This is a genomic window from Marinomonas sp. 63XJN7_9_ISO-PGPR-S23-217, assembly GCF_056173515.1.
The window spans coordinates 1,545,172-1,775,857 of record NZ_CM149678.1 but is presented as its reverse complement, the minus strand read 5'-3'; the positions used below and the strand labels follow the sequence as shown (position 1 = coordinate 1,775,857).

The 230,686-nt window shown below is 43.8% G+C and carries 233 protein-coding genes, 5 pseudogenes and 2 riboswitches (2 of these 240 running past the window's edge); of the genes and pseudogenes, 46 read left to right on the top strand and 192 right to left on the bottom strand.

Features of this window, described 5'->3' with window-relative positions; all coding sequences use genetic code 11:
- Both AC0VYI_RS08365 and AC0VYI_RS08360 read right to left on the bottom strand, forming a co-directional pair.
- On the bottom strand, window positions 1-1,050 hold the 5' portion of the coding sequence (locus tag AC0VYI_RS08365; RefSeq protein ID WP_475448618.1) for a sensor histidine kinase. It extends 744 nt beyond the left edge of the window; 1,050 of the gene's 1,794 nt are visible here — the first part of the coding sequence; its start codon is at window positions 1,048-1,050; the stop codon falls past the left edge of the window.
- Window positions 1,051-1,058: 8 nt separating this feature from the next.
- Window positions 1,059-2,153, bottom strand: coding sequence for an ABC transporter substrate-binding protein (locus tag AC0VYI_RS08360; protein WP_475431742.1), 1,095 nt, complete (start codon window positions 2,151-2,153; stop codon window positions 1,059-1,061).
- A 176-nt stretch (window positions 2,154-2,329) separates the two neighbouring features.
- Here AC0VYI_RS08360 and AC0VYI_RS08355 point away from each other — a divergent pair, with 176 nt between their 5' ends.
- Complete coding sequence (locus AC0VYI_RS08355; protein ID WP_475431741.1) at window positions 2,330-3,076, top strand: nitrilase-related carbon-nitrogen hydrolase; 747 nt, start codon at window positions 2,330-2,332, stop codon at window positions 3,074-3,076.
- A gap of 12 nt (window positions 3,077-3,088) precedes the next feature.
- A complete protein-coding gene (locus AC0VYI_RS08350; protein ID WP_475448616.1) occupies window positions 3,089-4,408 on the top strand; it encodes an APC family permease in 1,320 nt (439 codons plus the stop codon).
- Window positions 4,409-4,504: 96 nt separating this feature from the next.
- Here the strand turns inward: AC0VYI_RS08350 and fos are convergent, their stop codons facing one another.
- From fos to gcvA, 4 genes are all read right to left on the bottom strand, one after another.
- Window positions 4,505-4,903 carry a FosG/FosC2-related fosfomycin resistance glutathione transferase gene (fos, locus tag AC0VYI_RS08345; RefSeq protein ID WP_475431739.1) on the bottom strand — a complete coding sequence of 133 codons (399 nt, stop codon included), beginning with the start codon at window positions 4,901-4,903 and terminating at the stop codon, window positions 4,505-4,507.
- 25 nt (window positions 4,904-4,928) lie between these two features.
- On the bottom strand, window positions 4,929-5,714 hold the full coding sequence (panB, locus tag AC0VYI_RS08340) for a 3-methyl-2-oxobutanoate hydroxymethyltransferase (protein ID WP_475448614.1): 786 nt from the start codon (window positions 5,712-5,714) through the stop codon (window positions 4,929-4,931).
- Between the two features lie 48 nt (window positions 5,715-5,762).
- Window positions 5,763-6,179 carry a VOC family protein gene (locus AC0VYI_RS08335; protein ID WP_475448612.1) on the bottom strand — a complete coding sequence of 139 codons (417 nt, stop codon included), beginning with the start codon at window positions 6,177-6,179 and terminating at the stop codon, window positions 5,763-5,765.
- 163 nt (window positions 6,180-6,342) lie between these two features.
- Entirely contained in the window at window positions 6,343-7,266 is a 924-nt protein-coding gene (gene gcvA, locus AC0VYI_RS08330; protein ID WP_475448610.1) for a transcriptional regulator GcvA, read from the bottom strand.
- A gap of 294 nt (window positions 7,267-7,560) precedes the next feature.
- Here gcvA and AC0VYI_RS08325 point away from each other — a divergent pair, with 294 nt between their 5' ends.
- Window positions 7,561-8,337, top strand: coding sequence for an SDR family NAD(P)-dependent oxidoreductase (locus AC0VYI_RS08325; RefSeq protein ID WP_475431736.1), 777 nt, complete (start codon window positions 7,561-7,563; stop codon window positions 8,335-8,337).
- A 282-nt stretch (window positions 8,338-8,619) separates the two neighbouring features.
- On the opposite strand, the gene AC0VYI_RS08320 is transcribed toward AC0VYI_RS08325, so the two are convergent.
- The 3 genes from AC0VYI_RS08320 to AC0VYI_RS08310 form a co-directional block, all read right to left on the bottom strand.
- Window positions 8,620-9,147, bottom strand: coding sequence for a hypothetical protein (locus AC0VYI_RS08320; protein ID WP_475448608.1), 528 nt, complete (start codon window positions 9,145-9,147; stop codon window positions 8,620-8,622).
- A gap of 461 nt (window positions 9,148-9,608) precedes the next feature.
- Entirely contained in the window at window positions 9,609-10,010 is a 402-nt protein-coding gene (locus tag AC0VYI_RS08315; protein ID WP_475448606.1) for a TIGR03067 domain-containing protein, read from the bottom strand.
- 108 nt (window positions 10,011-10,118) lie between these two features.
- The gene (locus AC0VYI_RS08310) at window positions 10,119-10,493 is read right to left on the bottom strand and encodes a PaaI family thioesterase (protein WP_475431733.1); all 375 of its coding nucleotides are present in this window, start codon (window positions 10,491-10,493) and stop codon (window positions 10,119-10,121) included.
- Window positions 10,494-10,708: 215 nt separating this feature from the next.
- On the opposite strand from AC0VYI_RS08310, the gene AC0VYI_RS08305 reads away from it, so the two are divergent.
- A complete protein-coding gene (locus AC0VYI_RS08305) occupies window positions 10,709-11,176 on the top strand; it encodes an FAD-dependent oxidoreductase (RefSeq protein ID WP_475448604.1) in 468 nt (155 codons plus the stop codon).
- Window positions 11,160-11,786, top strand: coding sequence for an FAD-dependent monooxygenase (locus tag AC0VYI_RS08300; RefSeq protein WP_475448602.1), 627 nt, complete (start codon window positions 11,160-11,162; stop codon window positions 11,784-11,786). Before AC0VYI_RS08305 ends, AC0VYI_RS08300 begins: the two co-directional genes overlap by 17 nt.
- 356 nt (window positions 11,787-12,142) lie before the next feature.
- Here the strand turns inward: AC0VYI_RS08300 and AC0VYI_RS08295 are convergent, their stop codons facing one another.
- The 3 genes from AC0VYI_RS08295 to AC0VYI_RS08285 are packed head-to-tail and all read right to left on the bottom strand — an operon-like array spanning window position 12,143 to window position 14,798.
- On the bottom strand, window positions 12,143-13,405 hold the full coding sequence (locus AC0VYI_RS08295; RefSeq protein ID WP_475448600.1) for an ABC transporter ATP-binding protein: 1,263 nt from the start codon (window positions 13,403-13,405) through the stop codon (window positions 12,143-12,145).
- A complete protein-coding gene (locus AC0VYI_RS08290) occupies window positions 13,375-13,977 on the bottom strand; it encodes a hypothetical protein (RefSeq protein WP_475448598.1) in 603 nt (200 codons plus the stop codon). The genes AC0VYI_RS08295 and AC0VYI_RS08290 overlap by 31 nt, the downstream gene beginning before the upstream one ends.
- Window positions 13,978-14,036: 59 nt before the next feature.
- Window positions 14,037-14,798 carry a sulfite exporter TauE/SafE family protein gene (locus AC0VYI_RS08285; RefSeq protein ID WP_475448596.1) on the bottom strand — a complete coding sequence of 254 codons (762 nt, stop codon included), beginning with the start codon at window positions 14,796-14,798 and terminating at the stop codon, window positions 14,037-14,039.
- Window positions 14,799-15,117: 319 nt separating this feature from the next.
- Between AC0VYI_RS08285 and AC0VYI_RS08280 the strand changes: the two genes are divergently transcribed.
- Window positions 15,118-15,978 (top strand): LysR family transcriptional regulator, encoded by an 861-nt coding sequence (locus AC0VYI_RS08280; protein WP_475448594.1) that lies wholly within the window; start codon window positions 15,118-15,120, stop codon window positions 15,976-15,978.
- Between the two features lie 35 nt (window positions 15,979-16,013).
- On the opposite strand, the gene AC0VYI_RS08275 is transcribed toward AC0VYI_RS08280, so the two are convergent.
- The 7 genes from AC0VYI_RS08275 to AC0VYI_RS08245 form a co-directional block, all read right to left on the bottom strand.
- Window positions 16,014-16,280 (bottom strand): hypothetical protein, encoded by a 267-nt coding sequence (locus AC0VYI_RS08275; protein ID WP_475448592.1) that lies wholly within the window; start codon window positions 16,278-16,280, stop codon window positions 16,014-16,016.
- 87 nt (window positions 16,281-16,367) lie between these two features.
- On the bottom strand, window positions 16,368-16,871 hold the full coding sequence (locus AC0VYI_RS08270) for a DinB family protein (RefSeq protein WP_475448590.1): 504 nt from the start codon (window positions 16,869-16,871) through the stop codon (window positions 16,368-16,370).
- A 114-nt stretch (window positions 16,872-16,985) separates the two neighbouring features.
- Window positions 16,986-17,432: a GNAT family N-acetyltransferase gene (locus AC0VYI_RS08265; RefSeq protein WP_475448588.1), complete on the bottom strand. Its 447-nt coding sequence runs from the start codon at window positions 17,430-17,432 to the stop codon at window positions 16,986-16,988.
- Between the two features lie 133 nt (window positions 17,433-17,565).
- Window positions 17,566-17,982, bottom strand: coding sequence for a GNAT family N-acetyltransferase (locus AC0VYI_RS08260; RefSeq protein WP_199477169.1), 417 nt, complete (start codon window positions 17,980-17,982; stop codon window positions 17,566-17,568).
- Window positions 17,983-18,069: 87 nt separating this feature from the next.
- Window positions 18,070-18,825 (bottom strand): SDR family NAD(P)-dependent oxidoreductase, encoded by a 756-nt coding sequence (locus tag AC0VYI_RS08255; protein ID WP_475448586.1) that lies wholly within the window; start codon window positions 18,823-18,825, stop codon window positions 18,070-18,072.
- 103 nt (window positions 18,826-18,928) lie between these two features.
- Window positions 18,929-19,759, bottom strand: coding sequence for a helix-turn-helix transcriptional regulator (locus tag AC0VYI_RS08250; protein WP_475448584.1), 831 nt, complete (start codon window positions 19,757-19,759; stop codon window positions 18,929-18,931).
- A gap of 72 nt (window positions 19,760-19,831) precedes the next feature.
- Window positions 19,832-21,340, bottom strand: coding sequence for an aldehyde dehydrogenase family protein (locus AC0VYI_RS08245; protein ID WP_475448582.1), 1,509 nt, complete (start codon window positions 21,338-21,340; stop codon window positions 19,832-19,834).
- A 275-nt stretch (window positions 21,341-21,615) separates the two neighbouring features.
- Here AC0VYI_RS08245 and AC0VYI_RS08240 point away from each other — a divergent pair, with 275 nt between their 5' ends.
- Both AC0VYI_RS08240 and acnA read left to right on the top strand, forming a co-directional pair.
- On the top strand, window positions 21,616-23,994 hold the full coding sequence (locus tag AC0VYI_RS08240) for an aminotransferase class III-fold pyridoxal phosphate-dependent enzyme (RefSeq protein WP_475448580.1): 2,379 nt from the start codon (window positions 21,616-21,618) through the stop codon (window positions 23,992-23,994).
- Between the two features lie 625 nt (window positions 23,995-24,619).
- The gene (gene acnA / locus AC0VYI_RS08235; RefSeq protein WP_475448579.1) at window positions 24,620-27,364 is read left to right on the top strand and encodes an aconitate hydratase AcnA; all 2,745 of its coding nucleotides are present in this window, start codon (window positions 24,620-24,622) and stop codon (window positions 27,362-27,364) included.
- 78 nt (window positions 27,365-27,442) lie between these two features.
- Here acnA and AC0VYI_RS08230 read toward each other — a convergent pair whose 3' ends face one another.
- The 15 genes from AC0VYI_RS08230 to AC0VYI_RS08160 form a co-directional block, all read right to left on the bottom strand.
- Window positions 27,443-27,928 carry a GNAT family N-acetyltransferase gene (locus tag AC0VYI_RS08230; protein WP_199477163.1) on the bottom strand — a complete coding sequence of 162 codons (486 nt, stop codon included), beginning with the start codon at window positions 27,926-27,928 and terminating at the stop codon, window positions 27,443-27,445.
- Window positions 27,929-28,047: 119 nt separating this feature from the next.
- Window positions 28,048-29,322: a glycosyltransferase gene (locus tag AC0VYI_RS08225; RefSeq protein ID WP_475448577.1), complete on the bottom strand. Its 1,275-nt coding sequence runs from the start codon at window positions 29,320-29,322 to the stop codon at window positions 28,048-28,050.
- 302 nt (window positions 29,323-29,624) lie between these two features.
- Window positions 29,625-29,945, bottom strand: coding sequence for a helix-hairpin-helix domain-containing protein (locus tag AC0VYI_RS08220; RefSeq protein ID WP_475448576.1), 321 nt, complete (start codon window positions 29,943-29,945; stop codon window positions 29,625-29,627).
- A gap of 136 nt (window positions 29,946-30,081) precedes the next feature.
- Window positions 30,082-31,326, bottom strand: a complete 1,245-nt coding sequence (locus tag AC0VYI_RS08215) for a cystathionine gamma-synthase family protein (protein WP_325097301.1) — start codon at window positions 31,324-31,326, stop codon at window positions 30,082-30,084.
- A gap of 240 nt (window positions 31,327-31,566) precedes the next feature.
- Window positions 31,567-32,049 carry a YbaK/EbsC family protein gene (locus tag AC0VYI_RS08210; RefSeq protein ID WP_475448574.1) on the bottom strand — a complete coding sequence of 161 codons (483 nt, stop codon included), beginning with the start codon at window positions 32,047-32,049 and terminating at the stop codon, window positions 31,567-31,569.
- Window positions 32,050-32,229: 180 nt separating this feature from the next.
- Window positions 32,230-32,868 carry a hypothetical protein gene (locus AC0VYI_RS08205; protein ID WP_475448572.1) on the bottom strand — a complete coding sequence of 213 codons (639 nt, stop codon included), beginning with the start codon at window positions 32,866-32,868 and terminating at the stop codon, window positions 32,230-32,232.
- 414 nt (window positions 32,869-33,282) lie between these two features.
- Complete coding sequence (locus tag AC0VYI_RS08200) at window positions 33,283-35,397, bottom strand: methyl-accepting chemotaxis protein (protein WP_475448571.1); 2,115 nt, start codon at window positions 35,395-35,397, stop codon at window positions 33,283-33,285.
- A 62-nt stretch (window positions 35,398-35,459) separates the two neighbouring features.
- On the bottom strand, window positions 35,460-35,837 hold the full coding sequence (locus AC0VYI_RS08195) for a hypothetical protein (protein WP_475448569.1): 378 nt from the start codon (window positions 35,835-35,837) through the stop codon (window positions 35,460-35,462).
- A gap of 102 nt (window positions 35,838-35,939) precedes the next feature.
- Complete coding sequence (locus tag AC0VYI_RS08190) at window positions 35,940-36,983, bottom strand: IS630 family transposase (RefSeq protein WP_475444872.1); 1,044 nt, start codon at window positions 36,981-36,983, stop codon at window positions 35,940-35,942.
- A gap of 23 nt (window positions 36,984-37,006) precedes the next feature.
- Window positions 37,007-38,140 carry an ABC transporter substrate-binding protein gene (locus tag AC0VYI_RS08185; protein ID WP_475448568.1) on the bottom strand — a complete coding sequence of 378 codons (1,134 nt, stop codon included), beginning with the start codon at window positions 38,138-38,140 and terminating at the stop codon, window positions 37,007-37,009.
- Window positions 38,141-39,254: 1,114 nt separating this feature from the next.
- On the bottom strand, window positions 39,255-39,857 hold the full coding sequence (locus tag AC0VYI_RS08180) for a class I SAM-dependent DNA methyltransferase (RefSeq protein ID WP_475448567.1): 603 nt from the start codon (window positions 39,855-39,857) through the stop codon (window positions 39,255-39,257).
- Window positions 39,858-40,084: 227 nt separating this feature from the next.
- On the bottom strand, window positions 40,085-40,396 hold the full coding sequence (locus AC0VYI_RS08175) for a cupin domain-containing protein (RefSeq protein WP_475448565.1): 312 nt from the start codon (window positions 40,394-40,396) through the stop codon (window positions 40,085-40,087).
- Between the two features lie 244 nt (window positions 40,397-40,640).
- Window positions 40,641-41,123 (bottom strand): hypothetical protein, encoded by a 483-nt coding sequence (locus AC0VYI_RS08170; protein WP_475448564.1) that lies wholly within the window; start codon window positions 41,121-41,123, stop codon window positions 40,641-40,643.
- Between the two features lie 92 nt (window positions 41,124-41,215).
- The gene (locus AC0VYI_RS08165; RefSeq protein ID WP_475448562.1) at window positions 41,216-41,818 is read right to left on the bottom strand and encodes a class I SAM-dependent methyltransferase; all 603 of its coding nucleotides are present in this window, start codon (window positions 41,816-41,818) and stop codon (window positions 41,216-41,218) included.
- Window positions 41,819-41,978: 160 nt separating this feature from the next.
- Entirely contained in the window at window positions 41,979-42,641 is a 663-nt protein-coding gene (locus tag AC0VYI_RS08160) for an HAD family hydrolase (protein ID WP_475448561.1), read from the bottom strand.
- Between the two features lie 540 nt (window positions 42,642-43,181).
- On the opposite strand from AC0VYI_RS08160, the gene AC0VYI_RS08155 reads away from it, so the two are divergent.
- The 4 genes from AC0VYI_RS08155 to AC0VYI_RS08140 all read left to right on the top strand — a co-directional run bounded on the left by AC0VYI_RS08155 (window position 43,182) and on the right by AC0VYI_RS08140 (window position 48,504).
- A complete protein-coding gene (locus tag AC0VYI_RS08155; protein WP_475448559.1) occupies window positions 43,182-43,655 on the top strand; it encodes an organic hydroperoxide resistance protein in 474 nt (157 codons plus the stop codon).
- 5 nt (window positions 43,656-43,660) lie between these two features.
- The gene (locus AC0VYI_RS08150; RefSeq protein ID WP_475448557.1) at window positions 43,661-44,107 is read left to right on the top strand and encodes a MarR family winged helix-turn-helix transcriptional regulator; all 447 of its coding nucleotides are present in this window, start codon (window positions 43,661-43,663) and stop codon (window positions 44,105-44,107) included.
- Window positions 44,108-44,881: 774 nt separating this feature from the next.
- A complete protein-coding gene (gene poxB, locus AC0VYI_RS08145) occupies window positions 44,882-46,603 on the top strand; it encodes a ubiquinone-dependent pyruvate dehydrogenase (protein ID WP_475448555.1) in 1,722 nt (573 codons plus the stop codon).
- 602 nt (window positions 46,604-47,205) lie between these two features.
- The gene (locus AC0VYI_RS08140) at window positions 47,206-48,504 is read left to right on the top strand and encodes an MFS transporter (RefSeq protein WP_475448553.1); all 1,299 of its coding nucleotides are present in this window, start codon (window positions 47,206-47,208) and stop codon (window positions 48,502-48,504) included.
- Between the two features lie 99 nt (window positions 48,505-48,603).
- On the opposite strand, the gene AC0VYI_RS08135 is transcribed toward AC0VYI_RS08140, so the two are convergent.
- From AC0VYI_RS08135 to AC0VYI_RS08100, 8 genes are all read right to left on the bottom strand, one after another.
- Complete coding sequence (locus tag AC0VYI_RS08135) at window positions 48,604-49,164, bottom strand: GNAT family N-acetyltransferase (protein ID WP_475448551.1); 561 nt, start codon at window positions 49,162-49,164, stop codon at window positions 48,604-48,606.
- Window positions 49,165-49,301: 137 nt separating this feature from the next.
- Complete coding sequence (locus tag AC0VYI_RS08130; protein ID WP_475448549.1) at window positions 49,302-49,544, bottom strand: glutathione S-transferase family protein; 243 nt, start codon at window positions 49,542-49,544, stop codon at window positions 49,302-49,304.
- Window positions 49,545-49,595: 51 nt separating this feature from the next.
- On the bottom strand, window positions 49,596-50,072 hold the full coding sequence (locus AC0VYI_RS08125) for an alpha/beta hydrolase (RefSeq protein WP_475448547.1): 477 nt from the start codon (window positions 50,070-50,072) through the stop codon (window positions 49,596-49,598).
- A 375-nt stretch (window positions 50,073-50,447) separates the two neighbouring features.
- Complete coding sequence (locus AC0VYI_RS08120; RefSeq protein ID WP_475448545.1) at window positions 50,448-50,981, bottom strand: cysteine hydrolase family protein; 534 nt, start codon at window positions 50,979-50,981, stop codon at window positions 50,448-50,450.
- Between the two features lie 15 nt (window positions 50,982-50,996).
- Window positions 50,997-51,428 carry a GNAT family N-acetyltransferase gene (locus AC0VYI_RS08115; protein WP_475448544.1) on the bottom strand — a complete coding sequence of 144 codons (432 nt, stop codon included), beginning with the start codon at window positions 51,426-51,428 and terminating at the stop codon, window positions 50,997-50,999.
- 90 nt (window positions 51,429-51,518) lie between these two features.
- Window positions 51,519-51,881, bottom strand: a complete 363-nt coding sequence (locus AC0VYI_RS08110) for a VOC family protein (protein WP_131913636.1) — start codon at window positions 51,879-51,881, stop codon at window positions 51,519-51,521.
- 70 nt (window positions 51,882-51,951) lie between these two features.
- Window positions 51,952-52,266, bottom strand: a complete 315-nt coding sequence (locus tag AC0VYI_RS08105; protein ID WP_475448541.1) for a putative quinol monooxygenase — start codon at window positions 52,264-52,266, stop codon at window positions 51,952-51,954.
- 137 nt (window positions 52,267-52,403) lie between these two features.
- A complete protein-coding gene (locus AC0VYI_RS08100; protein ID WP_475448539.1) occupies window positions 52,404-52,904 on the bottom strand; it encodes a GNAT family N-acetyltransferase in 501 nt (166 codons plus the stop codon).
- 94 nt (window positions 52,905-52,998) lie between these two features.
- On the opposite strand from AC0VYI_RS08100, the pseudogene AC0VYI_RS08095 reads away from it, so the two are divergent.
- Window positions 52,999-53,126 (top strand): annotated as a pseudogene (locus AC0VYI_RS08095) (IS110 family transposase); the annotation flags it as partial.
- Between the two features lie 117 nt (window positions 53,127-53,243).
- Here AC0VYI_RS08095 and AC0VYI_RS08090 read toward each other — a convergent pair.
- Entirely contained in the window at window positions 53,244-53,708 is a 465-nt protein-coding gene (locus AC0VYI_RS08090; protein WP_475448537.1) for a GNAT family N-acetyltransferase, read from the bottom strand.
- A 142-nt stretch (window positions 53,709-53,850) separates the two neighbouring features.
- Complete coding sequence (locus tag AC0VYI_RS08085) at window positions 53,851-54,309, bottom strand: DUF1203 domain-containing protein (protein WP_475448535.1); 459 nt, start codon at window positions 54,307-54,309, stop codon at window positions 53,851-53,853.
- 82 nt (window positions 54,310-54,391) lie between these two features.
- Between AC0VYI_RS08085 and AC0VYI_RS08080 the strand changes: the two genes are divergently transcribed.
- Both AC0VYI_RS08080 and AC0VYI_RS08075 read left to right on the top strand, forming a co-directional pair.
- Window positions 54,392-55,923, top strand: a protein-coding gene (locus AC0VYI_RS08080; protein ID WP_475448533.1) for an IS3 family transposase whose coding sequence is annotated in 2 segments (ribosomal slippage) — window positions 54,392-54,836 and window positions 54,836-55,923 — 1,533 coding nt in all. Because the reading frame shifts where the segments join, the coding sequence is not laid out codon by codon here.
- Window positions 55,924-56,545: 622 nt separating this feature from the next.
- A protein-coding gene (locus AC0VYI_RS08075; protein WP_475448531.1) for an IS3 family transposase occupies window positions 56,546-58,077 on the top strand; the annotation gives its coding sequence in 2 pieces (ribosomal slippage) (window positions 56,546-56,990 and window positions 56,990-58,077; 1,533 coding nt in all).
- A 5-nt stretch (window positions 58,078-58,082) separates the two neighbouring features.
- Here the strand turns inward: AC0VYI_RS08075 and AC0VYI_RS08070 are convergent.
- The 18 genes and pseudogenes from AC0VYI_RS08070 to AC0VYI_RS07985 all read right to left on the bottom strand — a co-directional run bounded on the left by AC0VYI_RS08070 (window position 58,083) and on the right by AC0VYI_RS07985 (window position 67,505).
- The gene (locus AC0VYI_RS08070) at window positions 58,083-58,397 is read right to left on the bottom strand and encodes a VOC family protein (protein ID WP_475448529.1); all 315 of its coding nucleotides are present in this window, start codon (window positions 58,395-58,397) and stop codon (window positions 58,083-58,085) included.
- A 116-nt stretch (window positions 58,398-58,513) separates the two neighbouring features.
- Window positions 58,514-58,717: a hypothetical protein gene (locus AC0VYI_RS08065; protein WP_462766223.1), complete on the bottom strand. Its 204-nt coding sequence runs from the start codon at window positions 58,715-58,717 to the stop codon at window positions 58,514-58,516.
- On the bottom strand, window positions 58,714-59,178 hold the full coding sequence (locus tag AC0VYI_RS08060; RefSeq protein ID WP_475448527.1) for a hypothetical protein: 465 nt from the start codon (window positions 59,176-59,178) through the stop codon (window positions 58,714-58,716). Before AC0VYI_RS08060 ends, AC0VYI_RS08065 begins: the two co-directional genes overlap by 4 nt.
- Before the next feature lie 28 nt (window positions 59,179-59,206).
- Window positions 59,207-59,971, bottom strand: coding sequence for an SLATT domain-containing protein (locus AC0VYI_RS08055; RefSeq protein ID WP_475448526.1), 765 nt, complete (start codon window positions 59,969-59,971; stop codon window positions 59,207-59,209).
- Window positions 59,972-59,995: 24 nt separating this feature from the next.
- The gene (locus tag AC0VYI_RS08050) at window positions 59,996-60,481 is read right to left on the bottom strand and encodes a GNAT family N-acetyltransferase (protein WP_475448524.1); all 486 of its coding nucleotides are present in this window, start codon (window positions 60,479-60,481) and stop codon (window positions 59,996-59,998) included.
- 26 nt (window positions 60,482-60,507) lie between these two features.
- Complete coding sequence (locus tag AC0VYI_RS08045; protein ID WP_475448522.1) at window positions 60,508-61,317, bottom strand: hypothetical protein; 810 nt, start codon at window positions 61,315-61,317, stop codon at window positions 60,508-60,510.
- 132 nt (window positions 61,318-61,449) lie between these two features.
- A complete protein-coding gene (locus tag AC0VYI_RS08040; protein ID WP_475448521.1) occupies window positions 61,450-61,668 on the bottom strand; it encodes a hypothetical protein in 219 nt (72 codons plus the stop codon).
- 9 nt (window positions 61,669-61,677) lie between these two features.
- Window positions 61,678-61,857, bottom strand: a complete 180-nt coding sequence (locus AC0VYI_RS08035) for a hypothetical protein (RefSeq protein ID WP_475448519.1) — start codon at window positions 61,855-61,857, stop codon at window positions 61,678-61,680.
- Between the two features lie 307 nt (window positions 61,858-62,164).
- Window positions 62,165-62,701, bottom strand: a pseudogene (locus AC0VYI_RS08030) (IS91 family transposase); the annotation flags it as partial.
- A gap of 200 nt (window positions 62,702-62,901) precedes the next feature.
- A pseudogene (locus AC0VYI_RS08025) lies at window positions 62,902-63,874 on the bottom strand (transposase).
- Window positions 63,875-63,979: 105 nt separating this feature from the next.
- Window positions 63,980-64,366, bottom strand: a complete 387-nt coding sequence (locus AC0VYI_RS08020) for a type II toxin-antitoxin system YafO family toxin (protein ID WP_067021115.1) — start codon at window positions 64,364-64,366, stop codon at window positions 63,980-63,982.
- Window positions 64,357-64,524: a hypothetical protein gene (locus AC0VYI_RS08015; RefSeq protein WP_175365335.1), complete on the bottom strand. Its 168-nt coding sequence runs from the start codon at window positions 64,522-64,524 to the stop codon at window positions 64,357-64,359. The genes AC0VYI_RS08020 and AC0VYI_RS08015 overlap by 10 nt, the downstream gene beginning before the upstream one ends.
- 5 nt (window positions 64,525-64,529) lie before the next feature.
- Entirely contained in the window at window positions 64,530-64,877 is a 348-nt protein-coding gene (locus tag AC0VYI_RS08010; protein ID WP_067021112.1) for a hypothetical protein, read from the bottom strand.
- Window positions 64,878-64,912: 35 nt separating this feature from the next.
- Window positions 64,913-65,035 (bottom strand): hypothetical protein, encoded by a 123-nt coding sequence (locus tag AC0VYI_RS08005; protein ID WP_281197898.1) that lies wholly within the window; start codon window positions 65,033-65,035, stop codon window positions 64,913-64,915.
- The gene (locus AC0VYI_RS08000) at window positions 65,028-65,324 is read right to left on the bottom strand and encodes a DUF7660 family protein (protein ID WP_475448516.1); all 297 of its coding nucleotides are present in this window, start codon (window positions 65,322-65,324) and stop codon (window positions 65,028-65,030) included. Before AC0VYI_RS08000 ends, AC0VYI_RS08005 begins: the two co-directional genes overlap by 8 nt.
- Before the next feature lie 7 nt (window positions 65,325-65,331).
- On the bottom strand, window positions 65,332-65,931 hold the full coding sequence (locus AC0VYI_RS07995; RefSeq protein WP_475448514.1) for a GNAT family N-acetyltransferase: 600 nt from the start codon (window positions 65,929-65,931) through the stop codon (window positions 65,332-65,334).
- 326 nt (window positions 65,932-66,257) lie between these two features.
- A pseudogene (locus tag AC0VYI_RS07990) lies at window positions 66,258-66,496 on the bottom strand (transposase); the annotation flags it as partial.
- A gap of 103 nt (window positions 66,497-66,599) precedes the next feature.
- Window positions 66,600-67,505 (bottom strand): AraC family transcriptional regulator, encoded by a 906-nt coding sequence (locus AC0VYI_RS07985; RefSeq protein WP_475448512.1) that lies wholly within the window; start codon window positions 67,503-67,505, stop codon window positions 66,600-66,602.
- Window positions 67,506-67,680: 175 nt separating this feature from the next.
- On the opposite strand from AC0VYI_RS07985, the gene AC0VYI_RS07980 reads away from it, so the two are divergent.
- On the top strand, window positions 67,681-68,520 hold the full coding sequence (locus AC0VYI_RS07980) for an SDR family NAD(P)-dependent oxidoreductase (RefSeq protein ID WP_475448510.1): 840 nt from the start codon (window positions 67,681-67,683) through the stop codon (window positions 68,518-68,520).
- A 286-nt stretch (window positions 68,521-68,806) separates the two neighbouring features.
- Here AC0VYI_RS07980 and AC0VYI_RS07975 read toward each other — a convergent pair whose 3' ends face one another.
- The 7 genes from AC0VYI_RS07975 to AC0VYI_RS07945 all read right to left on the bottom strand — a co-directional run bounded on the left by AC0VYI_RS07975 (window position 68,807) and on the right by AC0VYI_RS07945 (window position 73,566).
- Window positions 68,807-69,175 carry a MazG nucleotide pyrophosphohydrolase domain-containing protein gene (locus AC0VYI_RS07975; protein WP_475448508.1) on the bottom strand — a complete coding sequence of 123 codons (369 nt, stop codon included), beginning with the start codon at window positions 69,173-69,175 and terminating at the stop codon, window positions 68,807-68,809.
- Between the two features lie 182 nt (window positions 69,176-69,357).
- Window positions 69,358-70,629 (bottom strand): diaminopimelate decarboxylase, encoded by a 1,272-nt coding sequence (locus AC0VYI_RS07970; protein WP_475431693.1) that lies wholly within the window; start codon window positions 70,627-70,629, stop codon window positions 69,358-69,360.
- A gap of 133 nt (window positions 70,630-70,762) precedes the next feature.
- Entirely contained in the window at window positions 70,763-71,212 is a 450-nt protein-coding gene (locus tag AC0VYI_RS07965) for a hypothetical protein (protein WP_475448506.1), read from the bottom strand.
- 137 nt (window positions 71,213-71,349) lie between these two features.
- Window positions 71,350-71,634 (bottom strand): MazG nucleotide pyrophosphohydrolase domain-containing protein, encoded by a 285-nt coding sequence (locus AC0VYI_RS07960; protein ID WP_021452995.1) that lies wholly within the window; start codon window positions 71,632-71,634, stop codon window positions 71,350-71,352.
- Window positions 71,635-71,720: 86 nt separating this feature from the next.
- Window positions 71,721-72,347 (bottom strand): LysE family translocator, encoded by a 627-nt coding sequence (locus AC0VYI_RS07955; protein WP_199476210.1) that lies wholly within the window; start codon window positions 72,345-72,347, stop codon window positions 71,721-71,723.
- A 138-nt stretch (window positions 72,348-72,485) separates the two neighbouring features.
- Window positions 72,486-73,019, bottom strand: coding sequence for a DUF6817 domain-containing protein (locus AC0VYI_RS07950; protein ID WP_475448504.1), 534 nt, complete (start codon window positions 73,017-73,019; stop codon window positions 72,486-72,488).
- Window positions 73,020-73,188: 169 nt separating this feature from the next.
- The gene (locus tag AC0VYI_RS07945) at window positions 73,189-73,566 is read right to left on the bottom strand and encodes a hypothetical protein (RefSeq protein WP_417884517.1); all 378 of its coding nucleotides are present in this window, start codon (window positions 73,564-73,566) and stop codon (window positions 73,189-73,191) included.
- Between the two features lie 350 nt (window positions 73,567-73,916).
- On the opposite strand from AC0VYI_RS07945, the gene AC0VYI_RS07940 reads away from it, so the two are divergent.
- Window positions 73,917-74,879 (top strand): integron integrase, encoded by a 963-nt coding sequence (locus AC0VYI_RS07940; protein ID WP_475431684.1) that lies wholly within the window; start codon window positions 73,917-73,919, stop codon window positions 74,877-74,879.
- 72 nt (window positions 74,880-74,951) lie between these two features.
- Here the strand turns inward: AC0VYI_RS07940 and atzF are convergent, their stop codons facing one another.
- From atzF to AC0VYI_RS07905, 7 genes are all read right to left on the bottom strand, one after another.
- Window positions 74,952-76,781: an allophanate hydrolase gene (atzF, locus tag AC0VYI_RS07935; protein WP_475448502.1), complete on the bottom strand. Its 1,830-nt coding sequence runs from the start codon at window positions 76,779-76,781 to the stop codon at window positions 74,952-74,954.
- 23 nt (window positions 76,782-76,804) lie between these two features.
- Window positions 76,805-80,446 carry an urea carboxylase gene (uca, locus tag AC0VYI_RS07930; protein WP_475448500.1) on the bottom strand — a complete coding sequence of 1,214 codons (3,642 nt, stop codon included), beginning with the start codon at window positions 80,444-80,446 and terminating at the stop codon, window positions 76,805-76,807.
- Between the two features lie 266 nt (window positions 80,447-80,712).
- Window positions 80,713-81,357 carry an urea amidolyase associated protein UAAP2 gene (locus AC0VYI_RS07925; protein ID WP_067018269.1) on the bottom strand — a complete coding sequence of 215 codons (645 nt, stop codon included), beginning with the start codon at window positions 81,355-81,357 and terminating at the stop codon, window positions 80,713-80,715.
- A 2-nt stretch (window positions 81,358-81,359) separates the two neighbouring features.
- Window positions 81,360-82,100, bottom strand: coding sequence for an urea amidolyase associated protein UAAP1 (locus AC0VYI_RS07920; protein WP_475448498.1), 741 nt, complete (start codon window positions 82,098-82,100; stop codon window positions 81,360-81,362).
- A gap of 20 nt (window positions 82,101-82,120) precedes the next feature.
- Complete coding sequence (locus tag AC0VYI_RS07915) at window positions 82,121-82,978, bottom strand: ABC transporter ATP-binding protein (RefSeq protein ID WP_475448496.1); 858 nt, start codon at window positions 82,976-82,978, stop codon at window positions 82,121-82,123.
- Complete coding sequence (locus AC0VYI_RS07910; RefSeq protein ID WP_199476201.1) at window positions 82,975-83,793, bottom strand: ABC transporter permease; 819 nt, start codon at window positions 83,791-83,793, stop codon at window positions 82,975-82,977. The genes AC0VYI_RS07915 and AC0VYI_RS07910 overlap by 4 nt, the downstream gene beginning before the upstream one ends.
- 99 nt (window positions 83,794-83,892) lie before the next feature.
- Window positions 83,893-84,945, bottom strand: a complete 1,053-nt coding sequence (locus AC0VYI_RS07905) for a putative urea ABC transporter substrate-binding protein (RefSeq protein WP_475448494.1) — start codon at window positions 84,943-84,945, stop codon at window positions 83,893-83,895.
- Window positions 84,946-85,007: 62 nt separating this feature from the next.
- A riboswitch (guanidine-I (ykkC/yxkD leader) is annotated at window positions 85,008-85,116 on the bottom strand.
- 339 nt (window positions 85,117-85,455) lie between these two features.
- Between AC0VYI_RS07905 and AC0VYI_RS07900 the strand changes: the two genes are divergently transcribed.
- Window positions 85,456-85,761 (top strand): hypothetical protein, encoded by a 306-nt coding sequence (locus AC0VYI_RS07900; RefSeq protein WP_475448492.1) that lies wholly within the window; start codon window positions 85,456-85,458, stop codon window positions 85,759-85,761.
- A gap of 89 nt (window positions 85,762-85,850) precedes the next feature.
- Complete coding sequence (locus AC0VYI_RS07895) at window positions 85,851-86,492, top strand: AAA family ATPase (protein ID WP_475449804.1); 642 nt, start codon at window positions 85,851-85,853, stop codon at window positions 86,490-86,492.
- A 35-nt stretch (window positions 86,493-86,527) separates the two neighbouring features.
- On the opposite strand, the gene AC0VYI_RS07890 is transcribed toward AC0VYI_RS07895, so the two are convergent.
- From AC0VYI_RS07890 to AC0VYI_RS07670, 45 genes are all read right to left on the bottom strand, one after another.
- The gene (locus AC0VYI_RS07890; RefSeq protein WP_199476197.1) at window positions 86,528-87,733 is read right to left on the bottom strand and encodes an ROK family protein; all 1,206 of its coding nucleotides are present in this window, start codon (window positions 87,731-87,733) and stop codon (window positions 86,528-86,530) included.
- Between the two features lie 329 nt (window positions 87,734-88,062).
- Window positions 88,063-89,562, bottom strand: a complete 1,500-nt coding sequence (locus tag AC0VYI_RS07885; RefSeq protein WP_475448490.1) for a carbohydrate porin — start codon at window positions 89,560-89,562, stop codon at window positions 88,063-88,065.
- 68 nt (window positions 89,563-89,630) lie between these two features.
- Window positions 89,631-90,353, bottom strand: coding sequence for an IS21-like element ISVch3 family helper ATPase IstB (gene istB / locus AC0VYI_RS07880; protein WP_475443426.1), 723 nt, complete (start codon window positions 90,351-90,353; stop codon window positions 89,631-89,633).
- A gap of 10 nt (window positions 90,354-90,363) precedes the next feature.
- Window positions 90,364-91,896 carry an IS21 family transposase gene (gene istA / locus AC0VYI_RS07875; RefSeq protein WP_475443424.1) on the bottom strand — a complete coding sequence of 511 codons (1,533 nt, stop codon included), beginning with the start codon at window positions 91,894-91,896 and terminating at the stop codon, window positions 90,364-90,366.
- A 411-nt stretch (window positions 91,897-92,307) separates the two neighbouring features.
- A complete protein-coding gene (istB, locus tag AC0VYI_RS07870) occupies window positions 92,308-93,048 on the bottom strand; it encodes an IS21-like element helper ATPase IstB (protein WP_475443432.1) in 741 nt (246 codons plus the stop codon).
- A gap of 9 nt (window positions 93,049-93,057) precedes the next feature.
- Window positions 93,058-94,590, bottom strand: coding sequence for an IS21 family transposase (gene istA / locus AC0VYI_RS07865; RefSeq protein WP_475443430.1), 1,533 nt, complete (start codon window positions 94,588-94,590; stop codon window positions 93,058-93,060).
- A gap of 638 nt (window positions 94,591-95,228) precedes the next feature.
- The gene (locus AC0VYI_RS07860; protein ID WP_475448488.1) at window positions 95,229-95,723 is read right to left on the bottom strand and encodes a GNAT family N-acetyltransferase; all 495 of its coding nucleotides are present in this window, start codon (window positions 95,721-95,723) and stop codon (window positions 95,229-95,231) included.
- A 205-nt stretch (window positions 95,724-95,928) separates the two neighbouring features.
- Window positions 95,929-96,381 (bottom strand): hypothetical protein, encoded by a 453-nt coding sequence (locus tag AC0VYI_RS07855; protein WP_475448486.1) that lies wholly within the window; start codon window positions 96,379-96,381, stop codon window positions 95,929-95,931.
- Entirely contained in the window at window positions 96,381-97,085 is a 705-nt protein-coding gene (locus tag AC0VYI_RS07850; RefSeq protein WP_475448485.1) for a hypothetical protein, read from the bottom strand. The genes AC0VYI_RS07855 and AC0VYI_RS07850 overlap by 1 nt, the downstream gene beginning before the upstream one ends.
- Window positions 97,086-97,184: 99 nt before the next feature.
- Window positions 97,185-97,352: a GNAT family N-acetyltransferase gene (locus tag AC0VYI_RS07845; RefSeq protein ID WP_475448483.1), complete on the bottom strand. Its 168-nt coding sequence runs from the start codon at window positions 97,350-97,352 to the stop codon at window positions 97,185-97,187.
- A gap of 247 nt (window positions 97,353-97,599) precedes the next feature.
- Window positions 97,600-97,917, bottom strand: coding sequence for a YciI family protein (locus AC0VYI_RS07840; protein ID WP_475448481.1), 318 nt, complete (start codon window positions 97,915-97,917; stop codon window positions 97,600-97,602).
- A 4-nt stretch (window positions 97,918-97,921) separates the two neighbouring features.
- Window positions 97,922-98,419: an N-acetyltransferase family protein gene (locus tag AC0VYI_RS07835; protein WP_475448479.1), complete on the bottom strand. Its 498-nt coding sequence runs from the start codon at window positions 98,417-98,419 to the stop codon at window positions 97,922-97,924.
- A gap of 59 nt (window positions 98,420-98,478) precedes the next feature.
- On the bottom strand, window positions 98,479-99,066 hold the full coding sequence (locus AC0VYI_RS07830; RefSeq protein WP_475448477.1) for an HD domain-containing protein: 588 nt from the start codon (window positions 99,064-99,066) through the stop codon (window positions 98,479-98,481).
- A gap of 33 nt (window positions 99,067-99,099) precedes the next feature.
- Window positions 99,100-99,567: an ASCH domain-containing protein gene (locus AC0VYI_RS07825; protein ID WP_475448475.1), complete on the bottom strand. Its 468-nt coding sequence runs from the start codon at window positions 99,565-99,567 to the stop codon at window positions 99,100-99,102.
- Window positions 99,567-99,965, bottom strand: a complete 399-nt coding sequence (locus AC0VYI_RS07820; protein ID WP_475448473.1) for a nuclear transport factor 2 family protein — start codon at window positions 99,963-99,965, stop codon at window positions 99,567-99,569. The genes AC0VYI_RS07825 and AC0VYI_RS07820 overlap by 1 nt, the downstream gene beginning before the upstream one ends.
- 18 nt (window positions 99,966-99,983) lie before the next feature.
- A complete protein-coding gene (locus tag AC0VYI_RS07815) occupies window positions 99,984-100,454 on the bottom strand; it encodes a protein-tyrosine phosphatase family protein (RefSeq protein WP_475448471.1) in 471 nt (156 codons plus the stop codon).
- Between the two features lie 88 nt (window positions 100,455-100,542).
- Window positions 100,543-101,091: a shikimate kinase gene (locus AC0VYI_RS07810; RefSeq protein WP_475448469.1), complete on the bottom strand. Its 549-nt coding sequence runs from the start codon at window positions 101,089-101,091 to the stop codon at window positions 100,543-100,545.
- A 96-nt stretch (window positions 101,092-101,187) separates the two neighbouring features.
- A complete protein-coding gene (locus AC0VYI_RS07805; RefSeq protein WP_475448467.1) occupies window positions 101,188-101,337 on the bottom strand; it encodes a hypothetical protein in 150 nt (49 codons plus the stop codon).
- Window positions 101,338-101,436: 99 nt separating this feature from the next.
- Window positions 101,437-101,946, bottom strand: coding sequence for a GNAT family N-acetyltransferase (locus AC0VYI_RS07800; protein ID WP_475448465.1), 510 nt, complete (start codon window positions 101,944-101,946; stop codon window positions 101,437-101,439).
- Window positions 101,947-101,998: 52 nt separating this feature from the next.
- Window positions 101,999-102,523, bottom strand: a complete 525-nt coding sequence (locus tag AC0VYI_RS07795) for a GNAT family N-acetyltransferase (protein ID WP_475448463.1) — start codon at window positions 102,521-102,523, stop codon at window positions 101,999-102,001.
- Window positions 102,524-102,670: 147 nt separating this feature from the next.
- The gene (locus AC0VYI_RS07790; protein WP_475448461.1) at window positions 102,671-103,126 is read right to left on the bottom strand and encodes a GNAT family N-acetyltransferase; all 456 of its coding nucleotides are present in this window, start codon (window positions 103,124-103,126) and stop codon (window positions 102,671-102,673) included.
- Window positions 103,127-103,315: 189 nt separating this feature from the next.
- Window positions 103,316-103,789, bottom strand: coding sequence for a GNAT family N-acetyltransferase (locus AC0VYI_RS07785; protein ID WP_475448459.1), 474 nt, complete (start codon window positions 103,787-103,789; stop codon window positions 103,316-103,318).
- An 85-nt stretch (window positions 103,790-103,874) separates the two neighbouring features.
- On the bottom strand, window positions 103,875-104,450 hold the full coding sequence (locus tag AC0VYI_RS07780; protein WP_475448457.1) for a chloramphenicol phosphotransferase CPT family protein: 576 nt from the start codon (window positions 104,448-104,450) through the stop codon (window positions 103,875-103,877).
- Window positions 104,451-104,522: 72 nt separating this feature from the next.
- On the bottom strand, window positions 104,523-104,942 hold the full coding sequence (locus AC0VYI_RS07775) for a bleomycin resistance protein (protein WP_475448456.1): 420 nt from the start codon (window positions 104,940-104,942) through the stop codon (window positions 104,523-104,525).
- 79 nt (window positions 104,943-105,021) lie between these two features.
- Entirely contained in the window at window positions 105,022-105,390 is a 369-nt protein-coding gene (locus tag AC0VYI_RS07770) for a VOC family protein (protein WP_475448455.1), read from the bottom strand.
- A 127-nt stretch (window positions 105,391-105,517) separates the two neighbouring features.
- Window positions 105,518-106,069 (bottom strand): nucleotidyltransferase family protein, encoded by a 552-nt coding sequence (locus tag AC0VYI_RS07765; protein WP_475448453.1) that lies wholly within the window; start codon window positions 106,067-106,069, stop codon window positions 105,518-105,520.
- Window positions 106,070-106,283: 214 nt separating this feature from the next.
- The gene (locus AC0VYI_RS07760) at window positions 106,284-106,979 is read right to left on the bottom strand and encodes an aspartate/glutamate racemase family protein (RefSeq protein WP_475448451.1); all 696 of its coding nucleotides are present in this window, start codon (window positions 106,977-106,979) and stop codon (window positions 106,284-106,286) included.
- 70 nt (window positions 106,980-107,049) lie between these two features.
- Window positions 107,050-107,439: a GNAT family N-acetyltransferase gene (locus AC0VYI_RS07755; protein ID WP_475449802.1), complete on the bottom strand. Its 390-nt coding sequence runs from the start codon at window positions 107,437-107,439 to the stop codon at window positions 107,050-107,052.
- A gap of 172 nt (window positions 107,440-107,611) precedes the next feature.
- A complete protein-coding gene (locus tag AC0VYI_RS07750; RefSeq protein ID WP_475448449.1) occupies window positions 107,612-108,100 on the bottom strand; it encodes a cupin domain-containing protein in 489 nt (162 codons plus the stop codon).
- Window positions 108,101-108,217: 117 nt separating this feature from the next.
- Window positions 108,218-108,586: a GFA family protein gene (locus AC0VYI_RS07745; protein WP_475448447.1), complete on the bottom strand. Its 369-nt coding sequence runs from the start codon at window positions 108,584-108,586 to the stop codon at window positions 108,218-108,220.
- Window positions 108,587-108,830: 244 nt separating this feature from the next.
- Window positions 108,831-109,244 carry a TlpA family protein disulfide reductase gene (locus AC0VYI_RS07740; RefSeq protein ID WP_475448445.1) on the bottom strand — a complete coding sequence of 138 codons (414 nt, stop codon included), beginning with the start codon at window positions 109,242-109,244 and terminating at the stop codon, window positions 108,831-108,833.
- A gap of 22 nt (window positions 109,245-109,266) precedes the next feature.
- A complete protein-coding gene (locus tag AC0VYI_RS07735) occupies window positions 109,267-109,683 on the bottom strand; it encodes a GNAT family N-acetyltransferase (RefSeq protein ID WP_475448443.1) in 417 nt (138 codons plus the stop codon).
- 99 nt (window positions 109,684-109,782) lie between these two features.
- The gene (locus tag AC0VYI_RS07730; protein WP_475448441.1) at window positions 109,783-110,340 is read right to left on the bottom strand and encodes a nucleotidyltransferase domain-containing protein; all 558 of its coding nucleotides are present in this window, start codon (window positions 110,338-110,340) and stop codon (window positions 109,783-109,785) included.
- 81 nt (window positions 110,341-110,421) lie between these two features.
- The gene (locus AC0VYI_RS07725) at window positions 110,422-110,919 is read right to left on the bottom strand and encodes an AAA family ATPase (RefSeq protein WP_475448439.1); all 498 of its coding nucleotides are present in this window, start codon (window positions 110,917-110,919) and stop codon (window positions 110,422-110,424) included.
- A gap of 105 nt (window positions 110,920-111,024) precedes the next feature.
- Complete coding sequence (locus tag AC0VYI_RS07720; RefSeq protein ID WP_475431653.1) at window positions 111,025-111,507, bottom strand: GNAT family N-acetyltransferase; 483 nt, start codon at window positions 111,505-111,507, stop codon at window positions 111,025-111,027.
- A gap of 247 nt (window positions 111,508-111,754) precedes the next feature.
- Complete coding sequence (locus AC0VYI_RS07715) at window positions 111,755-112,249, bottom strand: RDD family protein (RefSeq protein WP_475431652.1); 495 nt, start codon at window positions 112,247-112,249, stop codon at window positions 111,755-111,757.
- A 147-nt stretch (window positions 112,250-112,396) separates the two neighbouring features.
- Window positions 112,397-112,834 (bottom strand): heme-degrading domain-containing protein, encoded by a 438-nt coding sequence (locus tag AC0VYI_RS07710; protein ID WP_475431651.1) that lies wholly within the window; start codon window positions 112,832-112,834, stop codon window positions 112,397-112,399.
- Window positions 112,835-112,898: 64 nt separating this feature from the next.
- A complete protein-coding gene (locus AC0VYI_RS07705; RefSeq protein ID WP_475431650.1) occupies window positions 112,899-113,381 on the bottom strand; it encodes an N-acetyltransferase family protein in 483 nt (160 codons plus the stop codon).
- A gap of 128 nt (window positions 113,382-113,509) precedes the next feature.
- Entirely contained in the window at window positions 113,510-113,971 is a 462-nt protein-coding gene (locus AC0VYI_RS07700; protein ID WP_475431649.1) for an N-acetyltransferase family protein, read from the bottom strand.
- Window positions 113,972-114,295: 324 nt separating this feature from the next.
- Window positions 114,296-114,904, bottom strand: a complete 609-nt coding sequence (locus AC0VYI_RS07695) for a glutathione S-transferase (RefSeq protein ID WP_475448437.1) — start codon at window positions 114,902-114,904, stop codon at window positions 114,296-114,298.
- A gap of 295 nt (window positions 114,905-115,199) precedes the next feature.
- A complete protein-coding gene (locus AC0VYI_RS07690; RefSeq protein WP_475448435.1) occupies window positions 115,200-115,448 on the bottom strand; it encodes a hypothetical protein in 249 nt (82 codons plus the stop codon).
- 227 nt (window positions 115,449-115,675) lie between these two features.
- On the bottom strand, window positions 115,676-116,659 hold the full coding sequence (locus tag AC0VYI_RS07685; RefSeq protein WP_475448433.1) for an N-acetylmuramoyl-L-alanine amidase-like domain-containing protein: 984 nt from the start codon (window positions 116,657-116,659) through the stop codon (window positions 115,676-115,678).
- A gap of 247 nt (window positions 116,660-116,906) precedes the next feature.
- Window positions 116,907-117,800 (bottom strand): 5'-nucleotidase, lipoprotein e(P4) family, encoded by an 894-nt coding sequence (locus AC0VYI_RS07680; RefSeq protein ID WP_475448432.1) that lies wholly within the window; start codon window positions 117,798-117,800, stop codon window positions 116,907-116,909.
- Window positions 117,801-117,942: 142 nt separating this feature from the next.
- The gene (locus tag AC0VYI_RS07675; RefSeq protein WP_475448430.1) at window positions 117,943-118,809 is read right to left on the bottom strand and encodes a TauD/TfdA dioxygenase family protein; all 867 of its coding nucleotides are present in this window, start codon (window positions 118,807-118,809) and stop codon (window positions 117,943-117,945) included.
- A 29-nt stretch (window positions 118,810-118,838) separates the two neighbouring features.
- A complete protein-coding gene (locus AC0VYI_RS07670; protein WP_475448428.1) occupies window positions 118,839-119,198 on the bottom strand; it encodes a Fis family transcriptional regulator in 360 nt (119 codons plus the stop codon).
- A gap of 177 nt (window positions 119,199-119,375) precedes the next feature.
- Here AC0VYI_RS07670 and AC0VYI_RS07665 point away from each other — a divergent pair, with 177 nt between their 5' ends.
- Entirely contained in the window at window positions 119,376-120,989 is a 1,614-nt protein-coding gene (locus tag AC0VYI_RS07665; protein WP_475448426.1) for an NAD(P)/FAD-dependent oxidoreductase, read from the top strand.
- Window positions 120,990-120,991: 2 nt separating this feature from the next.
- Here AC0VYI_RS07665 and AC0VYI_RS07660 read toward each other — a convergent pair whose 3' ends face one another.
- The 3 genes from AC0VYI_RS07660 to AC0VYI_RS07650 all read right to left on the bottom strand — a co-directional run bounded on the left by AC0VYI_RS07660 (window position 120,992) and on the right by AC0VYI_RS07650 (window position 123,595).
- A complete protein-coding gene (locus AC0VYI_RS07660) occupies window positions 120,992-122,416 on the bottom strand; it encodes an MATE family efflux transporter (RefSeq protein ID WP_475448424.1) in 1,425 nt (474 codons plus the stop codon).
- Complete coding sequence (locus AC0VYI_RS07655; protein ID WP_475448422.1) at window positions 122,413-122,982, bottom strand: DUF2239 family protein; 570 nt, start codon at window positions 122,980-122,982, stop codon at window positions 122,413-122,415. Before AC0VYI_RS07655 ends, AC0VYI_RS07660 begins: the two co-directional genes overlap by 4 nt.
- 211 nt (window positions 122,983-123,193) lie before the next feature.
- On the bottom strand, window positions 123,194-123,595 hold the full coding sequence (locus AC0VYI_RS07650) for a carboxymuconolactone decarboxylase family protein (protein ID WP_475448420.1): 402 nt from the start codon (window positions 123,593-123,595) through the stop codon (window positions 123,194-123,196).
- Between the two features lie 158 nt (window positions 123,596-123,753).
- Between AC0VYI_RS07650 and AC0VYI_RS07645 the strand changes: the two genes are divergently transcribed.
- Complete coding sequence (locus AC0VYI_RS07645) at window positions 123,754-124,617, top strand: LysR family transcriptional regulator (protein ID WP_475448418.1); 864 nt, start codon at window positions 123,754-123,756, stop codon at window positions 124,615-124,617.
- A 62-nt stretch (window positions 124,618-124,679) separates the two neighbouring features.
- Here AC0VYI_RS07645 and yccS read toward each other — a convergent pair whose 3' ends face one another.
- Window positions 124,680-126,890, bottom strand: a complete 2,211-nt coding sequence (yccS, locus tag AC0VYI_RS07640; RefSeq protein ID WP_475448416.1) for a YccS family putative transporter — start codon at window positions 126,888-126,890, stop codon at window positions 124,680-124,682.
- Window positions 126,891-127,131: 241 nt separating this feature from the next.
- Between yccS and AC0VYI_RS07635 the strand changes: the two genes are divergently transcribed.
- Window positions 127,132-127,929 carry a transglutaminase domain-containing protein gene (locus tag AC0VYI_RS07635; RefSeq protein WP_199476179.1) on the top strand — a complete coding sequence of 266 codons (798 nt, stop codon included), beginning with the start codon at window positions 127,132-127,134 and terminating at the stop codon, window positions 127,927-127,929.
- A gap of 92 nt (window positions 127,930-128,021) precedes the next feature.
- Here AC0VYI_RS07635 and AC0VYI_RS07630 read toward each other — a convergent pair whose 3' ends face one another.
- The 21 genes from AC0VYI_RS07630 to AC0VYI_RS07530 all read right to left on the bottom strand — a co-directional run bounded on the left by AC0VYI_RS07630 (window position 128,022) and on the right by AC0VYI_RS07530 (window position 152,711).
- Window positions 128,022-129,248, bottom strand: a complete 1,227-nt coding sequence (locus AC0VYI_RS07630; protein ID WP_475448414.1) for a phospholipase D-like domain-containing protein — start codon at window positions 129,246-129,248, stop codon at window positions 128,022-128,024.
- Window positions 129,249-129,463: 215 nt separating this feature from the next.
- A complete protein-coding gene (locus AC0VYI_RS07625) occupies window positions 129,464-130,147 on the bottom strand; it encodes a hypothetical protein (RefSeq protein WP_475448412.1) in 684 nt (227 codons plus the stop codon).
- A 22-nt stretch (window positions 130,148-130,169) separates the two neighbouring features.
- Window positions 130,170-131,102, bottom strand: a complete 933-nt coding sequence (locus AC0VYI_RS07620) for an SMP-30/gluconolactonase/LRE family protein (RefSeq protein ID WP_475448410.1) — start codon at window positions 131,100-131,102, stop codon at window positions 130,170-130,172.
- Window positions 131,103-131,193: 91 nt separating this feature from the next.
- Window positions 131,194-132,306 (bottom strand): ABC transporter substrate-binding protein, encoded by a 1,113-nt coding sequence (locus AC0VYI_RS07615; RefSeq protein WP_475448408.1) that lies wholly within the window; start codon window positions 132,304-132,306, stop codon window positions 131,194-131,196.
- Window positions 132,307-132,379: 73 nt separating this feature from the next.
- Window positions 132,380-133,423 carry an ABC transporter permease gene (locus AC0VYI_RS07610; protein WP_475448406.1) on the bottom strand — a complete coding sequence of 348 codons (1,044 nt, stop codon included), beginning with the start codon at window positions 133,421-133,423 and terminating at the stop codon, window positions 132,380-132,382.
- Between the two features lie 51 nt (window positions 133,424-133,474).
- Entirely contained in the window at window positions 133,475-134,980 is a 1,506-nt protein-coding gene (locus tag AC0VYI_RS07605) for a sugar ABC transporter ATP-binding protein (protein ID WP_475448404.1), read from the bottom strand.
- 105 nt (window positions 134,981-135,085) lie between these two features.
- Window positions 135,086-135,958 carry an L-ribulose-5-phosphate 3-epimerase gene (locus AC0VYI_RS07600; RefSeq protein WP_475448402.1) on the bottom strand — a complete coding sequence of 291 codons (873 nt, stop codon included), beginning with the start codon at window positions 135,956-135,958 and terminating at the stop codon, window positions 135,086-135,088.
- Between the two features lie 9 nt (window positions 135,959-135,967).
- The gene (locus AC0VYI_RS07595; RefSeq protein WP_475448400.1) at window positions 135,968-136,726 is read right to left on the bottom strand and encodes an IclR family transcriptional regulator; all 759 of its coding nucleotides are present in this window, start codon (window positions 136,724-136,726) and stop codon (window positions 135,968-135,970) included.
- A 9-nt stretch (window positions 136,727-136,735) separates the two neighbouring features.
- On the bottom strand, window positions 136,736-137,380 hold the full coding sequence (locus AC0VYI_RS07590; protein ID WP_475448398.1) for a 3-keto-L-gulonate-6-phosphate decarboxylase UlaD: 645 nt from the start codon (window positions 137,378-137,380) through the stop codon (window positions 136,736-136,738).
- The gene (locus AC0VYI_RS07585; protein WP_475448396.1) at window positions 137,373-138,866 is read right to left on the bottom strand and encodes an FGGY-family carbohydrate kinase; all 1,494 of its coding nucleotides are present in this window, start codon (window positions 138,864-138,866) and stop codon (window positions 137,373-137,375) included. Before AC0VYI_RS07585 ends, AC0VYI_RS07590 begins: the two co-directional genes overlap by 8 nt.
- A 10-nt stretch (window positions 138,867-138,876) precedes the next feature.
- Entirely contained in the window at window positions 138,877-139,572 is a 696-nt protein-coding gene (locus tag AC0VYI_RS07580) for an L-ribulose-5-phosphate 4-epimerase (RefSeq protein ID WP_475448394.1), read from the bottom strand.
- 98 nt (window positions 139,573-139,670) lie between these two features.
- Window positions 139,671-140,666 (bottom strand): DctP family TRAP transporter solute-binding subunit, encoded by a 996-nt coding sequence (locus tag AC0VYI_RS07575; RefSeq protein WP_475448393.1) that lies wholly within the window; start codon window positions 140,664-140,666, stop codon window positions 139,671-139,673.
- Between the two features lie 18 nt (window positions 140,667-140,684).
- Window positions 140,685-141,965 (bottom strand): TRAP transporter large permease subunit, encoded by a 1,281-nt coding sequence (locus AC0VYI_RS07570; RefSeq protein WP_475448391.1) that lies wholly within the window; start codon window positions 141,963-141,965, stop codon window positions 140,685-140,687.
- On the bottom strand, window positions 141,962-142,444 hold the full coding sequence (locus AC0VYI_RS07565; protein ID WP_475448389.1) for a TRAP transporter small permease: 483 nt from the start codon (window positions 142,442-142,444) through the stop codon (window positions 141,962-141,964). The genes AC0VYI_RS07570 and AC0VYI_RS07565 overlap by 4 nt, the downstream gene beginning before the upstream one ends.
- Window positions 142,445-142,471: 27 nt before the next feature.
- On the bottom strand, window positions 142,472-143,479 hold the full coding sequence (yiaK, locus tag AC0VYI_RS07560) for a 3-dehydro-L-gulonate 2-dehydrogenase (protein ID WP_475448388.1): 1,008 nt from the start codon (window positions 143,477-143,479) through the stop codon (window positions 142,472-142,474).
- A gap of 369 nt (window positions 143,480-143,848) precedes the next feature.
- Entirely contained in the window at window positions 143,849-145,105 is a 1,257-nt protein-coding gene (locus AC0VYI_RS07555; protein ID WP_475449800.1) for a sirohydrochlorin chelatase, read from the bottom strand.
- Between the two features lie 81 nt (window positions 145,106-145,186).
- Complete coding sequence (gene cobN / locus AC0VYI_RS07550) at window positions 145,187-149,071, bottom strand: cobaltochelatase subunit CobN (protein ID WP_475449798.1); 3,885 nt, start codon at window positions 149,069-149,071, stop codon at window positions 145,187-145,189.
- Between the two features lie 315 nt (window positions 149,072-149,386).
- Window positions 149,387-150,469, bottom strand: coding sequence for a cobalamin biosynthesis protein CobW (cobW, locus tag AC0VYI_RS07545; protein ID WP_475448386.1), 1,083 nt, complete (start codon window positions 150,467-150,469; stop codon window positions 149,387-149,389).
- Between the two features lie 15 nt (window positions 150,470-150,484).
- Entirely contained in the window at window positions 150,485-151,264 is a 780-nt protein-coding gene (cobM, locus tag AC0VYI_RS07540) for a precorrin-4 C(11)-methyltransferase (protein WP_199476175.1), read from the bottom strand.
- 28 nt (window positions 151,265-151,292) lie between these two features.
- Window positions 151,293-152,069 (bottom strand): precorrin-3B C(17)-methyltransferase, encoded by a 777-nt coding sequence (gene cobJ / locus AC0VYI_RS07535; protein WP_475448384.1) that lies wholly within the window; start codon window positions 152,067-152,069, stop codon window positions 151,293-151,295.
- Window positions 152,070-152,351: 282 nt separating this feature from the next.
- A complete protein-coding gene (locus tag AC0VYI_RS07530; RefSeq protein WP_199476173.1) occupies window positions 152,352-152,711 on the bottom strand; it encodes an MliC family protein in 360 nt (119 codons plus the stop codon).
- A gap of 360 nt (window positions 152,712-153,071) precedes the next feature.
- Window positions 153,072-153,234, top strand: a riboswitch (FMN riboswitch).
- Window positions 153,235-153,376: 142 nt separating this feature from the next.
- On the opposite strand from AC0VYI_RS07530, the gene AC0VYI_RS07525 reads away from it, so the two are divergent.
- Both AC0VYI_RS07525 and cfa read left to right on the top strand, forming a co-directional pair.
- Window positions 153,377-153,874, top strand: a complete 498-nt coding sequence (locus tag AC0VYI_RS07525; RefSeq protein WP_475448382.1) for a 6,7-dimethyl-8-ribityllumazine synthase — start codon at window positions 153,377-153,379, stop codon at window positions 153,872-153,874.
- A gap of 374 nt (window positions 153,875-154,248) precedes the next feature.
- Complete coding sequence (gene cfa / locus AC0VYI_RS07520; protein ID WP_475448380.1) at window positions 154,249-155,466, top strand: cyclopropane fatty acyl phospholipid synthase; 1,218 nt, start codon at window positions 154,249-154,251, stop codon at window positions 155,464-155,466.
- 137 nt (window positions 155,467-155,603) lie between these two features.
- Here cfa and AC0VYI_RS07515 read toward each other — a convergent pair whose 3' ends face one another.
- The 3 genes from AC0VYI_RS07515 to AC0VYI_RS07505 all read right to left on the bottom strand — a co-directional run bounded on the left by AC0VYI_RS07515 (window position 155,604) and on the right by AC0VYI_RS07505 (window position 159,604).
- Window positions 155,604-156,791, bottom strand: a complete 1,188-nt coding sequence (locus AC0VYI_RS07515; RefSeq protein WP_475448378.1) for a leucine-rich repeat-containing protein kinase family protein — start codon at window positions 156,789-156,791, stop codon at window positions 155,604-155,606.
- A 107-nt stretch (window positions 156,792-156,898) separates the two neighbouring features.
- Entirely contained in the window at window positions 156,899-157,273 is a 375-nt protein-coding gene (locus AC0VYI_RS07510; protein WP_475448376.1) for a DUF1304 domain-containing protein, read from the bottom strand.
- Between the two features lie 147 nt (window positions 157,274-157,420).
- Entirely contained in the window at window positions 157,421-159,604 is a 2,184-nt protein-coding gene (locus AC0VYI_RS07505; RefSeq protein WP_475448374.1) for a malate synthase G, read from the bottom strand.
- A 556-nt stretch (window positions 159,605-160,160) separates the two neighbouring features.
- Between AC0VYI_RS07505 and pstS the strand changes: the two genes are divergently transcribed.
- From pstS to pstB, 4 genes are read left to right on the top strand one after another with little or no spacing between them, the layout of a single operon-like run.
- A complete protein-coding gene (pstS, locus tag AC0VYI_RS07500) occupies window positions 160,161-161,210 on the top strand; it encodes a phosphate ABC transporter substrate-binding protein PstS (protein ID WP_199476167.1) in 1,050 nt (349 codons plus the stop codon).
- Window positions 161,211-161,228: 18 nt separating this feature from the next.
- A complete protein-coding gene (gene pstC / locus AC0VYI_RS07495) occupies window positions 161,229-162,215 on the top strand; it encodes a phosphate ABC transporter permease subunit PstC (RefSeq protein WP_475448372.1) in 987 nt (328 codons plus the stop codon).
- A gap of 9 nt (window positions 162,216-162,224) precedes the next feature.
- Window positions 162,225-163,070, top strand: coding sequence for a phosphate ABC transporter permease PstA (pstA, locus tag AC0VYI_RS07490; protein WP_325097280.1), 846 nt, complete (start codon window positions 162,225-162,227; stop codon window positions 163,068-163,070).
- Window positions 163,071-163,084: 14 nt separating this feature from the next.
- Window positions 163,085-163,891 carry a phosphate ABC transporter ATP-binding protein PstB gene (pstB, locus tag AC0VYI_RS07485; protein WP_199476165.1) on the top strand — a complete coding sequence of 269 codons (807 nt, stop codon included), beginning with the start codon at window positions 163,085-163,087 and terminating at the stop codon, window positions 163,889-163,891.
- A 6-nt stretch (window positions 163,892-163,897) separates the two neighbouring features.
- Here pstB and AC0VYI_RS07480 read toward each other — a convergent pair whose 3' ends face one another.
- From AC0VYI_RS07480 to AC0VYI_RS07470, 3 genes are read right to left on the bottom strand one after another with little or no spacing between them, the layout of a single operon-like run.
- Window positions 163,898-164,326, bottom strand: a complete 429-nt coding sequence (locus tag AC0VYI_RS07480; protein WP_475448370.1) for a GNAT family N-acetyltransferase — start codon at window positions 164,324-164,326, stop codon at window positions 163,898-163,900.
- A complete protein-coding gene (locus tag AC0VYI_RS07475; RefSeq protein WP_475448368.1) occupies window positions 164,326-164,781 on the bottom strand; it encodes a GFA family protein in 456 nt (151 codons plus the stop codon). Before AC0VYI_RS07475 ends, AC0VYI_RS07480 begins: the two co-directional genes overlap by 1 nt.
- Window positions 164,782-164,818: 37 nt before the next feature.
- Window positions 164,819-165,145 carry a DUF1294 domain-containing protein gene (locus AC0VYI_RS07470; protein ID WP_475448366.1) on the bottom strand — a complete coding sequence of 109 codons (327 nt, stop codon included), beginning with the start codon at window positions 165,143-165,145 and terminating at the stop codon, window positions 164,819-164,821.
- Window positions 165,146-165,265: 120 nt separating this feature from the next.
- On the opposite strand from AC0VYI_RS07470, the gene AC0VYI_RS07465 reads away from it, so the two are divergent.
- The 3 genes and pseudogenes from AC0VYI_RS07465 to AC0VYI_RS07455 all read left to right on the top strand — a co-directional run bounded on the left by AC0VYI_RS07465 (window position 165,266) and on the right by AC0VYI_RS07455 (window position 168,061).
- Entirely contained in the window at window positions 165,266-166,570 is a 1,305-nt protein-coding gene (locus AC0VYI_RS07465) for an alpha/beta fold hydrolase (protein ID WP_475448362.1), read from the top strand.
- A 183-nt stretch (window positions 166,571-166,753) separates the two neighbouring features.
- A pseudogene (locus AC0VYI_RS07460) lies at window positions 166,754-167,512 on the top strand (PAS domain S-box protein); the annotation flags it as partial.
- A gap of 12 nt (window positions 167,513-167,524) precedes the next feature.
- Entirely contained in the window at window positions 167,525-168,061 is a 537-nt protein-coding gene (locus AC0VYI_RS07455) for a methyl-accepting chemotaxis protein (RefSeq protein WP_418903776.1), read from the top strand.
- A gap of 96 nt (window positions 168,062-168,157) precedes the next feature.
- On the opposite strand, the gene AC0VYI_RS07450 is transcribed toward AC0VYI_RS07455, so the two are convergent.
- The 17 genes from AC0VYI_RS07450 to AC0VYI_RS07370 form a co-directional block, all read right to left on the bottom strand.
- Entirely contained in the window at window positions 168,158-168,955 is a 798-nt protein-coding gene (locus tag AC0VYI_RS07450; RefSeq protein ID WP_475448360.1) for a pentapeptide repeat-containing protein, read from the bottom strand.
- A gap of 66 nt (window positions 168,956-169,021) precedes the next feature.
- Entirely contained in the window at window positions 169,022-169,543 is a 522-nt protein-coding gene (locus AC0VYI_RS07445) for a GrpB family protein (RefSeq protein WP_475448358.1), read from the bottom strand.
- Between the two features lie 70 nt (window positions 169,544-169,613).
- Window positions 169,614-170,027 (bottom strand): GNAT family N-acetyltransferase, encoded by a 414-nt coding sequence (locus tag AC0VYI_RS07440; protein ID WP_199476160.1) that lies wholly within the window; start codon window positions 170,025-170,027, stop codon window positions 169,614-169,616.
- A gap of 330 nt (window positions 170,028-170,357) precedes the next feature.
- Window positions 170,358-170,891: a cytochrome b gene (locus AC0VYI_RS07435; RefSeq protein ID WP_199476158.1), complete on the bottom strand. Its 534-nt coding sequence runs from the start codon at window positions 170,889-170,891 to the stop codon at window positions 170,358-170,360.
- Between the two features lie 501 nt (window positions 170,892-171,392).
- Window positions 171,393-171,803, bottom strand: coding sequence for a GNAT family N-acetyltransferase (locus AC0VYI_RS07430; protein ID WP_475448356.1), 411 nt, complete (start codon window positions 171,801-171,803; stop codon window positions 171,393-171,395).
- An 89-nt stretch (window positions 171,804-171,892) separates the two neighbouring features.
- The gene (locus tag AC0VYI_RS07425; protein ID WP_475448354.1) at window positions 171,893-172,375 is read right to left on the bottom strand and encodes an N-acetyltransferase family protein; all 483 of its coding nucleotides are present in this window, start codon (window positions 172,373-172,375) and stop codon (window positions 171,893-171,895) included.
- Between the two features lie 122 nt (window positions 172,376-172,497).
- Window positions 172,498-172,641, bottom strand: a complete 144-nt coding sequence (locus AC0VYI_RS07420) for a putative quinol monooxygenase (RefSeq protein WP_475448352.1) — start codon at window positions 172,639-172,641, stop codon at window positions 172,498-172,500.
- 234 nt (window positions 172,642-172,875) lie between these two features.
- A complete protein-coding gene (locus AC0VYI_RS07415; protein ID WP_475448351.1) occupies window positions 172,876-174,069 on the bottom strand; it encodes a DUF3800 domain-containing protein in 1,194 nt (397 codons plus the stop codon).
- Window positions 174,070-175,415: 1,346 nt separating this feature from the next.
- Window positions 175,416-175,856 (bottom strand): GNAT family N-acetyltransferase, encoded by a 441-nt coding sequence (locus AC0VYI_RS07410; RefSeq protein ID WP_475448349.1) that lies wholly within the window; start codon window positions 175,854-175,856, stop codon window positions 175,416-175,418.
- 134 nt (window positions 175,857-175,990) lie between these two features.
- Window positions 175,991-176,506, bottom strand: a complete 516-nt coding sequence (locus AC0VYI_RS07405) for a GNAT family N-acetyltransferase (RefSeq protein WP_475448347.1) — start codon at window positions 176,504-176,506, stop codon at window positions 175,991-175,993.
- A gap of 91 nt (window positions 176,507-176,597) precedes the next feature.
- On the bottom strand, window positions 176,598-177,032 hold the full coding sequence (locus AC0VYI_RS07400) for a DUF4274 domain-containing protein (RefSeq protein ID WP_475448345.1): 435 nt from the start codon (window positions 177,030-177,032) through the stop codon (window positions 176,598-176,600).
- Between the two features lie 84 nt (window positions 177,033-177,116).
- Window positions 177,117-177,941: an abortive infection family protein gene (locus AC0VYI_RS07395; protein WP_475448344.1), complete on the bottom strand. Its 825-nt coding sequence runs from the start codon at window positions 177,939-177,941 to the stop codon at window positions 177,117-177,119.
- A gap of 1,340 nt (window positions 177,942-179,281) precedes the next feature.
- Window positions 179,282-180,946 carry an amino acid ABC transporter ATP-binding/permease protein gene (locus AC0VYI_RS07390; RefSeq protein ID WP_475448342.1) on the bottom strand — a complete coding sequence of 555 codons (1,665 nt, stop codon included), beginning with the start codon at window positions 180,944-180,946 and terminating at the stop codon, window positions 179,282-179,284.
- A complete protein-coding gene (gene cydD / locus AC0VYI_RS07385) occupies window positions 180,918-182,693 on the bottom strand; it encodes a thiol reductant ABC exporter subunit CydD (protein WP_475448340.1) in 1,776 nt (591 codons plus the stop codon). The genes AC0VYI_RS07390 and cydD overlap by 29 nt, the downstream gene beginning before the upstream one ends.
- A gap of 5 nt (window positions 182,694-182,698) precedes the next feature.
- The gene (gene cydX, locus AC0VYI_RS07380) at window positions 182,699-182,809 is read right to left on the bottom strand and encodes a cytochrome bd-I oxidase subunit CydX (protein WP_012069220.1); all 111 of its coding nucleotides are present in this window, start codon (window positions 182,807-182,809) and stop codon (window positions 182,699-182,701) included.
- Window positions 182,810-182,878: 69 nt separating this feature from the next.
- Window positions 182,879-184,015 (bottom strand): cytochrome d ubiquinol oxidase subunit II, encoded by a 1,137-nt coding sequence (gene cydB / locus AC0VYI_RS07375; RefSeq protein ID WP_475448336.1) that lies wholly within the window; start codon window positions 184,013-184,015, stop codon window positions 182,879-182,881.
- A gap of 1 nt (window position 184,016) precedes the next feature.
- Window positions 184,017-185,594 (bottom strand): cytochrome ubiquinol oxidase subunit I, encoded by a 1,578-nt coding sequence (locus AC0VYI_RS07370; protein ID WP_475448334.1) that lies wholly within the window; start codon window positions 185,592-185,594, stop codon window positions 184,017-184,019.
- A gap of 576 nt (window positions 185,595-186,170) precedes the next feature.
- On the opposite strand from AC0VYI_RS07370, the gene AC0VYI_RS07365 reads away from it, so the two are divergent.
- Window positions 186,171-186,803, top strand: a complete 633-nt coding sequence (locus tag AC0VYI_RS07365) for a glutathione S-transferase family protein (RefSeq protein ID WP_475448332.1) — start codon at window positions 186,171-186,173, stop codon at window positions 186,801-186,803.
- Window positions 186,804-186,904: 101 nt separating this feature from the next.
- Here AC0VYI_RS07365 and AC0VYI_RS07360 read toward each other — a convergent pair whose 3' ends face one another.
- The 4 genes from AC0VYI_RS07360 to arfB form a co-directional block, all read right to left on the bottom strand.
- Entirely contained in the window at window positions 186,905-187,315 is a 411-nt protein-coding gene (locus AC0VYI_RS07360) for a GNAT family N-acetyltransferase (protein ID WP_475448330.1), read from the bottom strand.
- Between the two features lie 231 nt (window positions 187,316-187,546).
- Window positions 187,547-188,053, bottom strand: coding sequence for a GNAT family N-acetyltransferase (locus AC0VYI_RS07355; RefSeq protein WP_475448328.1), 507 nt, complete (start codon window positions 188,051-188,053; stop codon window positions 187,547-187,549).
- Between the two features lie 36 nt (window positions 188,054-188,089).
- Entirely contained in the window at window positions 188,090-188,983 is an 894-nt protein-coding gene (locus AC0VYI_RS07350; RefSeq protein ID WP_475448326.1) for a cation diffusion facilitator family transporter, read from the bottom strand.
- An 82-nt stretch (window positions 188,984-189,065) separates the two neighbouring features.
- Complete coding sequence (gene arfB / locus AC0VYI_RS07345) at window positions 189,066-189,479, bottom strand: alternative ribosome rescue aminoacyl-tRNA hydrolase ArfB (protein WP_199476141.1); 414 nt, start codon at window positions 189,477-189,479, stop codon at window positions 189,066-189,068.
- A gap of 137 nt (window positions 189,480-189,616) precedes the next feature.
- On the opposite strand from arfB, the gene hisA reads away from it, so the two are divergent.
- Both hisA and AC0VYI_RS07335 read left to right on the top strand, forming a co-directional pair.
- On the top strand, window positions 189,617-190,381 hold the full coding sequence (gene hisA / locus AC0VYI_RS07340; RefSeq protein WP_475448324.1) for a phosphoribosylformimino-5-aminoimidazole carboxamide ribotide isomerase: 765 nt from the start codon (window positions 189,617-189,619) through the stop codon (window positions 190,379-190,381).
- Window positions 190,382-190,873: 492 nt separating this feature from the next.
- Complete coding sequence (locus AC0VYI_RS07335) at window positions 190,874-191,641, top strand: hypothetical protein (protein WP_475448322.1); 768 nt, start codon at window positions 190,874-190,876, stop codon at window positions 191,639-191,641.
- Between the two features lie 157 nt (window positions 191,642-191,798).
- On the opposite strand, the gene AC0VYI_RS07330 is transcribed toward AC0VYI_RS07335, so the two are convergent.
- A complete protein-coding gene (locus tag AC0VYI_RS07330) occupies window positions 191,799-192,272 on the bottom strand; it encodes a hypothetical protein (protein ID WP_199476138.1) in 474 nt (157 codons plus the stop codon).
- Between the two features lie 235 nt (window positions 192,273-192,507).
- Between AC0VYI_RS07330 and AC0VYI_RS07325 the strand changes: the two genes are divergently transcribed.
- A complete protein-coding gene (locus tag AC0VYI_RS07325) occupies window positions 192,508-193,860 on the top strand; it encodes a sigma-54 interaction domain-containing protein (protein WP_475448319.1) in 1,353 nt (450 codons plus the stop codon).
- A gap of 83 nt (window positions 193,861-193,943) precedes the next feature.
- Here AC0VYI_RS07325 and AC0VYI_RS07320 read toward each other — a convergent pair whose 3' ends face one another.
- The 5 genes from AC0VYI_RS07320 to AC0VYI_RS07300 all read right to left on the bottom strand — a co-directional run bounded on the left by AC0VYI_RS07320 (window position 193,944) and on the right by AC0VYI_RS07300 (window position 198,935).
- Window positions 193,944-195,626 (bottom strand): diacylglycerol kinase family protein, encoded by a 1,683-nt coding sequence (locus AC0VYI_RS07320; protein ID WP_475448317.1) that lies wholly within the window; start codon window positions 195,624-195,626, stop codon window positions 193,944-193,946.
- Window positions 195,627-195,760: 134 nt separating this feature from the next.
- A complete protein-coding gene (locus AC0VYI_RS07315) occupies window positions 195,761-196,063 on the bottom strand; it encodes a hypothetical protein (RefSeq protein ID WP_199476135.1) in 303 nt (100 codons plus the stop codon).
- A gap of 89 nt (window positions 196,064-196,152) precedes the next feature.
- On the bottom strand, window positions 196,153-196,407 hold the full coding sequence (locus AC0VYI_RS07310) for a hypothetical protein (RefSeq protein WP_199476134.1): 255 nt from the start codon (window positions 196,405-196,407) through the stop codon (window positions 196,153-196,155).
- 497 nt (window positions 196,408-196,904) lie between these two features.
- Entirely contained in the window at window positions 196,905-197,624 is a 720-nt protein-coding gene (locus AC0VYI_RS07305) for a glutamine amidotransferase-related protein (protein ID WP_475448315.1), read from the bottom strand.
- 12 nt (window positions 197,625-197,636) lie between these two features.
- Window positions 197,637-198,935 (bottom strand): NAD(P)/FAD-dependent oxidoreductase, encoded by a 1,299-nt coding sequence (locus AC0VYI_RS07300; RefSeq protein ID WP_199476132.1) that lies wholly within the window; start codon window positions 198,933-198,935, stop codon window positions 197,637-197,639.
- A gap of 276 nt (window positions 198,936-199,211) precedes the next feature.
- Between AC0VYI_RS07300 and aguB the strand changes: the two genes are divergently transcribed.
- From aguB to rsgA, 3 genes are all read left to right on the top strand, one after another.
- Entirely contained in the window at window positions 199,212-200,099 is an 888-nt protein-coding gene (gene aguB, locus AC0VYI_RS07295; RefSeq protein ID WP_199476131.1) for an N-carbamoylputrescine amidase, read from the top strand.
- A 148-nt stretch (window positions 200,100-200,247) separates the two neighbouring features.
- The gene (aguA, locus tag AC0VYI_RS07290) at window positions 200,248-201,375 is read left to right on the top strand and encodes an agmatine deiminase (protein ID WP_475448312.1); all 1,128 of its coding nucleotides are present in this window, start codon (window positions 200,248-200,250) and stop codon (window positions 201,373-201,375) included.
- 337 nt (window positions 201,376-201,712) lie between these two features.
- A complete protein-coding gene (rsgA, locus tag AC0VYI_RS07285; protein WP_199476129.1) occupies window positions 201,713-202,687 on the top strand; it encodes a GTPase RsgA in 975 nt (324 codons plus the stop codon).
- Between the two features lie 540 nt (window positions 202,688-203,227).
- Here the strand turns inward: rsgA and AC0VYI_RS07280 are convergent.
- Window positions 203,228-204,565: a peptidoglycan DD-metalloendopeptidase family protein gene (locus tag AC0VYI_RS07280; protein ID WP_475448309.1), complete on the bottom strand. Its 1,338-nt coding sequence runs from the start codon at window positions 204,563-204,565 to the stop codon at window positions 203,228-203,230.
- A gap of 614 nt (window positions 204,566-205,179) precedes the next feature.
- Between AC0VYI_RS07280 and fdhD the strand changes: the two genes are divergently transcribed.
- Window positions 205,180-206,031: a formate dehydrogenase accessory sulfurtransferase FdhD gene (fdhD, locus tag AC0VYI_RS07275; protein WP_475448307.1), complete on the top strand. Its 852-nt coding sequence runs from the start codon at window positions 205,180-205,182 to the stop codon at window positions 206,029-206,031.
- 49 nt (window positions 206,032-206,080) lie between these two features.
- Here fdhD and AC0VYI_RS07270 read toward each other — a convergent pair whose 3' ends face one another.
- On the bottom strand, window positions 206,081-207,535 hold the full coding sequence (locus AC0VYI_RS07270; protein ID WP_199476127.1) for a TrkH family potassium uptake protein: 1,455 nt from the start codon (window positions 207,533-207,535) through the stop codon (window positions 206,081-206,083).
- Window positions 207,536-207,990: 455 nt separating this feature from the next.
- A complete protein-coding gene (locus AC0VYI_RS07265) occupies window positions 207,991-209,331 on the bottom strand; it encodes a glutamine synthetase family protein (protein WP_199476126.1) in 1,341 nt (446 codons plus the stop codon).
- A gap of 160 nt (window positions 209,332-209,491) precedes the next feature.
- Between AC0VYI_RS07265 and AC0VYI_RS07260 the strand changes: the two genes are divergently transcribed.
- The 4 genes from AC0VYI_RS07260 to AC0VYI_RS07245 all read left to right on the top strand — a co-directional run bounded on the left by AC0VYI_RS07260 (window position 209,492) and on the right by AC0VYI_RS07245 (window position 214,872).
- Complete coding sequence (locus AC0VYI_RS07260) at window positions 209,492-210,775, top strand: NAD(P)/FAD-dependent oxidoreductase (RefSeq protein WP_199476125.1); 1,284 nt, start codon at window positions 209,492-209,494, stop codon at window positions 210,773-210,775.
- Between the two features lie 401 nt (window positions 210,776-211,176).
- Window positions 211,177-212,295: an HlyD/EmrA/EmrK family protein gene (locus AC0VYI_RS07255; protein ID WP_233407723.1), complete on the top strand. Its 1,119-nt coding sequence runs from the start codon at window positions 211,177-211,179 to the stop codon at window positions 212,293-212,295.
- Window positions 212,296-212,300: 5 nt separating this feature from the next.
- Window positions 212,301-213,863 (top strand): MFS transporter, encoded by a 1,563-nt coding sequence (locus AC0VYI_RS07250; RefSeq protein WP_475448303.1) that lies wholly within the window; start codon window positions 212,301-212,303, stop codon window positions 213,861-213,863.
- Between the two features lie 58 nt (window positions 213,864-213,921).
- Window positions 213,922-214,872, top strand: a complete 951-nt coding sequence (locus tag AC0VYI_RS07245) for a LysR substrate-binding domain-containing protein (RefSeq protein WP_475448301.1) — start codon at window positions 213,922-213,924, stop codon at window positions 214,870-214,872.
- Window positions 214,873-214,927: 55 nt separating this feature from the next.
- Here the strand turns inward: AC0VYI_RS07245 and ltrA are convergent, their stop codons facing one another.
- Together ltrA and AC0VYI_RS07235 are read right to left on the bottom strand one after the other, a co-directional pair.
- Window positions 214,928-216,262, bottom strand: coding sequence for a group II intron reverse transcriptase/maturase (gene ltrA / locus AC0VYI_RS07240; RefSeq protein WP_475447253.1), 1,335 nt, complete (start codon window positions 216,260-216,262; stop codon window positions 214,928-214,930).
- Between the two features lie 793 nt (window positions 216,263-217,055).
- Entirely contained in the window at window positions 217,056-218,519 is a 1,464-nt protein-coding gene (locus AC0VYI_RS07235) for a benzaldehyde dehydrogenase (RefSeq protein ID WP_475448299.1), read from the bottom strand.
- Window positions 218,520-218,956: 437 nt separating this feature from the next.
- Between AC0VYI_RS07235 and AC0VYI_RS07230 the strand changes: the two genes are divergently transcribed.
- The 3 genes from AC0VYI_RS07230 to AC0VYI_RS07220 are packed head-to-tail and all read left to right on the top strand — an operon-like array spanning window position 218,957 to window position 221,836.
- Window positions 218,957-220,006, top strand: coding sequence for a TRAP transporter substrate-binding protein (locus AC0VYI_RS07230; protein ID WP_199476120.1), 1,050 nt, complete (start codon window positions 218,957-218,959; stop codon window positions 220,004-220,006).
- Complete coding sequence (locus AC0VYI_RS07225; RefSeq protein ID WP_199476119.1) at window positions 220,003-220,524, top strand: TRAP transporter small permease; 522 nt, start codon at window positions 220,003-220,005, stop codon at window positions 220,522-220,524. The genes AC0VYI_RS07230 and AC0VYI_RS07225 overlap by 4 nt, the downstream gene beginning before the upstream one ends.
- The gene (locus AC0VYI_RS07220; protein WP_199476118.1) at window positions 220,517-221,836 is read left to right on the top strand and encodes a TRAP transporter large permease; all 1,320 of its coding nucleotides are present in this window, start codon (window positions 220,517-220,519) and stop codon (window positions 221,834-221,836) included. Before AC0VYI_RS07225 ends, AC0VYI_RS07220 begins: the two co-directional genes overlap by 8 nt.
- Window positions 221,837-221,958: 122 nt before the next feature.
- On the opposite strand, the gene AC0VYI_RS07215 is transcribed toward AC0VYI_RS07220, so the two are convergent.
- The 8 genes from AC0VYI_RS07215 to AC0VYI_RS07180 all read right to left on the bottom strand — a co-directional run.
- Window positions 221,959-222,993, bottom strand: a complete 1,035-nt coding sequence (locus AC0VYI_RS07215; protein WP_475448296.1) for a protein-glutamate methylesterase/protein-glutamine glutaminase — start codon at window positions 222,991-222,993, stop codon at window positions 221,959-221,961.
- Between the two features lie 94 nt (window positions 222,994-223,087).
- Window positions 223,088-223,711 carry a chemoreceptor glutamine deamidase CheD gene (gene cheD, locus AC0VYI_RS07210; protein WP_199476116.1) on the bottom strand — a complete coding sequence of 208 codons (624 nt, stop codon included), beginning with the start codon at window positions 223,709-223,711 and terminating at the stop codon, window positions 223,088-223,090.
- A gap of 9 nt (window positions 223,712-223,720) precedes the next feature.
- Complete coding sequence (locus AC0VYI_RS07205; protein WP_199476115.1) at window positions 223,721-224,524, bottom strand: CheR family methyltransferase; 804 nt, start codon at window positions 224,522-224,524, stop codon at window positions 223,721-223,723.
- A gap of 5 nt (window positions 224,525-224,529) precedes the next feature.
- The gene (locus AC0VYI_RS07200) at window positions 224,530-227,472 is read right to left on the bottom strand and encodes a methyl-accepting chemotaxis protein (protein WP_475448293.1); all 2,943 of its coding nucleotides are present in this window, start codon (window positions 227,470-227,472) and stop codon (window positions 224,530-224,532) included.
- A gap of 10 nt (window positions 227,473-227,482) precedes the next feature.
- The gene (locus AC0VYI_RS07195; RefSeq protein WP_199476113.1) at window positions 227,483-227,974 is read right to left on the bottom strand and encodes a chemotaxis protein CheW; all 492 of its coding nucleotides are present in this window, start codon (window positions 227,972-227,974) and stop codon (window positions 227,483-227,485) included.
- A complete protein-coding gene (locus AC0VYI_RS07190) occupies window positions 227,958-230,066 on the bottom strand; it encodes a chemotaxis protein CheA (protein ID WP_475448291.1) in 2,109 nt (702 codons plus the stop codon). Before AC0VYI_RS07190 ends, AC0VYI_RS07195 begins: the two co-directional genes overlap by 17 nt.
- Before the next feature lie 66 nt (window positions 230,067-230,132).
- Window positions 230,133-230,498, bottom strand: coding sequence for a response regulator (locus AC0VYI_RS07185; RefSeq protein ID WP_067018476.1), 366 nt, complete (start codon window positions 230,496-230,498; stop codon window positions 230,133-230,135).
- Window positions 230,499-230,511: 13 nt separating this feature from the next.
- On the bottom strand, window positions 230,512-230,686 hold the 3' end of the coding sequence (locus AC0VYI_RS07180; RefSeq protein WP_475448289.1) for an ATP-binding SpoIIE family protein phosphatase. The gene runs 1,481 nt beyond the window's last position; 175 of the gene's 1,656 nt are visible here — the last part of the coding sequence; its start codon lies off the right edge, out of view; the stop codon is at window positions 230,512-230,514.

Genomic DNA, 230,686 nt, shown 5'->3' with positions numbered 1-230,686 from the left:
CCCTAAAGACGTCAATATCAACAAAAGACGGCCAGAAAACGGGGATTTACTTTCTGTTCGCTTGAGAAAAGCGTGTCTAAATAGTGCATGAAGCAAAATGGCCGCACTTAATATCTGGTTACACACCAGTAATCCTTGATAGAAAGTCCCATTGTAGGGTTCTAAAAATAGGCACAATAATACAAATAGATTGATCAAAAACAGCAAGCCGGTTAAACGCGCTACTCGCTGCCTTGGGGATAAGAGAACGACCAAAACAAAAACGGCAAAAGTCGAAAATAGAGCAGGAAACGGCGAATGAGCCGAACCATAACCCAGTGTGTCTGGCAGCAACAAAGAGTCACTTAAAATCCCACCAGCAACACACACAACGTAAGCACCAAACAGGGAGTTATCCCGCTCTTTAAACCCCACCGCCCGCATAAAAATCGAGAATAGACAAAAGGAAAGCAACAGAGCAACCATGCTACCTTGGGCTATTTTGATCAAGGTATCCGAGTCTTTGGCTTTTAACGCAAGGGTTTCATAATTGCCTACTTGAACCTGTTTAGGATTAAGTGTTAGTGGCTCTTTGTTACCGATAAGATGCACCAAAATTTGGTTCTCTCTGCGAAAATCGAGAAAACTAAACCACAGTTTATGGCGTGGCAGAAGATAAATCCGCGTTTGTGAATGTCGATAAAAACGTGCGGCACGGTTTTCCTCTAATTGAGTGAGCTTCACACCATTCACATACACTTGTGCATCGGCAAACAAAGGACCTAATGACAAGGCTAATTGGGCATTTTTATAATGCCATCCGACCAAGAAAGTGGAACGAAACCAGCGTTGAGTCAGTAGAGGAAAATGAAAATATGGCGGTTTATAGTCTGTGATTTTCTGCCACTGAGATAACGACGTTGGACGGCCATAGCTATCCATAGAAGGGTTTCCCTTACCTTGATAAACCTCCCAAGAAGACATAGAAATAACGGTTGGATCAACGATTTTAGGCGCTTCTGCTTTGACACAAGTGGAGAAAAAAGCCGTAAGAGAAAGCAACAAGGCCATAAAATATATCATGACGCTTTAAACAATTCCGATTGCCAAATTTGTAGCATTTGGCCAATGTCTGGAGAGGTTCGATTGACTAGACTATTTTTCAACACATACGCCACATCATCAACTTGCAAGCTGGCCCTTTGTTTCGCGGAATACATTTTTTCTACTTCAATATTAGGCGTTAAATTACAGGTAGCCCCTAAATAGGACAGAATATAGGACGCGTGAATTGAGGTTGTGTATTCCACTAATTTCATTGCCAACGCCTCGTTAGGATTCCCTTTCATCGCGGCGGATCCTTCCGTCCAAATAATGCCTTGCTTCAAACCATTGCGGGGCACGGGTAAGACAGTCTTGATTTGACTAAAACCCGCCCGTCTTAGCGCAGAAGTAAGATAGGTACCTGCTCCTATTATCGTTTTTAACGAACCATCCACGATGCCTTTTTGACCGATACTAATATCAGGCACAAAAATAGGTTGATTCTTGAATAAAGCCCGAAATGCTTGCCGCAAAGTCTCTAACGCATACTTATCTAGCGGTTGGTAAGGGTCAATGCCTAAATAAAGCGCTATCGGTAAAATCGGCCAATCCCCCCAGTCCATGACACCAATTTTGCCGCGGTTTTTTCGGGCAAAACAGGGCGCATAGCTCTGGTAGTCTTCCTCTTTAACATAGGCGGTATTAATCGTTGGGCCAATCCAGCCCCAACGAGTGGGTAACCAATTCCTGGGCGGATTTTGTTTTGGCAAAAACTGCTCGCGAAACTGGGGATAGTATTGCTCATAACGTGATTGCCTCAAGGAATCTGAAATTGTAGCCAGAGATCCTTCACGGTCTAATCGTTCTAACCATGGGCTATCAATAGAGGCCACGTCGTAATCTAAATGGCCCTTACCGCTTAATTTTACATAAGCCGCTGGACTGTCATTGATAACCTCACTCAACACATCACATTTATTCAAATGCTCAAACTCATTAAGCAACGCAGGTAAATCATAGCCATCCCAGCACAAATAGCGCAAAACAAGGGATTGAGCAAAAGCCTGCCGCGAAAAAGCAGCATTCCCCAGAAAAATAGCGCTTAATTGAAGAAAACGACGTCGGTTCATCTAGATGGTCAAAAGTAAAACAGACATCAGTGTCCCTTACCTTTTGACATTGTTCAATAGGTATAAATACCTATCGTGTTTGCACACAAATACCAACCCCATTGCACTTCTCCCTCATTTCTTTCTGTATGAAACTCGCCAAGAATAGAAAAAAGCGTCAACAACTAGGCAAAATAATGATGAAAATAACACTTGCTCAGATTGAAATAGATGACAACGATTTTACAAAAAATGCCGAGAAGATCGTTCACATCATCGAAACCCATACTCACTCAAACATCATCCTCTTCCCTGAATTGGCTGTTACGGGTTTCCCTACAGCAGACAATCTAGAAGATAAATTTACCCAATCCCAAGACGCTTTTGAACGTATTTGCCAAGCAACACTTACCACACAAAGCCACATTCTAATAGGTCAAATAGAGCAAGACGGCACAGCCTTCTACAACAGTGCGTTTTTGATCCACCAAGGGAAACAGCAAGTTTTACATCGCAAAGCGCATCTCTGGCTGGACGATATTGGCTTATTCACACAAGGCAATCGCTCTTCACTGGTACACATTCTAAATGCCAACGTCGGCGCACAAATCTGCTTTGACTTGGAGTTTCCTGAAGGCAGCCGAGCGCTTGCACAACAAGGCGCCGATCTGATCCTAATGCCTAATAGCAATATGCACCCATACGAAAATACCCACTTTATTTTGAGCCAAGCTCGCGCCATCGAAAATCAAGTCTTTGTCGCTACCTGCAACCGTGTAGGTTCTGGTCACGGCGGCCAATTTGCAGGCGAGAGCTTAGTGGTGTCTCCGTTTGGAGAAGTGCTGCTTCAAATGAACGAGGATGAATCGATTCAAACCCTGCAACTGGACATGGAACAAGTCCAGTTATCCCGAAAAGATTATCAATACATAAACCACCAATAGAGTGAAAACATCATGAAAGCGAACACACAACTGAAAAAAACACTTGGGCTCGGCAGCCTAATACTGTTTGGTTTGGCCTATATGGCACCGATGATTGTCTTCGGTACCTATGGCGTTATTTACAAACAATCTGGCGGCCAAGTGGCATCGTCCTATGTTGTTGCCATGATTGCGATGCTGTTTACTGCGATTGGCTACGCGGTGATGGCGAAGAAGATTCCTGAATCCGGTTCATCTTATGGCTATGTAAGCAAAACCTTTGGCGCCAAATTCGGCTTTTTAATTGGCTGGGTGATCTTGCTGGATTACCTTTTCTTGCCTATGGTAATTTGGCTAATCGGCGGTGTATATCTAGAAGCTTACGCGCCCTCCATTCCAGGCTGGTTCTGGTTAGTCGCGTTTATCGTGCTGACGACAGGACTAAACATTGTTGGCTTTGGCGTTGCCAAAAAGGTCAACCTTGTACTGATGATACTGCAATTGGCCGTCATCATCGCTTTCTGTGCTTTGGCTATGATGATGGTGTCCGACCCAAGCCATGCAGCTGTCGCAACAACGACAACCACCCCTACCCACCCTCACGTTAGCCTAGTGTTCGTTGGTGCCGCGATTGCCTGTTATTCTTTCTTGGGATTTGATGCGGTTTCAACGATGGCGGAAGAAACAGAAAACCCAGTGAAAAACGTTCCTAAAGCCATCATTTGGGTAACCGTAATTGGCGGTGTCATCTTCGCTGCGGCGTCTTTCATTATGAGTACGGCTTTTCCAGATATTTCTATTTTCAATTCAGACTCTGCGGCTGCGGATATGGCAAAACAAGTGGGCGGTATTGTCTTCTCATCTATCTTTGTGGCCACCTTGGTAATCGCTCAGTTCACATCAGGTCTAAGTGCTCAAGCTGGTGCATCACGCTTAATCTACGCCATGGGCCGTGATGGCGTGTTACCAAATAGCTGGTTTGGAGGGTTACACGAGCGCTTTAAAACCCCTTATGTGAGCATTCTTTTAGTGGGTGTTGTGGGTTTCTTGGCATTGAAACTCAGTGTTACCACCTCCACATCCTTTATCAACTTTGGTGCTTTCTTGGCCTTTATGTTTGTCAACCTTTGTGCAGTCGTCTCTTACTTCCGCATGCCACAATCTGAGAAATCAGTGGGCACTTTCCTTACTCATGTGGCAGCACCAGTATTAGGTATTCTTTGTATCCTAAAACTGCTTGTTAGCCTTGATGAAGATGCCATTACCTTAGGCCTATGTTGGTTAACCTTGGGAGTATGCATTATGCTGTTTTTACTAAAACGCGGCACCAAACTCGAATTAGAAATAAAATAACGTTATAAGCGTCATACAAAAAGGCCAAGTGTTTGCTAGTTTTTAGCAACACTTGGCCTTTTTAATAAACGGAATTGACCTTAAAAGCTTTTCTATTTACAGCCAAACAAGTCCGCTATATGGCTTTGTTGTCAGAGCTTCTAACCTGCTTTTCAGTGAGCCTGAGTGTAACTCTAATTTGTGACCATCAGGGTCTAAAATATACAACGACTGCCCTTCACTTTTGTTTTCTTTCCAGACGTCGACACCTTGCGAAACGATACGTTTTGTAAAGGCTTGAAATTCGTTCGGAGCGATATCAAAGGCGATATGGGTGTAATCGTTTTTAGGGCAGGGCTCATCACAAGAAAGACAGAACCAAAGTTCACCTACCGACAAGTACGCCCCATTGTCCCACTTAACGTGAGCAGTGAAGCCTAAAGTATCTCGATAAAACCCTAGAGAACGTTCCAAGTCACTCACTGCGATGGTGATATGATTAAGGCCTAGAATCACGGTTTACTCCAACAACATGCGCTTATTAACGTCCGATGGTTCCTGTGAGCGGAATGATATTGCTCGGAAACGTCATTGACTCAACTTCACCGGCAAACTCCTTTGCCACTTTCGAAACGGTTTTGCTCACATAAGCATACTGCTTCGAAAATGGCGGCCAATAATCACCAAGCCCCAGAGCATCGTTAATGACCAAAACTTGTCCATCGGTATCAGGGCCCGCACCGATACCGATGGTAGGAATAGACAATGCCTCGGTGATCTCACCTGCTAGCGCATAAGGGATATGCTCAAGCACTACCATAAACGCCCCAGCATTCTCAATCGCTTGAGCTTCATTGATGATTTTCTTCGCTTCCTCGCTAGACTGGCCAACTTGCTTGAAATTTTTGGCCGTTTGGGGGAGCAATCCAGTATGCCCGACCACCGGAATATTGTGCTTCACTAAGTGCTGGATAACTTGGACATTAGCGCCTTCCAGTTTCACGCTATCTGCCCCCGCTTGGATAAGCCGCTGAGCGTTGGAGAAGGCGGTTTTCGGATCAATATCTGTGCCATAAGGTAGGTCTCCTATTATATGGGTTTGCTTCGCACCGCGACGTACCGCCCCGATGTGATATTCCATATGTTCTATAGTGACCTCACGGGTGCTATCAAAGCCCATTTCAACCATCCCCACGGTGTCACCAACAAGAATCACCGGAATCCCAGCTTCTTCAATACTTCTGGCAACCGGGCAAGTATAAGCAGTTAGCATGGGGATAGGCTTCGTTCCCTTCATTGCTACAAAATCTTGCGGATTCATTTTCATTGTTTTCTTCTCCTATTTTTGTTGCTAAGAAACTAACACCAAGGTTTGTTAAGCGCGTTTTTCCACTTTCCATGGTGGGTTTAAACGGTTCTCCCCCGCCCAATACAACTTAATTTTATTACCAGACGGATCTTTAATGATCGCCTCTTTCCAAAGGTAAGGTTGCTCTGTTGGCGCTTGTTCAAAGACAATCCCTTTTTGCGCTAGGTCCTCACACAGCTCTTCAAGGGCTTCATGCTCAAAATAGATAACCGAATGATTTTCAAATGTATCGCTTTCAAGAGAAAGAGAAAATGTTGAAGCCCCATCTGGGCAAGAAAAACGAGCATATTCAGGGGAATCAACTATTTGCGTAAAGCCCAGTTTTAGATAAAACTGCACGGCGTCTGCCATATTGCTAACCGGTAAAGTGACCTGATTAAGTTCCACTGTTCCTCCAAGTACATCGTCGTAGTGACTCTCCACGAGGCTAGCCTCTAATAACACACAGATCAATATAAAAAAGATGACAGTGAGGTGACGGTCAGATCAGCTCTGAGTGAAACGTCATAAGTTAAAACCGTACGACTGCGAACTATCTATTCGGATCCATCGATGGCAGCATAAACGTCAACAAGTAATATGATTTTTATTGCTCTTTGTCTTGACTCACTTCACTAAACAACCATTCTCGGAAAGCCAGCATTCTTGGTAACGCAGCACATTCCGAGCGATAAACCACGTAATATGCTAAAGGCGAATGGAATTTAATATCTGGAAACAAACGAATCAAATGCCCCGATGCTAGGTCATCTCGAACCATAACACTACGAGCAAGTGCTATTCCTCGCCCGTCTATGGCCGACTGAAGGACGGCTGCGGAATTATTGATTTGAATATTATGCGCTGTCGCATGATCCGTCACTCCCGCTTTTTTTAACCACTCCGACCAAGTCGGGAACCCCGTGTGGGCATCCATAGACAAATCATGAATCAAGGTTTCTCGAAGCAGTTCACTGGGATGATGAAAACGACGCTGTTCATGCAATAGTCTAGGAGAGCAAACAGGATACACCTCTTCGTCCATCAGCTTCTCAGCTTTCAATCCCGGCCAATTACCCAATCCATAGCGAACACCAATATCGACGCGTTGAACCGCAAAGTCGACAGGCTTTAGGTTGGTATCCAAACGAACATCGGTTTCTGAACATATATCCTGAAACCGATCCAGTCGTGGCAATAACCATTTAGCGGCGAATGCCGGACTCACTGTCACGGTCAGAACACCGCTTACGGAGCTTTCCTGCAAGCGCTCTAGCCCAATGGTTAATTTATCAAACCCCGCTCGAATGTCAGGCAATGCTCGCTCTGCGGTTTCTGTAGGAATCAACCGAATTTTCCCACTGTTCATCCGATGAAAAAGAGGTGCATCAAGCCATTCTTCCAATGAGCGAACGAGTTGTCCCACGGCAGCGGGGGTCACATGCAGCTCTTCTGCTGCCGCTGAGAAACTCTGATGCCGGGCACTGGCTTCGAAAGCCCGGAGCGCATTAAGGTGTATAGGCAGCTTCATATCGATAAACTTTTTCTTTAGCGGTAATACAGATTATCTCGTTTGTGAATGGAAGTAAATCCGTGAAAAATATCCATAAAGCCGATGAATAAATGCTCCTTTGCCAACATCGGTGAGTAAACAGTATTTATCTAAAAGAGTCTCTGAAAAGTTTTTCTTTATGATAATACATCAGAAATAACGGTCAGAAGGCCGAATAAAATGTAAACAGCAAAGAGTGAGGACACGACACAACCGTCCTACTCAATCAACACCAACAAGTCCCGCGTTATGCGGCTAAAGAGAGATTAAGCGATGAACAATCAATTTGCAGGTAAAAAACTACTGGTTATCGGTGGAACAAGCGGAATAGGCTTAGAAACGGCGCGAATGGTCCTTGAACAAGGAGGTCAAGCTGTGATCATAGGTCGCCGCGCAGACAAGGCAGAAACAGCACGTACTGAGCTGTCTTCCCTAGGGGCAGTCGAAACGTTGACCGCCGACCTGACCACAGATGAAGGTACGCAAGCGCTACTAAAAGTCATTGATGACAAACATTCAGACGTTGACTTATTGCTCAACGCAGCAGGTGTGTTCTTCCCTAAACCCTTCTTAGAACATAGCGCATCTGATTACGATCAATACATGCAAATTAACCGTGCATTTTTCTTTATTACACAAAAAGTTGCCGCCAACCTGATCGCAGGAAACCGTCCAGGTGTTATCGTCAATGTAGGCTCTATGTGGGCTAAACAAGCGATTGCCGCGACACCGTCGTCAGCTTATTCCATGGCGAAAGCAGGTCTGCATTCTCTGACTCAACACCTAGCAATGGAATTGGCTGCCAACAATATTCGTGTCAACGCGGTATCACCCGCAGTGGTACAAACACCAATTTATGAAGGTTTTATTCCTAAAGAAGAAGTTCACCAAGCGCTTCAAGGCTTCAATGACTTTCATCCAATTGGCCGTGTGGGAACTCCTCAAGATGTCGCAAATGCCATTACTTTCCTATTCTCTGACAAAGCAGACTGGGTCACTGGCGCAGTTTGGGATGTTGACGGCGGTGTAATGGCTGGTCGTAACAAATGAAGTGTGACAGACGCCCTCAAAATCTTTGTGTCTAAATGCACGATAGACATCAATATCACAGAAATGAGCGGATGAGAAAAGCGATCAAACAAGTTAAAGGCTTTATTGTACTCTAAATCTGAGGCATTTTTACGGCGACTATGGCTAAAAAGGATTTAGTCATGAGACAAGAAGAAAAATAACATGGCGTTTCTTGGCTGAAACGCCATGATTCAGGGAAGACAACATACTGACTCCCACAAGGCTGGCCTCTAATAACACAGAATCTCTCTCTATACCTTTTTACTTATTTTTCGTAAGCAATAAAGCAAGCTCTCTTTTTAACTCCCTTAGTGGCATTTCATGCCCACCATTAAATTCAATTAGTTTTGATTTTGCGCCAACGGATTGAAGATGTCGGTGAAAATTTAGCATGTAAGAATAATGCCAATGATCATTTTTTCCTATGATGGAAATTACACGACCACAATTTGATAAATCTTTTTCTGAGTCCCCCCAAGCACCAGCACTTCCAATAGATACCACCCAAAAATCATCAGGAAGAAAGCAATTTTGAATAAGCTTACTGGTAAAAAAGCCACCATTAGAAAAGCCAATTATCCCCTCAAGCTTATCCCCACTTTCAAAGTTGGCACTACTTGTTATCGTCGAAAGCGTCCTTGCCAACTCATCTACATTATCCTGTGGCCAGCAAAGCTGATTATCATTTTGATGACATTTAGTAACCGATCGAGGTAAATAGAATTTAATAGACAAGACATGGCCAATTTCATCTAGCTTTTGACGATTAGCCAGCTCTTGCTCTGACACATTAGGTAGATCCATCCCATGTAGATAGATAACAACAGAATGACTATCCCTATCTCCGAGGAACTTAGCATTACGCAACCGCTGAGAATCAATTGCATCACAATAGAAATATGTGGCAACGCCCCCAATCAAAATACAGATAGCAAGTATTATTCCTTTAATATGGCCCTCCAGAGATCATGGCCGACTCTTCGGTTATACGTTATCGCTTTTGGTACTAAATAATGAAAAAACCGACTTCTTTAACCTCTTTGCCAACTTTTTAACATGGTAGCTTGTTAAAAACGCTCCTAGGACTTTTATACTAGTCAATTCATATTTTGGCTAGCATTACCCTCTTACCTAAACCAAGCATACCGAGACTTACGAATCAACCGTACACATAATGCACCAGTTCAGACACTCACATAGAGCACCTTCTTAGGTAAACAGTCCATGTAATGAGAATCGCATGTCACTCACTAGCTTGCCTTATGTCGTATAAATGAACGCATTGTCAGACCTGGAACCGTCTTAAACTCAGTGGGCCATGGCTGCCCTTCATCAGCTGCGACAAATATGAAGTGATCGCCCTCAATAGCGTATATGGCAGGCAGTCGTTTTCCCGTATCAGGTCCTATGGAATCGATCCATGTAATACGCTTCGGATGTGCTGAAGGATCGATGTCGAAATCCCCTTCAATCAAAACCGTTCCGTCGGGCGTACGGACAGAGAACTGCGTCCCGAAAAAATAGCAAAGCGCTCCAGGAACCGAGTGCTCATCAGGAGGGTTGACTTCGCCATCCGCTTCCAACGCAACCTGTTGCCACGCGCCTTGAAGTATTTCTATTTCATTTGCAATTAAATGCTCTTCTTTGTTCATAGCCGATGTTATGCCCATACGATGAATGCCTCACTTTTGACCGTCATTGTCTCATTGTCAGGATAGCCAAAAGTGTGGTTCAAGACCCTGTTAGATCAGCAAGCGCACTTACTTGGAAAGAACATGACTTGTCGTCACATCAGCAATCAATTTGTCGCCAGCACCTGTGACCGTTGTGCGCACGACACTTACCGTTTTGCCACGTTTAACAAACTCCGATTTTGCCACAAATTCGCCGCTTGTTTGGTTTGAAACGAGGTTGGCATTCAAATTGATCGCCAAAGGAAAGCCCTGCATGCCTTCTTTAGCTTCAATACCCCCCATAACCAACACGGTAGCAGTAACATCAGCAAACCAAAGTATCGCCCCAGCGTGCGCTGTACCGAATGGATTTTTGATACCTGCGGACACAGGCATCTCTGAGATCACAATACTTTCTGAGTGCTCTTTGATGGTAAACTCAATGTTTCCTTTGACTTTCATACATCATCCCCTTTTCCCTTCAGAAGAAACCTCCACGAGTATAGGCTTAAAACCCCATGCCTAAACGAGGTCTTTGCCAACTCTATCACGCTCCCTAAACGCATAAAACTATAATTTATATGACTTTTTTAGTTTTATAATACTGAGACTATCGATAGTTGATCGCCTCTCGTTATAAAATACGGCCAACTTAAATCAACCAAGAGAGTCATTTAATGCGGGTGTTAATTGTCGGGGCTGGGGTGGCAGGCTGTGCATTATATCGACGTTTGAAACCATTAGGTTTCACAATAGATATCATTGAAAAGTCAGCAACACTCAGTAGCGAAGGTGCAGCAATATGTTTGCCCGCTAACGCCATGATGGCACTGGATAAACTAGGCCTGAGTAAACCTGTTCTCAATCTTGCCTATCAAGTTGATCAAATTGAATATGCCTTATCATCAGGCAAAACCTTGGCGCGCGCTTCTTTGCATACCACCCCATTAAATAAAGCCCCTTTTGTTGCGTTGAAGCGCGATGACCTTATGTCTGTGTTGAGAAAGGACATAGCAGAAGATGTACAACTAAACACATGGCTTGAAGACATTAAACAAGATAACAACAAAGTACTTGTGACTTTCCAATCTGGTGAGACAAAAGCCTATGATTTGGTGGTCGCAGCGGATGGCATTAACTCATAAAGTCACCAACTGGAGATTCACGACTAAAAAGCCTGTGGTAGGTATTCAGCCAACTTACTATGTTGGTAATGAATCAGCCTTTATGATTTACCCCATCAGTGAAGATGAAGTCTATTGTTACGGCCAAATTATAGATGAAGACGGCAAGTTTGCCTCGTTAGCAAGCAATAAAGCCATTCAAGAAGTTTTTTCTGACTATGCATCACCCGTTACTGAATGCGTTAATAGCCTGAATGAGGATCAACACATAGTGCTTGGTCAGTTAAAGACCGTGCAACACACAGAACCGCTTTTTAATCGGGTGGTGTTAGTCGGTGATGCCTTACATGGTTGTCCGCCAAGTTTGCAACAAGGGGCAGGCATGTCTTTAGAAGATATTAACTGTTTAGCGGATTTTTTAGAGCAACATGAACTGCATGATGCTTTAAAACAATACCAGCAGAAAAGAGCCGACAGAGTCACTTGGACCGTTAAAGAGTCGAATAAAATTATTAAGTTAGCAGGTCTAGGCCGCTCGCCTATCGGGCGATTTATTCGCAATACCATAATTCGTCTAAAAGGCCCTGCCAATGTTGTAGGATGGCGAAAATTGCTTACGGAGATGGATTAAAAAACACGGCATTAATTTAGCCTGATCTGTTTTCGGCCACAAGTTGTGAAGGAGCATAGCAAACCTGCCGCTATGCTCCTTACCGAACCAGAGAGTTTGCTAAACTAAGATAACACTGCCAACTGCAGCCCAAACAACGATTGTCACTTGCTAAGCCCCCAATAGTGGTAAATGCTTAACTTTGTATAGGTAAGCGATAGCTTGATATAATGTTTTAACTCTTTTTGATGAAGATCGTCTTTTACATTAAAGATAATTACCCGATTCCCCCCATTCTCCTTGAGCCTTATAGGCATGGTAACTCCCCCATATAAGCTAACCTCCAGCTCCATAGATTAGTGTAAAATCAATGCCATTCAGTTTTCGTCACTTTTATTGCTTTGATGATCATTCCACAGTTGCTTATAGAGTGATTTATCTTTCGCCAACAAAGCTTCATGTGTTCCGGCTTCCACCACGACCCCGTCGCCAATACTGACGATCTTGTCCACCCAAGTTATCGAAGTTAGACGGTGAGCAATCATTATTATTGTTTTCCCAGAAAATTCGTTTCTAATTGAAGATATTATTTCCTTATCCGTAATGGCATCTAGTGCTGACGTTGCTTCATCAAAAATAACGATATCCGGCCGAGTTAAGAATACTCTCGCAAGGGATATTCGCTGTCTTTGTCCGCCAGATAACTGCATCCCTCTCTCACCCACCATGGTATCTAATCCGGTTCGCCCTTCTGCATCAATTGCATCGCTAATAAATTCCCAGGCAGATGCTCGTTCGCATGCCTGTCTAATTTCTTCGTCACTTAATTTGTCGTTCGCCACAGCCAGGTTGTCTCTTATTGATCGATGGAGGAGAGACACATCCTGAGACACATACCCGATTCGGCTTCGCAACTCGGGAAGAGACAAAGCTCGGACATCAATGCCTCCCACGCGGACAACGCCCCTATCCGCATCGTAAAGACGTAAAATCAACTTTATAATCGTCGACTTACCTGAGCCTGAAGCGCCAACAATGGCAACCTTCTCACCTGGGGCTATATTTAAATTGATATTTGATAACGCGACTTTATCGTGATTATAAGAAAAGGATACGCCTTCCAATTCAACCCCTAAAGGCCCTGCTCTCATTGGAGTTGGATGGTCTGGAGAGGTCAGGTCAATTTTTTGTCTAGCGGCATCAATAGAGGCCTGAAACATTCCATAGTATTGAAACAAGGTGGTGATTTGGTTCATAAATGAAGAAAAAAACGAATCCAATTTCAGCGCAAACGTCAGGGCAGCAGCACCTTCGCCTATGCTAATCTGAGCATTACCCCAAAGGTATATAGTAAGCCCAAACATACTACCTAGCGCGATAGAGTTTAATGTCGTCAGTGAAGTCTGACCAATCGTATCCAAGCGCAGAAACGACTGAGCAGCATGTAAAAATAATGACACCTTATTTTTTACGTAGTCGTATCTATGAGCGGATGCATCATAGTTTATTAAGGTCTGAATATTGGAGAATTCATCCACTAATGCCCCGTTTAATAAGTTCGACTGTTCCACGGAGTTTCTTGATCGTTTTTTTGTTAAAGGTACAAAAATTACTGCAAGTAAAATAAAAGCAAAGTCCATATAAAAACCAACGTGATAAACCATGTGCTAAGCGTTGCCAGATACACTATAGCTAATATGGAAAATGCTATGTTGACCCACAAAACACCAAATACCTGAATGCTGATTTCCGTTACGGCATTGCCAAGCTGCCATGCCTTAGTTGCCAAAACACCGGATTGTTCCTTAAGGAAAAATGAGAAACTCTGTTGCGATATCCTCCGGTATACCTGCCAGCGAACAAGAGCTGATAATTTACCCCGTACTCCTTGTGAAGAGATTAATATCAGTGCGAATGAAACCAATGGCCTACATGCAATCAGCGCAAACGTTATTAAGGAATAAAATAAGATAGATTGAGAGAAAGATGAATAATTCTTAGTGGCAACGTCTATTAGAATACCAAACCAGTATATGATAGCGACATCAACTAAAGACTTCACCATGCCTGTGGTTGCATATATAAGAAATATGCCCTTTAGCATTGATACGAACTGAATAAGTATCCCTATGCTATTTTTGTTTTCAAAATCAACGGCTTTCGTTGTAAAGGGATCAATCCAGTTTTCTACAAGTTTAAACAAACTCTTCATGTGACCAATACCATTTGTTGTTTTTTATCATCCAGCTAATAGAGTCCTGTATACCACGATTAAAGCAAAAAATTCAGTCCCATTCTTCCAATCAAGAAAGTAAGCAGAATTAAAAAGCCAATGCGGATAAAGCGACTTCCATACCTAATTGCCAGAAATACACCAACAAGAGCCCCAAGAGTATTGCAACCAGCGACGAAGAGGCCCACATCCCATAGGACATTGCCTGACGGGATAAAGAACAAAAGGGCTGCTGTGAACGTTCCCATATTAATTAATTTTGCCGATGCCGAGGCATTTAAGAAATCGAATCCAAACCCTCGAACAAATAGGAAAATGAGAAAGCTACCACTACCTGGTCCGAATAACCCATCGTAAAAGCCAATCAAACTTCCAAAGATTATTCCCTTGGCGATCTCTTTGCTAGTGACTTTTACGTGCTGATGCTCCCTTCCTAGATCCTTTTTTATGAAGGTATATATGGCCATTGTGACAAGAAGAATAAACACCACAACCTGCATCGTTTCTTTGGGAATCAAAGAAACAGACATGGCGCCTAAGTAAGAAAAAAAGAAAGCAGACAAAGCAGTCGGAATCATGATTTTCCATACGATATTGACACCTTTTACATACCGAAATATAGAAGAGAGCGTCCCAGCCCATACGGCAAATTTGTTTGTGCCAAATACCGTCGTTAACCCGTAATCTGGTAACGCATGGAGCAAGGCAGGCATCAAAACTAATCCGCCACCACCGACAGCGGCATCAATTAGCCCACCACAAAAAGAAAAGAACCCTAATGTATAAAGATCCATTACCATATTTTTCTTACCCTAGAGCGCCCTGCCAAAACGGTGACAAGGGGTATATTGAAGGGGGTTGTTATTTCGTTAATGGCCGTTTTACAAGAATAGTCTGTTCAAATCCCAGCATTCCATAGAAGGTCGTTTGTCCAAAAAGCAAACAATTTGCTGATCTCTCTAGCGTCGTTTTATTCATGTCAGTCCCTTTCGTCGGTCTCAATTCGCATGATTTGCCGCGCCTTTATATGACGCCTTGATACATACCCAAATTAATCGGCTAGAAAGATAAATAAAAGTAACTTATATTGATTGGTAAATTCATTTTAAGTGATCAGTCATGGAATTATCTCAACTGCGCATGTTCAAGAAAATTACAGATAATGGCAGCATTGCAAGAGCGGCTGAGCAGCTTCACTGTGTCCCTTCGAACATAACCACTAGAATTAAGAATTTAGAGGAAGAGTTAGGAGAGCCACTGTTTATTAGAAAAGGACGTGGCCTGGTTCTTAGCCCTTCTGGTGAAGTTTTCTTAGCATATACAAATAAAATCCTCTCACTTTGTGAAGAGGCCAAAAGGTCCATTGGCGCTGGATCCTCTCCTATAGGGACACTTAGTATTGGTGCAATAGAGTCCTCAGCAACGAGCAGACTACCGAAGTTATTGTCGTCTTATCATCTATCGTATCCATCGGTGAATATCGAATTTTCTACCGACACATGGAAAAATTTGGAGAACAAAGTCGTAAAGCATGAACTGGACGGTGCCATTATTGCGGTCAAGACAGCTCACCCATCGCTGCATTGTGAAGCCATTTATTGGGAGGATCTGGTTGTGATTGCTTCTTCCGCCTTTAACAATATTGAATCTCCTGAAAGCCTCGTTGGTAAAAACATCTATATGTGGCCTGAAGGTTGTCCCTATCGAAAAGCCTTGGAGAATTGGTTATCAGAAAGTGGTATTTCAGTGCCCATAACAAGCATCGCAAGCTATGGCACCATTCTTGGCTGCGTGAGCTCGGGTGCAGGCGTCTCCTTAGTTCCCAAGGGAGTATTTGAACAGTTCAAGCTTATTGGCGGGATAAAAGGGTATTCTTTTTCGGCATTGAAACCCATCCATAATTATTTTATATGGAACAAGGAAACAGGTCATCATCCCGCCAAAGAGGCTTTTTTAATGCTTATAAAATCTGAAATGTAGATTAATTTATCAGGGAATTAAAGTTAACCGCCTAGCTATATCCGTAGAATATCAGTGATGTAGAAGATTTCAGCTGGAATGACAGGCGAGCGCCTTTTCGCCCAAGAAGTCAACAACTCAGCAGAAGCAGCCAGCAAAGCAACTCTGTAACGCGAAAAGGACGCATCAATGTCCTTGAACTGACCCTTCTCGTCGAACATGGACTCATCAATATGAAGCTGCAGATGGGTAAATCCGTGGAATAGATCGCATAAATCAGTGGTTAAGCAATACAAGCGCATTGCCACATAAGATATGAGCAATGTCACCACCTAATCTAAGTCATTACACAATAAGCATAAAACCCAACCTGAACCAAGAGTGCCAAGTTCTAAATCACACTGAAATGATTAGGTGTTAACCTCGCCCCTCCGTGAAGGCTCCGATTGGTGCAAATATCGCGTAAATGTATCCTTAGGACGCTCTAAATTATTTGCTGCCAGTGTTTTAGATGCCATACCTCGATGATTACTACCATGAGTTAGTAAGTGGATCAGTATTTCCTCAACTGATAGTTGCCCTGTATCGCCATCTACGAACTTAAATGGAATCACTCTTTTTAGTTCTTGCTCAGATACTGATTCTGTATAGTGAACGAGCCAAGAGTCATTTTGATTCATTGTGGCGCGTAGATCCGATAACGTTGGCGTCTCGACTGTATTGTCACCAGTGTATTTTTCAGGCTCCCCCAAAATTCGACTGATAAAAAGACTATCCACGACCGTAGTATGATTTAAGATTCTAATAAAAAACGTAGCATCGCTTTCCGGCAGTTTTGAGAACTGCTTTTCTCCAAGCTCAAGCAACTCATTATTTGCCCACTTTTTATATTGAAACGCTTTAGCTAACTGCATTTTTTCTCCTTTTTATATGAGGCCCATCAATGGTGCCATAATGTCGTTGGAATTTTTTGTGGTATAGCTATCACAAACATGGCGACGGAGCGGATATCGCACATGGGGAAACGGTTATATATTGCTTGGCTTTGCGATGAATGCCTGTTTTTCACCACCATTAAATCCCACCCTTTCATAGAATTCCAATACACTTTCCTCGCTACGACCTGTCATTAACATCGCTTTATAACATCCCTGTGACCAGGCATGGTCCAAAACTGAGGTTAAAAGTGTTTTACCATATCCTCTATTTCTGTACTCTGGGTGCGTCACCACATTCTCTATCAAACAATACGGTCTACCACCCCGAGTCAGATTTGGCACTTGAACTAGCTGACAGGAACTCACAAGCGTACTTTTTAGAAAAAGGCCCCAGTAGGAAATAGCGTCGTTTTTCGCTGACTGTGCCCATATTTCTGAAGCCTTTTCAAATTCGGGGTGTTCGTCATCAAGATGAAGGTGCCTGTAAAGTCGTAACAACCCTTCTAGATCGGCTTTTTGAAGCTTTTTAATTTCCATGTTACCTATTCCTTCACATACCGACTTGTTAAGTAGCAGATAACACAATACAAAGGCTTGTGCATTGTGCCGTAAACACTAAAACTGACTCAGACTGACCATGCCAAGCGTTAAAAATCCCTCTTAATGATTGTTATGTGATAATTTTACGGCCACGTTCTAGCACCCAACAACGCTCATTTTTGGTGTAACCAAGTGGCCCATAATAGTCATTAGCTGCCGGGGCGGCGATGAGAAACAGTTTACAAGTCGGCTCTATGTGACCTTGTGTTTGAACCTGTAGCTGCTTCCCTATACCCAACCTTTGATATTCTTCATCAACCGCTAGATCTGACAGATAGCAGCAATAATGGAAATCTGTAACAGAGCGAGCAACACCAACAAGCTTGCTGCCGTCCCACGCTGTGATAATAAGATTGCTGTTTTCCAGCATACCATTGATACATTTGATGTTTTCAATTGGTCTGCGCTCCCCCAATGTTGAGCGCTTAAGTAAGTCTATAAATTCCTCGGCCGAAATTTGCTTATTCACTTTGTATTCGATATTCAATGTAATCTCCAATCACATAATGCTGAATTAAGCTGCGCATTTTTAGCGTCAGCTTGCTTACTTTGTTCGGCTTTCTTCTAAACGCTTTCAGTCCCGCATCAATCTCTCGAAGGTGTGATCTGCCATACCTGCCGACAGTCCGCCATCGACGTTGATTGATTGACCCGTCAAGTAACTACAGTCAGGCGCAGCAAGAAAATGACATAGTGCCGCCACTTCCTCAGGTTGACCAACCCTACTCATGGGGCTTGTTCGCTCGGTCATTACCACTTCAGGATGGCCAGGATACAGCATCTCGGTCCATATGGAGGCTGGGCAGATCGCATTCACTCGAATCTTTCGCGGAACCAATTCCATAGCAGCCACTCGCGTTAAACTACAAACCGCTGACTTGGTTGCTGAGTATTGACCGTAACCGGGATAACCAACTTTTGATACGTCTGACGATGTATTGATAATCGACCCACCATCATTCATATGTAGCGGCGCAAAGCGCAAGCCGTTGTAGACCGCTTTTACATTGATCTCCAAGATACGTTGAAACTCATCGGCACTTTGCTCGGCAATGGTCGGCCCAGAATTTTCAATTCCGGCATTGTTCATAACAATATCGAGCTTGCCCATGCGTGCCTGCGCTTCCTCGAAACACGCGCGCAACTGATCCTCATCGGTCACGTCTGCTTGCAGAAATATTCCGTTTATTTCATCGGCGAGATGTGTTCCATCACGGCGACCAACGATCGCCACCTTGGCACCTGCAGCGGCAAAACGTCTTGCGCTTGCCAATCCGATACCTGAAGTACCACCTGTAATCAGGGCATTTAATCCTTTAAGAGAAAACATTTATACCTCTAAAACTGTATCGGCGATAGTGCTACTGCCGATGAGACTATATAGCGTTTTCCTAACGCCCTATTTTGATACGGCATCAAAGGGCATCAGGCGTTCAGAAAAACCCCTCTAACGGATCGCCCCCCTCATAGTGTTCAAATTGCATCAAAGCACCTATAAACAAATTATGCAGATCAAGCTGAGAACCGATATCAAGCTTTTTGTAGCTATTACGCAAGTGAACCCGTACGGTTCCCGGAGAGATAAATAGCTTGTCGGCAATGGCTGCTGGAGAATACCCCTGTAATACCATACGGATAACAGCGCACTCCCGTTCTGTCAGTTTTGAAGAGCCAAAATTAGCCAACGCCTGATCTAATTGACGGTTAAGGGGTTTCGACAGTTGTTCCCCCCAATGCTGCTGACACAACATATCAATGAGAGGCGTCAAAATGTCAAGCAGTTGCTGTTCTGAGAGGGTTAAGCGAGACGAACTCCCTCTACCATGGCCAATACTCAGATGCAGAAACTGCCCTCCTGGGAAGATAATCAGATAGCCACACTCATCTTCAAGTCCAATCTTAACCAAATACTGCTTGTAGAACTCACTCTGACGAAACCCATCAGGGACGAGTTCGTCATAAGTGAAAAATTGGCTTTGCGTCAACTCGACACTCGCGCGGTAAAATGGGTCCAGTAAATAGGCCCCCGCAAGATACATATCAATTGACTGATTACCTATCTGCTCGGTTTTCTCCGACACCAAAACTTCAGGCTTATCCTCAAATAAAATCAGTGTTATCTCATCCGCAGGAACAAATAGCTTGATCACTTCAACCAGTAAGTGAGGAAAGTCCTCACTACCGATCTGTGGAACGAGCTGGATCAAACCTTCGGACAAACGGGTAATCATTGCTATGGCTGTTGGGTGTATTGTTCTGCTCATCAGTACCTCATTTGTATGTGCCTGCTTTATCCGTTGCAGGACATACAAATTTCCCCAGCAACGAATAGCCCATTATAACTGCATGATCACCGTTTTTACTTGTAGGAAGTGTTCTAATTGCTCAGGCCCCAAATCACGGCCGATACCCGACTGTTTGTAACCACCAAACGGCAACGAAGAATCCATCGCATCATGGGTGTTCACAAAGACCGTACCGGCTTCCATTTTCTTAATCAGTCGATGTGCTCGGCTCACGTCCTGAGTAAACACAGAGGCAGTAAGACCATAATCCGAATCATTCGCTAGGCGCACCGCCTCTTCTTCCGTCTCAAACGGAATAACAGCCAGTACAGGGCCAAAGATCTCTTCGCGTACGATTTTCATTGAATTATTACAATCGGCAAATACCGTCGCCTGCATGTAATAGCCAGGGCGATCCACTTGTTCGCCACCGCACACCAATCGAGCGCCTTCGGCTTTACCCGATTCAATATAGTTAAGTATCTTATCCAGTTGACGACGACTAATTTGTGGCCCTTGCGTAATGCTCGTATCAAGCGGATCGCCAATCACCATATCATTGGCCGCTTTTGCAACGGCAGCAACGGCTTGGTCATACAAGCCACGCTGAACATATAGACGCGAACCAGCAGAACAGGTCTGACCAGAATTAAAGAAAACGGATTGCAATGTTCCTGTGACGATATCCTCTAGATTGGCATCATCAAAAGCAACCATGGCAGATTTTCCGCCTAACTCTAACGTAGCAGGATTCATGTTTTCCAAAGCGGCTTTCCCCACCAGCTTACCCACAGGTGTTGAGCCAGTGAAGGACACTTTGTTGATTCCTGGATGGCCGGCTAGAGGGCTACCAATCTCAGTCCCCGTGCCAATGACAATATTCACCACACCATCCGGTAATCCAGCTTCCTGCCAGATTCTCATTAAATAGATCATACTCATCGGCGTGATCTCTGCAGGTTTCAGCACAATCGTACAACCCACCACCAGCGGTGCGCACATTTTCCACATCGCCATGTTCAGCGGCCAGTTCCATGGCACAATCGCACCAACAACGCCAATCGGTTCTTTCAAGGTAAAACCAAACGCTTCCCCAGGACAGGAGACGTTACGGGTGCTGCCTTCTATCTTCGTCGTCCATCCGGCCATGTAACGCAAAAAGTCGATCGACCCAGCAATATCCACTTCATGACAACCACTGATCGCCTTACCCGCGTCAATTGCTTCCAGTTCAGCCAAAGTCTGAGCGTGAGCTTCCATTACATCAGCCATGCGGAATAATAGTGCTTGACGCTCATTTGGCTTCATCTCTGCCCATGGACCCGTTCTGAATGCGCGGTTAGCGGCGGCAACGGCTCGGTCCAAATCGGCTACAGTCGCTTTAGGTACTGTCAACAAATGCGCACCATTGGACGGGTCTTCAATATTAAGCGTCGCTCCATCCTCGCTATCGACAAATTGACCGTCGATAAACATCTTCTGATGACCGGCTTCAATAAAAGCGCGGGTCTCTGGTGTGACATTGTATTTTTCCAGCATTGCTTTAATCGTCTCATTCATAGCGGTTTTCATCCTGTTTTTGTGGAAATCAAACGAAGGGGGTCGGTTGAATTAGCGTCAAGGCTTCCGCTTACCGCTCAACACAACCTCCACTACTCTGAATCCCTCCGGGCCAAAGCGGTATACCCTTTGCAGGGTATTTTTCCACCTCTGATCACGGTCAACTACGCCATAGGGGTTATTTTCTTCTTTTCGACCTCACCTCAGAATAGGCTCAATGGTCTGCGATGACCCCATGCAGACAGCGGCTACTTACTTCTTGAAAGGACAACACTATGACGAATCACTTATCTCTAGCGAAGCGAAATCCACCTCAGTTTGAACTCTCTCAGATTAAATCTCTGGTCAAGGAACTGTATGGTCTAGAAGGGAGCTTCACCGCACTGAATAGCGAACGGGATCTCGCTTGGCTGGTTCGTAATGAAGAGGGCCCTCAAGGAGTGATCAAAATTTCCAATGCGCAAGAACCCGAGGGGATTGTTGACCTTCAAATAAAGGCGGTCGAACATATCCTTGAACAAGATCCTACCTTGGTCGTACCTCCTGTCATACCAACCCGTCAGCATAACGCCTACGAGTGGATTACGTCCGAGCTAAGTGGTGAGCGCCATATGATCCGCCTGATTGCCTTTATGGATGGCCGTGTTGTGGAAAATACCCCAGAAGCCTATTGCGATGAGTATTACTTTAATATCGGTGCCACCATGGGACGGATGAACGCCGCGCTACAAAGTTTTTATCACCCCTATGCAGGCAGTAACCAGCACCTTTGGGATCTAGGACATTGTCTGCAATTACGCGATATGCTCCCTGGCCTACCAGAAGGGGAACTGCGCGATCTGCTCACTTCTACCTTCGATAAAGCAGAACATCACACCCTGCCAGCCCTGAAAAAAACACGTTGCCAACTGGTTCATCAGGACGCTAACGACGCCAATGTGATGGTAAGTCATGACGATCCGACTGAAATAGCCGCAATTCTGGACTTCGGAGATGTGGCATTTAACAGCATTTTGGCAGAAATTGTCACCATCTCCGAGACCTACGCCGAAGATGAGGAAGACCCCATCCGCCCCTTATTGCATGTTGCACAAGGGTACGACAGCGCCTATCCCCTCACAGGACAAGAAGTTGATTTACTGTTTGATGTGATGCATCTACGACTAGCGATAGCCTCTCTTATCATCAACTACCGCAAACTCAACGACCCCGAGGCAGGAACACATCTGGAAGATCGCCTCTTTACCAAGATGCTATTCAAGCTAAACGAAATGGGCCAAGAAACCGTTACTCGTCGGTTGCGTGACGCCTTACGCTTCCCTGTCTACAGCCCAATTGACAACAAGGGGCCCCAATTTTCAGATCATCAAGATGAGTTAGTCCAACACAGAGAGCAACATCTGGGTAAAATTTGGCATTTTTATGATCAACCATTACACATCACGCGCGCTCAAGGCGGCTGGATGTACAGTGCAGATGGCACAGCCTATCTTGATGCTTACAATAACGTTCCCCAAATGGGCCACTGTAACCCGCATATTGTCAAAGCAATCGCTCGTCAGGCCGAGGCACTGAACACCAATACACGCTATATGTGTGACATTGTCGCGGACTACGCCGCAAGACTGACCAAAGACCTTCCCGACCATCTGGACACTTGCATTTTTGTCAATTCTGGCAGCGAAGCCAACGACCTAGCGATACAGATAGCCCAGTCTCTAAGTGGTCATCAGGGTGGCTTAGTCCTTAATAACGCCTATCATGGTTGTACTGAACTGACGACAAAATATTCTCCAGAGTCATGGCTGCATCTGCCAGAAGCTCAATACCCAACACAGATCGAGTGTCTAATCGAGCCGGATATGTACAACGGCCCTTACGCAGACCATCCCGATGCGGCAGCCCTTTACGCAGCGGATGCGGACCGTGCCATACAAGCTCTAAATCAGCGCGACTTTCAGCCAGCCGCCCTTATACTCGATACGGCCATGTGCGCCCACGGCGTCATCACTCCGCCCGACAGCTACTTTGACCGAATTGCCGATAAAGCCCATGCGGCGGGCGGTTATGTCATCGCCGATGAAGTGCAAGCAGGCCTCGGACGAATGGGAACTTTTTGGGGCTTCATGGGAGCGGGATTGAACCCAGAAAAAGTCGATTTTATTACCATGGGTAAGCCCGTCGCTAACGGCCATCCTCTGGGTGTGGTGATTCTTTCTAGCCAGATGATGAAGCAGTTCATCGGTGGCACCCACCCTCTTCTGTTCAGTACCTTTGGCGGAAATACCGTTGCCTGTGCGGCAGGAATGGCCGTGCTTGACGTCATCGAACGTGAAAAACTGGTACAGAAATCCAATGACATTGGCGACCAGCTACGCGCAAGACTCCGCCAGTTAGCAGAAAAACACCCTCTTATCGGTGATGTCCGCGGGCGCGGGATGTTAGTAGGCTTGGAGCTAGTGACAAGCAGGGAAAACCGTACTCCAGCGGAAAAAGAAACAGAGCAATTGATTAATGAGATGATCAAACGCCAAGTCATGATCGGAAAATCCCTTCCGGGCACCCTAAAAATTCGGCCATCACTGACCTGGGGGAAAAAGGAAGTGGATTTCTTTATCAACGCAATGGACGACAGCCTGAAGGCGCTTGGCTAAATTAGCGACTCCGCACTTTTAAGGAAGCAAGAAGACACTCTGTCACTAAATAGCCTGGCCGAATCGGCCAGGCTATTATAAACAACAAGACTATTTAAAATGTGTTAGGGTTAAACTTGTCTTTTTCGTTGGCATTTCCAGTTCCCTCCCCTTATTTAATGGAAGGGAACGACACTTTTTTCATCAAAAAGAAGACAGATCAATCATTTTTCAACTTTTTTGCTTTTTGTTAGGTGAATGCGATGCAGCTCTCTTCTCTAGAAGCATAAACGAGAGCCTGACACGCTAAGGTTTTCTGCGACAAAGGGCACACTTAGCAACCCAATTGTCCTAAAAATTAAATGCGAAAGAATTAAGGTTCGTGTTTATCACACAGGTCTAAAAGATTGGGTGAAAGCAAGCAAAAGGAGGCATATCATGCAAATGAGGTCGTCTAAGTAAAAAAGTATTGTTACACTTTTTTCTTTCATCGAACTGCACTATAAGTAGAGGTGTTTTTAAATATATCTGCCGAATAGAAACCTTTGTACGAAATCGCAAGCACGCCAATGGGGGGCTCTTTTTAACCACAAGGTTGGCAAACGCAGTAATCGTGCAATGATCTCTAAAACCAAAGGGGAACAAGATGAACAATAGTTTCGATACCCAACAACAGATAACTGTTAACGGCGAGCAATTTCATATCCATTCCTTAAAAGGGCTTGGCGATAAAGCCAAACGACTGCCATTTTCTTTAAAAATATTGCTCGAAAACCTTCTTCGCAATGAAGATGGCGTTAATATCAAAGAACACGATATCCAGGCTTTACTAGACTGGGACCCTCAAGCCAAACCTACTTCCGAAGTTGCTTTTACCCCCGCCCGAGTTGTCATGCAAGATTTTACAGGTGTCCCAGCCATTGTGGATCTGGCGGCTATGCGTGACGCCATGGAAAAGTTAGGCGGTGATCCCGCTAAAATAAACCCGTTATCGCCTGCGGAGCTGGTGATTGACCACTCAGTGCAAGTCGATGGTTACGGTAATTCTCGTGCATTTGATTTAAACACCAAACTGGAATATGAAAGAAACAAAGAACGCTACGAGTTCTTACGCTGGGGTCAAAGCGCCTTTAATAACCTTAAAGTCGTGCCGCCTGCTACCGGCATTGTTCACCAGGTCAATTTAGAATATCTGGCCCGTGTGGTATTTAACGAAGATCGGGACGGCCAAAAATTTGCTTATCCAGATACCTTAGTAGGCACCGACTCTCATACCACCATGATAAACGGCTTAGGCATTCTGGGCTGGGGAGTGGGTGGCATTGAAGCCGAAGCGGCTATGCTTGGTCAACCCATTAGTTTACTGATCCCTCAGGTTGTTGGCGTTAAATTAAGCGGCCGCCTACCAGAAGGCACCACCGCCACAGACCTCGTTCTAACCATCACTGAAATGCTGCGGAAGCATGGCGTTGTTGGTAAATTTGTCGAATTTTATGGTGACGGTCTCGCTGATTTACCCCTTGCTGATAGAGCAACCATTGCCAATATGGCACCAGAATATGGGGCAACCTGTGGTATTTTCCCGATTGATGACGAAACCATTAATTACCTGCGTTTAACCAACCGCGACGAAACACAACTTAGCCTAATTGAGGACTACGCAAAACACCAAGGACTATGGCGTAATGATGGTGATGAAGCCGACTATACCGATGCCCTTGAACTGGATCTTGCGAGTGTTGTACCCAGTCTGGCAGGCCCTAAACGCCCACAGGACAGAATTGCTCTTGATAAAGCAGGTGAAGCGATTCGCCAACATTTAAAAGGCTTTCAAGACGAGCGTCTGGCGCGTGAAGAAAAAAGCAGTGAAGAACACATTCGTATAGAAGGCGAAGGCCCTGTCACCCATCCTGATGAATCCGTTGATGAAGCCCCCATGAAAGGCGCTGCCATCGTACATTATAACGGCCAAGAATTTGAATTGAGTGATGGCGCTTGTGTTATCGCCGCCATTACTAGCTGTACCAATACTTCCAATCCAAGCGTTATTTTAGCGGCCGGTTTAGTGGCTAAAAAAGCAAAAGAATTGGGTATTAATGTTAAACCTTGGGTTAAAACATCTCTGGCACCTGGTTCTAAAGTGGTCACCGACTACTTAGAAAAAGCAGGGTTAATGGATGACCTAGAATATCTTGGCTTTAACCTTGTCGGCTATGGCTGCACCACTTGTATCGGTAACTCAGGTCCATTAGCCAGTGAAATATCCGATGCTATTCAAAACAATCAACTGATTGTTAGTTCTATTTTATCGGGGAACCGAAATTTTGAAGGGCGAATTCACCAAGATGTGAAAATGAATTTCCTTGCCTCACCACCGCTGGTTGTCGCTTATGCCCTCGCAGGTCGTACCGATATTGATGTTTATAAGGAACCTCTAGCGCAAAACACAAACGGCAAAGAGATTTACCTAAAAGACATTTGGCCAAGTGTTAAAGAAGTCAGTGATCTTGTCAAAGAGATCGTGACCAAAGAAATGTTCGCCAAAAGCTACGCTAACGTATACGAAGGCGATAAACACTGGCAACAAATTAAAATACCCGATGGCAAACTTTACGACTGGAACGACAAATCAACCTACATTAAAAAAGTCACCTTCTTTGATGGTATGAGTATTGATCCTCCAGGTGTTCCAACCATTGAAGGGGCGCGCTGCTTAGCCAAACTTGGAGATTCAGTCACTACCGACCATATTTCTCCAGCAGGTTCAATAAAAGCAGACTCTCCAGCGGGTTTATACCTGCAAGAACATGGTGTCGAAAAAGCGCAGTTTAATTCATACGGCTCGCGCCGAGGCAACCACGAAGTCATGGTCCGCGGTACTTTCGCCAACGTAAGACTGAAAAATCTGCTTGCCCCTGGCACGGAAGGTGGTATTACGCGTACTCAGCCTGACAATAACTTGGCCAGCATTTATGATGCCTCAGTGACCTATCATAAGGAAAATACCCCACTCATTATTTTAGCGGGTAAAGAGTACGGTACAGGTTCATCAAGGGATTGGGCGGCGAAAGGCTCATTGTTACTGGGTGTTAAAGCCGTCATTGCAGAAAGTTATGAGCGAATTCATCGCTCTAATTTAATAGGCATGGGCGTCTTACCGCTTCAATTCAAAGACGGTGAAAGTTACGAATCGCTTGGTCTAACAGGACAAGAACAATTTGATATTACAGGCTTACTCGACAAAGCCGATGACGTCACCGTTGTGGCAACCGATAGCGAGGGTAATAAAATCACCTTCAATGCTGACATACGCATTGATACACCAAAAGAATGGGATTACTACAAACACGGCGGCATATTACAGTACGTACTACGAAGTATGCTCGACTAGTCCCACCCATTCCATAAACATTCAGCCTAGTTCGTACTAGGCTGAATGTTTTTTATTGCACTCTTTTCTCTCTAAAAATCAAACGTCAGCTTGGCTAATTTTTTTCACCATGTTAATACTCACGGTTTCATAACCCATTTCATTGTAAAGCTTTTGTGCAGCAGCATTATTAGAAAAAACATGCAAACCAATATTGACAATATTATGTGTCGCGGCGAAGTCTTCAATTTCCCGCAAAGCAAGCTTGGCATAACCTTTTCGACGATGCTCAGCCTTGACTTCTAAATCGTAAATAAACACCGTACTCGTCGTTGCACTGTTCTCCAGCGACAACCAGACCATACCCACTGTTTCGTTTACTTCTGGCACTTTCATTTCAAAAAAATGATGGTTTTCCGTGTCTATTCCGCACGGTAACAATCGCTCAATATCACGCCTAGCTCGAGATAATGATCCAGACCTTTGCCACCGACCCGCCTCTACATTCTCCTTTGCGTATTGCACTATCAACTCTTCAATATAAGGTGCAAAAAAAGGTTTTGACATGGGTACCAAGAAAGACATACTGACTCCGATTCATACACGGCAGAAAAATTCCTGCGCCATTATCTAAGTATGCCGTAACACTTCATGGCAAAACAACAGAAAACAGACCGTGCATTCGTCATTTATACCCTTTTAAATCACGCGGACAAAAGACCAAAATTCTGCAACGCTTTAATGGCATTGTCTACACCATTTTCGGCCTGTTGCATCGTTGCTACAACACGGGCCCTTGCTCGCATTTCCGTACTGGAGGCAAGGGTAATGGCCTTTGTTAAGTCTGCTGAGGTCAAGGTTTCACGCGGCAAAGCTCTAGGTGCCACACCAAGTCTTTCCAGACGCCGTGCCCAAAATGGCTGATCACCAAAAACAGGCACAACAACCGACGGAATTCCAGCGCGAAGCACAGCATGGGTCGTGCCTGCACCACCATGATGAACGGCCAATGCGATGCGGGGGAAAAGCCAATCATGTGGAATATGGCCAACACTTAACATCTTGTCTCGACTGGCCTCAGACATGTTTTTGACATGCAAACCACCCCAGCCAGTCGCGAGGATGACCCTCTGTCCGGTCTCTTCAATAGAGGCCTGAATCATATCGGTAAAAGCTTGGGCATCATGATGGAACATACTGCCAAAACCGATATAAATGGGCTTCGGCCCCGCCCGAAGAAAGTCAAGCAATTCTGACGGTGGCTTCCAAGTGGCACTCGTTTCAAGCATCCATGGTCCAGTTGTCTGAATCCTTGAAGGCCAGCTTTTGCGCGGCTCAATAAGGCATGGGCTGTAAGCAAACATCTTAGGGCACTGAAATTTCTTCTGATAGTATGGACCAAAACGTGGATAAGCTGCTAACCCCAGCCGTGGCCGCACCACTTTGTTATAAACTGGTTGATAGACATACCACACAATCTGGCGAGTAAGATGACCAAGACCAACATTCATCGCCGGTGGCAAGCTCTTCATCCAGCCAGGCAAAGGCATGATAGGCACATGATGCGATGGCATGGTTGGTACTAATTGCGTTTCAACGACAGGAATTCCGAACACTTCACCAAGCGATTGTGCCAAAAAATACACCATGCCATTGCCAATCAATAAGTCTGCACCTTGTGCCGCTTGCCGCCCCTGTTCAGGCCAGTTCTGACTCATTTCCAAAAGTTGGGATTGAAACGCCTTCGCTATAGCAAATGTTGATAAACCGCGTTTTTGCAGGTCTTTGTCACAGTGCATCCAGCCCATGAAATCGCCAGTTAAGGGCGAAAATTCAAGTCCGTGATCCACAACAAGATTTTGGCAACTCATATCCGTGGCAACTCTAACATGGTGACCTTGGTTTTTAAGACCAACAGCAAGTGCAACTAGTGGGCGTACATCCCCCTCTGTACCGATCGTAAAAATCACAATCTGCATAAATGAGCCTTTTAAAATATCATCCAATAATAAAAATCAAACCATCCATTGATAAGAAATCATAGTTCATACAGTAGAGTTTGCCAGTGAGAAGCAGAGTTAGTGACAAGTTAGAATCAAAGGATAAAGGCCCAATGAAAAAGACTTATTTTAAACTGTGGTGCATTAGGAGAGTTTCTTACTAATAAGGGATTAGTAAATGAAGAGTGGGTTGGGCTGATTTTAGCAAGCTAAGCGCAAAGCTGCATATTGTTTGGTTTAGGACTTATAAGATGTTTGAGTCCCCAGTTACCCAAGGGCAGCTACAAAGCCTTATTAGACTCGCTGACGCGAGTAACCCATTCAATAGCCTTCTTGCGTTCACTTGTATATGACCACCAAGGCTGGGCACCCTCACCTTCCATAAAGCGAATAATTGATATAAAAACATCTATAACACACGGGTCATGCCGTTGCCCAGTTTTGAGACATAGCTCTTCATACATTTCATAAGGATTACGACCAATAAGCTCTTTGGGGGTTATGATTCCAAGTCGCTGCAAGTCTGAAGCGCCAGCCTTACCAATATTGGGTAAGTCAGTCAATTTATAGGTTCTGTTACGATTAACTTTCAATGGATTCATAGCACACAACAACCTCTCAAACACACTTGCGGTGAGAAACAAAGTCCACTAAGTTTGACGAGTTAGCAAGCCCGCTTTTTCTACCTAGAAAAGCACACCTATCATCTAGATGTGCTCTCCAAGTGATGGTTTAGCCCTAAGCAAGTGCTTGTCTAAAATCATCGATCAGATCATTCGTATTTTCCAGCCCAAGGGATAGTCGAATTAGATTGTCATCTATGCCCATACTGGCACGGCGCTCTGGCCCCATTTCCCAGAAGATGGTTCTAGCCACTGGAATCGCTAGGGTGCGGGTATCTGATAGATGACTAGATAAAATCACCATTTGTAGACGATCTAAGAACGCCAAACAGTCAATAGTGTCGTCTAGTTCAAAGCTTAATAAACCGCCATATAAACCACTAAAGACCTCTGCTGCTCGTTCATGTTGTGCATGACTAGCAAGGCCAGGATAGTAGACTCGCTTGATTTGTGGCTGTTGTTCTAACCATGTCGCCAGCGCTAATGCGTTATCGCAGGTCGCTTTGACTCGTAGTGACAAGGTTTCAAGGCCTGTGGCTATACGATGAGCATCTTCTGCTCTTAAAGTCGCCCCCATATCGCGTAAACCTTTTTTACGAATCTGGGTGATGCCCCACTTAGCTGGGTCACCTTTTTGGTACGCCGGGTAGATATTAGGGTATGTACTCCAGTCAAATAATCCAGTATCTGAGACAGAGCCCCCCAGGGCATTACCATGCCCGCCGATGCCCTTACTTAGAGAGTGTATAACTAAGCTTGCACCAATGTTTTTAGATTGCAGCAAAACAGGCGTGGTCATGGTGCTGTCTACCACATAAAGGATAGCGTGCTGCGCGCACAGTTGGCCGATTTCTTCTAAAGCCGCGACTTGTGTGCCTGGGTTAGCAATCGTTTCGACAAAGACCATACGCGTATCAGAGCGAATGGCCGATGCAACCTGCTGTGGGTCTGTGGCGTCAACGAAGCTTATCTCAACTCCCAATTGAGAGAGGGTTCCCATAAAGCTATTCGTGTTTCCAAACAGGAATTGACTACAAATAATATGGTCACCATGACGCAGTAAAGCGATCATCATACCTGAAATCGCAGCCATACCTGTGGTGAAGCAGCAGGTGCTGTGGCTGTCTTCTAGCATATTAATTTGGGCTTCTAGAGCGGCGCCCGTTGGGTTTCCTTGACGCGAGTAAACATAACCGGATTGCTTGCCTTGGAAAGTATCGACTAATGCTTGAGCACTTGGGTACGCGTAAGTAGCGGAAACATGTAACGGTTTGCGCACCGCACCGTGCTCGGTGTTGGAACGGCGGTCGGCATGTAATAACTTAGATTCTGAGAAAGGTTTTGCTGTTGATTTACTCACTTGATTTGCCTTCATTTTGATAAGGTGTAGCGGTGTTGATAAACCATATCATGCTCTTCTATTGGTCCACTAGAGGAGTTTTGCTTTGCATCATCAGCTTAGACAAAAGTTGCACGTATTGACAGCCATGTTAGACGGTTTGTTTACGACAAATTGTTCAGTAGAAACCCTTCAGAGCCAGCAGCAAAAAGGAGGGAACGGCGCCCTCCCAAAAGAACCCTTTTTAAATACTTGGTATGCTTATTTTGCTAAATCTATCCACAGACCTTGCGTAAGCTCACCTAGATACTGTGGATTGAGTTTAAACACAGAATTCGGTGTACCCGCAGCCGCCCAAATTTCTGTATATTGGTGTAGGTCTTTATCTAGGAGAGTTTGAACCTTCTCATTATGTGCCACGGGAGGAACCCCACCTATAGCGTAGCCAACTTTCTCTCGTACAAAGGATGCATCTGCTTTTTCCAATGCAATCCCTGTTGCTTCTTTAACTTTGTCGGTACAAACCATGTTAGAACCGGATGCAACAACCAAGACAGGCTCCCCTGTTTCACCATCTTTAAAAATTAACGATTTAGCAATTTGGGAAACCGTACAGCCAACAGCCTCAGCGGCGTCTTTCGCTGTCCGAGTTGAACTAGGCATTTGCTGAACAACAAAGTCCTGTCCATGCTGAGACAAAAAAGCTTGTACTTTCAATGATGAAGCCTTCAGTTCTGTTGACATAATTCCTCCATATTCTAAGTAAATCAACGATAAACATAACGCCGCAGTCGCATACTTAACGAGTCAGGTTGAGCGACTGTTTAAGTCATTTTGGCTATTATCGTTGAAGTATAGAGCTTATAAGCTAGCTTCTAGTTACTATTCCGTAGGGCAAGAAAAAACTCTTATATGTTTACCTATCTACCAATGAATCATTAATGGCAAAACTGGGCGCAAGTCTTTGGATAATCCCTTACGCCCATTATCCAGAGTAAGTACGACCATGTGCTCACGACCAAGCTCAATGTCAAGCCTATCCGCCGATTGCAATGTAAGAAGCGTATCAGACATTTTCTCTAGTGGGACCGATAGTTGCACGTTGCTAATAGACTTAAAGGTTCCTATTTCTTCAATTCTGTTCACTGGAGCGATAAAAGGCACGTAAATGCATAAAGGCTCTTCTAATATCTCAGAATTCTCTCCCACATGAAATGCATTGGGTGGCTCAAAATAGTCTGGTTGATATTTCCACCCGCTAAACGGCATACCTAATTTGGAGTCATTAGTTCGCGTTAGAACGATTCCAAACGGAGATGCGTTTTCTGTTTGTATCCGTTCAAGGAATCTCAGTTTTTTTGCTGGACCATTATTCGACTCTTCACTATCACGTACGTATAGTATTTCGAGCATTCCATTAGAAAATGCAAACCGACGATTTGACGTACCTTGCCCCTTATGATCCCGACTAAAGCTTTCATCAAGCCCCATAGAAACCAAAAGATCACCCGCTTCTTTTGGTTTATCGGTCAATATAAAAACGTGATCTAACTCTAAATCCACCACTCAACTCCTTTGAAAATATAACGCCTCAACCTCACGCTTGTTGTGTACATGCTTTATGAGCCAACGCCAAGACGCGGCAAAAACAGACGAGAAAGCGGAGTTTATCGCTATAAATGAGCATTTTTCGTCTGTTTTTAACAAAGTATTGGCAAGCACAGTAGTCGTGAAAAAGTCTCACATTGATCCTAAAAGACTTTTTGAGTCACTACCAGTACAAACACGCAAACTTGTGATTGTTTTTCAGACGATCCGTAGTCAATACGCATGTCAGTGCGCCAGCTTTTTGCTGTAACCAATAGTCCACTTGATCAACTGCTATAAAAAAACCACTTCTCCATCCCAGAAAAGTGGTTTTCGTTTATCTCTGTATTGACTGGCTTACTATTTTAGCCAGCAATTTTAATAGGATATTTAGGACCGACGGTTAGAGTCAGTGGACTCGGAACTGATGGTAAATTTCTCCACAATGCCTTTAAGTCCAGACGACATCTCTGTTAATTTCTGAGAAGTGCCAGCCCCCTCTTCGGCTTCAGATGTTGTTTCAACATTTTTAGCCGCGATACGGTTTAAATTGTTACTCGTATCATCAATCGTTCTAGCCTGCTCATCGGACGCAATGGCAATATTCCCCATCAAATTGCAGACCACTTCAATAGAATCAACTATTTCTTTAAGGCTCTCAGACGAGTTTTCAGAGATTTCTGCACCTACTTGTGTTTTTTCAACCACCACTTCAATTAACCTAGCGGTTTCATTTGCCGCTTTTGTACTTTGTGCTGCCAAAGCACGAACTTCATCGGCAACCACAGCAAAACCTCTGCCAGCTTCGCCCGCTCTAGCGGCCTCAATCGCCGCATTCAAGGCTAACAGATTTGTTTGATTTGCAATGTCTTCTATCGCAGAAAGAATAGAAGAAATATTGCTGCTAGCCTCTCTGATATCATTCATTGCTGACACGGTTTTGCCCACAAGATCACTACCAATCGTAGCCGACTGCTGCGCTTTTTTACCCAGCTCATCAGCCTCCTTAGCCGTATTGGCCGTAATCTTGACTTGTTCATTTACCTCAACAATCGCCGCTGAAATCGACTGTATTGATTGTTCAGAACTTGCCGTGTTAGATAATATTATTTCACTAGAAAGCATGACCTTATTGCTTTGCTCAACGATGCTATTGGTATAACCTGAAATATCCGTAACGATACTTTTCAGATCAGCATTTGTTTTAATCAGTGCATTAGTGATGACATCTTGTTGGCCTTTAGACGTTAAATTACTTGTCAAATCACCTTTTGATATTTTTTCTAAACTACTCACAAAAACGGTTTCCAGCTCATCTGCAAAGTTATCTAACGACGATGCCATATCCCCAAGTTCATCTGAACGTTTTATATCTGTTCTCTTACGAACATTACCACTTGCCAATTGATTAACAATATCGGTCATGTTAAGAATAGGGTTGGTAATAGAGCGACTCAATACAATACCTATTACAATAATGACAACGACGGTAATCAATATTGAAAATATGATTACCCACTTTATTTCATTCACCGATCCGAAAGCTTCACCTCGTGACTTTTCTGCGACAATCGCCCACGTCGTCCCCTCAAATTTTAGTGGTGCATAGGCAGACAACACTTCATGTCCTAAATAACTTTCGATCAATTTTGAACCTGTTTCACCCGACAGTGCATCCTTAATTGCTACACTGTTTGCTTTGTTGCTTTCTGGCTTGGAAAATGTATTAGCAACAGAGTAATGTCCGCTATCCAAATAAGAGTCGGAACGCATTAAGCCGTCTTTACCAATGAGATAGGTTTCACCTGTTTTTCCGAGTCCTGAACGCTGAGACATAATGTTATTAATTACTTCCCCGGACAATTCTAAAATGATAACGGCGACGACATCACCACGTAAATTAAACACAGGCGAACCAATAAAGAATCTCGGACTATTCTCTCGATAGCGATAGGGTGTAAAATCTTGAAACGCCACGCCTTTTTTTTCTAAAACCTTTTTCCATAACACTGAGACTGGATTTTTTTCATCGAAGTCCTTTTTAATATTTGAACCAAGTTCCTTACCTTTTTTCACACTATAAATAATATGCCCCTTATCAGCAGACACTAATAAAAGATCGAGATAACCCAGAACATCGACATATTTTAATAGATTGTCGCTTCTTTCTTTCCAAATGGCTTTATAGTCTATATTGTCTACACCAAACTTATCTTTTTCAGAAACAACTTCTTCCAAATCTTGATACACTTGCAGCGCACGGAACAGCTCATGTACATCTCTACTATTTGATAGAATAGAAACATTTTTTTTAGCACTATTAAGGTAACCTTTTATTTGGTTTGCCTTAATATCCCGTGTACTGACCAGTTGCTCCAATGCGTCATTTTCCAATGCGGCACTAGATTTCATTAATGAAATGGCAGCGACAATAGCAACTGGTAATATCCCTATTAAAGAAAAAGCAAGTAACAATTTACTTCTAAGTTTTAATTTTATTTTCATATTACCATCCCGATAAAAAGGAATTTTTTAAATATTTGAGCAAGTGGCTACGTGTATCTTTGCTATTGTCTTAACGACCAGTGATCATCACTCACCTCAATATCCCATAATGGAAGAGAAGCCATTGGTAAGGGGGTGTAAGAAACCTTCTTATTAACCGCAACAACCTTATTAGGAGCTGGTACAACAAGCATATAAGCATTTTTGTAGACATGATCAATTATTTTTGCTACAACTTCATTAAATTGTGGCGTGTTTTCGGCTTCTTTAAACATTTCATCAATATACTCACCCATCAGAGGGTCTGCTGGCATCGTACTCCAAACACTATTTGGTTGATAAACAAAGATTGCCGCCCATGGATGATTGAAGTACCAATCATCATCCCCCCACACAATCAAATCCCACGACTTTGTATTCTTACCCGCATTGGTAGACAAAATTTGTCCAAAAATAGCCGTTTCATCAACAATCTCAAAATCAAGTTTTACACCAACTTTACGTAAATCTCGATCTATTAACCCGGCGGAGTTTTATGTCTTCTATGCTGCATAACGGATTGAATTGTGTTTAAAGTACTTTTTGATTCGATTCGGATTCTTCTGCAACCCTCTCATATGAGAGACCACTCTATCCTTTAAAACCTTTTCATTCTTTGGCGCATCACCTGTATGCACACCTGCCTTTAAATCACAGTTTAGATACTCATCTGGATTGAGTTCAGGTGAGTAGGCAGGTAAATAAAAGACTTCTATTTGCTCTTTGGTTTTTGGCTTGGCTAACCACTCTTTTACTAATTTTGCATGATGTACTCGAAGGTTATCGAGTATCAGAAATACCTTTTTCTTAGAGGTTGAGATCAATCGCTTCATAAAGCGAATGAGTACTTTGGCTGTCATGTTGTCAGCGTAGGTCATAAAGCGTACTGTTCCTTGGTTTGTGATAGTAGAAATCATATTGATTCGGCAATACTTTGCTGGAATCACTTGGACTGGTGTCTTGCCTTTAGGAGCAAAACTTCGGCCATGCTGACTATCATTACGAAGGCCCGTTTCATCACCCCAATGTATCTCTGCCCCTTCATTCTTGGCCCTTTCCTTGATCGAGGGGTACTCTTCCCCAAGCCATTTGGACACTTTTCGAGGGTTTTGCTCATAGGCTTTTTTCAGTGGCTTTTGCGGGGTAAATCCCCAGCGCTTTAGATAGTCTCCAATGGTTCTAATGGGCATATCTTTCCCCCACAATTGCTTGATGAGCTGTTGGATCGCACGACGTGTCCACAAGGCAAAATTCAGCCTGCATTGATCAGGCATTTTATCGGTGATTTCTTGCTGAATTCGAGTTTCTTGTGCTTTGGTTAGACTGCCAAATGAGCCTTTTTCTCGACCACGCTTTTTATACTCAAAGCTTGCCTTTCCACGTTTTAAGTAGTCTCTATACCAACGGCCAACTGTGTCTACATGGACACCTGTCACCTCAGATATGTCTTTAAAAGAGAAGTCTTTTTCGCGCAGTCTGACAACTTGCTTTCGTAGCCTAGCGAGTTCTGGAGTGGTAAGTTTTCTTGTGTCTATTTTTTCGTTCATTCAGTGATTATACCAGATAATTTTTACCGCCGGGTTAATAATGAGCGCCAAAGAAACATAAACTTCTGCTGTGTTAGCACTTTAAGCTCTAGCCCACCTAAAATGCTCTTTAGTTCCTGTCGTATTTCTTTTGGTGACTCAACTTCAGAATAAGCCTTCAGATTTTTTACCGCTTCTTTAACACCAGGAAAATTAGGTGAAGACAGTGTAGGCTTTATTTCACCATAACCGGAAAATGAATAATTTAATAACTTTTGCTGATCTATTGCTCTATTTAGAGCAAGACGAACATTTTTATCTTTTAGTTTTTCGTTACCATTAACCATATTAATATGGATGGCTATATTATCTGTTGATGGCCCAGTAACTAATTTTGCGTAAGGAGAAGAAGTGACTAGCTGAACGTCAGAAAATGCGATAGGCATAATATCAAGATAACCTTCAGACTCAATAACATCAGATAATGCTATCTTGGGGTCTAAATTTGTGTAAATAGTGAATTTTTCTACTTTTACTGAATCTTTATCATAGTAATAAGGGTTAGCAATTAATACCGCTTTATCTGTTTTTCTGTCACCTTCTATATAACCTTCACTAAGAATATAAGGACCTAATCCATAAGGGCCCGCTTCAGCAAGGTTTGGGCAAGTCGCTTTACCATTCCAACCAAATTTTTCAAGATATTTTGTTGTATAAAATTGAATCCAAATCACATCATTCAAGAATGTCCCATACTTTTCTTTTAAATAGAACCTTACTGTATAATCATCAACTTTTTCCGTATGGTCATATACAGTATTAATTTTGCTAAACAAAAAGGGTTTCTTTTTAAAGTATTCCATATTTTCAATGACGGCATCGGCATTAAATGGCGTTCCATCTTGAAACTGAACCCCTTGGCGTAACTTAAATTCATAGACGGTATCGCTAATTTGCGAATGAGATGTGGCCATATAGTATTCCCAACCACGTTCATTATTGGCGGGTCTTAAAAGTGAACCATTCACAGCATGGGAGGTGTAAAGATAGGGAAGGCTTGAGACATATATTTTAACATGAGAACCTTTCACTGGTGCTGCACCAGCTGTCGGTAAAAAAGATAAAACCAAAAACACAAAAAATAATAAGCGTGCGTTTCTTAAAAATGAACTACACATATATTTCTCCAAAATTCAGCAACATAGGGCGAATGATTCATTCGTTTTTTCATTCATCTAGTATTTTTAATAAAGATTGAACCAGACTAAAAAATCCGATTTATTAATCTATTATGATGCTTAGGAAGATGTGTAGTCCTGTTCACTATCTAGCATCATCATATATCTAAGGTCATCACTGACTTGACGTACCTATACGGAGATAACTAGGGTCAATAATTCAGGTATATCACGCTTTTATCTATTTCTATTCGCGTCAAAAAAAGCATAGCAGTTGTTTTTTGGAGTGCAAAAATAATATGTTGATTTTAATGAAAAATTACATATCATTACTCTCTGTTAATGTTTTATTGCTGGCAGCTTGGCGCGGTATATCTACTTTGTCTTCTATTGCCAATCAACACCCTAAATCATTCGAGTTCACTCACCACATTTTTTTAATGTATGTTCATGACGAAACGCTTAAATAGAGCCTATGCTCTAGTGCATCTCCCATGACTATTCTGGATTTTTCTTCGTTAAACTCCGTGGCAAAAATACCGTGCTGACGGTTCTTAATGTGCCACTGCTGGCGCCTGTAATGATGCAGAGACTTATGATTAAGAGAGAACGAGTTCTGTAATACGACTGATCTATGGTGGTTTTACCATTGATTGTTTTGAACCACTCTACCGCCATAACACTGCATATCGTCGACCGCTTTTCGGGGAATTGGGGGGTAATTTTGCTGTCAGAGGGCCTTGTTTTCATTACTACGAGCAAGAGGGTTTGCGTGAACCAGAACACTCCAGTGCTGGGTACTGTGTTTACAGTAGGCACTCAATAGCATTAGCTGCCATATTCGCAATCTGAATGCGACGGGCTGAAGCTAAAGAATAGCCGCAATGCAGTAGCAGGCTTTTTACATGATTTGGTTCCAGAACCGAATGAAAGCTCTCAAGCAAACTGAGATAGAAAACAGGTGTACATGCTGTGTTAAGGGGTGGGCTAGTACACCTGAATCAACACTCATTTTCATAAGCTCTGGTAGTTTATGAACACAGAAAGCTCATATCAAAAACGACTAATTTGTTGATTTTAATCGATCTGTGATGAGGTTTGACAATCTGTGTTTCTACTTTCTCCCCGTCAGCAAAAACACAGAAAAATTACCATATGGTTTGCTGATGACACTGGCATCCTCCACTTTCACATCCCTAAAACCCGCTTTTATCGCTGACTCAGCAATTACATCACGCTCGAAACCAAAGTGGAAAACACCAGTATCTTCACCATGGAAGCTACCATCTTCTTTGTCCAAGTCGGAAATACCAATCACTCCTCCTTCATCAAGCATGGAATAGAACTTTTCGAACATAGCATCGATATGTTGCACATGGTGCATGGTCATCGAAGAGATAATGCCATCGAATGTCTGATCAATGGATGAAGACTCTAAATTCACTTCAAGAATGGCTAAATCACAGTGTAGCCCATCACGTTTCTGCTCAAGCTGTTCAATCATGGCTTTGGAAATATCTACCGCAGTGATTTTTTCAACATACGGCGCAACGCGCTCCAATAACAGCCCCGTACCCGCGCCAAAGTCCAATAAATGCATGCCCTTTTCTAGATCCAACCTTTCCACAATCAGGTTGGCGATATTGTCTACGTTTGAGACCCTTCTGCTCTCCTTTTCATAAGAAGCCGCTTTGTTTTTAAAATAATCTTTTGTCATACCACTTACTACCTATAGGAACATTCACATCCGAGTCTCACCTCAAGCATAGAACTTTCTCTTGATTGGTTTTACTCGATTAATTTGCCTTTAAACAGCAAAAGCCACTTTTTTGGCTAAAGGACTATTCATTCTGGTCTTATATAATGCCTTGCTAAGCGAAAAATCATGGTCGGTTATAATCTCGACGCGATGACCGACTGTAATTTTTCTGCTTAAACAACCAGTTATACGCTTCCTTCTGATTCTACAACTAATACCCTTGCCTCACCACGAGGGTGCGCAACATGCTCAGTACCAATAGATGCATAAAATATATCACCCATCTCTAAAACCGCTGATTTCTCAATTCCATTTTCTTTAAATAGCATTTCAACAACACCATCTAAAACAACAAACACCTCTTCACCATCGTTGATATGCCACTTATAAGGCTGATCAGTCCAATGTAAGCGCGTCGTAATGCCATTCATATTAGCGATATCTTTTGCCCCCCAAGCACGCTCAGGTTTAAACCCTTTACTTCTGATTATTTTCATAACGCCTCCAAATGGTCAATAAGCGTATAACACCCCGTAAAGCGATGAACAACGAGACGACCAATCCATTGTATCCTATACACCTAAACTAATTTGAAAAAAAATCGCCAAGCGTTAAGCATTGAGAATCGGCTTTAAAGGGTGTGTTATATGGCATTTTCCACTGAAGCTAACGACTTGAGAATAATAGCCTCCCCCAAAACCTAACACTGCCAACACGCCCCCATCATGTACTTAGGCCTTACTATAAGTTCACTTTAATAGATTCAAAAACCTTTATATACATGGACTTGTTTTCGTTATAGTCCTTGCGATTAGTAACCACTGCCATACCAACAAAGGCATTTTTCACCTGAACAGCAGCAGTGACATAATAGGTTTTCTCCGACTCACTCGGGTACGCAGTTTCATACTCACGCAAAACACCGTATTTAATTGGATAGACTTCACTTTGAGGGGTGTATAAGCCTTGTAATGACCAGAAGCGATACTCGGCAAACTCTTCCAAATTTCCGTCATTTTTAGTGAACGCATTATTAGTAATAGAAACGCTCCCATCTGGGCTAGAGATCGAAAGGAAGTCAGAGTCCGTTTTTTGCAACCAGCCGACAGGCGCTACCAACCCAAATGCACCATTTGGCGACGGATAATACTGCACATCCACCCCAGTACTTGCCATTGACGACCTGCCAATTAGCCCCAAAATCATGGCTTTGATTTTATCCATTCTGATTGACTCATAAGATCTATTGAAATTCCATTTTTTACAATAATAACAGGAAAGCAACGGAGTGCTGGATGTCCCCCTTTATTGCTTTGTTAGGCAATTTTTTGCGCCACTATGTAGGTGTGTAACTCTGGGTACTGGTCAAACTCTAAGTGCTTGATAGTACAACCATTATCAAGGAAAACCTTTATGAAGCCATTTGTTCCTAGAGATGAGTAATACATCATTGGCCCCATCGTATCGTCAGTGTGATTTCCTGGCTCATTAACTCCACCAAATGAAAATATCATGATGCCGTTGGGATTTAACGCACTTGCCAATTTTGATATCACACTAACTTGCTCATCCAATGGGATATGCCAAATACTATCCCAAGCGGTTATGAAGTCATATTTTTCTGATAATGGAGAGGAACAGATATCTTCTTGGTAGAAATTCCATTCTGGATTACGACTCCGAGCTAGTGCGATCATTTTCTCTGAGATATCTAAGCCTTCTGGCTTAAAGCCCTCTTTGGCTAGCAAATCCATTATTCTCCCAGTTCTTCCGCAACCAACATCAAGAGCCTTGCCTCTCGACTTTATAAAGTTTATGGCTCTTCTGTGTTGATCGATTCCGTTTTTCATATTAAACCGATCATCAGACCAAAGATCCGTAATTGTATCGTAGTTTTTACCTGTTTCTACAGGATTCATAATGTATTGCCTAATCCCTATTTAAGCCAAAATAAACTGCAGTAAAATTTAATATTATAATGTCGCATAGCGAAAGGGTAACATTAAATTAAATCGAAGGTTTACAGTCGACCTCAATGTTTTGTGATACTTCCATAAGATTGCTAGTGAACATCTATTTTCAGCTAATACTTTTTGCAAACTCTAGCAAACTGCTATACATACCTTCTAGATTATTATTAGATACTCTTCGATTTAACCATATGGAATTCCAATTTAATTGTTTTGATGCAAGATAGTCATTTTCGTAATCATCACCAACATACCAACATTCATCTGCTGAAACACCGGCTAATTTATTAGCATATTCAAATATTTTTGGGCTTGGCTTTGCCTCACCGACATTTGCGGGCGTAACAACGAAAGAAAAATAATGATCTATACGTAATTTTTTTAATTTCGACTTTTGTTGATTGAGATCCCCATTTGTAATAATACCCAACTTTTTAGAACGAAGGATATCTAAGGCCTCAATGCAATCAGGAAACAACTGCCATGAGTTTTGATAAAAAGAATAATATTCACTAAATAATAGATCCGCTTCTTTATCACTCTTGATGCCATGAATTACTGCCTTTATTCTTTCGCGCCGCTGTTCTTGAAAAGTTAATTCGCCTAACAAATATCTTTTCATGTGCTCACGAGCTACAGTATCCCAAACTTTGACGAAATCAGACTTCTCTGGAATCAATCGATCAGAGAACATGTCACAAAATTTACTGGCTGCTATATCCTGTGACGTTTTATAGTCAAACAACGTATCATCAATATCAAAAAAGATCATAAAAAATATTCCAGAAGTATAACTCCGACAACTCGCGCATCCTTAAAATGAAGGCAAAGCCGCAATGTAGTAGCCACCGCCGTGATTGGCATGCCTATGTGGAAACCTTAAATTCGGTATAAACGTCCTTAGCTACTGCAATGACTCTACGCCACCTTGGGTCCTTTAAAAGGTCGATCACTGCAACTGCATAACGCTGCCAAGCAACGAAGAGCTCGCGCTGCTACGACTATAACCCACCGTTAAACGGCGGCGTTTTATATAGGGAATGTGTTTTTTCATGGTGTGACCTCCCTGTTATATTCTGTCGCTGAAAACCAAGCTTAATCAGAGCCTCTTTTGCCAGATAACCTAAGTTCGCCACTATTTTGATCCTAACTTCTTATTTTTTAGCGCGATTCAACTCTTAAGGCAAGACTATTCCCTCAGAACACGAACCTTAGAATGTTGTGTTGGCGCTATCCAGCGACGACCATGCAGACGATCAGCAAAGGCTAGGTTTTCGAAAGTGAGGTTGACATATATATTGGAAGCCATATAATGGCTAAAAACTTAAATCACAATATCATCAAAGAGAGGCTTGATATGAGCACACTTTACTCAACAACTGTAAACGCTGTCGGCGGACGTTCTGGCACGGTCAAAAGTGACGATGGATTGTTAGAACTGCCACTTGCCCTACCCCAGAAACTTGGCGGCAAAGGCGATGCCACCAATCCAGAGCAGTTGTTTGCTGCGGGGTACGCCGCCTGCTTCGGTAACGCCGTGATTCACGTCACGCGAAACAAGGATCAGAAGGTTAAAGATGACGACATTACTGTGGTCGCTACTGTCGGTATGTCACCGAACGATGCAGGTGGCTTTGGTCTGACGGTTGCACTTGACGTCACCATCGTCGGAGTCAGTCAGGCCGTGGCAGAAGACGCGGTTGCTGAGGCACACCTAGCTTGTCCATATTCCAATGCGGTCAAGGGCAATATTGATGTCAAAATCACCGTCGAAGCGCAGCCGTAACAACTATGCCTGAGTCAAAAGAAAATTATCTTCTGCTGGAGAATCAGGTCTGCTTTCCGTTATATGCGGCAACAAACCTTTTGCAACGTCTGTACCGTCCCTTGCTCGCACCACTTGGGCTCACTTACTCCAAGTATCTGGTGATGCTCCTGTTGTGGGAGCACGAACGACTGACAGTCGGTGAGATCGGTGCCTGCCTTCATCTAGACAACGGGACGCTAACACCGTTACTGAAACGCATGGAGCGGGACGATTTCATCACCCGTCGACGCGATCCACAGGATGAAAGACGGGTTTTGATTGAGCTGACTGTTCACGGCGGGGAATTACGAGCGCAAGCTCTGGCCGTCCCTGAGAGGCTTGCCCAGGAAATTTCACTTCCGCCCGAAGACCTCGAATCACTACGTCGGTCAGCCATAACTTTGGTAAATCTTCTGGCCAAAGTGGATTGACTCCCGAGGAACATTGATGGTCCAAGAATCACGCAAATCTGTAGCGGCAGTGACCTAGCAGCCTCTAAAAACCCAAAGGAAGTGGGGGTTAAAGGCCGTATTGGACCTCCTAGGATCGGGCGGTTTAGTCGCCCGCAGCGGAGACACACGGCTGTGGGATCGTAATTAAGTTGATGACAAACCTTTTCGGTCACTACTAGGAAACTCACCGTAGGCACGTCTCGGAAACGGATTCTAACGAGGATGTCCCGATAGTTTCCTTATTTTGCTGATTCGGGTGATCGGCGAGTCTAGGGCGTAGCGCCGCAGAGACAGTGAATGTCACTGTGCGCGTAACGTGCAGACATATTGTCGACCCAGCCTCGGCGGTGCACAAAGCTTTCATCAGAGACAGAACCTTTGCCACACAAAAACGTCCTACGGATACACCGATATTGACTTATATACCGTAAGCAGGAAAGATAACGTCAATGCTGAAGAGAAAGAGAGAAGGTTTGTCGGATAAAGTCACGAAGAGCCCTTGAGGTCCGTCAAGCCAGCCAGCTGGGCTGACTAGACCTATAACAAATAACAATAAATTTAGCATTTTTATCCAGTCATTTCCCCTACACTACACTTTTCATGCGTTAAAGCGTCAGGTGCCCAAAATAAACAGAAAAGCGCTTGCCGGCGGCGTTACGTATATAACCTTAACCCGCTTCTGTTTCAGAAACCTTGGTCTAACAGCGACGCACAGTCCTAGTCAGACCTACTTAATCTTTTTGAGGAACCACTATGGCAAAAACAATTGCAGAGTTTCTGGTTGATAGTCTAGCCGACGCTGGCATCACCCGCATCTGGGGGGTCACCGGCGACTCTCTTAATGGTATTAGCGACGCACTGGAAAAGCACGAAAGCATACAATGGATTGGTACTCGTCATGAAGAAGTCGCTGCTTTTGCAGCAGGTGCTGAAGGGCAAATAACCGGTAAACTGACGGTCTGTGCCGGATCCTGTGGGCCGGGCAATATGCATCTGATAAACGGTGTCTATGACTGTCATCGCAGCCATGTACCTACTCTTGTCATCGCGAGCCATATACCTTCTAATCAGATTGGCTCAGGCTATTTTCAAGAAACCAATCCTAAAATGCTGTTCTCAGAATGCAGCGCATACTGTGAAATGATTACCTCACCACAGCAATTACCTTATGTCCTCGATGTCGCCATGCGAACCGCAATCCTGAAACAGGATGTCGCCGTTATCGTGCTGCCCGGAGATGTTGCACTGCTTGAAGCCCCTTCGACAAAAATGAACTGGCAGACACCTGAACGCCCTTCTGTGACACCTTCAACACAAAGTATCGATGAGATGGCGCGGTTACTAAATAATTCTAAAAAAATTACGGTTCTTGCTGGAGCAGGTTGTCAGGGTGCTCATGAGGAACTGCTGGCACTGGCAGATACCCTCAAGTCACCGGTGGTACACGCCATGCGGGGTAAAGAGCACGTTGAATTCGATAATCCCTACGATGTAGGCATGACTGGTTTGATAGGTTTTTCTTCTGGTTACCATGCTATGGAAAATGCTGATACGCTGATCATCTTGGGCAGTGCGTTTCCTTATCGAGAGTTTTATCCTCAAGAAGCAACCATCATTCAGGTAGACAGATCTCCCCTTGCACTGGGTGCGCACGCTAATATCGATCTTGCTTTACAGGGTAATGTGAAGGAGACGCTTCACGCATTGATGCCAAAGCTGAAGCGTCATGATGACACGAGTTTTCTGGAAGCTGCCCGTAAGCATTACCATTCAGCTAGGCAGGCCCTTGATAAGCTGGCATCCCCGTCGGATAACCGGAGTCTTATCCATCCTCAGTATCTGACCAAACTGATCAACGAACACGCCGAAGACAACACCATCTTCACCTGTGATGTCGGCACCCCTACCGTCTGGGCAGCTCGCTATCTGACAATGAATGGCAAGCGTCGCCTACTGGGATCGTTTAACCATGGTTCTATGGCGAATGCACTGGCCCAGGCCATCGGCGCTCAGAGTATCGATCGCCAGCGTCAGGTGGTTGCGTTATGTGGAGATGGCGGTTTTTCAATGCTAATGGGGGATTTACTTAGCCTTAATCAGCATAAACTGCCCCTTAAAATAGTTGTGTTTGATAATCGTTCGCTAGGATTCGTCGCCATGGAGATGAAATCAGCGGGATTCTATTCTCATGACACGGATTTGGATAACCCTGACTTTTCTGCCATTGCCCGGGGAGCTGGTATTGATTCTGCGTACGTGGAAAATGGCAGTGAACTGGAAGCGGCAGTAAAAACCATGTTAGCCAGTGAAGGGCCTTATCTGCTGTCAGTGAAAATAGCTAAACAGGAACTGGCAATGCCACCGAAAATAAAGATGCAACAGGCCAAAGGCTTCAGCCTCTATATGCTCAAAGCCATTCTGAACGGCGATGGTGATGCCCTTGTTGAACTGGGCAAAACCAATCTGCTTCGTTAATTGACCGGACTCACAAAATGTTTATCCGCTTTACATCGGCTTTACCACCGATACAACTGCGAGGCGGGTAAACATTTCTCATCAACGTTACGACTTAGAAAGGAAGTATTTACACCAAACGACACTGTGGAGGCATAGATCTCCTCAGTGAGACAATCATAACCCTAGGTTAGAGCAGGACTAAAAGAGCGATAAACCCTATCCCGCTAGGAGCATAACGAGGGCCAAAAGGTTAAAACGCGTATTCGACATTACTCAGTGTGAAGCTTGTAAGCAGAGCAATGCAAAGGTAATTGCTTGTATAACCGAGCTTGGCATTGTCCATAAAATATTGGCTCATCAAGATAAACAAGACTTACCTATCATCGCCAAATCGAGTCTGAGCAAATGACATTTATTGACGACTACACCATTCAAAGAAACTTTGAATTTGCTAGGCCAGTCAATTGTGTATAAAAAACAGGACGTATGTAGGAATATGGAAAAGAGGAGACATTTTTCATAGGCTGTACCTCACCCCAACGCCAAGGATAGTCAATAATATTAATTTAACTTATACTGGATTACCAAAAATAAGTACCTTTGTAAAGAAGGAAATAAAAATGACTACACCAAGCAAACAAACGCCTCAATCAGGCGACGCCACAAGCTTTCGCTGGATCATTGTGGCGATGCTCGCCGCAATCATCCTCATCAACTACATTGATCGTTCAGCAATCTCTTATGCAATTGGACCCATGTCGAAGGAATTGAGCCTCAGTGATGCGCAGCAGGGGATGATCCTTGGTGCCTTCGGCATCGGCTACGCCGTGACGACGCTTTTGGGTGGCATTCTGGTCGACCGATTTGGCGCACGGATCGTGCTATCGGTGTCAGTTGTCGCCTGGGCTTTGGCCACCGCCTTTATCGGCGTCGCCAGCAGTTTTATTCTGATCCTAGTCGCACGCGCGGCGCTCGGTCTTGCCGAAGGGCCAATGTTCCCAGGCCAGACAGGGGCCATTGCAAACTGGCTATCGGGACGGGAGCGCGGAAGAGCGCTGGGCTATTCGCTGGTGGCCGTGCCAATCTCGCTGGCCATCGGTGCGCCGATCGTCTCCTATATCACCGCACTCACTGGCTGGCGCGAGATGTTTCTCGTGCTGGGTGTTGTCAGCCTCCTATGGATGCCACTGTGGTGGGTCCTGTTTCGTAACCACCCCAAAGACAGTAACAAAGTGAATGAAGCCGAGATGGCAATCATCGCTGATAAGGAAACGCACGATCGCGACCCCGACGCCCCCGTCGTGGAGCATAAGCCCACAAGCTGGTCAAAACTATTGACGAACGGCACGCTTCTGGCAAACTACTGGGCGTTCTTCGTTTTCGGCTACTTCCTGTTCTTTTTCATGTCATGGCTGCCGGGTTATCTTGAAAAGACCTTTAAACTGTCTATCACCAGCGTCGGATGGTTCTCAGCCGCGCCCTGGGTTGCCGCTGCCGTCGCGCTGCTTCTACTTAGTAACCTATCGGATAAGCTTTTGCGGCTTACCGGCAAACTGCGCATTGCCCGTAGCTATTTGATTGCGGCTACGCAAGCGCTGGCGGCGCTGGTGATACTACCCGTTGCCTTCACCGACAACCTGACACTGGCCCTGATCCTTATCACCATTGCCGTCGCCTCGTCCATGAGCGCGAATTCCGCCTTCTACGCCATCAACATTGACGTCGCCCGCGACCGTTCCGCCACTGCACTCGGTATCATGGACTTCGGCTTCGCGATCTCCGGCTTTCTGGCACCGGCGTTGACTGGCTGGATCATTGGCCAAAGCGGCAGCTTCGCCGAAGCGTTCATGCTGATGTCAGCACTCGCGGCATCTTCCGTGGTCGTAACCCTACTCTTCCACCGCCCCGATAAAGCATAGAAGAGTCGATCACATACCCCGTGCCCAGTTTCATTGGGCACGGGACAGAATGTAGTGAGTGAGAAGTGAGATGAGACGCCGAACTATCGCTACGGTTGGCTAACGTTTACGGTTGGGACGAGCCCTAAACCCGTACTTGTTAATGTTCTGCCACTGGCTGAGAAGCAATTCATAATGTAAAAGTTTTCGATCACCAACCATTACCTCTTTTTTGTATTCAAAGCCATTTTTTGTCATAACCTTTCCGGAGGCAGGATTCTCTGGTAAGTGCCTCGCATAAATCAAATCGAGACCATATTCATAAAAACCATACTCAATCATTATGGCGGCAGCTTCTGTACAGTAACCATTTCCCCAGTAAGGAACACCAACCCAATAGCCTAAATTGCCGCACGCACCATCAATTTGAGTGATGCCAATTGTTCCTATGTGCTCTCCAGTCTTAGAAAGCTGAATGGCAAGAGAAATGGCTTCTCTGTTCTTGAACCAACCCTCATGTTTTGAAATCCACTCTTCAGCTATTCCATCTAAATATGGATGCGGAATGTTGGCGGTCATATCAGCAATAATTTTATCGCCAGCTAATCTTTGTACATTTGCCGCATCTAATAATTGATAAGGACGAAGGACAATCCGTTGCGATTCAAGTGTTGGTATCAATTTCTATTTCTCCAAATATTAGTGCCGCGCTAAGCAGTGAGCAACGCGACCAGCCAATCTAAACCATTGTGTCGTAAACACTAAAGCTGATTGAAACCAAAATTGATAAGCATTGTAAATCAGCCTTAAACGCTTTGTTATGAGTATGATTTAAATGGTGCGAGATCCATACCTTCGATGCCACAAACAGCCTTAACTGTTGGATTTGCACAAGGCCGATTCAAGTACGCCGCTAAATGATTGAAAGTAAGTGGCGATTTCTCTATTGGTAATGACCACTCCGCCAGCATAAACAGGAAGTAATTCGTCGATATGCATACATATTGCGGATACTCATAACGCCAGCCACCAACCGCACGAGGTACGAGCATCGGCTGCATGGCCTTGTTTCCATGTTCCTGGTTACATGCGGCTTACCATGACAGCGCAGCTTAACTCAACAGGAACTTGCAAACTTCACTTGAGTGCTCCTGAAGAAATGCTTGCTTGTTTGACAACGGCTCCGTGATTTGTGGTGGAGTCTGATCCATAAATGAGAAATGACCTGCACCTTCAGTTATGCGAACATCCACGGTTTGCCAGTCAAGCATGGCATGAGCCAACCATTCAGTTTGGGCAGGAGGAGTGATGCTATCCTCCGAACCTACCCATGCCAACATTGGAATCCTTAATGCATCAAGCGCGCCAGGAGCCTGGAAGAATCCAGTGGGAGGAGCCAATAGAGCGAGCCGGGTAAATCGGCTATCCGGTGCGATATTGACGCGCCGACCAAGCCCTAACCACATTTGTCCACCCGCCAGAGCGATAAGGGTAGCTGCGCCGATTGAGTGCCCAACACCCACAGCGGTTGTGCCAGATTGAAGAAATTTGTCAAGCGCAAGAGATAAGCGCCTCGCCCGGAGGGTCAAATCTGTTTCCCTAGGCATTGGTGTGGTGAGTCGTTCGAAATGTGGTGCAATGACCGTGAACCCTGATTTAACTAGCGAACCCAAGAGCGATGTGTGGCGTTCCGGTTGACCACCCGACCCAACAGCAAAAAGAACAACCGGGGAAGCGGTTGTTGCTTCGTATACCGAGACTTCAAACGACTCCGCCCCATCTTGCAATACCTGTGTATGTATCAAAAACTCACTCCTTACATTGGTTGAGCTAATACAGATAATGTAAACCTGTTAAGTGGCCGCCAAATACCACAAAACCTAAATAAACCGCCGTAAACATGGTGCAAACTTTGAAGTAAATTCGCCACATGTTGGCAGTCCGTCATGAACAGCTTGTTAGCCCTATGCCCACAGACTGTCTGCCTCAACCGCTTCTATTTTGACTCCGAAACTCGAAATATTGGGCAAGGTAGCATTGTGGTGCTCTCGAATTTGAGCGCCACTGGCATGCTTCTTGTCATGGGTTGTATGAGCATCCGAAACCAAAGTTACAGAATAACCCAAACCTGCTGCTCTACGAATGGTAGTATCAACGCAAAACTCAGAGGCATAGCCACACACAATTAAGCTATCGACGTCTAACTCGTTCAAAACATTTTGAAGATTTGTATTCAAGAACGAGTCTGGAGTCGTTTTACGAACGAAATGATCACAAGCCTGTGTTACTAAGCTCGACTGTAATGCCCAACCTCCGCTCTCATATTCAATGAGAGAGTTCGGTTGTTCATGTTGGATGAAAATGACAGGAACTGACTTAGCTCGCGCCAATTTGGTAACTTCATTAATTTTGTTTAACACCACTTTTGATTCAAATGGTTGAGGCTCTGGGTCGAACAAAATACTTTGCACATCAATAACAAGAACGGCTGATCTCATAAAAGTTTTCTTTTGTTAGGCGGTTGCACGCATTTCATATGTTGTCAGTGTATCCATGTACGGCTTAAAACCAAGCTTCTGATAAAGTTCCTTTGCTGGATTTGAGCGGAATACGCTTAATTTTACAGAAGCACCTTTAGAAAAAGCCCTTTCTAGAATGTCAGTAATAACTCTTTTTCCAATACCTTGACCACGCAAACAAGCATCTATCTGAATTTGAATTAATTCCCAATCATTACCTTCTTCAACAACCTTTATTAATCCACCGATTGCTCCATCAACCAGTATTATCTTTGCGCAGTCGAAACGATATTCGATTCTTCTAACGTGATCGGCATCATCTAGCAACCCCCCTTCAGCTTCCAGATGGGGCGTCATCGACTCTTTTCTCAAAGAAAATAGGTAAGCAAAATCTTCTTTCAAAGCCTGTCTATATGTTATTTTCAATTTTACACTAACCCCTTTGTACACGAGCGAAAAACGAACGCCAGTGAATTGTGAGTCCAAAGCCTGGTAAGTGCTGCGTGCTACAACTTGTTAAATTTTTTCCATGAATTCAAGTCTATTACCAAATGGATCTCGAATATCAAAGCGTTTATAACCTTTGATTTGAGTATTTTCCATAACTTCAACATTATTGCATTGAAGCAATTCACGCATGCTTTGTTCGTCTTCAATTTCAAAAGCCACATGCGCTTTTGACTTATGTCGATTTTCTAAGTCTTCTATGCCTAAATGAAGCTGAGTTGAACCAACTTTTAACCAAAGGCCGCCATTACGCTTTAGCACTTCCGGCTTCTCCAATTCAGTTAGTCCTAGTAATTCACAATAAAAAAGGCGTGCTTGCTCTTCTGCCCCCTTTGGAATACTGATCTGTACGTGGTTTATTCCGAAGATCATTTTACGACTCCCCTAGATTTAACACCTGAATTAATCCGCGCTGCAGAGCGGCGTTGGCTTGAATGAATAGTTAGGACACATTAATGGGAAGCGCTGCATATGGATGGACTAAAATGCGCATAGGCGGCTCGGCCAAAAGATCGATGATCTCGTCGCGAAGTTCGTCAGCGAGCGGGCTATTCTCATAGTTGGCTTTAGCTTCGTCGGATTTAAAGACCTCAACGTTCCAAAGGATGTCTGGATCTCCGTCCTCACGAGCAATAATGAATCGATCGGAAGCCCCAGATTTCGTCATTCCAGCGCTAGCTAATTCGAAAAGCTTGTCGCCTAGGCCCGGTTTTGCTCGCATTTTGATAATGTAAGCGGGTTGATCTTGAAGTGCCATAAAGTCTCCTATAAGTCCTAACGCCCAATTAAGTGGTGAGCAACACTACCAACTAACCTAAACTACTACACCGTAAACACCAAAACTCGACTTGATCTGATAACACCCAGTGTTGCAAATCTCTCTTAAACGCTTTGTTATAACCGTTTTTCCATGCGCAGAAGACCCCACTCTTCACCTTGAAATGACCTAGTACCTACTTCATGCGAGGTGACAGAAAACCCCAATGACTCATAGCAGTTCCTAGCCACTGTATTTTGCTCAAATACTCCAAGTGTCAAGACGCTAGTTGCGTACTTTTCTTTTGCTAACTCAATTAACTGCCCTAGCATTTGCTTAGAAATCCCCTGACCACGAAAGCCATTTGATACGAATACTCGACAGATTCGGAAATGGGACTCGGCTACTTTGAAGAGTTCGACATAGCCTGCGCTTTCCCCTGAAACGACAAAGATAAAAGGAAACACTTCAGGCTGAGAACAATGTTGGCTAATTTGTTCGGAACTCAAGGGAAACTCGAACTTTGGACCACCCCATAGGTAGTTCAATTTCTCCGAGTCAATCCAGCTAATAAGTAACTCGTAGTCTTCCTTTTCAAATGCTCTAAGTTTCATTTCTTCCTCAAAGGTTATAGACATAATGACTCCCCACGAGGCTAGCCTCCAATTCCGTGGGTTAGTGTAAAACCAGAGCCATAATGAATGTGTCAACAACTAAATAATGGAGGCTAGCATGATTGAACATAGCATAGTTTTTATTGGGTTGGACACTCACAAAGAGTTTATTGAGATCGCCTATATCGAAGGTCAACGCAGAGCGACACCTACCATTTCGGACGTATATCAAGCTCTAAGGTGGCTAACGTCTTTGTCAGTTACAAAGTAGCTGACACCATATTTTACGAAGCAAAATTCGTGACAGTTATTTTGTCAATTGAAGCGTTTTTTTCTACTGCCATTTCTGGCACTAATTCTTAACTATCTATTCGCCTCAAGTACCATTCTTGTTTCTCGGTAAAGCTTACCTTTGTGCTCGTACTCAAAGTTATCCTGTCGTTTAAAACCGAATGATTCATACAAGTGAATAGCAACTTTGTTCCCTAATTCTGCACTTGTATACAGTGTAACATTGCCGAATTTTGCATTAAAAAACGTCAAGAAGACTTTAAGTGACTCTTTTCCGTACCCCTTTCCTTGGTATTCACTGCCAATCATAAATCGACTCATTGACCACCCATTAATTTTTTTATCGAAATCAAAAAGAATAAAGCCAATAAATCTCTCGTCATCATAGATTCCTAAGGGATACAAATCTGGTTCATACGCCGCTTCAACTAAAGAAACAATGTTAGGTGCTACGTAATCCTGTTGATCTGAACTAACTTTCAAATCAATACATTCTTGATAATTTGTTCGGTCTATTTCTTTTAATTTAATATTCATTCTTTACTTCCATTTGAATGATTTTTTGGTGATGCTCAATTCAAAGCTGTAGAACGCCCACTTAAGCGGACAAAAATAGTTGGTTAAAATGTGAAGCGAAGCGGAACCTAACCAACTGTTTTTGTTCCGTTTGAAGTGCTTGTTAGGCTCGATGCACACTACAATTGAAGCAACCTGGATTTGCATTATGAATATGAATATATTCAACTTCCTTATTCTGAAATTGCCTATCAATTGTAGATTCTAGCTCTGTTCCTTGTGCCACTTCAGCTCCGATCATTAGATTTTCATAGTTGTAAGCTCTAAGTGAAAGCAATCTATGTCGTAGCATTTTAGGTACTTCATTAATATTTAATTTAACTGTTGAAGCATTTTCTCGGATAAATATCGGTCCAGATGCCTTGTAAGGTGAATTGACATTATGATGACAGAAAGATAATGCTAACACTCTCTCACCAATTTTTGCATCCGAGAGAGAAACACGACAGGGATATCCCGGTTCAGAATCTACAGTCAACCAAGCTGCATCAACACGTTTTAATTCTTCATTATTTTTGAGCATTAGATCATGAAAGCTATCCATAGTTAGTGCTTTTATCAAAAAATCAGTTGCCCCCTGTGTCAGGGTAGTTGTCGCCTCATTTGATATTATAAAACAGACAGGGGACGGTAAGTGAAAACCAGTGGATTACCAAAGACATTCAAGTGCCTTTAAAGAAGCCATCTTACAGAAACTCATTCAAAGCGAGTTGTCGAGACGTGAGTTTGCCGAACAGGAAGGCATTAAGCTCTCTACCCTGTATAGTTGGCAAAAGCAATTCAACACATCAGGATTTAGCGAGTCAAAAGTGAGTTCATCAGATAAGTGGTCAAATGAAGAAAAGTTTGCTGTCGTACTTGAAACCGCCGTCTTGTCTGAAGCGGAGCTTAATGAGTATTGCCGTGTGAAAGGCCTGTACCCTGAGCAAGTAAAACAGTGGAAACAGGCTTGTATTGCTGGGAATACAGTGAAAGAGAAGAAAAAGACCACGGCTGAGCAACAGTCGGATAAAAAACGTATTAAAGAGTTAGAGCGAGAACTGAGAAGAAAAGAGAAAGCGTTAGCAGAAAGTGCAGCGTTACTTGTGCTGGGAAAAAAGTTCGATGCCTATTGGGAGGAAAAAGAGGACAGCTAATCACGCTGGCCGATAGGCAAAAGTATTCGCAGTGGATCCGTCATGCGGTCGAGTCCGGTGCACGGCAAGGGCCTGCCTGCGAGGTGATTGGATTATCGGTCAGGACGTTACAGCGTTGGTGTAGTGAGGGTTCTATTGGGGAGGATAGAAGAGTCACATCGACAAGGCCCGCCCCAGCGAACAAACTGAGCGAGGTAGAACGGCAGATGATGATTGAGGTCTGCAACCGTGACGAGTTTGCTTCGTTACCACCCAGCCAAATCGTGCCTATATTGGCCGATAGAGGTGAGTATATCGCCTCAGAATCCAGCTTTTATCGTCTCTTAAAAGCGGAAAATATGCTCCATCACAGAGGAAAAGCAGCACCAAGGAATGTCCATAAAAAGCCCACGAGCTACACGGCTAAAAAAGCCAATGAGGTGTGGAGTTGGGACATTAGCTATTTGCCAACCACGGTGATTGGTCAGCATTACTACCTGTACATGATAGAAGATATTTACAGTCGAAAAATAGTGGGTTGGGAAGTGCATCATCAAGAAACGGGAGAGCATGCCGCCGATTTACTGGAGCGCAGTGTCTGGGTGGAAAGATGCTTTAAAAAAGACCTCGTCTTACACTCAGATAACGGTGCCCCCATGAAGAGTTTAACGATGAGAGCGAAAATGTATGATCTTGGTGTTGTGACCTCTCGAAGTCGACCAAGGGTGAGTAACGACAACCCGTACTCAGAATCGCTGTTTAGAACGGTGAAATATCACCCTAGATGGCCGTCAGAGGGATTCAGAACCCTAGAAGATGCGCGAGAGTGGGTCAAAGAGTTCGTGTATTGGTATAACCATGAGCATCGCCATAGTCGAATCCAGTTTGTCACGCCCAGCCAAAGACATGCTGGGCTTGATAAAGTGATATTAGCAAAGCGAGCGAACTTGTATCAGCAAAAAAGGAAAGAGCGTCCTGAGCGTTGGTCAAAAGCAGAAAGAAACTGGCAGCCAATAGGTGATGTGGAATTAAATCCAGAGCAACACAAAGACGCTGCTTAATTATTTTAGGCGACAACTACCTTGAAAAACGCCGGTTGTCATTTATTAAACCTCTTTATATAAAGTGTTCTAATTATAAACACCTATTTATTTAATACTCGCCATATTTGGACATGACGCTTGAATTATTTTAGAGCCTAACTACTAAGCGGTTATACAGTGGCGAAGCCATGGCTATAACCTTCTGTTGAACGGTCACGTTATCTATAGGGGATTTGCTTTTTCAGAATTGGCGACGTCCCTGTTAATATCGCAGTGCTTTTTCTCTCTTGCTAAGGGATATTCCCAAAATTTAGGCGTGATTTACGTTTATTTTTTATCACAACTTGACTCTTTTTACTCGAATCCTAAGCATTAGGCAATCCTCAGGCTCCATCAAGTTACAATGGGTGTCCCATTAGGATTCCTGTTTTCATGACTTAGACTTTTCACCAAGATATTGCGAAAACCTCAAGAGGTAACCATCTGGGTCTTGCACTAAAAACTCGCGCTGCCCAGAAAGGCTATGGCCAACGTCATACCATGTATCTTTCTGTTCTTTGAACAATGATATCCCCCTGTGTCAGGATAGTTGTCGCCTCATTTGTTATTATAAATAGACAGGGGACGGTAAGTAAAACCAGTGAATTACCAAAGACATTCAAGTGCCTTTAAAGAAGCCATCTTACAGAAGCTCTACCAAAGCGAGTTGTCGAGACGTGAGTTTGCAGAACAGGAAGGCATTAAGCTCTCTACCCTGTATAGTTGGCAAAAGCAATTCAACACATCAGGATTTAGCGAGTCAAAAGTGAGTTCATCAGATAAGTGGTCAAATGAAGAAAAGTTTGCTGTCGTACTTGAAACCGCCGTCTTGTCTGAAGCGGAGCTTAATGAGTATTGCCGTGTGAAAGGCCTGTACCCTGAGCAAGTAAAACAGTGGAAACAGGCTTGTATTGCTGGGAATACAGTGAAAGAGAAGAAAAAGACCACGGCTGAGCAACAGTCGGATAAAAAACGCATTAAAGAGTTAGAGCGAGAACTGAGAAGAAAAGAGAAAGCGTTAGCAGAAAGTGCAGCGTTACTTGTGCTGGGAAAAAAGTTCGATGCCTATTGGGAGGAAAAAGAGGACAGCTAATCACGCTGGCCGATAGGCAAAAGTATTCGCAGTGGATCCGTCATGCGGTCGAGTCCGGTGCACGGCAAGAGCCTGCCTGCGAGGTGATTGGATTATCGGTCAGGACGTTACAGCGTTGGTGTAGAGAGGGTTCTATTGGGGAGGATAGAAGAGTCACATCGACAAGGCCCGCCCCAGCGAACAAACTGAGCGAGGTAGAACGGCAGACGATGATTGAGGTCTGCAACCGTGACGAGTTTGCTTCGTTACCACCCAGCCAAATCGTGCCTATATTGGCCGATAGAGGTGAGTATATTGCCTCAGAATCCAGCTTTTATCGTCTCTTAAAAGCGGAAAATATGCTCCATCACAGAGGAAAAGCAGCACCAAGGAATGTCCATAAAAAGCCCACGAGCTACACGGCTAAAAAAGCCAATGAGGTGTGGAGTTGGGACATTAGCTATTTGCCAACCACGGTGATTGGTCTGCATTACTACCTGTACATGATAGAAGATATTTACAGTCGAAAAATAGTGGGTTGGGAAGTGCATCACCAAGAAACGGGAGAGCATGCCGCCGATTTATTGGAGCGCAGTGTCTGGGCGGAAAGATGCTTTAAAAAAGACATCGTCTTACACTCAGATAACGGTGCCCCCATGAAGAGTTTAACGATGAGGGCAAAAATGTACGACCTTGGCGTAGTGACCTCACGGAGTCGACCAAGGGTGAGTAATGACAACCCGTATTCAGAATCGCTGTTTAGAACGGTGAAATATCACCCTAGATGGCCGTCAGAGGGATTTAAAACCCTAGAAGATGCGCGAGAGTGGGTCAAAGAGTTCGTGTATTGGTACAACCATGAGCATCGCCATAGTCGGATCCAGTTTGTCACGCCAAATCAAAGACATGCAGGGCTTGATAAAAAGATCTTAGCGAAGCGCTCGAACTTGTATCAGAAGAAGAGGAAGGATCATCCTGAGCGTTGGTCAAAAGCAGAAAGAAACTGGCAGCCAATAGGTGATGTGGAATTAAATCCAGAGCAACACAAAGACGCTGCTTAATTATTTTAGGCGACAACTACCTTGAAAAACGCCGATATCCCAGCTAACTTGAGACGTTCATAAACAGGTTCGATGTTCGATAGTTCAATTTGAAAATTTACACCACGCCCGAACGGCGCTTCTAAGCTTCCTGTAGCCCAACCGTTATCATGAATTTGCTCCAACATGATTTGTACTTGTTCAAATTCGATGTAAGCAAAATCTGGTTTTGTTCTTTGACTTCTAACCTTAAACCCTAAGATTTCACAGTAAAAATTCAGTGATTTTGAGAAGTCTGATACCGATAATTCTGGCACCATTGGATTCCAATATTCTTCCATACAATCCTTAATATGTGTGATGAACTCTACTGCGTTATAACGATTTAAATAAGGGGCTGGCGCGTAGCGACAGTCCCAGCGACCAGAGGGAGCGAACTTAATTTTTTTGTTAGATTTCAATCTCCGGACTTGTTGGTTGGTTTATCTTTACCAAAATAAAAACCAATTATTGTACCTACAATTCCTGAGAAAACAGCAGAAAACTCCTTCATTATCTTTGTACCATCTTGGACTCCGCCAAGAAGTAATAATGCGGAAACTATGAAAACACCAACTACAATTGTAATCGCCAAAACAGCTCTAACAGTTTCAATATTCATGCTTGCTCCTTGATTGCGAACTGAACCTTTCTTATTAAGTCAGCTTCTATATCGGGATCAAAAGAAGAATCATCTTTATTTCTCCACTCAGCTCTACCTTTCTGTTTCTCAAAAACCGTAGTCGTTATCTTTGCCCATAGGGGCTGACCTTCTGCCTGTATAACTCTAATTGATATAGCAATTTTTTCCTCCCACATAGGCCCGAATCCGAAGATTCCCTTAGCTTCAGAGTCGTAAGCATTACTTTCACAAGTCAACAAGTAGACATCATATTCATCAGTTGTAGGTTCCTCTGAGCAAAGATATATAGTAGATAAGCTGCTCCATAAATTATTTTTCAGTAATGGCACATTATTGTGTGGAACTTCAACAAACAACTGAGCATCGCGGATAAGTAATATTGAGCAAGAGCTCAAAACTATTAATAAAAATAGCAATATAAAAAGTTTAGTCTTGCTCAAAGTATCCTCCTTGAAATCTAACGCCGCGCTAATGGGCGCCGATTTTTGGCGTCCCAGCAGGCATCACCTGCGAATTGAGCGCCTTGTTAGCTGCTTGCTCGACGGCAGTGCCGTTTAAGTATTTGGGTAATACGCTTGTTGCACCCATCATATCTGTTATAAAAGTTACTTCAGCGGCCAACAAAACGATTGGTAGGATAAATGGAATGAAGCGATGCAAGTGAGAGCCTACATATAATTTAAATCGATATAATCCCGTATAAAAATAGTCCCTATCCATTTCCAATGTAGCCAAACCATAATCGCTTCTAGTGTGGTTTTCTGTATCTGTCACAATATCTGAGTAGCGATCTTGATATGTGGTTAGATCTTCATCTGAAAACTTTTCATTTACTTCTCTATCTTTATCTATTGCTCGAATTAATTCTTTCAGCTTATCCCCACACTCGGTCAATGTCTCAGCTCTGACTTCGTATCTAGCGGTTCCAATGACGACTGAATATACAAGCACCGCCACTGCCAAAAATATCTGCATCATACTCAGAACATTAGACTCAAAAGCTAACTTAACTCCTGAGGTTTGCATCAGGGGCACAAAAATCAAACCGAGAGATAGAGAGGTTGTAGTAAAAAAGGCAAACTTCCCTTGTCTTTGAAGCCTCACTGCCGCGTTATAGCGACACTTAGCTGTCACTCTCATACTCATTTGTAGCTTTTCGGCAGCATCTTTAACTGGTCGCTCTCTTTCACCCAGAGAGAATAACCAAATCCAAATATTTTTAATTGTTTCCATAATTTCTCACGAACAGCTAACGCCTCAATAACCGGCGCAGCTTGCTGCGTCCTTCTTGCTTGATTTGTTAAGTTTAAACTCCATAGGTTGGTATTTTAAGCCAGATTTTTCATCTGGCTGGCCAATACAAACAAAACCATATTTGAGATAAGCGGGTACCGAATTAGTCGACGCGCTCACTGTGAGAGTACCTGTCCTAGCATATGCAATTACTTCTGAGAACAACTTTCTTCCGATGCCTCTATTTTGTGACTTCGGATCTACAAACAGCATAGCTAAATGACGGCCTTCCTTTAACTCAATGACACCTTTCAGCTCTCCATTGTCCTCAAATACGAGAATGTTATTGTCGCCTTTGAGCCGACTTAAAAAGCTATCAACACTCGCAATGCCCCGGAATGTATCAACTCCTTCGCTTGAAAGGCTTGGTGCGACAGAACACATGAAAGCATCCATGCATATAGAGCTCACTCTTGCTAAATCTTCCTGCTCAATCTTTCTTATGTGCACCTATAACTCCTAAGAAACTTAACGCTTCAAGCAGGGGCGCAGCTTTTCTGCGTCCCTTGCCTTGACTTGTTAGATTGTTCTATAAGATTATTCACATCTTTCATAATGTTATTAAATTCGCTATCGTTTCCATTATTCTTAAAGACAAAGTGAGGGGGAACTAATGATTTTCCAGCTGCATTTCTGTACGTTCCAACTACAGCTATATTTTCAGTTGCAACTATAGACATCGTAAAGTTAAAGCCATACTGATAGATATCTAGCTTGTTTGTGGCAGGTGAATTTTTATGAAATGACAAATAGTCATTTATAGACTCTCTAATTTTACGACCATAGTACCCTTCTTCAGTTTTCTTGTTTCGGCTGTTCAAAACTCCTTCAGATTCAGATTCATCTGACATAAGAATTACAACTGTTTGTTTATCTTCCAGTGAAAATCTCCTTGAGAGATCTTTAGAATTATTAGTAAAAAAGTTTTTCCCATCATTCATAACGATATAGAGCTTATCAGAATTAACTAAGTCAATACCTAAGTTGTTCATACTGTTTTCATAGGTGACCTTATGGAGACCGATATCATCAAATTCTAGTAATTTCGGAAAGCTCTCTTTCAACAGACCTTTTACTTCATAGCTGGTACTTTCGCCAATTTTCTTATTGATAAAGTAACTAACAGTCAAACCAACAAATAAAGCGGTTCCAATTGAAAGCAGCACCTTTTGATATGGTTCTGGGACTTTAAGAAAAATCGGAATAACAACAAAACATAGAAACGCAATAACTCCCCAAAGAGCAAAGTTTTTCTTTGTTAAATCGGTAAAATTTGGAGACTTCATAATTACTTTATACTTCCTGTGTATTTGTCTTTCAATCTAACGCCCCGCTAAACGGCGAGCGTTAGCGAGTCCGGTGGAGGCCACGTTTTTTGTGGGCGGAACGTATTTAAGCGGTTTGTTATGCATTTGTATTCAACCTACTTTATCGTAGGAAATACTTCTGCCAAAAGGTGGATAAATTGAAGTGGAGTCTTTTACAACGTATTTAGCAACCACGTTACCTTCTTCATCAACTTCGTCGTACCAGTATGTATCCGTGTCTTGACCTTTCCGTTGCTCCCACTTTGTATCTGTTTGAACAAGCTCATGATTATCAGGAATACCGATTTTTTCTTTATATTCTTGGCTCATAAATACTTCCTATTTATTAATGTCTTCGACTTTTCGAGTAGTGAATGTGGCCGATGTCATTTCGGTTCGTACAGTTGTACCACAGTACGGACAGATAACAGGCTCAAGCTCTTTACCGCCAGGAACCCCACCACCAATACTACTAACGTAAAACTCCTTCTTACATTCAGGGTTATTGCATTGCTCCATGTCATTCTCCTTGTGATGCATAACAATTAAGGGTTATACGGCAGCGTAGCTGCGGCTATAACCCACTGTTGAACGGCTGCGTTGTCTATATAGGGGATTTGCTTTTTTCATGGTGGGACTTCCCTGTTATATAACTCGCTCAATACCAACGTCTGTCTGGACGATGCCGCTTCAGATCGTCTTTGATCGCTGCTATGTTGATTCTTTATTTGCTCTTTTGTAGCGCGATTTGACCCGCGAGGCAAGCGATTCCCTCAGGCCTTATGACCTGATCCGATTTATACACTGATCTCACCGTATACTAACGCTAACTACCATTGTCCCATGACTGCAGGATGCGAAGCCGTTTTGTCACTTTACTCTCAGATACATCGCCAAGATACATCACTGCATGCTCTCCACAAGCAGGACATGAACAACCTGACTCAGCAGCCTTTTCACTGCCGTCCTTGGCTCGCGATTCGTTCATGTCTAACTGCTTATCTACCCGCTTCTTCACTTTGGCTCTTATTGCATTAGACAAACAGCCATAATGCCGGATGCGCATAACCCCCCTTGGTAATACATGGAGTAAAAAACGTCTTAGCAGTTCTTGTGGCGTGAGTGTTAAAAGAGACTGCTTGCCGGAACGATAATCTCGATATTGAAGACTGATTTTGTCGTTGTTCCACACTTGGAAACGATTGTTAGATAAAGCAATACGATGGCTATAGCGCGCTAAATAAGTCACCAAGGTTGAGCGATATTCAAGCGCCGATTTGCAATAGACAACCCAAGGCTTTTGCATCAAAACATTCAATAGCCGGCTCACTTCCGTTTGCGATAACGCTGGTAGGAGATTTTTCGAGACACCCATATTAAATACCTATCTACATCATACAAAACTATCTTCTTCACAGAAAGAATTTATATGGAATTCATCTTTTATCGTTTCGTTAAGGGATAACTAACTGATAAAAAAGGCTGGTTATTGGATTTTTGGGCGAGTAAATTTACCAATACATGATTAGTATATAAAGAAAGACGATGAATGCTGGAATGAAGCTAAGCGAGTAGTCGGTTATGACTGGATCTTGGCTTTCTATTTAGTTTATTTGAATCACAATAATTCACAATAGATTGTTCGGCACCAACAACAGTACCGGTTCTTGCGCAAAATTCTGTGGCGATACGAAGCCAATTTTCTGAGGATATATTGAGTCGTTGAAGAATCGACAACAGTGAGACATTTATAGCGCCACGTTTATCTTCTCGGATGATTCGCCCAGTCATATCAACCAATTCAAGGTAATCAGATAATTCAAAAGGTAGGCCATCCGGCATGTTTTCTCTGGGGTTACCGACAAAAGGATAAAGCAATTTTGGTTGCTTTTGATGTTTAGCAGCGACCACACGCTTTTTAACGCTAGTAAATTCCGAAGCTTCAGGCGTTTCACTTATTTTTGCCCTTAACGGATTAAGATCAACATAAGCCATACAAGCCGCTAATGCGGCTTCATCAAGTAACGCTTGAGACTTAAATCGTCCTTCCCAAAACCTACCAGTGCAGTTGTCTTCAAAATTTGCCTGTCGAGCAATTGGCTCATTAAGCTCTTTCATGAACAAGCTAATGTCCATAAGGCGGCTTCTATTAAGCTTCAGCAGACACTTCTACCAAAGCCATTGCATAGTCTGGCAATGATTCCCCTCTTACATATTGCTGTGTAAACAAGGTGCCTTTATGTAACTTATGCCACCTTTGCAGAACCTCTAATGTAGACCACTTCGCTGCTTTTTCTGCATTGATATGCAACACCACATGAAGGTGGTTACTCATTACCGCATAGGCACAAACATCGATCGCAAAGACACTGGCTAAGAATAACAAACGCTCTTCAACCCAGCCACGGCGGTGCTCAAAGCTTGCACCAGAAACCGGATCTTCTCCACACAAAAACGCCCTACGAACACAACGAGAAACACAGTGATAGTAAGGCGTATCTTGTAAACTAACTTGCTGGCTTCTGGCTCTTGGCATAACGAAACCTCTCTTCCATAAGAAATATACTGGTTAAATATACAGCATAGGGAAGAATCGTCAAGTTACGATGGGTGTCCCATTATGTATGTATGCTTGTTAGCACTAAAACTTGTTACGAAAATCTTCAGCAATATCCGCTAAACCAAGCATAAACATATTATCTCGGTACTTTGCGTGAGCACCATTTACGAGTGTAATTAAGAGGTAACAGTCTTTGTGGAAGTATCCTTGGCAATAAACCAAATGAGTGTCGCTCGTCCGGTCAAACTGAAGAACTCTTACACCCCATGGTTTCCGCTCATTCAAATGCACATGCATTAAACCGGCAGCTTTTACAGATGCTGGTCTATTGAAACTTACATCCCGGCCAAAGTAGTCTAAATTATCACCATTTTCTTTGTAATCTTTGAACTTTGAAACTATTAGCTGCAGCTCAGAATCGTTTAAGCCTTCACTAATTAATTTACTTGTGAAAACTCTTACTCCCATTCTGTAAACTCCTGTATAGATGGTTTTGAGCTTTTTACTTTTTGTTCTTGTATCGCAGCAACAATGGTTCTCTCAAGTTTATCGATCCCCTTAGCATCCGATACTTTATCAAGTTCTAACTTTTTCTTCTTTAATACAATATTCCGTTTTTTATCCATGGCAATTAGTTCTCCCTGATTTCGTAACGCGCCACTTCTACATCTTCAAATCTAGCTACTTCATTCATTGATTCTTCAAGATAATCTGCTTTAATGATTGTTGAAATCAGGCTATTAAGATCAAAATCACACTCATTTAAAAAGCAAAAGAAAGAAAATAATGGATTAGTTTCACCAACAGAATGAAAAGTATATTGCTCAATAATGCTCGGCAATCTGGATAGAACTTTTTCAACAACTATATATGAGTTATCACCCTCTCCATATACATGAACAACTAAGTCATCTTCTCTATGGACTCTTTCCTCACCAGAAAGAAAACCCATCCAATCTGTTAACGTTTTTAGGGCCATCTATGCCTCCTATACTTGAATGTTAATTTTTAGTGCTAACGCCCAGCTAAACCGCCGGAACGAAGTTGTTTGTTTTGTGCGAGCGTAGCGGAAAAGCACAAAACAAACAACGCAGTGGAGGTCGGCTTGAGCTGTTTGTTAAATACGGAATTACTCATATATTTTTCCGCAATACAAAAACACTGCGAATTGCTTCCATTTATTAGACTGAAGATCTGAATCTTGCCTAATACCAAAATCAGAATCTTCCGCCCAAGCAATAGCTGACTCCAAGAAACCAGCGATATCGTTGTTTGCCCAATCGCCAGCACAACCAACCTCATCGACAGGCTTTTCTTCATGAACCTCACGGTCTTTCATCAGCGCTTTCGCAAAGTCCAAGAAACTTTTTTCATCTTTGACTTCATCTAGGATTTCGTGCAGTTCTTTCATTTCCGCCTTGAGCATTTAACACTTACACCATTGGTGCGGTCTTTTTCGCGTCCATTGCCTGTACTTGTTCTGAGTTTTCTACCCACTTCTGAATAGTCAACTCAACCAAATTTTCTTCTACCCATTTACCATTTTTTAGAAAGCCTTGAGGCAAATATGCCTTGAAACTGAAACCGCATTTCTTTAGAACAGATTCGCTGGCTTTATTCCATAGCGCATAACATGCTTCAATTGATTTTGCATTAAGCCGTTGAAATCCAAAGCTAACTATTAATTGAACTGCCTCTGACATATACCCATTACCTTGGTGTTCTGGGTGCACCCAAAACCCAATATCCCACACACCAAGCGCATCTGTTTTACGAATCATTATTCGTCCTAAAAAATCAGCCTTTTCTATAGTTTCAATTGTAAAGCAGTAGCCTTTCCCCTCCCTCCAAGCTTTTACATTGTTCTTAAACGGCTCGACCAATTGCATTTCGCTTTCAGGCGGGCTCCATAGCATTCCATCCGTAAAACCTTCATATCTAGAAGCAGAAAAAATGTAAGGAATATCACTCTCTTCGATGTATCGGAGGGAGCAGCGCTTCGAATTTAGCCTAATGTCAGTATCTATTTCCATACTCTACTCAGAACTACTAAGCGGTTATACAGTGGCGAAGCCATGGCTATAACCGTCTGTTGAACGGCCGCGTTATTTATAGGGGATTTGATTTTTCAGAATTGGCGACGTCCCTGTTAATATCGCAGTGCTTTTTCTCCCTTACTAAGGGATATTCCCAAAATTTAGGCGGGATTTACGTTTATTTTTTATCACGGTATGACTCTTTTTACTCGAATCCTCAGCATTAGGCAATACTCGATACTTAGACTCTATGACCTGATCCGCTTTCAAGGTAATGTATTTATGCCTGAGTCTGTTAACTACTATTTAAGCCTAACTGAGGGTAACACATGAAGGTGGTTACTCATTACCGCATAGGCACAAATATCGATAGCAAAGACACTGGCTAAGAATAACAAACGTTCTTCAACCCAGCCACGGCGGTGCTCAAAGCTTGCACCAGAAACCGGATCTTCTCCACACAAAAACGCCCTACGAACACAGCGTACTCTCTACAAAGGAAAGTACAATGACAGTAAGGCGTATCTTGTAAACTAACTTGCTGACTTCTGGCTCTTGGCATGGCGAAACCTCTCTTCCATAAGAAATATACTGGTTAAATATACAGCATAGAGAAGAATCGTCAAGTTACGATGGGTGTCTCATAGTAGTTGCGATAAATAGTTTTATAGCTGATTGATACTGGCCCTAAAGCTGTTTTTCAGTCTTTTAGCATCCCGTTTTGGTGCATAACCAAACAACTTAGAATATTCTCGACTGAATTGCGCAGGTTCACAATACCCCACCTCAAATCCAGCTTCTGCAGCATCGTAGCCCTCAACAACCATAAGGCGTCTTGCTGTCATTAAACGCAAATGACTTCTAAAACGCATAGGGCTTGTCCCAGTAACCGTTTTAAAGTGCTTATAAAAACAAGATTGTCCCATTAGTGCGATGTCGGCCAGATCTCTAGTGGTCATTGATTCTGTGAAGTGAATTTCGATCCACTCAATAGCTTTTTTTATGTGGCGTAACTGACTGCCTGATGTAACCATTTGAGCAAGAATAGAATGAGTCTCTGGCTGCTGAAGTAGTCTCCAAATCAATTCTTTTTCAACTAATGGCGATAAAACATCTATACTCTGTCGATCATTCATTGTCTCCGCTAGCCTTACCACCGTATCGACTAGCTGATCATCCATTACCCCTAGTTTTAACCCCGAAGAGATAACGTTGTTTTTCTTTGCTTCAATCGATAATGTCATCAATTCGACTATGATTTCAGGATCCAAATCCAGTCTAAGGCAAACATAAGGATGTTTTTTTGTGGCTTTTATGACGGTTCCAAAAACTGGAAGTCGGACAGAGCCCAACAGGTAGTGGGCGGAATCATAACGATAAGTCTGATCATCAAGCCTTGCTTCTTTCACACCCTGAGCGACTACACATATTGAAGGCTCGTATAGAACTAATTCGGGGGCGGTAGGTACGGAACAGCGCATAATAGACATTCGGGGAATAGACGTCTGAAATACACCATCACTCGGTGCAAATTGCACTAGCAAATCGGTTAAGTCATTAATTGAACGCATTAAAATACCTTCCAGCTCTATTTTCGCTTAATAAACGAGAATATAAAGAAACAGAGGATTGTACAAGAATGCGAGAAAACCAATATATCGCATCAAAGCATTTTTCTGACAATATTTCATTTACACCGTCCCATATCCATGGGGTAATCATTACTGAAATACAGGAATTAGTCGTATGAAAAACACTTGGTTTATCACCGGAGGATCTCGCGGTATAGGTCTCGAAATAGTAAAAGCAGCCCTTGCGCAAGGAGATAATGTAGTCGCAACTGCACGCAATGTAACCACACTTCGAGGACAATTTAATGCACACATAGAGCAGTTGGAGTGCATTGAGCTAGACGTGCAAAATAGTGCGGCGGCACAAAAAGCAGTGGCAAAGTCTGTTGAGAGATTTGGAGGAGTTGATATTCTAGTGAACAACGCTGGTTTCGGGCAGCTAGGTCACTTCGAGACCATTGAGGCTTCGTCCATTGAGCAGCAATTTTCCATCAACGTTTTTGGTTTAATGCATATAACTCGAGCAGTATTACCTGAAATGCGTAGACAGCGACGTGGTTACATACTTAACCTTTCCTCCATTGGTGGCGCTATTGGGTTTGATGGAGCATCCATCTATTGCGCATCCAAGTTTGCTGTCGAGGGATTTTCAGAAAGCCTTTCAAAGGAAGTTGCTCGCTTTGGAATTGATGTCACCATCGTTGAACCCGGTTTTTTCCGTACTGACTTTTTGGATACGTCTTCAGTGCGCTACGGTCAGATACAAGTTCAAGACTATGAGAATGATGTCAGTACCCAAAAATCACAGTACGATGATTATAGCCATATGCAACCAGGAGACCCCAAAAAATTGGCACAACTAATTGTTAATGTGGCAGGTCTTAGTCAGCGCCCCGCCCGCCTTGTTGCTGGTTCGGATGCTCTCTCAATGTCTCGCGATACTCTCAATAATCGCATAGCAGAATTAGAACAGTGGGCTGACTCCTCAATATCAACGGATTTTCAGGAAGGGTAGGTTATAGAACTAACGCCTCATTAAGGGGGGCAAGTAGTAAAAATAGAACAAGACCCAAAAAAAGCCACTTCTCTATCCCTAAAGAAGTGGCTTTCGCAGTCTTTGCTTTTTCGTGTCTTGCTATTCCAATGACGCCAAATACGCTCGCCAGCCTTTAAAATGGGTGATGTCTTGTGCGTCTTCGATGCCGTAACAAGTTACGATGGGTGTCCCATTAAGTTATAATTACTAAAACTGAAGTAGAAGCAAAAGTGCCAAGCGTTGTGAATCCCTCTTAAATTGCTTGTTAGGTGCGATCTTTTTGTTCCTGTACCAAAGCTATTTTCTGTCGTCCTTTTATGCTTGCCCAAGACTCACCCGTTTCAATGCCAGACACCCTTTCTTCATACTTTTTGATAGCACGAGTTAAGACTGCTTTGGGGCATATACCTTGCTCTTTTTGTATGACAGTGAGTACATTCAGGTAGTCCCATAGCACATCACCTAATTCTTCTTCGAGATAACACTGACGATTTTTTGGAATTTCTTCTGATACTTCGTCAATTTCTTTTTTCATTTCCGCTAGGTAAGTTTCAGAGCCACTAGACCAAGAGTTGCTTTGATCAAACTCAGACTTACGCTCTGCGATCCTCAACAGTTCAGTAAATTCTTTCATATTTCCTCTTAGCACCTAACGCCTGAGTTCAGGTGCATTTGAGACGACGCCGTTTTTGCGTTTAGCAAAAATCGGTGACGGGTCAAATGTCACCTGCAACGACTTGTTGGGCGTCTACTGCACCAAGCCTATAAATATTTGTAATGACTGCAACAGCCACTCACATGAATTTTGGTTCACACCTATGAAACCACATTTATTTCATTTTGAATCAACTGCTCAAGAGTCTGCCGACGTCGGACTACTTGAACAGAACCATCCTGTCGGATCATAAGCTCCGCCGACTCGGGGAATGAGTTGTAATTCTTTGCCGCCATTGAAGCGCAATAGGCTCCAGTTCCAGCAATGACGACAAGATCACCGATCTTCATCTCAGGTAGCTCGATTGGCTTCAACCCATCAGGGTCGTTGGGCATCGGCGTTAAGATATCGCTCGATTCGCAGCAATGCCCCACCACCAGATAGTTACGTTTTTCGTTTTTATGCTCCGATGATGAAAGCGTGCTAATTTCGTGAATGCCCCCATACATCCCAGGCCGAATAAAATCGTTCATCCCGGTATCAAGCTTAATAAACTCGAATCCGTCATTGCCGGTATTCACGACATCTGTAACGGCAGAAATAATACCCCCTGCATTTCCCACCAAAAAGGCTCCAGGTTCGATCTCCTGTACTAATTTTCTTCCGGTGGCGTGATAAAAATCCTCAAATGCTGACTTCACGGGAAAACCGATTGCCTGTAGATCAGCGCCTTCTTCGGAACGATTTCTTGCAATCTTGAAGCCACCACCAAGACTCAATATTGAAACATCCGGCAGTGTTCGACACATCTCCAGAGACATCAACGCCACTTTCTTCCAGACGTTCGGATCTGCCCCGGATCCGATATGGGTATGGGCTCTAGTGACGGTAAGCGAATATTTTTTACAAATTTCAAGTGCGCGATCTAAGTGCTCGTGCCAGATACCAAATGACGAGCTAATACCGCCTACATTCGTGCGGTTGGTATGGCCTGAACCAAGCCCAGGATTGATACGGAGCGAAACCTCTCCGCCCTGACTCGCTGCACCAAACTTTTCTAATTGCATCAAAGAGCAAGCGTTCACCAATACACCAGCCCGATGCAGATCACCGATGTTGTTTGGCAGTTCCTGTGCCGTAATCTGTATGTCCGATGGAGCAACACCCGCAAGCAACGCGCGTTCGACTTCGTATCCGCTACTAGCGTCAATACAAACTCCAGCCTTGTACAAAGTACGCACGACGGAAATATTGGAGTTTGCTTTCATCGCGTATCTAACTTTTAGTCCAAACGCATTCGGCATAGCCTGCGCGAGCTGAGCTTGTCGCAACAACATGTCTTCGGAATAGATATAGACCGGCGTGCCATAATCCTTAGCAACCTTTTGCGCGAGATCATCCACCAGCAATTGGTTAAGTAGCTCGTTGTTCATAATGTTCATAACTCGTAGTCAATTGAGGTTACGGCACAACCGCGTCTGAGCTGACGTCCGACGCCCGCAGCACCGGGCAAATTTGAAGCGCAGCGGAAAATTTGTCCGAGTGCCTGCGCTTGTTAGAGGTTTATTACCCAAAAAACTCATGCTCTATTAAGAGTTTATCGTCTTCTAGTTTAAGCAAAAATGCTTTATTTATTAAAAGACCATTATCTGGATCTTTTGATTTTGCCTTGAAAATATACAAATTATTTTCATCGTCTCCGTTTTGGAAAACCTCAATATCACTAAGACATCCCCAAATATGCTCTGGGCTGCTGCTAGATGAACAAGGCTGATAAAATTTTGCAGAGTTAGACCAATACTTATTATGTATTTCGGATTTTTTATTTAAGTAAGGTGTTAACTCAGAGCTGTCATAGTTTTCTTTGCCCATAATCACAGCTTCTTGCTCCTCAACCTCAAGAAGCTCTTGAAAGTAGCTATGAACAACAGAACAGACTGCTTTTTCAATTTCATCGTAAATTTGAGGTAAATTTCCAATTCTATTAATTAAATTAAACGCATCTTCTAAATCCATATGTACCTCTAACGCCTTGTTAAGGGGTGAAGCACGCAGCACCGATGCTACCGCATACCACCTTAATCACTAAAACCAACGCATAGTAAAAATGCCACGCGTGCTGAATCCCTCTTGAACAATTTGTTATACGCGTTCTATCGGTTGTACTTAACCTTGTTCAAAACTTCTTTTAGTTCATGCGTTTTCTCAAGGTTTACACCGTGAATATTGGCTAAAGCACAAACATAATACAAGACGTCATATAACTCTTCTGCGATTGAACCTTTGAGTTCATCTAGCGTTGGTTGCCCACGTTTACCTTTGCGAATAGATTCCGATAATTCACCAACTTCTTCGATTAGTTTTAAAAAATAGTGTTCAGATTGCTCTGGCGCATAATCGAATTCTTTTATATGACTTTGTAATTCAGATAACTTCATAACGTCCTTTTTGTATCATTTTTCATTAAGCGTATAACGTTTGTGGCACGGGCGAGGAACGAGTCCTGTGCCCACATTTGTTCTATTTAGTTCGTAGATGAAAGTAATTTCAACCCCAACCCACCATAAACAACTGAAAAAATCTTTAATATTTTGCTTCTCGATTTTCGATAAAACCTTACAAATGATCTACTTGAAAATATTGACGCATACGCCACGTGAATAATTACTGAAAGAGTGAAAGTGCCAACGATTGCAGCAATTGAAACCCAAGCTGGAGCGTTGTTAAATGTAGATAATGATACTATTGCAACCCAAGCTAGCGCAGCTTTAGGGTTCGTCATCATCAGCGCGTAACCTCCGGTAAAATATCGTTTGGGTATTAACCCATGTGTCTTAGAGGTCCTATCTGAGGCTTCAGTCTTAGCTGACTTATAGGCTTTGATGGCGAGATAAATTAAGTAGCACCCTCCAAACACCTTTATCAAAAATAGTAATTCAGCGTATTTAGCTATAATCTGAGTCAGGCCTAAAACACTTAGAGTCGCCCACGTCAAAGAGCCGAATGCGATACCAAGACCAAACAATAAACCCGCAGCTTTACCTTTTTCTAGCGAGATATTAAGAACACCAAAAACATTTGGGCCTGGTGAAAGTACTGCAAAAATAAACGCAGTATATGTTAGTAACAACGCATTTATATACTCAACCATTTCCAATTCCCTTTAAATAGAACGCCCAATTAAGGGGAGAACAACGCTACCACCACGCCTAAAGCATTGTGCCATAAACACTAAATTTGAAGTAGAAGCAAAAATGCCAAGCGTTGTGAATCCCTCTTAAATTGCTTGTTATGCGAAATTCGATAATGCTGATTTGTACGCTTTTTTGGCCTCGGGACTTAAGTAACTGTCCATGCCTTGAAACAGCTCAAATAGTTCAGCACCATACTTGAGCTTGAATTCTTCACTGCTATATACAAGCTCTAGCTCGTTAGCGACCGTTAACTCACAAAACAATTTCACCATTGCACTGTCAAGCTTGAAGGTTGAACCTGTAAATCTGTCTTTGAACTGGATTTCTGGCGTTTTGCCAAATTGAGGAAATACATAGTCTCGATCGCATGAGCAATACAAGTAAACTAGAGCTTCTTCGTCACAACCAATAATTCGTGCTATTTCTTGGCGCTGACTTAGCGACACCATATTTTCATCGAAACCCGCTGTTCCATAAGCAGCGTGAAAGAGTCCTGCAACTTGAAGTAATTCGCTACTACCCCAGTTCACTAGAACTTCTTGAGTCCCTTTTAAGTGCGCTTCCAATGAACCGTTAAGGTGCTGAAAGTCACCCGCACCAAGTTCTTGAAGCATTCCAAATTTATCCATAAATCTCAATTTCCTTTAGGTCGCATAACGCCTACGTCAGCCGCGTTTTTGGAGTGGAGACTACTGGGATAAAATTGCGCAGCAATTCTCAATCGGCGGAACGAAAAACGTCGGCTGCACGTTTTTGTTATGCCGCGCTTCCTCACTGTTATCTATAACTCCATTCTATTTAAAGCTCTTTATATTTAGCTAGGTCTCGATAGCTCTCAAGTACTTTTACAATACCCTTAGACGGATCATAATTTTCGTCAGTGACCACATCATGAAATATACAATATAAGGAACCATCCTCACCATCATTTATATTTATGAAGTACGGATTGCCGCTACCAATTTCACAACCAGCCACTGGAACGTACCCATCTGACTTCACATACATACCAGGATAGTATTCTGTAGTTTCTTGAATCGAACTTGACTCATCCATGATATATAAATCCAAACCTTCTTCGTCTAAATTCGCTAAATCTGAGTCGGGAGGAATTTTGCAAAAAGCACCTTCCAAACCGTTTTCCTCTACGAATTTTTTCCAATAGTTAGGAATCACTTTTTACTCCCTATGGCATAACATTTTAATAGTGCGCATGCGCTTTTAGACAATTCCAAAAAGTTCTAATGAACGCCGTAAGTAACTGAATCAAAGTTACTTTACGAAATTACTCACAGAAACTGAAACTGGAAAAACGAGCATGCGTGTTTACACATTTATCCACAGCACGTTATTTCTGATGCGTATATTCTTATTCATTGATACTAAAAGACTTTAAGGCATGCTGCCAGTGCAGACACGCAATTTTTTGATTATTTTTCAGACAATCCGTGCCAAAAATTGGCAAGCTGAAAAAATATACTGTATATTTATACAGCTTTAGGTCAATTATCCACAAGGAGTGTGTGATGTCTTCCAGTCCTTTTCTTAACTTTATTCGTAATGAACTCAGGCTGCGCGGCTATAGCTTAAAAACAGAGAAGTCTTACCTGTATTGGATTAAATATTTTATTCGATTCCATAAGCTGCAGCACCCTCAAAATATGGGGGCAGAAGAAGTAAGAGCGTTTTTATCATTTTTGGCAATTGAACAAAATGTTGCAATTAACACACAAAAATCTGCCCTTAATGCCCTCGCATTTTTATATAACAAGCTACTTGATCAACCATTAGGAGACTTAGGATTTCAGCATGCTAAACAAGGTCGGCGCTTACCCATTGTTTTAGCACCTAACGACATTCAGAAAATACTAAGCTGCTTAAATGAACGGGATCACTTAATGTTCTCATTGCTATATGGCTCAGGACTTAGGATCAGTGAGTGCTTACGTATTCGCATTCAAGATATTAATTTGGATCAAGGTAGCTTGGTGGTACGATGCAGCAAAGGCAATAAAGATAGAACCACGATTCTTAGCCGTAAATTAGCTGAATCTTTAAACAAACAAAAATCCTATGCTCAAAAAATCCAACAAGACGACAATACAAAGGGATACGGCCCTTCTTTGCCCTTCGCACTGTCTAGAAAGTATCCGAACGCATTTCGTCAATTAAGTTGGATGTTTTTATTTCCCTCTACATCAATCAGCCCGCACCCTTTGACTGGCGAATTATGCCGGCATCATTTACATGATTCAGTGCCCCGTAAAGCATTAAAAACAGCAGTCCATGAAGCAGGAATTAATGAAACAAGAGTAAATTGTCACACCTTCCGCCATTCTTTTGCGACTCACTTATTGATGGCCGGACGAGATATAAGAACTGTTCAAGAGTTGTTAGGCCATAACGATGTGTCAACCACACAAATTTATACGCATGTAATAGGTCAACATTTTGCTGGAACCAATAGTCCACTAGACCAACTGCTATAAATAACATTTCCATAAAACCACTTCTCTATCGCTAGAAAAGTGGTTTTCGTTGTCTCTGCGTTTACCGTCTTGCTATTTCAATGACGCCAAATACGCTCGCCAGCCTTTAAAATGGGTGATGTCTTGTGCGCCTTCGATGCCGTAAGGTTCACAGATAAACCCTGCCACTTGGCTGCCGTCGGCGAGTGTTATTTTGCCGATACCGAGGGGCGCGGGGATGCCTGCGACAAAACTGCCAAAGTATTGTGTTGGCACAGACCAAACTTCCACTTCGATGGCGTCACCATTGTCTTTATCGAGTATCAACCCAGGGCGAAGCGGAGGCCCGCCCGCTAATGCGTACATGCGATACATGGTGGCGGTGGTGGTTTTGACTTTTAGGGTGGCGCCGCGTTCCGTTAGTTGCCAGTTAAGTGGCTGGCCTGCTAAATGCGCGCCGCAGACCATTACGTCGATGGTTTTCGGGTTGCTCACAGGGGTTGTGTTGTTTGGCGTTGCCACGACCTCTAAAGCCCCTTTGTTTAGGGGAAGCGCTTGCTGAATGCGGTTGGCAATGGACATTAACATACGGTCGCTAAAAGTCGGCCCCACAAGCGTGATACCAAATGGCATGTCGTTGTCTGTCATCACGGTGGGGACGGCGATGGAAGCCAAATCAATCAGGTTCATAAAGTTGGTGTAATAGCCCAACTCGCTATTGTGCTTAATCGGCTCAGCGAGCATTTCAGCTATGGTGAAGTGGCGCCCTGCTGTAGGCGTCAGCAAACAATCCACCTTTGCCATTTGAGCCAAACAAATTTGCTTCAAATCGTTAATGCGATATTGGGCTTTAAACAAGGCCGTTGCCGGCGGTTTGCCACCCGGCGCGATGATTTCCCGCACGACAGGGAAAATCGCCTCTGGATTCTCGTCGATCAGAGGTTGTGTGGCAATGTAGCGCTCGGACACCCAAGGGCCTTCGTATAACAGTTGGGCGATTTCATCAAAGGGAGCGTAGTCGATTTCTTGAAAGGCAAAGCCCTGCTCTTTAAGCAATGCTAACGTCTCGAAATAGGCTTTTTCATAGCTTTCGTCACCAAAGAATTTCAATTGATGAGCGGGAATCACACCGACGGTTAACGGCCCTGTACGTAAACCATAATGGCGAGTTTGATTGTCGAAGGGGTTCTGGCGGCTGTAGCCGTCTTGTACATCGAAGCCTTCTGCGGCCGCGAGCGCGATATTGGCATCGTCGGTGTTGTAAGCAAAAATGGTCATACAATCCAAGCTACGACAAGCAGGCACTAAACCCGTAGCCGATAACAAGCCTATGCTCGGTTTCACGCCAACCAAATTATTAAAGCAAGCCGGAACACGGCCCGAGCCTGCGGTGTCAGTGCCTAAGCTGAAACTGGCTAAACCAAGGGCCACGGCAACCGCTGAACCTGAGCTGGAACCACCACTGATGTAATCGTAATTAAACGAATTATGACAAGCACCGTAAGGCGAGCGGGTACCGTTCAAGCCTGTGGCAAATTGGTCTAAATTGGTTTTGCCAACGGGAATCGCCCCCGCATCGATCAGCTGTTGAACCACTTGAGCCGAGGCGCTCGGTGTGTAAGCAAAGGCATCACAACCTGCCGTGGTCGGAATGCCCGCCAAATCGATGTTGTCTTTAATGGCAAACGGAATTCCCCATAGGGGGTGCGTGTCCATGTCTTTGCTTTTTAAGCCTTCCAACCAAACCGCTTGTTCCGTTTCAGTTAACAGGTGAATCCAAATGTTGTGATCTTTGTAATCGGCTGCGCGCTCTCGGATATCCGCCATTACGCTTTCAGGGCTGGTTGTACCCGCTTGATAAGCGCTGCGCAGGGCAGAAAATCCCATGTCCAATCCACTTTGTGTTTCTAATTGCATGCCCATAGTTTGCTCCTCAATCTTCTACTTTATTCTTCAAGAACGACAATCGCTTGCCCTGCATTAACGCGGCTGCCGTCTTTTAATAACAAATTCGCTACCGCGCCTGCGCTAGGGGCATAGATGGGAATTTCCATTTTCATGGATTCTAAAATCACTAGCAGTTGCCCTGCTTGCACCTGATCCCCTTCTGCCACTTGGGTTTGCCAGACGCTACCAGAGACGGGGCTATCAACGACGGTCGCATCTTCGCTCCAAGTGATGTCGGTGGAAACGGCTTCGGCTTCTTCTGTATCAAAATGGAATTGACCATTGGCATGCCAGCGCGCTAATTCGTCTTCAAAGGCTTTATTACGACCTTGTTTGAAGCTCTCAATGCTGTCTTGGTTGTCATCGATAAAGCTTTGATAGTCAGACAAAGAGAAGGTGCTCTCTTCGATGCGTATTGGGCTCTTATCTCCAGGGAAAGTATCATGGGGGAAGTCTTTACGGATCTGCTCCAGTTCTTCGTGGCTCACTTCGTAAAAACGAATTTGGTCAAAGAAGCGCAATAACCAAGGTTTACTGAACGCGCTGGTCTGACGATAGCGGTTCCACATTTGTAATGTTCGGCCAACAAATTGATAGCCGCCTGGGCCTTCCATGCCATACACACACAAGTATGATCCACCGATTCCCACCGAGTTTTCCGCGGTCCAGGTACGTGCTGGGTTGTATTTGGTGGTCACTAGACGATGACGCGGATCCACTGGCGTGGCCACGGGAGCACCAAGGTACACATCCCCCAACCCCATCACCAAATAGCTTGCACTGAACAGGATGTCTTTCACCTCGTTAATGCTGTCTAGGCCATTGATACGACGGATAAACTCTAGATTACTTGGGCACCAAGGGGCATTAGAACGTACGGATTGGGCGTATTTGTCGATGGCTTCTTGGCAGGCTCTGTCATCCCACGACAAAGGCAAGTAGACAATTCTTGATGGCACGGTGAGTTCATCAAGCTGCGTGCTTAAGGCTTGCTCCGCCGCTTCTAGATGGCTTAATAAAGCCGTGTAGCTCAGTTGTTGACTGTCGTAGTGAATCTGCAAGGAGCGAATCCCCGGTGTCAGTTCGCGCATTCCGGCTAATGGGTTTTGCTCTAGCCATTGCATCAAGGCGTGAGCACGAAAGCGCAAACGAATATCCAGTATTTGCTCGCCATATTCCACCAGCAGGAAGTGATCTCCCGCCGCACGATAGACGATTTCATCACCAAAACGATCCGCCGATAGCGTTTTCAGAATCGGTGTCGGCTCTTCACAAGGGAAATCACAAGGGGGAATATCGCGTTCAAACGCGGTGAGGTTTGCCAAGCCGTTATTTTGGGCCGCTTCTAGGGCCACGGCGTCTTCCAAGGTCACAGGAATAAAACGGATTTTATCCCCTGCGCGAAGTTGGCCCAGCTTCCATAAATCCGCCGTAATCACCGTAGCAGGGCAAACAAAGCCACCAAGGGATGGACCGTCTGGCCCTAAAATCACCGGCATGTCGCCGGTAAAATCCACACTACCAAAAGCGTAAGCGTTGTCATGAATATTGGACGGATGAAGCCCTGCTTCGCCACCGTCGTTACGTGCCCATTTCGGTTTTGGGCCGATTAAGCGCACCCCGGTACGGCTGGAGTTGTAATGGATTTCCCAGTCTGTGCCGAAGAACATCTCGATGTCTTCTGGGGTGAAGAAATCTGGCGAGCCATGTGGTCCGTAGATCACCCGCAATTCATGGTGATTGCCCAGCTGGGGCACCAATTCGCCTGGGGCATGTGTGGGCAAATTGTCCAAAGACGCAGGTAACGTGTGCAAGACATCGCCTGTTTGAATGGCTCGGCCATTGTGACCACCAAAGTGTCCCAGTGTGAAAGTGGATTTCGACCCCAAATAATCGGGACAATCAAAACCACCCGCTACGGCCAAATAGGCCCGTGCGCCCTGCTCTTTAATACGACCCAAAGCTAACGTCTCGCCCGCTTTGATGGTCACTACTTGGTTTTGCTCAATGGCTTGACCATCGATTGTTGCATCAATCATCGCTCCACAAACGACCAGGCATGTTTCAAAGCTGAATTTCAAACTTGGCCCTTGCAGAGTAATTTCCATGGCGGCGGCAGAGTCTGGGTTATTCAGCAAGCGATTGGCGAGACGGGAATGATAGTTATCAAAAGGGCCTGACGGAGGCACGCCCACATTCCAATGATGTTGGCGACCAGGAAAATCTTGCAAGGTGGTTTGTGTACCGCCACTGAGCACATCAATACGTTCTGGCTGGTAGACATACTGGTTGAGATAACGTGTACTCACTTCACCGCGCAGTAAAACAGGGTCGATAACCAAGTTTTTCAGGTAGTCTAAGTTGGTTTCTGTGCCATATAGCATACAATCGTCGAGGGTAGCTTTTAACTGGGCAAAGGCGCTCTCGCGATTCGCCTGATGGATAATCACTTTCGCCAGCATGGGATCAAAATACGGTGACACTTCGATACCGGTTTCGATCCAAGTATCAATGCGAACACCCGAACCAGCAGCAACCTTAGCATTAGCCAAAGGCCACTGAACCTGACTCAACAAACCGGCACAAGGCTGAAAGTCTTTATACGGGTCTTCCGCGTAAAGGCGCACTTGTACCGCATGACCCTTCGGTTTTAACGCTTCACGCTTAGCGTCTAGGGCAAGGTCTTCGCCAGCGGCAAGGCGTATCATCCATTCCACCAAGTCCACACCGTAGACCATTTCGGTGACGCCATGTTCCACCTGCAAACGCGTATTCACTTCCAAAAAGTAAAACTCGTCCGTGTCCATATCGTAGATAAATTCTACCGTACCAGCATTGCGGTACTGAACAGAAGACAATAATAACTCAGCGGTTTGATGAAGCTGTTTGCGCACCTCATCGGTAAGGTTTGGCGCGGGGCATTCTTCGACGACTTTTTGGTTACGACGTTGGCTAGAGCAATCGCGCTCCCCCAGTGCTAATGCGCTCCCTTTACCATCGGCAAAGATCTGTACTTCAATATGACGAGCGCGAGCAATGAACTTCTCTAAAAAAACGCCGTCGTCCGCAAAGTTATTGGCACCTAAACGACGCACGGAATCAAAGCTGTCTTGTAAGCCTTTCTCATCGTGGCATAGATGCATACCAATGCCACCGCCACCCGCCGTGCTTTTTAGCATCACAGGGTAGCCAATGGCACTTGCGGTTTGGCAAGCGCTGTCTAAATCGGTGAGCAATTCGGAGCCTGGCGACAGTGGTACATTGGCTTTTTCTGCCAATTCCCGTGCTCTGTGCTTCAGACCAAACTCAATCATTTGTTCGGCGGTGGGGCCAATAAAGGCAATACCTTCTTCTTCACAGCGACGCACAAAGGCCGCGTTTTCACTCAAAAAACCGTAGCCGGGATGGATCGCCTGGGCACCCGATTGTTTGGCTATATTGAGTATTTTATCCATATCCAAATAGGTGTCGCTGGCACTGCCTTCGCCTAAGGAATAAGCTTCATCGGCGCGTTTAACGTGTAAACTTTTGGCGTCGGATTCGGCGTACACGGCCACGGAGCCAATCTGCATGGTGTTAAGCGTGCGAATAATACGAGTGGCGATGGCGCCTCGATTGGCTATTAAAACCTTATTAAACATGGTTCAACCTTGTCCGGGCCGTCCCGGAGTGAGATAAACCTCAGTGGCCGTCCACTGGGCTAACTAAAACGATCGGCTCTATCGGTCGTGACAGAGTGCTTCATGAACAAAGCCTGGATTAAACAAGCCAGAATGTCTGAGTAAAAACAGGCACAGAAAACGCTCGGTCGAAATACAGTCCCTGTATTTAACAACCTGCCGCCCCCATCCATGGGGCTGCTTATTTCGTAAGCTGTTTTCTCTATCAAGCATCTCAGACTACCAATTTAGCGTTTATCCCAGACCAACATATCCACTGGCGTTGGGTTATAACCGTTACAAGGGTTATTTAATTGTGGGCAATTGGAAATCAGCACGATAATGTCCATTTTGGCCACCATTTCCACGTATTTGCCGGGGGCTGAAATCCCATCTTCAAAGGTCAAACCACCCGCTTGCGTCACAGGCACATTCATAAAAAAGTTGATGTTGTGGCTAATGTCGCGCTTCGATAAGCCAAATTCTGGGTTTTCAGTAATCGCTAACATCCAGCTGTCACGACAAGCGTGCATACAACGTTTTTCTAGGTCATAACGCACGGTATTACTTTCTGTTGCGCAGGCTCCACCTAGCGTGTCGTGGCGACCACAGGTATCCGCGACGATCTCCAACATAACGTTGTTTTGATTGGAGCGAATTTCTGAGCCAGCGGTTAAATACACGTTGCCTTGCTCGCGAATGGTGTCCGTGGCGCTGTAGCGCTCGGCAGGATCATTGGCGTTGTAAAACAAAGTATCCGCCGCTTGGTTACCTTCTAAATCGACGAGACGAAACGTACTGCCCGCCTTTACAACGCCAATAAAATAATCCCCCGCATCAATATGGTAAGTGGTATTGGCATGCTCTGGGTTTAATAGGCTTTCTTTGATCATGATTAGGCCTCCGCGCCAGTGTCTGTGCTCATCTCAGCACCAAGGTAATAAAGTTCGTTATTCGCAAAGCCACGTTGGTTTTCAGGGCGAGACATTTTGCAAAAGTCGTCTTCCGCCACAGGGGCGGCTTTTTCTAACAGGATGGCAATCGGCTTTTTCGGGTAGCTGGCCGCGTTGCTCAATGGATGAGGGCAGGTATGCAGCATCACCAAAGTGTCCATTTCAAAACGCAGAGTGACACTTGAACCAGCAGGACTGTTGCCTTCCACTAACGACATATTGCCGTCAGCATCGGTACCCACTCGACTAAATAAGTTCAAATTTGCGGCGATGTCGGCTTTGGTCAGGCCATATTTGGCCATTTCCACCAGCATGGCATCGTGACCATTTTGCATCCAATCATTACGATCATTTTGGTAGTCGCGCTTGCCCCATTTGGCGGCAATGTGAGAGGCGTGACTGTTACCGCTGACGGTTTCATGCCAGCCCACGGAGTCTTCGATAATGGAAGCAAAGATGCGCCCCATGTCAGAATACAAGCAGTGTCCTTTGGTGAGTTTAAAAGTATGCTGCCCTTTTAAGGTATCTGGCGCGTTGTAACGCTCCAATAAGTTTTCTGGGTTGTAAAACACCATGCCCACATTGGCATCGCCTTCGATGTCTGTGAGGGTCATTTGCATACCACGGCGCACACGCAGTGACCAGTGGCTAGCGGCCGGAATAATGGTTTCGTACTTTTTCATAATAAATGTTCCTCTGCGTTCTATTCCATACTCGAAATGGGCTGTTCCATTTTAGTAAGCGGTCGAAGCTGTTGATCGATTTCGTCATAAAGCGGCTCAGGCATATGACCTACCGGTAGGTCATAGGTGATTGAAGCGCCATAGGCATTGGGGGAATGGGGGTCATGACGCAGTTTGTCGAATACCCATAAGCGTGTGCCGAGGTAGAAGCCTTCTTTTAAATCATGGGTGACCATAAAAATGGTCAGTTTATGTTTGTGCCAAAGGTCCAATACCAAGGCATGCATATCCGCCCGAATACCTGGGTCTAATGCACCAAAAGGCTCATCCAGCAGTAAAATGCGTGGTTTACAGATCACCGCTTGGGCAATGGCAAGCCGCTGCTTCATACCGCCAGATAACTCGTGGGGATAACGATTCAAGGCATGACCCAACCCTACTTGTGCCAGCATCTCAGCGGCTTCCTGCTTGGCGACTTTTTTTTCTTTGCCAAATAAGTAGCCAGTGATAGAGGATTTTTGAAAGCCCTTAGCCGCGATGACATTCTCCAACACGGTCATATGGGGAAACACTGAATATTGCTGAAACACAATGCCGCGATCGGAACCAGGTTCGTTGGGAATCGGTTTGCCATCCAATAGCAATTCCCCTTCGGTGGCCGTTTCAATCCCTAAAATCATTTTCAAAAAGGTACTTTTGCCACAACCAGAAGCCCCTACTAAGGTAATAAACTCCCCTTCTTGCACCGAGACATTGACCCGTTCGAGAATAATGTCTTGCCCGTAGGATTTGCCTATGTTGGTACCTTGAATAATGGGTGTCACAGCGGCCTTCTTCACGTTGGATACGGCAGTCTTTGTCTGAATAGATTGACTCATGCGCCCCCCTCCAGACTCCAAGGAAAGAGTCGTCGATTCAATCGCGCCAATAAGAAGTCAATCAAGAATGCCAGTAGAGTAATCCACGCCACATAAGGCAAAATGATGTCCATGGCAAGATAGCGACGTACTAAGAAAATGCGATAGCCGAGGCCATCAGTGGAAGAGATGGCTTCTGCGGCGATTAAAAACAGCCAGCCCGAGCCCAATGACAAGCGTATCGCATCAATCAGTTTCGGCATGATTTGCGGTAACAACACGCGAATTAAAATTTGGCTGGTGCTTGCTCCAAGTGTTTGTGCTTTCACCAGCTGTTCTGTCGGAATTTCCTGTGTTCGCCGCTGAATATCCCGAGCGATAAACGGGGTAATCCCGATGGCAATCAGGGTGATTTTCGAGGCCTCCCCTAATCCCACAACAATGAATAAAATCGGCAACAACGCCAAAGGCGGCACCAATGAAATCACGGTCAGCAAAGGGGAAAAACTGGCATTCACCACAGGTAAGGCGCCCGTTAATAAACCTATAACCAATCCCAGCAACGCCGCAATCAGCACCCCCGCCCCTAAACGCCCCAGACTGCTCAACGTATCCTGCCAGAACACATAGTCCCCCGTCCGACGACTGGGCTCAAACGCCATACGGTAGATCGCATCGCCCATTTGACTGAACGCAGGCAGCATTTTATCACTGGGGTTGATCGCTAAGCGGGCATCCGAGCTCACCATATAGATCACCAATAACAGAACAAAAGGCAGTAGGCCGATAATAATCGCACTGGTTCTGCTTGGTTTTAAATTAATCATTTTTTTCATGTTGAGTCCCATGACCACTCTCTTCGATCTTCTTCCCTTAGTTTTCTCAATGAAAACCAAGGGAAGCCAGACCTCCAGAGAATGCGTTTGTCAGGTGAGTTACAGTTTTCCGTCGGCAGCCATTTGCATATAGGTAGGGTCAAAGCGCAGTTTGATATTGTTTTTATCGCCAAATACGCCAGCCGGCATTTGAATACCAACCGCCCCTGCACTTGGCGCCCCATCACCTAATAAACCGTGCGCAAACGAGAATTCAGCAACGTGCTTCATGGTGGCGTAGAGTTGTTTACTATCGACCAACTTAAGAGCTGATTGTGGCGTATAGAACATGTGGGTTTTTGCCAATTGCGCATCGTAACCAGCAAGGTTTGTTTCCGCTGCCTCGGCCATGTCTGTACGAACTTCTTTGGCTTTCGCGCTGTTACCTTGCATCAAGCCCATGATTTCATACCAGGCACCAACAAGGGCTTTACCAAAATTAGGGTTCTCTTTAAGGGTTTTGGTATTGACGACCATGGTGTCTAGGATTTCGCCTGGGATTTGAGAAGAGTCAAACACATCATAGGTGTTCGGCATTTGTAGAATCTCACTGACAATGGGGTTCCATGTCACAGCGGCCGTTACGTCACTGGTGCCAAACACCGATGCCATGTCTGCATCAGAGGTGTTCACCACGTTCACGTCTTTTTCGCTCATTCCCACCGAAGCTAAGGCGCGGGCAAGCAAATAGTGAGACACACTAAATTGAACCAAGTTGACGTTTTGGCCTTTAATGTCTTTTAGATGCTTTTTGCCTTTCAAGATAACCGCATCATTACCATTGGAGTAATCACCGACAATCAATGCCGTACTGTCTACGCCACTGGCAGCGGGAATCGTCAAGGCATCCATGTTCGCCATAGTACAGCCATCAAATTGACCTGCGGTATATTGGTTCATGGATTCAACATAGTCATTGATTTGTACGACATCGATATCGATACCGTATTTGTCGCCCCATTTTTTGATAATGCCGGACTCTTGAGCATAAGCCCAAGGCATCCAACCCGCATAAATGGACCAACAGACTTTGAAGTGGTCTTTTGCCAAGACATTGGCAGACAGTAGAATAGAACAAAGCAGAACGGTTAACTTTTTCGCGGAGTATTGCATAGCGGTCACCTTTTCAGTTTTTACATTACACACGGAGTACCCTTGGCAAATATCGCCATGTGGTCTCCCGGGCTTTTGTCCCGCCGTGTAACCTTGAAACTGACAAGGTCGAATGCTCTCGGACCAGTCACTATATTTTTCTATATAGCCGGAACCCTAGCCTTCTATTACATCAAATTGTGAAGCTCGACTTCCCAAGGGTACGAACTTGACTTACATAAAGCAGATAGTGTGCCAATTGCGCAATCCTCTTGTTTTAACAGGATTAATGAAGAATAGCGGCCTCAAACGTCAAAAAATATGCATAGAAAGAATGAAACATCTTGGGTCATAGAGCAAAAAACGCACTGCGATAGAGCAAAAATTAATTAATTCATTTAAAATTAATTATTGACAGTATTAATACTCTTGTACTATTTTTGATCTGCCCAAGAGGTCCCGACGGATGCATGATTCCATTTTGATCAGAAAAGTCACGCGATCTGTAGTGCTTAAAACCGGAGGAAAATAATGATGAAAACGAAAGCCGGAACGATGACAGCCATAGCAGAAACCTTGATGGCCGATAATGTGTTTGCTATTCGCCAACGAATTAAGAGCCATTTAACTCTCAGGACAAATAACCACCCACTTTTTATAATAGTGCGAGAGTTAGTCGCAAAAAGATCAAAAGTTCTCACAGCTCTTCTTTTATTCTTCCTATTGATTGCTGGCATACCGTTAGATTCGAACTTTTTCTCGCCCTACAACTTAACTTTTACCTTACAAAAACTGCAATTAGTCGGCATCACTGCCCTAATTTTTTTACCAAATTGATGCGTTACGCAACAAACCATGTTGAATACAGGGTGAGCATATCACCTGTTTGAAAACCCAAGCCCTTTTGACCAAGGTTAAACTCGTTGATGGATACCTTAAAAGACAATGTAGAGAGCATTCTAAAGCTCATTTATCAAAAACATCAAAACCAACAGCGCATTTTGATAGGCATTGCTGGGCCTCCAGGTTCCGGAAAGTCAACGCTTGCAGAATCCGTTGTCTCAGCATTAAATAACCAATCGATAGACAGAAATACATCCGCTTTATTGCCCATGGATGGCTTTCATTATGACAATGAGATTCTGATTCAGCGTCATTTACTCCCTCGCAAAGGATCTCCTGAAACCTTTGATGTCAATGGCTTAAGCCATTTACTGACGAATGTGAAAAAAGCAGAAGGAGATATTCGCTACCCTATTTTTTTTAGAAAGCTGGATCGCTCTTTTATTGATGCTGGGCTACTTAAGAAAGAGGTTGATATCATCATTGTTGAAGGCAATTACCTGCTACTGGATGCGCCAGAATGGAGAGACATTGCACAGCTATTTGATATGACTGTATTTTTACGGTCTTCCTTAAGTATCTTAGAAGAAAGATTAAAATCAAGATGGCTTGGTCTTGGTTATTCTTTAGGAGATGCGCTAAAGAAAACCCATGATAATGACTTGATCAACGCAAAACTGGTGCTTAACGCCAGTCTCCCAGCAGACCTGACGCTCTATGAATAATCTTTAGTTGACCTGCGGCTTAATCACTTAAGAACTTAGTCATTTAAGAATGTGGTGGGGGACTCTCGTAGCAGAGTATTTTGATTAATCATAAACTCTGTTGAAATTTGATAACCCGCCGCTCCTAAAGCACGAGCAACATGAGCAAAATGCCCGGCATTGATAACCGGTCTCACAATACCTTGTAAATCCAGCTTATCCAATTGTGCTTCTATTTCCCGAATAAGCCTCTCCCGAATCGTCGCAGGAAAAGCGCCATCAATGACAACCGTTTCAAAATCAATCACAGCCAAGGTTGAAACAATAGCGTGGCCTAAGCTACGGCCAGCGCGTTTTAACCAAGCACTCACCGCTTCTTCCCCTTGTGACCAATCAAACGCTTCTAAATAAATATCTTGCGCTATGGGCAATGTTTGCTCTGTCATCATGTGTTCTAACGTCACAAGGGATGCGTGATCAACTAAGCGCTCACCACCACGCTCATCCGGTACACGTAACGGGCCAAATCCGCCGGCTCCGCCTCGTAATCCTGGGAAAACACTTCCATTTAAGACCACGCCACCACCAATAAAAGTGCCAACAAAAAAATACACAAGATCTTGAGCTTTTAAATCTGGACCAAAAAGAAGTTCTGCTCTGGAGGCCGCTGTCCCATCGTTTTCAATAGAAACAGGCCATTCCACAATCTCTTTGATCGACTCTTTTAGATCAAAATCACGCCAAGTTTCCATTTCTTGTAATGGCGCATCAAAGTCCGATGCCCAATTCCATAACTCAAAGGGACAGGCAATATTAAACGCACTAATATCCTCATGCAGTAGCTGCGCCTCTGATAAAAGTGTCGATAAGTTCTCTTCGATAAATCTAAGAGTATTACTCGGCGTAGGATAGCGATGGTAGCTCACTATTCTGGCTTTAATGTCACCAATAAAATTGATAAGAACAAGATCAAAAGAACGCCGCCCCACTTTAAAACCAATATAATGCCGGACGTCTGGATTTAAACGAATCTCTGTCGATGGCTGGCCTCGTTTGCCTCGAATAAGATTACCTTTTAATAAAAACCCTTCTTTTTCCAATGCCCGAAAAATCATCGAAATGGCATTCGCTGACAGCCCTGTCATTCTGGTGGCTTCTGCCTTCGTCAAGGTTTTATGCACTCGCATCAAGTGCAGTATTAAGCGCGAGTTAATCCCTTTTACCGTCGTTAAATTCGACCCTTTTAGTGGTTGTGAGTGCATGAAAATCTCTTAAAAAATAAAGGCATATAACGCGTTACCAGAAAAATCTATCCTAACACAGGAGACTTCCTCTGTAGCAAGCACCATCATACACAAATTTGAGACCATGATCTGCTCAAACGAACCTCAACAACATGCTCCACTCCTCGGCCTATACCTCTAAAAGAAAACGTTAAGAGAGACATGCAAATGCAATAAATGGGACAAAAAAAGCCCCTACTTTTCAGTAAGAGCTTTTTCATTGTCATCATCATTATAAGTTTTGTGTTGCTTTTTAACCGTGCTTCCGTACACCGACATTCGCTTATGTGTCCATTTTCCTATTAGAACTAGAACCAAGTTTCCATTTGTAGGGCGAATAACGTTCTACCACCTGAACCCATAGGTTTAGCGGTATTATCTAAACTGATGGTGTAGTTATCTAACTCTTTACTCCAGTTCACATAACTCACCGCGAAGCGCAATTCTGGGCGAGCAAAAAAGCCACCAGCCGTAGACATTTTCAGCGTTGGAGCAATGGTAGCTTTATAGAAGTTACCATTGGCACTGCTTGTGCCGTTATTGAGATCCATGTATTGGTAAGAACCTTCGTACACCATTTCAAAGTTATCAGTAAAGGCTTCAGACAAACGCACATTTAACGAAGCCCATTTGAATTCATCACCAGTTTTAATACGGTCTTTACTGTATTCTGCCATGAAGGCTGGAGCCACTTTCCAAGTATCGTTTAAGTTAGCCACACCAAACGTGAAGAAACGCACCGCTTTGGCTTTGTCATTCAAATCGCCGTCTGCGCCGATTCGTTTTAGCTCAGCACCCAGACCCTTACCAAGTAAAATACCTGTTTTCGAAAAGCCCTTAGATACACCATAAAAACTTCCGCCATGATAAGCGAACAAGGTATGTATACCACTGTTTGCACGTACCGTTGGCGAACTCACTGTTGAAGCACGTTGGTCGTTACCAGGCGAGGTCATACCACTGACCATGAATTGCCATGGACCAATGTGGTTATTCATGGTGGCAATATAGTTTTTAATATTGTTACTAGAGGCATCGGTGCCAAAATCACGGCCATAAATGGAGAAATTTGACTTCCAGTTATCACCTAACTGCACATCATAAATACCCGCACCCGTACCGGATAAGAAAACGATATCTGAGTCAAAGAAGTGGATATCAAAGTTGTCTCGGTCGAAGCGCTTACCTGCCCATACTGTGGCATTTTTGAATGCGCCCGTAAAAGAGCTGATATCAGATAACTCCGTATAGATTTGACGAACGTTGAGTTGGCTCTCACTTGAAGTCCAATCATTGCTGCTTCGGTTACCATCCGCAATCATGATTTTATAAAGTGATTTAGTGCCGTTGTCGGCAACACTTTTGTGGATTAAATCCGTTTCCACATAGTTGTCGTCTTCTAGCCCTAAACGGCCCACTGGCGCACCAAGGGCACCTGCCGCCGTCATATATGGGCCAGTTCCAATCACCTTGCCATCACCGGTAGCAGCACCATAACCGTGATTGTTCATCAACAACCCAGCACGTGCATAGGCATGGAATTCAAAAGAAGAGGCATCATCTGATGCTTTAGTAGCCGCCACCTTTGCTTGAGACGCTTTGTCTGACGCTTGCTCTGCCGTTTTTTCTGTCTTATTCAGGCGAGCCTGAAGCTCATTAATCTGTGTCTGCAAAGACTGAAGGCTTGTACTCGTACTTGCATTGGTATCAGCCGCCCATGCTGAAGACATTGGAAATTGCGCTGCTAGCATTGCGATTAGTAGAGTCTTTTTTGTTGTTTGCGTATTTCGGTGATTGCGAACGCTCATTTCGGTTTATTCCGAACACCTGAACCTACTTTTTTTCTCTTTCCTTATTTTTACTCTAACTGTTCGGATTACGCCAGTTTTCTCATTGACTCACCTCCTAATTCTATTCGATGACTATTGTGTACCAATCGATCCATTAGGGCGTCTGCTACAGTGGCGTTGTCGATCATGCTGTACCACTCTTTTACAGGAAGTTGACTGATGACGATGGTGCTGCTGTTTTGGTAACGATCCTCAAGCACTTCCAGCAGATGACCTGAGTGCTCTTGAGTCAGTTTTTCCATCCCCCAGTCGTCGAGGATCAGTAAGGTTTTTTTAGCCAGAGACTGAAGCTGTTTTTGATAGCTGCCATCGAGACGACCTGCACTTAGGTCATCAAGCAAGCGAGTTAATCGATAGTACCTAACGGTGTGTTGTTGATCGCAGGCACTGGTTGCCAGTGCACAGCCTAGATAGGTTTTGCCTGCGCCCGTTGGGCCTGTTATCAAGATGTTCTGATGTTTGTGTAGGTAGCTGCCAGTGAGTAATTCGCTCATTTGTTTTCGGTTAAGGTTTCGCCTTTCTTTATAGATAAGTTGACTCGGTTGTGCGTCCATTCTTAGCTTGGCTTGTCGTTTTAAGCGTTGGATTTTGGTCTGGTTACGATTCAATATCTCACTTTCTAGAAGCAGACTTAACCGTTCCTCGAAGTTCAGTTCTGCGTAGGTGGTCAGTTGCTCTTGTTGCTGCTCTAGTGCTTTCGCTGCATGGCTCAAGCGGAGGGTTTTTAGTTTCTCGTCGAGTGCGTTCATTTATCTTCTCCTAGTGATAACAGTTCGGGCCACGGACATTGCTATGAACAAGGTTAGGTGTGCTCGTTTTGCCTTTATCCAGTTGTCCTTCGCGGTTGTTTTTAAGCAAGTTACTGATGAAGGTGTAGTTAGGTTTTGTTAGCATCAAGGCATCGTTACAGGCTTGCTCTAAACGCGACTCTCCATGCACTTTACTCAGATTGAGCAACCCCAGACTGGAACGATAGGATTGCTCTGGATGAGGCTTGGAGTGGAGCATTTTGTTAATGACTTCTCGGGTCGCTGGTCCTATGTTCGCTCCCCAGTTGAGCAAGCGCCCAGGTGACCACTTTTGATATTGATGATGACTTGGCATGTGCTCGGGTTGTGTGCTGTTTCCGCGCTCCCTTTGACTGCGTGGGTGCTGAGCCACCAAGTTACCTTGGTGGTAGATCTGCACTAGACGATTAGAGGCTTCCAGTTCAACATGATGGCCGACCAGTTGATGGGGAACGGAGTAATAATGGCGGCGATATTCGATGTGATAGTCCGGCCCAACTTTGGCGCGTTTGGTTTCGGTATACAGATAACGCTGTTTGGGCAATGGTTTTAACGCTGGCTTATCGAGTTTGTTGAACAATGCTTGGCGACTCGCACCGTACTGTTTCATCTCTCGCTGATTTAGCTCATTCATAAGTTCGCGGATGGCTAGGTTCAGTTCTTTGAAGGTATGGAAGGTTTGGTGACGCAATCGCATCATGATCCAACGTTCCACTAGGAGCACGGCATTTTCAGCCTTGGCTTTGTCTTTTGGTTTGTAAGGGCGAGCTGGCATCACCGCGGTTTGATAATGATTCGCCAGTTTTTGATAGCTGTCATTAAGCCTTGGCTCATAGCGGTTCGCTTTGGTGACCGCGCTGCGCAGATTATCGGGGACTAAAAGTTGGGGAACACCGCCGAAGTGTTCGAACGCATTGGCATGGGCTTCTAGCCAATAGGATTTACCTTGGCTTGGGAAGGCTTCAACATAAGTGTAATTGGACGCACCTAAGGTCGCCACGAACACTTCCGCTTCTCGCACTTCGCCTGTGTCAGGGTTGACCACCTGAAGCCTAGGTCCACAATAGTCAATAAACAGCTTATCCCCCGCCACATGAAGCTGACGCATGCTGCGCTTTTGGGTTTTGAACCAGCGAATGAAGTACTCGCAGAACTGAGTGTAAGCGTAAGCTTGCTCTTGATATTGTTCATGATATTCCTGCCAGAGCAGCATCTTCGTCATGCCTTTACGCCTGAGTTCGACAGCGTACTGAACGAAGTCCGGCATGACTTTATGACGACTGGCTTTCTTTGAGTGATAAAGCGCTTGATTGAGATCGGTATCGCTACAGTCTTCTGGGAGGGGCCAACCTATCTGACTTTGCTTAAAGCGCGCGATAAGTTCTGAGACAGTTGCAAGGCTGACATTGAGGCAACTAGCGATATGACGATAGGACAGACCGCAGTCGTATTTGAGTCGTAATATCTCTTTGATTTTTTTCATTGGAGTTCTCTTTTTAGCCATGGTCGCTTCCTTACCTTCTGATTTGAGAGATAAAGAATAGCGAGTGATTGATTTAAAAGAGAAAAAATTAGGATTTCGGACATTCCGAACGGGCTTTTCGCTATTCCGAACGCTGATTTCGGAGTTCGCCTAAAAGTGTTCGGATAATCGCGGAATGTGCGTTCGGATTAAACCGAAATAGGTGTTCGGTTCATTCCGAAATGGCTGTTCGGAATGCTCCGAAATATGCAGTTGTTATCATTTTTTTCTCCATCACATATCAAAATATGACAATTCATCAGGGTAAACATCATCATAAAAGTGCACAGGAGAAATGCGTTCACTGCTTTGATTGCATATTCCGCTGATTCCGGACACCGGTACCGTTTTAATCCGGACACCTTTTTCTCTTCATTTTCTCAGTCTCTAGTTTTACTCCATGTGTCCGGATTGCGCCAGTTTTCTCATCGATTCTCCTCCTAGTTCTATGCGGTGACTGTTGTGGATTAAACGGTCCAGTAAAGCGTCCGCAACCGTGGCATTGCCTATCATGTTGTACCACTCTTTCACTGGCAGTTGACTGATCATGATCGTGCTGCTGGTTTGGTAACGATCTTCTAAAAGCTCTAATAAATGGCCTGCATGATCGGCACTGAGTTTTTCCATCCCCCAGTCATCGAGTATCAGCAGCTGCTTTTTGGCGAGGGCGGCAAGTTGTTTTTGATAGGTGCCGTCTAAGCGGCCAAGGCTGAGGTCATCCAGCAGTCGACTCAGGCGCAGATAGCGAACGCTATAAAGTTGCTCGCACGCCTGTGAGGCAAGGGCGCAGGCAACATAGGTTTTGCCCGCGCCCGTTGGGCCTGTGATGAGGATATTTTGATGCTTTTGCAGGTAACCTCCTGTCAACAGTTCTCCTAGTTGGATGCGCTTTAGTCCACGCCCTTCTTTGTAGAGTAGTTGGCTGGCGCTGGCTTCTACGCGCAGTTTTGCTTGTCGTTTGAGCCGTTCGATTTTGCCATGATTTCTGCCTAGCAGCTCACTGTCAAGGAGCAGTGTGAGACGTTGCTCGAAGTCCAGTTCTCCATAGGTGGTTAACTGTTCTCGTTGTTGTTCTAACGCGGTAACGGCATGACTCAGTCGCAGCATTTTGAGTTGTTCAGTCAGGTGATTCATGTTGTTCTCCTAGTGGTAGCAGTGTGGCCCGCGAACATTGCTGTGCGGGGTGTCGGGTGTCGAGTCAGAAGGAAGAGACAGTGTGCCTTCCCGATGATGATCGAGCAGATTTCGGATAAAGCGCAGAGAAGGTTTGTTGACCAGTAAGGCATCCTGACAGGCTTGCTCTAGGCGGACATCCCCATGTTTGCGCGCGAGACTCAGTATGCCAAGACAGCGACGAGTGGCTTGGGCTGGATGGGCTTTGGACAGGATCTGTTGTTTGATGACGTTTTCGGTGGCGACACCAATCTGCTTGCTCCATCCGATTAAGCGTTCTGGTGACCATTTTTGATGTTGATGATGGCTCGGCATATGTTCCATGTGGGTGCTCAGACCATAGTCTTTTCGGCTGATTGGGTGAGACGAGACGGGCTGACCTTGATGGAAGATTTGTATGATCTGCGACGTCGCTTCCAGCGTCACATATTGACCCACAAGCTGATGCGGTACCGAGTAATAATGCTTTGCGTACTCAATGTGGTAATCCGGTCCCACTTTGGCGCGTTTATGTTCTGTGTAGACATACTTCTGCATCGGTAACGGTTTCAACGCGGGTTTATCGAGGGTGTCAAAAAGGGCTTGGCGACTCACGCCAATCTTTTGCATCGGCCGTTGGTTCAGAGCGTTCATCAGCTCTCGAACCGCATTATTCAGCTCTCTTAGGGTATGGAAGGTGCGATGACGAAGGCGCATCATGATCCAGCGTTCGACAATCAGAACCGCATTTTCGGCCTTGGCTTTGTCTTTGGGTTTATAGGGACGAGCCGGCATAATGGCGGTTTGATAGTGATGCGCTAACTGACGATAACTGTCGTTGAGTTTCGGCTCATAACGATCTGTTTTTGTCACGGCAGCTTTTAAGTTGTCTGGCACCAATAAAGCGGGAACGCCACCGAAGTGTTCAAACGCATTGGCGTGACACTGTAGCCAATGCTCCAGCTTTTGACTTTCGCTGGCTTCAACGTAGGTGTAGTTAGACGCTCCCAGTGTGGCGACAAACACTTGTGAGTGGCGAACGTCGCCCGTTTCCGGATTGACGATCGGGATAGTCGGTCCGCAATAATCAATGAATAACTTGTCACCTGCGGTATGGAGTTGACGCATACTGCGTTTTTGTGTGGCGAGCCAACGACGGAAGTACTCGCAGAACTGGCTGTAGCCATAAGTGCGCTCTTGGTGCTCGGCAACATATTCTTCCCACAACAATTGCTTCGTCGCCCCTTTGCGCTTGAGTTCGATAAAAAAGTACGCAAAGTCCGGCATCACTTTCAGGCGATTAGCCGGTTTTTCTTGATACAGCGCTTTAGACAGATCGGTATCGGAAACGTCACTGGCAAGGGGCCAATAATAGTCACTTTGTTTGAAACGAGTCAGGACATCGGACACGGTAGAGCGGCCGACATTCAAACAAGAAGCAATCTGCCGCGTGGATAAATGGCACTCATGTTTGAGACGCAAAATCTCTTTAATATTGGTCATTGAGGTTCTCTTTCTGGTCATGATCACTTCCTGGCAACGTATTAGGTGTAACCAAGTGTAGTGAGCGATTGATTTAAAAGAGAAAACGAAGGGATTCCGGTGAATCCGGACAGGGTTTACGCTAATCCGGACAGGGATTCCGGGGAAAGCCAAAAAGTGTCCGGTTTAGAGCGTAATAGGTGTCCGGATAAAAACGGAATGGGTGTCCGAGTTATATCGGAATGGGTGTCCGGATTGCTCCGGTATATGCATTTGATTTGAGCATTAATCACAGTCAACGCAATCCAATAAAAACAACATAACCTTAAGAGTGAGGTGGGTTTTATGTTGTTTTTATTCCCCCAAACATGCATGACGGAGAAGATACTCTAAAGGTTGACACTACGACCATAGTGTTTCCTTATTTATTGCGAATTAAGTTGAAATTAAGCCTACAACCTGAACTTTAAGATACTTTTAAGTACATTTCACATCATTTTAAGATCATATTAAGATGAAATAGACTATTTTCAGACTTCCTTAATTAGCCAAAATTCAAGCAACAGATAAGAGAAGGTCAAAAGAATGGAGGAAAAATATCAAAGAAAAACAGGTCTAGGGAGGCTTCCCTAGACCGGGAGACATGTCATGGGGTATGAATGGCGCTGGCCCATCTTTTGTTATATATGCCCAACAACGCGAGCCATATGGTAGACGTTAACAAAACTACCATTTCTAAACGCATACGCCTTGGACTCACCTTCAATTTCAAAGCCGAACTTTTTGTACAAAGTGATTGCTCGTTCGTTATCCACATAGACGGTTAATTCGATTCGTTTTAAATTGAGCCAGTTGTCCGCTAAATCAATAGCCGTCTTCAGTAAAGCACTGCCCACACCCAAGCCTTGGGCATCGTCTTTTACCTCCATACCGAATGTACCGACGTGACGACGTCTTGGGCTAGTGCCTAACTCAAAGCCCAACTCCCCCACGATATCCTCATCCACTAATGCCACATATCGATAAACATTATCTGGCGTGTTCTGGAAACGTTTTTCCCATGTATCCAAGGAGGGAAGCGGTAGTTGTAATGTACTGGTATAGGCATTTTGACACTCATAAATTCTTTTTACCGCTTTCGCGTCTGACGGCTCTGCTCGCCTTACTTCAATCATCTAGTTCCTCTTTTCCTAAAAATGCATAATGCCTGCTATAAACAGCCGAATGAAACTGCACTAAAGCCCGCTCCCCATAGAATATATGGGGAGCGGAATATTTAGAGCCAATAATGAACGCCTCTTATCTGTACTGTACCAATTATGTTCATGCGCTCGACTGACAAAAACGAGCGTAAATTTATGTGTCTAGCACAGTAATTTGTTAGGACTTACTTAGACTTAACCAGCTTTTATGAAAACAAGACATTTTTCTTTTAACTGGATATTTTTTGCTAAAAAATGAAAATTTAGGGTTTGAATGTACCTTTAAAACCCATTGTTCATCATTATCAAAAAAAGAAAAATTAATATTCCCTGAGTCAGAAAGAGAAATATTTCTGACCATTCCTTCCGCATATGTTGCAGACAGCTCTAGTGAATCCATGAGTTGTAAACTGGCGCTAAAATAGTAAATATATAACGCCTCTTCAAAAGGGTTTCCCTCTGTCACTAGAATGAGAAAATTTTCTCCTATTTGATACTGTGCCTCCAACACCTTTCCTGAAATCTTGGTTTGCTTTTTTAGTTTGTTGTTTTCTAGCACGACTCTTGGTGTTTTATTAGCTTCTTCTATCGTATCTATTACATGAAATTCATTTATTTCCTTTGTAGGCATCAGAAAAACCACCCAAAAGTGAAATCAGCACCAAGCGCACCTAAAGCACCACCCACAAACACCCCAATAGTGACACAAACTGGCGCACCAGGCCCACAAGCTAGTCCAGCAAACGCACCACCAGCAGCGCCTCCAGCAAAGCCTCCACCTATTATCACTCCCTCTCTCGCCGTTGCCGCTACCTTATCTTCTGCAATAGCAATGTTGTAAACAGCAACGCCAATAGTAACAACCAAGAATCCTCGACCCAGCTTACTATATTTAATGGCAGTCGCATTCATAGAAGGTCTTGCTCTACCGGAACTTTCTATAATCTCTAGATATACCTTATTTTGGTTTTCGACAGATAAATTTGAAAAAGACTTCCCAAACATGCTCTTTGCATATTTATCCGTTAATTCTGATAGTGTGAGCCCCGTCTTCTTTAATTTTACTGCTATTGCCTTGCCAACATCACTTGTTCGTATGCGCTGCGCTTCAAGAATTTGATTTCGTATGACTTGAACTTGCTTGGCTGCTTCTTCCGCAGTTATTGCACCAGAGTTCACCTTTGCACGGTATTCTTGAGCCAATTTTTTAGTTTGGTTGATATAACTCATCCTGACCTTGCCATCATTTATAAATCTTTGAGCAAAATTCAGTGCGGTAGACTCCATTAGAGATAAGGAGCCTTCCAATAAACTTCTATCATAGACTTGACTCATTCCATCGATCCTCTTGTAGTCCCAGCTTTCAAATTTAGGAGCAGGTGAATACCTGCCCACTAGAATTATATTGAGAATATTTGCTTGAGACAAACTACATCAAGTCCATCCTATACATCGATGTATTGCTTCGAGAGTTAAAGCGTATCTGATAAGTCTGTTTGCTTGCATGAGCACCACTTTATAGCAACCAAATTGCCGTGCGAAATCTGTCGCATACTGAAGGATAGCTTTGCCTTTTCCTTGACCCCGATGAACCTTGGACACTATCACGCATACGTGCGGCCAGACCAACTAAGGTTAGCGCAAATGTTCACTGTGCAAATACCGACTATATTTTCGCAAGCAAAAGCTCCGACGACACAGCCACCGCTTTGCTTTATAGCATTGTAGACAGTCTGAATATCCTCATCCGTGAATCTTAGAGAAAGAGCTCGATCATTCTCATCAATTAAATATAACTCCCCCTCTATTTCTTCCACCCTCAACCTGTCGACTTTCCATGGTGGGCTCCCTAACGCCGCTTTTCTTCTGTCTGAGGATGATTCATCAGCCAATTATTACCTGAGTTGGCTTCGATCAGTTCTTTAACCGCCACGGTTTTGTAATACCCATGCTGTACGAAAGGATCTTGTTGAATAAGCAGATTCGCCTCTTCTAGGGTATCCGCAATCAGTATTTGAATGGCGGAGTCATCATCCTTAAAAGGGCCACATAAGTGGAGCTTGCCTGATTCATCAAGCCGCTGTAAATGTGCAACATGCTCACCTAATAACGCTTCGCTAAAAAGGTTTTTATTTTTTCCTGAAAGCAACGCGACAAACTTGCTCATTATTTTATTCTCCTATCGTCACATTTAGCGACTTATGCATAATGTAACAATCCACATACCCAAGTTTGCCATGCCGATAGGCCAACGGGATGGTACCGATGATGTTGAAGCCAAGCTTTTTCCATAACGCCACAGCGACGTCGTTGGTAGAAACCACAGAGTTAAACTGCATTGCCTCAAACCCCAATTCCATTGCGATACGTTGGGAATGCTCGCAAAGCTGGCGAGCAATGCCTTTTCCTCGCGCCTTTGAGTCAACCATGTAACCACAGTTACAAATATGATCGCTTGGTCCCATGCCATTAGGCTTGATGTAATAGGAGCCTAAAATTTGCTCACTCTCAACGAACACAAAGGTTTTCAATGGCAGTTCACACCATAGTCTATAGGCCTCTTCTAGGGTCATATTTGGGTCAAAAGCATACGTTTCTTGAGCCTGAATGACCGATTTAAAACATGGCCAGAATGACTCAAAATCCAACCTCGTCATTTCTCTGATCATCCTGTTTTCTCCCAGCAATCTAATCTTGCCACAAACCTCTAAAAGGCTTTGGCTATCATTTATAACGCTTTATTAAGAATGCCTTGCTCGAAGGCTTCTTCCAATTGCTTTCTAATAACGTGCCATAGCTCAGTACTGCCCAGCCCAATCCGAGAGTTAAGGCCCAATATTTTTTCTTGAGATATATCATGAGTTCGCCAACTATGGCCATTTCCATGCAGGTTATGAAGCAATGGTGGGACACGATCTATTGCTTTGGCATAACGAGCATCGGGTGTTTCGCCTGCTTCAAATTCGTTCCAAAGCGCCAAAAACTCAGCACTCATTCCTTCAGGTAACATAGCAAACAACCTAGCCATCCCTGCGGCCTCTGCTGATTTTAGCGCCTCTGTTTCACTCGAATAAATGATCGTGTCTCCCGCATCAATTTCACCAATATCATGAATCAATAGCATCTTAATAACACGATCAATATTAATCGCCTCATTCGCATAGTCTTTAAGCATAAGAGCTGACATACACACATGCCAACTATGCTCAGCCGAGTTTTCAAAACGCTCCAAGCCAACGGGCATCGTCTTTCGCAGTACATTTTTTAGTTTTTCGATTTCAATAATAAAATTAAGAACTTTTTCGATGTCTTCCATTCAACTCTCCAAACGTTTGAGGCTTATCTTTTGTTAGTGGTAAACGACCTTAAAGCGTTCTAAAACCAGCAGCATATCGTCCTTTGGTTCGATACCTAACGCTTCGCACTCTAGCGAGAAAAACGCCCAATGGGCCTCTCGCCACCATGCCAATGTTTTGTCACCTTCCCCTTCCGATGCGGCAAATTCTGGCGTCACTTCGTTGTACTGACACTTAGAAACGGATGTGATTTCTATGATGCACACAGGATCGCCTTGCCAGTTCGTCACAACCTGAAGATGACCCACTACTGGCATTGGTTCTCCCTTGTGGCTATACCAATAATCCATGCTACAGGATGCTTGTTTCTCACCACGCAAGATTAAATTCGCACAGATATTGGCATTGTGCTCATCTGAACAAAAGTAATCAGCGCTAAACGATGTATATTTTGCAGCCACGTCACTGGGTAAAGTACTAAGATATTGCTTTAAAAATGCTTGATGCCTTTCTTCCATCATTATTTCAACTCCATACTCTCTAATTCGGTAATCTCAAAAGGCGCAACTTTAGTACCTTGATGAAATATCATTTTCCAACCATCATCAAACTTTTGCCAGAAACTACTGCGTAATGAATAAGTGCCTTCATCTTCATCACTGCTTTTTATAAATGCACGAAAGACTAGCTGGCAAACATCATCGCTAAATTGATTGAACTCGAAGTCTTGAACAAGAGCACTCCACGTCTGCTCGGTAGGTAAACGTTGCAAAATATGATCTAAACCAAAGTAAGCACCTGATGCGCCAATTTCTTTAAACTCAGGGGCAAGTCGCTTGATAAGCTCTTCTTTCGAGTGCCTAACTTCAAACGTCAGTAATGATTTTTCGAGCTCGATTATTTGCGTTTCCAGTTTCATATACACCTTCCATTCTTGTTATGCATTTTTCAGCGCAGTCAGAACCGCGACCGAAAATTCATCCCACTTAGGGGCAGTAAAAGCGATGTCACGTACGCTTTTGATCGCTGCAATCGCTTGATTAACCTCATAGCCTTTCGATTGCATTAGGTAAGCCGCTAGCGCTAAACCGGTTCGATCTTTACCAGATCGACAATGAACCAGCACAATGCCACGCTTTTTGTTTTGATCTATAAAATAGACAATTCGAGGTAACGCCTCTAAACAAAGCTCGACATCACCTTCTTTAGCAGGTGCATTACTTGAAAGTGGTATATGTCTATAAGACATACCTAATGCTGTTAACCTTGAAACATGCACCATCTCACCATCGTTCACCGAAAGAATGGCAACGATGTTATTTCGCTTAAGCTCTTCTAGGTCCCACATCTGTTTGTCGGGACCACACCTGCCAGCGACAGACTCTTCTATGAAAAATAAATGTTCCATGAATTCTCTTCCTTCGCTCGCCCCATAACAACAACATCAAAGTGCAAACAGCTTGTTAAATAGGGCCGTTAGTTATTTCTCCAAGAATTTATGAAGTGCCTTGTGGTATGCGCAGCCCATCTACAAACTGCTTAGCCTTTTTGGGGCTTCTAATACGAACGAATTTGATATGACCATACTTAGGATCATTGATCATTTCTGCGTAGCGAATACGATTCTTTTTGTACGTTTTCAGTGTCCACAAAATAATAGAATCCTTACTGAAGAACACCTTACTAAACGTTTCGACATTTCCGGTTTTGTCCCACAATTCTTGTTTGGACACCGAGCGAAGAAGCGCCCGCTTTACGGCTTGATAAAGCGTTCGAGTAAACGAATAGTCAACCCATAGGACAGTATCAACATTTGCCCATTTGATCGGAGCGGTTCTATGGTAGTTACCGTCTAACACCCATGTTTCTTGAAGAAGTTGATGTTCAAGCTTGGCAAAGAATTCTTCATCGGTAGATTCCTGCCAGTCTGGCTTCCAGAACATAGCGTCCATTTCAAGATATGGGTAACCTAATTTCGTTGCTAACGTACGACCTACGGTGGATTTGCCACTCCCACTGGTACCCACAATGTTAATTCGCTTCATAACTCCTAACCTTAAAATTTGAATGATTGAATAATACAAAACTTAGCTACGAGTGCATTCGTTAACGTGGAATCAGGCAAAAAACTATACTATTTTTCATTTACTAATATTCATCAACGAGCCAATTGATAACGCATCCACATCAGCTTGTGCATCTGCGTATAACGCAAGCCCATCATCACAACACTTTGCCGCGTAAACTTCAAAAGCTGCTAGATGGCTAAGATTCGCTTTGATAACCTTCATACTTATCCTGTACACCTAATGATAACAACACTTTAGAGACGTCCTGAAAAGCAGTGTCTCTGTCCACAGACGAATCTAAGCATTCCACACGACAATCGGTTATATCTTGCTCGCTTCAATACTGTAGTTTTTTAAGCCTGGGTGATTATACAAATCCACGTTGTCTTCTACTGTCATACCAAGCTTTTTGATGATAGCGATTGATGCCAAGTTTTCAGGCATTGATACACCGTAAACTTTCGTGTGCTCTGTATTGTTGAATACCCAACTAAGCAATTCCTTTGCCGCTTCAGTGATATAACCCTTTCCTTCAAAGCGCTTGGAAATACCATAGCGAATATCAACAAACTCTGGATTGGGAGCGAATTCAGCCCCTACAAAACCCAACTTAACGTTTGGATCTTCTTTTAAACACACAATAAAGGTTCCAAAACCATTGAGAGCCCAATGCTTGATTCGATTAGCGAGGTATTCTTGTTGTTTTTCAATGGGGTAAGGTGCTTCATTGGGAAGAAATTTTGTTTGTTCTGGGCTAGAAAGGATCTCACTGATAATATCAAAGTCCTCTGTATCTGGTTTTCTAAGCAGCAGTCGAGACGTTTCAATCAAAGTATAACTCCTATACAAAATATTTTTGTCTAAGGTGTTACTCTTAAACACTTTATTTACGGCGTGCTTGCCACTCAGAACGCAATACACCATATTTGACCGAATCATAATACTTGCCTTTATAGTAGCGAACCTTACGCAGTCGACCTTCTTGCTGAAAACCGAGTTTCTGAGCCAACGACATCATGCGAGGATTACCAGACCATGTCGTCATCCCCACTCGCTCAATGTCTTTCGTTTGAAATAGATAAGAAATCCATAACGAAATAGCTATCGCGGCAATGCCCTTTCCCCAATAAGTAGAGTCATAAATGACAATACCCGCTTCAAGCCAACGCGTTTCCTCACATTCCCAGTAGCAGTTCACCGTTCCAACAGGAAGATCATTCACGGTGATTAACTGTAGATCTAAGCCGCTCAACAACCGTTGAAAGGAGGTTTTTTCAAACTGCTCTAGGGATGGATGTGTATAGGGGAAATAAGGACCATTAAACTTTGTCCACTTATCATTAGAAGTAATGAGTGAGTGAATATTCTCTAACTCACTCGGCTTCGCAGGTCGAATACTAACTGACATTTTTTCCAATGATCCCTTATTATTTTTAGCAAACTAATACTGGGTTAGATTGTGAATAAGGCTAAACCTAAACCGCTGTTCTATATACCCTAAGACAGATTCAAACCAAAAATCCCAAGCGCTGGATGCAACTATTGAATGCTTTAATTAGCAGTACTTTTTCAAATAGCGCCATTTGGTTCGAACCTTTTCAGACATTGTAAGTTGAAACTCATAACCAAGGCCATTTTCTCTGGTCACAACAAAGCCCAGACGGCGATGAAAATTAACGGATAATTCATTGTTTCTAAGTACGTTGCTCACCAGCACATCCACCTTGTTCGACTTAACAAAGCTTGCTAGCTGCGAAAATAGTGACGTAAAGACAACCTTATTTCTGTGTTCCGGATGCACAACAAACATAGACACAAACCAGGTTGAAGGCTCAAGATTCCTTAACATGAAGTAACCCTGAAGCTGTTGCCCTTTTCGAGTTTCAAATAACAGACCATCTGTTGCTGCTTTGGTAAGGGATTCTAAGTAAGCCGACTTATCTAGCGGCTTACCGGCGTCTTCGGATATCTTGTTTAAGGTAAGCATATCCAACTGGAAATATTCGTTCATATAACTCCATACCATTAACACCACGCTAAACGGCAAACGTTAGCCAGTCGAACAAAGGCAGCATTGTTTCGAATAAACAGTTCGCCACAAGACGCTTGATATTGTTCGGCACTGTAAAATCTCATATTTCCTCTGAAGGCATAACTCTCGAAATAATTGACTCAGCGAAGCGGCATCCAGCTCATCGCCTTATTGAGTAAGAAGTTGGTAATGCCAGAAGCCAAAACCCAAGTCATACTCTGGTGCCGTTATCGATACTCTTAGGAACCCATTCTTCTCGTAGAACCTATGGTTACGTTTCGCATAGTCTGGCGTTTCTAAATCCCAGATCTCTACTTCTGGATATAGGCTTCTTATCTCTCGAAGCATCCAACTTCCAATTCCCTTGTGCATAAAACTCGGAGACACCTGCATGCCATGAATAATCGCATGAGTGCCATCTAAGTCGATTATAATTGAGCCACAAAGCTGCTCTTCTAGGCAGCAAATGTAATAAAGCTTCTCTTCCATCCACTTTTTGTGAACTGCGGTATTATCATGACCTGGCGGCCCACCTGACTTCACCGAAAGTGGCTTGAAGCGCTCGTCGTCGATGAACGCCGCCTTGGCGAGTTCCGTGGCTGCATCAATGTCATCCGATTGGATGCGCTTAAGTATCAACATGTGTATTCAACTCCCAATGCCCAATTCAATAATGAGCAACACATAAACCAAACCACTGCAACCCCTGAATACTAAGCATGGTGAATCAGCTTGGGTTATTTGCGATGTGCATTGCTATCGTTCGAGCACATTCATGCGCAGAATTCGCTGTTGTTGAAACGTTAAGATCATACTTTACACCTTCATGAACTCTTTCTGCTTGTTCTTGAGCTGAGCCTTGAATTCGATCGTTACGGTGCTTCTCACGCTCAACGAGTACATCAAGGCGGCATTCGACACCAACATAGAGAGTGTTTGTCTCTCCCAACACGTCGTTCCATACATTTTGCTCTAACTTACCATTCATAATGTCGTCAACTATCACCTTAAAACCCGAATCAGCTAGGTTCTTTACAGTAGAATGGTAGGCATTGTTTATTCTTCTACCATATCCCCCACTCTGGATTCTTTGCACGTTAGATCCATTAACGCTCTCTGTTCTAAAATAGAAGCCATCTGAAACTTTATCTGCAATAGTAAGTTGATTCGCCTTCTGAGGCATCATAGCGATAAAAGTATCGATTCCAATATGAAGATAGTTTTCAAGCAGCATACCTTGCAGCTCTCTCGCGATGGAACTCTTTCCAGAACTACTCGCACCATTCAGAATAATTACATCCACGTCTCGATTTTCCTCCAAGCACATCACACCCCAAATAATCGGCAATCAAACAGAGCGTAGTTGATTGGTTTGTTATGCATTGACCTGTCGCTCGCCCAAATACTGAGAAAACCTGAGCAAATATCCGCTAGGATCTTGCACAAGAAACTCCTTGAATCCACTAAATGCATTACCCGTTTTATACCAAGATTCTTTTATATCGCGATGCAGTTTAAAATTCGCCTTGCTAAGTTTCTCAACCAAAATGTCAGCATTTGCACACTCGATCTGAAAATTAAGACCTGCTCCAAGTGGATAATTTAACTTACCTATATTCCAACCGTCCGAGTGATATTCCTCGATCATCAAATGAGCGTCATCGAGTTTAAGATAAGCAAAGTTAGGATTCGATCGTCGGTTTTCCACTTCAAAGCCCAAGACCTCGGTATAGAAATAGAACGATGCGTCAAAATCTAAAACGGTTAATTCTGGCACAAGTTTAGGCCATTCCATCAAGAGCTCCTTTGGTACAGTGCAAAGCAAAACGGCAAAAGATAAATTCAGCACCATAAGAGTGAACGATGGCAACTTGTTATGGGGTTGACCGATACTCCCTACTGGATATAGAAATCGGATTTTTATCAGGATCTTTTGCATTAGCAAATTCATAACCATTCGCTTGATGTGTACTACCAAAAACCAACCCACGTTCGGCACTTTTAGCCTTAAACTCTTCGACGTTTCTAACGCTAAAAACGAGTTTTACAGTCGCTTGGCCCAGCTTTACGCTCTTGCCTGCTTGATGAATAAGCATGGTCGTGCCATTGGGCTCTGACGTCAGCTCTATCAAGCCTTCTATGATTTCACCAGATGTTTTGAAACCAAAATGCTCCTTATAAAAAGCTGCCGTTCGGCTCATGTCTTTTGCGTAAATTATAATGGTATTCAGAAATGCGTTCATATAACCCCTGCGTATAAATCCGCGTTAAGGGATGAGCAACATACCACCCCAGCTAACTCATTGTGCCGTAAACACTAAAGTCGATTCAAACTAAAAATACCCAACGTTGAGAATTCGTTCTAAATGACTACCAAGCCTCAATGACAAGGTCGGGCCACCTTTCTTTAAAACTAAGATTCATGGCATCGTAATTTGCCTTACTCATCGCTAATTTATTGGGTCTAATTCTCATATCAGCTTGGTCTTCTAGTCCAAACGGCGCGAACACATCAATGTCGTTCCCGATAAGACGAATACCCACCGCAAAACAAGGAATCCACATGCGGATGCCATCTTCGGCTTCTCTTAGCGGTTCAATGTCATTGCCGAATTTGCTTCCATACCATTTATGAACATTGGCTTGATTCTTGACATCTACAGGTACGGAGAATGACTTCCTCTTTTCAATGTCTTTTTCAATGTCCGACTCGGAAACGCTTTGCGCAGCATCAAAATAAACAACATCAAAATCTTTAACTTTGTAGAGTGGTGGATGACCCAGTTTTCGGTTCCACAAACACTGAGTTACCGACCCTCCAGCTAAGTAATGATTAGGAAGGTTAAGATCTCTTAAAATTCCCAGCAGTTCCATAATGTCAGGAACCTGTTTTAACGTTTCAATCAGGTAAGTTTTATTCATAACCATTAACGCCTTACTAAAGTCTGAAGCACTCAAGCATGCAATTCACACAGAGACCAGCGCATACTAAAAACGACATGCTGAACCACGCTTAAAGCAATTTGTTCTATCCGTGCTTCAGATATCAAAGAAACCGACTTATATACGAAGTCCAGCCTTGAACTGAAAATGCCAAGTGTTATCAATCACTCTTAAATACCTTGTTAGAGCAATGCTAATTGAGTGCCCTTTCCACTATTTCACGACAATGAATCTCTGTTGTTGAAAATAACGGAACCCCTTTGTGTTCCGAATCAGTCAGCAAAGATGGAATTTCAGTACAGCCCAAGATCACGCCTTGCACACCTTTATCAATCAAACCTTCAATGACCGACAAGAAGCCATGCTTTGTTTCAACACTGAACTCATTTAATACCAGCTCTGATAGTATTTTTTGATGAATGTATTCTCTTGAAGCTAGCTCAGGTACAACGGACTCAATACCAGCCACCTGAAGTATTCTTTTATAGAAGTCAGTCTCCATTGTTTTTTGTACACCAATGAGACCAACGCAGTCTAAGCCCATATTTTGGATCACTTTCGCTGTAGCATCTCTGATATCGACGATTTCAATATCATAGGTAGCCTTTATAGCAGGTATAAAACGATGTAATCCATTTGCACACAAAGCGACTAGTTCAGCACCACCCGAGACAAGTACACCAACAGCATCAACTATCATTTGCTCACACAGTTTTTCAGTTGGATCTTTACCTTGGTTTTCAAGAAACAACCCCTCATCTAGGCTTTCAAGAAGGACATGGGCACTACTATAGGCTCCAAGCTTTTGGCGTGTGATAACATTTATGAGTTTGTAATATTCGAGCGTTGATACCCAACCTAACCCTCCAACTAGTCCTACTTTTTTCACCCTAGTTTCCCCTTATACCCTTTCAATCAGGTAAGTTTTATTCATAGCTATTAACACCTTGGTCACTTTGTTAGCTAAGCTTTTCCATCACATAGTTTTTAAGTTTTTGTCCTTGCACTTCCATCTCTTGCTCTTGAACAACCTTAAAACCAAAGTGTTCATAAAATGGACGCGCTGTGATGCTAACCTCAGAATAAAAGCGTTTCACTTTTCGTTGCTCGCCAACACGGAATACATGATTCATCAGTGCCTTACCGACACCTTGCCCCTGATACTGATGATGGCAAAAGAAATGATCAATTAAACCATTAGGTTGTAAATCTGTATATCCCACAATCACATCATTAATTACAGCGACGAAAGGGTTAAGCCCTAGTATGCGCTTTCCCCAACTTGACGTATCAAAGGCGTCTGGCGCCCAGGCTTCAACCTGTACTTTTGAATAATCACGGATATTGATATTACGAACGGTATGAAAATGAATATTCCAAAGCGCTTCGGCACCTTCTTCTTGATAATGTCGAATTGTTATCTCCTTGGTTTAGCAACATTACTTGCATGAAAAACGTCGTCATGATGGTAACGTAATGGAAAAACAACGCGGTGGTAGGCCTTTGTCTTGTTATACGGTTTTAATGTTCACCGTCAAAATAGTCAACCTCATCGCTAAGCCTAGACATATGACTAAAGCTTCGATTTCCTTGCTTGCCCACCATGGTTAAAACCTTATTGGAATCTGGATATTCGCAGACATCAACGGGCTCGCTGGTACTAACGCATAGCACTTTTAACGGCTTGATGCCTGAGTTTATAATTTGATGAGCTACCTCGGCGCCACCGGGAGGACAAGCTATGATATCGTCTTGTTTAATTTGATACGAAGATTCACCAAATCTCAATGTACCTTCACCGCTCAACACAAGAAACATTTCTTCGTTTACGCGATGATTATGAAACGGGCAAGCCTTAAAACCTGGCTGTAAAACGATAACGTTGTAACCAAGCTTTTGAGCCCCGATTTTATGACTGATTGGAAAGCACTCTTCTTTAAATGCGCCATCATCATTTAATTGAAAGTCAGCATCGCTAGAGATATTAAGAAACGGTTTATTGTTATCCATGTTTTCGTCTCGGTTCCTGTTATATAACACCGCATTAAACGGCGTGGAATAGTTAGCTACAAAGTGAGAGAAATAAACGAGCTTGATACAACGATAAACATGCGTTGAAACACCTTGTTAGCTGTCCTTCAACCAATAAACCTTCGTGTCTGTTTGTATCTCACTTATCGTCTTAGGTGTATAGGGAGTATCAAGTGTGGCAATAGCGATTGATACCCAGTCTGGGTAATGCTTACTTCCGCCCCACTCAATATTTGATCCACAAGTCTTACAAAATTTTCGCTTAATATTCTCTGAAGAATTATATTCAGCTAACGACGAGAGCCCAGATAAGTAAACAAGATCATTTTTAGGCAAACTAGCATACGTTGCAAATGCAGCGCCATGTTGCTTTTGACACATATTACAATGACAGTGAGAAACTTTTATAGGCTCACTAAGCAATTGATATTTCACTTCTCCGCAGAGACAACTTCCTAAATACATAATAACCTCACCGTTAACATTTAATTAAGCAGTTCAAAACGTATTAATAGAATTTCAGAATTTTTTATGAACACTAAATTCAACCCAAATGCTAAGTATTGAATCTTGAATTGTTACAAACCAAGCCAAGCCAAGCCAAGCCAAGCCAAGCCAAGCCAAGCCAGCCAAGCACGTTGCGTCCTTTTGAGCGACTTGTATGTGTTTTGAATGCCGAGCCCGCGTACAACAACTTGTTATTTGAAAATTACGAGTCAGCTATTATTTGAATAAATTTTCTGGCTAACTCTGATAATGCCTCTTCAGTGATAATCTCAACGTTATTTTGATCAGCCACATTTCCATGGTTAATTAACACCGTTCTTGGATAGCCGTGTCCGCCAAATTGAGTGGTGATTTGTTCATGTTCGGCACTAATAAAATCTCCTTTTTGCAATTGGACATTAACTTGAAGCACATCTATTCCATGAGATTTCATTTTCTGAGCAAAGCTACCAATATGTGGTTTTTGCCTTTCTGTGCAATCTGGACACCACGCTGTTACAACATTCACAACAAAAGTGTCACCCATAGCCATGCGACGATTAACGTCAACGGGGTCTACTATTTGAAGAAGGCTAGCTGACTGAATTTCGTCATTAGAACTAAGCTCTATTCCCATATTTATTTTGCTCTCTCAATTGTTATGTAATAATTTCACGACCGCGTTCTAGTACCCAACAACGCTCATTTTTGGTGTAACCAAGTTGCCCATAATAGTCATTCGCTGCGGGGGCTGCGATTAGAAACAGTTTACAAGTAGACTCTATTTGACCTTGAGTTTGAACTTGTAACTGCTTCCCTATACCCAATCTTTGATATTCTTCATCAACCGCTAGGTCTGACAGATAGCAGCAATAATGAAAATCTGTAACAGAACGAGAAACACCAACAAGCTTATTACCGTCCCAAGCGGTGATAATAAGATTGCTGTTGTCCAACATACCGTTAATACATTGGATATTTTCAATTGGTCTACGCTCACCTAGTGTTGAGCGCTTAAGTAAGTCTATAAACTCATCAGCCGAAATTTTTTTATTAACTTTGTATTCGATATTCAATCTAATCTCCTTCTCACATAACGTCCTTACTAATGGACAGCCAGCCCATAAGTTGCAAGCTATGAATGTCCCGATTGAGCTGTTTATTATACAAACTGGTTAAAGTTTGTCTGACAGCTTTTTAAGATAGTTTTTCGCTAACTCGTTATTGTCGCGACTTAGCCATTTTATACAGTCAAAAAGCTCCCATATTAAACCTTTTTCACCATTTGTATAAGCAGAAAAACCTTCATGCTTTGGAGCCGGTTGATCAGTTAAGCGACAACCCACAATGTCAGATTTATCAAATAATACTTTAAAAGGTTTTGAAATATTGAAAGGTTCACTTAAATCAACGCAATGAATTTCAGTACTAGTTAAATCATGAAAAATGTATTTTCTAAAATACGCGTTTTTATTATGAAAGCCGTCCAGGCAATAGAAGATTTCCTTATCAACTTCAAAGTCAAAGAAGCATGCGTTAAGAGATTTATGAAAGCCATTTTGTGTAAAAATTATAATATCAGCATCAGAAACCCGATCCCCTTTACCGGCGGCGAGTGAACCTACTAAAACAGCTGCCCTCACGTTATTTTCGTTGGAAAATGACTTGCATATGGACTTTACTAACTCATTTTGAAGCGGTAAATGTTCAAGACATAAATCTTGCTGATTCACGATTTCCTCCTTTTGTATAACAGCTCAGGCTGAGTGAAACGAGGTCCAGTAACCGCTGCTGGCTGGCCTTGTAATGCGATTTCATTCGACCACCCTCAGTTGAATTTGAGCAACAAGATCGTCCAGACTTGTTACTTGGCTAAGTACAACACCTTTTTGCTGATCCAGCGATTGCAAAATTATTGGTCTTGCTAGGGTGGGAAACATCCAAATTAGTTTAATCAGCCTAAGGATGACTCTGATCTCAGGACAATTAGAGGGAAGCTCTGGGCGAGATCTAAACAAGTAAGGCAAGTTACGTTTAAAACAACGGAGCAAACAAACATGCCTTGGCACATCAAGAAAGATGACATAATCTGCATTCTCCCGAACCGTTTTTGACACACCTTCAATAATCCAGTGGCGTTGATTGACTAACTTTTGCTCCCCTAAAGCTCGCTCCTCTTTTGAAGCTGCAACCCATCCTTCTTTCCAAACGACACTATCCAAGCTATCGACGGGTATATTGAGTGCTTGACCTAACTGCTTAGCCAACGTCGTTTTACCAGAACCTGCATTCCCAGTGATGTGTAGTCTCATATTTCCTCAAAAAAGTATAATGGCACATTAAGGCGTGACAGGTGTATGCCACCATTTGAGTAAAGCGAAAACGGCACGCGTCTGGAATGGCCCTTAAACACTATGTTATAGGGATGTTGCAAATAGACTTAGTGCATCACCTTCAAAACGGTAATACTCTTTTTCTTTGATTAAACTTGCCCCTATAGATTGATAGAACTTACCTGCCGATGGGTTTGTACTTTCTGCTGTCCAATCTAAACGCTGACAATGGTTTGAGAGTGCAATAGAAGCTAGGTGCCTCATTAACTCAAGTCCCACCCCTCGACCACGATAAGAAGACGACACAAACAAGTCTTTCATATACATTTGGCCCGATAGTTTAGGGGCTGGATACATAACAGTGTATGATGCAAAACCTATGATTTTATCGTTATCATATGCTGCCACTATTTTTACACCAGAATGCTCTGAAAAAACTTGCTGGGTTAAGTAACTAGCTAACTCATTTTCTGAAGCAGCTTCATCACCAAAATAGTACCGTTCAAGTTCAACAAAAATTGGAAGTAACTCAAGACAATGATCTTTACTAATTAACTCTAATTCCACTGATTACCCTTATATCTACAATGCTCTAATAATGTTCAGCCAACTCGCAGCTCGTTGTATTAAAATGACGAAGCCAGCGCATGAGCAGCAAGCGGTGACTGTCCCGATTGAGCTTTTTATTATGTGAATGTTTTCTCGTATACTTAGATTTCAAGAATAACCGCATACTTCGTAAAACTGACTAGCATTTGAAGTGTCGCACTTATTATCTGAATTTAGATGTTCCGTCCAAGCACGGCCTTCTGACTTAGATTTTAATAACTTTTGTTCCTGCAAAATAATCATGCAGACATTTTTTTTGCTTACCAAAGATAAATACAACATTCATTAAGTTAAGCCAGTCTCCTGCAACAGGTATCATTGGAAGTAAAAAAAACACTAAATATCTATTAAATAATTGTTTTATCGTTACTAAATTTCCATCTAAATTAACTAACCTGATACCTAATATTTTTTTCCCAACTGTTTGCCCGTTATTAACAAGGCCACGGCCATTAATCAGAAAAAATACAACTATACCTACTAATCCAAGGGCTATGCTATATGACAATGATAGTTCCCTTCCTTCATAAATCCTATCAAGTCCACCACTAAAATATATTACAGGAGTAGCAACAACTGTAGATAAAATAGCATCTAAAACGGCAGCACAAAGCCTCTGCCATCTAGTTGCAAGCTTATTAGACTCATCGTTTATCTCCACAGAATCAGATTTCGAAGTCTTTGAAATATCCTTATTCATAAAGAACCTTTTAATGTATTAAAACTCGATTATTTAAAAACTAACACCTTCAATATACTTACGAACAATCATGTTTAGACTTTATATCTAACGCTTAAAACATAGACGTAGAATTTTTCATATCCCACGCCTTGCACTTATTAATATCTAAAGAGCTGGCTTGAGATAATAGTCTAAAGCCGACACAATTAAATCATGATCTTCAACATCCGATAATCCAGAGACAGTTATTATTGCAACAATACCAGCATTTTTGACCTTTATAGGTATCGCCCCACCTTTCGCAACATAGTCTTTTACGTCTAGTCCAAAAGTATCAGATAGGCTCATATTTCCATTTGCTAGATCATCTTTTACGGACAAAGAGCTTTCTTCAAATCTCATGGCAACATTAGCCTTTCTTCTTAACCAATCATGTTTATCTGCAGATAAGCTATCAGCAATGTATTTAAAAACGTTGTGATTTAGTCGATCAATGGAAACAGCGATTGAATGACCATTTAAGCTTGCTTGTTCAATAATTTTAAGCCCCATATCAAGAGCGATACGGTTGCTAAACTCTTCTAACTGAATATCCCGAACCATTCAATTACTCCCTCACATTCACGCTCTGCTAAGCGAAAACGTATTATCTGAATTTAGGTATACCTTAGCTATTTGCAAAACGTTCAAGAGCGTGTCCAGTTAAACGATAACCAACCCATTCATCCTGAGATTTTGCACCAATTGATTGATAGAAATTTATAGCGGGTTCATTCCAATCAAGCACACTCCACTCGAAGCGCCCGCATTGCTTAGAAAGCGCGATGTTTGCTAAATGTTTTAAGAGAGCCTTACCAGCCCCGATACTTCTGTGCTCAGGAGAAACGTATAAATCCTCAAGGTAAAGGCCATTCTTACCAAGCCACGTTGAGTAATTGAAAAAATAAACAGCAAAACCAACAGGTTCGTTATTTACACTGCAAATTATTGCATTAGTCGTTGAGCCCTGACCAAACAATGAGTTTTTTATATCGAACTCAGTAGCAACCACTTCATGCTCTGCTTTTTCATAACGAGCAAGCTCTTTAACAAATCTTAAAATCAAAGCGGAATCTTCAATCACTGCTTCTTTAATATCTATAACTGACACTTAATACTCCAATTTACTGTGGCACATAACGCTCGAAATAACTTCTAACAAATGACTTGCATAAATTCCTATACGTTACGTTTGACATTAGCGGCTCAATGGAAGGATTAGACCGCTGTTCTCAGTGCTCAAAGTTCATGCGAAAAGACCATGAAGCCTGCGTCCTTTGCGATCTTTTCATACAGCGCTCGCCCAGCCACATTTGTTGTCTGTGTTGACCAATAGACGCGACTACTTTGCGCGGCACTCGCTGCGGCATAAACCGATTGGATGAGAAGTCGGCCGACGCCGCGTCCGCGATACTGCTCCAACGTAAAAAGATCTTGTAAATAACACACGTCGTTAAGGCGTGTAGTACTGCGATGGAACAGGTAGTGAGCGATGCCCACAACGCGCCCTTCGTCTTCCGCCACAAAAGCATAAACAGGTTCGCTTGCGTTGAAAAAGCGCTCCCATGTTGCCTCTGTGATCTGTTCTGGAAGAGCCGTCGAACCACTGCGGCCATAGAACGCATTGTAGCCATCCCAGAGTGGCCGCCAGTCAGCGTAGTCTTGGCGAGTGATGGAGCGGATATTGAACAATTGGGTCATGACGTATTGGTGTCCTGCATCCTAATATTTTAATAGTTCGCATGCACGTTTAGACAATATAAAAGCCTTTCAATCTCCTTATAAACATCTGAATAATAAGCGTTTTATAAGAATATTAATGAAAGCTAAAACGGGGAAAACAAGCATGCACGTTACTTCATCTTTTTTAGGAAAGTACACCCCGTTATTTCCTAAAAAAGAGCGAGCTGTAAATTCTTATTCATTGATACTAAAACGCTTTTTCACTTTCTACCAGTGAAAAACAAGCAATTTTCAGATACGATCTGAATTCAAACTCCTAGTTGGATTGCACTACAAAACAATTTAAACATTTGGGGATGTATTGATCATGACGCTTAATTTATCAACCTCGTCAAACCAAATCGCAAGTTGTGGAGCAGTTTGACGCCAGCCTAGCTCTTCAAATCTAAAGTCAAGATAGCCCAGAAAACAAGCGAGGGCTATGCTATCAAGTTGCATTAAATCGATACTTTCAGGAATATTATTTTCGAACCATTTTATTGCTGTAAATATTTTATGCGAGAGCCCATCAACCCACTGTGACCATTGAAGTGCTTGAGGTCGAACTGCTAATTCGTATCTCAACGAAACTGCAGCTTCTGTAGCACCGCTAGCAACACTGTGTCTAGTAAGCATAGCGGTACGCGGTAATAGACCTTTTGCAATTAAACTTCCTTTGCCATATTCGTTCAAGTAATCACAAATCACTAGTGAGTCGTGAATAAACAGTCCAGAATCGAGCTTTAAGGCAGGTATTTTCCCAAGGGGGACTAGATCATAGTAGTCCTGATTTATTTGAGTGGGATGGGCCTTCGGGCTCTTGAAATCAATGAGTTCTGTCAGGCCGAGTTGTTCAATTACAACACTAACTTTACGTACAAACGGTGAAGGGGCTGAACCATATACAATCATTTAAATACCTTTAAAACTTTAGATGTTTGAAGCTGTTAGCTACAAGCTTTTTTATCAAGACAAGTAGCCCCTAAATTCAAATATTAATCCACACCATTTTGATATGAAGCACTACATTGCAGCTAACCCTAGCTTAAACAGACTAAAATTATTGGCTAAAAAATGGAGCGAAGCTAAACTAAATCAACTGCTTTAGTTCCTTTTAAAGCCCTTGTCAGATTTTTCTCATAAACCAGCTCATTGGGAGAAATAAACTAACCAAATGAACGACCAAAGGAGCCCCAAACCAGAAGTATTATAGCTGTGAAAAACCATTTAACTGTAGGCACCAAACAATAGGCAAACACCATAACGGGGATAATATAGTAGCATTATAAAAAAATAATACTATTTTTAGGCCAACTTTGGATAATTCAAACCCTTTTGATTTTTCAGACTGCCTTTCGTTACCAATTGCTACAGCTTGAAGTACAATAATGGGCAATGATAATGCAAAAAAAATCAAAAATAAGATGGTTCCTAAAATTGTGATATATAAATTCATATTAAGAAACCTAAAAAATTAATAGTCCGCAAACGCGTTCAGACAATTTCAAAGCCTTCCAATCTCCGTATAAACACCTGAATGATAAACGTTTTATAAAAATATAAACAAAGCTAAAAATGGAAAAAAGCCACTTCCCTAGACCTAGGAAAATGGCTTTCATAAATAATATTTATCACTTTTTGTTATCTAGGCTGATGATGCTATTACTAACTTTTCAGCTCAACTCAAAAATCCGATTTTAGTACCGCTACGTTAAACCCCTTTAATGTGGCGCTATGTCGATAGTGGAATAAATACTGTACAAAGTTTTGATCCACTACTTTGCCTTTAATTTCACTGGCATGACGTAGATAGAGTTTTCCTTCTTTACGCACCAAAATGGCTTGATGGGAGACATTCATGTTGGTGCCAATCACTTTTTTCAAATTCCAGTTAGGACGAATCATGCTGATGATGCTTCCTGTGGGAATTTTTTTCAGTATGGCAAGGTTAACTTTACTGCCGACTACCTGACCTGAGTTGTTTTTAACCGGGACGAATAAAGCGGTAAGGGGGACGTAGTCTATTTTGGCAATTTGTGGTTTAAACCCATCCCCTGCGTGGTGAAGGGCATGCAGGAATAATCGCTTTTGAGCCTCATTGGCAGACGTTAATTGCAAATTGTCCATGGTCATGTGTCGATACCATGATTTTTTATCAATAACGGCTCTGGCTTCTTTGGTTTGTTTTCCTGCTATTTTTTTGGTGATGTCAGTCAGGATATTACGATTATTGGGAAACCAATCGGCACTTGGAAAATGATTTCTTTTGACAAAAGCTACATCACCATCTTTGTAGCGTATATGGTCTAGGTTGGTTAAAAAGTCACTCGGACTATTGGATAACGCCCCCGCTAAAACCGTTTCCACATAGGTAGTACAGTCAAATTCATCGAAGCGATAAAGCGGATCTTGATCGAATAACCCCTCGCTGCCTTCGCCCAACGCCCCATCAGCATATGGAGCGCCAAGCAAGATGGAGCTTAAACGGGTAATTCTATCGACTAGGGGTAAAGATTCGCTATTATTGACCTGAATAGTGGTAAAGAATGTCGCTTCACGACGCGTAAAGCCATCTTTTGGCTGTGTGGGGGCCGCATTAGCCTGACTGATTCCCAGCAACATGGCTAAGACAAGCCCACCCGTCAACATCATCGTTTTTACGGTCACTCATTACTCCTCAACACGTCAATAAATTAATTTATTAAGATTATCGTAAATAGCCTATTAATGGGGATACCTTTACACTTTACCTCTTTTTCATTATTTGTTTTTGCACACTCGCTTTACCATTTATCTGGTATAAGCCATCTGCATAAAAAAACGACTTAACTACCTCACATTAAGAAGCCATTAAGCCGTTTTTCGTTATTTAACTCTGTGGCATTTAAAAACGCCTTAGAGGTTAAACAAAGCCTTATTCACCTTTAGGGTGCCAAGCATGCAAATGCGCTTTGCGCATTTTGTCTTTCTCAGCTGCAGAAGCGCCCCAGTCATTGTTGTAAACCTTGCCTTCCCAATCACCATAGGTTGGGTTAGGAAGCATAATAAATTTGGTGCCAAATAAATTCTTATCCTTCTTTACCGCCGCATAGGTTTGCTCTAGCGTTTTGGTTTTAAAGTCTTTGGAGAAGTCATTTAGGTTATCCCCCATCAACAAAGCAACATCGTAGTGTTTTTCAACTTCTAGACGACGCGGCTCTTTATTACTGGTGTCAGAGCGAAGCAATACATGCGAGTTGGTTACTTGTGGGAAGCCTAATTCACGCAAATTTTTCATGGTAGCATTACGACTGCTTTCTTTGCGGTTGGTAATGTAAAAGACACCAACCCCTTTTTTCGCCGCGTATTGTAAAAAGGCAACTGAACCAGGAATGGCTTTAGCTTCTGCAGCATTCATCCATTGCCCCCAAGTTTTACTTGAGTAGCTTTGATTTTTACCAATTAACCAAGACTCGTAAGCACTGTTGTCTAAAATGGTTTCATCGGCATCCACGATGACGGCGACTCTTTTCTTACCTTTATGATGGGCAAGGTAGTTATCTAACTGCATTTTTGCGAGGTTAAACGCTTGGTAAGCCAATGCTTTATATTCGCCTGATGCTTGTACCCACAAGTTCGCCATCACCAACTGTTCATTTAAATCTTTGGTGTCATAGCTTGCTTCATTTGGCATGGGGGATTCAGCTATTTGCGCATTTAGCGCTTTAGTATCGCTACTGGTTTCATCTGCCCAACTAGGCAGCACCATACAGCTACCTATGACTAACGCGGTGGAAACAACAAAAGAACGAAGTTTTAAAGTCTGCATTGCTTAACTCCCATGGTTCATCCTACAAAGCCATCGTGAAATGGACTGTTTCATAAAAAATGCTCACACAATGTGAACATATGCGTCACAATATACCCCCAACCTCATTTTAGTTCGAGTGGAAAGTGTTTTAAAAGCGACGTTAATAAACGGTTGGGGGATAATCACAATCCCCTTGCACCGTCACACGATGCAGCCTTCTTGGTTGATCGTCATAATCTGTCACGGCAAAATGCTGAGTGACTCTATTATCCCAAATAGCCACTGAACCCGCTTGCCACTGGAAACGGACATGAAACTCAGGCTGGCGCGCGATGGCAAAAAGCCGCTCTAACAAGGTTTGGCTTTCTGCATGGCTCAAATCAGCAATTGAGCGAGTGAACTGCTCATTAATAAACAGAACCTCTTCTTGGGTTTCTGAATGACAAGTCACCATCGGACGAACAATCGGTGGGTAAGCTTGAGATTTTTGCGCCACTCGGCTGTTACCCGCCTCGTCTATGTCGTCGTAGCGGCTGCCTGCAAAGGCATGTAACCCATGAATGGCCGCCATGGAACGAAGCCTGTTTTGTTCATCTTTTGCTAAGCAGGCAAACACCGCCTCCATATTGCACCAAATGGTATCGCCCCCTTTGGGCGGAACGTGTTGAGCATGCAAGATAGAGCATTTAGGAGGGATTTTCTGCCAAGTCATGTCCGTGTGCCAAAAACTCTCGCCTGGTGGGTTTCCGCGAGAGGTTTCGATAACGACAACTTGATCAAACTCCGCTAAATGAGGGAAAAAAGGATGGGCAGGCTCTAACTCACCAAAGCGTTTACCGAGGGCTAAATGCGCTTCCGGCGACAGTTTTTGATCACGAAAGAATATGACTTTGTAGCGTAAAAAAGCCTGATAAAGCGGGTCAAAAACCGTGTCGTTCAACTCAGCCAAGTTAACGCCCTCAATGAGAGCTCCCAGCGAATCTGCTAACGGCGTGATGGTGAGTTTATTATCAGTCGAATCCGTCATAGTGACCTTTGTCTCAAAACCTAGTTACTTTAATGCAGCGTAGACAGCCGCTTAAAGCGCTCTTCCCATTTGCCATCGTGCAAACGCTGACACGTTTCTTCACTATCAAAAAATACATGGGAGTGAATGTTTTTTATCTTAATATTCACAGCGCTTAACTTTGCTTGAATGTGATCGTAAAAGAAGACATTTTGTTGCGCGTCTAAAGCTTGCTTTAGTTCATCGTCGGTTTCAAATACACAAACGATTTTTAACGATTGGGGGAACACATCGAAGTTAACCAAGTGCGTTAGCCATACAAAACCCTTAATCGTGCCCAATGCTTCATCACAAACGGCGGTTAACGCTTCTCTTAGGGTCTTCTCAATTTTTTTATCCGTTTTTTTCATCTCACCATATACCACAAACTAAGAGTTAAGAGTGTAACCGCTAAAATATGACTGACAAGTCTACTGGTCTCATTCTATCAGTGATAAATGACACAAGTTTTACCAGCTTTTTCTTCCGAAATATCGTATCATCCGCGCTATTTACTTTCGTTCACTCTTTAGACCTTGATACCTCTTATGATACGACTTTCGAATATCCAATTACCGCTGGACCACAACGAAGCGGCACTGGAAAACGCGATTTTATCGACCCTCAATATCGGTGCAGAACAACTCATCCGCTTTAATATTTTCCGTCGTGGTTACGACGCTCGGAAAAAAACACGCATCTTGCTGATTTATACCCTAGATGTGGAAACCAGTTGTAACGAGGCACTATTAAGCAAATTTGCTGACCATCAGCAAGTCAAAGAGACACCTGATTTAGAGTATCACCCCGTCGCACAAGCCCCCGCAACTCTCACCGAACGCCCTATCATTATCGGTTTTGGTCCTTGTGGCTTGTTAGCCGCCCTAGTGTTAGCACAAATGGGCTACAAGCCAATCGTTCTAGAACGAGGCAAAGAAGTACGAGAACGCACGAAAGACACTTTTGGTTTCTGGCGTAAGAAGATTTTGAATACTGAATCCAACGTCCAGTTTGGTGAAGGGGGCGCGGGAACCTTCTCCGACGGCAAACTCTATAGCCAAGTCAAAGACCCGAAACAATACAGCCGTAAAGTCCTTAACGAGTTTGTGGCCGCAGGGGCACCAGACGAAATTCTTTACGTCAGTAAACCACACATTGGCACATTTAAATTGGTCGCTATGGTGGAAAAAATGCGCGCTCAGATTTTGGAGCTAGGCGGTGAAATTCGCTTCAGTTCCCGGGTGGAGGATTTACACATTGAAAACGGTCGAATGACAGGCGTCACTCTAGCAAATGGCGAACAACTGCACTCCAAACATATAGCCATCGCCATTGGTCACAGTGCGCGTGATACCTTTGAAATGCTCCACAATAAGGGCGTTTACATCGAGGCCAAGCCGTTCTCTGTGGGCTTTCGTATTGAGCATGAGCAATCAACCATCGATAAAGCCCGCTTTGGTCCGAATGCAGGTAATGAGATCCTTGGAGCGGCCGATTACAAATTGGTTCATCACTGTAAAAATGGTCGTTCCGTTTACAGTTTCTGCATGTGCCCTGGTGGAACCGTCGTTGCCGCCACATCGGAAGAAAATCGCGTGGTCACTAATGGCATGAGTCAGTATTCTCGTAATGAACGTAACGCCAACAGTGCCATTGTCGTCGGCATTGATCCTTCGGATTACCCTGGTGGACCGCTTGCGGGCATTGAATTCCAGCGCAAATTAGAAAGCCTTGCTTACGAACTTGGCGGCAGTAATTACGACGCACCAGCGCAAACCGTCGGGGCATTTTTAAGAAATGAAACGCCAAAAAAACTCGGCTCAGTCACTCCTTCTTTTAAGCCAGGTATCAAGCTCACGAACCTTGCTGACGCCCTACCTGACTTTTGTATCGAAGCAATTCGTGAGGCAATTCCCGCTTTCAACAAGAAGATTCGTGGTTTTGCCCTAGATGATGCCCTGCTCACAGGGGTAGAAACACGCACCTCTGCGCCGATTAATATCAAACGCGACCCTGATACCTTAGAAAGCATCAATATAAAAGGCCTGTACCCTGCTGGTGAAGGCGCAGGCTACGCTGGCGGCATCATGTCGGCGGCCATTGATGGCATTAAAATCGCCGAGGCCATGGCATTGAGCATCAATAAGACAACAACCGGCTAAAATCATCCATTTTCAGGCTGCTTGGTCACAAGCAGTCTGTCGGTGGTATTTTCTGGGTAAAACAAACCATATGGAGCATTGTGGGCACGGCTACGCTGACTCAATACCAAGATGGTTAACAGCAATGCCAACCCTTCCGTAATGGGAGCCGCATACCAAATTCCCCATTCTGAAAAGAACAATGGCAAAATAAAAATTAACGGCAGAGAAAACGCATAGGTTTTCATAATCCCCAAAATCCCTGCTCTTCTTGCGTCACCAATGGCCTGAAAAAACATGCTGATCATCATCTGTGGCCCCACTAAAAACAGTGCCAACGTCGAAAAAGGTAAAATCCGCACTACGCCATTAATGACCGCCTGATCACTGACAAATAACGCCCCTAAATCACGTCTAAAAACAAACGTAATGACCTGAAAAAACAAGCAATAGACAAAGGCGGCAGCCAGAGCGATTTTGATACTGGTATTGACTCGGGCTAATTGATTGGCCCCGACGTTATTCCCGACGATGGCTTGAAATGCCATACTCAGCCCCAGTAAAGGCAGAAAAATAAATGTCATTAAACGGGTGATAATGCCATAAGCCCCCACGGTCGTTGCGTAATTCGCTGCGTCCCACGTTTGCAAATTGTATAAAATAGCACCCGATGTGAGCGCCAGACCGATATAATTTAAGCTAGAAGGTGCCCCTAACGCCAAAAACGTCAACCAGTGCTGGCGAGATCTAGAAAGCAGAATAACCTGAAGCTTAATCTCATTGCGGTGGTATTTTCGGTACAAAAAAACCATCACTAAAGACACTGCCTGCGCCAAGACCGTTCCCCATGCCGATCCTGCAACTCCCCAATGCATGCCAACAATCAGCCAATAGTTAAATAGACCATTGAACAATACCGAAGCAAGAGATACCACCGACATAAACAACACTTGGCCTTCACACCGTAAGCTATTGCTATTAATGGCTAAAATAAACACCAGCGGTGAGCAGAACACTAAAATGGCAATGTAGCGATAACCCATGTCGGCAATTTGGCTTGAACTATGGCTGACCGCTGCCGTTAATGCGTGCCCTCCTATCAAAAAAAGCCCGATCAACACCCCAGACACCACTAACGACAAACTAATGGCTTGGGAGAAAACTTCCACCACACGAGAATACTCTCCTGCCCCTAATTGCCGCGCCATCAAACTGGCAAAGCCATTCGATACAAGCGTTGATAAGGCAACGATCAATATAAACGCTGGAAACATAGAGGTGACGGCTGTTAATGCGTCTGCCCCAACAAACACCCCCAGAAAATAGGCATCCACTAACGAAAAAGACCCATTCACCAACATGATCAAAATAATAGGGGCTGCCGTTTTTAGAAACACGATAGGCAGAGGGGAATGTAAAAAATAATTCGTTTTATGAGAGTCCGTCATGAGAAATCCTTTCCATTATGTAACTCAGAGAGATGCAGAAACTTCTCCATTAGAAAAGCTTTAATGTCATCAGGCCATGAGTCAATCGCTGTTTCAAAGCTTATTTTACTATTGCGGTATAAGGCACGACTTGCTTCTTCGAAACCCGGTTCGTCCGCTAAACAGGCTAGCATAAATTTATCTAACTGCTGTTGCTTAATGGCCACTCTATCTTCAATGGAAGCCTTTCTTTGTGCCTCATCCACTAACCTTCTTAGCGCCGCTGATGCACCGCCTTTTTGCGCCGATAGCCATTCCCAGTGACGGGGTAACAAGGTCACCTCTTTGGCTTTAACCCCCAACTTGGGACGGCCACGCTTTCCCGTCTGTTCTTTATCTGACAATAGGTTGTTGAGCACCGTCGTTGCATCACCATACCAGCTAAAATCCACTCGTCGGCAACTCTCTTCCTCAAAGACCATGGGCTCGATATTGTCACCCAACTGCTTTACCTGATGAACAACCTCTTCCAGTGATCCTCTAGCAAGGATTTTTTTATCGTAGATGGCTAAATATTGTGCACTCATTATCCGCTCTCACTCGCGTTACTTATATTTTTACCCAGATAAAAATATAATAGCAGGGTAATATTTTTTATCCAGATAAAAATGTAGCGAACTCCGTAAACATCACCGCAAAAGCTTTCAAACGCAAAAAGGGCCATCTAATCAAATAGACGACCCTTTTATGTAACCCTTTATAAACGAGGGTTACAGATGCGTTATAGACATTATTTTCTTAGGGAGTCGGCGCTTCTGCCAACGCAATCCCTCGCTCAGCAAACACTTCTTTGGCTGCAAACAGCCCGTTTAGCGCCGCAGGAAACCCAGCATAGAGGGCCATTTGCATTAAGACTTCAACAATTTCTTTTGGCGAACATCCCACATTCAGGGCGGCATGGAGATGAACTTTCAGTTGCGGGGCGGCATTGCCCAGTGCGGTTAAAGCGGCCACCGTCGCCATTTCACGTGACTTTAAATCCAAGCCAGGGCGGCTATAGATGTCTCCAAAACCAAACTCGATCATTAACGTTGCGAATTCTGGAGCAATAGGCTGTAGTGCATCCACCACTTTTTGACCCTGTTCACCATCTATTTCGGCCAATTTTTTCAATCCTAATTGATAACGATCTTTACTCATTTTCGGCTCCCATTTCATACCCATGTTTCGTGCTCAGTTTCATGATTGGTCCGCGACACCAAACACAATGGTTGCTACTATGACATTTTTCATGATCGAAATATTTACCAATAAAAGAAAAGCAGTTTTTCATAATTGAAAAACACAAGGAGTCTGTAATGCGTGAATTAATGTGGGACGATACCAAAGCCTTTTTGGCATTAGCACGCTTTGGTACCTTAACGGCGGCGGCTAAATCGCTCGATATCGGGATTGCAACGCTATCAAGAAAAATAGAGCGCCTTGAGCACAGCCTAGACACCCCGCTCTTCTTACGTTTTCAAACCGGCTATCAACTGACGGATGAAGGTAAGCATTTACTCAGCAGTGCAGAAGAAATGGAAAATGCTGCGTTTACACTTACTCAAAGAGCGGAAAAAACAGCGCAATTGATAGGCAGAGTCAAAGTGGCCACCGCTGAAAACCTCGCGACCCAACTGGTGTTACCCGCATTAGGCCTCTTTCAGCAGGCTCACCCCCACTTACATATCGACATAGTTACCGACATTCATACTGTCAACTTACATCGTCGTGATGCCGACCTTGCCCTGCGTATGGTACGTCCAACCAATGGCAATGTCAGCTTTCAACGAATTGGAACACTCGGCTATGGTCTCTATGCCAGTCACCAGTATCAGGCAGAATCCAGTGACCATCATGAGAAATTTATTCAATGGGGAGAGCACTATGAACAGTTACCCGCCGCACAATGGATAACCCAACGCTTGGCAGGAAAAGCCCCCGTTCTGACAACAACCTCCGTGGCCACTCAAGTCAGTGCGTGTCTGGCCAATGTGGGCTTATCAGTCTTACCGCACCTTGTTGCACGACCAGCAGGACTGGTTTGTCTCGCCGAGACTCCCGAGGTGAATCAAGAAATCTACTTGGTTATTCAAAGCGATTTAACACAATCCAAGCGCATTCGTGCCGTAGCGGATTTTCTGATTGAATTAGTCAAACAACATCAAGATGACTTAATCTAATGTATTTCTTCTGGAGTTTAATAGCTCCCTACCGCCTGCTAGGAGAAGCATAAATACTCGCCCTAGTTTGCCGATTCCACGCCCTTAATGTTACGACCATGTACTTGAACCTGCAGTTCGTGAGTTAACAGACGAATTTGTCTGAGCTCCCCTAGTAAAGACTGTAATTGGGACAGAACAAAGTAATGACGCTCATCATCCTCTGTGGGACAGTCGTCCAATAATTTTTTCAGACGTTCAAATTCTGCTGAGCTATCGGATACCAAACTTTTTTGCTCAAGACTCTGGGCCACTTCATGCAAGCTTTCCACAATATAGTTGCCAGCCGACACCAGCAATTCATTACTGGGCTGCTCAATCAAAGCACCACGATGGGCCCCAAAAGCCGCAATGTAGTTAAATAAGGTGTGACTTCGGATCACCAGACGTTGCCATAACTCAGCATCACGCCGGAAATGCCCAGGCTCTTGTAGCATACTCACCAGCGTGGAGGTTAACAAAGCGTCTGCATTATAGGCGCGACGGCGGCTACGCCGATAAGCTTGTTCACTCATGTTCTCTTCGCGATAGAAACGCATCAGCTCCTGTAGATATTCCGCACTACGCCGCAGCCCTTCTGCGAAGGTCATCGGTAATTGGCGATAGAACCAATCGGGCAAAATAAAAAATACCGCTAACCAAGAAATCACACTACCAATCAAGGTATCGAACAATCGCGGCCAAATGACTGCATAACCGTCCGCAACCTGATTAAAGCAACAGACTACCATCAGTGTAATGGCGGCAGTTGCCAGCACGTAACGATTATTTCGCGAAAGGAAGAACACCACGCCCGCCACAACGGCAATCATTAACTGAATGACCTCCACTGGGAAGAGCGTTATCAGAGACCACGCTGCCACCAAACCGAGCACAGTGCCAGCCATACGCTCATATAAGCGTTTGCGGGTGGAGCCAAACGTTGGCTGACAGACAAACAAAGTCGTCAGCATGACCCAATAGCCTACATCCAAATGCATGTTTTGAATAATGGCGTACCCACAGGTCAACGCAATCGACATCCTTACCGCATGTCGAAATACCTGAGACTTTGGCGTTAACTGATCAAGAATTTGGCTTAAAATAGACCGAAATGTCACGCGTGGCTGAGGAATTTGTTGTGATGCGTCCGTTAAAGATACGTCCTCTAGCTGTCGGGCTTTATCAAGCTCTTGTTGCAATGCCGTCACGTTATCGGTCAGCTGTCGCAACGAGCGAAAGAGACGCCATTGTGTTGGTAAAGCTTCTCTCTCTAAATAGGCCATAGAGCGTTGAACGCCCGCAATGGCCTCTTCACTATCATGAAGATCAATGGACTGACTGGTGCGGATAGCTTCACCAATTTGTCGGCAGCTGGCCCCTGCAGCCGACAACAGACGCTGTAAGCGAAACAAAATATCGCTGTGGAAAAAGGTTTCGGCTAAATCCGAATAATTGTAGTGAGAGGAACTGGCTCGTTCATGAATGGCCTGAGCAATAAAATACAAACGGATGTAACGGCCTAATCTAGGGCTGGTTGGCTCATTACCAATGCGACTCACTAAAATTTCTCGCACTCGGTTCAAGGCGATCACAACCTGTCCATGCTGCCGAGCCAGATCCAGTCGTAATTCATCCATCGAAGCGCTACTGAGTATCGGAAACAGTCTAGATTTCACTTTGAGATACAGGCCCACTTCAATATAAAGCGTCGCCAAGGCTTGACGTAATGGCACATGGACAAACAATGCTGCCCAAATAACCGATAACACGCCGTACCACAAGGCCCCCAAGGTTAATAACACTGGCTCATGCCAAATAGGGACTTCATGGGTAGCTTGATTTAAACCTATCATGGTGTAAACAGAGAGGATCAATGTCGCTTGAGAGATCACACCATAACGTCGACCTAAGGCGCCTCCCATTGACAAGCAAAACGCGACCACAGAAAGACTAATACCAAATGCCCACGGATGCGGCATCAATAATCGCACGCCAAACGAGACAATAATAAATAACAATAAGGTAATGGATAATGCGCGGATTCGCCCCAGCCAATTGTCTTCCGTTTCCGCTAACGCGCTGGCAATGATTCCAAGAAACAGCGGAATCACTAAAGAGATATAATCCAGCCCCCAGCTTAACGCCATGGCCCCACACAAAGCGATAGACACACGAATACCGTAAGACAGTTGTCCAACGCCCCCGGCCTTAGTTAACGCCTGTAGAGATATCTTAAAGCGACCAATTGCCAAGAAAACTCTCCTAAAACAATGACAAAAAATGCCGTATTGGGATACAAAGTTGAAGTCTAAACGGACACTGATTGGACTACAAGCCAGCAGTGGCAATCCTTTAATGAACAGCAAAAAAATCCGCATTCTTAACCAGAAATAGGAATTTAACGGCTACCGCAAAGAAAACACAAAATTAAACAGCGCTTAGTGCAAAGAGATGTTAGTGTGAAAAACAGACAATCATCGGTGGGACATGATTATGTGGTTACAAGCCTCCAGTACTCTTGAGTTTTATATTGAAACCCCTACCCCCTTTTTGCTTATGCTGCGTCCTCGTAGTGGCATGCAACAATGGATTGCCCGTGAAGAGTATGTTTTGTCACCCAGTGTGCCAGCGGTAGAATTTACCGATTCATTTGGCAATCTATGCCAACGCTTAGTTGCGCCGGCAGGCCACTTCACCATTCGCACGTCCGTGGAAATCGAAACCGCCGATGCTTCCGATTCAGCGCCAGGTGCACCTTTTGTAGACATACAAAAACTACCAAACGACACACTGCCGTTTTTACACCCAAGTCGTTACTGTGATTCCGATCACTTTACCGAGATGGCGTCATCCATCGTAGTAGGGTTAGCACCAGGATACGACCAATGCTGCGCTATTGTGGATTACATTCGCCGTGCCATCGAATACACACCAGGCCAAGGGGAGCAGAATATCAGCGCCTCTCAGGTCAATGAAGCTGGCCGTGGTGTGTGTCGAGATATGGCCCATTTAGGCATTGCTTGCTGTCGTGCGCTCGCCATTCCGGCACGCATGGTCGTGGGCTATCTGGAAGGATTAGAACCCATGGATCTACATGCTTGGTTTGAAGCCTATGTGGGAGATCGTTGGTACACATTTGATCCCACTCAAGCGAACTTGCTTGGTGGCCGTGTGGCGGTTGCCTTTGGACGAGATGCCGCAGATGTTGCCATCTACACGCAATTCGGCCCTCCTGTGGAATTGCTCGATTTAAAGGTTCAAGTCACCAAGACATCAGAGCCAATAAACTAAAACCTGACCGTACAAGTAACGAATCGTTTTAATAGTAACGGAACATTCAACAGTAAAAGAGCCGCTTAAGCGGCCCTTTTGGCTAACAATATTTATTTTTCTGAGCCAGGATGGGGGGTTGGGTAATCCTTATCCACCTCTAATGGCTTAGCGTATTGACTATTCCATAACTGCTGATGCAACTCAGCAATACGATTGGCCATCGCATCGTTTTGCATCACCATTTCTAAATTACGTGAATTATCCATGTAACCACCTTCCCAGTTACTGGTCCCAACCCAAGCGATTTTATGATCAATTTCCATTGTCTTACTATGCAAAACGCGGGCATATGGAATAAAGCCTTCTTTGGCTTGAGGAAAGGTCACAATCTTAACTTGAATGTTTGGTAAAACCTGTAGGCTTTTTAAATAATCAATATCCGGTTTGCCCGTATTCCAACTCGATACCATTAACTCAATTTTCACGCCTCGTTGAGCGGCGGCGCGAATGGCGGTATCAATGATCGGATAATAAGGTCGTGGTCGATGAGTCGAATAAGACAAGGGGGCGTACGTCATCACCATGATTTTGACTTCGTGTTTTGCTTTGGCTAAAAGACGTGGCAGCTCACTCTGGGAATCCCCTACTCCTGGTGGGTTAAAGGCATTTGGGCTAGCAACCAGATAATCAGGTTGCGATTCATCCGCTAGCACAGTCGTGGTATTGAGCACGATAGGAGGTTGGCCTTGCTGAACCAGCGCCTGATTCATCCAGTCCACCTCAAAGATCGCCTGCATTTCACGAGCGATGGTCGTATTGGTTACCAACAAGCCTGTTTCATGAATCTGTTCTAAGGAACGCCAGTCGAAATTTTGACTGCCCATATAAGCACTCTTTCCACCGTCGATCACAAAATACTTCGCATGAATAATACCACCACCAATTTTATTGTAATCAATCAATTTAAACGTCAAATTGGGGATGGCTTTTAATTCCGCTATGGTCTTTTTATCGGAGATTCCTAAACCATGTTGATCCATTAAAAAGCGGATTTTAACGCCACGCTCACCCGCGGCTCTTAGATGCTGGATTACTTTTTGTAAAGGACCATTTTTACTATTAGGCTCACCCGACACATAAAACTGAGCAATATCAATAGCGTTTTTTGCCTGATCAAACTCACTGCACCATACAGTGACAGCATTTCGTAAATCAGGCGTCGACAAACTGGTTCCACTGGGAATGGTATCCACCAGCTCCATACCAGACTGAACAAATTTAGCCTGCACCCCAACACTCCATAACACCATCAAACCTATCAAAAAACGAAACTTCATCGATTGATCTCCTACTGTTCATTTGATGTTTATGGCACAAATAGATGACATTTAAAAGTCTATTTTTTGACCGACGAAACAACCCATTAAAAAACCAGCTCAGAGGCTGGTTTTTCATGTTTAAATAAGCGTTTATCGCTAGCAGGATCAACGGTGAGCAAAAGCCGTTTTGCTGCAATAAAAAGATTTTCCTAGAATGCACCATCTTATATCGATCACATTACTTCGAAAGAAATAACCTCCTTCTCTACCGTCATAATTTTATTCGTACCAAAACAAGTATCGACCTCTAACATGCCATTTAGGCTACCCGTCATAAAAAAGAATTCTCCTTTATAACCTCGTCGGACACATTCAATGAGCCCTTGCTTTAAGAAACGCTGCCTCTCAGCCAATAAGTCTCTATCCGTTGACGAATAATCATAATACATACCAGCAGCGTCATTTTTTAATTTGAAATCCCCTTCAACTGCGTCATCAGACACGATAATTCCATAGTTAAAAAAGAAGTCACAGGCAACATGGCTAAGTGGATTTACCTTTGCTCTCATAATTTCAATGGCGGCCTTTGGCTTGCTAACACACACAACAGCATCAACAAGTTGATCGGTCTCCGGGACGGTGACTTGGTAACACAACTCAACTTCAAAACCCGTTACCTGTTGAGTTGTAAAACACGCCCCCGTATTGCCCATAACTTGAAAATCAAAAATAGGCGAAATAATAAAAGTATTGCTGTCTTCAACAACTTTCCACCCCTTAACGTTGGCACCTTTAGATTGTAAACTGGCAATCATTTGATCTTGAGCAAGACATATCGCTTGGTAATCTTTGCTAATCGAATCAAATTGCCCACCGTTAAAATCCCTTAAGACACCGTAATAGGTTTCTAAATTCATAAAGCTTATCTCAAATTATTGGTCAATTAGCCCCACGTCTCGCCATGTCGGTATTCAGCCGAATACGATAGATCGATGTGGTTGCCGTTATATATAGGGTTACCTTGGCCTGCGATGTGTTATCACGAGCAAAAGTACAGTTTGATACGGTTTCTGGCACCATTATTTTTCCAAGTAAGGTGCCATCATTGTGGTAAATCTGAATGCTGTCAGCAGAAGAAGTATAAATCCAGCCGTTATGATCCACTCTAAAACCATCAGCCAGACCTGGTGTGACCGTTGCAAATAACCGCTCATTCTCTAACATTTGATGATTAACAACATCAAATACCCTAATATGGTGATTCCCTGTTCCATCATTACGTAATGCGGCAGAGGTATCAGCAATATACAGTAGAGCTTCATCTGGTGAAAAAGCCAGTCCATTTGGCTCTTCTATGGTTGAACAGACAACCTGCAAATCCGCCGTTTCAGGATCAAAGCGATAAACATAATTACCATCTTGCTCCGACTCTGCCTTATAGCCTTCCACATTAGATACAATACCGTAAGGCGGATCAGTGAACCAAATCGTTCCATCTGACTTCACCACAAGATCATTAGGTGAATTTAAGCGTTTTCCTAAATATCGGTCGACTAATGTCATCATCTTCTTCGTTTTTATGTCCACCTTAACGATAGAGCGACCACCATGACTACAATGCAATAAGTTGCCTTCTAAATCCAAATAATGCCCATTAGAAAAGTTCGATGGCTCAAGCCAAACCTGAATGCCTTCTTTCTCATTCCAACTTAAAATTCGGTTATTCGGTATATCACTCCACAGCAGGGTTTGAGCCTCTTCTAACCAAACAGGGCCTTCACTCCATGCTGCACCTGTGCACACTTTCTCCAATACAGACTCGCTAAGTAAGATGTTGCTTATACGTTGGTCATATTGCTCAATCATCGACATGTTGAGACTCCTTATAGCCTGTTATACATTTACCAAGAACAGCCTATCTATTAATACAAGCGATCTAGATAGGCTTGGTTATGAAATAAGCCTATTTCCAAATAGCGGTATAAGCCTCACGATAGTGATTATCAGGATCAAATACATTACGTTTCCCGCCATCAAACGAAATATTAGCGGACGTTACTAAGTGAACAGGGGTTGAAAAACCACTAGGAGGTTGATGAGCAAAAGCACGATTTAACTCATCCACTAACTGCCATCCGTCTAAGTTAAGCGGTTCAGGGACAGTACCTGACTGGTACATATGATTGCGAATGCGAGCATAAGCCGATTCACTACCGTCTCCAGCAGAAATATTTTTTGGCAATTCACTATTAGGCAACCCCGAAGACGCGAAGGCAGAGCCTATATAATCAAAGTATAAGTCATTGATTCCCAAAGAGTATGTCCACTTTCCTTGATAGCGTTGTAACAAAGAGGTCGCCAATTGTGGCATACGCGACGATGTATCAGATAAAGGCGTGTCTTCAACGGCGAGAAGAGAACAACCCTTACATTGCTTAATCACTTTTGCCATAGCATCTGACTTCGCAATGGCAACGGAGTATGCTGAATCCGTAAAAATAACCACCCCCGCTTTGCCATTAGAGCCAGCAACAGCGGCATATGCTGCGATCTTCGCCACATCATCAGCATCCGTTGTGACATTAGTAAATATGTGTTCGGATGGAATGGGGCCAGGTTTAGGTGCAGAATGCCAACCGACCATTACAATGCCCTGCTCTGCTGCCGTTTCGATTGCTGCTGCTTGCTCCTTGACATCAAAGCCCCCTAAAATGATGGCATCAGGCTTTAACGCAATAGCTTGGTTAAAAATCGATGTTCGACCAGAAACCGTTCCCTGACCATCCAATACTCTGACTTTCCAACCGATGACTTTTGCCGCCTCTTGGACGCCTTCGCTCACCCCCAACACCCCACCGTTACGCATATCGGACGCTAGATAAACGATCATCTTATTCGGTACAGCTTTGGGTCCTGTCGTTGGACCATCCCAGTGATTATAGGGCTCCGTTGCTGCTTTTACTTTTGCCTTTGCCATATCTACGAAACTGTCTGCATAAGCAGGCACAGTAGCAATAGATAAGCACAACGTCGCGAGGAACAGCTTTGATTTCACTAAAGCAATGTATTTATTCATGGCTTAACTCCGTTTCTTTTGTTGTTATAGTTGAAGTAGACAAGCAACCGAGACTTGCAAAATAGATGAATGCTTATGTATTACCTTTCATTTTCCTTCTGATTTTTCCTCCTCGTCGCTGAGCGTAGCCAGCAATACCAATAGAAATAAGCAAGGTTGCACCGTTGAACAATGGCTCAATATAAAAAGCTCCACCCAGCTGTTGAATCCCAGAAATCCCCACCGCTAATATGGCCACCCCCACAATCGTTCCCCACACATTTACCCGTCCAGGACGTATGGTCGTTGAACCAAGGAAAGCGCCGACTAATGCAGGAAGAAGAAACTCAGCGCCAACATTAGCCTGACCAATACGCAATTTAGCTGCTAAGATGACGCCCGCGAGTGCGGTTAAAAAGCCAGAGGTTATAAAGGCACTGATGACATATTTTCGAGAAGGGATACCATTCAAATCCGCAGCACGAGGATTCGCACCAATCGCATATAAAGTACGTCCGACAGGCATGTACTCAGTCACTAACCAAAGAATGATTGATATCGCAATCACATAAAACGTTGGTGCAGGCAGACCAAGAACAAAAGAATCAGAAATGGCATAGAACTCTTGAGGCAAGGTACCAATCACCTGACGCCCCCCTGTATACCAAAGCGCTACGGCATAAATCACCGTGCCAGTTCCTAACGTGGCAATAAAAGAGTCTATCTTAGCCATTTCAACTAATAGACCATTTAGTAAGCCAAAAACCATCCCACATACAAGCACAATGGCAACTGCCGCTTGCCAAGAGAAACCAAATTGCGTTTGCAAACTAATCGCAAGAATGTGCCAAAGCACAATGCCATAACCTACCGTCAGGTCAATTTTGCCAGTGATCATCGGCACCATCGCAGCCAATGCAAGAATGGCGACAATCGACTTATCACTTAAAATTGACCTTAAATTCAAAACGGTTGGAAAAGTATTAGGCAATAAAACTGAAAACAAAATAATCAAGAGTAATGTCAGAACAGGCAGTCCATAAACGGGTAAATAACGCCCTATTTGTGTGATCATCCCTATATCTTTATTGTGTCTATTATCTGGCTCTAAGGCCGTTGATTTAATTGAAGTACTCATGGAACCCCCTAGAATAATATTATTATTTTTTTACTTACCAACGAGTATATTTCACTCACCTTGAGCAGACGCTGTCTTTAACATATTAGCGAAAGTAATTGCTTCACCAGTTAGCTCCTTTATAATTTTTCCTTTACTAAAAACACAACAGCGATGGCAAATTTTTTCAACCTCCTCAAAATCAGTAGAAACAACAATAATGCTTGTTCCCGCCTGAACGGCCTCCTCTAGTAAAGAATAAATCTCAGATTTTGCTCCCACATCGACCCCAGCTGTTGGTTCCTCTAAAATCAAAACAGGCTTATTTAAATTCAGCCATCGTGCCATAATGACTTTTTGCTGATTACCACCACTTAAGTTTTCAATGGTTTCATCTGGGTTATTAGGACGTACATCAAAACGTTCCGTTAAAAAATAGGCATTAGAAAATTCTTTATCGTGGGAATTTAAAGTAAAGAAAGTATCGTCATTTAATAATGGGTTTAAATATAGGTTTTCTGTCACTGTCATAGACATGGCAAGGTTTTCATTTCTTTCGCCTGCAACAAACCCAATACCCGCTTTAATCGCTAAAGCCGGTTCCTTCACGTTTAATGGCTTACTATTGAGATAAACGGCGCCGGACAAAATGGGATGATCACCAAACAAAGCTCGCCCTGTTTCTTCTTGCCCTGCCCCACGAAGACCAATCAGCCCAAGTATCTCGCCCTTTTTCAAATCAAAAGAAATAGGACCAATCTCACCAAGATCTAAATTAGACACCTTTAATAAAACAGGAGCATCGGCTTTTACCTCAATAGGATGGAAGGTTTTTTGACTGTTCCCGACGATCATTTCAACCAATTCATCGGCTAAAACACCTTGTGTTTCCTTTTCTGCGACTAGATTACCGTCACGCATGACAACAAGACGATCAGATATCTCCAACACTTCATCAAGTCGATGGGAGACATAGATCATTCCTACCCCTTTTTCGCGTAACTGATTAATGACGCTAAATAAAAGCTCGACATCAGCAGCTGGCAAACTGGCAGTAGGCTCATCAAGGACCAATACTTTAGCGTCACAATAAACGGCTCTCGCAATTGCTAAAAGAGACTGTTCGGAACGGGAAAGATTAAAAACACGAGTGTTTGGATGGATATCTGCATTGACCATAGCTAATGCTTGCGCGGCGCGTTCATCGGTAGCTTTCCAATCGATACAACCCATCTTCATGCAATATCCCATTGAAAGAGCCATATTCTCTGATACCGTCATCCAATCCACTAGCCCAAGGTCTTGATGGATAAAAGCGATATCTGTAGATCGAATTTCTTTGGTATTAAGAGGTTGACCACAAAACAAAATATGACCTTCGTCTTGCTTATGAATACCTGCTAACGTTTTAATTAAAGTGGATTTTCCTGCCCCATTCTCACCTAACAAAGCAACAACAGAATGTGAGAAAACATCAAAGGAGACGTCATTTACAGCGGTATTACCAGAAAAACGTTTCGTTATATTTTGAAATTGTAATAACGAATGCTTTATATCCTGATTACTTTGCGTATTCATAATTTGAAAACCTCAATTAGAACACAGCCTTTACTATGCTAGGTGTGTTATTTTTTTATTTTTATGGCTTTTAAACGGTTTAAATCATGGCATTCTTACTATAAATTAACTAAATGAAAGTCCCGACTCACTGGCTATTTTTTCTAACTTAGCTTTTGCCATCTTAATATTTTCAAACCAGCTGTCGTCTTGAGCCCACATTTCAATAACAAATGGAGCGGCATAATCTATTTCAGCAAGGGTTTTAAAAATCGTATAAAAATCCACTTGTCCTTCACCTATCACTAAATCGCGAAACTGCCCCTTACTGTCAGGGGAGACTCTTAATGTGTCTTTTAAGTGAATTTGAACAATATGTTGATGAGATAATTTAAGTTCTGTCGGTACATCATGATTCCATCCCGAAATATTGCCGACATCGGGATAGGCCATGAAATAAGGGGAAGGTATTTTTTGTTTCAGTACTTCAAATTTGCTAAGTGAGTTAAGATAAGGCGTATCCATGATTTCAACACCCAGCAAAACACCAGCACGCTCTGCCATCTTAGTGGCTTTTTGCATGCCCTCAACAAAACGCTCATGGGTTGCCTGAGATTGAGGTTCGTAATACACATCATAACCCGCCATCTGAATACAACGGATCCCCAATTTATAGGCCAGTGCGATGGCTTTCTCCATGATCTCAAAAGCCTTGTCACGTACCGAGTCATCCATTGAACCAAATGGGTATTTACGATGAGCACTTAAACACATAGAGTGCAAAGGCATATCCTGTTCTATGCAGACATCCCGTAGTGCATAAATCTCTTGGTCTGACCAGTCAAGCCGAGCCTGCCGATCGTCCGTTTCATCCACTGATATTTCAACAAAATCAAAACCCAACTCTTTAGCTTTAGAGAGCCTTTCCCGCCAAGACAGGTCAACAGGTAAGGCTTTTTCATAGATACCTAAGCGAAATTTTTTATTAAAATGGATCATCCTATTGCCTCAAAAAAGAGTATCTTCGATTTCAAGCGCGGTAATGGCCAAACGCTTGGCTAGATTTTCAAAACCCAGTCGATTCATTTTTGGTGTTAATGACGAAATACTGATGGCATAAATCGGCATTTTTTCTTTATTAAAAACAGGCTTTGCCACACAAGAGATTCCGGCTTCGTTTTCTTCATCATCAATCGCAAAACCGCGTTCACGAATTTGGTCAAGAGATTGGAAAAATGCTTCTTTTTCCAAGATGGTATTTTCGGTTAACTGCTCCATCGTATTGGCATTTCGCTGCCAATACGCTTCACGAACTTGATCATTCGCAAAGGCTAAAAAACATTTACCAGCTGCCGAACAATAAGCAGGGGAATGTAACCCCACGTAGGTACGGGTTCTAAAAGAGGCATCTTTGGGTTCTAACTTATCTTTAAAGATAATATTGTCTCCATCGAAGGCTAAAAAATTCACTGTTTCATTCACGGAAGCTAGTAAGTTGGTTAAATGAGGCTTTACATAGCCAGTAACATCAGAATTCAAAGCACTTTGCCCAACATGTAACAACTTCATTGTCAGTCGATAATCGCCACCACTTGAAAGCTGTGTCACATAGCCTTCGCTTTCATAAGTTGAGAGCACTCGATGGACGGAAGATTTCGTCATCTTCAGCGTCTCAGATATATGATTCAAAGACGTGCCATTTGGAAACTTTCCTAAAAACTCCAACACATTTAATGCTTTGATTAATGACTTAATTTGCTCACTCATAAAAAAGACCTACCAGAATTTAGATATTTCATTATGAAATGAACCTGCAACAACCAAGCCTTCATCGCTCGCTAATGCTCGACCAGCAATAAAGGCTTTTACTTTAATGTGTTTGAATAAAGATAAGTCTGCGGGCTCAATTCCACCTGTAATGGATAACTCAATACCAATATCTGAGAGCTGCTGCATTTTGTTAAGATCTTGATCTGTCCAGCTAACGCCTGCAAGTTCTGCGTCTCGAGAACGATGATAAATGGCTTGAGTTACCCCCATATCATACCATGCTCTGGCGTCCTCTAAGGTCCAATGACCGTATAGCTCTATTTGAATATCACCCTGATGTTGATCTGCTATTTTTTTCGCAGCCCTGATGGTTTCAATGTGTGCTGCAGCGCTGACGGTTACCCAATTAGCTCCCGCTTCTAATGCCAACTTTGTTAAAATGGCACTGGCATCGGTCACTTTCATGTCACACACAATAATGTGATTCGGGTACTTTTTACGCATTTTTGCCACGCAGCTCATGCCTTCGGCAAACGCTAAGATAGTGCCGACTTCAATCACGTCTAATTGCTCAGCAACACGCGAGACGGACTCAAAAGCGGTGTCTATATCGGTTGAGTCCAATGCCATTTGCAATAATGGTTTAGTCATATTTTTGCTCCTCAAATGCTTTAAAAAAGGCGACAAGCTGCAAATAACGACGATATTTTCGCTGGTATTGTTCGTAGTGAGACGTGTTAGGATGGAAGCGCTTTATATCGACGTGCATTGCCTTAAAACCCGCTTGAATAGACGGGTATTCACCCGCACCGGCCATGGCAACCAAAGCGGCACCAAGAGAGCCTGTTTCCTCTATGCAAGGAATTTCAATCGACATTCCAGTAAGATCCGCAAGCATTTGCATCCATACATTTGATACCGTTGACCCACCTGCAACTCGAAGGGAGGTAGCATCAGGAAAACGCACTCGCATTCGGTCTAAATGCACATTGTGACAAAATAAAATGCCTTCCCAGATTGCTTGAATCAATTGCCCTTTTGAATGGTGCGCCTGCAACCCATAAAAACCTGCTTTTAGACCCAGCCCCATATTCGATCCATACAAAAAGGGAACAAAAAACAAATCACTGCTTGCTGGTTCTAAAGCAGCCACTAATGCTTCATTTTCTTGATGGTTAAACTCACCGTTTTGGCCCAAATAATCGACAAACCATTCATAATTGCCTGCTGATGTGGGACTGGCTTCGTGAATAATATATTGTCCATCAACCACATAATGACCATAGACATAGCGGTAATCTAAAGGCGGAATATTATCTGCAATGCCGGAAGTAACGGACCAGGTTCCCATCACATAATTAAGTGAATTCGCACTATCATCGATGCCTGAACAAACGGCTGTTGACACCACATCAAATAGTCCACCAAATACCTGCGTCCCCGCTTTTAAACCTGTTTCACGAGCTATTTCTGGCGTAACATAACCCGCTAACTGATCAGGTTTTATAATAGGAGGGAGAGCGGAAAACACCTCATCAATTCCAAATAAGGCCAGTAGTTCAGCATCATAATTTCCTGTATTGGCATTGAAGAAATTGCTTTCAGAGATATTGGTTAACTCAGCGTACACCTCACCAGTTAATCGAAAACGAATATAATCGTGAGCCATTAATATGGCACCGATTTGATCGTAATTTTCCGGTTCATAGTCTTTTAGCCAACGAACAATGGAAACTGGATGACCTGTCCATAAGGTTTGTAGAGTAAGCGGATAAATCTTTTCAGGAAGCTTTTCCGCCTGCCATCTTTTCACGATATCAAGAGATCGAGAATCGGAAGACAAGATACCATTTCGTAAATTACGGTGATTCTTATCAAGTAAATACACCCCCTTACCTTGTGCGGAAATGCTAATACCTTTGATGTCATCAACATTAATATCTGTTGCCGTTAATAGTTTTGAAATAGCCGCCTTAGCATCATCCCATAAGGCATCTAAATCTCGCTCAACCCATCCCTGCTTACTATTAATAACTTTCGCAGACACCTTTGCTATAGCAATTTGATGACCAGAACGGTCCAATAAGGCAGCCTTCATAAAGGTTCCACCAGAGTCCAATCCAATAAAATAGTTCATCTCTGACTTCCTACGATTTCTGGCCGTAATAGGCATTTTTGCCATGTTTACGCAGGTAATGCTTATCCAGTAATTCCTCTTGGACTTTCACTCCGATATTTAAGGAGCGAGTTGCGATGGCCATGGCTGACACTTCCTCTAACACAACGGCGTTATGAACCGCATCAAACGCGTCTTTTCCCCACGAAAAAGGCGCATGACCAGAAACAACCGCACCAGGAATGGCGGCGGCATCAAGGTTTCTTTTAGTGAACTCTTCAATAAGAACAAGCCCCGTATTTTTCTCATAATCATGAGCAATTTCAGCCGCTGAGAGCTGACGAGTACAAGGAATATCACCGTAAAAATAATCAGCATGCGTTGTTCCCAATGCGGGTATATCCAGCCCCGCCTGAGCCCAAACTGTCGCATGTCGGGAATGAGTGTGGACAATGCCACCAATACTATGGAACGCTTTATACAACTCAATGTGAGTTTGTGTATCACTGGAAGGATTTAGATGCCCTTCCACTTGCTTACCATCGAGATCAACAATAACAATGTCATCGACAGTCATTTTCGAATACTCTACACCCGATGGCTTAATCGCAATAATGCCTTTATCACGATCTATCTCAGACACGTTACCCCAGGTAAAAGTGACTAAACCATATTCAGGAAGCTTTAAATTGGCCTTTAAAACCCGCTCTTTTAATGCTTGATACATAATGATTCCCTCACGAAAATCGATTCTTGACGCTCAATAAGATACAAGATCAAATACAGGGCTTAATTAAGATGTTTCCCATCAAACCCCGCACTTTTTTATTGTTTTGATGCTGCTAAAATTTCGTTCACCATTTTGTCACCGTATTGCTTAATAAAGGCATTCCAAACGGGCTTGACTGCCTTTCTAAATGCCGCAGTATCGACATCACGATTGACTTTCATACCATTCGCTTCTAACTCGGCAATCATTTTGGCCTCTTTATCAACACTTAACTTACGTTGCATAGCAATCGCATCTTTTGCAGCACTCATAATAATTTTTTGATTTTTAGGGCTTAAGCTATTGAATTTATTTAAGTTCATCGCAAAAACCAATGGTGAATACGCATGCTGAGTAAGACTTAAATACTTTTGAACTTCATAAAGCTTATAAGAAAGGGTTACTGGAATAGGTTGATCTTGAGCATTCACAACATTTGTTTCTAATGCATTATAAAGCTCGGATGCGGGAATTTGAGTTGGGTTAGCCCCTAAAAGAGCAAACATATCATTCAATGCTTTAGAACCATTCACTCGCATTCTCAATCCCTTAAGATCGCTCGGTTCACGAATGGGGCCTCGATTATTGGTAATATTTCGATAACCGTTTTCAGGATAACCAAGCCCTTTAATACCAAACTGCTCCATACTTTTTAAAACAGATTGCCCCACTTTTCCGTCCAGAACTTTATAGGCGGTTTTTCGATTAGGAAACATAAATGGTAGGGTAAAAGCAGAAGACTCTGGTAGTAGTCCAGAATAATTATTCAAACCGACAATGGAAAAGGCAATAACGCCTAATCGAGTTTCCTGAATCAGTTGAGAATCGGTACCAAGTTGACCATGAGGGAATATATTAACTTTAATATCACCATGACTACGACTTTCAACTTCTTTTTTAAAGTAAAGAGACATTGTTTGTTGCAGATCTGACTTAGGCGCTGAATGAGCCAATTTAAACGTTATATCCGCCATCGAATTACTAGAAAAAACAGTTAATGTCATCAATGAAACAACACTCAAATATTTCAAACAAGATTTAATTATTTTCATTATTTTCTCCTTTTGATTTCAACCAACAATTAACTTCATTGGAATAGTTATAATTCCAGGAAATACAATAAATAGTATAAGTAACAATACATAGGCTCCTATAAAGGGAAGTACGCCTTTTAAGGAAGCAGACATTGGCACCCGAGAGACCCCACAAACAACATTTAAAACATTACCAACGGGGGGAGTAATGAGACCTATGGAAGTATTAATAACAAACATTAATCCGAAATACACAGGATCAATACCTGCCAATTTAATAACCGGCATAAGTAATGGCACCAGAATCAAGATACTTGGGCTTAAATCCATCACCATGCCAACTAAAAAAGCCAGCAGCATAATAACGGCCATTAATAAACGTGGACTGCCGACAAGTGGTGTCAGTAATTCGGCAAGCTGTTGAGGCAATTGGGCAACGGTAATTAACCAAGCAGCCACCATCGCGCAACCAACAAGGAACATTACCATGGCTGTTGATCGTGCAGCTCGGCCAAGCACCAGATACAGCTTGCGGAATGTCAATTCACGATAGACAAAAGTAGAAATGAAAATGGCATAAACGGCTGCTACCGCAGCGGCTTCTGTAGGAGTGAATACTCCAAAACGAATACCGCCTAATATAATAATGGGTAAAAAAAGTGCCCAAATCCCTTCTTTAAGGGCAGCTAACTTCTCTTGTTTAGATGCTTTCACCTCCACCTTTAGATTTTCTTTTCTTACTAAGAAAAACCACATTAGAAGTAACGTCCCACCCATAATAAAACCAGGGACAATCCCGCCAATAAATAAGTTTTTAATGGATATGCCACCAGCAACACCAATTAAAATTAAAGGAATTGAAGGAGGAATAACGGGAGCAATAATTCCGCCAGAAGCAAGCAATCCAATAGACGATCCTTCAGGGTATTTTGCGCCTTTCATCATAGGGTAGAGAATGCTCACAAGTGCTGCAGCATCCGCAACGGCGGAGCCAGATAACCCCGCTAATAAAATAGATGTTAGAATAGCAACATAACCTAAACCACCTTTACGATGACCAACAAACGCATTGGCGAGACGCACGATTCTTATAGACAAGCCACCGATTGACATCACCTCACCAGCAACTAAAAAGAAAGGAATCGCCAAGAGAGTAAAACTATCCACACCACTAATAAGAGCATTAGATAAAATATCAGCACTAAAAAGATTCATATGAAGCATAAGTGCCATGGAGGATAATAAGAGTGCAAATGACACAGGGAGCCCTAGTAAAATCGAGCCAATAAGCACCACAAGAAAAATGGTCAGCGTCATTCTTGATCCTCCCTATCCATTAACCAATGAGGGTTGAATATCCGCACCAAAGAAATTAACGCAATTAATAACCCAGAGATCACACCAGCCAAAGCAAATAAGGCGGTAGGAAGACCCGTAAGAGGAGAGATGTTGTCCCAATTTGCCATCGTTTGATTGAAAGCACCAAAGAACAACATGCCTGATGAAATAAATATAACGACCCAAATTAGGCGATTAAGAATCGGCACAGCGCTCGGAAAAAATCGCTCAGAAAATTCTGCAATGGCAAGGTGCTCACCGCGACGTAAAACAACGGCAGCACCGAGTAAAACAATCCAAACCAAACACAGTCTAGAAAGCTCTACCGAGGCTCTAAGTCCTGATGAAAAACCATAACGAAGAACCACATTGGTAAATACTAAAACAATCATAGAAGCGAGAATCACGGTAATAATCACATCTATGCATTGCCACATCCATTTAATTATTTTTATCATGGTGAAAGCCTCTGGAAACTCGTTTTATCAACTCAGCAATGCTTGGATTTGCTCCCAAATTTGCTCATGAATCTCAATACCGCCTGCTTCTCTGTGTTTCTCTATGTACCTTTCAATACTGCTACCAGCAATCTGCACGGTACCGGATTCTGCAGGTTCAGACGCCAAGACATATTCTCTAATCCGTTTCATTTCTGCTGAAAACTGGGAAGCGTCGATGGTTTTACTAAGGTCTATGGCAATAAGAAATTGAGACACGCCAAACTCCCCCCCCATATCTTCAGTAAGCGCAGGGACGGAATGTCCGCCAGTAATAGCGGTTAGCATCATGTCTAAAACAATCGACATGGAAGAGCCTTTCCAGAACCCCATGGGCAAAATGCGTTTGTTTTTCCACAACACATGTGGATCTTTCGTTAACTCACCAGCATTATCGAAACCACCAATCACTGGCAGCTCTTTATCTGCTAAGACATAGTTCTGAAGTTGACCATAGGAATATTGAGACATAGAGCAATCGACAAGAACGGGGGGGTCTCCGGCAATCGCCATAATAAGAGGGTTAGTCCCTAAGCGATGATCTTTCCCCCCCCATGCAGGCATGACAGCCGTGGAGTTGGTGGCGGCAATACCAGCAAACCCTTCACGGGCCATTCGCAGCACATAAGAACCACCACGCATCCAGTGATTTGAATGACGCATTCCTACCATGCCAATACCGTACTGGCGAGCAAGCTCCATAGCACGATCTGCACAAATTAAACCGTTCAAAACCCCCGGACCGTAATGACAATCCCATTGTTCTAAAGCCCCCATACTATTCACACATTCAGGCGTTTCATTGAGTTTAATTTGGCCTTTATCTACCTGAGATATAAAAACAGGGAATCGATTAATACCATGGGAATAAATACCTTCATTTGCCATTTCTACAAAACCTTCAGCAAGACGCACTGCTGACTCAGGTTGCATTCCTCTCGCTAACAAAATGCTCTTGTAAGTATCAGTAAGCTTCTCTATAGAAATTATTGGCATATCAACGTCCTTAACCTTATAAAATTCCGTATTATGGAATTTGTTGTTGTTATAATTCCATATAATGGCACTATATTTTATTGATGTGAAGCCTGTTTGAAAAATAATCAAAAAATAAAACGTCAAAACGCGCGCGCAATCCTGTTCACTAAGCGCTAATCGAAAGATGAAGTCAGAAAAAAACGAGTCACGATAACGGGTTAAAGAAAAGATGAATTGATAGGACGCTCAGGGGGAAAAAATGTTCGATATTGGCAATTTTTTATTCGAAAGGAATGAAGGGCTGTGCTTTTTGTGCATTTTATCTCAAAAAAAACCAGCTCATAGGCTGGTTTTTCGTGTTTAAATAAGCGTTTTTCGCTAGCAGGATCAACGGTGAGCAAAAGCCGTTTTGCTGCAATCTCCGTCGATTTTGTTTTTCTCTTCTTCCAAAATCTCATCGGTAAACTGACTCATAAAACAGCAACAAATCCCTTCGCCAATCATGGTACGTGGCCCCATTGGGTGACCAATGTGCTTATAGACACCATGGCTGTGACCATGTGAGTGATCGTGGGAATGCCCATGAGAGTGATCATGACTATGAGAATGGTCGTGTGCGTGGCTGTGTGAGTGACCGTGACCATGAGAATGGTCGTGATGTTTGAGTAACACTGAGTGCTTTTTCTCCGAGTGATCCAAGGACTGAACTAAGTTAGTAAAGTGCTTAGTATCGAACTCCGATGGACCTTGGGTGTCATCTTGTGGATCAACAAATTCTGCATGGTGATGGTGGATATCTACTTCCCCGGCGGCAAGGCGGCGTTTAAAGGAGCTCATCAGCGTTTCTTCACCCGTTTGTAATTCCCCTTGCATGATCTCTTCCACACGATGTTGGAATGCATCAATGACTTTCGTATGGTCACTTAAATAATGGGCTTGAACGAAGGCGATCTCAGGGTTTGCTTCGGCGACTTTGTTCACATAGCCTTGAATCCGTTTGATCAAGCGGCCAGTAAACAGGAAGTATGGTGCCACGACAATACGCTTAAAACCCAATTTCAGTAGCTTCTCAAGACCCACTCCGACAGAGGGATAAGTTACGCCAGAATAGACGGTATCCGCCCAACCAAACCCCATGTTTTCATTGACAATACGCGTTAATTTAGCTGCTTCAGCATTGGCAGAGGTATCAGACGTACCGCGTCCGACCACCACCAGCATAGTGTCATAAAGATTTTCGGGCGGGTTTTCTGGGTCCAAGCACAGGGATTCATAAATACGTGCTTGAAATGCCTCGATCATGTCGTCCTGCAGCCCTAATTCACGGCCATAGGTTATTTTTAAACCTGGGTGCTTTTCTTCGTAGGTTGTCAGAACGGAAGGAATATCGTTTTTGGCGTGCGTTGCGGCGAACAACATGCCCGGTATGGCATAGATTTCTTCGACACCTTGATTCACCAAACTGTCTAAGCCCATATGAATATTCGGTGCAGAAAATTCCAGAAAGCCATATTCCACCGGAATATCAGGGTATCGCGCTTTAAGTCCCTTTGCTACAAGGCCAAACTCACGTTCAGCGTCTTTATCTCGACTGCCGTGACCACAAATCATAATGCCCTTTTTGGCCTGTTTTTTATTACTCATCATTTCTCTCTACTTTATTCATCTCAGCTAGTGGTAGTCTAAATCCACCCAGCAAGGTTACAAGAGATCTTCTGCCCAAGATCACTGACGTTGTTCTTGTTGCTGATCTAGATCAAGCAACAAGGATTGAATTTTTTCCTGGTATTCCTCAGCGTTCTGCCACATACCACGCTGTATCGCCTCTAACAAACGCTCGCCCATTTCCTCAAGCGCATGGGGGTTATTATCGCGCATAAAGGCTTGATTGTCCGGATCAAGCAATAATCGATCGGTCACCTGCTCATATTGGTAATCCGCTACTAGATCGGTTGTTGCATCGTAGGCGAATAAATAATCCACCGTGGCAGTCATTTCAAAGGCGCCTTTGTAGCCATGGGTTTGCATAGCGTTAATCCATTTTGGGTTCAGCACCCGAGAGCGCACCACTCGATTGAGCTCTTCTTTCAAAGTACGAATTTTGGGTGAACTGGGGTTAGAATGATCACTGTGATACACACTGGGGGCTTCCCCACGAAACGTGGTCACCGCGTTGGTCATCCCCCCTTGAAACTGATAATAATCATCCGAATCGAGAATATCGTGCTCACGATTATCCTGATTTTGCACCACCACATCCAACTGAGACAAACGCTCAACAAACGCTTCTTTCGCTTCTACCCCTTCGCCCTGGACCTTAATACCATGATTATCACTATCTTTATCAGTGCCATCACTATAGGAACCATAAGCATAGCCGCCCCAGTTCACATAGGCTTCCGCAAGATCCGCTTTGGTATCCCAACATCGCTCGTCAATCAAACCTTGCAACCCCGCACCATAAGCCCCAGGTTTGCTACCAAAAACACGGTAAGTGGCCTGACGATTGGCTTGCCCGTCACTCATGCCTTGAGCAAGTAACTTGCTTTTACGTGCTTGCACATTAGCACGAATTACATTCCCCGTTCCGGGCTCTTCAAACTCCGCAATGGCTTGCACCGCCGCATCATACAGCCGCATCACATTAGCAAAGGCATCACGGAAAAAACCGGATACCCTCAAGGTCACATCAACCCTAGGTCGACCGAGTTGCATGCAGGATAGAATCTCAAAATCGGTCACACGGTTCGACCCTGGTGCCCAAATAGGACGAACGCCCATTAGGGCAAAGGCTTGAGCGATATCATCCCCACCGGTTCGCATGGTGGCGGTTCCCCATACGGACAAACCCAAGTCTTTCGGGTAATCACCATGCTCTTGCAAATGTCGCTGGATTAAAGCTTCGGCCGATTGCTGACCGATTGCCCACGCTGCTGGGGAGGGAATCGCCCGATTGTCCACTGAGAAGAAGTTACGCCCCGTTGGCAACGTATCCAGACGACCTCGGGTTGGTGCGCCACTTGGTCCAGGAGGAATAAAACCACCAGCTAAACCAGTCAATAAGGCCTGTATTTCATCATGGGCACTTTGTCGCAACGCCTCCAGCAGACGCTGTTTACTGTGGACCAATAACACCGCTGTTTGCGGTAGTCTTGTGGCCAATTCATCTACCGATTCATCACCGATGACGTAACTCAACACTAACGCTTTAGCCAATAGCTCTAAACGCTCTTTCGTATCGGCATGGGTTCGCCAAGTCGATTGGCTCACTGATTCTAACAGTTCAGGCCGATTACCTAACCATAGTGCGCGCTCACTTTTCATTGGATCAAATCCGTCTTGCTCCAGTGATAAGTCGCTTACCAACCCATGAAGAATTCCTTGACTGGTCATATCGCTGCCCCGCGGTAAACGCAACAAGGCCACTAAGGTATCGGCTAATTTATCGGCTTCTGGTAATTCACCTAAGCGGTGCAAACCATGGCGAATTTGCGCCTCTTTGATGTCACATAAATAGGTGTCTAACCCTTCCAAGACCGAATCATCATTGCTGGCTTCAACCCCAACAAGCTCTTCCAATAAATGGGACTCTTGAACTTTGTTGAGGATCTGTTCGCGTAGCCAGGTTTCTCGGCGTATGTCCATGCCCATGGCTTGGTAATATTCGTCGACGAGATTTTCCAGCTCCGCCATGTCTCCATAGGTTTCAGAGCGGGTCATGGGCGGCATCAGGTGATCAATAATCACCGCTTGTGCGCGTCGTTTGGCTTGCGCGCCCTCTCCTGGATCGTTCACGATAAAAGGATAAAAATGCGGCATAGGGCCAAGGGCGATATCCGGCCAGCAAGACGCCGACAAAGCCGTGCCTTTGCCCGGTAACCATTCAAGGTTGCCGTGTTTACCTACGTGTACAAACGCGTCCACTTGATAAACGTGACGCAGCCAAAAATAGAACGCCAAATAACTATGGGGGGGAATCAAATCGGGATCATGATAATTCGCAGCGATATCCAAGTTAAACCCTCGGGCGGGCTGAATCCCCACAAAGGTTTCCCCTAAGCGAATGCCCGCCAACATAATGCGACGTTGGCCATTTTGTTCGCGGCATTTATGATCGTCTTCTGGTGGCCCCCAGCGATCCCAAACGGCATGCTGGCACTCTAATGGCAGTTGATAGAAATATTGTAAATAGTCTTCTAAGGCGAGGCTTTGCCAGCAGCCTCGTTCGTGCAAGGTATTGGGATTATTGGTCACCGCGCCAAGCAATTCTTCAATCAAGGCATTACCGTGAGCGGGAATATTCTCAATCGGATACCCGGCACTCTCTAGCGCTTTTAATAAATTGACTGCCGAGGCGGGCGTATCCAAGCCCACCCCATTACCAATACGTCCATCTTTGGTGGGGTAATTGGCTAACACAAAGGCAATGCGTTTTTGATGATTGGGTTTGCAGGCCAAATGAGTAAAGCGCTTGGCAAGCTGAGCGACAAAACGCGCACGTTCTTGGTGTAATTCATAACGCACCAAATCCACTTGGGCGATGTCGTTGTAATGACTTAAGGCTTTAAAGCTGACCGTACGCGTAATAATGCGTCCATCCATTTCTGGCAAAACGATTTGCATGGCCACATCTCGACTGCGCAAACCTTGGGTTTGTGCTTGCCAATCCTCTTCGGTGCTGCCTGACAGAATCAATTGCAACACCGGAATGGGAGCAGCAAAGGCCGATTGAAAATCCGTCGGCTCTGAAGCCAGATCGGGACTGCCGACGCGATTGGCCGCAAAGCCTGTGGTGTTTAGAATCACCTTGGCTTGAGTGCGTTCTACTAGCGACTCGATCAAGCCCACTGGCACATCGTCTTTTAAAGAGCTAACCGCTACGGCCAACGGCACCAACCCTTCTTGCTCTAAGACATCAATCAAGCCATCAAACATAGCGGTATTACCACTTTGTAAATGGGATCGATAGAAAGCTACGATAACAACAGGACGTTCCTCTGCCAAACCGTCAGCATAGTGGCGATGCCATTGCAAAAAGCCAGACGCACTGCCCCCATGATAAATCAACGCATTGGGTAAAGGGGCTGGTTCTTGCCATGGATAAGATCGATCAAAATAACGATCCGCGAGGAAATACAATAATTGCTGAGAGTTGCTTTGGCCGCTTTCACGCAGATAGCGCCACACCCGGTGACCGTCTTCTGGTTGCGCGGTGGAAGCCTTCATTAAAGAAGGATCTTGCGCATCATCCCCTGGCACAACAATTAAGGTTCGGCCACTTTTGGCGTGTGACCAGTCCTGTAAACGCTGAAAACCATAGGCCCAGTAATGCTCGCCGCCGAGCAATGACACCACAACGACTTTCGCGTGATCAAGTACCTTGTGTTCGTATAAATCGTACGCAGCAGGTTTCACCAACTGCATCCAATTGGCAAGGCGAACCGAAGGTAAGGGCGCCTCCTGAGCAGACAATTGCTCCAAGGCACTGCCAAGCGCACCGAGCACACTATCTGCAGCGGCCAGGATCACTAAGTCGGCAGGAGTTTGCCCAAGATCGACAATCCCTTCATCGTCAACAAAGCCCCCTGGTTTGGCTGCTAATAAGTGCACTCTTTCTCCAATTGCTTTCTTGTACTCACTCGTTTTCCCGCGAAGGCGGGAATCCTGTAGTGGCATAGTTTTTTCATTACGAGCTTGGCACCGCCCTCTTAACCCCTCCCCCTCCCCTTATCAAGGGGAGGGAATGAGAAGCCTCACTACCTAGCTTCTCCCCCTTAGCAAATAGGGGAATAAGAAGCCTCGCTACCTAGCTGCTCCCCCTTAGCAAATAGGGGAATGAGAAGCCTCGCTACCTAGCTTCTCCCCCTTAGCAAGGGTGGGTATATCTAGCTCCTCCCCCTTTTCAAGGGGGAGGCTGGGAGGGGGTTAAGCGCTCATCGCATCATGCAAAATATTCTCAATGCGCTCTTTTTCAATACCTTTGCCAATAAACACCAACTGCGTTTTACGCACTTCTTCCGGTTGCCATAGACGATCAAAATAACGATCCAAACGAGTACCAACGGCTTGAAACACTTGGCGCATTGGCTTGCCATGAACGGCTGCAAAGCCTTTTACACGGAAGATGTTGTACTCTTCAATAAGTTGCGTCAGCGTGTCTTGCAATAGGTCTGACGACACTTCACCAAGGGACACCACAAATGAATCAAAATGATCGTGGGCATGATCATGATGCTTGCCATGAGCGTGATGATGATCATGATGATTATGCACGTCATCAATGCGACTCTCGGTGGCAGCATCGATACCCAATAACATATCCAATGCCGCTTCGCCGTTTTCGATGTAGACCGTTTTTACCGTTGTTGGTACTTCATGGGCGATAATGGCCTGCACGCGAGCACGCTCTTCATCGTTCAGTAAATCGTTTTTACTGACCACCACCAAGTCAGCAGCACTCAGCTGGTCATCCAATAACTCTTGTAAACTTGGGTCATGGTCTAAGCTGTCGTCTGCTTGGCGCTGTGCTTGTACTTTTTCTTCGTCATGGGCAAAACGCCCTGCCGCAACGGCGGGACCATCGACGACGGTAATAACCGCATCGACCGTACAATGTTCTTTAATACCCGGCCAGTTAAACGCTTGAACCAAAGGTTTGGGTAACGCTAAGCCACTGGTTTCAATCAGGATATGATCAATATCACCACGGCGAGCAACAAGCTGCTCCATAACGGGAAGAAACTCTTCTTCTACCGTACAGCAAATACAGCCATTGGCTAATTCGTAAAAACCATCATCGCTACGCTGGCCACCCTCTTCCACCCCCTCAGGGCAGTCCAGAGGACAAGAGCGAAGCAGATCGGAATCGATGTCCAACTCTCCAAACTCATTGACAATCACCGCAATGCGTTTGCCTGCGGCTTGCTTTAATACATTCGATAATAGTGTTGTTTTACCACTGCCCAAAAAGCCAGTCACAATGGTTGTTGGGATTTTATTGAGCTGCATAAGGAATCCTTGCTGTTATTTTTTAGGGTCACGTTGACGGTGAATTTTTCGAAAAATGTGTGCCTGGCCTTTATCGTAAAGGTAAGAGTCGGCAAAGTCGTCAGTATCTAACACATGGCCCACTAAGATAAGACTGGTTCGAGTAAATTTTTTCTCACGCACTTTCACTACGATATCCGCTAAGGTGCCCACCACATAATCTTGGTCTGGCCAACTGGTGCGATAACACACGGCCACAGGACAATCCGCCCCATAGTGGGGAAGCAGTTCTTCAACGATTTTATGGATACGCGTCACCCCAAGATGAATGGCTAAGGTGGCCCCACTTTGTGCTAAAGCGGGCAATCTTTCACGTTCCGGAAACGGCGTTTTGCCTTCATAGCGCGTCATAATAACGGTTTGAGAAACACCCGATAAGGTTAACTCTTTGCGAAGCAACGCCGCCGAGGCTGCCACGGCGCTGACCCCTGGGATGACATCATAATCAATGCCTAAGGCTTCAAGACGGCGAATTTGCTCACCAATTGCCCCATACAAAGCGGGATCACCAGATTGTAAGCGGGCCACATCTTTGCCTTCTTTGGCGGCTTGTTCGATGACGGCAGTGGTTTCATCCAGATTCATTTGTGCCGTATCATAAATCGCTTCGGCGCTGCCACGTACGCTGTCAATCACTTGTGTGGGAATCAAAGAGCCCGCGTAGAGAATAATCGGACAGCGCTCAATGGTTTTGACGGCTTTTACCGTCATCAAATCTGGGTCGCCTGGGCCTGCGCCAATAAAGTAAACCGTCATGTATTTCCCTTATTATCTTTTCACCAGCTTAAAGCTTCTTAGAATAGCCGCGAGGTGTGTATATCCAATGTTTCTCACCATTGACGATGTGTTTGGAGTCAGAATTTCCGACGCTGACCATGGTAAACATATCCACGTCTTTGGCATCCAGTTCGCCCAAGGTGGTAAAGGTAATCTCTTCTTCAGGGCGTGTTAATTGACGGCCAATCATCACAGGCGTGCTCGCGGGACGGTACTTCAGTAACACATCGCGGGCGTAGTTTAATTGCCAATCGCGTTTTTTTGAAACGGGGTTGTAGAAAGACACAACAAAATCACCCGCACCACAAGCATGCAAGCGCTTATCGATGGTTTCCCAAGGGGTGAGTAAGTCTGATAATGAAATCGTGCAGAAATCGTGCCCCAGCATCGCGCCTACGCGGCTGGCTCCCGCCTGCATAGCGGAAATGCCTGGGATGACTTCAATGTCCACGTCCAGCCATTCAGGATGGTTCTCTTTGCCCTGCAGTTGCCAATCCAGCAATTCAAATACCAAGGTCGCCATGGCATAAATACCAATATCGCCACTGGAAATTAATGCGGTATTTTTACCTTGCGCGGCCAGATCCAGCGCCAAACGCGCCCGTCCAATTTCTTCACCTAACGGCAAATTATGAAACGTTTTACCCGCGCTCAGCTCACCTAATAAATCCAAATAATAACCGTAAGCCACCCAATCACTGCATGCGGATAGCGCTTTTGTAGCATTGGGAGCAACCAAACCAAGGTCACCAGGCCCCATGCCCATTACAAATAATTTGCTCATTACATCTCTTCGTTATCGTCAAGCACACTTCACTACCACACGCACTCTATCAATAAGCGCCCTTAGAGCACGGAGCGCTTGTGTAACTGAGTGAAACCCAAGGGTAAATAGGACATATTGTACACCTGATGGGGATGAGACGGGATGAAAAGACTCCGTTTTATCGTGAGAGATATTCAGGTAAGTAACGCCGACGAGGCGTCTACAACAAAGCACAACTGAATCGGACAAGCATGAGACAGCCAGCCGCTACTTAACAGCAGAAAAAAGGTTAACGTCGAATTAAGATTCGACGCGAATAAGTTGGCATTTCACTTCTTTAAGATCGTCAATTTCGATGGCGGCTTTATTTTTCTCAGACCAAAAAGACACATCTTCTCCCAAATAGTAGGCGCCGGAAGCACTGATCGCTTGAGTTAAGTGATAATGTTTGTTTTTCCAATTCAACAGTGCTTCTTCACCATGAAATTGAATTTCCATAGGCTCCCCTTCACAAAGATAATGGACGACATTCGTCTGGGTATCGATCTGAGACACCTCATTATCCTTCACTTGCTTAGGTGGTGGCGTACTGCACGCCGTTAGCCCCAACATTAAACACACCATCATACTGTTGCGTATCGAAAACACCTTGATTCGCATAGAGACTCCGCTCATATTCTTTGGCTCACGTGTTCATGGCCACTCATAAAATCCTGCAGTTTGGTATATGCCAAACTCCCTGTTTACTGTGTATTAAAGCCCATCTTAAGCTTACTGGACAAGTATCCTGTCAGGTAAGCTGATTGCTAACGTCGATTTTATCGACTGTCACTAACACAGAACAAATTATAGCTGACCAAGAGGTTAACCACTACAACATAGCGTTTATTTACAGTACATATCTGCCTTCTACGGACACAGGAAATGTCAAACAAAGTGGATAGATCAACATTTTTACCATCAATCTCTTTGCAAAAAACCATGAAATCCGTATATTCTCAGGTACCCGGATGTATCCGGTTTCGTTCTCGGGGCGGGGTGCAATTCCCCACCGGCGGTATAGAGACAATCTAAGCCCGCGAGCGCTCAGTATTTGTTATGTTTATCATAGACAATACTGAGGTCAGCAGATCTGGTGAGACTCCAGAGCCGACGGTAATAGTCCGGATGATAGAGAGCGCGTCAGACAAAGTTTATATAGTCAATGTATACTTGGATCTACTCAGTAGAATCCAACCGCAACTATTGTTATTAGAGATAGCTCATTGTATGAGTTATTTGTCTGTCCGTTCGCCCTGATTCACTCGTTTTTAGGAAAGTAAAAAATGAATCAGAGCTCAACGAATGTCGTAGACTTCAATCCAGCAAAGCAACGTATTGCCTTCATCCATGCTTCTTGGCATAGCGACATCGTTTTAAAATGCCTTGAAGGCTTTAAAACAGAAATGGCCGTCCGTGGTTATAACCTAGACAACATTGATATTATCCCTGTGCCAGGTGCCTATGAAATCCCGCTACAAGCCAAATTATTAGCCAAAAGTGGTCAGTATGCCGCAATCGCTGGCAGCGCCTTAGTGGTGGATGGTGGTATTTATCGCCACGATTTTGTCGCTCAAACGGTCTGTAGCGCTTTAATGCAAGTCCAACTTGAAACAGAAGTTCCTGTCTTAACAGCGGTGTTAACACCCCATCATTTCCATGAACATGATGAACACTCTAACTACTACAAACAGCATTTTGTTAAAAAAGGTGTCGAACTGGCTAATGCGTGCGATGAGACCATCAAACTCACCGCCACAGCAAAGCAGTCTCTAAGCGCGTAAAGCAAATAGATAGAAGCAACTAGACAGTCCCTTCACCCATAGCGCATTTGTCTGTACAAATGCGCTATTTTTCACAACAAGAACCGTACCCTCCCTCGAAAACACCTCTTTTATTTATTCAAATTTTATGCTTTCGTGCAATTAGAAAGGATTTTAAATAAATCGTAAAGATGCCATTTTGGCAGTATAAAAGAAGATCCCTGCTTTTAGCTTGCTTTTTTCGCCATTTATTAACATTTTTCAACTTGATAAGATTTACCAATAATCTTAATAGTATTCTTGAGTCTAGGCTTTATTTTTCAAAAGATTATTATCTAAGAGATTGTTTCCGATTTATATAAAACCATATCAGTCAGTATGATAAGGAGATTTAAATGGGTGCCACAACAGAACAGCTCAACGAAGAAAGCACAATGTCACATAGCAGTGAGAGCATCGAACAAACGCTACATTCTTCCACGAAAGCTTCTTTTTCCTCTCCTGTTGAACGATGGATGGCCACCAACCTTGCAAAAGCAGGCATTATCATTAATGGGCCAAACCCTTGGGATCCGCAAGTACATAACACAGCCCTTTGGGACAGAGTCATACGTCAGGGGTCTCTCGGTCTAGGTGAAGCCTATGTAGATGGCTGGTGGGATTGCGAGCAAGTTGATGAGTTTATTTCTCGCATCATCAGCGCCAAATTAAATGAGCAAGTCACAGGACGCTGGGTCGTGTTACGTCACTGGCTTATGGCCACCCTGTTCAATCGACAATCCGAGAAAAGAGCCTATCAAGTTGGCGAGCAGCACTACGATGCTGGCAACGACTTATATCAAGCTATGCTGGATCCAACAATGGCCTATTCATGCGGGTATTGGCATGAAGCGAAGACTCTACATGAAGCACAATTAAATAAGTTGCGCTTAATCTGTGAAAAAGCACAGCTTAAACAAGGCGAATCGGTTCTTGAGATTGGCTGTGGCTGGGGGAGCTTTGCCGAGATAGCAGCCAAAGAATATGGCGTTAGTGTAACTGGTGTGACCATTTCGAAAGAGCAAAAGAAATTAGCGGATGAACGCTGTAAAGGCCTGCCCGTCGATATCGAACTAAAAGATTATCGCAGCATGGAGGGCCAGTATGACAAACTGGTTTCCATTGGTATGTTCGAACACGTGGGCCCAAAAAACTACGATACTTACATGAGCACAGCCCATCGTTTAATGAAAGAAGATGGCACATTTGTACTTCACACCATAGGCAGCGATCAAAGCAAAAATGGCACCGACCCCTGGATCGATAAATACATCTTCCGCAATGGTGTGATTCCATCTTTGAAACAAATCAGCGAATCAGTAGAGCCGTACTTTGTTATTGAAGATGTACACAATTTCGGACCCGATTACGATAAAACCTTAATGGCATGGCATCAGAATTTTGCCGCTGCTTGGCCTGAACTGAAAGACCAGTACAATGAACGCTTCTATCGTATGTGGTCCTACTATTTAAAAATTTGTGCCGGTGCTTTCAGAAGTCGCTCTTTACAGTTGTATCAAGTTGTCCTAAGAAAACGCTTGGATAGATTACCTCGCTATCACAGTGTTCGCTAATAGCATACTTTGTATAAAACAATCCCTGTATAAAACAAATAGAATAAGCCATATGCAGATATCACTCATAGAACAGACAGCCTAACGAATTATTATTCGTTGGATGTCTGAGTCTATCGTTATTAAGTCATCTTAGCTCACACTACCAACGACAACATATCCTCAATAAAGAAATCCAAAGAACGTTGCTCGATACGCTCAATGCCTTTTTGCTGATGCTCAGGCAGGTTGGCGTATTTAGAGGCCGCACCAAAATCACCAAATAAGATATGTCCTTCTGCATTGATCAAGACATTATGTGCATATAAATCCCCGTGGGAGACTTTCTTTTGCTTGAAATGCGACACCAAACTTTGCATCTGCCCAATAATAGAATCGACCGTGGCTTTGGAAAACGCCTGACCTTGGGTAAAAGTGTCTCGAGTACAAGACGCCAAACTCGGAGGTTGCCCTAAGTTAACATAATCGCTCGGAATCAGATCCATAACCAAAGCCGAGCAAGCAGCTTCACGTATTTTTGCCAGTGGCCGGACAAGATTGTCATGGGCACCAACGGACAAACAAGCATCCAGCTCATCTTCCGGGTAACCATCGCTCGTGACCTCTCCTTTAAAAACTTTCACCGCCACCGTGTCAGCAAAGAGAAATGGATTATGACGCCAAGACGCTTGCCATATCATCCCCGAGGCGCCCTGCCCCAATAAATTATGCAGAACAACATCGTCATAGGCGACCGTCTTAAACTCATCATGTGTGTCTCTATCGGCGCAAAATGGATTACCAGAAAAGGCCAACCACGCTAAACGAGGCAGAGTAAGCAATACTTCTGGAAACGCGGTCAGTTGATTCGCAGACAAACGAATCAACTCCAGGTTATGACAATTTTCCAAAGAATCAGGCAGTGATGTTAAACGATTACCCGCCAATGCCAGCTTTTGTAGACGAGACAATTCACCCATGCATTCAGGCAAGGCTTCAATACAATTGTCGGTTAAAATCAACCAACGAGTTATCTTGGGTAACGAACGGGCAGGAACCTCAACGATCTTGTTGTGTTTAAAGCCAATCATCTCCAACTTTTCGCATTGTCCAAGCACATCAGGCAAACGCGTAAACAGATTGTTTGAGCAGAAAAGCACACGCAACTGCGTTAAACGGTGGAGATCCCCAGGCAGTTCGCTAAGCTGATTACCAGAAAGATCCAATATTTCCAGACTGTCAGCTAGGTCATAAATCGCCTCAGGAAAGTCCGTTAAATTAGCACTAAGCTGAAGGCGGGTAACGCCTTTTAGTTCGCCACTATTCAGTTGTTCTAGCGTATGCAAGAGAGAGCTCCATTAAAAATTTTCGCCATTATAGCGACTTCTTGTTAATCGAGCGACGCTTGTCTCCTTTACCATCCCTGTCAGCCGCTAAAACAGCTAAAAGAGACTCAACTTAACAGGACCAACACCAATGCCACGGCCCCTGGCAATCCCTGAACAAAGAGTATTTTTTTACTTGATGTGATCGCACCAAACACACCCGCCACCACCACGCACGATAGGAAGAAAATCTGAATGGCTTGACCCTGTGCAACCGCTTGCTCGAAGGTCGTTAAGATTAGCCCCCAAATAAGGCCCGCCGCTAAAAAGCCATTGTACAAACCTTGATTGGCCGCCATGACTTTTGTTGCTTGCGCAAACTCTTTTTTCAGCCCGAAGACCTTCATCCCTTTTGGTTTGTCCCATAAAGCCATCTCTAACACCAAGATATAAATATGTAACAAAGCAATCAACGCGGTCGCAATGCTGGCAATAACAAGCATAAAAAATCCTTTTCCAAAGGTTAAAAATTTACTGTAGAGCAAACTTGCACATGAATCACGCTTTTACATAAGGTTCAAGCCAAGAAAAAGCGAACCACTTGGGTTCGCTTTTAGGGGTTTCTTTTCTAGTGTTTAGAAAAATGAGCGTTATGCAGCTGATTGAGTCGCTTTTTTCGCGATACGGTAAGCATGCAACAAGGGTTCAGTGTAACCAGATGGCTGCTCTTTGCCTTTGAATATCAGATCACACGCCGCCGTAAAGGCAATGCCACTGTAGCTAGGTGCCATGGACTCATAGAGCGGATCATCCGCATTCTGCTCATCCACAATCTTCGCCATACGCTTTAATGACGACATCACTTGATCACGACTGCACATACCATGCTCTAACCAATTGGCAATGTGTTGCGAGGAAATACGCAAGGTGGCTCGATCTTCCATTAGCGCCACATTATTAATATCCGGCACTTTGGAGCAGCCGACACCTTGATCTATCCAGCGCACCACATAGCCTAAAATGCCTTGAACATTGTTATCCAGTTCCGCCTCAATCTCAGCAGAGGATAAAGCGCCAGGATTCGTCATAATAGGCAGCGTTAAGATATCGTCTAAGCTGGCTCGCTCTCTGCTCATTAACGCTTGTTGTCGAGCGCGCACATCCACCGTGTGGTAGTGGGTGGCGTGCAAAATAGCACCATTAGGAGAAGGCACCCAAGCTGTATTCGCCCCAGACATTGGATGAGCAACTTTCTGCTCTAACATGGCCGCCATTTCATCCGGCATGGCCCACATACCTTTACCAATTTGCGCTTTACCAGACAAACCACATTCAAGGCCAATATCGACATTCCAATCTTCATAGGCTTTAATCCAGGCTTGCTGCTTCATCACCGTTTTAGGAACAAAAGGACCCGCTAGCATAGAAGTATGAATTTCATCCCCCGTGCGATCCAAAAAGCCGGTATTAATAAAGACTACTCGATCTTTCGCAGCACGAATACACTCTTTCAAATTGACGGTCGTCCGTCGCTCCTCATCCATGATACCGATTTTTAAGGTATTACGTTTCAGCTGCAACACGCTTTCAATGCGCGCAAATAATTCAACCGCAAAGGCCACTTCTTCTGGTCCATGCATTTTCGGTTTAACAATATTGATACTACCGGAACGACTGTTTTTGTGAGTGGTATTGCCATTTAAATCATGCATTGCTGCAAAAGCCGTGATAAAGCCATCCATTATGCCTTCTGGAATCTCATTACCTTCTTTATCCAAAATGGCAGAGCTTGTCATTAAGTGACCCACATTACGAATAAACAGCAAACTACGACCAGGTAACGTGATCGTCTCGCCTTCTTGTATGGCTTTGTAGGTGCGATCAGGATGCAAACGACGAACCATCGTCTGACCATTTTTTTCAAAGCGCTCTTCTAAAGAACCATTCATCAACCCAAGCCAATTGCGGTACACCTCTACTTTGTCTTCGGCATCAACCGCGGCAATGGAGTCTTCACAGTCCATAATGGTGGTCACAGCGGCTTCGATTAATAAATCTTTGACGCCCGCTTTATCCGTTTGACCGATCGGCGATGTTCCATCAATTTGGATCTCAATGTGCAACCCATTATTTTTCAATAAAATCGCACTTGGCTGATTTGCCTCACCTTGGTAGCCAACGCATTTTTCGGGTGATACAAGGCTCGCGGTTTCCCCCGAAGCCAACACCGCTTCTAACTGACCACCGACGATTTTATAAGACGTGACGTCCCCATGACGACCAAGCTTAAGAGGAGCAGCTTGATCTAATAATTGACGACCAAAGGCAATGACTTTCTCACCACGGATCGGGTTGTAGGCTTTGGTAATCTCTGCGCCCTCGTCTTCTGAGATGGCATCCGTACCATAGAGAGCATCATATAAACTTCCCCAGCGAGCATTGGCAGCATTTAAAGCAAAACGTGCATTCTTAACAGGAACAACCAATTGTGGACCCGCTTGCTCAGCAATCTCTTGATCTACCCCTTGCGTGGTAATCGTAAAATCTGCTCCTTCTGGTAATAAATAGCCGATCTCTTTTAAAAACTGCCGATACGCCTCGGCATCATGCTCTTCTTCTCGATGGGAAAGATACCAATGATCAAGCTGTGATTGCAGATCATCACGCTTAGCCAACAAGGCTTTATTTTTCGGAGCTAACTCATAAATCGCCTCTTCAAAGCCTTGCCAAAACTGCACTGGGTCAATGCCTGTCTCTGGAGCAATCTCGTCATTGACTAAACGCCACAGATTCTCATCAACCTGCAGGCTACCTTGCTGAACTCGCTGCGTCATAACCCTCTCCTTTATTTATTTTTTAAACCGTTTTGGTTTGATCAAGTTGTATCAGTTTATATCTAACTGAAACATTTGTAACGGACTAATCATTGCCTAGACGCATCATTATCCCACTAAGATAGAATCAAAAAAGCCCGTATTGTGACAAAAAAACTTTGCAACATAACAGCACACTGACTTGCATTTTTTTTACACTTTTATGCAAAGATAGCGAAAATCTTCCTTTAAAAAGTAAATACCACACGACAAATAAAAAATAATCACTTAAAAATCAAAAAGTTAAAAAATCATCATTGCCAATTTAGCCCTTCTTAAAAGCGCCTCAGTAATGTGCAAATAGCAAGATCACGAAAATTTTTTCTCTCAATCGGACACTATATGACAATTCGGTCATGAAACTGTCACAAAAGAAATCCATTATTTATCACCAGGACGGCAACTCAAGAAGACTCGCGTCCTTGGATAAATAAAGCTATTAGGACAAGCCGCCAAATGATGGCTGCAATGTTAGTTCTCGAATGACAATTTGAAACGATTTTAGGAGATAACTCTGATGAAACGCATTATTGCAAGTCTAGCTGTTTGTGCAGCGGCAAGCGCAATCACGGCAACGTCTGCTTTCGCTGCTGACCAAATTACTGGTGCTGGCGCAACCTTCCCATACCCTGTTTACTCAAAATGGGCTCAAGCTTATAACGAAGAAACAGGTGTTCAGCTAAACTATCAAGCAATCGGTTCTGGCGGTGGTATCAAGCAAATCAAAGCAAACACCGTAGACTTTGGTGCATCAGACAAACCTCTTACTCCAAAAGAGCTTGATAAAGCGGGTTTAATGCAGTTCCCAACGGTTATGGGTGGCATCGTGCCAATCCTTAACGTTAAGGGCATCAAACCAGGCGAACTTGTTCTTGATGGCAAAACCATTGCTAACATCTACCTAGGTAAAATCAAGCGTTGGAACAACAAAGAAATCCAAGCGCTTAACCCAGGCGTAAAACTTCCTGATAGCCGCATTTCTGTTGTTCACCGTGCAGATGGTTCTGGTACGACTTTCAACTTCACTTACTACCTAGCTGATGTATCTCCAGCTTGGAAAAAAGACGTAGGTGTTGATGCCTCTGTTCAGTGGCCAGTAGGTACTGGTGGTAAAGGTAACCAAGGTGTTTCTAACTACGTATCTCAGTTGAAAAACTCTATCGGTTACGTTGAGTATGCTTATGCTCTACAAAACAAATTGACTTACGCTCGCATGAAAAACAAAGATGGTAAAATCGTTTCTCCTGCGATGGAAAACTTCCAAGCAGCTGCCGCTGGTGCAGACTGGAAACATGCTAAAGGCTTCTACCTAATTCTAGCAAACCAACCTGGTGCTAAGAGCTGGCCGATGACCGCTGCAACCTTTATCTTACTTCATAAAGATGTTAAAAACCCTGACGCAACGAAAGCCGTGTTAAAATTCTTTGACTGGGCATACAAAAACGGTGACCAAGCGGCCGCTAAACTTGACTATGTTCCATTCCCTGCTAGCGTGAAAACATTGATTCGCGATGCTTGGAAAAAAGATCTAAAAGCTGACGGTCACTCTGTCTACATGGGCTCTTAATACATGAGTAATACCAACATGACGCTCGTAAATAATCGTACGAAAGCGCATGCCGAGACCGCTGGTGAATTCCAGCGGCCTCCACGTTTTCTAAACGGCGAAGCCTTTAACAAAACATTTAAATGGCTTTCTATTGGCGCTGCCTTATTCATTCTAATGATTTTAGGCGGCTTCTTTGTGTCTTTAACCATTGGTGCGTGGCCAGCCTTAAAACAGTTTGGTATTGGTTTTATTTGGACCTCCTCCTGGAACCCTGTTACCGAAAAATTTGGTGCCTTACCCGCCATTGCTGGTACACTCATCACCTCCGCTATTGCCATCATAATAGCTGTACCCTTGGCCTTTGCCATTGCCATTTATATTACTCAATTAGCGCCTAAATGGTTACGTCACCCTTTAGGCATTGCCATTGAATTGTTAGCCGCCATTCCTAGTATTATTTATGGTATGTGGGGACTGTTTTACTTTGCCCCGATGTTTGCAGACTACGTTCAAGGCCCGATCATTAATTTGTTTGAGAATGTGCCGATACTGTCCACCATTTTTCAAGGTCCTGCCATTGGCATCGGCATGGCAACAGCGGGCATTGTACTGGCCATAATGATTCTTCCCTTTATTGCCTCTGTTATGCGCGATGTTATTGATACCGTACCTAAGCGACTAAAAGAAAGTGGCTTTGCCATTGGTGCAACAGATTGGGAAGTGACTAAAGCGATTATTATTCCGCACTGTCGTACTGGTTTGGCAGGGTCTATTTTCCTAGGATTAGGCCGTGCATTAGGTGAAACCATGGCGGTTACCTTTATTATTGGTAACGCGAACCGTATTACGGCTTCCATTTTTGCGCCAGGTAACACCATAGCCTCGACCATTGCCAATGAATTCCAAGAAGCCTATACAGAAATCCATTCATCTTCTTTGATGGCACTTGGTCTATTGTTGTTTATTATCACTTTCATCGTGCTGGCCATTGCTCGTATGATGCTTAATCGAATTTCAACCTAGGAGTTGACCGTGAACGCAGTCGTTAGACGTCGTCATTTTGCCAACCTCGTATCTCGTATGCTAATTCTTGCGGCCACGTTATTCGTGCTCGCGTTTTTAGTTTGGATTTGTGGTGTTCTTCTTTATGAAGGGTTTTCCGCCTTTAAACCCACATTATTCACCGAAATGACGCCTCCTCCAGGAGAATCTGGCGGTTTAGCCAACGCCATTGTTGGTAGTTTAATGTTGGTAGGGGTTGCCATGCTTGTTTCTACGCCTATTGGCTTACTGGCTGGAACCTATTTAAATGAATATGGCAAAGGCACTTGGTTAGCTTCTGTCGTTCGCTTTGTGAATGACGTTTTATTAGCAAAACCCTCCATTCTTGCTGGCCTTTTTGTTTACGAAATCATCGTAGCCCCGATGGGAGGATTCTCTGGTTGGGCCGGTTCTGCTGCGCTTGCCATCATCGCGATTCCTGTTGTGGTACGTACCACAGAAGACATGATGAATTTAGTCCCTAACAGTATGCGAGAAGCCGCTTATGCATTGGGTGCAAGCCGCTCACGAGTTATTCTAAGTGTGAGCTATCGTGCGGCACGAGTGGGTATTACAACTGGGGTGATCTTGGCTGTAGCTCGTATCTCTGGTGAAACAGCACCACTCTTGTTTACGTCGCTAAACAACCAGTTCTGGTCTACGGATATGTCACATTCTATTGCTAACTTACCGGTAATGATCTTCCAGTTTGCAATGAACCCATACCCTGATTGGCAAGCTCTTGCTTGGGCTGGCGCATTGTTGATCACGCTGACGATCCTTGTTCTATCCATTATTTCGCGCGTGTTTTTACGCTCAGCAAACTCACAACATTAATTGTGGAAGTGACCATGACTCCTTCAGAAATGCTAAATATTGAATCATCACAAAGCACTTTGACGACAGACATTGATATTACTGTACGTGATTTAAACTTTTACTACGGTAACTCACACGCGTTAAAAAACATCAACTTAGAATTCGGTAAAAAAGAAACCACCGCTATCATTGGTCCTTCTGGCTGTGGTAAATCGACGCTACTACGTATTCTTAACCGCATTTACACCTTATACCCAGGACAAGAAGCGAAAGGCGAAATCATCATTAACGGTGAAAACATACTTGATCCTAAGGTTAATGTAGCGGCATTAAGAGCGAAAGTTGGCATGGTGTTTCAATCACCTACCCCTTTCCCAATGTCTATCTACGACAACATTGCTTATGGTATTCGTTTGTACGAAAAACCCTCTCGCCGCGAAATGGATGAGCGTATTGAAAAGGCCCTACGCGGTGCCGCACTCTGGGATGAAGTGAAAGATAAGTTACACGCCAGTGGACAAAGTCTCTCTGGTGGTCAGCAGCAGCGTCTTTGCATTGCTCGTACCATTGCACTAAAACCACAAGTACTGCTATTGGATGAACCTACGTCAGCACTTGACCCAGTATCCACCACCAAGATTGAGGATTTGTTAGATGATCTTCGTGATGAATACACCATCGTTATCGTGACGCACAACATGCAACAAGCCGCCCGTGTTTCGCAAAAAACCGTGTTCATGTACATGGGTGAAGTGGTGGAAGTCGCACAAACCGATGAAATGTTCCTACGCCCTAAAGAAGAGCGCACTAAGAACTACATCACTGGTCGCTTTGGTTAACATGACCTAGTCTGCGGCCTGATACACATTAGGCCGCAGATACTGCATTAAACGATCCGGTTCCGCGATCGCTTCAAAACCAAACTGTTTGTATAAGCCATGGGCGTCTTTCGTAGCGAGCATCATCCGTCGTAAGCCTTGTAAGTCCGAATGCGCAAGAATGGCAGACATCATCTTCTTACTAAGGCCAAGCCCTCGATAAGACTCCAACACAAACACATCCGCTAAATAAGCAAACGTTGCTCGGTCAGTAATCATGCGAGCAAAAGCCACCAACTCTCCCTCACCAGTTAATACCCCAAAACAGAGTGAGTTCTCTAACGCTTTTCGTAAGGTCACCTCAGGAATACCTTTCGCCCAATAGCTATTGACGATAAAACCATAAATCACAGAAAAGTCCATGTCGTCCAGATCCGTGGTAATTCGATAGGTCATCACTTTTTCCTTTCTATAAGGTTTTTATCAGGCTGTAATAAGGTCATAAACTCGCCATCAGGTGGCATAGCCTCATAACTAGGAGGACTCATTTCTTCTAACATCCCATCCCAGCTCGCTTTAGACGCCGTATATACATGCATAGCAACCTGAGTATCTGCAGGGTCGTCTAACAATCCGGCAGGAACCCAATAACTCTCGTTATCTCTTGTCATATTGGGTACAGGACTGCCACACTGGGAGCAGAAATGCGATTTAAACCCCGTTTCTATACAGTATTGACGGATCATATCTTGCCCTTGCTGCCAGACAAAATGAGCCATTGGAACAATCATCGCGGCATTAGAAGAAGAGCCAGACACCCGACGACACAGAGAACAATGACATTGATATAGTTTTGGCAGCACACCAGAGATGGCAAACTCAACCGCACCGCATAAACAACGACCTTTCATCCTCTCTCCTTAAACAACGAGTTCTACTAGAAAAATATCAAAGCCATAAAGCAAGCGTTTGCCAACCTTTCGCTATCCCCTCTTGGAGGAAAAAACACAACCCAGCCAACATAATCAGATTGAAAACGACCGTTAGCCAGAACACAACCCGAAAGCGTCTCTTTTGGGTTTTATGACGAAACACCTTTTGTCCAAGTAACGCCCCAGGCCAACCACCAAGAAGAGAGAACCAATGCAACGTCTTTTCTGGTGTTCGTTGCTGCTGCTTTTTCGCGGCGGATTTGTCCCATCCATATAAGCAAAACGTCACCGCACTCATCGCACCATAAACACACAGTAAAACAATAGGATAAGACAACAACATTTCACCAAGCCAATCTTCGAGCCAATAAAATTACCCCGCTAAGGAAACGAGATCAAGAACCATCGTACCTATGATAATATCCTTCTATTGAACGATTGACTAACAAGGGGAATGAAGAAGATGCAAACACATCAGTACCAAATGAAAGGGATGCTCATTACCGACTATCAACTAGCAGTACCGCTCGATTGGCACGCCCCAGACAAGGCCCCGACGATTACCCTGTTTGCCCGTGAAGTGGTCGCTTCTACCCAAGCGCACAACAAAGCCCTTCCTCTGTTATTATTTTTACAAGGCGGACCTGGCGGTAAATCCCCTCGCCCCATGCCCGACTCGCTTCCTTGGCTGATTGAAGCCCTCAAAACCCATAGAGTCATCTTATTAGACCAACGAGGCACAGGTCGAAGCAGCCGTATAGACCGTCATCTCATCAGCCGTATGACAGCGGAAGAAGGCCGCGATTATTTGTTAAAATTTCGTGCCGACAGCATCGTAGCAGACTGCGAACACTTACGAAAAACTGTCTATTCAGGTCGTCGATTCGAAACACTGGGCCAAAGTTACGGCGGCTTTATTACATTGGTTTACTTATCAAAAGCACCAGAAGGCTTAGCGGCTTGCTACATTACCGGAGGGCTTGCAGGGCTAGAAGAAAATGCTCAGCAGGTCTATCAATTGACAACAGAGCGACTCATTGAGAAAAACCAAGCCTACTACACTCGCTATCCAGAAGACGCTAATACCATAGAAAACATCGTTCAAATACTTTGCAAAGACAAGGTACTATTGCCCGATGGCGACCAACTGACTGTGGAGCGTTTTCAAACTCTCGGTATTGGTTTAGGGATGGGCCCAGGCATTGATCAGTTCCATTGGTTGATCGATGAAGCCTTTGCAAGCAGTCACCCAGATACGCTCTCTGACACCTTCTTAGAACAAGTCATGCACCTAACCAGCTACTACGAAAGCCCATTGTTTGCGGTGATCCACGAAAGCATCTATGGCCGCCCAAACGAGGCCACAAACTGGGCAGCACAGCAGATTCGTCAGCAAGATAACACATTTGATACAACACAAACGCCCCTAATGTTCACAGGGGAAATGATGTATCCGTGGATGTTTGATCAAATAACATCCCTACGCCCGTTTAAAGAGGCTGCTCACGCCTTAGCAGCATACAAAAGCTATGCGCCACTTTATGATCTAGACAAACTCGCCAATAACAAAGTGCCCGTTGTAGCCGCCGTCTATTACAACGATATGTACGTACCAAGGGAGCTATCGCTAAAAACCGCTAAACAAGTCGCTAACACCCAAGTCTGGCTCACCAACAGCTATGAACACGACGGTGTTCGCCAATCATCTGAGGTGTTTTGTACCTTACAAAAAATGCTAAAAGACAATGGCGGCCCACTTGTCGATTAAACAGAAGATGACAAAAGCAAAACATCAAACCCACTGAAGGGTCAGCAAGAGACGAAAATCTCAAACTCCGCTATAGAAGACCCTCAGTTATGATTTTAATTAATTGCTACAAAAATAGTATCGTGTTCATAGAAACCATCCACTACGCTGAAAACAACAAAACTATATTTAAGGGATAATCGGATGTTTGGTAGCAAAAAATTATTAGCTCACATTGCCGAATTAGAAAAAGAGTTAGCCTCATTTCAAGAGACTCAGAATGGCCTTCAGCAGGAAATGTTGTTTTTCGCCATGTCTCAAGAGGGAAAAATCCTAGACGTCAATTCGTTATTCACCGCTTCCACCGGCTATGAAAAAAATGAACTCGTCACAAAAAACCTTAAAGACCTGATCCTCAAAAAATCCTTAGAAAAAGAGCATTGTAAAAAAATGCTGTCTGCGATGAGTGAGAAGAAACATTGGCATGGTGCTTTGCAGATTAAAAACAAACACGGTAAAGAAATGTGGTACCGTTCGACCATTCAGCCTAAAAAACTAGCAGATAATTCTGTCATTTTAGAGGTCTATAGTGCTGAATTAACCAAAACCATTTCGCAATCCAAGGAAATGGAAGACATTTTAAGCGCACTGCATCGCTCCAGTGCCGTCATTGAATTCAGTTTAGAAGGCATCATCTTAAACGCTAACGACAATTTTCTGAAAACCATGGGCTACTCAAAAAGCCAAGTGATTGGAAAGCATCACAGAATATTTTGTGAACCAAAAGAAGCCGAATCTCAGGAATATCATGATTTTTGGCAGCAACTTCGCTCTGGTGCTTTTGTTTCTAATCGATTTAAGCGATTAGATAGCAACGGCAATGTTGTTTGGTTAGAAGCCTCTTACAATCCCGTTCATGATGACAGTGGCCAATTGTATAAGGTTATCAAATTAGCCACCGTGATCACGGAACAAATGAAGAGAGAATTTGCCGTCGCAGAAACCTCTGAAATTGCCTATGAAATATCCAAGAAAACAGATGAAAACACACTCAAAGGGATGAACGTTTTAGAATCCACTATCCAGACGATGGATGAACTTTCAGCACAAATGGGGGATGCGAGTAAAGGTATCGCTGAACTCAACACTCAGTCCATCAAAGTATCCAGCCTAGTAGAGAGCATACGAGGCATCGCGGACCAAACAAACCTGCTTGCCCTTAATGCAGCCATCGAAGCAGCGCGAGCAGGCGAACAAGGCCGAGGCTTCGCGGTCGTGGCTGATGAAGTCAGACAGTTAGCTTTTAGAACAAGCTCTGCAACAGAAGAAATCATTCAGGTTGTAGGAGACAATAAGCTCCTGACTGAAAAAGCCGTATCACTAATTGAAGAAAGCATGGGGAAAGCGCATAAAGCGCTCGATTTATCCAACGAAGCAGGCAACGTGATGAGCGAAATACAGACAGGAGCAAGGCAAGTTGTTGATGCTGTCAGTCAATTAAATAAGTTATAGCGTCGACAACAGACACTGCTTTTTGATCAGTGACAACAGCCTTATTAAACTGTACTAGCTCGTCTGTACTAGCTCAGACCTAGTCTGACAACTTAATTAGGCCCATTTGACAGATGAGGGCAATGACTCACCCAAGGCTAACAGATGACGAATAAGCTGGCCTTCATGAGTGGTTTCATGCTCAAGCAGACTTAACAACAACGCCTCGCGCTCACTTGTCCAATCGTCAATGTCTGAAATCGCCTTTTCAAACACGGCGGCAGAAGCCGTTAATTTTTCCACGGCTTCAGACTGGTTCTCTGTTGAGTTCAGTGAACAGGAGAAACCGGCCCACTGCCCCTCAATCAGCGACTGTGAATAGCTTTCTCTCGCCCCTACAATACACCATATATGGTCACCAACGGACTTATTCTTCGCTACATTAAGATAAGCAGTATAACTCTCTGGGGTTAGTGAATTAACAATATCCAATACTGAAGAAAACCTTGCACGAATATTATTTAAAACCATGTCCCTCATTGAACTCGCCTTTTTTTCATAGGCTTCAAAAAGGTCAGTAACAAGCACCCCGTTAATTTTCATGCCTTCCAAGTTCGCATCATTTATTTCAGTATTTGCTAAATTCAAACCACTAAAAGACACACTAGACATATTTATATTATGAAATGAGGCATGACTTAAGTTGATATTCTCATAGCGACTACCGGCTAGATTAACGTCATTAAACACACAAGATTCTAAATCACAGTCAGTAAATTGAGCATTTTTTAAAACGGCCCAATAGGATGAGTCAGTTAAATCAACAGCATTAAACTTAGCACCAGTCATATCTGATTTAGAAAACTCAAATCCTTTGAATTTAGTGTCTTGAAATGGATTATGATTCTCTGACATTAAACTTTCCTTATTTAGGTCGTTTTTAAGAAAAAATAAAACTATTTATCTTTCATGCATGGGTCGTTAAGCAAATTTCCAATCTAACGCTTTCGCTTCATGCTCTTTAACAAAGCTATCTTTGTGGTCGCAATAAATATCTACATCATTTTGACATATTGCCGCACCTTCTCGCTTAATGGAAGCATACTCTGACGCAATATGAGGAAAGGCGATTAAATAATCTCGAAAAGCAAGGTGCCTTTTCGCATCGACCGAACTAGACAAAAAAGCATGTACCTGATGACTTCTCTGTACATCACCTTTTTGGAAGTAGCGCCTACCTGTAATCCCAAATTCGCCTTTTGCAAGATAGCCAATCGCTCCCATTAAATGACTTTCATCATCTAGCACTTCCAAGGTTTTTACTTCCATAAGAATATCAATAATTGGTTTAGCACAAAGCCCTTTTACCGATGTGCTACCAATGTGATGAATGGCCTCAACATTATCACTCGTGAATACAGATTGAATCAGTGCTTTCTCTTGACTGAATTGATCAGGCCATTCATCTCGGTAATCAACAACTTCAATAATTCTGATACTCATTTATCCTCCATGTAATTAGCAGAATGCAGAGATAAAAGTCTGCAACTATGCTGGGTAGGCTTTCACCCACTCACAGAACTTTAGTCATATAATAGCGCCTACTTTCAATCGGAAAGTTGTTTAGCGTCATTTGTACACTATAACCCTGCTTTTCGTAAAATGGTTTCGCTTGGAAACTGAAGGTGTCAAGAAAACTGGATTGGCAACCCTTACTACGAGCAAATTCTTCGGCTTTATTTAATAGCTGACGGCCCAGCCCCTTATTCAAGTGGTGTTCATCGACCCATAGAAACTTAACCATTAGCCAATGTCCCCAAATCTCCCCCACTAAGCCACCTAATTTTTTTCCGTACTCGTCATGCAAATAACAAGCGACATCCGTATGATAAACATCCCCCAGAAATGGGCTATTATGCTTACGTAACCCGGCACGAATTTCGTCAATATCAGATGGATCTGGTTGGGTGGTTACTTCTACATTCATATTATGATCCTATCCTATTAAAAATGACATTGCCCTGATATAGACTCATTCATATCAAACTCCTAAATATTTCTAGTCAGCAGAAGAAAGCCTATCATACCCGCCCCTTCAGACAACTCTTCTTACTCTCTTTTAAAATAAAATTTTACATGTAAAAAGAGGATGATAGGACATCTACAAGCATGCTGTAGACTTCTTTCTTTCGAAGAATAAAAAAGCAAAAAAGCGGATAGACTGATCCGCTTTTTATACTTAGAAACGTTCCTTGATTATCCATCTTAGCCATCATCCAAGACCGACATAGGATATTATGAGTATGATATAAAGTGTTTAAAGCATTCTGCCTAATACATCATTATCTTTGTTTTTATCAAAAAATCGATGTCTTAATGCCCCTAGTACATGAGCAACAATAAGACCTATCAATACAAAGGCTAGCCATTTGTGTAGTGCATTGGCTATTTCATATATATGGTTGTTTTTTGGTATCACCTCAGGTAAATCAAAGAAGAAAAAACTGACCCCATTACTGTATATATAGCTACTAGATTGAATATATCCCAATATAGGAATAACAACCATTAGAATATAGAATAATATGTGAGCTAGTCTTGCTAATTTTCTTTCAGGACCTGATATACCACTGGGCAAGGCGGGTAAAGAGCGTTTTCTTCGATAAATAAGACGCCCTATAACAATAATAAAAAGCAACAACCCGAATGATTTATGCCAAAAATATAATTTATCTTCGAATACCGCATTTGCTTCATCGTAAGGGGTCATATAGATACCAACAGTGAGCAAACCTATTATAATTGCTGCACTGAGCCAATGTATCGCTCTGATGGATTTAGGATATTTCAATTTAACGCTCCTCTGTGTTTTTTTATTTATACCGACAACCTTTTTGCTTTAACAAAGCAAAGCCGTCAGACACTCGTCAGAATTAGCAGACCACCCAATAGATAGATGACACTTTGGGGGATGCTTTCATAGAGTAAGTTCGAGTATACGTCGACGGTTTCACTGAAGTTATCAAGATTTGGCACCTTTTCTATTTGACTTAATCAACCGTGAAAACACACCTTAAGTAGTTGATATACTCCATTATTTTCGAATATTTAGACTCTATGACACAGAGGGAGTTCATTTATTTTTATAAAAACTCATCATTTTTTTATCAAAATATGGCACATTTTTTCAATATATTTGACTTTATCATCAGCCAACATCTAATAGATTGAAATAAACAATAGCTTCAATAGATTTATTAAATGGCGAGGAAAATAATATAAATGAGTGAATAAATACTACGCGTGAGAGAAACGAAATCGTAAAGCACTTTTATCGCTTTCTAATATTCAATCATGCGTGTGGTTTGAATTTTTTTGTCATGCCCTGACAAGAGGGAGCAACAAGTTTGTATCCCAATTTTTCGTAAAAGGCGGGTTCATCCGCAATCATTGAAACATATGACCCTTCTAAAGCAACGGATGATAAATAGTGATCAATATACCCCATCACTTTTCGCCCCAACCCTTTCCCTTGATGCTTTGGGTCAACGGCCACATCCACGATCTCAAAGTTACAGGCACCATCACCAACGACACGCCCCATAGCAATCAAATCCCCACCCTGTCGTATTGAAATTCCATACAGGCTATTTGGTAGGGCAACTGTGGCCGCCTTTAAAGACTTGGCTGATAAGCCCGCTTTTACGCGCAGTTCGCAGAATTCCTGCGGACTCGGGACATTTTCTTCGTATGTTATTGTCATGCTACTTCACCTCACTCTCTAGCAAACGTCACTGATGGCCTCATAGTGTCGTACTGATTATCTAAACTTAGGAGCACCCTAAGCAGAGTTTATAACGCATAAATATACCCTATCCCACTGTATTTAAAGCCAAAGATGGCAATCTCTCTATTCGTGATGTCAACAGGTAGCAGACTCCTATAAAACGGGTTATTAGCCGCCCCAAGCAAAGTCCACACAATCATTTGTGATTTATTTAAAGCAATAGATTGAGCTCTCATGTCTAAAAACAATTTACGACCAATTCCTAAACCCTGAGCGTTAGGATGAACATATAATCGCAGTATCTCGAAATCAGAACGCTCGGAGGGACACTTGCCAGCGGCATAGCCAAGAATTTCATTATCTTCTTCATAAACCACGACGCAAACAACATCACAAGCTATGTCTTCCTTTAATGCCTCAGCAAACCAACCGACAGACAACGAAGAGACCACTTCTGGATGGAGCAGAGGAAACAAACTCCCCTCCCACGCTTCATAGGTTAACACTGATAATACATCTACATCGGAGACATTTGCTGGCCGAATCATATAACCTCATTTTTGGTGCATACTGCTGTACTAATATTGCCAAAGCTATATGCTAAATTTCATATGGTTAAAGCTCATCATAATGGCAGATAAATTAGACTTAGAGTACGGTACTGGCTTTCTTAATTGAAGTCGGCAAGCAACTCGTACCGTAGGCAACCTGGCTCTGCTTCGACTAGAGGTTTAAGTGCCTTGTAAACTTCAATCTGCTCAGCACGCTTACCCGGCATAACTTCTATGAATACTAGTAGATTGATTTCACTCATGAATATTTCTCTTTCCTAGACATAATGACTCCCCACGAGGCTAGCATGATAACCGACGAATTTACTGGCTTCTTCCTATGTATTCACTCATCTCTTTTGAGCAATACAAAAAGTCTATTCATTTAGAAGAAATGGCTGTGTGCTACTTGACGTGGGGAGTCATATCAACGCCGCCAGCAGGGGCCGAAAAACCAGAGCGAAGCGGCGGTTTTTTGGTCCCTCTGGCTGGCTTTGTTAAGTGGTGATTTCGGCATTAGCTTTTGCCTTCATCAGGAAGTATGCAGCATGATTCGCTGCATTTAGTCCGCCATCGTGGACCGTACCTAGGTCGCTTGGGGTAACATCCTGTGTTGGCCATATTTTATTATTTGTAGTTAATTTGTCCAAATTCAGCTTGTTTAACTCAAGAAATAAATAGTCTTCTTTTTCATCTCTTGCAACACCGTCTGCCCAATAAGCCATCGAACTAGCAACAATGTCAGCAACCTGCAATTGAGGATGCGATTCAGAGCTTGAAAACTTCAAACTTTTTCCTCTTAAGGGCAATTTGAACTTCCGTCTGTCATAGCCAAGCTCTATAGAGCTTTGGGTCCAGTCCATAAAATGGGAAAACATCACTTTTTGTTTTTCAATACTATGAGAATCATCATGAATGATATGAAACCCTTTTGGATGAATATCTCCCCAGCTTACACATTGTGAAAATAATGCTGGTATTGATGGGTCAAGTGATGTCTTATCAATTCCGTTCAGTGCATCATGAACATAATTCCGAGTAAGCAGGATCAAATTAAGGTCTTCTTTAAAATCTTCATGAATTGAATGTTCTTTAAGAACCTCTACACTCTCATAAAACGAGCCTATTGATTCTTCGGACTGTTCTTTAATCATATTAACGAACGATTCATGCATGGCCTGAACTCGATCCTGACCACAAAACGTAGGCATACAATAGAACCACATATTTGAAAGCCCTATGTTTGCTCCATTTACATATAAATCATGGCCACTTAGGTGAAGCATGTGCTCAATTAGGAGGTCAACAATCTTTGTAGTCACCATAAAGCTCTTGTGAAAAAGCTCTACTTTCACGTGATCTTTATTGATAAGCCGATGACTCATTAGCCTTACAATTCCATCTTGCCCAGACTTTCGGCGCTTTAAATTTTTGAAATGAGCTTCTAAAGGTGATCTTGATCCTGTCAGTGCAAGTAACTTTTCAGCTTCGCTATTAGAATATTTACAGCCAGAGAGTGTGAAAATCGGTTGATTTTCATCAACTATATTATGGCCAGTGTTTCCAGATTCATCCAAGTAGATAGTTGCTATCTTGGATTTTTCAGAATTAGCTTTAGCCCTAGAAGCCCTCTGCTTATCTCTTTTATTTGCTAACTTCTTTTTTCTATTAGCTTGGCTATTACGACTCATTCAATTTCCCTGTAGGCCACTTAACGCCTCAATAACCGGCGCAGCTTTGCTGCGTCCGGCGCCGTAGGCGCGACGTTGATTGATTTGTTATGCATTTACATTACATCTAATTGGGGGATAAGCACATAAGTAAAACGACGAAAAAGCCACGGATGGACCGACCCGCTGAGCGGATTTAGCACAATATATTGACAAATGCAACAATATTGTGTTAGCATGCCCTCTTGAGTCAGCTTTACTCGATTCTCGAGGTCACACAACAGCAAGAGATTGCATTGCGTGGTCGTTTGGTAACTAGCGAGAGTGAATGCAATCCCCCAATTAACCCCAAGGAGGTGCGCATGAACAAAACAACTGATAAAACCGGAAATTTACTTAAAGACAAATGCTTCAGAACATTGATGTACGTAGTTCTAATCACTTCAACAATGATAGTAAATCTGGATTACATTCAGTCTCGTGACTCGAGTAAAGCTGATTCCTACCCCCTCTCGCATGCCTTTCCCGAATTCAATCAATTAGCTCGTTAACTACCTGCATAACATTTTTAATAATACGCATGCGCATTTATCCAATAAATCGGCGTGCGTGTTTTTCTAGTCTTAGCCATTTAGCTAAATTTAGCTAACATCATGATTTATATAAAATAATAGATCATAATGAGCGTTCAGGCTTCGGCTTAAACAAGCACGCTTGTTTTGTCTAATAACCGTGCATCAGGAGGGGGAGACATATGTGGCTTTCGTCTTCCTAGACGCCATGTTTACACTCTAATCTATTTTCAAATAAGTGCCAATTAGAACATGTTGATATCTGCTTAAAATTGACCAGCGGCAAGCAAACCAGCGACTTCGACGCAACAACGTTGCGCGACCCTATGGTGTTTCAGAGTCAGTTAAAAATGCCCTGTCTCCTATCCTAAAAACCAATCTATGCCATACAGCCTAAAGCGTACCGAGAAAGTAAGTTGTATAAAACGTCGATCACACGCTTGGGCTGAAAGCCCGATAAAAGATCTTTTGGTTACTTTTGTATCATTTGACAAAAGTTACCCGCTCAGCAGAGCGGAACTGAACTCGCCAAAACCAAGCTAATCAGAGGAATACCATCAAATCGGTAACACCAAATAACCCCATCCTAGCCTTACCCCTTAAAAAAGGGGAAGGAACTTGGTGATTAGCTTCCCTCACCTTCTGTACTGACTAGCGGGGTCAAAGCCCTTTTCGTGAAAGCACATCAGAATAATTAGCTTGGATCAGGCCGAAAAGGTGTTCGACCCCATAGATCTCATTGTACCGTAAACACTAAAGCTGAATGGAACCGAAATACCCTTGTTATGTTTGGAGTTAAAGAGATAGGCACAGCTCTATTTCACGCCCTTCCACTAAGTTACCTGTTGATACAAAACCACAATTTTCGTAGAAACCTTGAGGGCTGTCTGATCCTACGACAACACTTGTATATAGAGCCGATATTCCGAATTCATTAACCAACGCTGATTTCAATAAATCGATAGCAAGACGACCATAACCCTTTGACTGTTGAGATTTATCGATCATGAACCGCCAAAGCTCAAATCTATCCGAAACTGTGTCTGTGTTTACTAAAACAAAGCCAATTGGATTATTGTCAGAATAGATACCTTTGAACCAAGGAAAGCTCATAAAGTTTGCTTCAGCCAATGAAATAGCATTGCTATCAACATGATTTAGCTGATTTTGAGCTACCTTTAACTGGCAAATCTCATAGAAGTTCGTTTTGTCTATACTTCTTAATTCGAGGCTCATACTACCAATTTCCTTCAAAAATAACACCGTAACGCCGTGCTAAACAGGCAGAACTGAGAGTGTAGCATAGCGCCCACGATTGCGAAGCAATGCGCTATTTGAAGCGTAGGTGAAGATTCGGCTTGAGAACCTTGTTAAACGTGAAGCCCAAATTTTAAAACAGTCCTCAATTCACCACTAATTTGAGGAGCCTTATAAAATTGATCTATTTCTCCAAAACACTGAAATCCACACACTTCCAGAACTCTCCTAGCACCTTCATTATCTCGATCCGGAAAACACAATATACTTTTGCATTTAAGTTCGTTGAAAATATATGAGACTGCACAACCAACTGCTAACGACGCTATACCCTGAAGTCTACATGTTTTACATATTCCAAAATGAAGTTCAACCGACTCATTAAAGCTTACAAGCGTAATTAACCCCAACGGTTTTCCCGTATTACTTTCCTGGATTATATGCACTGACTTCTCATAGCGCCTAAAACTATCTTCAGTAGACAGTTTTAGCAACATACATCTGGTTTCATCAATAGTTTGATGGACTTCCCTAGCTAGGAATCTCGAAGAATGGGCATCTCCTGTATAGTCTTCAAACAAAACCAACTCGTCACCCGGCTGATAGAATCTCAAAGATATTTTTTTCATCAAAACTACTCACAAAAGAGTCTTACGCTGCTAATAGCGGCCGAGCGAAGCGAGGTCCAGCTCACGCAGTGCGCGATGCTGCTTGGCCTTGTTATATGCTTGCACCGATTACCTCCTGATAAAGAACTGAAGGTATACCGGCCTTATTATATTTGTGTAATGTAAGGCTATTTATATCTGGCTTAAAGCTAACTGGACCATTAGCATAAACACTGCTATTTAGCTTATCGGCAATCATTTCACAGAAATCGGCCCAGTCATTATTGTATACATTACGCTCAACTTCTTTTAGGTAATAGCTCATTCCTTCTGCTAGCCAAAAAAGAGTAAGGGCCGTACCCAAATCACAATACTCATTATTTGCAATCGCATTGGGCAACGCCATTCCATCATCCCAGTTGTATGCGATAGCGTATTGCTGAAGAAAGCACGGATTACTTGATTCCTTTGCAATAGAAATGATCTTTTCAATATCTTCTTCATATTGAATTTGATCTATCTGCTTTTTCTCAATGTCGCTAATCATGATTGCATATAACGCCCGCAGCACGCGCGGCTTTGTAGTGGAGGCAAAGCCGCAACGAAAAAGCCGTCGCCGTGCCTGCGATTGTTAGGCTTTTTTGGCATGAAGCACCTCCATAATGAAGACCACCAAAGTGTGTGCAGCATTTACAACTAGCCGTGCCTCTGCAACCACAATACTTGGTGGGTTAGACCCACGACCATGAGCAGAGCCAATGTGGGACCTAAAGGCTCCAACACCATCAATGATTGAAGAAATACCTTTAAGCACTTTGTGCTGATCAGCCGCCAGAGTGGCATCAGTATTCAGTGCAAGATTAGGCTGAACGATGCTCCACAGTGGCATTACATTAAGTTTATTTGGCATAGCTAGATCATCGAAGCTTTCTATGTAGAACTTTAGCGTGGCTTCGATAATTGAACAGGATGCAGTTATTGATGCGTGAGGATCACTTTGGATATGCTCAATTGCTCTTTCAAATTCCTTTTCAATGGATGAGAAATCACCTGATCTGAGATAGTCTTCCAGAGTTTTAGTAATTGGCGTTGAGCCTGCTTTCGTCACGTACCCATTGGTTCGATAGACCAATTGATTTTTCGCTAATGCGGCATTAATTCTCGCTTGGCCTTCGGTCACTTTGGTTGATAGTTCCCCACCGAAAAGTGAAGAGGGAGGCTCCTGATCCATGTACTCTTGAACCACAGCGCCCAGAACTTCTAGCGCATCAGTTTTAGGATCTTCGTTACAACGCTTTAGCCAGTTACTACACTTCTTTTCGCAATTGCCCTGAGGCACTTCTCCAGGCGCTCCACTTTCCATAAAGAGCGTATCAAGCTTGGAGTGACTGTAATAGTGATCAGCGATTACAGAAGCTACTGCTCCGATAACCGAATTTGGTATTTGATGATTCAAACTCAAGTCTCCGTGAGCCTAACATTTTTAATAATACGCATGCGCGTTTATCCAATAAATCGGCGTTCGCGTTATTCTGGTCTTAGCCATTTAGATAAATCCATCTAACATCATGATTTATATAAAATAATAGATCATAATGAGCGTTCAGGCTTCGGCTTAAACAAGCACGCTTGTTTTGTCTAATAACCGTGCATCAGAAGGGGAGACATATGTGGCTTTCGTCTTCCTAGACGCCATGTTTACACTCTAATCTATTTTCAAATAAGTGCCAATTAGAACATGTTGATATTTGATTCAGCGCAGGGTCAAAGCCCTTTTCGTGAAAGCACATCAGAATAGTTAGCTTGGATCAGGTCGAAAAGATGTTCGACCTCTTAATCCAATGAGGTAACTATTGTTGGACTGAAGTCCAACCTACAAATCGCCTTCGACGCAACGAAGTTGCGCGACCCTATGGTGTTTCAGAGTCCGTGTCTGACAAGCCAGCCATCACCAAATAAACAATCTATGCCTTACTCTATAGAGCGTACTAATAAAGCACGATGTATAAAATGTCGATCACACGCTTGGGCTGAAAGCCCGATAAAAGATCTTTTGGTTACTTTTGTATCATTTGACAAAAGTTACCCGCTCAGCAGAGCGGAATAAACGAGCAGCTCAAAGTCATTGAGTGGAAACAAATACACCGGAAAACCCAAAGAACAACCCCATCCTAGCCTTCCCCTTAAAAAAGGGGAAGGAACTTGATGATTAGCTGCCCTCACCTTCTGTACTGACTAGCGGGTCAAAGCCCTTTTCGCGAAAGCACATCAGAATAGTTAGTTTAGATCAGGTCGAAAAGGTGTTCGACCCCTTAATCCAATGAGGTAACTATTGTTGGACTGAAGTCCAACCTACAAATCGCCTTCGACGCAACGAAGTTGCGCGACCTTATGGCGTTTCAGAGTCAGTTAAAAATGCCCTGTTCCCTATCCTCAAAACCAATCTATGCCTTACTCTATAGAGCGTACTAATAAAGCACGATGTATAAAATGTCGATCACACGCTTGGGCTGAAAGCCCGATAAAAGATCTTTTGGTTACTTTTGTATCATTTGACAAAAGTTACCCGCTCAGCAGAGCGGAATAAATGAGCAGCTCAAAGTCATTGAGTGGAAACAAATACACCGGAAGACCCAAAGAACAACCCCATCCTAGCCTTCCCCTTAAAAAAGGGGAAGGAACTTGGCAGTTGAGCATCGAGGGAATAATTGTTGGACTAAAGTCCAACCTACGGGTCGTTTTTGATGCGATCTGTAGCGGTATAGCTTCCCCTAAAATTAGGGGAAGCCAATCTGGTTAAACGTTAATAATAGTGGCTTTCTCAGAAAGCGGGCTATTAATATGGCTAATAAAAACCAATATCTCAGGACGGTAAATACGCTGTAATGAGGTACAAATACATTGGATACTCTCACTGTCTAAACCGTCAAACGGTTCATCCAGTAACAATACGGGGGCATTACGCAGTAATAAACGCGCCAAGACCAAGCGTTTGCGTTGACCACCGGATAAGTCACGACCTTGTGCGCCTAATAGTGTATCCAAGCCTTTTGGTAGGCTACGGGCCCAATCACCTAACGCAACGGCGTCCAATACTTCCCATAACGACTCTTCAGTGGCATTTTCATCCCCTAATCGCAAGTTAGCCGCTAGTGTTTGTTGAAAGACATAAGGGGTTTGTGGCAAGTAGCTGATTTGTGCTTGGTAGTCTTGGTTGTCGTATAAATCTATCCGTTGATCGTTGACCAAAGCTCCCCCTTCGGCCAAACAGTCCCCTGCTAATGATGCCAATAGGGTGGATTTACCACACCCGCTGTTACCCCGTAACCAGATGGTTTCGTGCGTTGCGACTTTTAACGAAATCGGTTTATTCCCTAAACCAGATGATGCGTGGTATCCGCGCCAGTTGATCAACTCAAGAGATTTTATACGGGCAAGTGGCAGACCTAGCGCGATGTTTTCCTCAGAAGCATCGGTATGCAACTGATTCATACGACGTAAGCCCACTTGCGATTGCCCTTGTGCCACAAAGGATTGTGCCAAGGGCAATACTAATTCGTTGACGGCTAAGACAGACAAAACTAATGCCACCAGCCAAGCCCCATCCACACCGGAGATCAAAGAAAGCCCATTGGTTTGTGGCTGGTAACGCATAACAAGTAAGAAGAAGCTACACAGCAAGGCGATGGTCACACTGTAAGAAGCCAAGCGACCTAGGCTAATCGCTTTTTGGATACGCAGCTCTGCCTGTTTCTGACGAGTATCTAATTCATTAAGGCGCTCGGCATATTGCTGCCAGTGGCCACGAATGGTCAGGGTAATCAACGCCGAGAATAGGCTGACAAAGCGACTACGACGGTGTGTCCCTAAAATTTGCCCAACATGAACAGCACGGCTAGCAAAATGACCACACAAATACGGTACGACCAAAAGATGAATCACCGCCGCGATAATAATAGGCCATAACAAAGTAGTGGATATTAATGACGCCAGTATAAGGACTGATAAATACGCCAATGTGGCATATACCCAAGGCATTAATACCACCAAGGGCCAACGAATAATTTGGTCTAGGTCACTGACCAAACGCTGCAATAAGTCTCCACGACTTTGTTGATGCAAATTCGCTGAGTCTTTTGCGACACGTTGATCCCACACCCACAAGCGCAATGTTTTTAGCAAGCCTAATAAGTGATCGTGAGCAAACACTTGTTCGCCATAACGACCCGCGGTGCGCAAAATGGCCATCAAGCGGACCAGCGCCCCAGGTAGAAAGTAGTTAAACGCTTTGTAGGTTCCTAACACTCCGGCTAAACCCGCTGCGGACAGGAACCAACCGGATATACCTAGCAGTGCAACTCCGGCAAGGCTCGCGACCACGCCCAGAAACAGAGGGAGTGCAAATCCTCGTGGGTTTGCCCATAGAAGACGTTTAAGCGATAGCTTGGATTCGTTGCTCATGCAAGCCTCCGTGTGTCAAAGTCCAATGTCTATCAGCCCAAGCAATAGGATGGGTATCGTGACTGACAACCAATAGTGTTTTGCCTTTTGAAGCCAGGTTTAAAGTATCCAACACTGCCGTAGCCGTCTCTTCGTCCAAACCAGAGCAAGGCTCATCAAGTAACCAAACATCCGCCTTCGATAATAAAGCACGGGCAATAGACAAGCGCTGCATTTGACCACCCGATAAACCTGCACCGAGCTCTGTCAATTTCGTCTCTAGGCTATCAGGCAATGCCTCAATAAAGACATCGCACTGGCTTTTTGTTAGTGCTGCTTGCAGAGCCTCGTCCGTTGGGGGATCAATCCCCAATAATAAATTCTGGCGAATTGAGCCATTCACCCACTCAGGAGTTTGCGGTAACCAAGCCAAGCGAGCACGCCATTGAGCCAGGTCCACACTGGAAAATTCTTTGTCTTCAACAAAACACTCTCCCTGATAGCCTTCTTCAAAGCCCAACAAGAGGTGTAATAGGCTGGATTTTCCTACGCCAGATTCGCCGCTTAACCAGATACGCTCACCAACACGTATTTGGTTGCTGATTGGTGCTAAGCGAGAACGCCCAGCCTCTTGCCAACTTAATTTATAAAAGGTTAACAAGGAGGCTGGATGGGTTTTGACCACAGATAAGTGAGAAGGTTTGCTAACCGTTTGAGTGTCTTCTTTGGCTTGCTCTTCTGAGCGCGACAAGGAGGTATTGAAAATATCTAATAATGCAGTCGCCGCCGCTTCGGCTTTTTGTTTGGCGTGGTAGTCGTTGCCCAGCTGACGCAGCGGCAAATAAAACTCTGGCGCTAACAGCAAGATGAAAAAGGCTTGTGTCAAACTAACGGGTGATACGCCTTTAGACCACGGTAGCTGTTCCAACAAACCAAGGCCCAAATATAAGGCAATCATCGCAATCGCAAGGGAAGCGAAGAGTTCTAATGTTGCGGTTGATAAAAAGGCCAAACGCAATACACCCATAGTGGTTTTTTGATAGGCGCTGGCACTGTCTGACAAGCGTTCTTTCGCTTGCCCTGTTCGTCCAAGGCGCTTAAGTTCAGCCAAGCCTTGGTTTAAATCCATAAATTGATTCGATAACATCGCCAACACGTTAAATTGTCGACGATTCGCTTGGGCAGCCTTGTGGCCCACAAGGATCATAAAGAATATGACCAATGGAGCGGTGACCATAAAAATAGCAAAGGCAATCCAAGACACTGGCAACATTGCCAGCAAAATAACGCAAGGAATCAGCGACACCATAAACAACTGGGGTTTATAGCGGCTGTAATAATCGTCTAATGCGTCTACTTGTTCGTAAACACGCGTAGACAGTGCCGCATCTTCTTCAATTCTCAGGCGCGCAGGCCCAAGTTTGGTCAAATGCGACACCAGTTTTTCCCGTAGAGAATAGCGAATACTACGACTCGCACTGGCACTTAATCGCTCACGGCCAAAGCTGGCTAAGGCACGGATAAGCAAAGCAGACAACGCGATGCATAAAATCGATACTGAGAAAGCCCCATGAATCACCATGTCGGAAAACACATTAGCAAGCGACCAAGCCTGCATAACCATCGCCACAGTGAACACAACCCCTAATAATTGAACGAGACGGTAACGCTTCGATTGTTGCCCAGCCCATTCATTCAAAAACATAAGTTCAGGGGTTTTAACTCGCCCTTGACGAGTTTTTTTTGGAGCTTTCTCTCGTTTAAACATAAGGCTTACTTTTGCTCCTCTTCGCCTTCGTAACCTTTAAACTCTAACCAAACCGCATTAATAATGCCGAATGAACAGGCGAGTAACACACCTAAAACCCAAGCAAAATACCACATAATGTTTCTCCTTTATGAGGTGCAGTAGGCTGCACCTCACGTATGATGAATTAGTCTTAATCTACACTACTAGTAGAGAGAGTGTTTGTTCTTCTCAATGTGTTCTTTGCTTAAGCGGCCAAACATCACTAAATGGCTCCATAAGGTGTAACACAAAATGATAGGTACAAAGATACACGCCACAACAAACATAATTTCCATAGTATATTGGCTAGAAGTGGCGTCCCACACAGTCAAACTCATACTTGGGAAAGTAGAAGAAGGCATTAAGAACGGGAACATAGAACCACCCGCTGTGAAAATAATACCCGCAATCCCTAATGAAGAGCCGAGGAAAGCCAAACCACCTTTTTTCATGCGACTTGCAAACGCAGCCACTAGCAGACCCAATACGCCAATCACGGGAGCCAACATCAATAGAGGCACTTTACTGTAGTTAAGCAACCATGCGCCTGTTTCCACTTTTGCTGTTTTCATTAAAGGAGTCAGAACTTCGTTACCATTAATAGCGCTAGTAAGAACATAACCTTTAATATCATACGCTAGCCAAATACCAGCCAATACAAAGAACACAGCCCCAAGTATTGCAGTAATAGTGGTCGCTTTGCTCACTCGACGCAGCAAATCGCCCTCTGTTTTCATGAGCAACCAAGAACCGCCTTGGGTCATGATCATCATCAAGCTGACCAAACCACATAAGATGGCAAAGGGGTTCAACAAGGCAAAGAAAGAACCTGTGTAATCAACACGTAGGTATTCATCAAACTGGAATGGCACACCTTGAAGCAAGTTACCGAATGCTACACCGAAAATAATCGGTGGCACAGTGGAACCAAAGCCGATACCAAAGTCCCAGTTTCTTCTCCAACGTGGTGTCTCGATTTTAGAGCGATAATCGAAGCCGATTGGACGGAACCAAAGCGCCGCCAATGTCAGAATCATCGCGAAGTAAAACCCTGAGAAGGAGGTGGCGTATACTACAGGCCATGCAGCAAATAACGCACCGCCTGCAGTAATAAACCATACTTGGTTACCATCCCAGTGAGGAGCAATGGAGTTGATCATCACACGACGTTCACTGTCATCGCGGGTAATGATGTTTAAAAGACTCCCTACCCCCATGTCATAGCCGTCGGCGATAGAGAAGCCGATCAGCAATACGCCCATCAATACCCACCAAATGATTTTTAATAGTTCGTAATCCATCTTACAACTCCTTAGCTTGTAACTGATCGGTTTCTTTCTCTAGTGCGTAACGACCGGTATGCAGACTAGAAGGACCTTTTTTGGAGAAACGAATCATCAAGAACATTTCTGCGATCAGGAAAGAGGTGTACAAAGCGATGATTGCCACAATCGAGATCCAAAGATCGGTCTCTGTCAAACCTGACGCAGCCAAATTAACCGGTAAAATTTCACCAATCGCCCAAGGTTGACGGCCATACTCAGCCACAAACCAACCTGTTTCACAGGCAATCCAGGGCAATGGCAAACAACACATTACAATCCGTAAGAACAAACGATTCTGGCCGATACGACGACGCGCGTTTTGGTAGAAAGATGCCGCAAAGACAATCAACATAATGAAGCCACATGCCACCATGATGCGGAAAGAGAAGAAGATAGGCGCAACATTTGGAATACTGTAGTTCACCGCTTCATCAATTTGCTTAGAAGTCACATGGTTCATGTCATTAGTAAAGGCTTTCACTAATAGACCGTAACCTAGATCTCCTTTCACTTTTTCGAAGTTTTCTTTGACAAGTGGATCGGTAGAGCCGCTACGTAATTTCTCTAGCAACTGATTTGCGTAGATACCATTGATAATACGTTGACGGTTATGCGCTTTAAGCTCACTAATCCCCTCCACTTTACCTGTAAGAGAGCGAGTTGCGATAAGGCCAAGAACACCAGGAATTTTGATAGCGTATTCTGTTTCACCTAGCTTCTGATTAGGAAAACCAATCAAGGTAAAATCTGCTGGGGCTTTTTGAGTATCCCATTCGGCTTCAACCGCTGCTAATTTTACTTTTTGAACGTCACCTAATTCATAACCAGACTCGTCACCTAAGACAATGACACTGAGTACAGACGCCAAGCCAAAAGCAGATGCAATGGCAAAAGAACGGCGAGCAAAGGCTAGGTCACGACCTTTAAGCATGTAGTAAGCCGAAATCACCAGTACAAACATGGCACCCGTACAGTAACCAGCAGAGACGGTGTGGACAAATTTCACTTGGGCAACAGGGTTAAACAACAAGGCGCTGAAATCCACCAACTCCATACGCATGGTTTCGTAGTTAAACACAGAGCCGACTGGGTTTTGCATCCAACCATTCGCTATAAGAATCCATAAAGCTGATAAGTTAGAACCTATAGCAACCAACCAGGTAACAGCCAAGTGTTTGCCTTTGCTTAAGCGATCCCAACCAAAGAAGAACAAACCAACCAACGTTGATTCTAGGAAGAAAGCCATCAGACCTTCAATCGCCAAAGGCGCACCGAAAATATCACCCACATAGTGCGAGTAATAAGACCAGTTAGTACCAAACTGGAACTCCATAGTGAGACCGGTTGATACCCCAAGAGCGAAGTTTATGCCAAACAACTTACCCCAAAATTTCACCATGTCCTTGTACACTTGCTTTCCTGTGAGCACGTAAACGGACTCCATAATGGCAAGTAAGAAAGACATCCCCAATGTTAAAGGAACAAACAAAAAGTGGTACAAAGCAGTTAGAGCAAACTGGAACCGCGATAAGTCCACTACAGTTTCATTAATCATAATGACTTCAACCCATTCACTTGATTGAGAAAAAGGCGAATACCGGCACTTTATCCTTAGAACATGCTCTTATTGTGATACGCCCACCGTAGCACCAAACATTTGGTACTTACTATAAGGACGGATTATAGGTTAGCCATAATTGCGAAACATTGCGTTAGATCAATATAAAGAGACCGAAAAGAAATGGAGTGCACAAGAGCGCCGTTTATAGACATAGATCAAAAAAATACGAAGTTTCATTAATTGATTGTTTTGCAAACCCTTTACTGCTGCAAGAAAGGCCAATTTTTCACCTATTCCAACGCAAACCTCCCTATATTGGAACAAACACTTTTTTAAAAGAGAAGCAGAAGACAGAAAAACTGACACAAAATAGACACTGTCAAACACATCGCCAATGACAACTTAGAGACGTCGGTATTTTTTCCTTTGTAAAAGCAAATTTCTCATAAAGTTCTGGTGTACCATGCGCTGACACATGACTAACCGAATCTGTCATTCATGCGCTTTTATGTCGCCCGTTAACAAGTGAATTCATCTTCAAAAGCGCCATTACACATAGAGGACTGTACTATGATCACCATCCATCATTTGGGTGTTTCCCAATCTGACCGCATTGTTTGGCTAATGGAAGAGCTTGGCTTGCCATATAAACTGACATGGTATGACCGGGATCCTAAAACAGGAGGAGCACCTAAAGAGTACCTTGCACTGCATCCCACCGCTACCGCGCCCGTTATCACGGACGGTGACCTCGTGCTGACCGATTCTAACGCCATCGTAGAATATATTTGCCAACGTTACGCACAAGGCAAACTTTGCATTGCACCTGACAATGTGTTGTACCCTGATTACCTTTACTGGATGCAGTATCATAACCACTTGTTGTCCGTGTTTTTTGGCAAAAGCGGCCTTGGTGGGGAAGGTGCGGAATCTGGCTTTGCGAAAATCCTCCAACGTCGTGAAGACAGCTACTACCAGCATTTAAACAATCACTTAGCGACCTCTGAATTTTTGGTAGGCAACGAACTCACCTGCTCAGACATTCTTATCATGTTCGATCTAACCACCTTTCCTCTTTTTGGTGGCAAAACCTTAGAAGGGTTAGACCATGTGCAAGCCTATGTCGAGCGTGTTTCCGCTCGTCCAGCCTACCAAAAAGCCATGGCGTTAGCTGGCCCAAGCGCGAAAAACCCAAACGCTTAACCTAGCATTTTTTGCCTTATCATGGCTTAGAAAGAAAAATAGAACAGACATAAGAAAGCCCATCGTATGACGGGCTTTTTTGGTTCTCACTGTAGCTAAATTTATAGTATGCGCATGTACATACCAGAAGAGGTCGGCATTGTTGCCTTGGTAAAACCAAATTTTTCATAAAATTCTGGTGTGCCATGGTCAGCCATCAGACTCACATAGGCCGTCGTTGGTGCGTTTTTATGTAACCAATTCACCAGCGCCTTCATAATTAAAGAACCAACACCCTGATGCTGATGCTCTGGTAAAACCGCCATGTCAGTGATTTCAAAGAAGCATCCCCCATCACCAATCACTCTTCCAATACCGATTGGCAGGTTATTAGAGTACACAACAACGCCAAAAAGGCTGTTTTTTAAACCTATGGTTGCGGCCTCAACCGATTTTCTGGATAGACCTGCTTGAAGTCGTATGTCGATATAGTCTTTTACACTTGGAATTTCATTACGAACGTCGTAACTCATCAATTTATCCTTTTACCAATTCAATGGGATGTTCTAAACACTTCGCTTTCTACTAACCCATGGATCTCACGACTGTGCGGGATCGCGTAGATGATGGTGATGCAAGCTGAAAGAGTCAATTTGACATCATAAAACCCCATCCTAGCCTTCCCCTTAAATAAGGGGAAGGAACTTGGTTAGTCGCTAGCCCATGGATCTCACGACTGTGCGGCGGGATAACGAATACGGTCACTAAGATGCCTTTGGAAAGGTATAAATATCACGACTCAGCCCATCTGGAAATTGACTTCGCCTTGATTTAACGCCTCCCAAACGCTCGACCAAAGCCCTCGCACTCTCATTTGAATCATGCATATAGGTTTCCACTTCATGCCAAGCAAACTCGTTATAAGCATGGGCAACGGCGGCGATGGATGCTTCTTTGGCATACCCTTTACCTCTTGAGGTTGGCAGTAACCACCAAGTCAGCTCTCTTGGCCAACCTAATCCTTGCCAAAAACCACATACACCAACAATGGTTGCGGACTCTTTTTCTTTGATCGCCCAAACACCAAAGCCATCAATATACCAACCGCCCAAGTCTTCTTTTAAACGCCCCAACGCCTTACCACTGGAGATTGGTCCGCCATAAGCTTTAGAAGCTTCACCATTGGTATAAAACGCATTATATGCTTCAACGCACTCAATGCTGGGAGGCACCAATAATAAACGTTCTGTTTCAATTGTTGGAATCATCATTAACAACTTCTTATATTTTTAAGCTAAGCCCCATCTTCAGTGAGGATGTTCTAAAGCGCAGTTCGCCTCGTCCGCTTCATTTTCTATTTGAATGGTGGCATGTTCGATTGAAAACTCATCGTGCAGATGGTGTTGTATGTGGTGTAAGAATCCCTCTGGGGTCACGTCTTTCACAACTAAATGCACGGTTAAAGCCACTTCCGTGGTGCTTAATGGCCACACGTGTAAATCGTGAATACGAGCGACTTCAGGTAAATTTTCTAGATAACGCCGCAATGCAGGCATGTCGATTTTATCTGGCACCGCATCTAGCGTGTAATTCATGGAGTCTTTTAGCAGCCCCCATGTTCCGATGAATATGATAGCGACAATTAGTAGGCTGATCACAGGGTCGACCCATAACCACCCTTTCCACCAAATAAGTGCCCCCGCAATCACCACGCCTAACGAAACGGCCGCATCAGCCGCCATGTGCAAAAATGCTCCTTTGATATTCAGGTCGTGATGGTGATCTCCCATAAATAGCAGCGCTGTCACGGTGTTGATCACCACACCAATAGCGGCAACAACCATCATGGTCACACTAGCAACCGGCGCCGGATGAGAGAAACGAGCGATGGCTTCCCAAGCAATAATACCCAATGCGGCCAATAGCATCACTGCGCTAATCAAAGACGCCATCACGGTGACTTTTCGAAAACCGTAAGTGCGCTTTTCGGTCGCTGCTTTTTTGCCTAATACGCTCGCTCCCCAAGCCAACAATAGACTCAATACATCGCTTAAGTTATGTCCAGCATCCGCAATCAAGGCTAAAGAATCGGCGGCAAAACCGTAGAGAAATTCAATGGCTGTAAAAAAAACATTGAGCGCAATACCGATAGCAAACGCACGGTTATAATGACTAACATGATGACTATGGTCGTGACTCATATAACCTCTTGTGGCAAATAAATGAGATCTATTGCCTTCTAACTTATAGGAAAGCAAAGCTTGAGAAAACCATTTCGTTCACTCAATCCCAATTAGAACGGCGCAGTCTTTTAACTTGTCCTTTTTGTTTTTTTACATCTAGGCGTTTTTTCTGAGCCGAGCGGCTTGGTTTCGTGGGACGACGCGCTTTTTGTTGTTTAATCGCGTCCAAAATCAGCGCCTTTAAGCGCATTAAAGCATCTTCACGGTTTAGTTCTTGAGTACGATATTGTTGTGCTTTTATGACAATATCCCCCTCTTTCGTTAGTCGAGAGTCACTGATTGATAATAAACGCTCTTTATGAAATTCTGGTAAAGAAGAGCTTGCGACGTTAAATCGCAGGTGAATGGCAGAAGACACTTTATTCACATTTTGACCGCCCGCTCCCTGCGCTCGAATCGCGGTCAATTCGATTTCATGATCAGGAATGGTCACCGCTAGGGAAAGTTTTAACATAAAAATAAATGATCTTGCTTTATTAACTGTGGAACGCCATTGTATCAGTCTTACAGACTGTTTGCTTTGGTGCATCGTTTCTGGGTAAATTATCGGTTACAATCCCACTCTTATTTCGAACCATTAGGAGCTTTTTTGTGACTCAATTTCGTCCTTGTATTGATCTACACCAAGGCAAAGTAAAGCAAATCGTCGGTGGTAGCCTAAATGACAAAGGCGCTAAAGAGAACTTTATCAGCGAATATAATGCGGCGTATTATGCAGCCCTTTATCGCGAACATGGGCTCACTGGAGGTCATGTCATCGCGCTTGGTAAGGGTAACCACGACGAAGCATTGAGCGCACTTCGCACTTATCCTGGTGGCTTACAATTTGGTGGTGGTGTGACAGCTCGCAATGCTGCTGAGTATCTAGAAGCAGGCGCATCCCATGTTATCGTGACCTCTTATCTTTTTAAGGATAAGGAGTTTTCATGGGATCGACTCGATAAAATCAAACGTGAAACCGGTGTGGATCGCTTAGTATTAGACCTAAGCTGTCGTCGCACAGAAGACGGTTGGTATATTGCCACAGACCGCTGGCAAACCATTACTTCCATGCCAGTGACCCACGAAAGCTTGATAGAGCTTGCAGATCATTGCGACGAATTTCTTATTCATGCTGCTGACGTAGAAGGCTTACAGGCGGGAATTGATGAAGAGTTGGTTGCCCTGCTCGGACAAGGCTGCCCAGTGGCCGTCACTTACGCTGGCGGTGCTCGCTCTTTAGAAGACTTAAAACGCGTTAATGAACTGTCAAATGGGATTGTCGATTTAACCATTGGCAGTGCCTTGGATATTTTTGGTGGCCAAGGTGTAACGTTGGACGCTTGCATCCTATGGAACCAAGCACACTCCGCGTGACAGGCGATTTAACAATCGACTTTGATGAAACGGACATAAGACAACATCCAAAAGATGTTGTCTTTATAAGCTAATGGTTCTTTATCAATCGCTGCATTCAATGGCGAACCCACAAGTTGCAAAAAATATGTAGAAAACCAGCAATATGCTTTGCATCGACACTTTGTGCAAGAAATTAGCAAATTAATATGTTACAGTATTTCATTACAATTTCTAGACGGTAAAAGCATTTCTTTTTCAGATACACTCAAGGTCTTTCTATATTCTAGACAAAGGCCATTACATTAAAGCCTTGCACTGGGCTATAAACTAAAAATGTTGTTTTAAGGTTGGCGCTGTCCGAAACCAATCAAATCAACATAGGTGCACAGGATGAAAAGAATTTGATAAAAAAACTGGTGCGTATCCTGATTTTCTACGCATCTCGACATGGGCACTAGCATACCGCATACTAGCAGCCATTATTTTAAACTCTAATCTCAGGATTATACGATGTTACTACTTCGTGCTGGCGTATTAATTTTGCCACTATTACTCAGCGCCTGCTCAACGCCATTTTTAAAAGACATGACACACGCTAAAGGCGAGCAGACGGCTAAAACAGAACAGACAGATAAGACGACAGAGCAATCAACACAAAAAACGACAGAAAAAACAGCAAGCAATAACACAGCGACAAAAGTAAAAACGTTTAAAGAGCAAAAAGAAAAACTGGATGCGTTATTAAACACCGCGAAGAAACAATATGACGAACTCCGTGTTCGAGCAGGTATTGCTCCCGACGAGCCACAAGTTAATATCAGCACCCTGACTTCTGCAGACGCTATTGCCAATGCAGAACAGGATGTTATTGCGTACAACAAGCAAACGGCCGCAAAATTAAGTGCTCTTGATGCCTTGGTTGAACAACGTAAAAACGCGCCTAAAAGAGGCGACTTGCTAAAAATATTCATTCACAAAGCGGATATCTCTTTGCCGAAAGGCAACTTCATGACGCAACCACTCATTGGTCAATGGGTCAGAGGCGAAAGCCGTATGATTCGTTTAAAAGACAGTATTTTATTTGATACAAAACATTCTGAAGACATCAAAATCACCTACTCAGAACGTTACCAGATTTTGGTGAATGGCCAAGTCATCAGTGTGGTGAAACCGTTCTCTGACAAAAGTACAGTCCCTTTCGATGTCAATACTTCAGAAGACGGTGGCAAAATCAAAGGCGAGTTGGATTACAGTGTGGTGACGTCTAGTCAGAATTAATCTCACGGTTCTAACACTTAGGGCAGCCATTCCATAAAAATGTTATCAATAGAGGCGTTTTTATGGTTTGTTTGCTCTAGTTGCGTTTTTTGCCTTAGCAATTGATTTACTTTAGGCACTTTGCGGCTGTCAGGACACTTGAAACATGTCGACGGTTCTAGCCACAAACCAAACCGGCTTGTTGTCGTCGATGGCTCACCTGATCCAGCGTCATTTGAATGCTCGCTAAAAACTCACTAATCCGCAGCGCAAATAAACGATCTTTGAGTTTTGTCACTAAACGTTTGATGCGTTTCAGTGCCTGTCGGTTAATACTCATGATTCGATTCGGAAGATTTTTGTCTGATGCCTTAATAGCATGCAAATAGGCTTTGCCAATATAGCCAGCTTCTGGGTTCATACTACCACTGTCTTTCGGTAACTCCCCTAAACAGACTAACAGTTTTTCCGATAACGCAAGATACTGATTCGCTACCATTTGAAACACATGTTGCTCAACTGTATTGGCGACTCGGCCCTGTACTTTTGCATTTGCATAGCCGCCATCGTAACTGATCGAAAAGATATCCCATACTAGGCAGGCATCACTGATTAACGGACTTCCATCGTCTTTCGCTTCACTCGTTTTCATTGTTACTCCCATCAACAAATGGTTTGTTTTGTGTAAATAACACAAATAACAACTAGGTTTTATGAAAAGTCTCTTACAAAGGCTATGCCAACTTACCAAAGCTGTGATTCTATGGGCTTATATTATCGATAAGCGATATTTTGCTAACGATTTTACTAACAGTAATCGGAAGAAATTACAGGTTCGCATGTCAGCTTTACAAGCTCGCGACCTTACCATTTTCAAGGAGAGGTATATGCCATCACCAAAGCTTTTTATGCACACACGTGATCCATTATTGGCCTCAGCGCTACTGGGGTTGTCTGGTGTTCGACAATTCGAATTGTCCATCAGCAACCAAACGGACTCCTGGTTGGAGCAACTGTCTGAATCTGGATGTCAGATCGCCCTTATAGAGATAGACAGCCTTAAAGATCAAGCTCTAGCTAATCTAGATAACAGCTCATTACTGCAAAGCGTGGAGTTTTTATTCTTTAGTCAGGGTGAGCCTGACCCAATGCTCGATAATTTGATGAGTAAAGGGGCGGGGTTCCATTATCGTGCGCCATTTAACTACGATCTGGTCAACGCGTCCCTCGAAGAAAGTTATAAAGAGCTGTCGGTGAGAACACACCGTCAACAGAGCAGCACCAGTTACTTGGATCAGTTCTGCTTATTACTAGGTTCTTCCAGTGCGATGCATAGTTTGTACCGTACCATTCGCAAAGTCGCTGTCACGAAAGCCAATGCCTTTATCGTGGGTGAAAGTGGTGCAGGTAAAGAACTTGTCGCCAACAGTTTGCATGTATTTAGTGAACGCTCTAATCAACCCTTTGTTGCGGTCAACTGCGGAGCGTTAAGCCCAGAACTGATCGATAGCGAGTTATTTGGTCATGTGAAAGGGGCTTTTACTGGTGCTCATAAAGACCACATTGGCGTGTTTGAACAAGCCAAGGGCGGGACATTATTTTTAGATGAAATCACCGAAATGCCCTACGAGTATCAGGTAAAACTCCTACGTGTATTAGAAAGTGGTGAATATAAACCGGTCGGTAGCCAAACGATTAAAATGGCCGATGTCCGAGTCATTGCCGCCACCAACCGTTCGCCACAAGAGGCTATAGAAGAAGAGGTTTTCCGCGAGGATTTATATTTTCGTCTTGCGCAGTTTCCCATTGATGTGCCCCCTCTTCGGGACCGTGACGATGATGCCTGTGGGTTAGCACAACACTTTCTTACCTATCGTAATAAACAAGAAAACACTCACAAACAACTGTCTGATTCTTGCTTAACGAAAATTCGCCAGTACCCATGGCCTGGTAACGTTCGAGAGCTCAAATATGCGATTGAACGGGCTTACATTATGTCGGACGACGTGATTGAAGCGGATGACTTGGTTCTTCATGGGGGTTATCAGAAAAAATCATCTGAAATAGAGGCTTGTATACCACAAGGCATGAAGCTGGAAGATTTGGAAAAAATAGCCATTACCCAGACCTTAAAACAAAACCTTGGCAATAAAACTGACACTGCGCAGCAACTTGGCATCAGCGTTAAAACGCTTTATAACAAATTAGATAAGTACGAAAACGCCGCTAGTCAGCTTTAACATTAGCCTTAATAAAAAATGGCGAACCTCTAATGGGTTCGCCGTTTTTTATTCACCTTAACGACACATCATTAGCAACCATCTTATGCGTTCTCTGCCGAGGATGCTGTATGCAAATCGCTTGTTTGTTGCATCAAATCTTCTGGCACCACCACACTCAGTGACTGTGGATTGACAACAATCTCAATGCTATCAGCCTCTCGTTCTTCTCCATCAATTACATAACGACCGACACTGCTAATGTCGACTTTAACCTGCTTAGCCGAGCGGTGGAAAACCCCATTATTACCCTCTTGCGCAGCACTGTCTTCATGACGGTCCCCTAAACCAAGAAGCGCCAACTCTGCCAAATTAAGAATCTGAGTACGCTCAGGGTCCAGCCAAGTTAAATCTAGCTCGCCATCCATGATATTGGGCAACCCTTTTCCTTGTGCCAACAAAGTGGTAACCGGAGCGGCATTGGCAATGGTTAAACTTGGCGTGCGAATCACAAAGGGCTCATCATCATTAAGGGTGACAGAAAAGTCATGTATTTCATTTTGACCAATTGCCTCCCACAGGCCTTGCAGATAAGCAAATTGTCCACTGGTATTCTTTTTAGTGCGATCCGCTTTCTCAATCATTTGTTGCTCAAAGCCTACGCCTGCTAACAACAGCATCAACTCGTCATTGCATGTTGCCGTATCGACACGCAGTTCGCAGCCTTCAATTAAGTTCAAACAAACCGTCTCAAGAGGCGCTACTTTTGACAAGGTTCCACACAACACCTGATTAAAGGCGTTCGCGGTCCCTAATGGTATAATGCCCAATTTAATATGGGTGCCAACCAGCGCACTCGCGACTTCAGTCACGGTTCCATCACCACCACAGGCAATAACCAAATCAGGCGAATATTGAATGGCTTCTTTTGCCAAAGCGGTCCCATTCACCTCAGGCGTCGTCGTTTTTACCGTGAGGTCATAATAGGCCGATAAATAGCGGAGAATATCGCTCCTTTTTTCTTCCCACTCACGCCGTCCTGCTACCGGATTGGCGATCAACCAAGCGGTATTATGAACCTTCAGTAGTTTTTGATTATAGGAACGTTTTAATCGCTTAAACTGACGTTTATTGAGACGCGCGGTTTGGCGAATCCCACGAATTTTTCGCATGACATCATCTGGAGACATATCCGCATTTTGACTTAGCAAATACGCCGCCAGCATAAATACAGAACGCCCACGCCCTAGGGCACAATGAATCACTACGGAGCGATCATTTTTACGATGGGTATGGATCCAGTTTAAGGCTCGCTGGATCTGTAAATCAGACGGTACTGAATGATCTAAAATGGGAATATTCAGGTAATCTATGTCGCCTTGATAGGTTACCCAATTAAGTGAACTAAACTCTGCGGTCACATCGAGAACAGCACCAATGTTTTCGTTTTTTATATCATGAACATCAGAAGGAAAAAGGCGTCTTGCTAAGTACAAACCTTCGTCGATTTTCTGCAATGCAGGCACCGGATCGTTATTACGCGCCCAACTGTTATACAGCTGAGTACTCCACAAAAAAGGTAAAAAAATCCAGCGAATATAAATAGGAACCGTACCATCGGAACGCTTTCTAAAGATGGCTGGCTTATTGAGAAGATAGGCAAGACTGACACAAAAAAAAGACAGGGCAAACCAAGCCCAAGCTAATTTAAAATACATGTTATTGGTAAGGATACACAAAAGAGCAAAAACGGCTGTGATAAGCAAATAATAATTTGGCTTAAACAATCACACTCTCCTTCAATCGTTTTATCGTTCTTTTTACTGGCAACATCAGCCATATAATACACAATAACGAATTTACTCCTATGAGCGAACCCCCTAGCCATTAACGAGCTGGGGGGATTGCCCAAAAACACCCCCTAGCAATCAGAGTCTTTTGCATTCATGCCTTCTTTTGCTTTTTCACAGGCATCTTCGACAGCATTCCCTGCATCGGTTGCTTTATCATTAATCGCCTCACCCGCCTCATGCGCTTTGTCGCTTAAGGCGTCACCTGTTTTTTTCAACTGGTCGCTGGCTTTATCAATGGTTTGCTCTACTTTATTGTCTGTCGTCGCAGAATCATTTTTTGACACACTATCGTGATCATCGCTACAGGCTGTTATAGACATTGCCGTTACTGCCACGAGTGCACCTTGAATTAAAATACGCTTAATGCTCATGAGAACTCCTTGTAAATAAAGTTTAGACTAATTTAAAAAAAAAGCTCTTTCATAAGGAAAGAGCTTATGTTCTTGATCTCTCGCCCTCATTAGTTCGTCGTACTAGATGAACCTGTTGAACCGCCAGAAGTCGAGCCATTGGCCGCTGGTGCAGCAGGAATAGAGCTGGTAGACGTAGACGAATCTGTTGACGCACCACCATTGTTTAAAGACTGTTGTTCAGTCGATGGGGCTTGATCCGCCGCTTTGGCGTCGTCACCGTCGCTAGATCCTTGACACGCAGCCAAGGTTGCTGCAGTCATCACAATAAAAGCACCTTGCAATAATGTACGTTTCATATTCATTGTTCTCTCTCCATTTCTCGGTTTAGTTATCTAAAAAGTAACCTTAAAAAAACAAGTACCAACGCATTTGCAAAAGCAAAATTGAAACTGGTGATACCAAACCATTGTTAACACCAGGCACAAATGACATTGCTTGTTTATCGCTTTCGATGAAGAGTATTGCGAAGGCTGTGCCAACTTCAAAAAAATATCACCAACCAATTGATTTCAAAATATTTTTTATTTTAAAAAAGAAATCTAGTGGTCACTTTTCTCACCCAATAAAAGGTACTTTTTACAATAGCGATGAGTAACTGTTTCCGTCGGCGAAATGTAAAGACGCAAATAATGTGACCAAGTGGTCGAATAAGAATCGGCCACTCACGACAATGATCCGCTCAAGGAAGCAACTCTCACAGAAACCATGATAGAGAAAGAATAGAAAGGGGCAAAAGTTAGACTCAAAAGCCCCACCAGAGAGTAGGATCAAGCATCTGGTGGGAGAAGAAATTACTTATTTAGGTGCGCTGGCCTTGTTTTATAAAGTCAGCAATCCATTTCAGAACCGCAGGGGAATCCAGCGTTTCGCTCTCCACACTTTGCAAGCCTTGCTCTGATAATGCATCTGGAATGGGGTTTGCCTTTAGCATATCGATCAAAGCGACCTCATAGGCTTTATTAAATTCAGGGTGCCCTTGCAAGGTAAAAATGTGATTGTCGTAGAGCAACCCAGCATATTCACAAAAATCCGATTTAGCAAACACACGCGCACGCTCAGGCTTGTCCACCACTTGATACTGGTGCATGGCGCAGATCGCAAAAGAGGTCACGTGATCAGGGATATAAGCATCATGACCAACACGTTGATAACGATGAATACCGACGCCCCATCCCCCTTCAAACCGCGCAACTTCCCCCCCCAAAGCATCAGCAATGATTTGATGACCAAAGCAAATGCCAACCAAAGGCTGCTTGTTGGCGTCAATGTCGCGAATCAGATCATTTAATCTCAGCATCCAAGGAAGACGTTCATCAACATTTGATTTAGACCCCGTAATGAGCCAAGCATCACATTGACCTGCTGAGTCTGGGAAAACATCGTCACGTACATCAAATGTCTCAAACTCAAAGGAGGCATCCTGCTCTTTTAGTAACGTCACAAACATCTCGGCATATGAGCCAAACTCTGGTAACAAAGCGTCAGAAGTAATACCTGTCGCAAGAATACCTATTTTCATACAACCCCCTTTTTAAATACCTAATTTATCTCGAAAGGCATAATAAGCCGCTCCGAGGGCAGTATAAGGAACACGCAACATCCGACCACCAGGGAAAGGATACTGTGGTAATCCCGCAAACACATCAAAGCGTTCCGTATCACCTTGCAATGCGTCCGCTAACACTTTCCCCATAAGATGTGTGCTGGTCACGCCGTGTCCACTATAACCTTGCGCATAATAAAGGTTTTTACCAATACGGCCTACCTGTGGTAGGCGTCTCAATGTTAATAAAAAATTCCCCGTCCAAGCATAATCTATTTTCACATCCCGCAGCGCAGGAAAGGTTTTAAGCATTTTCGGCACAATTAAAGATTCTACCTTATCGGGCTCCCGAGCACCGTAGGTGGTACCACCACCGTAAATCAATCGACCATCCCCAGATAACCGATAGTAATCCAGCAAATAATTACAGTCTTCAACACAATGGTCAGTTGGTAGAATGGCCTTTTGCTGCTCAGGGGTAAGCGGTTCAGTCGCAATGACTTGAGTGCCACAAGGCATGGCTTTTTTCTCAACATCAGGCAGGATGCCCGTTAAATAGGCATTGCCCGCCACAACTACTTGCTTGGCGGTAACCGACCCTTTTGCCGTCGTTACCTGACATAGCTCGCCTTCAACTACCTTCGTCACTGCCGACCCTTCGTAAATGACGCCCCCTAAGGATTCAAATGCCTTGGCCTCGCCTAGTACTAGGTTAAGTGGATGCACGTGTCCACCCCAATGGTCTAATAACCCACCGGCATAACGGCCACTGCCGATGTGCTCTTGGATGCTGCTCGATGATAATAAAGTCAGTTGATCGTGACCATGAGCTTCCCAAAGTGCCTTTTTCGCTTTCAGTTCGTTAAACTGCTTGTCATTACAGGCGGCAAAGATGGCCCCTTCTTTTAAATCACAATCAATCTCATAAGTAGCCACTCGCTCACGAATAATGCGCTGACCTTCAAATGCCATCGCCGCCATTTGCTCGCCAACCACCTCGCCATAGTGATGCTTGATAAAATCAATATCTCGACTATAACTGTTTACAAGCTGGCCTCCGTTTCGGCCAGACGCCCCAAAGCCAATTCGGCTTCCTTCAACCACAATGACCTTAAGCCCCTGCTCTGCAAGGTGCAATGCCGTTGAAATACCAGTGAACCCAGCGCCGACAATACACACATCGCAAGATTGCTCACCGATCAGCTCGCTACGCATGGACTTATCATGTGCCGATGCCGCGTAATATGAAGTGGTATGTAACGGATTTTCTTGGTCGGACACGGTCATAGATAGCCTCACACAAAACACATTAAAACAGTCAAAGTAGCGCCATTTGAATGTAGCACAGCGGGAAAGTCTATACCCTAACAGGGGTATGGCTAGACGGCTTAATCCTAGTAAATTCTACTGGCGTCTTGAATTCTCGCTGAATTTGCTACGAATCTAAGTTATCGTTATACATAATCACTAGACAGACGTGTTATAAATCGCTATTTAGCAATACGCTGTATCCATAATTAAGCGATGCGAGCAATCATCCCTAAAACTTGTAAGAGAAGTGTTATGAGAAAAGTAACCGTTGCCGCCACTCAAATGGCGTGCTCTTGGAACATTGAAGAGAATCTAAACAAAGCTGAAGCCTTAGTCAGACAAGCGGCACAACAAGGTGCTCAAATCATTTTGCTGCAAGAGCTTTTCGAAACGCCTTACTTTTGCATCGAAATCAGCGAGTCTTTTCATGCTCTCGCTACAACGCTGGAGGAAAATACGGCATTCAAACGCTTTTCAGCGCTCGCCAAAGAGCTAGAAGTAGTTTTGCCATTTAGCTGGTTCGAAAAAGCGGGCAACGTGCGCTACAACACTGTCGCTATGATTGATGCTGACGGTAGCCTAATGGGCACGTATCGCAAAACACATATCCCTGACAGCGATGGCTACTTAGAAAAATATTACTTTAGCCCTGGTGATACAGGCTTTAAAGTGTGGAACACACGCTATGCCAAAATCGGTGTTGGCATTTGTTGGGATCAATGGTTTCCAGAGACCGCTCGTTGCATGGCGTTACAAGGCGCTGAACTCTTGTTCTTCCCGACAGCAATTGGCAGTGAGCCAAGCCAGCCAGAACTAGACAGCCAGCCCCATTGGCAACAAGTGATGCAAGGGCATGCCGCCGCCAACCAAACACCCGTTATTGCGTCCAACCGAATTGGTACGGAAACCGCGAAATATCGTGACTTGTCATTAACCTTCTTTGGCTCGTCTTTCATCACCGACAGCACGGGAGCAAAAGTAGCCGAAGCGGATCGTACGACGGAAGGGGTATTAATACATGAGTTCGACTTAGATCAGCTAGCCTTCCAACGTCAAGCGTGGGGGCTATATCGAGATCGTCGCCCTTCGCTTTATCATACCATTCAAACATTAGATGGCGTCACACCTGCTAAATCCTAACAAGGCTTTGTAAGACATTTGATCCGATCAAACACCTCTTTTTGAGGTGTTTGATCGGCTGGATGGAATGCTATACTTTCGTAATAAATGACTTAATAACACGATCATTAACATACAATAAAAACAGACCCAAAGACTGAGGCGAACGATGAGTAAGTTGCTGAACTCAACACCAAGACAAGACGGCTTTCGTATGCCGGGCGAGCACGAACCACAGGACCAAGTTTGGCTTGCTTGGCCAATACGGGAAGACAACTGGCGTGAGTCAGGTCAACCCGCTCAAGAAACCTTTACTGCCATCGCTAAAGCCATCGCCCAGGCCACACCCGTTACCGTACTGGCACCAGCGTCACATGTTATTACCGCCCATCAAGCACTAGGAGACGGTGGTATTCGCGTCATTGAAATACCCTATGATGATTGCTGGATGCGCGATACTGGCGCCACATACGTGGTGAATGATCAAGGCGAACGCCGTGGCGTTAGTTGGCATTTCAACGCATGGGGGGGTGATCTGGACGGTTTGTATAAGCCTTGGGATTTGGACGAAGCCATCGCCCCACAAATGGCGGCAATTACAGGTGACGATTACTATCAAGCACCTTTTATTCTCGAAGGCGGTTCCATCCATTGTGATGGTGAAGGCACTGTGTATACCACGGAAGAGTGTCTACTGCACCCCAGTCGCAACCCTAACTTAAGCAAACAAGATATCGAAGCCTATTTAGCCGATTATTTAAATATCGAAAAAGTCATCTGGCTCAAGCAGGGTTTGTTTAACGACGAAACCAATGGACATATTGATAATCTGTTGCATGTGGTACGCCCAGGTGTTGTCACGCTGACGTGGTGCGAAGACGAAAACGACCCTCAATATGCCATTAGCCATGCCGCTTATGAGATATTGAGCCAGAGTAAAGACGCCAAAGGCCGTTCAATAGAAATCATTAAACTGCCGCTGCCTGGCCCGCTCTATATGAGCGAGGTAGAAAGCAAAGGATTAAAGCCCACTTCACACAACGCCATGATGCAAAGCGATGGTATGGCACGCAAAGCTGGAGAGCGTTTGGGGGGATCCTACGCCAACTTTTTAATTACTAACCATGCGATCATCTTTCCTTTATTGGATGAAAATAACGACGCAACAGCCAAACATATTCTAACGAAAGCCTTTCCTGATTATCAGATCATAGGGGTTCCAGCGAGAGAAGTGTTACTTGGAGGGGGTAACATACATTGCATTACACAACAGGTTCCAAGTCGCTTAACGCGCTGATTTAAGGTTATATTTTCGTTTGATCTCGTTAAGAAGTTTGTCAGTTAACCATCAGCAAACTTCTTTTTTTTATTAATAAAATCATCATCATACCTAAGCCATTATTGGCCATTGGAAAAACCCTTCTAAAAAGCTCACCAAATACTACAAAACTTTCCTAGATACCTATTTTCCCTATAACAACCCTGTGCTAATCTCACAAGTGTCATAATGGCATTTATTGCCTGAAATGATGTATTTTGATTAGCCTTTTGCACGAGAGTCACCCAATAAATTGTGTTCTTATGTACTGTGCTCCAAATTAAATTTTTGCGTTAAACGCTTAGGGTAATACCAAATGGATACCACGTTCACCTTATTGACTTTAGGCTGGCAACCTTATTTCCAACAACAGCTGTCATTGGATGACTTAGAGTCGAACCAGATTGCACGTATTTGTTCTTGTCAAACTAACCATTATGAATTGATTAGTGAATCAGGATTGTTCCAGCTTGATCATCATGATGATTTACCTGAAATGGTCATCGGTGATTGGGTTATTACCGACGCAAATGGAAACTTCCTACGTCGCTTGGACCGCAGCTCGTCCTTTGAGGACTGTGTGGCCAATGTCGATACTGTTTTCATTGTGAGTCCGTTAGATCAAGATCTTAACTTGCCTCTTATCAAGCGCTACTTAGAACTCACCCACGAAGCCCAAGCGGATGCGGTGGTGGTTTTGACCAAAGTAGATGCCTGTGACGATGCCAGCGAAAAGCGCGCTCTTATTGAGCAACTTGATCCCTTGCTGATTGTCGAAACGGTGAATGCATTAGATACTGACAGTCTTTCCTGTTTGGCCCCTTCCCTTAAAAAAGGCAAAACCATTGCACTGCTTGGTGGCGAAGGCGCTGGAAAGTCAGCTTTAATCAACACATTAAAATCCGTTAAGAGTGAGACACCAAGTGTCGAGATTGGGTCTTCTAAAGCCCTACAAACTTTACCTCACGGTGCCATTCTTTTGGATACCCAAGGTTTACGTGATCTACAAATCGCGCAATATAACAGCAGTAAAATCGAAAGCTATGCCGATATTCTCGCACTGGCTGAAGAATGCCGCTTTAGCGACTGCCATCACCAAGGTGAGCCAGGCTGCGCTATCGCGAAAGCAATAAAAGAAAATCGACTAGACGAAAGTCGTGTTGCCAACTTTATGCTGATGCTATCCGAAGACAATGATGATGACAGTTTCAGTAAATCGAAACCACAAGGTAAGTTTTACCGTAGTGCACAGTCTGACATCCGTGCTCGAAAACACAGTGCAGCTGAGTAAACGCTAAAGCCACACTGATATCCCTATTATTAAAAATGGCCCTATTGCAGGGCCATTTTTTTTATTGTTTCTGATCCCTTACGCTCTTTTTCCATTCGTTCTCTTTCATCAAACGCCTAAACCTAAAAAAAACGGCACTTAACAGTACCGTTTTTTAAAATATCTCTTTTGAATAACACTCACCCGTGATGCATTTAAACAGTTTACGTAAACTATAAAGCAAGTGCATTGAACCTTTACAACCCCCTCCCAGCCTCCCCCTTAGTAAGGGGGAAGAGCCTTTTACGGCAGCATTTCCAGTTCCCTCCCCTTAGTAAGGGCGAGATGTCTTTTACGGCAGCATTTCCAGTTCCCTCCCCTTAGTAAGGTCGAGATGTCTTTTACGGCAGCATTTCCAGCTCCCTCCCCTTAGTAAGGGGGAGGTGTCTTTTACTGCGGCATTTCCAGTTCCCTCCCCTTATTTAAGGGGAGGGTTAGGGAGGGGTCGAACGTTTATCTTTCGTTTTGTCACGCAAATGCACCACGGGCCACACCCGTAAGCTAATAAGGTTGCTGATTCATCATGGCAATCCAGCGCTTAACATGTTCCTTAAACTCTTTCATTTTCGACTTTGGAATCGACTGCAAAGTCGGAATTTTTGCTGTCATTGGATCAACAGGTTTGCCATTAACGTGCAGTTCATAATGCAAATGGGGGCCCGTTGTTCGTCCGGTATTACCCGACAACGCAATCACTTGACCACGCTTAACATGCTGTCCTTTTTTCACCAATATTTTGCTTAAATGCAAAAAGCGAGTGCTGTAGATACCAATATTATTGATGTCTAAATATTTGCCCGCGTATTTCTGGTAGGCAACTCGTGTCACCACACCATCTCCCGTTGCAAATACCTTTGTTCCAGTAGATGCAGCCAAATCAGTACCGTTATGAGGGGCTAAGCGCCCGGTTATTGGATGACGGCGATGTGGGTTAAATGGTGACGTCACGCGATAGTGAATTTTCGTCGGCCAACGTAAAAGCGCTGGCGTTAAACTATTACCATGCTCATCGTAAAAACGACCATCAGAATACAAGAAAGCACGATAAGTATGACCTTTAACGGTAATTTGCAAGGCTTCCAACTGATCACTGCCCACTGGCTGACCATCAACATCACCTTTTTGCAACACCACATCAAAAGCATCGCCTGCTCGAATGTCCTTTCTAAAGTCAAAACGCCCTTTGAGTAAATCTCGCACAATCACGATATTCGCATCAGAGAGGCCCAATTTCTTGGCAGATAAATAGAAGCTACCATCGATCGTGCCATGTTCTGCTTCTTGAACGTAATTTATCGGCTTGTTGTATTCTTGATAAGTAAAGCCGCCGCCATCATGACGCACATAAGCAATGGTTTTACTCGGGTCTAAGCGACGAGACAAACTCTCTAGCTGACCATCCTTATCCGTTTTAAAGATTAAAGTATCCCCCGGAATTAACGGATCTAATACTAAATACTCTTCATCTGCTTCCAAAATGGCATACATATCTTGACGCGAAAAACCAAGTTTTTGAAAAATACCATCCAGCGTTTCACCCGGCTTAATAACATGCTCAATCGCGTGAGGTACCGCTTTTGGCGTTGCCACTTGTTGCACAGGATCCACACTGTTGTCGTCTGCAGCGGGTTCATTAAATGTCGACGGAGACAACTCTTTACCCGACACATCAATGGGTTTCTCATTGGGTAAGGTATAAGTATTTGGATCAGTGTCTGAGCGAGGCTCAACTAATATTTGATAAACACACATTAGTAAAATAAACACACCTAGGATCACAATAAGCCAAGCTTTTGGTCCCGATGGCATCCAGCCAGAAAGGCGATTTTTAAAAGACATAAAACAAACTCATTAAAACAACAAAAGCGGTTCTATCAAGAACCCTTACAGCTCCCGTATCAAAAGATACGAGTACTAACAATTACTTATAAAAGCAAACCAAGCGAGCAATCATGCAAACATGACGCTCTTTATTAACACGTGCGCCCGCCGATGAAAAAACATTTTTCAGGGACTCAACAACAATTTTCACTTTCTATACCCACACCACTGTCTGTGCCTGCATTCGCAGTTGCCATATCATTTAGTAAGGAAAATACTGGGCTTGGCTATCAAAATAGTGCCGAGAATACGGCATTATTAGCACTAAGGAAATCCCCGAGACAAAAAAACTCCACTGCGATGACTGTATCACGATCAATATCAAAAATAATGCCTTCCGTCTCGTTCAGGCCATCGCTCAAAGCTCAACAAACGCCTGACCAACACTGCCAAGCTCGGTTGCATGCCCTATTATATCGAAAACCAAGCGAGACACTAAAATGATATAAAAGCACTAGGACAAACACCCTGATAGACGCAACAGAATGGAATGATTAAGATGGTGTCTTCACACTAGGGAAGGTACGAACAAAGGACCTACCATAAAACATTTACCTTATTAGGTTTAGGGCATGACACTTTTCTCTTTAACGAGCACACGACACTGTTATTTCGCTAGACGCGATTCGCTACGCTATGAAGAACAAACCCAACTTGTTGAAGAAATCCCGCTAGCAATCAGTATTAATCAGATCACCCATGCGGTGATGATGGTCACCCCTAACCATCTAGACAATTTTGCAATAGGCTTTGCCTTTAGTGAAGGAATCATTAATGGTAAACAGGATGTGAGAGACATTCAGCTCGAGGAAACCACCATAGCACATCTTGGTATCACAGGATTAGCTCTTAACCTGGATATCAGCCCAAGGCAATTTGCCCATTTTAAACAACATAAGCAAGCCCACTTAGGGGCCACAGGCTGTGGACTCTGCGGCAAAGACTCCTTAGAACAAGCTCTGCCGCTACTCGAGCCTTTACCCGCAAGCCAAACCTTACCCACGGACATTCTGAAGACACTAAAAGAGATGCTTTTTGCCCATCAGGATCTAGGCAAAAAAAGTGGTGCCATTCACGCCGCCCTGTTGCTCTCTCCTGAAGGCCATCCCATCATTTGCTTAGAAGATATTGGCCGCCACAATGCCCTAGATAAAATCATTGGCTACGCGCTTACTCACAACATCCCACTTCACAATCACAGTGTATTGATGTCCAGCCGCTGTAGCACAGAATTGATTCAAAAAGCCGTCAGGGCAACACTGTCAAACCTGATTCATCTCGCTTCCCCCAGCACGCTGGCGGTTTCTTTAGCACGACAGTTAGGACTTACCTTGATCCACTTACCCAAAAAAGACGAGCCAAGAATCTTTGCCTCGTCTTTTCATGCAGACCACACAGAGGAACAGGGCCTATCTAAAAACTAGAAAGTGATGGGCCTATTGTGAACAACGACGCGGCATTTCAGTCGCCAAGCTATTGTCTCCAGAGTACGGGGAAGAACAGCACCAGCACAGTGAAGTACTCAAGACGCCCCAGAATCATCGCGGCACTCATCAACCAAGTAGCGACATCACTCAATGGCGCAAAGTTATTACCCAGTTCCGCAAAACCTGGACCCAACACGTTCAAACAGGCTGCTGTCGCACTTAACGCGGCCATAAAACTCAGGCCAGTGAACATCAGAAGAATCGTAAAAATAATGGTGGTCAACGCCGCCAAGCACATAAACGCCATCACCGCATGACGTACCTCTCCGCTGATGGTTCGGCGTTGAAATTTCATGGTAAACACACCATTGGGGTGCACTAAGCGCTTAATTTCTAAGCCTACCGATTTTAGGGCGATGATATTGCGAATCACCTTGTTACCACCTGCCGTTGACCCTGCACAGCCACCAATATACCCCACGAAGATTAACAGTACAGCGGTGACAATAGGCCATTTACTCAAATCCGTTGCGGCAAATCCTGTACTGGTAATAAACGAGATAATATGGAAAAACGAATCCGTCAGAGACTGCCAAAAGCTGTGCTCATTGCCATTGTGATAAAGATAAAGCGACAAAATCACAGAAATCACCAAGATGATGATCAAGAAACTGCGCATCTCTTCATCTTTCCAATAGAGCTTAATGCTATGGGCTAGGTACACACGATAGTGCAAAGCAAAATTTGTCGCGCCAAGGACCATGAAGACATTACAGATCCATAATATCAAATTACTATGAAAGTAACCCATACTGGCGTCGTGGGTTGAGAACCCTCCTGTGGAAACCGTTGAGAAGCTGTGACCAATGGCATCAAACACAGACATGCCAGCTAAGTAGTAACATAGCGCACACAAGGCGGTAATTGTGACATAAACCAACCACAGATAATGGGTGGTATTGGCGACACGCGGTGAGAGTTTATCGTCTTTAATGGGCCCTGGTGTTTCGGCTTTTAACAGTCGCATACCACCGATATTGAGCATCGGCAAAATGGCAACCACAAAAATAACCACGCCTAAGCCACCCATCCACTGTAAAAACTGGCGGTACATCAAAAACGTCTTAGGCATACTATCCAAGCCGGATAAAATAGTTGCCCCTGTTGTAGTCAATCCACTAATAGATTCAAATACCCCATCAGTAAAAGACACATGTGCAATAGTGACAATAGGGATAGCCCCAAGCATCCCCACAGCAACCCAAGTCAGGGTCGCAAACAACATGGCTTCACGATTCGTCACCGATGGTAGAGGGTATTTTTTAAAGCCAATCAGGATAATCAGAGAAACGCCTAATGTGATAGAGGCTGGCAAGGTAAAATTACTCGCCACATGATCCTTAAAAAACATAAAGGACAATTCACCAAAGACTAGCTGAACCAACCCCATCCATAAGCATGGCATGGTGAGTAATCTTAGAACTAATAAAGGGCGAATCATAGGCGCCGACAACTCCTTTCAACCAACACGTAAAACCATACATGAAAACAAGGTGATTACCTTGCTGTAGCGGCGTGTTTCATTGAACACAAGCCTACTCTCCAGATAACAGCGATTCTGTATCCGACATACTTTATTTATTAGCGTCACTGTTGTCTTTTGAACAACCGATCATTCGGAAAGCATTAAGTGTTACATTCGTTGAAAAATGACGCCTGTTCATGCTCCCATAGGAGAGGATTTAGAGTACAAGGTCGACATTTTGCCATAGAGCGAAACTATCCCCTAATGAAATAGTATATTTTTCAACAAAGAAATCTCATCTGCCACCTGTCCTACCAAGGGCGAAGCAATACAAAAAAGCCCAGCATGGCGCCGAGCTTTTTAAACAATCGATATTTGGATGTCGTTCGCTCTGTCCTAAAGGTATGGCACCTTAACAGCAGGACTATGGGTTACACATTCAACAACAGATGCTCTCGCTCCCAAGAGCTAATCACCTTATTAAAGGTTTCAAATTCAGACCGTTTCACTCCAATATAAGCATCAACAAACTTTTGCCCCATGATCTCACAAATTTCTGGGCAATCTTCTAACAGACGCAAAGCTTCTTCTAATGTTCTCGCCAAATCCACCTCACCTGTTTCCTGAGCAGAATTCACACTAGAAGGCTCAGTGGGACGCAACTTCTCTTTTAATCCTAAATAACCACAGGCTAAGCTGGTCGCAATGGCAAGGTACGGGTTGCAATCGGATCCAGGAAAACGGTTCTCAATACGGTAAGCTTCTGGAGCCGACACAGGAATGCGCAAGCCAGCCGTTCTGTCATCTATCCCCCACTTCATATTTACTGGCGCTGCCATATCTGGCGCAAACCGTCGATAAGAATTAACATTTGGAGCGAAGAAACTAATGGCATTCGGGGTGTATTTTTGCAGCCCCCCTAAGTAGCAGTAGAAAGCTTCACTGTATTCACCGTTATCATTAAAGATATTTTTCCCGGTTTTTATATCAATAAGACTTTGATGGATATGCATGGCACTGCCTGGTTCATTTTGCATAGGTTTGGCCATGAAGGTGGCATGTATATCATGCTTAATCGCCGTCTCACGCATGGTGCGTTTAAAGATGAAAACCTGATCAGCCAAATCTAATGGGTCACCGTGCAAAAAGTTGATTTCCATCTGCGCAGCACCCGACTCATGAATCAAGGTATCTACATCCAGATCTTGAGCCTCACAGTAGGCATATAAGGTATCAATCACGGGATTAAATTCATTGACCGCATCAATGCTGTAGGAACGACGAGCCGTTTCGCGACGGCCGGAACGCCCCGCTGCCGGTTTGAGTTCGTAATCAGGGTCATTGTCTTTTTGCACCAGATAAAATTCCATTTCAGGCGCAACAACAGGACGCAATCCTTCTGCTTCGAACAAAGCCAGCACACGCCGTAAAATCGTCCGGCTGGACAGAGGGTGTGGGTTACCTTCGGTATCAAAGCAATCATTGATCAATTGAGCCGTTGGCTCATCCGCCCAAGGCACAATACGCAAGGTATTAGTGTCCGGCACCAGAATCATATCTCGATCACGGGCGTCCACGATATCGTAATGATTGTAAGCCCAATCCCCAGTGACACTTTGAACCAGTACGGTTTCAGGCAACCGGCCTCCTTGTTCAGATAAAAACTTACGAGTCGGATAAAATTTACCTCGCGCATTACCTGTCATATCCGGCAGAGTGGACTCTATTTCTGTAATCGAATGCGTTTTAAGAAAATCCTCTAGGATCCCCATACATCACCTTTTTTGTTTGTGCTAATAAAGTTAACCAGTACCTTGTTTGATATTGTCCCTTTTAAGCAAAAATACCACTAAAAAATGATCAACGCATTGTTCTTTCTACGTTAGGATAGCTTACTATCTTTAAGAGACGCTTATCGAGGAGGCTCTTTTCATGAAAAATCAAGGCTTTGAAGCATCGTACTACGCCAATACGGCCAATCAGAATATACGTTTTCCCAGCTTAGAGGGGGACCAGGAAACGGATGTTTGCATCATTGGTGGTGGGTACACTGGCTTGTCTGCAGCCTTGCATTTATCGGAAAAAGGTTACCGAGTCACCTTACTCGAAGCTCATCGCATTGGCTCTGGAGCATCCGGACGCAATGGTGGTCAATTATGCCAAGGCCATAATATGAGCCATGCTGCATTAAGCCAAAAAGTCGGCAAGCACCACGCAGATTTACTATGGGACATGTCTGTCGAATCCGTCGAGTTAGTGAAGCATTTGATTCATCAACATCAAATTGACTGTGATTTAAAACCAGGGGTGCTGCATGTCGCCGCCAAAGCCTCTCATGTGGAAGACATACAACAGGCCGTCGACTACAAAAGAAACACCCTTGGTTATCAAAAAGTGCATTACCTCACCAAGCATGATGTTTCCGCCGCCCTTGGTACGTCCCATTTTCATGGTGGCGAATTGTATGAAGATGGCGCTCATATCCATCCCTATAACTTTTCCCTTGGGCTTGCTAAAGCCGCCCAAGAAAGCGGCGCGCAATTGTTCGAGATGTCCGAGGTGATTCACTATCAAGGCGGAAACCAGCCCAGCATACAAACCCCAAGAGGCACAGTAAAAGCCAGCTACTTACTGTTTGCTTGTAATGGCTACCTTGGCAAACTTCACCCTCAAGCGGCGAAAAAAATCATGCCGATCAATAACTTTATTCTGGCAACCGAGCCGCTTCCAGAAGCCGTTTATAATAGAATTAACCCTCAGGATTATGCCATTGCCGACTCCAAGTTTGTGGTGAATTATTTTCGACTGTCAGCGGATAAAAGACTGCTGTGGGGAGGCGGAGAGAACTATCGCTCACGCTTTCCGAAGGATATTGCCAGCTTTGTCAAAAAACACATGCTCGAAGTATATCCTGAATTAACCAACACCAAGATTGACTTTAGTTGGGGAGGCACACTGGCCATTACCTTAAATCGAATGCCCTATTTAGCCCACCAAGAGAAAAACGTGTTTATCGCCCAAGGCTATTCTGGTCACGGTGTCGCTCTGGCCACACTCACAGGCAAGTTAATGGCCGAAGCCGTTAGTGGCACTGCCGAGCGGTTTGACGTGTTCTCAAGCGTCCCTTGCGCCAATTTTCCTGGTGGCACCCTGCTACGCTGGCCAGGACAGGTTGCTGGCATGCTTTACTACTCATTAAGAGATCGCTTTTTCTAACTTAGCCGATTTGTTTTGGCCCTTTTTAGGAGACGATGATGAGACTGATTCATCGTCACTTTTTTGTAAGCGCTCTCAAAAAAGAGGGATTTAATAGCCTGCAAATCGAACACACCGTGTTAAAAACAGCACATTCTTTATTTTTTCTCATTTCATTTTTTTATATTTCAGCCTGACTAGAAGACAAAAAAAGTCGATTTAGCCCTGTTTTATAGCAGAAAAATAGAGAATATGGTGCGAATATCAACTATCCTATTTTTAGGATTTTGTATCCCACTTTTTGCCATTGATCTTCACTGACCATCTCCTTACTCTTGCCGCTCTTTCCCCATCTTCCCAATTAGTTAAACCTTTAGTGTTGTGAGTAAATAGAATCAATGACCGATACAGAAAAACACATCATGAACAAGAAAACGACGGTCGTGGTACTGGCTATTACCACCGTCATCGCTTGTATCGCCGCCTATATTTGGTGGTCAAAAATAGGACAGTTTCATGAGTCAACAGAAGACGCTTACGTTGCCGGTAATGTGGTTAATGTCATGTCGCAAGTCTCTGGTACCGTAACAGACATCATGGCGGAAAATACCAGCTTGGTTAAGCAATCTGACCTGCTCGTTAAAATAAACCCCGTTGATGCCCAGTTAGCGCTTCAAGAAGCGCAGGCGAATCTTGCCAGTACCATTCGCGCAGTTCGCAACAGCTTTGCCGCTTTAGAAGAACAAAAAGCCAATGTCGAACTCGCGAAAGTCGCTCTGGATAAGGCAGACAGTGATTACCAACGGCGGGTTAAACTGAGAAAAAACAATCTCATTTCGAGTGAAGATCTAAGCCACTATAAAAGCACCTATATCAGCGCGAAAGCCTCATACGACGTTGCTCAAAAAGCCTACGATGCCATCAAAACCAAAGTGGATCACACAACCGTACTTACTCACCCAGATGTTCTAAAAGCCGAGTCCGCGTTAAAAAGCGCTTGGCTTGCTTTGCACAGAACCACCATTGTCGCACCAGTAAGCGGCTATGTTGCACAACGTAGTGTGCAAGTTGGACAGCATGTCTCTGCAGGCAGTACCTTAATGTCGATCGTGCCGTTAAATCATGTGTGGGTCGTAGCAAATTTTAAAGAAACGCAAATAGGAAATATTCGTGCCGGACAACCTGTTAGTTTAACCTCCGATGTTTACGGTTCATCAGTCATTTACCATGGTACGGTACAAGGGATCATTCCAGGAACAGGCAGCGCCTTTTCATTATTGCCAGCCACTAACGCAACAGGCAACTGGATCAAAGTGGTACAACGTGTTCCGGTACGCATTGCCCTCAAGCCACAAGAACTCATTGATCACCCTCTTAGACCCGGTCTCTCCATGAATGTGACGGTCAACACACAGAATGCAGGTAAAGCGGAATTAACCACCGTAGCAACACCTCCGACACCTTGGCGAACCGATGTATTCGACGATGGGGATAAAGGCGCCAATGCGCTTATTCAAAAGATCATTAAAGAAAACATGTAACCACTATGATCCAACGCATTAGCCAACATAAATACGTTCCTGCGCCGTCGCACAATTTTTTGATGCTGGCGACCATCTTCTTACTGATGCTGCTAAACTTCCTGCAAACAGGGATGATCGCCTTCGCGGCGGCCCCCTTAATGGGGGAGTTAGGCGTCTCACCACAGGAATACAGTTTAACGACGGCGGCATACGCTTGTGTCGCTGTTGTCACCATCTCGAAGCAGCGCTGGTTAATCGAGCGAATGGGCTGGAAATACTATATTCTAGCCTCGCTATTTATCTTTTTTATCGGCTGCTTAATCTGCTTTTATGGCAATAATTTCACGGTCTTTTTGATCGGTCACGTGGTGATGGGGTTTGGCGGCGCGGCTTTTATGGCGGGTGCACGGGTTATTATCACCTTGTTTCCACCAAGTCCACTTCGACTCACGGGCATCAAAACCTATGCTTACGGTCTCACCATCAGCTCTGCTCTGGCACCGTTTTTAGTGGCAAACTTGTTTTTAGATGCCTCTTGGCAATATCTGTTTGCTATCTTAATGGTCTTCACTGTTCTCGCTGCCATCACTGCAGCGTTTTGTTTGCCAGGCATTCCAACCAAGAAAGAGCTACGCTCCCAATCCCACCCCTATCTCGTCATGGCATTAACAGCGGGCTCCTTTTTAATACTTTACGCACTGCGTTATGGCAGCTATGAGTTCTACAGCAATACCGTCTTAGTCAGCATCATTTTATTGCTCGGATTAACCAGTATTTATTACTTTATTCGCAGTACCATTCGTCACCATCACGCCAGACCGCTGTTGTCGATAAAGCAACTTTTCGAAAGCAAAATCTACCGCTCCGGCGTACTGGTGTTTTTTACCTGCTATTTGATCATGGGGTCGAATAACTACCTACTGCCACAGATATTGCAAAAAGGGCTAGGCTTTAGTTGGAGTACAGTGGGGAACTGGTATGCATTAGGTTTAGTGTCTGCCATTCTTGGGGTATGGGTTCACATGAAGGTGTTTCCAAAAAGACCCAATGGGAAAAAGTTTTTCATGTTTGGCTTTTTTTGTTTAGGTTGTTATGGCTATATCATGTCGCACTTGACACCAAGCTCAAACATGCAAACGCAGATTTTGCCCGCCATTGCTTTCTTTGGTTTTTTTACTGTGTTTTTGCAAGGTACCGCAGCGGCAAAATCTTTTAAGGAGCTTGAACACGATGAAACCGCTTTTTCCCATGCTCAGCAGCTAAAAAATATGATTTCTCAGATCGGCATGTCAATGGGCACCGCATTCGCAAGTATTGGCTTACAGTGGCGTACCACGATTCACTACAACGCACTAAACGAGCATGTGGCAGCAAACAATCCCATTTACCAAAGTACCCTGCACCAAGTAGCAAATGCCTATGGACAAGTCAGCCAAGTCGTCGCCAATAAAATGGCCTTTGCCTGGATTGCTCAACATGTGAAGCAAAATGCCGTGCTATTAGCGGGGATCGATTATTACTCTCTGTTATTTATTGTTGCTATTATCGGCTTTATTATCATGGCGTTGCAAAGTCGCCTTAACTAACAAGCAATCACGTCGACTCACAAACACCGCCTTAGCAGACTGGAGAGACTAAGTACCAATGGATTTTAACGATCTCTACTATTTTTATCTGACGGCCGATAATGGCGGCTATACTGCTGCAGAAAGGGCATCTGGAATTACTAAATCCCTACTTAGTCGACGGGTGGCTAAGCTTGAAGAAAAAGTTGGGGTGCAATTAATCCAACGTAACAGCCGGCAATTTTCACTCACCGAAGCCGGCCGGCAGCTTTACGAAGGGGCCATAAATATGGTCGCGGAAGGGCAATCCGCTTATGACTCGGTTGCTTTATTACAGTCGGTGCCCTCAGGATTGGTACGAGTCAGTTGCCCAACCGTTTTGGCTCAACACCATATTTCCTTGTTACTGCCTGACTTCATGCGACAATATCCAAAGGTCACCGTCTCTCTTGATGCGACAGACAGAGATGTACAAGTCATCGAAGAGAGGGTCGATATTGCGTTGCGTTCTAGAAAGTCCTTAGATTGCGAGCCGGGGTTAGTGGCCAAGCCACTGGCAAGCAGCAAAATGATTCTTGTGGCGAGCCCAGACTTTATCAGCACTCACGGTAATCCAACCCACCCAGATCAGCTATCCCATATGCCAACATTGAGCGAACAGCTCAATAAACTAGAAAGTCAGGAACATAAGTGGGAGCTATTTGGCCCAGATGGCGCCCCTTGCATCGTCAAACATCACCCTAGGCTCTTTTGCTTAAACCGTTGGATTCAATTGGAAAGTGCAGTGCAAGGGATTGGCGTTGCCCTTATTCCTGCACCAGTTGCGTCCCCCAGTATTGAAACTGGGCAGTTGATTCAATTACTGCCAGAATGGACTTCCAAAGCTCATACCGTGCATGCCGTTTTCTCTAAACGAAAAGGCATGAACCCCGCAACACGAGTCTTTCTTGATTATCTGATTCTGCATATTCCTGAGGTACTCAAAGACCCCCCTTTCAGGACGGGACAAAGTCGATATCGAGTAGGGTGAGGCGTTGCCGCCTCATCCCTCTCACAGAACCGTACGTACGGGCCTCGTATACGGCTCATGTAAACGTCCATTCAGCATGTTCACTGAACACATACCCCGCCTTCACTTTTTCAAGATTTACCAACTCCAGCTCTTCGAACCAGCTGTTTGGCATCGCTTGACTGGCTAATGGACTCGCTGCATTTCTCCAACTGGTCATCGATATGTACTTAAACGGCGGCTTGTAGCCCAGTTGCTTGAGCCTTCGGTGCAGCCGTTTAGGCTTCTTCCATAATTTTAGTTGTATACTGCGCAGTCGTCTCCTTAGCCATTGGGCAATTTTCTTGAATTCACCACTCGCATTGGCAATCCTGAAGTACTGACTAAACCCTCTTAATAGCGGGTTCAGCTGTTTGATAACCTCATTCAACGGTTTTCCACCATTGCGTTTGGTCAACTGCTTAAGCCTTTGTTTGAACAAGCACAGTTTCTTGGTTTGGATTCGGGTATATCGGTTTCCGATCTCCACGCCTAAAAACTTCACCCCCTCACGACTGTGCGTAAGGTGGGTCTTTTCTTCGTTCACTTTGAGCTTGAGCTGTTTCTCCAAGATTATCGCCGCCTGTACTCGTGCATTCTCTGCACCCGCTCGGCTACGACACAGAATCAGGATGTCATCCGCATAGCGTACGATTCGATGACCTCGTTGACGCATTTGTTGGTCAAATTCGTCCAAGTACACGTTCGCTATCAAGGGGCTGATCACCCCTCCTTGCGGACTACCTTGCTCTGTTTCCTGCCAATCCGTACCAACCATTACGCCACTTTTTAAGAACTGTTCTATCAGCTTCAACACACTGCCGTCTGCGATTCGTTTTCTCAGGCTTTTTAAAATTAAGCCATGATCCAGACGATCAAAGCACTTTGATAGATCCATATCCACCACATGGTTTAAACCGTAACGGCGCATAAACATCGTGGCTTTGTTGATCGCATCGTGACAGCTTCGTTTTGGTCGATAACCAAAACTCGAGGGATGGAACTGTTCTTCAAAGATGGGCGTAAGGACATCGGTTAGGGTTTGTTGAACGACTCGATCCCGAACCGTCGGGATCCCTAGCAATCGCACTCCTCCGTCCGCTTTGGGGATCTCTACCCGTCTGACTGGTTGGGGGTGATATTGCTTGGTTTTCAGTTCAAGAAGAAGTTGATCCAGTTCATCACTCAACTTCGAGGCGAAGTCACTCAGGCTCTGCTTATCTATGCCTGCCGCGCCTTTTGCTTTCCACACCTTTTTGAAGCCTTTGTACAGTCTCTCCTTGCTCAGCAAGTGACCATACACGCTGTAATAAACTCGACGCTTCTTCTCTTGGGTTGTGCGCTGCGTGGGGGCTAAATGTTTCTTGTTCATGTCGGTCTATTTCGTTCTGAGGTTTAGCCTTCTAGCTCAATGGCAATTTACTAAACGGTATCAGATCTACTCCCTCGTACGGTTTCCAACTCCAGTTTTCTGCTTCCACAGATCACCACGCAGGAAGACCCCAATGATTCATCAGTTCGTGTACCACTAAAAAAAAACATCTGCTCATCACAGACTTAACCTTTACTTCCCCCTTCGCAATCAATTAAAGCTTTTGGCTAAAATTAACCCTATCAGACATATTGCTGATAGTCGGCTTGGTTTTATCCTCCACACCATTACTGGCTTTCTCAGGCCTAGCCTTACTCACTACTACGGGTTCATCTGCCACCTCACACCAACACACGCCTTAGCTCACACCTCGAACGCACGCTTCCAGTTCAAGACAGGATTCGATGCCAGGCTTCCCCAGTTACTGCACTGACCCCCTGTTAACAATGCCACCCTCAAACACAGCCTAGGTCTGACTGAGTATCGGACTTTGCGCTATTTTGCACGCTTACCCACCTAAACTGCCGAAGCAGGTTCACTTGCGTTGTGTACTGTTAACTTCCTATCGCTTCCTTCAAACCCTGCCGTTGGCCAGCAACGCCCTTGCGATTCGGATTCTCTTCCCCCCAGTCGGGGTGAGACAGGTTTCTTTCAACCTGATGGGTTTGCCAGCTTCGCTGGGCAAACAAAAAAGCAAACAGGGCCACTGCTTGCTTTTTTGTTTAACGATGAAATGCAATATCAATTCAGCTTCACACACCATTCAGAGGTTGGTTGCCAAAGCGACGTCTAATTAGAAAGGATACGCCGTTGCTTGTTCTTTCACTGTCATCCATTGCCAATGAGTATAGGTATCCCAATCTGATGGACCACCGACCGCATTGCCATTACCTGAATTACCACAACCACCAAATGGGTTGATGCATTCGTCGTTTACTGTCTGGTCATTAATATGCAACAAGCCGACATGCAATTGACTAGCAATTTTTTGCGCTCGACTAACATTGGCACTGATGACCGCACCGGACAATCCGTACTCAGTATTATTAGCCAACTCAATAGCTTCTTCGTCGGTACTGAAGGTGACAATATTCGCCACAGGGCCAAAAATTTCTTCTTCAAAAGAACGCATGCCTGGTTTCACCCCCGACAGGACCGTCGGTGAGTAGAACAATCCCTCATAAGTTCCCCCTACTTCAAGCGTTGCACCAGCTGCAACAGTATCTTTTATAATACTGTCCACTTTCTTCAATTGCGTTTCATTGATTAACGGCCCAAGTGCGACCTGTTTAGTGGTAGGATTCCCTACTGGCAAGTGTTGCGCTTTTTCAACAATCTTCGCCGTCAATGCTTTTGCGACACTCTCTTGAACTAAAATACGACCTGATGCCATACAAATCTGGCCTTGGTGGAAATAGGCTCCCCATGCAATGTTGCTGGCAGCCACATCTAAGTCCGCATCTTCTAGTACAATCAGCGAGCTCTTACCCCCTAACTCTAAAGACACTTTTTTAAGATTTCGGCCACAGGCTTCACCCACCTTGCGACCCGCAGCCGTTGAACCTGTGAAGGCCACCATACCGATTTCTGGCGCATTACAAACGGCTTCGCCCGCTTCTACAGCACCAGGTAGCACCTGATACAAACCTTTTGGTAAGCCCGCAGCTTCAAAGGCCAACGCCAATAAGAAACCACCAGTAACGGGCGTTTGAGGATCAGGTTTCGTGACGATTGCATTGCCCGTTGCTAACGCTGGAGCGATAGAACGAATCGATAAAATAAGCGGAAAATTAAAGGGGGAAATAACCCCAATAACGCCATGGGGTATGCGTTTTGCTATGGAAGTACGACCCGCCGTAGTCGGTAGAGTCAAACCATTTGGTTCGAGCACCATGTGCGCAGCTAAACGCAAAATGGTTGAGGATTCACGAACCTCATGCTGACCTTTTTGAAAAATCCCACCCGTTTCGCGGGCGATATACATGGCAAATTCTTCAGCATGCTCATCAAAATAGTCCGCCGCACGATAAAATATGGCGGATCTCTCTCTTGGCGACATATCCAACCATGTTTTTTGAGCCGCCGCCGCGTCCTTAGCAGCACGATAAATATCGTCAGCAGTGGCTAGCACAATACTGGAAAGAGAATCACCTGTGGCAGGCTCAATGACAGAAACACTGTTACCGGAGGCCTCGACCCAATCACCATTAAAAAAAGCATTATTCCAAGGCTTTGACTGTAAAACATCGGTACTCATAATCTTACCTTCTTTCAATTTATTATTGTTATCTACCCAGTATGCATACAACTGAGCATGGATAGTCGTTTTTCTTTCCCTCGGCGCCGTCCTAGCATTATATAGTTTTATTTATAAACAGTTTTAGAATCAACTTTTTTTATAGCAAAGTACAATATAAATTATCTATTACCATAACGTCCTCATCGACTAATCAACTGATTGCCACCGAGCAGTCACTGTGCCGCCGCCGTCACTTATTTAAGTCACTAGTGTTCAGCTATCTATCAAGAAATCATAAAAAATAAGATCTAATGCTATGACAGAAGAAAGGAAAAAGAAAAAAAATAGGAAATATTGTTGTAAGACAAAACAGTTTATGACATAAGTATAAGGAGGCAAAGGAAGCCCCTTTTGTCCAATCACATTCACCGACAAAAAAAATAAAGGTGTCGATTATGCGAATAAAATCTCTTTTAATGGCCGCAGCTCTGATGCTTACCACTGTCTCTTTCGCGCAAGCGGCTGAGCCTGAATTTACGTTTAAACTGCACCATATGTTGCCCCCCTCCTCAACGGCCCACACTAAAGTATTAGAACCTTGGGCGGAAAAGGTAATGAAAGAGTCTAATGGACGAATCAAAATCGTCATTTACCCTGCGATGCAATTGGGCGGTAAACCCGCTTCTTTATACGATCAGGTACGCAAAGGCCGTGTCGATTTGGCCTGGACGGTCGCAGGTTATACGCCTGGCCGTTTTCCTAAAATGACAGTCTTCGAACTACCTTTTATGGTTGGCTCTGCCAAATCCACCAGCATGGCATTGCAAGAATACTATGAAAAAGAAATGACGGATGAAATGCGCGACGTTCATGTCCTTGCCTTACACACCCATGCCCCAGGATCCTTGCACGTTCGCGATAAAGAAGTCAGAACCCTAGAAGACATGAAAGGCTTAAAAGTTCGTGTGCCGAATCGCATCATGGGGGATGCATTTTCTCTATTAGACGTAAACAGTATTTTTATGCCAGTGACACAAATGGCCAGCGCGCTATCTAAAGGTGTGGTGGATGTTGCCGTGCTGCCTTTTGAAGTAACAGCTCCTCTGAAAATTGATGAGCTAGCAACGCACAACGTTGAAATCTCTGGCAAGCGAGGTTTGTACTCTAACACCTTCGTATTTGCCATGAATAAAAAGGCTTACAACTCCCTTCCAAAAGACCTGCAAAAAGTCATCGATAATAACTCAGGTATTCCTCTAGCAGGTTTTATCGGCGACGAATTTGATAAAAACGAAAAGGTTGGCCGCGATGCGGCTGTCGCCGCAGGCAATGACTTTTATACCTTACCGGATGAAGAGGTCGCCCGTTGGAAAGCGAAAATGCAGCCTGTGACAGATAAGTGGATTGAAACCATGAATAAATCCACAAATGGTCGCGGTCAAGCACTGTACAACGAAGCAGAAAGCCTGTTGTCAAAATATGAAAAGCAAAATGGTGAGTCATGAGTGATACCCCCATTACTTCTGAGTCCGAATACCTAGGGAGCAATCCAGCTCTGACCTGGGTATCACGACAGCTCGCGATTCTTGGTGGACTCATTATGATGGCACTCGCCATCATGGTGGTCGCCAGTATTTTAGGGCGTCTTTTTTTTCAAACGTCTGTCACCGGAGACTATGAGTTAGTAGAAATGGGGTTAGGAATCAGCATTTTCTGCTTTTTGCCCTATTGTCACCTAAAAAAAGGCCATGTGGTAGTAGACATTTTTACCGCATCGGCAAGCCCACGCACCCTTTCGTGGCTTGCTATCTTGAGTGATTGCTTGATGTGCCTTGTTGCTGCTCTATTAACATGGCGGTTAGCCCTAGGCGGTCTGGATGCCTATGACTACTTTGACTACACCATGATATTACAGTTACCAAATTGGGTCGTGTATGCCGTTGGCTGTGGTTCGTTTGCTCTATTAACCCTCAATTGTCTCGACAGCATACTGACCTCTTTAAAAGGATTGAAACATGGGTAATGTGGAACTGGCATTATTAATGATGGCATTCTTGCTTATATTAATGGCCATTCGTATTCCAATTGCGCTCGCAATGCTCATCAGCGGTGGTACAGGCTATATCGCACTGGCTGGAACACCAGCCCTATTAAGCTATTTAAGTACTGCTCCGGTGGCGAAATTCTCAACCTATGATCTGTCTGTGGTGCCTCTGTTTTTATTAATGGGAGAAATCACCACACGTTCAGGTATCACTAGTGAGCTTTTTCGTACCTGTAATAAGTGGGTCGGCCATTTAAAAGGAGGGCTGGCTATGGCGTCCATTGCTGGTTGCGCTGCCTTTGGTGCCATTTGCGGTTCGTCTTTGGCAACCGCCTCCACCATGGGGAAAGTCGCCTTACCGGAAATGAAAAAGCACAAATACGCTAGCGGCTTAGCCGCTGGAACCCTTGCAGCAGGAGGGACGTTAGGCATCTTGATTCCACCCTCCATGGTGTTAATTATTTTTGCGGTCCTGACTGAACAAAATATCTCGAAGCTTTTTATTGCGGCCTTCTTGCCAGGCTTTTTAGCCGCTTTTGGTTACATGTTAGCCATTGCCATTTATGTCCGCATTTTTCCAAAAGCGGGTCCCCGTGGTGAAAAGACAAGCTTAAAAGAAAAAATCACTTCCCTAAAAGATGTCTGGCACATAACAGTTATTTTCCTAATCGTCTTAGGAGGGATTTACCTAGGCTTCTTCACGCCAACCGAAGCGGCGGCAGTGGGAGTGATTTTGACATGTTTATTAGCCTTACTGAATGGCTCATTAAGCTTTAATGTGCTGATCGACTGCATCACCAGAACGGCAGTCTCATCCGCGATGATTTTCTTCATCGTCTTTGGGGCTGATCTGTTCAGTGTCTTCATTGCCCTCACACAGGTTCCTAGCCTTGGGGTCCAATACATAGAGAACGCAGGGTTTAGCCCCTATTTAGTATTAACGTTAATGCTACTGACCTACTTAGTGCTTGGCTGCTTTATGGACAGCTTAGCCATGATATTACTGACAATCCCTATCTATTTCCCAGTTATCATGGCAATGGATTTTGGTTTCCCGCCTGCGGATGTGGGCATTTGGTTTGGCATCCTCGCCTTGATCGTCGTGGAAGTGGGGTTAATAACGCCACCAGTGGGTATGAATGTGTTTATTATCAACTCGTTTGATAGTTCCTTGTCTCTCAAAGAAAGCTTTAGAGGTGTCATCCCCTTTTTACTCTCTGACGTAGCACGGGTGGTGTTGTTAATTGCCTTTCCTTCCATCACCTTGGTGTTGGTTCATGCGTTAACCTAACATCTCTCTAAAAGTGTTTCCGCACAATCTAAATAGCCGTCATCAAATGGATTGATGACGGCTATTTACTGTCGCTCCCTATATTTGATACATCCCCTGCGGATGTGCCAAAACGGAATATTTTACAACAAGCTCACAAGATGATTTCCCATACCAGAAAGCGCTTGTATTGAGCAAGTCGCACCAAGATTAATCGCCTCTCTTGGCATACCAAAAACAACACAAGAGGCCTCATCTTGAGCGACGGTGTATCCCCCTTTGTCTTTAATCTTCTTCAGGCCTTGTGCCCCATCCTTACCCATGCCTGTCAGTAAAACGGCCATGGCGGTTTTACCAATCAGTTCCGCCACGGAGTCAAACATCACATCCACCGATGGTCGGTGTCCACAGACTTTCTCGCCTATAACAAGATCGGTATAAATTAGGTTTCCTTTACGGCGTAAGGTTAAATGGTACCCTCCCGGAGCGATATAAGCAGTACCAGGCTTCACCACTTCTCCCCCTTGGGACTCAACAACTTGAAAACCGGTTTGCCGATTCAATCGCTCGGCATAGGTTTTCGTGAAACCAGGTGGCATGTGTTGCGATATCACTACCCCAAACTGTTCTGCGGGCAGCTGCTGTAATAAATCACGGATGGCTTCCGTGCCTCCCGTAGACGCACCTATCGCCAATATTCTATTAGAAGCATTTTTCTTTAATGGTATTTTAGCTGGAGGCGTGGCTGCCTTAGTCCGAGATCGAACATTCGCTCTAGCAGCTTGACGCACTTTACTAATCATTTCTTTTGCATATTTGTTCAATGTCGAACCGTCATAAATTTTAGGCTTCGCGATGTAATCTACCGCACCGTATTCTAAAGCCGTTAAGGTGGCCGCTGCATGTTGCTCGGTCAAGGTCGATACCATCACGACTGGCGTCGGGTTCGCCTTCATTAAAACCTGAAGAAAACGCAGTCCATTAACCTCCGGCATCTCAATATCCAGCGTAATCACATCCGGAGATAGCTTTTTAACCTGCTCTTTCGCCTCATAGGCATCTTTAGCCGTTCCCACCACTTTAAGATGAGAATCTGACGATAGAATGCTGGTCAATAAACTCCGCATCAACTCTGAGTCGTCAACAATTAATACCCTTACTTGCGACCGCTCACTCATATACAACTCGCTCTTATATGGATAAAAAATGATCGTTATAAAATCAGGTCTTAGCAAACTGATTCCTTAGCAAAACATAGCTAAAGATCTTAGACTAAAAGAAATCAATATCACCGCCTGAACTGTTTTCAACCTCTTCTTTGGCTTTTCCTTGATAGCGTTTCTCTTGAGCAACTACGTCAGATTGGTAAATATCGGCAAGCTGTTTCACAAATGCCTTTCCACTTTGAGGGAAAAAATTGACTTTTCGAGGGGTAATATCCAACACACTTGACGAGCAGACAGGGATATTTTCCTGCTTCAAATACATCATAATAAAGGCCACATTACGCTCCCCAACACTGGAAGCAGACGACAAGCTTTTTATCACGTTCGCACCACCAAATACCTTAGCTTTAATCCGTTCCCGCCTTGCCCCTAGTTTCATCAAATGGTTCACCAACAGCTCCATGGCATACACGCCATAGCGCCCTGATGATGACAACATACTGTTGTCCCCATCCTCACCAGGTAATAAGAAGTGGTTCAGTCCTCCAACTTTCGCCTCTTCATCAAACAAACACGCCGCCACACAAGAACCAAGTAAAGTGGTAATCATAATGTCGTCTTTTGACGCGTAATATTCACCAGGTAAGACCTTAACACCAGCGGCTTTAAACTTATTGTCATAGTACTTATGGGTCGCTAGGTGCTCTAAACTTTTTGAGTAAGAATACATATAAACACCTTACTTTTTCATGTATACGGTTTTACCAATGGGGTGCAAATACTCCGACATCCCTGAAAAATGTTCCGAGTGCCCTGCCACATACAAGCCACCCGGACGAAGTTTTTCGACTAATTTTTTCAAAATTTCTAACTGAGTTTCTCTATCAAAATAAATCATCACATTACGGCAAAAAATCACATCCTGTAGTTCATTGATTGGTAACCTCTCATCCATAAGGTTAATGCGCTTGAATTCGATCATTTTTTTAAGTTCCGGGATAACCTTCGCAAAACCAATGTTTGGCCCAGTCCCTTTACGAAAAAAGCGTTTCTTATCCGCCAGCACGTCCACTTGTTTCAAGGCATAAATGCCTTTCTGAGCTTTCGCCAGTACATTGCTGTCTATATCTGACGCAATGATTTTGCAGGCATTGAACGACTCAAAAGCCTTTACTAACGTCATGGCAATGGAATAGGGTTCCTCCCCCGTACTAGAAGCAGAACACCATACCCGCTGGACTTTTTCTCCACTCTTAACAAACTCCGTTAATATTTCAAAATGGTGTGGCTCACGATAAAAAGAGGTTAAATTCGTCGTCAATAAATTGATAAAGTGCTGTGTTTCCTCATCATTTTCCATCAAAAAAGCCAGATATTCTTTCACTGACTTAAAGCCAAAACTCCTCAATCTCGGTGCTAAACGACTGTAGACTAGTGAGTCTTTACTATCTGCCAGCCTAATACCTGCCGCCTGACGAATAAGTTCACGAACAACATTAAAATCAGCAGGCGTATACTCAAAATCTCTTAGTGGGTCGGTCATAACGGCTAAAATTCTTCCCACTCATCATCATCGTCAACGGGTGAAGTAACGGGTTTTGACGGAGCGGGTTTAACATTGGCCTTCGGTGCTAATTTCGTCTCAGACACCAGTTTGGGAGACACCACAGAGGCTTTTTTCGCAACAGGTGGTTTCTGAATCATTGGTTTCTGGGCTGTCGTTTTCTCCACGGGTTTAGCAACAGTGGAAGGTTCTTTACTCACTGGCTTATTTACTGACGCACCAACCTTATGTGGCAATGTCTCTTTAGAGGCTGCTGGTGAGGGCAGAGGAGAGTTTGTTATAAATGTCGAGCTTTGGGAGTAATCGGACTGGCTCAAAACAAAGTTAGACACCTGATTGGTTAACAAACTCGCCTGATGTTGCATGCTTGCTGCAGCGGCTGCTGACTCTTCTACTAAAGCCGCATTTTGTTGCGTCATCTCATCCATTTGCACAATGGCTTTATTTATTTCATCTACCCCCGATGCTTGCTCAGCGGAAGCACTGGCGATTTCCGTCATGATGCCGTTTACACGCTTAATGGAATCAACAATACGATCCATGGTTTGACCCGATTGCCCCACCAAATGATTACCATTTTCTATTTTACCCACCGAATCCAAAATCAGACCTTTAATGTCTTTAGCCGCATTGGCAGAACGTTGGGCAAGCGTCCTCACTTCTGATGCCACAACCGCAAAACCTCGCCCTTGTTCACCTGCACGAGCCGCCTCAACTGCCGCATTCAAGGCCAGAATATTGGTTTGAAAAGCAATACCATCAATCACACCAATAATGTCTGAAATTTTCTGCGACGATGCGTTAATCGCCGCCATGGTATTGACCACCTCTGAGATCAAATGCCCCCCTTCTAACGCCACTTCAGAAGCTTCAGCCGCTAGAATATTCGCTTGATTGGCATTATCGGCATTCAATCGAACCGTACTGGTAATTTGTGCCATACTGGATGAGGTTTCTTCCAAGCTTGATGCTTGTGTTTCTGTTCTAGCAGATAAATCCATATTACCTTTGGCTATTTCAGTAGACGCTCCCTTAATGGTCTCCGCTGCATGACGAATCTCACCCATCATCTTTGTGAGGTTTTCACTAGTTTGATTACAGTAACGCTTTAAATCGTTAAATTGACCTTCATAATCAGCGGTGATTCTTTCGGTTAGATTACCTTGGGATAACGCCATTAAGACCCGGCTGATGTCCTTTAAGCCATCATCTGAGGTTTTCACAAGATGGTTTAGCGAGTCAGAAATAAACTTCATAAAGCCTATTTTATTACTCATGCTAATGCGTTGAGAAAAATTACCTTTGGATGCTTGCTCGACAATTGCCGCAATTTCATTTTCAGCTTCTATCTCAGACGTTCGATCTAACCACTCTATGACCGAACCAAGACACTCGCCGTTAGCACTGACTATCGGGTTGGCGTTCACCCTAAAAAACAAATTTCCTAAGGTTATTTGTGTGTCCTTGCTAGTGGATAATTCCTCTAGGGCTAAAGAGTCCGTTGCAGTGTCCTGATTAAAAAGACTTAAGTGACTTCCTACCATTCTGCTAGCCTTGAAATTAGGTAACACTTTACGTAGCTCACCTTCGGCATTCGTCAACATCGCCGTCAGAGAATGGTTTGCATAAATTATTTTATGTTCATTATCAACGACCATCACATTGGTAGAGGTGACGTTTAAAGCTTGCTCTATTCTCGTTGTTTCAATCAATCTTGCTTCTATTTCAGTTTGTATCCTATCTCGCTCATCACGGGCTTTCGACAAACCCTGCGCCATTTTCATTAAGCCCCGGTTAATTGGTCCAAATTCATCTTTACGAGCCGTCTTTAGCTGAACGGCAAAGTTGCCATTAGACACCCCATCAACCGCCTTAATAAGCGACTCCAAACTGCTCTTAAGTGAGCGAATCACACCGATTGAGATAATCAGCAGTAGCGCAATCAAAGCACCGATAATACTGAGGTTAGTGAGTATCGTTTGGTTAGCTTGCTTAATACGCTCAAGCATCATAGAGGATAATACTTGATTACTAGATTGCCCAAAGAGGTAAAGCTGGTTAATGATCGCCGAACTTTCCTCAAAAAAAGTGTTCGGGTTATAAGTGGTAATGTCTTTACTAAGTATCTCTTCGTCGACAACCTTTAGTAGTTGACTAATACTCGTATCCAGCCCCTTCATTTTGGCCAACAAAGCGTTGACTTGCAGGTTATCGCCCGATTTCGATGATACCTCTAAATTATGAAATAGTTTTTGCTCTGCTGATTGCAATAAAGAGGAGAGTGAGTTAATGCTGGTAAGCTGGGCAGGATTGACTATTCCTTTAGATAACGCCGCAGCCCCCTGACCCCGCAACTGAGCCATATATTCAATCAAGGCGGGAAGGTTGTCGTTGGTCGCAATAATCAAGTGATAAGAGTTCGCCACAGGGTCATAACTTAACCCTGAGGTCTCCATAATCGCAGGAATAACACCGTACATCAGTACATTGACGACATCTGTTTGTTGAGCAAATGCCTCGCTTGGTAACACCGTTTTCGACTCAACGCGTGCTTTAAGTTCAGAAAACGCTGTTTGTGCACGACTCAGTTGCGTTAGCATTAGCGATTTAGGGTACTGACTATTTAGCAACTCACCAACCTGCTTGAAAGCCGCTAATACCTCACTTCCTTTGGCAGATAATGCCTTATTGTCATCATTACTTTGATTGAGATAAATGGCCGTTAAGCCTCTATATTCCTGAATTTTTTTTATCAAAAAAAGCACACTAGTAGACGGCTCGATACCATTAAGCTCCTGTTTAGAAGTCTCGACTAACCCCGTCTCAACTTCGTAAAAAAACTTCGTGGGAATCACAATGCATAAACATGCCAGAAGTCCTAATACCAGAAACTTGAAAGACAATTTTATATTCGAAAAGACACTCATTGCCCTCTCCCTAAACAGTATCTACCGTGTCAAATAATCCCAGCTCTTCACTGGAAACCAGAGCTTCAATGTCTACCACGATGACCATTAGATCATCTACCGCCGCCAACCCATCCAAATAACGACTGTCGAAAGCAGCCCCAAACTCTGGCGCGGGCTTAATGTCTTCTTCTTCAAAGTTCATCACATCCGATACACCATCAACCACAATACCGAGAATGCGATCCTTGATATTGAGCATAATGACGATAGTCCACTCATTGTAACTGGGCTCTCCCACACCAAATTTGATACGCAAGTCCACAATAGGAACGATGTCCCCTCGTAGATTAATCACCCCTTTTATGTAGTTAGGCGCATTGGCTATTTTGGTCACTGGTTCGTAACCCCGAATCTCTTTCACGGACATAATATCGAGTGCATATGTCTCATCTCCTAATACAAAGGCGAGAAACTCTTTTGTTACAGAATGCACAGCACTGCTATTAGGTAAGGATGACATGATCAATCTCCTCTTCGAGTTCCAATGATTGAGAACTGACTAACGATTCAATATCTAAAATTAATGCCACACTGCCGTCCCCCATGATGGTTGCGCCAGCCACGCCTTTGACACGACGATAGTGTCGCTCAAGGCTTTTGATCACGACTTGCTGCTGCCCCAGCAAGCCATCGACGATCAGCCCATATCGTCTTTTCGCAGTTTCCACCAATACCACAATGGATTCACTGATATTGACAGGATACTGACCGCCATAAAGCGCTTCTTCTAAGTTAATCAATGGCCAATATTCATCCCGTACCCATAGCAATTGTTTGTTTTGCATCACTTTTATTTGACTCTCTAATGGCTGAATACTTTCTACAATGTTCACCAGTGGAATCACAAAAACTTGGCTTGCGTTTTCAACACACATCCCATCCAGTATTGCCAAGGTAAGCGGTAAGCGAATTTCAAAGGTCGTCCCCACACCTTGATTTGACTCGATACTGACCCGCCCACCTAATGCCTCAATATTGCGCCTCACCACATCCATACCCACACCACGGCCGGACACATCCGTCACCTCAGCGGCGGTGGAAAAGCCAGGGGCAAAAATCAACAACCAAATGGCGGCATCGGTTAAGGGATCAGGCAGGGAAATACCTTTCTCTAGCGCTTTATTTAAAATGCGTTCTTTATTAAGACCCGCTCCATCGTCGCTAACGGTAATCACAATTTCACCACCCCTTTGCGAAGCAATCAGCTTCACTACGCCTTTTTCAGGTTTGCCCTTGGCAATACGCTCAGCGGGCGGTTCAATACCATGATCAACGCTGTTACGAATAAGGTGTGTAAGTGGGTCCGAAATTTTCTCGACTAGGTTCTTGTCTATCTCTGTGCTTCCACCTTCGATCACCAGCTCAATGTTCTTGGTTAACTTATTCGATAAATCTCGAACTAAGCGTGGAAAACGATTAAACACAAAGGAAATAGGTAACATCCTCACAGACATCACGGCTTCTTGAATTTCACGAGTATTGCGCTCAAGTTCGGTTAATGCCGTTTGCATTTTTTCGGCAATGCTTTCTTGCGCTTCACTGCCAATCAGATTCAACATGGACTGAGTAATGACTAACTCACCGACAAGGTTGACCAGCTTATCAATTTTAACGGTCTCTACTCGGATACTGGCGGATTCTGATGACTTACTCTCGGCTGCCGCTTTGCCTTTCACAACAGGCGTTTTATCCTCCTTGGCGGACGTTAGCTTAGTCGTCGAGACCGCGCTGGGCATTTGATTACCTTGTGAAGGATGAATCTCTTCCTTGCTTTGCTGATCACTGGGTGATGATGAAGCCATATCGGTCTCAAGTCTTTCTTGAAAAAAGCCATACCCTTGAGACTCTTCCGCTGTTTCTTCCTCTAAAGACGCTGTTTCGAAAAAACCAAATCCTTCGTCTTCAAGAGCGCTGCTGCCATTTATCTCTTCAGTCTCTTGCTCAAAAAAGCCAAAACCTTCATCGTCAAGAGCACTGTCATTTGAACCCGCTACCTCCTGCTCAAAAAAACCAAAACCTTCGTCTTCAAGCTCAGTGTCATTTGCGTCCACTATCTCTTGCTCAAAAAAACCAAAACCTTCATCTTCAGCATCAGAGGCTGTTGATTCACTTGCTTCTTCTTGCACAGGGCTTTTTTGCACAGCCTCTTTCTGAACATCGTGAGCTTCTTGTAGAACACTTTTCAATCGTGTCTTACCTGACTCCACTTCGTCCCAATCAATCTCAATCTCTTCATGATAGTTATTAAGAATGACTTTTAATAAATCAATAGTTTCTAGTAAAACAGTGATCAAATCATTGGTTAAAAACAGTTCTTGGTTACGTGCAGAGTCAAGCAGGTTTTCCATCACATGGGTCAACCCAGTCATGGCCTTAAAACCAAAAATGTCACTCCCCCCCTTAATAGAGTGAGCCGCACGAAACACACTATTGAGTGCCTCAATATCGGGCTCACCTTCTGGATCATAATCCAGCAAAAAGGTCTCCATGGTTTCTAGATGCTCTTGGGCTTCCTCAAAAAACATCTCACGGAATTGGCTCATATCATCCATACACAACTCAACTGTAATCAATAATGAATCGACAGAACGTTTTACTAAATGCGCTCGTAAACTATGCTAGCCAAGCACTTTTTTCACCACATCCAACAGTTTAGAAGGATCAAAGGGCTTCACCATCCAGCCCGTTGCGCCCGCTGCCCTACCCTGACTTTTCAAGGCATCACCGGCTTCTGTCGTCAGAACGATTAAAGGCACTCGTGCATAAGCCGACATAGCTCGTAAGGATTTAATTAATGTAATACCATCCATACGGGGCATATTCTGATCGGTCAGAACAAAGTCAAATCGTTCACTCCGGCATTTTTCAAATGCTTCCTGACCATCTTTTGCCGCCGTAACCGCATAACCAGCGCCCTTTAATGTCGCTTCAATCATTTGGCGAACCGAAGGAGAATCATCAACAATCAACAATTTTTTAGCCATCTCTACACCCTATTTAAGCAATAAGAACTGTCGTTTTATTTTCTGTTTTATCGTAACAATAAGACTCACTGACTTTTCTAATGAGTTTGAGTCCTCTACCGTGCAATTCGGTATCATCACTATCCCCTAATACTGACACGTCATACCCTTTACCGCTGTCTTTAACACCAATCATCATTCTCATGTCT

Bases quoted from the DNA above. Each gene is read 5' to 3' on its own strand.
- AC0VYI_RS08360 (WP_475431742.1), bottom strand. From the start codon at position 2,153: ATGAACCGACGTCGTTTTCTTCAATTAAGCGCTATTTTTCTGGGGAAT.
- AC0VYI_RS08355 (WP_475431741.1), top strand. From the start codon at position 2,330: ATGATGAAAATAACACTTGCTCAGATTGAAATAGATGACAACGATTTT.
- AC0VYI_RS08350 (WP_475448616.1), top strand. From the start codon at position 3,089: ATGAAAGCGAACACACAACTGAAAAAAACACTTGGGCTCGGCAGCCTA.
- panB (WP_475448614.1), bottom strand. From the start codon at position 5,714: ATGAAAATGAATCCGCAAGATTTTGTAGCAATGAAGGGAACGAAGCCT.
- gcvA (WP_475448610.1), bottom strand. From the start codon at position 7,266: ATGAAGCTGCCTATACACCTTAATGCGCTCCGGGCTTTCGAAGCCAGT.
- AC0VYI_RS08325 (WP_475431736.1), top strand. From the start codon at position 7,561: ATGAACAATCAATTTGCAGGTAAAAAACTACTGGTTATCGGTGGAACA.
- AC0VYI_RS08315 (WP_475448606.1), bottom strand. From the start codon at position 10,010: ATGAACAAAGAAGAGCATTTAATTGCAAATGAAATAGAAATACTTCAA.
- AC0VYI_RS08310 (WP_475431733.1), bottom strand. From the start codon at position 10,493: ATGAAAGTCAAAGGAAACATTGAGTTTACCATCAAAGAGCACTCAGAA.
- AC0VYI_RS08305 (WP_475448604.1), top strand. From the start codon at position 10,709: ATGCGGGTGTTAATTGTCGGGGCTGGGGTGGCAGGCTGTGCATTATAT.
- AC0VYI_RS08300 (WP_475448602.1), top strand. From the start codon at position 11,160: ATGGCATTAACTCATAAAGTCACCAACTGGAGATTCACGACTAAAAAG.
- AC0VYI_RS08295 (WP_475448600.1), bottom strand. From the start codon at position 13,405: ATGGACTTTGCTTTTATTTTACTTGCAGTAATTTTTGTACCTTTAACA.
- AC0VYI_RS08290 (WP_475448598.1), bottom strand. From the start codon at position 13,977: ATGAAGAGTTTGTTTAAACTTGTAGAAAACTGGATTGATCCCTTTACA.
- AC0VYI_RS08285 (WP_475448596.1), bottom strand. From the start codon at position 14,798: ATGGTAATGGATCTTTATACATTAGGGTTCTTTTCTTTTTGTGGTGGG.
- AC0VYI_RS08280 (WP_475448594.1), top strand. From the start codon at position 15,118: ATGGAATTATCTCAACTGCGCATGTTCAAGAAAATTACAGATAATGGC.
- AC0VYI_RS08270 (WP_475448590.1), bottom strand. From the start codon at position 16,871: ATGCAGTTAGCTAAAGCGTTTCAATATAAAAAGTGGGCAAATAATGAG.
- AC0VYI_RS08265 (WP_475448588.1), bottom strand. From the start codon at position 17,432: ATGGAAATTAAAAAGCTTCAAAAAGCCGATCTAGAAGGGTTGTTACGA.
- AC0VYI_RS08255 (WP_475448586.1), bottom strand. From the start codon at position 18,825: ATGTTTTCTCTTAAAGGATTAAATGCCCTGATTACAGGTGGTACTTCA.
- AC0VYI_RS08250 (WP_475448584.1), bottom strand. From the start codon at position 19,759: ATGAGCAGAACAATACACCCAACAGCCATAGCAATGATTACCCGTTTG.
- AC0VYI_RS08245 (WP_475448582.1), bottom strand. From the start codon at position 21,340: ATGAATGAGACGATTAAAGCAATGCTGGAAAAATACAATGTCACACCA.
- AC0VYI_RS08240 (WP_475448580.1), top strand. From the start codon at position 21,616: ATGACGAATCACTTATCTCTAGCGAAGCGAAATCCACCTCAGTTTGAA.
- acnA (WP_475448579.1), top strand. From the start codon at position 24,620: ATGAACAATAGTTTCGATACCCAACAACAGATAACTGTTAACGGCGAG.
- AC0VYI_RS08230 (WP_199477163.1), bottom strand. From the start codon at position 27,928: ATGTCTTTCTTGGTACCCATGTCAAAACCTTTTTTTGCACCTTATATT.
- AC0VYI_RS08225 (WP_475448577.1), bottom strand. From the start codon at position 29,322: ATGCAGATTGTGATTTTTACGATCGGTACAGAGGGGGATGTACGCCCA.
- AC0VYI_RS08220 (WP_475448576.1), bottom strand. From the start codon at position 29,945: ATGAATCCATTGAAAGTTAATCGTAACAGAACCTATAAATTGACTGAC.
- AC0VYI_RS08210 (WP_475448574.1), bottom strand. From the start codon at position 32,049: ATGTCAACAGAACTGAAGGCTTCATCATTGAAAGTACAAGCTTTTTTG.
- AC0VYI_RS08200 (WP_475448571.1), bottom strand. From the start codon at position 35,397: ATGAAAATAAAATTAAAACTTAGAAGTAAATTGTTACTTGCTTTTTCT.
- AC0VYI_RS08190 (WP_475444872.1), bottom strand. From the start codon at position 36,983: ATGAACGAAAAAATAGACACAAGAAAACTTACCACTCCAGAACTCGCT.
- AC0VYI_RS08185 (WP_475448568.1), bottom strand. From the start codon at position 38,140: ATGTGTAGTTCATTTTTAAGAAACGCACGCTTATTATTTTTTGTGTTT.
- AC0VYI_RS08180 (WP_475448567.1), bottom strand. From the start codon at position 39,857: ATGACAAAAGATTATTTTAAAAACAAAGCGGCTTCTTATGAAAAGGAG.
- AC0VYI_RS08175 (WP_475448565.1), bottom strand. From the start codon at position 40,396: ATGAAAATAATCAGAAGTAAAGGGTTTAAACCTGAGCGTGCTTGGGGG.
- AC0VYI_RS08170 (WP_475448564.1), bottom strand. From the start codon at position 41,123: ATGGATAAAATCAAAGCCATGATTTTGGGGCTAATTGGCAGGTCGTCA.
- AC0VYI_RS08165 (WP_475448562.1), bottom strand. From the start codon at position 41,818: ATGAATCCTGTAGAAACAGGTAAAAACTACGATACAATTACGGATCTT.
- AC0VYI_RS08160 (WP_475448561.1), bottom strand. From the start codon at position 42,641: ATGATCTTTTTTGATATTGATGATACGTTGTTTGACTATAAAACGTCA.
- AC0VYI_RS08155 (WP_475448559.1), top strand. From the start codon at position 43,182: ATGGCTAAAAACTTAAATCACAATATCATCAAAGAGAGGCTTGATATG.
- AC0VYI_RS08150 (WP_475448557.1), top strand. From the start codon at position 43,661: ATGCCTGAGTCAAAAGAAAATTATCTTCTGCTGGAGAATCAGGTCTGC.
- poxB (WP_475448555.1), top strand. From the start codon at position 44,882: ATGGCAAAAACAATTGCAGAGTTTCTGGTTGATAGTCTAGCCGACGCT.
- AC0VYI_RS08140 (WP_475448553.1), top strand. From the start codon at position 47,206: ATGACTACACCAAGCAAACAAACGCCTCAATCAGGCGACGCCACAAGC.
- AC0VYI_RS08130 (WP_475448549.1), bottom strand. From the start codon at position 49,544: ATGCAGCCGATGCTCGTACCTCGTGCGGTTGGTGGCTGGCGTTATGAG.
- AC0VYI_RS08120 (WP_475448545.1), bottom strand. From the start codon at position 50,981: ATGAGATCAGCCGTTCTTGTTATTGATGTGCAAAGTATTTTGTTCGAC.
- AC0VYI_RS08110 (WP_131913636.1), bottom strand. From the start codon at position 51,881: ATGATCTTCGGAATAAACCACGTACAGATCAGTATTCCAAAGGGGGCA.
- AC0VYI_RS08105 (WP_475448541.1), bottom strand. From the start codon at position 52,266: ATGGCACTTCAAGATCAACCCGCTTACATTATCAAAATGCGAGCAAAA.
- AC0VYI_RS08100 (WP_475448539.1), bottom strand. From the start codon at position 52,904: ATGTCTATAACCTTTGAGGAAGAAATGAAACTTAGAGCATTTGAAAAG.
- AC0VYI_RS08090 (WP_475448537.1), bottom strand. From the start codon at position 53,708: ATGAATATTAAATTAAAAGAAATAGACCGAACAAATTATCAAGAATGT.
- AC0VYI_RS08070 (WP_475448529.1), bottom strand. From the start codon at position 58,397: ATGGAAGAATATTGGAATCCAATGGTGCCAGAATTATCGGTATCAGAC.
- AC0VYI_RS08065 (WP_462766223.1), bottom strand. From the start codon at position 58,717: ATGAATATTGAAACTGTTAGAGCTGTTTTGGCGATTACAATTGTAGTT.
- AC0VYI_RS08055 (WP_475448526.1), bottom strand. From the start codon at position 59,971: ATGGAAACAATTAAAAATATTTGGATTTGGTTATTCTCTCTGGGTGAA.
- AC0VYI_RS08045 (WP_475448522.1), bottom strand. From the start codon at position 61,317: ATGAAGTCTCCAAATTTTACCGATTTAACAAAGAAAAACTTTGCTCTT.
- AC0VYI_RS08040 (WP_475448521.1), bottom strand. From the start codon at position 61,668: ATGAGCCAAGAATATAAAGAAAAAATCGGTATTCCTGATAATCATGAG.
- AC0VYI_RS08035 (WP_475448519.1), bottom strand. From the start codon at position 61,857: ATGGAGCAATGCAATAACCCTGAATGTAAGAAGGAGTTTTACGTTAGT.
- AC0VYI_RS08020 (WP_067021115.1), bottom strand. From the start codon at position 64,366: ATGGGAGTAAGAGTTTTCACAAGTAAATTAATTAGTGAAGGCTTAAAC.
- AC0VYI_RS08015 (WP_175365335.1), bottom strand. From the start codon at position 64,524: ATGGATAAAAAACGGAATATTGTATTAAAGAAGAAAAAGTTAGAACTT.
- AC0VYI_RS08010 (WP_067021112.1), bottom strand. From the start codon at position 64,877: ATGGCCCTAAAAACGTTAACAGATTGGATGGGTTTTCTTTCTGGTGAG.
- AC0VYI_RS08005 (WP_281197898.1), bottom strand. From the start codon at position 65,035: ATGAGTAATTCCGTATTTAACAAACAGCTCAAGCCGACCTCCACTGCG.
- AC0VYI_RS08000 (WP_475448516.1), bottom strand. From the start codon at position 65,324: ATGCTCAAGGCGGAAATGAAAGAACTGCACGAAATCCTAGATGAAGTC.
- AC0VYI_RS07995 (WP_475448514.1), bottom strand. From the start codon at position 65,931: ATGGAAATAGATACTGACATTAGGCTAAATTCGAAGCGCTGCTCCCTC.
- AC0VYI_RS07985 (WP_475448512.1), bottom strand. From the start codon at position 67,505: ATGCGTTCAATTAATGACTTAACCGATTTGCTAGTGCAATTTGCACCG.
- AC0VYI_RS07980 (WP_475448510.1), top strand. From the start codon at position 67,681: ATGAAAAACACTTGGTTTATCACCGGAGGATCTCGCGGTATAGGTCTC.
- AC0VYI_RS07975 (WP_475448508.1), bottom strand. From the start codon at position 69,175: ATGAAAGAATTTACTGAACTGTTGAGGATCGCAGAGCGTAAGTCTGAG.
- AC0VYI_RS07970 (WP_475431693.1), bottom strand. From the start codon at position 70,629: ATGAACAACGAGCTACTTAACCAATTGCTGGTGGATGATCTCGCGCAA.
- AC0VYI_RS07965 (WP_475448506.1), bottom strand. From the start codon at position 71,212: ATGGATTTAGAAGATGCGTTTAATTTAATTAATAGAATTGGAAATTTA.
- AC0VYI_RS07960 (WP_021452995.1), bottom strand. From the start codon at position 71,634: ATGAAGTTATCTGAATTACAAAGTCATATAAAAGAATTCGATTATGCG.
- AC0VYI_RS07955 (WP_199476210.1), bottom strand. From the start codon at position 72,347: ATGGTTGAGTATATAAATGCGTTGTTACTAACATATACTGCGTTTATT.
- AC0VYI_RS07950 (WP_475448504.1), bottom strand. From the start codon at position 73,019: ATGGATAAATTTGGAATGCTTCAAGAACTTGGTGCGGGTGACTTTCAG.
- AC0VYI_RS07940 (WP_475431684.1), top strand. From the start codon at position 73,917: ATGTCTTCCAGTCCTTTTCTTAACTTTATTCGTAATGAACTCAGGCTG.
- atzF (WP_475448502.1), bottom strand. From the start codon at position 76,781: ATGGGCATGCAATTAGAAACACAAAGTGGATTGGACATGGGATTTTCT.
- uca (WP_475448500.1), bottom strand. From the start codon at position 80,446: ATGTTTAATAAGGTTTTAATAGCCAATCGAGGCGCCATCGCCACTCGT.
- AC0VYI_RS07925 (WP_067018269.1), bottom strand. From the start codon at position 81,357: ATGATCAAAGAAAGCCTATTAAACCCAGAGCATGCCAATACCACTTAC.
- AC0VYI_RS07920 (WP_475448498.1), bottom strand. From the start codon at position 82,100: ATGAAAAAGTACGAAACCATTATTCCGGCCGCTAGCCACTGGTCACTG.
- AC0VYI_RS07915 (WP_475448496.1), bottom strand. From the start codon at position 82,978: ATGAGTCAATCTATTCAGACAAAGACTGCCGTATCCAACGTGAAGAAG.
- AC0VYI_RS07910 (WP_199476201.1), bottom strand. From the start codon at position 83,793: ATGAAAAAAATGATTAATTTAAAACCAAGCAGAACCAGTGCGATTATT.
- AC0VYI_RS07905 (WP_475448494.1), bottom strand. From the start codon at position 84,945: ATGCAATACTCCGCGAAAAAGTTAACCGTTCTGCTTTGTTCTATTCTA.
- AC0VYI_RS07900 (WP_475448492.1), top strand. From the start codon at position 85,456: ATGATGAAAACGAAAGCCGGAACGATGACAGCCATAGCAGAAACCTTG.
- AC0VYI_RS07895 (WP_475449804.1), top strand. From the start codon at position 85,851: ATGGATACCTTAAAAGACAATGTAGAGAGCATTCTAAAGCTCATTTAT.
- AC0VYI_RS07890 (WP_199476197.1), bottom strand. From the start codon at position 87,733: ATGCACTCACAACCACTAAAAGGGTCGAATTTAACGACGGTAAAAGGG.
- AC0VYI_RS07885 (WP_475448490.1), bottom strand. From the start codon at position 89,562: ATGAGCGTTCGCAATCACCGAAATACGCAAACAACAAAAAAGACTCTA.
- istB (WP_475443426.1), bottom strand. From the start codon at position 90,353: ATGAACGCACTCGACGAGAAACTAAAAACCCTCCGCTTGAGCCATGCA.
- istA (WP_475443424.1), bottom strand. From the start codon at position 91,896: ATGGCTAAAAAGAGAACTCCAATGAAAAAAATCAAAGAGATATTACGA.
- istB (WP_475443432.1), bottom strand. From the start codon at position 93,048: ATGAATCACCTGACTGAACAACTCAAAATGCTGCGACTGAGTCATGCC.
- istA (WP_475443430.1), bottom strand. From the start codon at position 94,590: ATGACCAGAAAGAGAACCTCAATGACCAATATTAAAGAGATTTTGCGT.
- AC0VYI_RS07860 (WP_475448488.1), bottom strand. From the start codon at position 95,723: ATGATTGAAGTAAGGCGAGCAGAGCCGTCAGACGCGAAAGCGGTAAAA.
- AC0VYI_RS07855 (WP_475448486.1), bottom strand. From the start codon at position 96,381: ATGCCTACAAAGGAAATAAATGAATTTCATGTAATAGATACGATAGAA.
- AC0VYI_RS07850 (WP_475448485.1), bottom strand. From the start codon at position 97,085: ATGAGTCAAGTCTATGATAGAAGTTTATTGGAAGGCTCCTTATCTCTA.
- AC0VYI_RS07840 (WP_475448481.1), bottom strand. From the start codon at position 97,917: ATGAGCAAGTTTGTCGCGTTGCTTTCAGGAAAAAATAAAAACCTTTTT.
- AC0VYI_RS07835 (WP_475448479.1), bottom strand. From the start codon at position 98,419: ATGATCAGAGAAATGACGAGGTTGGATTTTGAGTCATTCTGGCCATGT.
- AC0VYI_RS07830 (WP_475448477.1), bottom strand. From the start codon at position 99,066: ATGGAAGACATCGAAAAAGTTCTTAATTTTATTATTGAAATCGAAAAA.
- AC0VYI_RS07825 (WP_475448475.1), bottom strand. From the start codon at position 99,567: ATGATGGAAGAAAGGCATCAAGCATTTTTAAAGCAATATCTTAGTACT.
- AC0VYI_RS07820 (WP_475448473.1), bottom strand. From the start codon at position 99,965: ATGAAACTGGAAACGCAAATAATCGAGCTCGAAAAATCATTACTGACG.
- AC0VYI_RS07815 (WP_475448471.1), bottom strand. From the start codon at position 100,454: ATGGAACATTTATTTTTCATAGAAGAGTCTGTCGCTGGCAGGTGTGGT.
- AC0VYI_RS07810 (WP_475448469.1), bottom strand. From the start codon at position 101,091: ATGAAGCGAATTAACATTGTGGGTACCAGTGGGAGTGGCAAATCCACC.
- AC0VYI_RS07805 (WP_475448467.1), bottom strand. From the start codon at position 101,337: ATGAAGGTTATCAAAGCGAATCTTAGCCATCTAGCAGCTTTTGAAGTT.
- AC0VYI_RS07795 (WP_475448463.1), bottom strand. From the start codon at position 102,523: ATGTCAGTTAGTATTCGACCTGCGAAGCCGAGTGAGTTAGAGAATATT.
- AC0VYI_RS07790 (WP_475448461.1), bottom strand. From the start codon at position 103,126: ATGAACGAATATTTCCAGTTGGATATGCTTACCTTAAACAAGATATCC.
- AC0VYI_RS07785 (WP_475448459.1), bottom strand. From the start codon at position 103,789: ATGTTGATACTTAAGCGCATCCAATCGGATGACATTGATGCAGCCACG.
- AC0VYI_RS07775 (WP_475448456.1), bottom strand. From the start codon at position 104,942: ATGGAATGGCCTAAACTTGTGCCAGAATTAACCGTTTTAGATTTTGAC.
- AC0VYI_RS07770 (WP_475448455.1), bottom strand. From the start codon at position 105,390: ATGAACGCATTTCTGAATACCATTATAATTTACGCAAAAGACATGAGC.
- AC0VYI_RS07765 (WP_475448453.1), bottom strand. From the start codon at position 106,069: ATGAATAAAACTTACCTGATTGAAACGTTAAAACAGGTTCCTGACATT.
- AC0VYI_RS07750 (WP_475448449.1), bottom strand. From the start codon at position 108,100: ATGGATAACAATAAACCGTTTCTTAATATCTCTAGCGATGCTGACTTT.
- AC0VYI_RS07745 (WP_475448447.1), bottom strand. From the start codon at position 108,586: ATGTATTTAGGAAGTTGTCTCTGCGGAGAAGTGAAATATCAATTGCTT.
- AC0VYI_RS07740 (WP_475448445.1), bottom strand. From the start codon at position 109,244: ATGGGAATAGAGCTTAGTTCTAATGACGAAATTCAGTCAGCTAGCCTT.
- AC0VYI_RS07725 (WP_475448439.1), bottom strand. From the start codon at position 110,919: ATGAGACTACACATCACTGGGAATGCAGGTTCTGGTAAAACGACGTTG.
- AC0VYI_RS07715 (WP_475431652.1), bottom strand. From the start codon at position 112,249: ATGAATAAGGATATTTCAAAGACTTCGAAATCTGATTCTGTGGAGATA.
- AC0VYI_RS07710 (WP_475431651.1), bottom strand. From the start codon at position 112,834: ATGGTTCGGGATATTCAGTTAGAAGAGTTTAGCAACCGTATCGCTCTT.
- AC0VYI_RS07700 (WP_475431649.1), bottom strand. From the start codon at position 113,971: ATGACCCAATTGTTCAATATCCGCTCCATCACTCGCCAAGACTACGCT.
- AC0VYI_RS07695 (WP_475448437.1), bottom strand. From the start codon at position 114,904: ATGATTGTATATGGTTCAGCCCCTTCACCGTTTGTACGTAAAGTTAGT.
- AC0VYI_RS07690 (WP_475448435.1), bottom strand. From the start codon at position 115,448: ATGAATTTATATATCACAATTTTAGGAACCATCTTATTTTTGATTTTT.
- AC0VYI_RS07680 (WP_475448432.1), bottom strand. From the start codon at position 117,800: ATGCAGACTTTAAAACTTCGTTCTTTTGTTGTTTCCACCGCGTTAGTC.
- AC0VYI_RS07675 (WP_475448430.1), bottom strand. From the start codon at position 118,809: ATGACGGATTCGACTGATAATAAACTCACCATCACGCCGTTAGCAGAT.
- AC0VYI_RS07670 (WP_475448428.1), bottom strand. From the start codon at position 119,198: ATGAAAAAAACGGATAAAAAAATTGAGAAGACCCTAAGAGAAGCGTTA.
- AC0VYI_RS07665 (WP_475448426.1), top strand. From the start codon at position 119,376: ATGATACGACTTTCGAATATCCAATTACCGCTGGACCACAACGAAGCG.
- AC0VYI_RS07660 (WP_475448424.1), bottom strand. From the start codon at position 122,416: ATGACGGACTCTCATAAAACGAATTATTTTTTACATTCCCCTCTGCCT.
- AC0VYI_RS07655 (WP_475448422.1), bottom strand. From the start codon at position 122,982: ATGAGTGCACAATATTTAGCCATCTACGATAAAAAAATCCTTGCTAGA.
- AC0VYI_RS07650 (WP_475448420.1), bottom strand. From the start codon at position 123,595: ATGAGTAAAGATCGTTATCAATTAGGATTGAAAAAATTGGCCGAAATA.
- AC0VYI_RS07645 (WP_475448418.1), top strand. From the start codon at position 123,754: ATGCGTGAATTAATGTGGGACGATACCAAAGCCTTTTTGGCATTAGCA.
- AC0VYI_RS07635 (WP_199476179.1), top strand. From the start codon at position 127,132: ATGTGGTTACAAGCCTCCAGTACTCTTGAGTTTTATATTGAAACCCCT.
- AC0VYI_RS07630 (WP_475448414.1), bottom strand. From the start codon at position 129,248: ATGAAGTTTCGTTTTTTGATAGGTTTGATGGTGTTATGGAGTGTTGGG.
- AC0VYI_RS07625 (WP_475448412.1), bottom strand. From the start codon at position 130,147: ATGAATTTAGAAACCTATTACGGTGTCTTAAGGGATTTTAACGGTGGG.
- AC0VYI_RS07620 (WP_475448410.1), bottom strand. From the start codon at position 131,102: ATGTCGATGATTGAGCAATATGACCAACGTATAAGCAACATCTTACTT.
- AC0VYI_RS07615 (WP_475448408.1), bottom strand. From the start codon at position 132,306: ATGAATAAATACATTGCTTTAGTGAAATCAAAGCTGTTCCTCGCGACG.
- AC0VYI_RS07610 (WP_475448406.1), bottom strand. From the start codon at position 133,423: ATGAGTACTTCAATTAAATCAACGGCCTTAGAGCCAGATAATAGACAC.
- AC0VYI_RS07605 (WP_475448404.1), bottom strand. From the start codon at position 134,980: ATGAATACGCAAAGTAATCAGGATATAAAGCATTCGTTATTACAATTT.
- AC0VYI_RS07600 (WP_475448402.1), bottom strand. From the start codon at position 135,958: ATGATCCATTTTAATAAAAAATTTCGCTTAGGTATCTATGAAAAAGCC.
- AC0VYI_RS07595 (WP_475448400.1), bottom strand. From the start codon at position 136,726: ATGAGTGAGCAAATTAAGTCATTAATCAAAGCATTAAATGTGTTGGAG.
- AC0VYI_RS07590 (WP_475448398.1), bottom strand. From the start codon at position 137,380: ATGACTAAACCATTATTGCAAATGGCATTGGACTCAACCGATATAGAC.
- AC0VYI_RS07585 (WP_475448396.1), bottom strand. From the start codon at position 138,866: ATGAACTATTTTATTGGATTGGACTCTGGTGGAACCTTTATGAAGGCT.
- AC0VYI_RS07580 (WP_475448394.1), bottom strand. From the start codon at position 139,572: ATGTATCAAGCATTAAAAGAGCGGGTTTTAAAGGCCAATTTAAAGCTT.
- AC0VYI_RS07575 (WP_475448393.1), bottom strand. From the start codon at position 140,666: ATGAAAATAATTAAATCTTGTTTGAAATATTTGAGTGTTGTTTCATTG.
- AC0VYI_RS07570 (WP_475448391.1), bottom strand. From the start codon at position 141,965: ATGACGCTGACCATTTTTCTTGTGGTGCTTATTGGCTCGATTTTACTA.
- AC0VYI_RS07565 (WP_475448389.1), bottom strand. From the start codon at position 142,444: ATGATAAAAATAATTAAATGGATGTGGCAATGCATAGATGTGATTATT.
- yiaK (WP_475448388.1), bottom strand. From the start codon at position 143,479: ATGCCAATAATTTCTATAGAGAAGCTTACTGATACTTACAAGAGCATT.
- AC0VYI_RS07555 (WP_475449800.1), bottom strand. From the start codon at position 145,105: ATGAGTAATAAAAAACAGGCCAAAAAGGGCATTATGATTTGTGGTCAC.
- cobW (WP_475448386.1), bottom strand. From the start codon at position 150,469: ATGCAGCTCAATAAAATCCCAACAACCATTGTGACTGGCTTTTTGGGC.
- cobM (WP_199476175.1), bottom strand. From the start codon at position 151,264: ATGACGGTTTACTTTATTGGCGCAGGCCCAGGCGACCCAGATTTGATG.
- cobJ (WP_475448384.1), bottom strand. From the start codon at position 152,069: ATGAGCAAATTATTTGTAATGGGCATGGGGCCTGGTGACCTTGGTTTG.
- AC0VYI_RS07530 (WP_199476173.1), bottom strand. From the start codon at position 152,711: ATGCGAATCAAGGTGTTTTCGATACGCAACAGTATGATGGTGTGTTTA.
- AC0VYI_RS07525 (WP_475448382.1), top strand. From the start codon at position 153,377: ATGAATCAGAGCTCAACGAATGTCGTAGACTTCAATCCAGCAAAGCAA.
- cfa (WP_475448380.1), top strand. From the start codon at position 154,249: ATGGGTGCCACAACAGAACAGCTCAACGAAGAAAGCACAATGTCACAT.
- AC0VYI_RS07510 (WP_475448376.1), bottom strand. From the start codon at position 157,273: ATGCTTGTTATTGCCAGCATTGCGACCGCGTTGATTGCTTTGTTACAT.
- AC0VYI_RS07505 (WP_475448374.1), bottom strand. From the start codon at position 159,604: ATGACGCAGCGAGTTCAGCAAGGTAGCCTGCAGGTTGATGAGAATCTG.
- pstS (WP_199476167.1), top strand. From the start codon at position 160,161: ATGAAACGCATTATTGCAAGTCTAGCTGTTTGTGCAGCGGCAAGCGCA.
- pstC (WP_475448372.1), top strand. From the start codon at position 161,229: ATGACGCTCGTAAATAATCGTACGAAAGCGCATGCCGAGACCGCTGGT.
- pstB (WP_199476165.1), top strand. From the start codon at position 163,085: ATGACTCCTTCAGAAATGCTAAATATTGAATCATCACAAAGCACTTTG.
- AC0VYI_RS07480 (WP_475448370.1), bottom strand. From the start codon at position 164,326: ATGACCTATCGAATTACCACGGATCTGGACGACATGGACTTTTCTGTG.
- AC0VYI_RS07475 (WP_475448368.1), bottom strand. From the start codon at position 164,781: ATGAAAGGTCGTTGTTTATGCGGTGCGGTTGAGTTTGCCATCTCTGGT.
- AC0VYI_RS07470 (WP_475448366.1), bottom strand. From the start codon at position 165,145: ATGTTGTTGTCTTATCCTATTGTTTTACTGTGTGTTTATGGTGCGATG.
- AC0VYI_RS07465 (WP_475448362.1), top strand. From the start codon at position 165,266: ATGCAAACACATCAGTACCAAATGAAAGGGATGCTCATTACCGACTAT.
- AC0VYI_RS07455 (WP_418903776.1), top strand. From the start codon at position 167,525: ATGAAGAGAGAATTTGCCGTCGCAGAAACCTCTGAAATTGCCTATGAA.
- AC0VYI_RS07450 (WP_475448360.1), bottom strand. From the start codon at position 168,955: ATGTCAGAGAATCATAATCCATTTCAAGACACTAAATTCAAAGGATTT.
- AC0VYI_RS07445 (WP_475448358.1), bottom strand. From the start codon at position 169,543: ATGAGTATCAGAATTATTGAAGTTGTTGATTACCGAGATGAATGGCCT.
- AC0VYI_RS07440 (WP_199476160.1), bottom strand. From the start codon at position 170,027: ATGAATGTAGAAGTAACCACCCAACCAGATCCATCTGATATTGACGAA.
- AC0VYI_RS07430 (WP_475448356.1), bottom strand. From the start codon at position 171,803: ATGACAATAACATACGAAGAAAATGTCCCGAGTCCGCAGGAATTCTGC.
- AC0VYI_RS07425 (WP_475448354.1), bottom strand. From the start codon at position 172,375: ATGATTCGGCCAGCAAATGTCTCCGATGTAGATGTATTATCAGTGTTA.
- AC0VYI_RS07420 (WP_475448352.1), bottom strand. From the start codon at position 172,641: ATGAGTGAAATCAATCTACTAGTATTCATAGAAGTTATGCCGGGTAAG.
- AC0VYI_RS07415 (WP_475448351.1), bottom strand. From the start codon at position 174,069: ATGAGTCGTAATAGCCAAGCTAATAGAAAAAAGAAGTTAGCAAATAAA.
- AC0VYI_RS07410 (WP_475448349.1), bottom strand. From the start codon at position 175,856: ATGAGCCTCGAATTAAGAAGTATAGACAAAACGAACTTCTATGAGATT.
- AC0VYI_RS07405 (WP_475448347.1), bottom strand. From the start codon at position 176,506: ATGAAAAAAATATCTTTGAGATTCTATCAGCCGGGTGACGAGTTGGTT.
- AC0VYI_RS07400 (WP_475448345.1), bottom strand. From the start codon at position 177,032: ATGATTAGCGACATTGAGAAAAAGCAGATAGATCAAATTCAATATGAA.
- AC0VYI_RS07390 (WP_475448342.1), bottom strand. From the start codon at position 180,946: ATGAGCAACGAATCCAAGCTATCGCTTAAACGTCTTCTATGGGCAAAC.
- cydD (WP_475448340.1), bottom strand. From the start codon at position 182,693: ATGTTTAAACGAGAGAAAGCTCCAAAAAAAACTCGTCAAGGGCGAGTT.
- cydX (WP_012069220.1), bottom strand. From the start codon at position 182,809: ATGTGGTATTTTGCTTGGGTTTTAGGTGTGTTACTCGCCTGTTCATTC.
- cydB (WP_475448336.1), bottom strand. From the start codon at position 184,015: ATGGATTACGAACTATTAAAAATCATTTGGTGGGTATTGATGGGCGTA.
- AC0VYI_RS07370 (WP_475448334.1), bottom strand. From the start codon at position 185,594: ATGATTAATGAAACTGTAGTGGACTTATCGCGGTTCCAGTTTGCTCTA.
- AC0VYI_RS07365 (WP_475448332.1), top strand. From the start codon at position 186,171: ATGATCACCATCCATCATTTGGGTGTTTCCCAATCTGACCGCATTGTT.
- AC0VYI_RS07360 (WP_475448330.1), bottom strand. From the start codon at position 187,315: ATGAGTTACGACGTTCGTAATGAAATTCCAAGTGTAAAAGACTATATC.
- AC0VYI_RS07355 (WP_475448328.1), bottom strand. From the start codon at position 188,053: ATGATGATTCCAACAATTGAAACAGAACGTTTATTATTGGTGCCTCCC.
- AC0VYI_RS07350 (WP_475448326.1), bottom strand. From the start codon at position 188,983: ATGAGTCACGACCATAGTCATCATGTTAGTCATTATAACCGTGCGTTT.
- arfB (WP_199476141.1), bottom strand. From the start codon at position 189,479: ATGTTAAAACTTTCCCTAGCGGTGACCATTCCTGATCATGAAATCGAA.
- AC0VYI_RS07335 (WP_475448322.1), top strand. From the start codon at position 190,874: ATGTTACTACTTCGTGCTGGCGTATTAATTTTGCCACTATTACTCAGC.
- AC0VYI_RS07330 (WP_199476138.1), bottom strand. From the start codon at position 192,272: ATGAAAACGAGTGAAGCGAAAGACGATGGAAGTCCGTTAATCAGTGAT.
- AC0VYI_RS07325 (WP_475448319.1), top strand. From the start codon at position 192,508: ATGCCATCACCAAAGCTTTTTATGCACACACGTGATCCATTATTGGCC.
- AC0VYI_RS07315 (WP_199476135.1), bottom strand. From the start codon at position 196,063: ATGAGCATTAAGCGTATTTTAATTCAAGGTGCACTCGTGGCAGTAACG.
- AC0VYI_RS07310 (WP_199476134.1), bottom strand. From the start codon at position 196,407: ATGAATATGAAACGTACATTATTGCAAGGTGCTTTTATTGTGATGACT.
- AC0VYI_RS07305 (WP_475448315.1), bottom strand. From the start codon at position 197,624: ATGAAAATAGGTATTCTTGCGACAGGTATTACTTCTGACGCTTTGTTA.
- AC0VYI_RS07300 (WP_199476132.1), bottom strand. From the start codon at position 198,935: ATGACCGTGTCCGACCAAGAAAATCCGTTACATACCACTTCATATTAC.
- aguB (WP_199476131.1), top strand. From the start codon at position 199,212: ATGAGAAAAGTAACCGTTGCCGCCACTCAAATGGCGTGCTCTTGGAAC.
- aguA (WP_475448312.1), top strand. From the start codon at position 200,248: ATGAGTAAGTTGCTGAACTCAACACCAAGACAAGACGGCTTTCGTATG.
- rsgA (WP_199476129.1), top strand. From the start codon at position 201,713: ATGGATACCACGTTCACCTTATTGACTTTAGGCTGGCAACCTTATTTC.
- AC0VYI_RS07280 (WP_475448309.1), bottom strand. From the start codon at position 204,565: ATGTCTTTTAAAAATCGCCTTTCTGGCTGGATGCCATCGGGACCAAAA.
- fdhD (WP_475448307.1), top strand. From the start codon at position 205,180: ATGACACTTTTCTCTTTAACGAGCACACGACACTGTTATTTCGCTAGA.
- AC0VYI_RS07270 (WP_199476127.1), bottom strand. From the start codon at position 207,535: ATGATTCGCCCTTTATTAGTTCTAAGATTACTCACCATGCCATGCTTA.
- AC0VYI_RS07265 (WP_199476126.1), bottom strand. From the start codon at position 209,331: ATGGGGATCCTAGAGGATTTTCTTAAAACGCATTCGATTACAGAAATA.
- AC0VYI_RS07260 (WP_199476125.1), top strand. From the start codon at position 209,492: ATGAAAAATCAAGGCTTTGAAGCATCGTACTACGCCAATACGGCCAAT.
- AC0VYI_RS07255 (WP_233407723.1), top strand. From the start codon at position 211,177: ATGAACAAGAAAACGACGGTCGTGGTACTGGCTATTACCACCGTCATC.
- AC0VYI_RS07250 (WP_475448303.1), top strand. From the start codon at position 212,301: ATGATCCAACGCATTAGCCAACATAAATACGTTCCTGCGCCGTCGCAC.
- AC0VYI_RS07245 (WP_475448301.1), top strand. From the start codon at position 213,922: ATGGATTTTAACGATCTCTACTATTTTTATCTGACGGCCGATAATGGC.
- ltrA (WP_475447253.1), bottom strand. From the start codon at position 216,262: ATGAACAAGAAACATTTAGCCCCCACGCAGCGCACAACCCAAGAGAAG.
- AC0VYI_RS07235 (WP_475448299.1), bottom strand. From the start codon at position 218,519: ATGAGTACCGATGTTTTACAGTCAAAGCCTTGGAATAATGCTTTTTTT.
- AC0VYI_RS07230 (WP_199476120.1), top strand. From the start codon at position 218,957: ATGCGAATAAAATCTCTTTTAATGGCCGCAGCTCTGATGCTTACCACT.
- AC0VYI_RS07225 (WP_199476119.1), top strand. From the start codon at position 220,003: ATGAGTGATACCCCCATTACTTCTGAGTCCGAATACCTAGGGAGCAAT.
- AC0VYI_RS07220 (WP_199476118.1), top strand. From the start codon at position 220,517: ATGGGTAATGTGGAACTGGCATTATTAATGATGGCATTCTTGCTTATA.
- AC0VYI_RS07215 (WP_475448296.1), bottom strand. From the start codon at position 222,993: ATGAGTGAGCGGTCGCAAGTAAGGGTATTAATTGTTGACGACTCAGAG.
- cheD (WP_199476116.1), bottom strand. From the start codon at position 223,711: ATGTATTCTTACTCAAAAAGTTTAGAGCACCTAGCGACCCATAAGTAC.
- AC0VYI_RS07205 (WP_199476115.1), bottom strand. From the start codon at position 224,524: ATGACCGACCCACTAAGAGATTTTGAGTATACGCCTGCTGATTTTAAT.
- AC0VYI_RS07200 (WP_475448293.1), bottom strand. From the start codon at position 227,472: ATGAGTGTCTTTTCGAATATAAAATTGTCTTTCAAGTTTCTGGTATTA.
- AC0VYI_RS07195 (WP_199476113.1), bottom strand. From the start codon at position 227,974: ATGTCATCCTTACCTAATAGCAGTGCTGTGCATTCTGTAACAAAAGAG.
- AC0VYI_RS07190 (WP_475448291.1), bottom strand. From the start codon at position 230,066: ATGGATGATATGAGCCAATTCCGTGAGATGTTTTTTGAGGAAGCCCAA.
- AC0VYI_RS07185 (WP_067018476.1), bottom strand. From the start codon at position 230,498: ATGGCTAAAAAATTGTTGATTGTTGATGATTCTCCTTCGGTTCGCCAA.